This is a genomic window from Tolypothrix sp. PCC 7601, from assembly GCF_025677855.1.
Classification (GTDB): Bacteria; Cyanobacteriota; Cyanobacteriia; order Cyanobacteriales; family Nostocaceae; genus Aulosira; species Aulosira diplosiphon.
The window spans coordinates 6343864-6574549 of record NZ_CP064879.1 but is presented as its reverse complement, the minus strand read 5'-3'; the positions used below and the strand labels follow the sequence as shown (position 1 = coordinate 6574549).

The window sequence follows — 230686 nt, the reverse complement described above, 5'->3', positions numbered from 1 at the left end:
AATGCTTGATGACCTCGATCAATACATAGTTAACATCACTTAAAATTATGTCAAAATATAATTTATTTGTCTGCAAATCCTGTCATCGTTCCTCCCAAGAACGACCAGAAAATCCCCCTTTTGATGGGGATATTTTACTTGAAAAATTAAATGATTTATGTAAAGAGAAATATTCACTAAATGAACTAGAGATTAAACCCGTTGAATGTTTGTGGGCTTGTAATCACGGCTGTGTTGTAGCTGCTTCTCACCCAGACAAACCCACCTATCTTTTTGTCAATTTGTCTCCAGAAGAAAGCGCCGCATCGTTACTAGAATTTATGCAATTGTATATCAAGAGTCGCAAAGGCAATATAGCTTGGAAACAATTACCTGAAGTGTTACAGTCTGCTATTTTCGCGCAAGTTCCGCCTGGAGAAAGGTAGCCAAACTATTTATCTTTAGCATTCTTATCTCTCGACTTAATGGTAAAATTATTGCAAATAATTATCATTAATGTGGGCAATTCCTGACAATGACGATTACTTTAAGTAGTCAAGACTACAATGAACTTTTAAAAGCAAGCAAGGAAAATAGTACTTCGTCCCCAGGTTTGGAAGCAGATGAATATCTCGATCAAATGCCCAAACAGCTTGGTAGAGGCTACTACCGCACAATTGAAGTATATCCTCTAACTTTGGTTATGTATTTTTGATCAAGAATATCATCAGGATATTGTACTAAAAACCCCCATTAACCATCATCCCTTGCAATTTCATGCGTTAGCTTTAGGGATGTATACAGATACTTATGGGCAGATGGGGAGAGAAAATAGAAATACCTTTATTTCTGGTGGTGGAATGCAGCAAAAAATTGATATTTGCTATCACCATTCCCAAAGAATTTTGGGTGTTGATATAGAAATGCCACCCCATTTATTAAAGACTTTTTTCCCTAAAAAAGACGGAGAAATGCTGCCACAATTTAAATTTTTGGCAAAAGAAAGCGATTGGCAAACACTACTTTACTCTCCAACTAATCCAGCTATTCAAAGTGTTGTGCTGCAAATTCTTCACTGTCCCTATCAAGGAATAACTAAGCGGATGTATTTACAGGGTAAAGTCATAGAATTAATGGCTTTGCAATTAGCTCCTTTTTTAGAAGATCATTCGGTAAAGCAATTACTACCACGATTAAAAAGGGAAACTGTTGGTAAAATTCATCATGCCAAAGAAATTTTACAAGCTCGGTTGGAGAATCCACCGTTACTATCAGAATTGGCTCAACAGGTAGGTGTGAGTGAAAGTACCCTGCAAAGAGGATTTCAGATACAGTTTGGTACAACGGTGTTTGGTTATTTGACAAATCAGCGTATGGAACAAGCGCATCAGCTATTACAGAATAGTGATTTTACAGTGGCGGAAGTGGCTAATATTGTCGGCTATTCTCATTTAGGACATTTTGCAGCAGCTTTTAAGCGTAAGTTTGGGATCACACCACGAGAATGTTGTTTAGGTAAAAAGCTGGTTTCGGGACTATAAGACTGTTTTGGGATAGACTCAACTAGTTCTACTCTTTTACACTCTGGTTGTTAGCAATTAAGAAATATACGCAATAAGCAAGATTATTCTTAGGTGTGTAGGGAGTAGCATGAAAAGTTGGCGTTTTGTTTCTAGCAGCAAGGGTTTGGCATTATCACTGAAAATTCATCTCTGGTTGGTACTGGGTATCATCTGTAGTGTATGCCAACCTGCACAGGTATTGGCATCAGAAAAACAGCAAAATACAGTTGATGTGAAAATCTTACTGGCTCAATCAACTGTAGTAATTACAGGAGTTAAGGCAAATCCCACAGATAAAGGTGTGGAGGTAATATTAGAAACAAACCAAGGGGAACAACTGCAAGTCACAAATCGCAGTGAAGGTAATAACCTGATTGCAGACATCCCTAATGCTCAGTTGCGTTTACCCAATGGAGATACTTTTACATTTCGTTCCGATCAACCAATTTCGGGAATTACGGAAATTACGGTGACGAATGTAGATGCAAATAATGTGCGTGTGACGATCGCAGGTGAGAAAGTTTTGCCTACAGTTGAGTTATTTGATGGGGATGAAGGCTTAATTTTTGCTGTAGCATCTACAACGACTGCGACACAGTCACCGCAACCAGTCACCCAAACACCACAAGAAGAACCAATTGAGTTAGTAGTTACAGGAGAACAAGACCAGTATTTCACACCGAATGCAACTACAGCCACACGCACAGATACACCGATTTTGAAAATTCCCCAATCAATTCAGGTGATACCTCGTCAAGTGTTAGAAGAACAGCAAGTAACCCGCTTGGAGGATGCTTTAAAAAATTCTAGTAGTGTTGTCTATAACGGTGCAGATACCTTTAGCGATTTAAACTATAGTATTCGCGGATTTGATCAAGCACCTGTATTACAAAATGGCTTTCGTCAGTATGACTTTGCGGAGATTCCCGAAGTTTCTAATATAGAACGCATTGAGGTGTTAAAAGGGCCAGCATCAATACTTTATGGTGAGATTCAACCAGGGGGTTTAACCCTCTTTTATCACTTTCGGGAGAAAATAATCTGGAATGCTTACAGCATAAGACTTTTACCAAAAAACCATGATTTTAGCCATTGTGTTAGAAAATAAACGCTCAATTGCCCGTTATATCTACAGTTCAAAATTTGGCTTTGATTTTTCTTTTCCCAGAGTGACAAAACAGGGTTAATTAATGTCGTCACGAAACAACCTTTATCTGAACCTTTTTATCAAACTGAACTACAATTTGGCTCTGATGGCTTAATTCGTCCACAAATAGATATTTCCGGCCCTTTAACAGATGATAAACGCCTACTATATCGGTTGAATGCTGTTTATTCTCGGCGCGATGGGTTTAGAGATTTTGATCAAGAGTTTAAGCAATTTTTTATTGCACCGGCTTTAAAATGGGAAATTAGCGATCGCACCAACTTGGCTTTTAATTTACAAGTCTCCAACCGCGAACAACCTTGGGATTCGGGTACAGTGGCTTTTGGGGATGGAGCGATCAATACTCCGCGCGATCGCATTTTCAATGAACCCGATGATTTTTTGCGGCGTGATTTCTTGAGTCTAAATTTATCTCTAGACCACAAATTCAGCGAGAATTGGTCAATTCGTAACGCTTTTCGTTTCACAGATTCTACAGTTTTCTCTGATAAACTCAGCGTATTTCTGGGATTTGATGAAACAACTGGCGAACTCCAGCGAATATTTGCTTTAGATGATTTCAATTCTCGTAATTACGCCTTACAAACCAATGTTGTTGGTAAATTTACCACTGGCGGACTCAAACACACTTTACTATTTGGTGCTGATTTGAGTCGCACTAATACCAGCCGCTTTGCTTTAGCTAACTTTACCTCATTCCCCATTAATGTTTTCAATCCCAGCTATGGCGTAAATCGACCAGAATTTGATACGCTGCTGTTTGACCGCAACTCGGAAATTGATCGCTTAGGAATTTATCTGCAAGATCAAATTGAAATCGCTGAACCATTAAATCTACTGTTGGGTTTGCGTTATGAGACAGTAGCACAAAGAAATCAGAATATACCTGCTTTATTTTACCCAGGTGGTGATACAACTCAAAATGATTCTGCCTGGACACCCAGAATCGGTTTTGTTTATCAACCAATTCCCAATGTTTCCCTTTACGGCAGCTATTCGCGATCATTTAACCCCAGTGTGGATGACATCGACGCAGATGGCAACCCCTTAGAACCTGAACGGGGAGAAGGATTTGAAGTAGGAATAAAAACAGAACTATTAGGCGGGAATTTGTTGGCGACATTAGCTTATTTCGACGTTACCAAGCAGAATGTCGCTACGGAAGATCCAAATTTTCCTGGTTTTGGTATTTCCATCGCCACCGGTGAACAGCGCAGCCAAGGTGTAGAATTCGACTTGACAGGCAAAATTTTACCCGGTTGGAATATTATTGCTTCCTATAGCTATACAGATGCAACGGTAACTCAAGATAATACTATTCCGGTGGGGAACCAATTGACAGGGATTCCCCAACACCAAGCGAGTTTATGGACAACCTACGAAATTCAAAGTGGCAATTTGCAAGGGTTGGGTGGGGGAATCGGGATTAACTATGTTGGCGAACGTCAGGGAGATTTGAATAACAGTTTTACCCTAGATAGCTATTTCCTCACGAATGCAGCATTATTTTACCGCCGAGATAATTGGAAGTTTGCTCTTAATTTCCGCAATCTATTTGATGTGGAATATACAAACAGTCGGGGGGGATTTGGTAGCCGCACAAATGCAGGTATCCCTGGAGAACCATTTACAGTTGTAGGTTCGATTTCGGTGAGTTTTTAAGATGAGGGTAATTGTGCGATTATTGTTGTTAAGTTGTTTGATGTTTGTCTCAGTTTTAGGTTGTCATCGCCAAGCGTCTGACATCTCATCTTCTCATTGCACATTCACAGGTGATTGTCAAACAGTGCGACATCTGGGAGGAGAAACGCAGATTTGTGGACAACCGCAACGGATTGTGGTTCTCAATTCCAAGATGTTAGATATTGTACTCTCATTGGGTGTGCAGCCGATTGGCTATGCGGAAATATTTAGCAATCGTCGTGGTGATTTTGATCAGCCTAGCCAGCAGATTCCCTATTTAGGCGATCGCATCACCCAGCCAATTGCTAATCTGGGAATGAGTAGCAATCCATCCCTAGAAACGATCATCAGACTCAAGCCAGATTTGATTTTGGGGGATATTCGGGGAAATCAACAACAATATAGTCAATTATCCCAAATTGCGCCCACACTGCTATTTGAATATGTTGGCAGGGATAAATGGCAAGATGCTCTACAGGCGATCGCTCAAGTATTAGGACGCACTCATCAAGCTAAAAAAATCATAGCAGCCCATCATCAGCAAATAGAAGCAACCCGTCAAGTATTAGCACCTGTTGTTAAAGCCTATCCAAAAGTTCTCATGGTGTCCTCAGAACAACTCAACGCCTCAATCAATCTGGTCACTTCTCTAGATTTTTGTGGTGCTTTATTAGAGGATATTGGATTTAAACTGGCTACTGTTTCCCAAAGTAAACCAACAAATATTACTCAACCAATTTCGGTAGAAATATTACCTCAACTTGATGCCGATTTAATCATTGTCCAAGGACATAACATAGTTGAGTTAAGCAAAATAGAAAATACAAATAGTTTTGCTAAAATTCAATTGCAATCTGTGCAAAAATCTTGGAATACCAACTCTCTCGCTCAGTCATTAACTGCAAGTATAAAAAACCGAGTCTACTTTATTCCTACTTATATTTGTCTAGGTTTACCTTCACCTAGTGGTACACAGATTACGCTTAAATCTTTACAAGAACAACTATTACCCTTGGCTAAAACAGGTAATCATAATTAACTGTTTATTGCTTTAAGCATGATCGCCCAACCCTGACAACCAAGCATCTAAATCAGCCATACTCGTAAAATCAAGCAAAGCCTCTCCCAAATTTTCCAACTGTTCCAAAGAAAGGGATTCAATTTCGACGAAGTCGTTCCCGTTTCCCGTAGGGGTTGCCGAAGGCTTTACGCTAACACGCTCATAGACACGTATGGTCATTGAGAATTGAGAACAAATCCTGTATACTTATTGCAATTCATTCTTATTTGTTAGGCAAAACATTAATCGGCTTTAGTTTTGCTGCATTCCTATGAAAAATCAAAGTTTGCAGATATTAGAATCTGATTGCTCAAATTTGTTAGTCACTGCTGAAGAAAGTACGAATTGCGATCGCAACCTAGATTTTTTAGAAGAAGTTATCAAATATCCCCCAGAATTAGGTCGGGGTTATATTCAAGAAGTTGAACTAAGTCGAGGATTTTCCCTGACAATTCGAGATTACCAAAATCACAACACCAATCTCACTGAAATTTCCCCAGCACACGAACATCCTTTACAGTTTTGTTTTAAACTTCAGGGTCAGACTATTAGTAACATTGAATATGCTTCATTAAAAACAGGCGAAACTGCTTTGTGCGGTTGTGGAATGTCTCCCAAGATGTCATATAGTTTCTCAGAAATAAATCAAGAAATTGATATCCACATCGAAGCGAAATTATTGACACAATTATTCGGGATTCAAGATGATGCAATTCCACCACAGTTAAAACACTTGTTTCGACAACCAGATGAAGAGTATTCTGTAAGTACGCGAGCAATTACCGCCCAAATGCAGGTTGCGTTGCAGCAAATTTGGCAATGTCCCTTTCAAGGTATGGTCAAACAGGTTTATTTGCAAGCAAAAGTTTTAGAATTAATGGCTTTGCGGTTACAACAGGATATGACGGGAGCAATTAATCCATGTCATAAGTATCAATCAAAACGAACAGTAATTGAGCAAATTTATCAAGCTAAAGAAATTTTAGAAAGTCGTGTAGAAAATCCACCTTCTTTAATTGAATTAGCAGAAAATGTTGGACTGAGTCTCTATCAATTAAAACAGGGTTTTCAGAAAGTATTTGGTCAAAGTGCTTTTCAATATTTACATCAATATCGGATGGAACAAGCGCGACTCTTGCTGTATGAGGGTAATATGCGTGTGGCAGATGTGGCAAATACTGTAGGCTATTCCCACTTAGGGCAATTTTCAGCAGCCTTTAAACGTAAGTTCGGTATTAGTCCCCGTGATTGTCTAAAGGGGAAAGTGTAATAAGATTTTTAGATAAACCTCCTTTTTGGGATAATTAGTCGTCATTTTTAGATAGACTCACACCCTGAGAAAATACTAAGCTCAGTACAGATCCTAGTTGACAGATTTTCTCTATAAATTGACCGTTGCTCACTCAAAGCAGAGGTCTCAAGGACAATAAAAGGTGTGGGAGTCATCAATGAAGCTGCAAAAATTACTACATATATTGTTTGTTTCTGGTTCGGTTTGGGTAGTAATGGTGAATAGTGCGATTCCTGCGGAACGCTTTGCGATCGCACAACCAGATTCGCAACAGCAACCCAAAAACATCGAGCGCAATACCAGCAATAATCTCAAAACCGGATATATCGCCTCTTCTTTAGCGCAAGCACCCACACCAGAAGTTATCGCCATTACAGGAGTAAAAGCCAATCCCACCGATAAAGGTGTGGAGGTAATTTTAGAGACAACCCAAGGGGAACAACTGCAAGTCACCAATCGCAGTACAGGTAATAACTTTATTACCGATATCACTGGCGGACAGTTGCGGCTACCTAACGGTGACGCTTTCACATTCCGTTCCGAAAAACCACTTGCGGGAATTACTGAGATAACAGTTACGAATATTGATGCTAATACTGTGCGGGTAACTGTAGTAGGTGAAAAAACTTTACCCACAGTGGAATTATTTGATGATAATGCAGGGTTAATTTTTGCCGTAGCATCTACAACAACAGCGACTCAACCACCACAAACGCCACCCGTTGAGGAACAACCAGAACAGCCAGCAGCACAGCAAGATGAGCCGATTGAGTTGGTGGTGACAGGAGAACAAGATGGATATCGTGTACCGAATACCTCAACTGGGACAAGAACCGATACACCTTTAAGAGATATTCCCCAATCAATTCAAGTAGTACCGCAACAGGTATTGCGCGACCAGCAAATAACTCGTTTAGATGATGCTTTGAGAAATATTCCTGGTGTGACTCAGGATTTTGGCCCTGGTCAGTCTATCTTTTACAGGATTCGGGGATTTGAAAACACAGGTAATAACTTCCTCAGAAATGGACTACCCGATCCCGGTGCTGGAGAATTAGTTGAACTTGCTAGTGTAGAACAAGTCGAAGTTCTCAAAGGGCCAGGATCAGTGCTATTTGGTTTAGGTAATCCTGGGGGAAGTATCAATTTAGTCACTAAGCGTCCCTTGAATGAACCTTTTTATGGTGTTGATGCAACTTTTGGTAGTGATAGCTACTACCGGGGTGCGATTGATTTATCTGGGCCATTGAATGACTCGAAAACAGTCTTGTATCGTCTGAATACAGCCTACAGAAACTCAGGTAGTTTTGTCGATTCCTATACAAGTGAAAACTTCAATATTTCACCCGTGATTAGTGTCGCAATTAGCAAAAATACTAACTTAACCATAGAAGGGGATTACATTAATGCAAAAGATTTTTTCCGATTACCTGGTGTACCAACAATAGGGACGATATTTCCTAACCCTAACGGCAAAATACCCCGTAATCGTAACTTGGCTGAACCTTCCGATATCATTGAACAGACAGTTACAAGAATAGGCTATCAACTAGAACACAAATTTAATGACAGTTGGTCATTACGCAATGCTTTTGTGTATAACTATCGTGATTATTACGATAGAATACACCTTCCCTCTGGCTTAGATGCAGATAATCGCACTCTAAATCGTTTTTACCGAGAATTTGACTTTGCAAGTACAGCTTATACTTTCACTACAAATACTGTTGGCAAGTTTTCTACTGGTGCAATTGAACATCAACTATTATTTGGAGTTGATGTGCATCGTTTTGAAAACAGAACACCAAAATTTAGAGGTGCAGCAGGTGCGCCAATTGATATTTTTAATCCTGTTTACGGTCAGCCACGCCCTCAGCTTGGGGATGAATTTAGCGATGCAACTACCACCAACTCATTAGGAATTTATTTACAAGATCAGATTGCTCTGACAAATAATTTAAAGGTGCTATTAGGTATACGGTTTGATACTTTTGATCAGAAGGCAGAAGATTTTACTTTTCAATTAGCAAGTAGTAAGTCAGATAGTGCATTTAGCCCTCGTTTGGGAATTGTCTATCAACCCATACCAGCGATTTCACTTTATGCTAGTTACGTTAGTTCATTTGCTCCCGCCAACGGATTAATTTCACCTGGTGATGCTTTGAGTAATTCCTTTGAACCGGAAAGAGGGAGACAGTATGAGGCTGGGGTAAAGGCAGATTTTAGCGATCGCCTTTCGGCAACATTAGCATTCTATGACCTAACTCGGAGTAATGTTTTAACAGCAGACCCCAATAATCCAGGTTTTCAAATCCAAACTGGTGAACAAAATAGCCAAGGTATGGAACTGAGTCTGACAGGGGAAATTTTGCCAGGATGGAATATTATTGCAGGCTATGCTTATACTGATGCACGGATTACTGAAGATAATACTTTTCAGCCAGGAAACCAATTGCCAAATACGCCATATCATTCTTTCAATTTATGGACAACCTATCAAATTCAACAAGGTAATTTACAAGGTTTAGGCTTTGGTTTAGGCTTGTTTTTTGTAGGCGATCGCGCTGGAGATTTAGCCAATACTTACGATGTTCCTAGCTATCTTCGCACTGATGCAGCAATTTACTATAACCGAGATAAATTTAGAGTTGCACTTAATTTTAAAAATCTATTTGACGTAGAATATTTTGAATATGCAGTGAATTCTACTCGCGTTAACTACGGGCAGCCTTTGACGATTCAAGGAACAGTTTCCTGGCAATTTTAATAATTAAATCAATCATGCGATATTTTTTGGGTTGGTTAATATTAGGCATCTTGGGATTTACTCTGCTTACAGCTTGCAATCATCATACATTTCAAAATATATCCTCTTTACCTAAACAACCAACAGCAGAATGTCGCATGGTTAAACATACAATGGGGGAAACTTGTGTACCTATTAACCCCCAGCGTGTGGTTACTTTATCTTTATCTACTTTAGGTAATACACTAGCACTTGGTGTTAAACCCATTGGTGCAACTAACGAAGTCCAGATAGACAACAACTCTTTGACATACCTTCAGAAAAAAACAGATGGAATAAAACTCCTGGGAATTTCTCGACCCAATTTAGAAGCAACATTATTACTCAAACCTGATGTAATTATTGGTTTGGATTGGTTCAAGCCAATTTATCCTTTATTATCCCAAATTGCTCCTACAGTGTTGGATAAAAGTGATTATGCAAACTGGCAAAAACATCTGAGTTTTGTCGCTGAAGTATTAGGCAAACAAAAAACTGAAAAAGCACTTTGGCAACACTATCATCAGCGCATGGAACAGCTACAACAAGCATTAGGAGATCGCTATCAAAACAAAAAAATATCTTTTATATATATCGGACGCAACCAAATAAACATTGATGCCAAAAACTCTTATGCTGGCTCAATTATTAGCGATGCTCATTTACAACGTCCAGCCTCACAAAATGTTGATGCTCCCTATGGAGCTTTCCCTATTTCCCTAGAGGAATTAAAAAAAGCAGATGGTGATATTTTATTCGTGACAACTTTTTCTAAAAGTGGCAATGAATTTTTGAAAAATAAACAACAAGAGCCACTTTGGAAAAATCTTAAAGCTGTGCGAGATAATCAGGTTTATTATGTTGATTTTATGTCATGGGCTGCATCAAATATGTTAGGAACTGATGCAGTTATTGATGACTTATTTAAATACCTAATTCACACACCTTAAATCAGGCTTAAACATACTTAGGACTTACGCAAAAGTCACGGAATTACCTCATTACGAGCGTAGGGACATAATCGCCTAAAATTATGGGATTGCTTTCTTACACTACGTTCCGGTCGCAATGACAAATTTTGCTTGCGTAAGCCCTAACACTATTGTATATATATTGACATAATTAATGATAAATTACGTTTTTGGGATAGAATTTTGCCGTTTTCGGCTAGAGTTCACATATCAAAAAATAGTACACTTGATATATTTTGATGAAACTGCAATGGCAATTGCTAACTAGAAAATATCAAGTCATAAATTTGACATCTGACAATGACAGCAACAGTTCTTCCCAGACTAAATAAACCCTCCCCACTCCAACGCTTACTTAACTATGGACAAAAATATCGCGGACAAATTTATCAAGCTTCTACCTATTCTGTAATTAATACTATTTTAGATATAGCACCACCTTGGTTAGTTGGGATTGCGGTAGATATATTAGTCCAACAACAAGATTCTGTGATCGCTAAATTTGGTATTAAAGAAGTCGTATGGCAATTTGCTCTACTTTCATTAATTACCATTATTATTTGGGTCTTTGAATCACTTTCTCAATATGCCTATGACAGACTTTGGCGTAATGTTGCTCAAAATATCCAGCATAATTTACGCTTAGATGCCTACAATCATTTACAACAATTAGAATCAGCTTATTTTGAAGACAGTAGTACAGGCGGTTTGATGTCGATTCTCAGCGATGATATCAACCAACTCGAAGACTTTTTAAATGGTGGAGCAAATGAAATTATTCAAGTAACAACTTCATTAATAATTTTAATTGCTGGTGCATTTTTCATTTTACCACTCAACATCACTTTGACAGCAATGTTACCTATGCCTTTTATTCTTTGGGGTTCATTTATCTATCAAAAACGTCTCGAACCTCGTTATGCTGATGTTAGAGAAAAAGTTGGTTTTCTCAACTCAAGGCTGGCTAATAATATTAGTGGAATTACCACAATTAAAAGTTTCACAGCAGAAAATTATGAAAATGCCAGACTAGCGGAAGAAAGTGAAGCCTATAGAAAAAGTAATACCAAAGCAATTAAACTTTCTGCGGCCTTTGTTCCCTTAATTAGAATGTTGGTTTTAGCTGGGTTTACTGCTTTATTATTCCTAGGAGGTATGGCTGCATATTCAGGAAAAATATCTATAGGTAATTATAGTGTTTTATTGGTTCTTGTACAAAGATTATTATGGCCATTAGTCTTTTTAGGAGAAACTTTTGATCACTATCAACGGGCGATGGCTTCTACTAGGCGCGTTATGGATTTATTAGATACTCCCATTGAAATTACTACGGGAGATTTGCCTTTAATTGTTGAAAATGTGCGGGGTGAAGTAGATTTTAAAAAAATTACTTTTGCTTATCGAAATAGAGATGCAATAATTAAGGATTTATCCTTACATATCCCTGCGGGAAAAACTATTGCTGTTGTTGGTTCTACAGGTTCAGGTAAAAGCACTTTAGTGAAATTATTATTGCGTTTTTATGATGTTTCGAGTGGTGCAATTACGATTGACGGCATTGATATTCAAAAGTTGAATTTATTCGATTTGCGTCGCAGCATTGGCTTAGTTAGTCAAGATGTGTTCTTATTTCATGGTACAGTGGCAGAAAATATTGCCTACGGTACGTTTGATGCAACAGAAGAAGCCATTATTCATGCGGCAAAAGTAGCTGAAGCTCAAGATTTTATTATACGGCTTCCCCAAGGTTATGAAACCATTGTTGGGGAACGAGGTCAAAAGTTATCAGGAGGACAACGCCAACGTATTGCTATAGCTAGAGCAGTTTTGAAAAATCCGCCAATTTTGATTTTAGATGAGGCAACATCTGCGGTAGATAATGAAACGGAAGCAGCAATTCAGCGTTCTTTAGAAAAGATTACAGTCAATCGGACAACGATCGCGATCGCGCACCGACTTTCGACAATTCGTCACAGTCATTGCATATATGTGATGGAGCATGGTCAAATTGTCGAGCAGGGTACACATAAAGAATTAATCGCCCTTGATGGAGTTTATGCGAGCCTGTGGCGTGTACAGTCTGGGATTTAGATGGTTTTGCATTTGCTGCTGCGGCTTTCGGTAAAGCAACCCTTATGAGTAATTCAGAACGAATCAACCATTAAGTAACATCTTCATAATCAGGTAAGATTGTCTCTATTTCACGTATTCTACGAATTACATAGCCGCTTATACCTACTAGCAACAAGCCTAGTGACGATATGACATACATGAGTGCCATACCTGCACCCTTTTCGGTGCCAAATATACTGCCAAACAAGGGTGCAAAACTACCTCCCGGCATCATCGCAGGCTCAAAAATTCGATCTGCAACTGTTCCTCCAGCTAAGTTAGCGATCGCGGAAGTGAGCAACAGTATCATTGATTGGGTAGCAAAAACACGTCCTTGCAATTGCGGTTGTACTTTAGCTAGCCAGATAGCATCAACGTAGCTACCAAGCAATGGATAATTAAAGGATGAGCATAACTGAGCCGGAATCCAAATTACAGGTGTACGACCTAAACCAAGTATAATTTTGCCTAATGCAGTGCCGATCATACCGAATAGTACGCCTTTAATTAGACTTTTGCTGCCACCCCAGATATTAATTAGCAAAACACCTAATACACCTCCAACTCCCACTGCGGCATATAAGCTACCTAAAATACTAGCGTCATTACCAGAGCGTTCTAGAATCATTGGTTTATAAACAGAATCACCAACATCGTAAATAAACCAAAATATTGCCGTCAATATTAGTAAAGTCAGCAAACTAGGATGCTTGATGATGTATTTAAAACCAAAACTCATATCCTCAATAATATGTGTAGACTTTTTTTGATTGAATTGTGCGATCGCAAGTTGGGGAATATGTACGCCTAAGACTGTAGCGATCGCAAATAAGAAAGATATGATATCAATGCTTAAAATCCCCACAAGTCCAATAATTTCATAAAGAACACCAGCTAAAGCCGGAGCAATTATGATTGCACCATTACTTGCCAAAAAACTTAAGCTACTAGCCCTGCTATATTGCTGTTTGGGTACTATTGTAGATATTGATGCTGAGTAGGCAAGTTCTTGAAATTGTTCAAAAGTGCGTTTCACAGCAAAAGTTATATACAAATGCCATAATTGCAGATGATCTGTTACATAAAGTAATAAAACAGTAATTGTCACTATACCGCCTACGGTATCCCCAACTATCATCAGCAACTTGCGATTGATTCTATCGACAAGTACACCAGCAATAGGGGTAATCAAAATTTGTGGTATTTGTGCAAAGACTTGAAATAAGGCTAATGCTGTTGCTTGATGTGTTAGTTCCCAAACCCATATAGCAAAAGCAAAGGCAGTCATACTACTGCCAATTAAAGAAACCATCTGACCAAGCCAGATGATAAGATAATTTTGCATAGCATTATAGCGATTTTATGTTGTCTGATAGACCAAGAGGCTAACTTTAAGAAGTAAAAAGTAAAAAGTAAAAAGTAAAAAGATAATCCTCATAAATAAAGCTTTGTAAGAGAGGGGATTTAATAAGGAAATATTATTTTATTCCATAAATGAATTTAGGGGCTTGTGACCATGATTATTTTTCTTTCTTTTACCTTTTCACTCCTGCGGAGTTCGCCAGTTGCTTGATGCCGGGGAACCCGTCCACCGGACTGGCTCACTTTTTACTTTTGCCTTGTTCGGTCAAGTCACTTCGCTCCAATTCAAAATTCAAAATAATTTTTATTATTCATTTTGAATGCGCGAATTTTGCATTTTGAATTCAAAAAATGTCAAAACGACAAAAGCTATTGATAGTCCTCATGTTCAACCCATATAATGATGTAGGATAAAGGCTATATATCGTAATTTACGCGATTTCATTCGAGATGCCTCTTTGTTAATCGAGAATTTAAAACTTGATAGAGAATGTGCCCACAACTGTAAATGGTGCGCCTGGAGAAAGTAAAAAGCCAGCCGAATCATAGTAACGAGTATCAAATAAGTTTTTGAAGTTGAGACCTATTTGATAATTGTCGCGCCGATAGAAAATAGCAGCATCAGTTCTCACAAAGGAAGGAATTGTAATCGAATTTGGTAAAGTCGCTTCGCGATCGCCCACAAAAAATAATCCTCCACCAAAACCTAAACCCTTCAAATTACCATTTTGAATTTGGTAGGTTGTCCACAAACTAGCACTATTCCTCGGCGCATTTACTAATCGGTCACCCACTGTTAAGCTATTATCCGCAGTTACATAAGCATCGTTATGAGAATAAGAAGCGATGACATTCCAACCAGGTAAAATCTCTCCAGCTATATCGATTTCAAAACCACGGCTTTTGACTTCTCCAGCTGCAATTGTAAAGTCTGGATTGTCCACGTCTGTTGTAGAGACATTATTCTTTGTAATCTCATAAGCTGCTAAGGTTGCTGTCAGCTTACCATTGAAAAACTCACCTTTCACTCCCACTTCGTATTGTGTAGCAGTTTCCGGTTCTAATGGTCGGCCACCAACAGCTATAGCAAATTCATTTGGTTTGAAAGCGCGGGTGTAACTAGCATAAAGAGAGAGATTTTCAGTAGGTTGATACACTAAGCCGATGCGTGGAGAAAATTTCTCATAATAACGCTCTGTAGTTTCAGTCTCTGCACCATTAATCAGATCGGGATTGAACTCATCTTTGAAATTAACAAAATCCAGTCTGCCACCAAGTAACATTTTGAAATTAGGTAGCAAGGCTATTTGGTCTTGGAAGTAAAGACCTACCCTATATGTATTAGTTCTATCTTGAAAGCCTTCGTCAAAAGTAGTAGGAATTGCCGCGCCATATACTGGATTTAAAATATCCAGTGATGGCACATCATTAGAGATTAAAAATGGATAGCCAAACTCACTTCTACCTAACTCAAAACCCAACAGCACTTCATGTCCAATTGAGCCGGTCTTAAATTTTCCGATTAAATCATTTTGCCAGGAATACTCTCTAGAGTAATCTCCTACTTTGTTATATCTCCTAGCAACAGTCCGACCATCTTCCGCAAAGGGATTTTCAAAATCAAGTGGCTGAAAGTTAGAACGCGATGTGTCAACTGTTTGTACAGAAACCGCAGTGCGAAATCGCCAATTTTCACTAAATCGATGATCTAAAGCCACATTTATGCGATTGGCAAACAGTTCATAATTATCAGTTGGTTCGCCAAAGTTAAAATTAATTGGTAAATCAAAGGATCTGGCGATCGGTGGTAAGCCTCTATCATAGGATTGGTTGAGATTAACATATTCATATTGCAAATCGAAAGTTGTGCGATCGCTTAATTTCACTCTTAAGCTGGGAGCAAAGGTATAAAGCTCTTTATCCGCAAAATCTCGGAAGCCACCAGAGTTTTCGTAAGCAGCCACAAAGCGATACAAAATATTTTTATCTGGGGTGAGTGGCCCAGAAATATCTATTTCTGGTCGATAGTAACTATAGCTACCCGCAGAAAATGTTGCTGAGTAATAAGGTTCTTCCAGTGGCTGTTTAGTAATGTAATTAACAATACCTCCAGGCTCTAGTTGTCCATATAGTACCGAAGCAGGGCCTTTGAGAACTTCTATCCTGTCTAAAGTGGCAGTATCAGTAAATCCTGTGAAATTATCTTGTCTAAAACCATTTCTCAGGTTGGCATTTGTATCAAATCCGCGAATGGTATAGGTATCAGTGCCAGCGTAATCTGTTTTGACTGTCACACCACTAACGTTACGCAAAACATCCGCAGCCCGTTGTACTTTTTGGTCTTCAATTACCTGTCGCGGAATTACCTGAATTGCTTGGGGAATCTCTATTAGAGGTGTATCTGTTTTAGTTGCAGTGCTGGCATCAGGGGCGTTATATCCTGAATCTTGTTCCCCTGTAACCACCAATTCAATGGGATCGTCACTTTGGGCTGTCGGTGCTTGGGGTTCGCTTGGGCTAGGAGGTTCTTGAGATGGTTGTTGTGTAACTGATGCTGTTGAGGCTATACCAAAAATCAAACCGCGATCGCTATCAAATAATTCCACTTTCGGAATCGTATCAACTCCTACTACCGCCACTCTGATAGTGTTGCTATCAACGTTAGTGACTGTCACTTCACTGACTCCCGCAATCGGTTTTTCTTGGCGAAATCTGTTGTCTGTAGAGAGGCGCAGTTGAGCTGCGGTAACATCAGCAATATATGTATTGCCTTCAGGTTTAGGCGCTACTTGCAATTTTTCCCCATCTGGCGTTGCCAAGATGATTTCTAAACCGTTATTGGTGGAATTGAGTTGAACTCCTGTGACTTCTGCCACAGTGGGAGATGCTGAGGGAGTGGGTGTTGGTTGCGGTGTTTGGGCAGTAGATGCAACTGGTGTGACAGCAAAAATCAAACCCTCGTCACCATCAAATAATTCTGCGTTAGGTAAACCAGCTGCACCGACTACCGTGACTCTCAATGTATTGCTATCAGCTTGAGTAACGCTAACAGAGACAATCCCTGGTGCAGGATTATTTTGAGTAAAGTTTCCACCTGTAGGTAGTGCTAGAACTGCATTAGGGATATCTGCTATAAAGCTATTACCTTGATTATTGCTAACTGGTTTGAGTGCTTCTATATTGGCACTTTCTAAAATTACTTCGATACCTTTATCTGTAGAAGTGACTTTAACGCCTGTAACTTTAGTAGCTAAATTATTGTTGTTTTGTACCAGTAGTTGAACGGCACTGTTAGATAGGTTTGCTGTCTGTGTTCCTGCATGAGCTGGTTGTACCAAGCTGCTAATTACCGCTAATGCTAATCCAACCGAATGTATCTCACTTATGAACCCAGACTTCATTATTGTTGCTCCTTGGACTGAACTTGTAATTAATAGCCTTTTAAGTAAATGCTCTAGTGGCATCTTGATACTCATTTTCACAGCCGATGCAAAACCTCGCGTCTCAAATCAAGGACGCGATATTTTTTCAATAAGATTTGGCGCTATATCTAAAATTACTAAAAACTACCTGCCAATAATTTGCATTTAGCTTCAGTACTATTAGGAGACATTATCATAAAGGTTCTGCGTGGGCAAGCATTTGTCAAAACTTCTGATTTGCGAAATTTTCCTAGTGAGTAGCGATCGCGCCTGAGTTCTCAGTTATTTAAGGCAATCACATCATCACCTGTAAGTCATGGTTGCTTAACGCACATGTAGTCATCTATCTTTAGACAGATGATTTTGAAAAATTAGCACTTAAATAAATACTGAGAAGAGTTATTAATTAATATCTGCTTGCTATCTTGTCCATGTTCCTTTATTCTGTTGAGAGTAGTTGCAAATAATTAGCAATAATGTTTTAATCACAAACAAGACTCTAAGCAGATAAGCTGCTTTTAAGTTGCACAATCCATCGTGAGGGCTGTTGACGGTCAACCGTTGACAGTTAACAGCCTTGATTAATATTTATGCAATTTAGACGCGCATTAGCTTAGTCAGTTCTTTACCGCCCTCATATTTGTGGAATAGGTCACTAGGGCTGGATATTACCGAATTATTGGTGCATCAAAGCTGTGAAAGTGTAATGACTCAATATGTCCAAGATTTAGAAGCAATGGTCTGTAATTTTTCTACGTTAGTAGAACTGCTGCGTTATCGGTCTGTTGAGCAAGCAGATACGACAGCATTTACCTTTTTGCACGATGGAGAAGCACAAGCAGTTAGTCTAACTTATCAACAGTTAGATTCTCATAGTCGAGCGATCGCATCTCAACTGCAAACCCTTGGTTTAAGTGGAGAGCGTGCTTTACTACTTTATCCACCAGGAATAGATTACTTACCAGCTTTCTTTGGATGTCTGTATGCTGGAGTAGTAGCAGTCCCAGCTTATCCGCCACGCAATCAGCGCAATACTCCCAGAATCTTGGCAATTATCAAAGATGCACAACCAGCAGTTATCCTGACAACAACAGCAATTCTGGCTCAGTTGCAGTCTTTGCTTGCTGATAAATTTGCTATAGATCATATTCACTGGCTGACTACCGACAATCTCACACCAGGGTTAGAAGCAACTTGGCAACAGCCGCCTATTAATATAGATACTCTGGCATTTTTACAATACACTTCTGGCTCTACTGGCATACCCAAAGGTGTGATGCTGACTCATGGGAACCTGCTACACAATGCAGAGGTGACACGCCAGTATATGGAACATACCTCTAGTAGTATGTTTGTGACTTGGCTGCCTGTCTACCATGATATGGGATTGATTGGCGGCGTACTGCAACCTCTATATGGTGGTTTTCCTTGTCTGATGATGCCATCAGCTGCTTTTCTCCAACGTCCTTATCGGTGGTTACAGGCCATTTCTCATTATCGAGGAACTACAAGCGGCGCACCTAATTTTGCTTACGAACTTTGTATTGAAAAAATTACCCCCGAACAACGCGCTACCCTAGATTTAAGCAGTTGGAATGTGGCTTTTAATGGTGCAGAACCCATTCGTCATGAGACTTTAGAAAGGTTCGCAGCCACTTTTGCTGAATGTGGGTTCCGTGCAGAAGCTTTTTATCCTTGTTATGGTATGGCAGAGGCCACTTTGATGGTATCTGGTAGCATCAAATCTGCGTTAGTAAATAGCCTATCTCTGCAAAGAAGCGCTTTAGAGCGCAATGAAATTGTTAATGCAATTGAAAACACAGGTAACTCAATTACATTAGTCAGTTGTGGTCGAGTTGTACCACAACAGGAAATTGTTATTGCTAACCCAGAAACCTTAACTCGTTGTAATGCTGATGAAGTCGGAGAAATTTGGGTATCTGGCCCTAGTGTTGGTTTTGGTTATTGGAAGCGTTTAGAAGAAACTGAGCAAACTTTCCACGCCTATTTGCAAGATACCAAAGAGGGGCCATTCTTGCGGACTGGAGACTTAGGTTTTCTGCACAATGGCGAAGTTTACATTACTGGACGAGCTAAAGATTTAATTATCATCAGAGGACGCAACCTTTACCCCCAAGATATAGAATTGACCGCAGAACGTAGTCATTCTTCATTGCGTCTGGGTAGTAATGCTGCTTTTGCAGTAGACATAGACAATGAAAAACTCCATCCACAAGGGGATGGAGTTTTTGGGCATGGGGAATCGGGCATGGGGCATGGGAAAGAACATACCAATGCCCAATGCCCAATGCCCCAAGCGGCGGGGCGGCTATCCCTCTCCACCCACGGATCGAAGTTTCCCGCCGCTTTCAATGAAGAACGCTTGGTATTAGTGCAAGAGTTGGAGTTTCGCGCCAAACCAAATCTAGAGGAAGTGACTACTGCGATTCGTCAGGCAGTAGCTCAAGAACATGAGGTACAAGTTTATGCAGTAGTTTTAATTAAAGGTGGTACTATTCCCAAAACCTCCAGTGGTAAAATTCAACGCCGCGCTTGTAAGGCAGAGTTTTTGGCTGATGGTTTGCAAGTAGTAAATCAGAGTATTCTTGATAGTGGGGAAGATTTAGAAACAATAAACTCGGCACAAGATCAGAGTTCTCTAACCTCATACTTGCAAAAATTGATTGGCAAAGCCTTAAAAATTCCAGTCCAAAAATTACCACCTCAACAACCTCTAACAAGTTTGGGAATTGATTCTTTGATAGCTTTTGATATCAAAAATCAAATTGAAGTAGATTTTGGGGTGAGTATATCTGTAAATGACCTTTTACAAGATGCTAGTATTGATTCCCTAATAGAACAAATTCTTGCCCAGGGGAAAGATAGCACTCTAAAACAACTAGAAATCCTGCCTATTTCCCATGAAGCGCAACTACCCTTGTGTTTGGCGCAAGAACGGTTGTGGTTTTTAGAGCAATTAGAACCAGGGAACCCATTTTACAATGTAGCGATCGCCATCCAACTCGATGGGACTCTTAACGTTGCAATCCTCCAGCAAAGTCTCAATGAAATTGTCCAGCGTCACGAAAGCTTACGCACCAGCTTTACATCTGTAGCGGGACAACCAGTGCAAATCATTCATCCTAGTTTGGAAGTGAAACTTGCGATCGCTGATTGTACTCACCTTGATGATGCCACATCTAGAGAACAGTTAATTTTAGAGTCAACTCAAAAACCCTTCGACCTATCCCAAACACCACTCCTACGCGCTCAACTGTTGTGTCTCACAGACAATCAACATTTGCTGGTGTTGACCATGCATCATATTATTTCTGATGGTTGGTCAGTTGGGGTTCTCATCCAAGAACTAGCAACAGTTTATCAAGCCTTAAAAGAAAGCAAACCTTCTCCCCTCCCTGAACTACCAATTCAATATGCTGATTTTGCTTACTGGCAAAAACAATGGCTGCAACAAGAGGTTTTAAAAACCCATCTTGATTATTGGAAGCAACAACTTAACAACACCACACCTTTATTACAACTACCCACAGATAGACCCCGGCCTTCTGTTCAAACCTTCAGAGGTAAAAAGCACAATCTGACATTACCTCAAAATCTGAGTGCAGCAGTGAAAGATTTGAGCCATAAAGAAGGTGTAACCGTCTTTATGATACTCCTAGCAACTTTCCAGACATTACTCTATTCTTTGTCCAATCAAGAAGACATCATTGTCGGTTCTCCTGTTGCTGGGCGTAACCATCCCAAAACACAAGGATTAATTGGCTTCTTTATCAATACTTTGGTACTGCGTACTAATCTGAGTGGTAATCCTACTTTTAGAGAGTTATTAGGGCGAGTCAAAAAAGTAGCTATAGAAGGCTATGCCCATCAAGACGTACCTTTTGAAAAGCTGGTAGAAGAGTTACAGCCAAAACGTCATCTCAGCTATAATCCTTTGTTCCAGGTAATGTTTATCTTCCAAAATGTAGCAATACCATCGATTGAAATTTCTGAATTAAACTGGCAACCTCAAGAGATAGATAGCGGTACATCAAAATTTGATTTAAAACTTAGCATTTGGGAAAGTACAGCCGGATTTCAAGGTTCATTTGAGTATCCAATAGACTTGTTTAATGCCGCGACAATCAACCGCATGGCTAATCATTTTGAACTATTGCTGCAAACTATAGTTAATCAGCCAGATATTGCATTGCAAGACTTAGCAGCTATTGTTACAGCATCAGATAAACAGCAAAAACTGCTAGAAGAAAAACAATTAGAAACTATCAGTCTGCAAAAACTGAAGTTAAGCAAACGAACTGCAATTAGCAAAGGATAAAAACTTTTTACAATTATGACTATCTCTAATGCTTCAAAACCTAGCCTGAAAAGTTTAGGTATTACCAAACGTCAAGCTGTCAAGGATTTAGTACAGATTACACCCTTGATAGATGAAAATTCTCTACCATTATTGATAAAAGCTACTGTTGCAGGAGTAGATTTAGTTGCTTGGGCTGCGAACAATCAAGAATTGATTAAAAAATATTTACTCAAGCATGGTGGTATTCTATTTCGCAACTTTCAAGTTAAAGAAGTAGCAGCGTTTGAGCAGTTTATTCAAGTAGTTGCTGGGGATTTACTAGAATACCGCGATCGCTCTTCACCTCGCAGTGCTATTCAAGGTAAAATCTACACATCTACAGACCATCCAGCTAACCAAAAAATTCTGCTGCACAGCGAAAACTCCTATGCTGCTAACTGGCCTTTAAAAATCTTCTTTTACTGTGTCACACCAGCACAACAGGGCGGAGAAACACCCATCGCTGATATTCGCAAAATCTATCAGAGAATTTCTCCCCAAGTTATCGAAAAGTTTGCTCAAAAACAAGTCATGTACGTCCGCAATTTTGGCGATGGTTTTGGCTTACCTTGGCAAACTGTTTTTCAAACCACCAATCCAGAAAAAGTAGAAGAATTTTGTCACCAAAATAGTATAAAATTTGCATGGAAAGGAGAGAATAAACTCAGAACTTACTCTCGTCGTCCGGCAATAACCAGACATCCAGTTACAGGAGAGACTGTTTGGTTTAATCATGCTTTATTTTTCCACATTTCTAGTTTAGAAATAAAAATCCGTGAGTCATTATTAGCAGAATTTAGCGAAGCAGACTTACCACACAATACTTATTACGGTGATGGCTCACCAATTGAGACAGAAATATTAGATGAAATTCGCAGTGCTTACCAACAAGAGACAGTAATATTTCCTTGGTTAACAGGAGATATTTTAATGTTAGATAATATGCTCACTGCCCACGGAAGACAACCTTTTTTAGGCAACAGAAAAGTAGTTGTAGGTATGGCATAACCATACAATAGTTAATTCGCTTTGCTCCAATTCAAAATTCAAAATTCAAAATTCGCGCATTAAAGACAGCCACCCACAAGGGGTGGGGCTTGAACCCAACAAGCATTTTTCTTTCCTTCTGCCTTCTGCCCTCTGCCCTCTGCCTTTCTTCGTCAAAATTAATTTAACTAGGAAAATATCAAAGGAAGCAATTCAGGAATAATTGATTATTTTTTTGTTTCTTGTTCTCAACTTATCTGGAAGTCCATTAACCATGTTTCAAGAAATTCAGGGTTTTCAACTTTCGCCACAACAAAAATATTTATGGCAATTGCAACAATCTGATAGTCGCTTATATCAGGTGAAAGCTGCTGTTTCGATTACCGGAAACCTGAATATTGAATTACTCAGAAAAGCTGTAGAGAAAGTTGTCAGCCGTCATGAAATTCTGCGTACCTGTTATAAGTTTCTGCCAGAAATGACAATTCCTGTACAAGTAATTACTGATTCTGGTGCTAATTGGCAGCAAAACTATGATTTAAGTAATTATACAAATGAGGAGCAAGCAGCAAAAATACAAGAGTTGTTTCAGCAATTTGGTCAACAAAATTTTAATCTAGAGACTGGAGAAGTTTTACATATATCTTTGGTAACTTTATCTGCTACTAAATATATTTTATTTATCAGGTTACCTGGATTATCTGCAGATAGAGAAACACTGAAAATTTTAGTCAGAGAAATCAGCGATACCTATGCTGATAAATATGATCATCATGCAGAAATCATGCAATATGCTGACTTAGCAATGTGGCAGAATGAATTATTATCAGCAGCAGATACAGAAGCAGGTAGAGAATATTGGACTCAGCAAGATTTTTCGGCTTTGCAAGCATTACAGTTACCTATAGAAAAAGAGAATGTTGCAGAATTAGTATTTCAGCCTCAAACACATAGTTTCACCCTAGATTCTCGTCTGGTATCTCAAATAGAAACACAGCATCAATCTTCAATAGCTAATTTCTTTTTAGCTTGTTGGAATATTTTACTGTGGCGTATCACAGGACAAGATAATCTGGTTTTGGGTATGTCTACAAATGGACGGAAATATCTAGAACTAGAATCGAGTCTAGGGTTATTATCTAAATATGTGCCTTTAAAGTGCGAATTAAGAGAAAATATAACTTTATCCTCTCTATTAAATCAGCTTAATCAAGCTGTTACTGAAAATTATAATTATCAAGAGTATTTCAGTCCCGATACATTAACAGAATTAGCTGCAAATAACCAGGTTATTTTCCCTGTTTCTTTTGATTATGATGAAATTATAGAAAAGCATAATTTTGACGATGTAGTATTTTCAATTTCACAAATAGATGTATGTATTGATACCTATAAACTTAAACTAGCTTGTATTCGTCGAGAAAATTTAATTGAGCTAGAATTTACATATAATAGTAATTATTTTTTAACAGCAGATATTCAACGTTTAGCAGAACAGTTAAAAACATTAATCGAGAATGCAATTTCTCACCCTGAAGCAGCTATAAGTCGATTACAGATATTAGGCAACAGCGAAATTAATCTACTGTCTGAGCTTAACAATACCAAACTAGCTTACCCTGTTGATCGCTGCATTCATCATTTATTTGAAGAGCAAGTAGCGAAAACTCCCGATCAAATTGCGATCGCCTTTGCTGAACAACAGCTAACATACAGAGAATTAAACAACCGTGCTAACCAAATTGCTCATCGTTTGCAACAATTGGGAGTGGGTGCAGAGGTATTAGTCGGGTTGTGCGTCGAACGTTCCCTAGATTTTGTCCTTGGGATTCTTGGTATTCTCAAGGCTGGTGGTGCTTACGTACCATTAGACCCCACATATCCCCAAGAACGCTTGGCGTATATGTTGCAGAACTCGCAACCAAAGGTATTGTTGACAAAAGAGTTTTTAATTAAAGACTTACCAAACCATTCAGCCCAAGTAGTTTGTCTAGATAAAGATAGCGATTTAATTACCCAACAACCAATAGAAAATTTACATCAAACAGCTGTTGCGGCTAACTTAGCTTATGTAATTTACACCTCTGGCTCAACAGGAACACCCAAAGGAGTCAGAGTTACCCATGCTAATTTGTGCCACTATGTGCAAGCAATGCAAACAGCATTGGGTATCGTAGCAGCAGATAAATATTTACATACAGCATCCATTGCGTTCTCATCCTCTGTTAGACAGTTGATGGTTCCTCTAACTAAAGGTGCAACTATAGTAATTGCAACTTCCGAACAGCGAAAAGACCCCTTGACACTGTTTGCAGAAATTAAACAACAACAGGTGACAGTAATTGATATCGTTCCTTCTTACTGGCGAAACTGCAATCATTTACTGAGTAGTTTAAAACCAGAAGTAAGAACAAATCTTTTAGATAATAAATTACGCTTAATTGTCTCTGCCAGCGAACCTCTACTATCAGATATTTGCACACAATGGCGGTTTGGCTTGCAGCACAATGCAAGTCTGATCAATATGTTTGGTCAGACAGAGACTTGTGGTATTGTGGCAGTTAATCCGATCGCTCACAATGACCAAATAAAAATTGTCCCTCTCGGTCGTCCCATTGCCAACACCCAAATCTATATTTTGGATAAATATCTGCAACCTGTCCCAATGGGAGTGGCTGGAGAATTATATATTGGTGGCTTAGGTATTGGTCAAGGTTATCTCCATCGTCCAGACTTGACAGCAGAAAGATTTATCCCTAACCCCTTTAGTGAAGAAGGAGGAACGCGGCTTTACAAAACCGGGGACTTAGGACGTTATTTACCAGATGGTAAAGTTGAGTTTATCGGCCGTAGCGATTACCAAGTCAAAATTCGCGGTTTCCGTATTGAACTAGCAGAAATTGAAGCCGTGCTTTGTCAACATCCATCTGTGCGGGAAGCTGTAGTAGTAGCGAGGGAAGACTCCAGAGAGAAAAAATTAGTCGCTTATCTAGTATCTAACGAGCAGAGCCTTCAGGATGGCAACTTCAGTAACTGTCGCAGTTTCTTACAAGAGAGATTGCCTGATTATATGATGCCTGCTAACTTTGTGATGTTAGAGAAGCTACCACTAACACCCAACGGTAAAATCAACCGTCAAGCATTACCTGCACCAGAACAGCTAAGACTGCAAACGCACTCACAGAAAGCCCCTCGTACTCCTATAGAAGAGGTGATAGCAGGAATTTGGGCGCAAATTCTGAATGTGGGACAAGTCAATATTGATGACAACTTCTTTGAATTAGGTGGACACTCGCTGTTAGCCACGCAAATTGTCTCCCAATTGCGAGAGGCTTTTTCAGTAGATTTACCCCTGCGGAGTTTGTTTGAATATCCAACAGTCGCTGCACTAGCAGAATCTATAGAAATAGCCCTGAAAACTGGAGAAAAACTGCAACTACCACCTATTGAAAAAGCCCCACGAGATGGTGTATTACCGCTTTCTTTTGCCCAAACAAGATTATGGTTTCTAGAACAATTAGAACCAGGTAACAGCACTTATAATCTTTGTCGTACCTTAAAACTGCAAGGTGCGCTGAATGTCACAGCCCTAGAGGAAAGTCTTAACGAAATTATCCGTCGCCATGAAATTCTGCGAACCACTTTTACCAGTGTAGATGGGCAAGCAGTTCAGGTGATTAATGCGGATTTAAGTTTAAAAATACAAATATTAAATCTCCAAAATTTATCTCCACAGGCGCAGGAATTAGAAGTTCAACGGCTAGTTAAACAAGCAGCACAACAAAGCTTTGATTTGAGTACACCGCCACTGTTTAAAACCTTGCTTTTGCAATTGGCTGCACAAGAGTATCTGTTGATATTTACAATTCATCATATTATTGCCGATGGCTGGTCAGCAGGTGTAATTATCAGCGAACTCGCAGCACTTTACGAGTCATTTTGTACGGGTAAATCTTCACCTCTTGGCGAATTGTCTATCCAGTATGGAGATTTTGCTGTTTGGCAACACCAATGGTTGCAAGGCGAAATTTTTCAGCAACAGATGGACTATTGGAAACAACAATTGAGCGGTACTTTACCAGTATTAGAACTACCAACAGATAGACCAAGGTCTGCTATACAAACCTTTGCTGGTAAAAAGCAATTTTTTACTATTCCTCATCACTTAACCTCAGCCCTAAAAACTTTAAGTCAGCAGGAAGGAGTCACACTATTTATGACTCTGCTGGCTGCATTTCAGACATTGCTTTATCGTTACACGGGACAGGAAGATATTCTCATCGGTTCACCAATTGCCAACCGTAACCGTGCTGAGATAGAAGAGCTAATTGGCTTTTTTGTCAATACTATTGTGTTACGTACTAACTTGTTAGGTAAACTCAGTTTTCGGGAGTTGCTCAAACAAGTTAGAGAAGTTACTTTAGGTGCTTACGCTCATCAAGATTTGCCCTTTGAGCAGTTAGTAGAAGAATTGCAGCCAGAGCGCAATTTGAGCCATACACCACTGTTTCAGGTAATGTTTGCCCTGCAAAATGCCCCAATGGGAAAACTAAAGCTGCCAGATTTAAATATTCAAATAGACGAAGTAGATATAGAAAGATCCCAATTTGATTTAACTCTGTTCCTCACAGAAACTAATCAAGGTTTAACGGGGGCGTTTGAATATAACAGCGACTTATTTGACGCTGACACCATCATCAGAATGCAGGGACATTTTCAAACATTATTACAGGGGGTTGTAGCCAATCCTGAGCAGTATTTATCAAACTTACCAATCTTAACCGAGCCAGAACTACACCATTTATTAATAGAGCAAAATCACACCCAGACTAATTATCCATCTGTCTGTATTCATCAGCTATTTGAAGCCCAAGTTGAGAAAACACCTGATGCTGTTGCTGTGGTATTTGAAAATCAGCAATTAACTTATCGGGAACTAAATCAGCGAGCTAATCAACTAGCCCATTATTTGCAAAAACTGGGAGTAGAACCAGAAGTATTAGTGGGAATTTGTGTAGAACGTTCCTTAGAAATGATTGTAGGGCTGTTAGGTATTCTCAAAGCTGGCGGTGCTTACGTTCCGCTAGATCCAGCCTATCCTCAAAAGCGGTTAGGTTATATGTTGGCAAATTCCCAACTATCAGTTTTACTCACTCAAAAGCTGTTACTTGAAAATTTACCTCCCCATCATGCTCAAGTAGTTTGTTTAGATGTTGATCTGGAGAGAATTTCACAACAAAATACTAGTAATCTAACTCACAAAATCGCTCCGGAAAACTTAGCTTATGTAATTTACACTTCCGGTTCAACTGGTAAACCCAAAGGTGTACAAATTTCTCATAGTGCTGTTGTCAACTTCTTAATGGCAATGCGCCAAACACCAGAAATCACTCAACAAGATATATTACTCTCAGTCACCACATTATCTTTTGATATTGCTGCTTTAGAAATATATCTGCCCTTAATTGTAGGCGCGCAATTAGTTCTTGTTAGTCGTGAAGAAACCTCTGATGGGATTCAATTAGCAAAGCGGTTAACTTCTAGCGGTGCTACAGTCATGCAAGCTACTCCAGCAACTTGGCGGATGTTAATGGCTGCTGGTTGGAGTGGTAATCAACAATTGAAAATTCTGTGTGGTGGTGAAGCCCTTGATGCTACCCTCGCGCAACAATTACAACAACGGGGTAAAGAATTATGGAACTTATATGGCCCTACAGAAACTACTATTTGGTCAGCAGTATATCAAGTAGAAAATACCATCGCTGTGGGTCATCCTATCGCTAACACTCAATTTTATATCCTGGACGCATACAATCAACCAGTACCTATTGGTGTGGCGGGTGAGTTACATATTGGTGGTGCTGGTTTAGCCCGTGGTTATTTACATCAGCCAGAACTGACAGCGCAAAAATTTATATCTAATCCTTTCAATCCTGATTCTGCTTCTCGGTTATATAAAACTGGGGACTTGGTGCGCTATCGAAGCGATCGCACAATTGAATTTTTGGGGAGAATTGACAATCAAGTTAAATTGCGTGGCTTCCGGATTGAATTAGGGGAAATTGAATCACTTTTAAATCAACACCCATTTGTGCAAGCCAGTGTGGTGATAGTTCGAGAAGATGAACCAGGCGATAAAAGCTTGGTTGCTTATGTAGTTCTCAAACCAGAACAGACATTGACTCTTGCTAATCTTCGCGGCTTCTTAGCAGAAAAAGTACCTAATTATATGCTTCCTTCTGCTTTTGTAACTTTGGAGAAGTTGCCCCTCACACCTAATGGAAAAATAGACCGTCGGGCTTTACCTGCACCTGATACAACCAGAAATCTAGCAAGAATTTTTCTAGCACCACGTAATTTTATTGAGGAAGTTATTGCAGAAACTTGGCAGCAAGTTCTTGGTATTAAACAAGTAAGTATTAATGATAATTTCTTTGAATTAGGTGGACATTCGTTATTAGCAACTCAAGTAATTTCTCGCTTACGCAAGATTTTGGCAATAGATTTGTCGCTACGTTATTTATTTGCCTCCCCAACAATAGCTGAACTAGCCAAAACTATCCAACAAACAATAAAAGCCCAACTCGGATTGAATATTCCTCCTATCCAACCTGTATGTCGAAATACTAATTTACCACTATCATTTGCTCAAGCAAGACTATGGTTGCAAGAACAACTTTATCCGGGCAGTTTTACATACAATATATCAGCAGGTGTGCGCCTGACAGGATTTTTGAATGTAGCTGCATTAGCAAAAAGCTTAAATGAAATCGTGCGTCGTCATGAAGTATTGCGTAGTTATGTTTCTTTAGTAAATGAGCAAGCATTGCAAGCGATCGCACCGAATTTTAATGTAAACTTGCCCATCATAGACTTGTCTGATTTACCAACAGTAGAACTTTCTACTGAAGTGCAAAGATTGGCTATTGAAGAATCACAACGCACCTTTGACTTAACTCAAGCACCATTACTGCGATGTACTCTGCTGCACTTAAACGAGAATGAATATATTGCATTGTTGACAATTCATCATATTGTCTCTGATGGTTGGTCAATGGGTGTGTTAATTCAAGAGTTAACAACCCTCTATACAGCTTTTTGTACAGGAAAGACATCTCCACTACCAGAATTACCCATCCAGTATGCAGACTTTGCTGTGTGGCAACGTCAATGGTTGCAGGGAGAGGTATTACAAACCCAACTCGACTTTTGGCAGCAGGAATTAAATAATTTACCTATTTTAGAATTACCTACGGACTTTCCCAGTCCTCCGCAGCGAACTTTCCGAGGCGCAAAACAAACTCTGATATTACCTAAGAGTTTATCAAAAGGTCTGAAACAACTGAGTACCAATGCTGGGGTAACGTTGTTTATGACTTTGTTAACTGGGTTCCAAACTCTACTGCATTACTACACAAATCAGGATGATATTGTGGTGGGTACTGATGTTGCTAACCGCAATCAAGCAGAAACGGAAGCATTAATTGGATTTTTTGTCAATCAATTAGTGCTACGTACTGATATGACAGGAAATCCCAGTGTTCGGGAGTTGTTAGAGAGAGTACGCGATCGCACTTTATCAGCCTACACACACCAAGATTTACCCTTCGACAAATTAGTAGAAGTCCTCAACCCAGAACGCGATTTCAGCCGTTCACCTTTATTTCAGGTGAAATGTATTCTCCAAAATGCACCCATGCCACCCCTAGAATTACCAGGGTTAACACTCAGTGTATTAGATATTGATAAAAAAGTTGCAGAGTTTGACTTACTTTTAATTCTGACAGATACCGAGCAAGGAATAATTGCCGAGTTGAAATATAGTACAGATTTATTCAAGGCTGCGACTGTATCCCAAATGTTGCAAAATTTGGCAATAATTTTGAGTCAGATGGTGTCACAACCTGATATCAAACTGGATGAATTAAAAGTAATTCTTGTGGAAGCAGATCAGCAACAGCGTCTTTTACAGGAACAAGAATATCAAAAGAATCTGCAACAGAATTTAATAAGCATTAAACGTAGGTCTAAGTAAGCACAAAAATCACAATGTCTTGGTAGAAAAACAAATAGGAGATATTTAACAATGACTACCAAAAATCGCTATGCAGAATATGATAAATTAGCTTCTATATATGACGAACAAGGTACAGAACGGCATGATATTGTAGTAGGGCAATTAGAAAAATTAGTCTTGCAATATCTCCCCAAAGAAGCACATATTTTAGATGTTTGTTGTGGTACAGGACAAATAGCCCAAAGACTGCTACAAAAAGGCTATCGAGTCACAGGTATTGATGGCTCTGAAGAAATGCTGCACTATGCCAGAAAAAATGCGCCTAATGCAGAATTCATCCTAGAAGATGCCAGATATTTTCAATTTTTACCTACTTTTGGTGCAGTCATTTCTACAGATGTTGGTCTTAATCTAATAACTACCATTGAAGAATTACAAAGTGTTTTTCAAAATGTGTATCAGGCATTGCTAAAAAATGGTATATTCGTATTTGATTTGTATGTAGAAGAACTGTGTATAGAAGATTGGCAGACTTCTAAAAATCGAGGGGAAGCTAAAGATAACCATGCCTGGATTAGTCAGTTTGACTACAATACAGAGACAAAAATAGGTTGCGATCGCACTACAAGATTTGAATTAATCGATGGTCAATGGCAACGCTTCAACATGACTTTTAAATGGAAGCTTTATTCTGTAACAGATATTAAGTCGGCTTTAGATCAGGCAGGTTTTACAGATATTGTTTTCTCCGATATTAAAAATGATTTTGGCGTAGAATCATCAGGTCATGTTGGCTGTTTTATTGCTCGTAAAGTTTGAATATTATGGAAGAATTACAGAAAAATCAGGCTAATCAATTAGCTCTCAAAAATCTAGTATTTAAGCGAAAATCGCTCAAAATATCTGCAAAAGATTTAATTGCAACAGAATATTTAGAACCTGAAAAAAACTTTCCTTTGGTGATCAAATCTTCTGTAAGACAGGTAGATTTAGCAGCCTGGGCATCTAGTAATAGAGATTTTATAGACACAGAATTGTTGAAACATGGAGCTATTCTTTTCCGAGGTTTCAACATAGATAATGTAGAAAGATTCGAGCAGGTAATCAAAGCAATTTGCTTAGAAGCTTTGGAATATCGCTATCGAGCCTCACCCCGTACTCAAGTGAGCGATAGAATTTATACTTCAACCGATTACCCTGCCGATCAGAGTATCTTTCCTCATAATGAACATGCTTATTCTCCTACCTTTCCTTTGAAGATATTCTTCTTTTGTCTAACACCAGCACAGCAGGGAGGAGAAACACCAATTGGTAGTTGTCGTGAGATTTTTGAACGCATAGATCCCAAAATCCGAGAACGTTTCATCGAAAAAAAAGTCATGTATATGCGGAATTTTGGTGATGGTTTTGGCTTACCTTGGCAAACTGTATTTCAGACAACTGAAAAAGCCAAAGTAGAAGCATATTGTCGCATTCATGATATAAAAGTTGAATGGAAAGAAGGCGAGCGCTTAAGAACATATCAAGTAGGCCCGGCTGTTGTTAAACATCCTCGCACAGGTGAACTTGTCTGGTTCAATCATGCAACTTTTTTTCACGTTTCTACATTAGAAAAAAATACCCGCGAAGCATTATTAGCAGGTTTCAAAGAATCAGACTTACCAACGAACACCTATTACGGTGATGGTTCTCCAATTGAGCCTTCAGTGTTAGAAACTCTGCGCGAAGTTTATCAGCAAGCAATGGTAACATTCCCTTGGCAAAAAGGGGACATTTTAATGCTAGACAATATGTTAGCAGTGCATGGACGCAACCCATTTGTCGCGCCACGTCAAGTTTTAGTCGGGATGGCAGAACCGCAAAATATTAAAGAACTTTAGATTGTAAAATTGGAATATCCGAATATGGCTACAGAAATAATTGAGGGTTTTCAACTTTCACCTCAACAAGAGCATTTATGGTTATTACAGCAAGTAAATCAAAATTCAGCTTATTTTGTTAAGTGTTCTGTTCTCATAGAGGGAAACATCGAGTCAACTAAATTAGTTGCAGCTTTACAAAATATTGTGCATCGTCATGAAATTTTTCGGACTACATTTAAATATGTACCGGGAATGATGATTCCAGTTCAAGTAATTGCTAATGCCAATGTCAGATTAAATCAGCAGTATAATCTAGACAGTTATACTTCTAAGAAACAAGAAGCGAAAATTGCTGAAATTTTTCAGGAATTTCATCAGCAAAACTGCGATTTTGACACAGACTCACCTTTAAGTGTATCCTTAGCGACTTTATCACCGTCAAAACATATATTATTTATTGGTTTACCTGCTCTTTATGCAGATACAAAAACTCTCATAAATATAGTGTATGAACTCAGCCTTTCATACACAAATAGCGAACAATTATCAGCAGAACCACTACAATATGCAGATTTCTCCGAATGGCAGAATGAATTACTGCAATCAGAAGCAGCTGAAATTGGCAGAGAATATTGGCGCAAGCAGGATTTGTCCCATCTTTTTAATTTAGAATTGCCTTTTGAACAGAATATTACTGAATTAACAGAATTTAAACCAGAGTTTTTCAGGTTAAAAATTAATCCTAGTTTAAAAGATCAAATTGCTGCGATCGCACAAAAATACAATACTTCTATTTCTGGATTTTTATTAACTTGTTGGTCAGTTTTACTTTGGCGATTGACTCAACAACAAAATCTGTTAATTGGTAAAACATTTGATGGCAGAAAATTTGCTGAACTAGAAGCAGCGATGGGGTTATTTGCCAAATGCTTACCACTTACTTGTCATTTACAAGAACAATCCAAATTTCCAGAAATATTACAACAAATCAGCGAAACGGAAGATGAGCTTTATAAATGGCAGGAGGGTTTTTCTTGGCAACTGATGACATCAAATGTTAATTATTACCCTGTATGTTTCGATTTTGTAGAAAATGCTCTGAAACATACTAATAATCATATATCTTGGACAATTCAAAATCATTATGCTTGTATAGAGCGATTTAAAATAAAGCTCTCTTGTGTGCATAGTTATGATGCATTATTTACAGAGTTTCATTATGATTCCCAGTGTTTTACTGCACAAGATATACAGCGTTCATCAGAACAATTTTACACCTTGTTAGAAAGCGTAGTAAAAAATCCTGAAGCTGTAATTAGTGAGTTAGAAATTTTAAGCGATCGCGCCAAACACCAACTAATAGTAGAATTTAACCAAACTCAAGCTGATTACCCCAAAAATAAATGTATTCACCAGTTAATTGAACAGCAAGCACAGCAGAAACCTAATAATATTGCTGTAGAGTTCAAAAACCAACAATTAACCTATAGTCAACTCAATAGCCGTGCTAATCAATTAGCACATTACCTACAACAAATTGGCGTAAAACCAGGAACTTTAGTAGGAATATGTGTTGAGCGCAGCCTTGATATGATTGTTGGTATTCTTGGTATACTCAAAGCTGGCGGTGCTTATGTACCTTTAGATCCAACTTACCCTCAAGAAAGATTAGCTTGGATTTTAGAAAATTCCCAAACACCCGTTTTATTAACTCAGCAATTATTACTTGAAAACTTACCAACACATCAAGCACAAGTTATCTGTTTAGATAGTGATTGGGAAATCATTACCAGCCAAAATCAAGAAAATCTCACACTGCAAATTACACCTCATCACTTAGCTTACATTATTTATACTTCTGGCTCTACAGGCAAACCAAAAGGCGTACAAATTACCCATCAAAATCTCGTTCATTCAACAACTGCTCGGATTAATTATTATCAAAAACCTGTCAGCCGCTTTTTATTACTTTCATCCTTTGCTTTTGATAGTTCAGTTGCAGGTATCTTTTGGACGCTTTGCTGTGGAGGAACTTTAGTCTTACCTCAAGAAGGTTTACAGCTAGAAATACCTAAGTTAGTTAAATTAATTTGCGAACATCAGATTTCCCATCTTTTAAGTCTTCCTTCTCTCTATGCTCTGATTTTGCGGCAAGCCATACAAGAACAATTAGCTTCCCTACAGGCTATTATTGTGGCTGGTGAAGTATGCCCAAGTGAGTTAGTAAAACTACATCACAAATATCTTCCTCAAGCGTCTTTATATAACGAATACGGCCCAACAGAAGCAACTGTATGGAGCAGTGTTTATCTTTGTCAGCCTCAAGAATTAACAAAAATTCCCATCGGAAGACCTATTACCAATACTCAAATTTATATTTTAAATTCACAGCTTCATCCTGTTCCTATTGGCGTTGCTGGTGAAATTTATATAGGTGGTGACGGTATCGCCTTGGGTTATCTTAATCAGCCAGAACTAACCGCACAGAAATTTATCACTAACCCATTTAGTCACCAACCAACAGCACGCCTATATAAAACCGGAGATTTAGCTCAATACCGTGCAGATGGCAATATAGAATTTCTGGGAAGAATTGACCAACAAGTAAAAATTCGTGGCTATCGTATTGAACTAGGAGAGATTGAAGCCGCTTTAAAACAACATCCTCAAGTGCAAGAAGTTGTAGTTGTGGCCACAGAAGAAAATCCCCGCCTCATTGCCTATATAGTTAGTCATCAACAACCATCTCCCTCTAATAGTGAATTCCGCAGCTTTTTGCTGAAAAAGCTACCGGAATATATGCTACCTTCCACTTTTTTGATGTTGAAATCTTTGCCTGTATTACCTAATGGTAAAGTGGACTATAAAGCACTACCTAAACAGGTACAAATTCAACTTGAAGAAACATTTGTAGCTCCTCAGACTGAACTAGAGCAAATGATTAGCAATATCTGGCAAGAAGTGTTGCAAGTTGAAAAAGTAGGTATCAATCATAATTTTTTCGACCTCGGCGGTCATTCATTATTAATGGTACAGATTCATACAAAACTGCGTGCAACTTTAAACAGAGATATATCAATGGTTGAATTGTTTGAATGTCCCACAGTCAGCACCTTGGCAAAATATTTAAGCCAGCAACCACAAGAACAGCTTGCATTTGAACCAGACTCCGACTCAGTTGCAGCCCGCCGACAATCGAACCAGCAACAAAGACAACTCAGACAAAACCATCGAGCAACAATGCAATAGCAGCGCACTGAATATGAATAACTCCGATACATTTAATTACCTCGATGAAATAGCCATTATTGGTATGTCAGGTTGTTTCCCTGGAGCCAAAAATATTGATGAATTTTGGCAAAATTTGCGAGATGGTGTAGAGTCAATTTCTTTTTTTACTGAAGAAGAATTAGTATCTTCAGGAGTAGATATCAAGGAGTTGAATCAGCCCAATTATGTCAAAGCCAAAGCAATAATAGAAGATGTAGATTTATTTGACGCTGCATTTTTTGAATTTTCTCCAAAAGAAGCCGAAATCACAGATCCGCAACACCGCCTATTCCTTGAACAGGCTTGGACTGCTCTAGAAAATGCTGGCTACGACTCCAAAACCTACCCAGGACAAATTGGAGTTTATGCAGGTGTGGGAATGGACACTTACTTTTTGTTTAATCTATATCCCAACCGCCAATTACTAGAGGAATCAGTAGGTAAATTTCGCACTTTAATTGGTAATCGAGGAGACTTTTTACCGACCCTTGTCTCTTACAAATTAAACTTGAAAGGGCCCAGCGTTAACGTGCAAACTGCCTGTTCTACTTCATTAGTAGCAGTTCATTTTGCCTGTCAAAGCTTACTCAACGGCGAAAGCGATATTGCTCTGGCTGGTGGCGTGTTGATCAATATGCCACACAAAGCTGGTTATCTTTATCAGGAAGGGAGCATTCTTTCCCCCGACGGACATTGCCGTGCTTTTGATGCCAAAGCCCAAGGAACTCTTACTGGCAATGGTGTAGGCGTTGTAGTATTAAAACTATTAAAAAATGCGATCGCAGATGGCGATTATATCCATGCTGTGATTAAAAGTTCAGCTATTAATAATGATGGTTCTTTCAAAGTTGGTTACACTGCACCAAGTGTAGATGGACAAGCAAAAGTTATTGCTGAAGCTCTTTCCATCTCTGGAATTAACCCTGAAACTATCAGTTATATAGAAACTCATGGCACAGGCACAAACCTTGGCGACCCGATTGAAATTGCTGCATTAACCAAATGTTTCCGTGCTAGCACTCAAAAAAAGAATTTCTGCGCCATTGGTTCAGTCAAAACAAATATTGGACACTTAGATGCAGCAGCTGGTATTGCTGGTTTAATCAAAACTGTTTTGGCACTCAAGCACAAACAAATACCACCCAGCTTGCATTTTGAACAACCCAATCCTCAAATTGATTTTGCCAACAGTCCCTTCTATGTGAATGCTCAATTATCTGATTGGAAAACAAATAGCATTCCCCGACGCGCTGGGGTGAGTTCTTTTGGTATTGGGGGAACAAATGCCCATGTGATTTTGGAAGAAGCACCATTACAAGTCAAAAGTTGCAGAGACGCGATTAATCGCGTCTGTACAAAAGTCAAAAGTGAATATTTACTATTGTGCTTATCAGCCAAAACTGCTACAGCCTTGGAAACTGCCATAACTAATTTAGCTAAATATTTTCAGCAAAATCCAGATTTAAATTTGGCTGATGTTGCTTATACATTAAGTGTAGGTCGTCGTGCATTTGCATATCGCCGATTTATAGTTGCAAAAAATATTGAAGATGCAATCCAAGATTTAATAATTAAAGAACCACAAGATTTTACCCACTGCCAAGAATTAGATAATAACTCTGTAGTTTTTATGTTTCCTGGTCAAGGTTCCCAGTATGTAAACATGGGAAGGGAACTCTATAAAACAGAGCAAATTTTTCAAGAACAAATTGATTATTGTGCCGAGTTTCTTAAACCTCATTTAGGTCTAGATTTGCGGACATTACTATATCCGCAAGACGAATATCAAGAAGTAGCAACACAGCAATTACAACAAACTTCTATTACTCAACCAGCGTTATTTGTTGTTGAGTACGCCTTAGCTAAATTGTGGATGGACTGGGGAGTGCGTCCTTCAGCAATGATTGGTCACAGCATTGGGGAATATGTAGCGGCTTGTATTGCTGGTGTGTTCTCTTTAGAAGATGCCTTAATACTGGTTGCTACCAGAGGGCGGTTGATGCAACAACTACCAGGCGGTGCTATGCTTGCAGTGCCACTATCAGAACTAGAACTTAAGCCTCTATTAGCTGAAAATCTCTGTCTAGCTGCTACAAATAGTCCAACTAACTGTGTAGTTTCTGGTACGTTCAAGGCAATTAATAATTTACAAAATAGATTGACTGAGGAAGGCGTAGAGTATCGTCTTTTACATACTTCCCATGCTTTTCATTCCCAGATGATGGACTCAATTTTAGAGCCATTCCAAGAACAAATTAGCAAAGTTAACCTGAATTCTCCAAAAATTCCCATAATATCTAACCTCACTGGCACTTGGATAACTCCAACCGAAGCCACAGATCCAAATTACTGGGTAAGACATTTAAGAGAAACAGTACGCTTTAGTGAAGGAATTTCGGTATTGTTGCAACAGCCAAATCAAATATTATTAGAAGTCGGCCCAGGACGGACATTAAGTAGTTTTGCCAGACAGCATTCAAATCAAATTACTCAACAAATTATTATTTCTTCTTTACGTCATCCTAAAATTCAATCGTCAGATGTATCTTTTTTACTTGATGCATTAGGTCAACTTTGGCTAGCTGGTGTATCAGTGAAGTGGTCAAAGTTTTATGCTCATAAAAAACATCATCGTATCCCCTTACCAAGCTATCCTTTTGAGCGACAAAAATATTGGATTGAAGCTACTAGTAAATCAGTTAATAAAAATCATCTTCAGGAAACGGAAAATTCAACAAAACCAGAGTTTAAAAATACAAATATTCCCGAAATACAATTAACAGACACCCCAGAATATTTTGACAATTACTTGGCAGAAATAATAGCTCAACAAATGGAAATAATGTCTCAACAGTTAGAATTATTGCAATCAATCAAAGAATAATCTTCCTAAGCTAAACCAATTATTTAATACTTTCTTTTATCTCTGTGTTCTCTGCGCCTCTGCGGTTCGTTAAAAAATATCCAATAAAATATTATGCCTAATCAAAAAGTTAACCCCTCATTAGATAATTCGCAAATTGATATAGTCTTGTTAAAAATCAAAGAAATTTTAAGCACAATCTTTGGGGTTAAATCTGCTCAAATTGATATTCATACTAATCTTTTAGAACTTGGCTTTGAATCTCTCGTTTTAATTCAATTTAGTCGTTCTCTGCAAGAGAAATTGGGTGTAAAAATTCCTTTTCGCCAATTGCTAGAAGAGTTTCCCACACTTCATGACTTAGCTGTACATATATCTCAACAATTACCGTCTTCTTTTTACCAAGAAACAATAACGAAAATCCCACAGCAAGCCGCTAGGGAAAATTTAGATCTACCCTTGCTAAAGGTTAGTAAAAGCTTGACTAATGAATTAAATAATAATAGTAGAAATCATGCGATCGCGCAACTCATATCAGAGCAGTTAAAGCTAATGACTAAACAATTAGACTTGCTGCGTCACAACCATTCATCAAAGAAAAATTCACCTTTGCATCAAGTTTCTACGCAGATTCCTCAACCTCAAGCATCAGTTACTTCCCAACAGCCAGAAAAAGCAGAAACAACAACTTTAAACCCCCGTCAACAGCAACATCTAGATGCTTTAATCACAAGATTTGTCCAACGCACTCCAGAGTCAAAACGCCTCACACAAACTGCTCGTCCTTTCTTAGCAAATCCCAGAACAATTACAGGTTTTCGTCTTTCTCTCAAAGAAATGCTGTATCCAATTCATGCTCAACGTGGTGCTGGGGCGAGAATTTGGGATGTAGATGGTAATGAATACATCGATATGTCAATGGGCTTTGGCTCGCTTTTATTTGGTCATTCTCCTACATTTGTTATAGAGGCGATTCAAAAACATATTCAGCAAGGAATTCAAAATGGCCCGCAATCACATCTGACAAGTGAAGCTGCTAAGTTATTTTGTGAACTAACTAATCAAGAACGAGTCACTTTTTGTAACTCAGGTACAGATGCAGTTATGGGAGCTATACGTATAGCTAGGGCTACCACAGGACGCTCTAAAATTGCTGTATTTAACGGCTCTTATCACGGTACATTAGACGAAGTTTTAGTTGCTGGAGTCCCAACTGAAAACGGCACACTAAGTTCCCTACCAGCTGCACCAGGAATTCCCCAACACTTCATCGAAAACGTTATCGTACTCAACTACGGAAATCCCGAATCTTTTGATATCCTTAAAGCCCATTCCCATGAATTAGCAGCCGTTTTAGTTGAACCAATACAAAGCCGTCGGCCAGATTTTCAACCCAAAGAGTTTGTAAAAGAACTCAGACAACTAACCAAAAAGACAGGAATCGTCTTAATTTTTGATGAAGTAATTACAGGCTTTCGGATGCATCCCGGCGGTATTCAAGCAATGTGGAATATTCAAGCAGATATTACCACCTACGGTAAAGCACTTGGCTCTGGTTTACCAATTGGGGTAATAGCGGGTAAAGCTGCTTTTATGGATGCACTGGACGGCGGTTTTTGGAGTTACGGAGATGCTTCTTCTCCTCAAAGAGAAACTACTATATTTGCCGGGACTTTCTTCAAAAATCCTTTGGTTATGTCTGTTGCTTGGGCTGTACTTAACCATATCAAAAATAGTGGCGCAGAACTGCAAGAACAATTAGCAATAAAAACAGCAAATATAGCCCAAAATCTCAATAATTACTTTCAGCAAAAACAGTTACCAATTAAAGTTGTTCATTTTGGCTCACTCTTCCGTTTTGTTTACCCGCCCAATTTAGTTTGGATGAATTTATTATTTTATCATCTGATAGAAAAGGGAATTTATATATGGGAAGGACGGACTTTTTATCTATCTACTGCTCACACTGATGAAGATATTGAAATTTTAATTAAAGCTATCAAAGAAAGTATATCAGAATTGCAAGCTGGTGATTTTTTACCATCAGACACGCCTGTAATTAATCATCAAGGTGATACATTAGCGAATAATCAGGAAATAGTTACTCTTCCTCTAACAGATGTGCAGAAAGAACTTTGGTTTATGGCACAAATCGGAAATAATGCTTCCCGTGCTTATAACCAATCAATGAGTATTCATCTGCGTGGGTCATTTAAAATAGAAGCAGTCTCTAAAGCAGTCCAAACAATTATTAATCGTCACGAAGCCCTACGAACTACTTTTAGTTCAGAAGGAGATGATCAACTAATTCATCCCAACTTGAAAATAGATATTCCTTACATAGATTTTTCGCTATTAGATGGACAACATCGTTTAGCACAGTTAAGAGAATTTTTAGACCAAGAAGCTCAAGAAATTTTTAATCTGGAAAAAGGGCCTTTACTCCGGTTTCATATCATCAAGTTAGAGCCACAACATCACCTTTTAGTTCTCACTATTCATCACATTGTTGCTGATGGTTGGTCGATGACAATTTTACTACGGGAGTTAGCTGCAATTTATGCAGCTGAGTCTCAAGGTATCACTTGTCAACTTCCCCAAGCAATGCAATATAGAGAGTATGTTAAGTGGCAAAAACTCCAGCAAACAACTTCAGAAATGGCAAAAGCTGAGGCTTATTGGCTAAAGCAATTTTCTGGTTCAGTTCCAGTGTTAGATTTACCAACTGACAAGATTCGACCAGCTGTAAATATGCATAATGGGGCGATAGAAAATCTGGTAATTAATAGTTCTTTATATTATCAACTTAAAAGCCTTAGTGATGAGTGTAAGTGTACTTTGTTTACGACACTCTTGGCTGCATACATGGTCTTATTACAGCGACTAAGTAATCAGAATGATATCGTTGTGGGTATTGCTTCGGCAGGGCAATCATTGGTTAATCATAATTGTCTGGTTGGTCATTGCGTAAATTTATTACCAATACGCAGTCACCTGACTGAGCCACCAGTATTCACAGAATATCTAAGTTATATCAAAGGGCAGTTATTAGATGCTTACGATCATCAAATTTATCCTTTTATCAAGTTAGTTAAAAATTTAAATTTGGTACGAGATCAAAGCCGAAATCCTCTATTTACAGTCGGGTTGAATTTAGATCAAGCACAATTTGATTTAGATTCATTAGATGTTGAAATTGAAGTAGCAAAAAACTCTAATACTACTGCCAAATTTGATATTGATTTGAATATTATTCAGACTGATAGTGAGTTGTTGCTGGAACTAGAATATAATACTGACTTATTTGATACCCAAACAATTCAGCGTTGGGGCAATCATTACATCACTTTGTTAGAAAGTATAATTGCTAACCCTAAACAACGTCTTTCAGAATTGCTATTGCTAACCAACATTGAAAGACAACAGTTACTAATAGAATGGAATAATACCCAAGCTGATTATCGTCTAGGGCAATGTATTCATCAGTTATTTGAAGCACAGGTAGAGAAAACACCTGATGCTGTCGCAGTGGTATTTGAAGAAGAATGTTTAACCTATCAAGAACTTAATCAACGAGCTAACCAATTAGCACGTTACTTACAAAAGCTAGGTGTAGGGACAGAGGTATTGGTAGGAATTTGTGTAGAGCGTTCTTTAGAAATGATTGTGGGGATTTTAGGCATTCTGAAAGCGGGCGCTGCTTATGTGTCACTCGATCCAACATATCCCCAGGAACGTCTGGCTTTTATGTTGAAAGATGCTAATTTATCTTTATTATTAACTCAAGAAAAATTGCAACAATGGTTGCCTGAAAATCAGCATCAAACTATTTATTTAGATACTGATTGGCAGTTAATCAATCAAGAAAAACCTGATAATTTGCAGATAAAAGTTACAACTACAAATTTGGCTTATGTGATTTATACGTCAGGTTCCACAGGTAAACCCAAGGGAGTGATGGTGCAACATCATTCTTTAGTAAATTATACAGAAACGGCAATTGTGAAATATGCGCTGGAGGCAAGTGACAGCATTCTACAATTTTCCTCTATCTGCTTTGATGTCGCAGCAGAAGAAATATTTACTAGCTTGATAGTTGGTGCTAGATTAGTGTTGCGTAACGATGTAATGTTGAGTTCAATAACAGCGTTTTTAGAGAAGTGTCATCAGCTAAAAATAACTGTCTTAGCTTTACCTACTGCCTTTTGGCATCAAATCACCGCCGAATTTGCTGAGAATTTATCGTTACCTGAATCACTGCGTTTAGTAATTATTGGTGGAGAAAAAGCATCTTCACAGCGATTGGCAACTTGGCTACAATGTGTAAGTGAAAAAGTACAATTAATTAATTCTTACGGCCCTACAGAAGCAACAATTGGGACAACTATTAGCAATCTATCAAATTTATCAGAATTCAATGTTTTGAGAGAAGTGCCAATTGGTAAATCAATAGATAATGTACAAGTTTATATATTAGATTCTTATTTCCAACCTACTCCTATTGGTGTACCTGGGGAACTATACATAGGTGGTATGGGTATAGCGAGGGGATATCTCAACCAACCTCAATTAACAGCAGAAAAATTTATTCCTAATCCTTTCAGTAAGGAACTAGGAACACTTCTTTATAAAACAGGTGACTTAGCTTGTTATTTACCTAATGGCGAAATTGAAATTTTAGGACGGGTTGACGAGCAAGTAAAAATTCGCGGTTTTAGGATTGAATTAGGCGAAATTGCAGCCCAATTAAATCAACATCCTGATGTTCTAGAAGCAGTAGTGAAAGTGTGGGAGGAAGATGGTGATAAACGTTTAGTAGGATATGTCAGTTCACAATCAAAGCCACAAATCACAGGTACTCAACTGCGAAGCTTTTTGAAGGAACAACTGCCAGAATATATGATACCTTCTGCTTTTGTAATTTTAGAAGCTTTACCAATCACGCCCAATGGCAAAATAGATAGGCTAGCATTACCTGCACCAGAAAAAATTCGCCCAGAATTAGCAGCTAATTACGTATTACCGCAAACTGAAGTAGAACAAACTATTGCTAATATTTGGCAAAAATTTTTAAATATTGAAAATATAGGCATTCACGATAACTTTTTTGAAATTGGCGGTCATTCATTGTTAATAGTTAAAGTGCATAGTGAATTGCAGAAAATCTTTAAAACTGATTTGGCAATGCTTGATTTATTTAGATATCCAACTATTAGTTCTTTAGCAGAGTTATTGAGTCAATTCAAAAATCAAGTTCTAACTATGCAAAAGATAGATAATCAGTCAGAAAAAGTTACAAGTGCTAAAGAGCAACAAAAAAAACGTTTACAAAAAATGAAATCAGCTAGAAATATTTAAAAACCAGAGCTAATCATCAACAAGATGCACTGGCTACAAAGAGAAAATTTAACCACAGAGGCACAGAGTTCACAGAGGAATTAGAGAAAATGGACGATTCATCAGCATTTAATCAAAATGGTTCAGAAATAGCAATTATTGGTTTATCAGGATGTTTTCCTGGTGCGAAAAATATTGAAGAATTCTGGCAGAATTTACAAGCGGGTAGAGAAACAATTACTTTTTTTACAGATAAAGAACTGATAGATTCAGGGATAGATCCAGTTTTTGTGGATAATCCTAAATATGTGAAAGCTAGAGGTGTATTAGCAGACGCAGAATTTTTTGATGCCTCCTTTTTTGGGTTCACTCCTAGAGAAGCAGAAATTACCGATCCGCAACATCGACTGTTTTTAGAATCTGCTTGGTCAGCTTTAGAAAATTCTGGCTACAATCCAGAAAGTTATGCTGGTACGATTGGCGTTTATGCTGGTAGCGGTTTGAGTGGCTATCTATTTAATGTTTATACTAATGAAAATATTCGTAATTCTGTTGACTTTCATCAAATAACAATTGGTGGAGATAAGGATTATTTAAGCACTCGTGTTTCTTACAAATTCAATTTACAAGGGCCAAGTTATACTGTTCAAACTGCCTGTTCTACTTCATTAGTTGCAGTTCATTTAGGATGTCAAAGTCTCCTAAATGGAGAATGTGATATGGCTTTAGCTGGTGGTGTTTCTATTAGTGCATTACGCAAACATGGCTATTTTTATAAAGAAGGGGGCATAGGTTCCCCTGATGGACATTGCCGCGCCTTTGATGCCAAAGCACAAGGAACAGTTGGCGGTGAAGGTGTGGGCGTTGTGGTGTTGAAGAGATTAGAAGATGCGATCGCAGATCGAGATACTATCTATGCAGTAATTAAAGGTTCTGCTATCAATAACGATGGCTCACAAAAAGTCAGCTACACAGCACCTAGTATCGATACTCAAGCCAAAGTCATTAGAACGGCTCAAGCTGTTGCTGAAGTTGCACCCGAAACTATCACCTATATTGAAGCCCACGGTACGGGTACATCTTTAGGAGATCCGATTGAAATTGCGGCTTTAACTGAAGCTTTTCGCGCCAATACCGACAAAACAGGCTTTTGTGCCATAGGTTCTTTAAAAACCAACACCGGTCATTTGGATGCTGCGGCTGGGATAGCTGGTTTAATTAAAACTGTTTTAGCTCTCAAGCATCAAAAAATCCCGGCTAGTTTACACTTTGAACAACCTAATCCCCAAATTGATTTTGTCAATAGTCCTTTTTACGTCAATACTCAACTAACTGATTGGCAAACTAACGGTATTCCCCGACGTGCGGGGGTGAGTTCTTTTGGTATTGGGGGGACAAATGCTCATGTGATTTTGGAAGAAGCACCATTACAATTCAAAAGTTGCAGAGACGCGATTAATCGCGTCTGTACAAAAGTCAAAAGTGAATATTTACTATTGTGTATATCTGCTAAAACTGCTACAGCTTTAGAAACTGCGACGCAAAATTTAGTTAGTTATCTTCAGCAAAATCAAGATTTAAATTTGGCTGATGTTGCTTATACTTTGGCGGTAGGTCGTAAAGCGTTGGAACATCGCCGGATTTTGGTTTGTCAAAATCTGGAAAATGCTATTACAACCCTAACATCTCTAGATAATCCAGAAGTTTTTACCCATTATCAAAAACCCTGTCATCGTCCAGTGGTGTTTATGTTTCCGGGACAGGGTTCTCAGTATGTGAACATGGGGCGAGAACTGTATGAAACTGAACCATACTTTAAAGAACAAATTGACTATTGTGCGGAACTTCTCAAACCACATCTAGGTTTTGATTTGCGCGATGTCATCTATCCCAATGCAACGCAGACTCAAGAACTAACACAAACTGCTATCACCCAGCCTGCTTTATTTGTGATTGAGTATGCTTTAGCGAAATTATGGATGAACTGGGGTGTACGTCCTGAAGCGATGATTGGTCATAGCATCGGGGAATATGTAGCAGCAACTTTGGCAGGGGTTTTTAGTTTAGAAGATGCTTTAAAATTAGTTGCTCATCGCGGACGTTTGATGCAACAACTACCCGATGGTGCGATGCTCTCGGTGCAAATGGGAGAGTCAGAAATTCAACCTTTTTTAGGTGTAGAATTGGCTCTGGCTGCTAGTAATGCCCCATCGACTTGTGTAGTTTCAGGTTCGGTGAGTGCGATCGCAAAATTAGAACAGCAGTTACAACAGCAAGGGATAAATTGTCGCAAATTGCATACATCTGGTGCTTTTCATTCGCCCATGATGGATGCGATGATTGAGCCATTTACCAAGTTGTTACAACAAATCAGCCTCCATCCTCCGCAAATTCCCTTCATTTCCAACCTTAGCGGTACATGGATAAGGAAAGAAGCCGCTACAGATCCCGATTATTGGGCAAAACATCTGCGCCAAACTGTACGCTTTAGTGATGGAATTACTCAGTTACAACAGCAACCAGAACGCATCTTTTTAGAGGTGGGGCCAGGAAAAACTTTAAGTACCTTTGTCAAGCATCAAAAACCAGAGGTAGTCACACTCACTTCACTCCGTCATCCCCAAGAACAAAAATCAGATGTAGCATTTATATTTAATACTTTGGGTCGTTTGTGGTTGCAAGGAATAAAAATTGATTGGTCGAGTTTTTATAGCCATGAAAAACTTTACCATATTCCTTTACCTACCTATCCTTTTGAGCGTCAGCGTTATTGGGTAGAACCGCAGCAACAGAAGATTAAAACACAATTAGAAAAACAATTTGCATCAATAACAACCGAGCAGAAACTGAGGAAAGAAAATACTGTTTTATCAGGTAAAAAGCCTAACATTGCTGACTGGTTTTATCTTCCTACTTGGAAACGAGCTTCGTTACCCCAGCAATTACCAAATCAAATCAAAACAACTCAGCCCAAATGCTACTTAGTGTTTATAGATGAGTGCGGTTTGGGTGAAAAAATAGTGACGCGATTGAGATTAGAGGGTGGAGAGGTAATTACCGTCAAAGTAGCAAATGAATACAGTTGTCAGAGCGATCGCTCATATACAATTAACCCAGAACAACCACAAGATTATAAGTTTCTGTGCCAAGAACTGCGTAATTTAGGTAAAACTCCCAGCCACATTATTCATTTATGGAGTGTCACACCAGATAATCTAGAGGAATTAACACCACAACAGTATGAATCCTTGGGCTTTTATAGCTTAGTGTTTCTTGCTCAAGCGATCGCAAAGTTTTATCAAAAAGATAACTTACACATTCAAGTTATTTCCAACCATCTACAAATGGTTACAGGTTCCGAACAACTGTGTCCAGAAAAAGCATTGATAATGGGGCCTTGTAAAGTAATTCCGCAAGAGTATGTCAACCTTACTTGTAACAGCATTGATCTAGTTCTTCCCACCACAGATAGTTGGCAAGAACAGCAACTAATCAACCAATTACTCACAGAAATTTCTCTGCAAACACCTGAACAAGTGATTGCTTATCGAGGAAATCATCGTTGGGTGCAGGATTTTGAAGCTATCAAATTAGACACCTCAATTCAGGGAAATCAGCGTTTAAGGCAAAACGGAGTTTATTTAATTACTGGCGGTTTAGGTGGTGTTGGACTAGTTTTAGCCGAATATCTAGCAAAAACTGTACAAGCTAAATTAATTTTAGTCGGGCGATCGCCTTTTCCTCAACCAAATGAATGGACAGAATGGCTATCAATTCATGATGCACAAAATATAGTTAGCCAAAAAATCCGAAAATTGCAAAATCTACAAGCTTTTGGCGCAGAGATAATGGTAATTAGTGCCGACGTTGCTAATTATGAGCAAATGTCAGCCGTGGTTAAAAAATTAAATTTGCAATTTGGTCAAATTAACGGAGTAATTCATGCAGCTGCAGTTTTCGGCGGGGGTATGATTCAACTTAAAACTAAAAAAATTGCAGATGAAGCTTTAGCGCCAAAAGTTCAAGGAACAAGAGTACTAAATGAAATTTTCCAAAATACTAGGCTTGATTTCTTTGTACTTTGTTCTTCGCTTTCTGCTTTTGTAGGTACATCAGGATTGGTTGACTATATTGCCGAAAATTCTTTTTTAGATGCCTTCGCTCACTATCATGCTGCACAACATAGTAATTTCATTACATCTATTAACTGGGATAGATGGAACAGCTTAGGAATGGCTGTTGCAGTTGCAGAAAGGCACAAAAATATCACCAAAGGAGAATTAACAGCAGGAATGACTGCCGAAGAAGGTATTGAGGCATTTAATAAAATTTTAGCTCATAGTAATTTGCCTCAAATTATTGTTTCCACACAAAATTTATACAGCCAGCTTCAGCCTCATCAATCTAATAAATCCCTAGAAGAACAATTAGCCCAACTCAACGAAGCTAGAGCAATTCATCCCCGTCCCAACTTAGATAATGCTTATGTTCCCCCAAGCAACGAACTGGAAATTACCCTAGCTGATATTTGGCAAAAACTTCTGGGCATTGATAGTGTGGGTATTCATGATAATTTCTTTGAATTAGGAGGAGATTCTTTATTTGCTACTCAGCTTGTTTCTCAGTTGTGCAAAACTTTCCAAGTGGAACTTTCTTATAAGGGCTTTTTTAATTTCCCGACTGTAGTTGAATTAGCTAAAACTATTGCCAAAAATTTAGCTGAAAAAGCAGAAGTACAAGATCTGACAAAAGCTTTATCAGAAATCGAGCAGCTTTCGGAAGAAGAAGTCCAGACAATTATTGCTGTACAAAATTCAGTCTTTAATTGAAATAGACAACATTTTGTAAATATTTGAGGTGAGTTTATGCTCATTATATATGGTATCAATGGGAAGAAATACTTATTATTATTGTTACTGTGTCAGCTAGGATTCTTATTTTTTGGAATGCTCTCTATCTTTGTATATGTAATCAAAATAGATGGAATTTTGGATATTCCATCTTCTATGATTTCTCTTTTATTGTGTGTTTTATATGCAATATCAGCTTTATGGATAGGATTATTCTGGGATTCTTTTTCAAAGTTGATGTTTAGCGTTTATGCCACAAAAAAAGTAATTTTCCAACAACGGTTTATTATACCAATTTTGCTCTTATGCTTACTGGCAGCCTATACAACTCATGCGATACTATTAACTAAGCAATTCAGCAATCTTTTAATAGTTAGCCTTTCTCCTTTATTCTTGGCTAGTATACTAGCAATACTTGCAACACTTGTTATTATTGGAATAGTAATAAAAGAGATAATAAACGATAAAAAAATATACATTCAAAGCCAACATAAACTCACAGAACTTAGGAAAAAATTTGGTTCAGAACCCATTAGAAGAATAGAAACTTCTATTAATCTTGCTTATAACAAAGCTTTTGCCAATCCACTTCCACCCTCACAAGGCTTCACAGTGATAGGTATCACTTCTAAACCGTGGTATGAAATAAGCGATTTACCGAAAGTGAAACTGCTAGAAGATAAGTATGAAATAATTCACCAAGAAGCTCTTCAAGCTAGGGAAAGTAATACTCTATTAAAACCATATTACTATCCAGGTGTTAATATGGGCGGATGGGATTCTATCTACTTAGTTAGAGGAGGTAAGAAGGTAGAGGAAAGTATCTTATATTTTCCAAAGACACTAGAAATATTAGAGCTAATTTCAAATCACACAAGGCTTGAAACCGCAGAACTATTAGTTCTTAAACCTGGGGAAATTGTTAAACCTCATCGCGATCCAGCAAGTTCCTTTATAATTTGTCAACTCGGTATTTCCATTCCTGAAAATTGTGGTATTAGCGTGGGTGGAGAGTCGCGTACTTGGAAAGAAGGGAAGTGTTTATTCTTTGATCCATCCTATGAGCATACAGTGTGGAACTATAGCGATAAACCTAGAGTAGTTCTGCTTGTAGTATTTTACAAGCCCGATCTAACAAATATCGAAATAGATTTCATACATATGCTTGATAGTGGTGACTGGTCTCAAGAGCCAGGGTAAGCTCATCATTACACGAGCTTCACAGTAAATATTTTGAAATATTAGTAATTATACGCTAAGGTTTCAAAATTAAACTTAAGCAATCGTAGTAAAATAACATCTTTATACTGCGATTTTTTAATTCCGGTGCTTGATTTATAGCTCATTATTATAGCTTGCACAAATGACTGATATTGCCAAGCGTATCGCCGCTCTTTCTCCAGAAAAACGTAAGCTTCTGTTGCAAAAACTGAGTAATAAAAAAGAAGATGTTTTTTCAAACACGCAAATAAAATCTCAAAATCGAGAGTCTAATAATTTCCCCCTTTCTTTTTCACAACAGAGGTTATGGTTTCTCGACCGATTGGAACCTGGGAACCCAGCATTTAACATCTGTCAGTTTATGCGTTTGTCAGGTAAGCTAAATGTACCAGCACTGGAACAAAGTTTTCAAGAAATTGTCAAGCGTCACGAAGCTTTACGCACTACATTTACCCTAATTGATGGAGAACCGCTTCAGGTAATTTCCCCTGCTGCTGTATTTAAGTTACACCTAGTAAATTTACAAGCATTCCCTCTAGACACAAGAGAAGCCGAAGTTCTATCTTTAGCTAATCAAGAAACTCAAAAATCATTCGATTTAACTAAAGATTGCTTACTGCGAGTTACTTTATTACAACTGAGCGAAATAGAGCATATTTTATTGTTATCAATACACCATATTGCTGCTGATGCTTGGTCGATAGGTGTATTAATTAATGAAATTACAACTCTTTATGAAAACTTGGCTCGCGGTTATGCTGCACAACTTCCTGAACTACCAATTCAGTATGCAGACTTTGCAGTTTGGCAGCGCAAATCGTTGCAGGGAGAAAAATTAGAAACTCTGCTGAGTTATTGGCAGCAAAAATTAAGTGGTCAACTCCCTGTAGTTGAATTACCTACAGATATGCCAAGACCAAAATTACAAACTTTTAACGGTGCTAGGCAATGTCTTGTTTTATCTAAAACTTTCTCAGAACAATTGAAAGCTTTGTATCAACGAGAAGGTATTACTTTATTCATGATTCTGCTCGCAGGATTTAAAACACTACTTTATTGGTACACAGGACAAGAAGACATAGTTATAGGTACTGATATTGCTAACCGTAACCAACCGGAAATCAGAGGATTAATTGGTTTTTTCGTTAACCAACTTGTTTTACGGACTAACTTGTCAGGAAACCCCTCGTTTCGGGAGTTACTTGAACGAGTCCGTGAGGTAACTTTAGATGCTTATACTCATCAAGATTTGCCCTTTGACAAACTTGTAGATGTGCTAAATCCATTACGGCATATGGCTCGTTCACCTTTATTTCAGATAAAGTTAATTTTAGAAAATACTCAAATTCCCTCTTTACAGCTTTCAAATCTGACTCTCAAACCTTTAGAGTTGGAAAAAAAGACAACTCAACTTGATTTACTTTGGGAGATCAGAGAAACAGAACAAGGAATAGTTGCTGTATTGGAGTACAACACAGATTTATTCTATGCAACTACCATAGCTCGAATGCTCAAACATTTTGAAACACTTTTAAACCAAATTGTAGCCAAACCAACAGCTAAATTAACAGAATTAATTGAATTACTAACAGCAGCAGATAAGCAAGAAGAATCTTGGAAAAGTAAAAATACCAAAGCCGAATATCAACGGAAATTAAAAACCATTAAACGCCAAGTTGTCAACACTGCTAATGAAATGGAAGATGAAAGATGAAAAAATTAGGTAAATCTATCAAAGCCCAAGCAGTAAATGTACTAGAAAATCAATTAATAGAAATAGATGATTTCATCAAGAGTCAGACATTACCTATTGTCATCAAACCGCTTGTAAATGATATTGACCTGGCAGATTGGGCTGAAGGTAATCGAGATTCTATAGAAGCCAACCTATTACAAAATGGTGCTATATTATTTAGAGGCTTCAATATTACTACAGCATCAGAATTTGAGCGTTTTGGTTTAGCAATTTGCTCAGAACTTTTTAATGAAAATGGCGAACATCCCCGTAATAATGTGAGTGGGAATGTTTATACTCCAGTTTTTTACCCTGGCGATCGCAAGTTATTATGGCATAACGAAAATTCCTTTAATCATCGCTGGCCGATGAAAATTATGTTTGGTTGTCGTCAACCAGCACAGCAGGGAGGGGAAACGCCAATTGTTGATAGTCGCCAAGTTTTTCAGCGCATCAACCCTAAAATTAGGGACAATTTTATTGAAAAACAAGTAATGTATGTCCGTAATTATGGTAGTGGTTTAGGGCTAAACTGGGAAACAGTTTTTCAAACTACAAATCGCGAAGAAGTTGCAGCTATTTGTCAACGCAACTTTGTCAATTTTGAATGGAAGCCAGACGGAACTTTAAGAACTCTCTCGGTGCGTCCAGCAGTAGCTAAACATCCCCAAACTGGCGAAATTACCTGGTTTAATCAAGCTCAACATTGGCATCCGGCTTGCTTAGATGCTCAAACAAGAGAGTCGTTTATCTCATCATTTGCACAAGCAGATTTGCCAAGAAATTGCTATTACGGTGATGGTACTCCTATAGAAGATTCAATAATGGCAGAAATTTGTGAAGTATACCAAGAATTAGAAGTAACCTTTCCCTGGAAACAAGGAGATGTATTACTACTAGATAACTTATTAACTGCTCATGCCCGTAATCCCTTTATTGGAGAAAGAAAGTTATTAGTAGCTATGGGCGACATGACAAGCTTTGCAGATATTAATAATTAAAGGTAGTAAATAAAAATGCCGCAACAAATCCAGGGATTTCACCTTTCTCCTCAACAGAAACGTCTGTGGTTATTACAACAAAATAGCTCGGTTTACTTGACTAACTGTGCTATTCTCATCGAAGGCAGCTTACAAGTTAATATTTTAAAAGCGGCTTTACAAAAAGTTATTGATAGGAATGAAATACTGCGTACTAGTTTCCATAAAACAAAAGGTATAAAAATTCCTATTCAAGTTGTAGAGAATAATGTTGCTTTATCTTGGCATGAAAGCACTTTTTTAGCAGCAAATATTGAGAATATTTTGCAAGAAAACAACCAGCAAGATATTGATTGGCAAAAAAGCTCTTTATTACATACAACATTGCTCAAGCTGTCACCGGAAAAGCATATATTACTAGTAAATTTACCTGCAATGTGCGCTGACACAGCATCATTAAATAATTTATTAGCTGAAATTAGCTGTTGCTATAGTGCTAGTTTACTCGGTGATGAGTTGGCTGATGAACAGTTGCAATATGCTGATATTTCTGCATGGCAAAATGAACTACTTGCAGCAGAGGAGACAATTACCAGCAGAAAATATTGGCAACAACTAGATATTTCTCAGCTTGAGAATTTTAAATTATCTTTTGAACAGCAGTTTTCTCAATCGCCAGAATTTCAACCTCAGTTTGTGAAGCTGTCAATTCCCAGTGAGTTCAGCAATAAAATAGAAAATATTGTTAAAAAATATCAATGTTCAACAAGTGTATTCTTTCTAGCTTGTTGGTTAATTTTACTCTGGAGACTTACCGACGAATCAAAGCCAATCATTGGTTTAGGTTGCGATGGTCATAATTATGAAGAACTAAAAGCAGCAATAGGTTTATTAGCCAAATATTTACCTTTGACCTGTGAATTAACAGAAAAATCTCGCTTCAGCGATATCTTAAATAAACTTAGTGCTTCTACAACTGAATTAACAGAATGGCAAGAGAGTTTTGCTTGGGAACAAATTGCCGAAACCAACCAAGATAATACAGAACAGCCATTTTTACCATTCTGTTTTGACTTTGAAGAAGCTGCAAATCAATATGATACTGCTGGCATATTATTTAGTATTTATCAAAAATCTGCTTGTATTGACCGATTTAAAATTAAATTAGCTTGCACGCGCACTCACAATCAAACAGTTAACGCAGAATTCCACTATGATGCTAATCTGTTTTCCCCAGCAGATATTCAACGTTTAGCTAGTCAATGGCAAACATTGTTAATCAGTGCCGTTGAAAACCCCTCTGCAACCATCTCACAATTAAATATTCTCAGCAACACCGAACGCCAGCAAATTTTAATCGATTTCAACAACACCCAAACCACAGAATTACAATACGAGTGCATTCACCACTGGTTTGAACAACAGTGTAATTCCACACCAGACAATATTGCAATTGTATTTCAAGACCAGCAACTTACTTATCAAGAATTAAATACTCGCGCTAACCAATTGGCTCATTACCTGCAAAAATTAGGTGTAGGGCCAGATGTATTAGTGGGAATTTGTGTAGAGCGTTCCTTATGGATGGTTATCGGCTTATTAGCTATCCTCAAAGCTGGTGCAGCTTACGTACCTTTAGACCCGGCTTATCCGGTAGAACGTCAAACTTATATCATTGCTGATACCAATACACCTTTAGTCTTGACGCAGCAACATCTAGCGGCTAGTTTACCAGATATTCAACTTCTTTATATTGATACTGAGTGGTCAGCGATCGCTCTAGAAAAAACACAAAATCTCGTCACTCAGACAACTTCTCAAAACCTAGCCTATGTTATCTATACATCCGGCTCAACTGGTAAACCCAAAGGAACATTAATTACTCATCAAGGACTAGTTAATTACCTGAGTTGGTGTACCCAAGCCTACAATGTTGAGCAAGGAACAGGTACATTAGTTCACTCTCCTTTGGGGTTTGACTTGACAGTTACCAGTCTGTTTTCACCGTTACTCGTAGGTCGTCAAGTAGAACTTGTACCAGAAAACCAAGGAATTGACGCACTCTCTACAACTTTACGCCGCAGTCATAACTTAAGTCTAGTCAAAATTACACCTGCACATTTAGATTTACTCAAAGGACAACTATCACCTGAAGAAGTAGCCGGACGTACACAAGCTTTTATTATCGGTGGCGAAAACTTGTTAGCTGAAAAGTTAACATTTTGGCAAGATTTTGCCCCCGACACAATGCTAATTAATGAATATGGCCCAACAGAAACCGTAGTCGGTTGTTGTGTTTATCAAGTACCAAATAATCAGCGTGATTCTGGGTCAATTCCTATCGGTAAACCCATCGCTAACACCCAACTTTATGTATTAGATAAATACTGGCAACCAGTACCTATTGGTGTAGTTGGTGAACTGTATATAGCTGGTTTAGGACTTGCTCGCGGCTACTTGAATCGACCGGAATTAACTGCACAAAAGTTTATCCCCAACCCCTTCAGCAACAAAGCAGGAGAACGCCTTTATAGAACAGGTGACTTGGCTCGTTACCGTTCAGATGGAACTTTGGAGTTTCTTGGACGTATCGATAATCAAGTTAAAATTCGCGGTTTTCGGATTGAATTAGGAGAAATAGAAGCAGTATTAGAGCAACATCCAGAAGTTAAGGAAATTGTAGTTATTGCCCGCGAGGATGCGGAGCGAGAAAAGCGTTTAGTTGCTTATGTTGTAGTTAATCAAAAACCAGGCATTTCTATTAGTGAACTACGCAGTTATTTATTAGAAAAATTGCCTGAGTATATGATACCTGCGGCTTTTATCAAGTTAGATGCTTTGCCACTAACACCCAACGGCAAAGTAGACTATCGAGCTTTACCCGAACAAGCACAACTTGATTTAGAAGAAACCTATGTGGCTCCTCAATCTGAGCTTGAGCAAATTATTACAAATATATGGCAAGAATTATTGCATATAGAAAAAGTCGGAATTCATCACAATTTCTTTGATATCGGCGGTCACTCATTACTAATGGTTCAGGTTCATAGTAAACTCCAAAAAGCCTTAAACAGAGATATATCAATGCTTGATATGTTTCAGTATCCAACTATTAGTAAATTTGCTAAATATTTAAATCAGGAACAAGAAAAAAAACCTGATTTACCTAACTATGAACTGAGTGAAAACCAGCGAGAATCCAGAAAACAACGTAGGCAACTTAGACAAGAACATCGAGCAACAAGTAAGTAGGAGGAGTAAGCTAATGAATAACTCAAATACATCTGATTGTCTCGATGAAATAGCGATTATTGGTATGGCTGGTTGTTTTCCTGGTGCTAAAAATATTGATGAATTTTGGCAAAATCTACGAGACGGTGTAGAGTCAATTTCTTTTTTTACTGAAGACGAGTTGCTCAATTCAGGGGTAGAACCTGCTTTGTTAAATCAACCTAATTATGTAAAAGCCGGAGCTATATTAGATGATATAGAATTATTCGATGCGTCATTTTTTAACTTTAATCCTAGAGAAGCAGAAATTACCGATCCACAACACCGTTTCTTGCTTGAGTGTGCCTGGAATGCTTTAGAAAATGCTGGTTACGACAGTGAAACCTATTTAGGTCGGATTGGTATTTTTGCTGGCGCAAGCATGAGCAGTTACTTTTTGGCAAATCTGTATTCAAATCGCCAGCTGATAGAATCCGTAGGTGGTAAGCAAATTGCGATCGCCAATAGTCAAGATTTTTTACCTACCCTAATTTCTTATAAATTAAACTTGCAGGGGCCGAGTGTAAATGTCCAAACCTCCTGCTCTACTTCATTAGTTGCGGTTCATCTCGCCAGCCAAAGCTTACTCAACGGCGAAAGTGATATAGCTTTGGCTGGTGGGGTTTCCATTGGAGTACCGCATAAAACTGGCTATCCTTATCAACAAGGGAGTATTTTGTCTCCTGATGGACATTGCCGTGCTTTTGATGCCAAAGCACAAGGAACAGTTAGCGGTAACGGTGTAGGTATGATAGTTTTAAAGCGGTTAGAAGATGCGATCGCAGATCGAGATACCATTCACGCTGTCATCAAAGCCTCCGCTATCAATAATGATGGTTCTGCAAAAGTTGGCTACACTGCTCCCAGTATCGAGGGTCAAGCCAAAGTCATAGCCGAAGCACTAGCTGTCGCCAGAATCTCCCCAGAGAAGATTAGCTATATAGAAGCTCATGGTACAGGAACAGTTTTAGGAGATCCAATTGAAATTGCTGCACTCACACAAGCTTTCCGCGCCAAAACTGACAAAAAAGGTTATTGTGCCGTTGGCTCAGTGAAAACTAATATTGGACATCTAGATACTGCTGCTGGTGTTACAGGTTTAATCAAAACTGTTTTAGCCCTGAAACATCAACAAATACCCCCGACTCTGCATTACCAACAACCTAATCCCAAAATTGACTTTGCTAACAGCCCCTTCTACGTCAATCACCAGCTGTCACAATGGAATTCTGATGCTAATCCTCGCTATGCAGGAGTCAGTTCCTTTGGTATTGGTGGTACTAATGCCCATGTAATTTTAGAAGAAGCCCCAGTTATTGAACAGGAGAACAAGGGGAAGCAGGGGAGAGGGTATCAGTTATTGGTACTCTCTGCTAAAACAGCATCAGCACTAGAGACTGCTACTACAAATTTAGTTAAACATCTCCAGCAGCACCCCAACCTTAATTTAGCTGATGTTGCTTATACCCTAAGTGTAGGTCGTCGAGCGTTTGAACATCGTCTTGTCGTAGTTTGCCAAAACCTTGACGATGCAGTGCAAGTTTTAGAAGCAAAAGATCCGCAACGAGTTTTCAGCCACCACAGCGAACTGTCTACACAACAAGTTGCATTTATGTTTCCCGGACAAGGTACTCAGTATGTAAACATGGCTAAAGAATTGTACCAAACTGAGCCAATCTTCCGAGAACAAGTAGACTACTGCTGTGAATTACTCAAACCTCTTTTAGAAATAGATTTACGTAGCGTTATCTACCCGCAACCAGAACAGCAAGAAACAGCTGCTTTGCAGTTACAGCAAACTTATATCACTCAGCCAGCGTTATTTGTCATTGAGTATGCTTTAGCTCAGTTATGGATGTCTTGGGGTATAAACCCAAGCGCCATGATTGGTCATAGCATTGGCGAGTATGTAGCTGCAACTGTGGCTGGTGTATTCTCCTTAGAAGACGCACTCCTGTTAGTAGCTACTCGCGGCAAATTGATCCAGCAACTGCCATCAGGGACAATGTTAGCTGTACCAATGTCAGCACAAAAAATTCAACCCCTGCTAAACAAACAACTTTCTCTAGCTGCAATCAACAGTCCAAATTTGTGCGTAGTTTCGGGAACCGAAGCAGCAGTTGCGGAATTACAAAATCAATTATCTCAACAAAGTGTTGATTGTCGCCGTCTGCATACTTCTCATGCTTTTCATTCCCAGATGATGGACTCAATTCTAGAGCCATTTCAGGAGTTACTCTGCAAAATTCAACTAAATTCTGCCAAAATTCCTTTTATTTCTAACGTCACAGGTACTTGGATAACCACAGCACAAGCAACAGATGGGAAATATTGGGTAAAACATCTCCGTCAAACAGTGCATTTTAGTGAAGGAATTGCTAAATTACTGCAAAAGCCAGAGCAAATTCTCTTAGAAGTAGGCCCAGGACGCACATTAACTACCTTAGTTAACAAGCAGAAGGTAGCAGAACAGATAGTGCTTTCTTCACTGAGACATCCACAGAACCAGCAATCAGATATTGTATTCTTGCTCAATACACTCTCGCAACTCTGGTTGCAAGGAATCCAAATAGATTGGACACAATTTTATGACCATGAACAACTTTATCGTATTCCCTTACCTACATATCCATTTGAAAAGAAAAGATATTGGATTGAACCATTAGTTAATAGTGAAGTTAATTCATCACCCGAAGCAGAAATTATAGTGCCACAACCAACATTTATAAATAATACTTTGTCAATCCTCAAAGAAATTTTTAGTAATTCTCTTGGCATCAAATCATCCGAAATTAATATTCATACCCCTTTTCTAGAAATGGGTATAGACTCTCTATTATTACTGCAAATTAACCGCGCCATTCAAGAACAGTTGGGTGTGCAAATTCCTTTTCATATATTTCTGGAAGATTCACTAACAATTGATTCTCTAGCAGCTTATATCACTAAAGAAAAACCTCAAGAGCCAATACCCACCGTTACACCATTATCAATTCAAAATCAGTTTACACCAGCACTTGATCGCCAAGAAGAACAACCACAAAATAGTAATGTTGAGCAGATTCTTTTACAACATCTTCAGGTAATGTCTAAATTGGTAGACTTATTGCCTCAGAAAGATTTACTTACTCAAAATTTGTCTTCTACTGTTCTTAGAAGTCAACAAGCTGCTCAAATTTCAACCCAACAAAATTCCAATCTCACATCTAACTCAACTAAATTAGAGCCTGATAACCAGCATAAAAATCATGAAAAACTCCACCCAAAAGGGGGTGGAGTTTTTGGGCATTGGGAATTGGGCATGGGGCATGGGAAAGAACATACCAATGCCCTATGCCCTATGCCCCAAGAGGCGGGGCAGCTATCCCTCTCCACCCACAAGGGGATGGAGTTTCCCGCCGCTTTCAATAAATTAACTCCCATATCAGCAACTCAAAAAGAGTCAGTAGCGTTATTGACTCCCCATCAACAGAAACATTTAGATAGTTTAATTACACTTTTTGTGAGCAAAACTCAAGCATCAAAACGGCTTTCTCAAGATTACCGTTCCTATCATGCTAATAGCAGAGCAGTTACAGGGTTCTTTCCTGATATTAAAGAGATGATCTATCCTATTCACGGACAACGTGGAGAAGGAGCCAGAATTTGGGATGTTGATGGTAACGAATACGTAGATATCTCTATGGGATTTGGTACGCTTTTATTTGGTCATTCACCATCTTTTGTGATTGAAGCACTACAGCAACAAATTCAACATGGCATATTACATGGCCCACAATCGCGTTTAGCTGGTGAAGTAGCAAAATTAATCTGTGAACTAACAGGTGCAGAACGAGCAGCTTTATGTAACACTGGCTCAGAAGCCGTCATGGGAGCAATACGCCTAGCACGCACTGCTACAGGACGCTCTAAGATAGCTTTATTTGCTGGTTCTTATCATGGCAACTTGGACGAGGTTTTAATCAAAGGAGTCATGACTGCTGATGGAAACTTATCTTCTGTACCAAAAAATTTAGGAATTCCTCAGTATATGGCTGAAAATGCCATCATTCTTAATTATGGCACTCCTGAATCATTAGATATTATCCAAGCTCATGCCCACGAGTTAGCAGCCATTCTCGTTGAACCAATACAAAGCAGTCGCCCAGATTTGCAACCTCAAGAGTTTTTATCTCAGTTAAGACAACTTACCCAAGAGACAGGAATTGTCTTAATCTTTGATGAAGTAATTACCGGCTTTCGGATGCATCCAGGTGGTATTCAGGGGTTGTGGGGTATTCAAGCAGATATCACTACCTACGGTAAAGCGGTTGCAGCTGGTATCCCCATTGGGGTAATAGCTGGCAAAGCTGCTTTCATGGATGCATTAGACGGTGGTATGTGGAACTATGGTGATGAGTCTTATCCTCAAGGAAAAACCACCTTTTTTGCAGGCACTTTTTTTAAACATCCTCTGGCAATGGCGGCTGCTTGGGCGGCATTAAATCACATTAAAACTTATGGGTCTAAACTGCAAGCAGAACTAACTGAAAAAACAGCAAAATTAGCCAAAACACTGAATAACTTCTTTGAAGAACAACAAATACCAATCCGAGTTGTTCATTTTGGTTCGCTTTTCCGTTTTACTTTCCAAAATAATTCTGTACTAGGTAATTTATTCTATTACTATTTACTAGAAAAAGGAGTTTACGTTTGGGAAGGACGTACTCTTTATTTATCGACAGCACATACTGAAGCCGATATAGAATATATCATCCAGGCTGTGAAAGAAAGTGTAGTAGAAATGCAAGCAGGTGAGTTTCTACCACCAACGCCTATTGCCAATTTTTCGCCAATTAATTGTAGTCAAAAAGAACTAGAAGCACCCCTGGTCACCATTCAGCCACATGGCTCTAAAAAACCTTTATTTTTTATTCATCCTATCGGAGGCAATGTTTTTTGCTATAAAGAATTAGCACGTTGCTTAGATTCCGAGCAACCTTTTTATGGACTGCAAGCACCGAGTCTGTTTGGAGAATGTGAACCATATACTCGTATTGAAGATATGGCTGCTCACTATATTGCAGCAATGCAAACTGTACAGCCACAAGGCCCCTATTATTTAGGCGGGTGGTCACTGGGAAGCTTTGTAGCTTTTGAAATGGCTCAACAACTGCAACAGCAAGGTCAACAGGTTCCTGTACTCATCTTATTAGATAATGTTGCACCCAATTCTCACAAGCAACCTATAAATACTCAACAAAATGATGAGTCGCGAATTTTAGCGAGTTTTGCCTACGATATTGCCAGTTCGTCAGACAAAACTATCTCGGTATCCTATGAATATTTTCAACAAATGCAGTATGAAAAGCAATTAAATTATGTTTTTGAGCAGTTGCAAATTGCTAACTTAATCCCAGCTAATTTTAGCTTTGATAACTTTTGCTTGTTTCTCAAGGTTTATCAAAGTCACCTCCAAGCAAGTTGGAATTATGTAGCACAGGTATATCCAAATCAAATGATTCTCTTGCGTGCTAGCGATAGCAATGAAGGTTTTGATTATTCTCACGATCCTAGCTGGGGCTGGAGTAAATTATCTTCTAAACCAGTGGAAATCTATACAGTTCCGGGTACTCATTACACAATGCTTGCGAAACCTCATGTACAGGTCTTAGCAGAGCATTTGAATACATATTTAAATCAGATAGAGCATGGACTAATTGTTAAGTAACACAACCATAACTTAAGCTACCAAAAATTCAGCTTTGATAAATCCGATAAAATCTAATATGCAACAACTTGAAATTCCCAATAATCCGATTTCAGAAACAACAGATAATGATGTACAAATCGAGTTCAATGCTCTACAACAGCAGCATTTAGAGACATTAATTACTCGTTATACAGAACGAACCAAAACATCAAAACAACTAGCGCAGAAATATCGTCCTGTTTTTGCAAATAACAGGGGTGCTGTGGGGTTCAATTTACTTTTTAAAGAAATGTTTTATCCCATTCTCACCGAACGCTCTCTAGGCTCTAGAATGTGGGATGTTGATGGTAATGAATATATAGACCTCACTGGTGGATATGGAATACATTTATGTGGTTACAATCCACCATTTATCAAAAAAGCTATTTTTGAGCAACTTGAATATGGCATACAAACTGGCCCACAAGCAGCACTAGCTGGCGAAGTTGCTGAGTTAATCTCTGAACTGACGGGGATGGAACGAGTAGCTTTTTGTAGTGTCGGTACAGAAGCCATGATGCTCGCACTACGCATAGCACGAGCCGCGACAAATCGTCATAAGATTGCCCTATTTTCTGGTTCTTATCATGGTATTTTTGATGGAACTTTAGTTAAAGCAGAGACGACAGATGGTAATCCAAAAGGAATTCCAGAGTATCCGGGAGTAACACCAAATGTTGCTGAAGATGTTTTGGTTCTAGAGTACGGAAGTCCTCAAGCTTTAGAGATAATTAAAACCTACAAGCAAGAATTAGCTGCTGTTCTTGTGGAACCTGTGCAGCAACATCAGCTTGGTTTTCAACCCAAAGCATTTATTCTACAACTGCGCCAATTAACTAAAGCATTAGAAATACCGTTAATCTTTGATGAAATGAATACTGGCTTTAGAATTCATCCAGGTGGCGCGCAAGCATGGTTTGGAGTTGAAGCCGACATCGCAACATACGGAAAAATAGTTGGTGGTGGTATGCCTTTAGCAGCTGTAGCTGGTAAAGCTGTTTATATGGATAGAATTGATGGCGGTATGTGGAATTACGGCGATATGTCTGCTCCTGATGTTCCCGTTACCTGGTCAGGAACTAGCTACTGTAGGCATTCTCTCTCTTTAGCTGCGGCGCGTGCTTTGTTACAGCATTTAAAAACGGAAGGAGTAAGTCTACAAGAACAGTTAAATCAACTTACATCACAATTTGTAGAGAGATTTAATGCTTACTTTGAAGTTGAAAAACTACCCATTTATCTATCAAATTTTGGCTCGTTTTTCAATGCTAATGTATCTGAAACTTCTGAGATAGCAACAGAACCTACATTTTTAATAGGTCTGAGGCTTATATTTAATCATATGATTGTTCGAGGTGTTCTGATGCCAAAAGGCGATGGTTTTTTGTCTGAAGCCCATACAGAGCAAGATATTGATTTGATTGTTCAATCTGTTCAAGATAGTGTTAAAGAACTAAAAGAAGGTGGGTTTCTACTTAGTTAGTTAGTTATCGATTTATCAAGCAAAGTTTAAATGTTTGTAGAGGTTTGTCAACTATCTTGATTAATAGATAGAGTACAAGTATCAACATATCCAAACAACAGAATCATTAGCTTGAATAGATAAAATTTTACTAAAATTATAGGCTAGGAAATCAAATGAACCAAACAACTTCAGAAGATACAACCATTTATAAAGTTGTAGTTAACCATGAGGAACAATATTCTATTTGGCCTGCTGACCGGGAAAATGCTCTTGGGTGGAAAGATGCAGGGAAAAGTGGGCTGAAATCAGAATGTTTGGAATACATTAAGGAAGTTTGGACTGATATGCGACCCCTAAGCTTAAGAAAGAAAATGGAGGAAACATCTAGCAAAAATTCAGTATAAATTAATTCTCGATTGCTATTTGTAGAGAGATTTTATTTCTCTACAATTATTTTATTTTAGAAAATAAAGAATTAAAATTTTCATTAATACCTACATATTAAATAGGAATCCGCTTTGATTCCTGAAATTATTTGCGTAGGGAGAGAAGAGGGAACAGGGAACGGGGAACAGGGAAGAAGAAATAAAAGTGTACTTAGGTTTTTTCAAAAATCAAATATGAGTCCTAAATATCAACTCTTGGGTAATTTGCCCTAAATCAAATCCTTGAGGTGATGTGCGGCTATTTTGCTTTTCTTGATATTAATATGTTTCAAGTAGATATTTCGTTAAATCATCCAGAATAGCATTAGCTGAGAGGACACTGCCAAGTATCCAGGAACCAGAATCAACAGTGTAAACTTTCTTATTTCTAACTACATTCAGTGTTTGCCACAAAGGAGTCTCTTGATATTTTTTAAATAGTTCTGTTGCGCCTGGATCTACTGCTACAAATAAAACATCTGCATCAAGTAAATCTATACGTTCTAAGCTCAATATTATCAAAATATCTTCAGGTGTTTTAATCAACTGACTTTGTTTAACTGGCATTGAAATTCCGGCTGCTTTCACAATACTGCCAGGAAATGAAAATTGGGAATGAAACTCAGGAAGTTGCTCACCACCATGAAACCTGCTAACAGAAACTTTTAATGTGTCAAGTTTATTTCCTAACTCTGCTCTAATAATTTTAAGTCGCTGTTCGTATTGGGTGATTAATTCTTCAGCTTTTCCACTGTTATTAGTAAAAGAACCTATTTGTCGTAAATGCATTTGCCAATTTGTATAAGAATAGTTGGCTTTAACTGTAGGTGCTATTTGTGAAAATATTTTATAATTTCCTGAATCTATTCCATACACACCAACAATTAAATCCGGCTTTAATTGCAAGATTTTCTCTAGATTAATCTGTGGTTCTTTTCCTATATAATTTACCCCTATAAGCTTGTTTTTAAGCAGATTCGCTTTGCTGCCAGCAAAAGCAGGATGTGGTATTCCTATTGGCTTTAAGTCTAATGCAACTAAAGCTTCTAATGCTATTTGATCTACAGCAATAATACGTCGCGGTTTTAGGGGAACACAAGTTTCTCCTAATTCATGCTGAATTAATCGGCATTCTGAAGTTGGCGATATTTTATTTGATAAGTTTGGGTTTGAATAGTGATAACAAGCAGTAACTAGCAAAAAAGTTAGTACAAGTAATAAACTACGAAATTTATGTAATTTCACGATTTTCTCTAATTGTTATAATTTTCAAGTTTTGGCAACTTTAACTCACTAAAAAATCCAATCAGCTTGCTCATTAGCTAAAATATTCTCAAACTTTCCTTGTGCTACAATCCTACCTGCTTTCATCATAATAATTTGGTCAGCACGGCGTAAAACATAACGGCGATGAGACACTACAAGACAGGTTGGTGTCCAATTTTGTTTTTCACTATTATTATTAAATATCCGCGACCATAAAGCTAGTTCTGTCTCTATATCTAAAGCACTAGAAAGGTCATCAAAAACCAGCAATTCTGGTTGACGCACAAACATACGCGCGGCGGCTAAACGTTGCAATTGTCCACCAGACAATCTCACTCCTTTTGCTCCTACTAAAGTTTCCATTTTGTGATTCATGGTGGCTAAATCTTGTTCAAATACTGACATTTTTAGGGCTTTTTCAATTTCAGAATCATCTTTTTCTAAGCCAAGTAAAATATTTTCTCTGAGTGTATAACTAAACAATTGGGGAATTTGAGGAGTATAAGCACTACGAGGTGGGACAAAGAAATTAGCAGGGTCTTCTACTAGCAACCCATTCCAATAAATAGCCCCCGCTTGCTTGGGTAATAGTCCTAATAAAGTTCGTATTAGTGTTGTTTTACCAGAACCGATACGACCAGTAATTACGGTCAAACTACCACGTTGTAGCTGAAAACTGATGTCTGTGATTCCTTGGTTAGTACCGGGATAGTGGTAAGTAAGGTTAGAAATAGTTAATAATTGTAAGCGATCGCTCTCTTGTCTGTGTGGTTGTTCTAAAGGTGGAAGTTTTGGTTTGCGATCGCCTACGGTGGGCGGAACGCCATCGCCTATACTTGGGCGTAGCCCATCGCGCAGGTTATTGAGATAAAGTGGATTTTTGGCTACTAAGGTGTCTGCTGTCGCACCAGAAAGCAACGTTGTCATCCGTTCAAAGGAGACTTCGGTTTGCTTGTACAATGCGATGAATCGCCCTAAAGAGTTGAAAAAGCCAGTCACAAAGGCCAGATTATAAATAAATAGAGCAAAATCACCTACAGTCAAGTTGCTAGTTTTGCTCTGAATTAATACAGCAGCTAGCAGCAAAATTAAACCCGTTCCTAGGTTTACCATGTTTTGAAATACAGAATCTAACATGGCATTTAATAAACTATCTCTCACCATTACTTGGCGGCGTTGATCATTGAGAGTGCGAAAATGATCCAGCACATCTTGTTCTGCACCAGCTACTTTAATTGCTTGCACTGAACTAAAGATTTCGCCTAAAATTCCTGTTACTTTCTCTGTTGCTTGGCGGCTAGCCTTGCGGTATCTTTTAATGTAAGTTTCTGCTTTTTGAATAATGGCGATCGCACCAAGCAAAGGCAGAAACACACACAAGGTCATTTGGACATTAACGCTTAATAAAATTCCTAGACAAAGAATAGCAAATATTCCTTCTCCCAGCAGTTCTGAAACCCATGCTACATTGTCTTCTATTTGTTGAGCATCATCCCGAAAATAACTAATAATTTCCCCTTGAGATACAGCTTTTTCTGCCTCGCTGTTAACAATCACAGGTTGAGCAGTAGGATTATTTAATAAACGTTCTAATAGATTGCGTCGTAGCAACGAACTCATGGTAAAACGGTGCTGGGTTTTGGTTAAGCGCCCAGCAAATATTGTCCCAATATGCCCTAAATGTAGAGTTACCAACAACACAATCCATGCTACAGGTGTTAACCCAAATTGTGCTTTATTTGTGAGGCTATTAAAGAATTCTCGGATAATTAATCCAGGGATTGCAGGCAAGCCCATAATTAAAATCCAGAAGCAAGTATCGATTGTGTATAGTTTTGGTTGATAGCAAATTAAGTTCCATAATAATTTCCACCCTTGGGCTTTTTTAGTCGCGGATAACATAATATTTAGTCATTACAAGAAGAGTGTGAGGCAATACTGCTCGGTTAAGGATTTTCAACTCGGAATTTGGTTTGGGGAAAAGGTGAAAGGGTAAGGGTTAAAGGTTTTTTCTTGCCCCTTTTACCCTTCTCCTTTTCCCCTTAACCGACAAGTATTGGAGTGTGAGGTTAATTAGTGTCACCAAAATTAAACTAATAAATCTGTCAAACCAGTCTTGAGTAATTGAGCAAAGCGGGAATGGGAATTTTGCATTAATTCGTCTCGCAATCCATATTCGCTGACCCGACCTTTATCTAAAATGAGGATTTGATTTGCTCTTTGTACGGTTGCTAATCGGTGCGCGATAATGATGCCTGTACGTCCAATTAATAGCCGATCTATAGCTTTTTCAATCAGTTTTTCTGTGATGGGATCGAGGCGTGAGGATGCTTCATCTAAGATGACAAGACCAGGGTCTTTCAGAAAAACCCGGGCAAATGCTAATAATTGCGCTTGTCCTGCTGATAAGCCGCTACTATCAGGCCCCAATTCAGTGTCTAAGTCTTTGGGTAATGAATGTAGCCATGCAGATAATCCCAACATCTCTAAGGTTTCATAGATGCGCTCGTCGCTAATATTTTGGTTAAAGAAGGTGAGATTGTTGCGAACTGTGGTTTGGAATAATTGCACATTCTGAGTTACTAGTCCGACGTGCTGGGGTAAGTCTGTTAAAGGAGTCTGGTTGATAGGCACATTTCCCAAGCTAATTATTCCTGATTGTGCGTCATATAACCTGAGTAATAGGCGCGCTAGTGTGGTTTTACCGCTACCTGTACGTCCTAATAGCCCCAACACATGGCCGGGTGGTAAATGAAAAGATATATCTTGCAGGATTAATTCTGGTTTTGTATTTGGCTTTGTGATGCGTAGCCTCGTAGAGGCTTGTCCTTTGACATCGCTATAGCTGAATGAGACATTGGCAAATGTCACAGAAAGTGCGCCATGAGATAGTTTCTGTTCACCTCCAACACTCAGTGGCGATCGCACTTGAAATAAGTCTTGAATACGATAGATACTAGCTTCCGCTTGTTGCAAATCTTCTAACTGAGTGCGGATTTGCTCAATTGGTTCGCTTAAAAGTGTAGTGTAATAGAAAAATATGTATGCAGTGCCGATGGAAATTGCTTTTTGATTCCAAAGGTAGAGAGCTACAGCTAAAGCAATCACATTACCTAGAGTAAAGATACCGTTAGTTGTCGTCCAGAGGATTGTATCTGCAAAGCGGGCTTTGTGATAGGTTGGTAGCCAGCGTTGCAGAATCTGATAGAAGCGGTGCATCACATAACTTTTTGCACCGTTTGCTCTGATGTCTTCAATACCAGTTAATTGCTCACCTAAAAACCCAAAAAACTCTGCGTTGACTTGGCGATAGCTTCCCCAATAGGGAACGGCGATGGAACGCAGACTAATTAGAGTAGATAATGCTGTAATGGCGAACAATGAAATAGCCATCCCAGCTCGCCAATCTTCGGCGAACATCACCACAATTACACCCAAAATCAGTAGCAAACTACCTAAGATGTAAACGCTAAATTTCGAGAAAAACTTAGAAAGATTTTGAATATCTCCGTCTACTCGTTCTACTAATTCACCAGGTGTAGTCATCTTGTGAAAAGATAAATCGAGTTTCAGACAATGCTCCACTAAATCGGCACGTAAGGCATTAGTGGCTGTCCAAGCAACGTTTTCGCCGTAGTATGTAGCGGCAATTGACATTAATTGCGTTAATATAGCTACGCCAATAAACAGAAATGCGGCTAAGAATAATTTCTGCACTGAACCGCCTGCTACAGCTGTATCAATGAAATTACGTAGAATTTGCGGGTTGAGCAACTGCAAGCCAATACTAGCTAATAGCGCGATCGCAAACTTGACAACGCGCCCCTTTTGAGGCTTGAGATAGTCTATTAATAAATCCCCAAACTGTTTTAGACCAATTTTCATAACGTCGCCAAATATCAGCCAGAAATGTTCTGGATGTTGTATTCCAATCAGAACTAATTGAGAAAAATATGCAAAAACAGTATACTATATAAATGCTTAGGGACATCCAAATAAAAAAATATCCCAGTATGTATTGTGGGGTGGACATCTTGTCCGCCCAGTTTATGTGGCGGGCATCTTGCCTGCCACACAAGATGGAATAATTTATTTCTTGGAAATCCCTTAACAACCTAGGAAGAATTCTTTTCTACTAATTTAGTGCTAATTAATTTCAATAAAATTAGGATTTGCTGACTTTAGAGACCTCCACAAAAAGAAATGCCCAATTGTCATTGCGAATGTAGCGTTCGCGTAGCGTCCCGTTCGCGTAGCGTCTCCGTCAGGAGAAGGGAAGCGAAATGAAGCAACCGCAAAATATTGGGATTGCTTCACTACACTCCGTTTCGCTCGCAATGACAGCTTTTGGATCAATCATTCTGTGGAGTTCTCTTAGCAGTACAAAAAGGCAAACTAGCAAAAATTCATCGTTCCAAATCCGAGTGACTGACTATTGTTAATTTTTTGTGGTGTGTAGGTCATATGGTGAGCAATCAGACTCATAACAAGTGCCGTTTCTGTTCAGAGATTTCCCAAGCTAATGGTGAAGACCCTATTGGTTCTGCGAATGCAGTGGCACAATATTTAATTATTGAAACTCAACAACCTTGGCCAGATCTGATGTGGATTGAAGCTGAACCTATGCCGCCAGGGGTTGTGGAAGCATTGAATTTTTTGAACTATGTTACCGAACCGGAGAATATTCGGCCGTTGGCGATCGCGCCTGATCGAGAATACTCTATACCTGGTTATAAGCATGTATTCCACTACCGCCAACCAGCCGGGTTATTTGCTGAGTATGAGAAACAAGCATTTCTCGTACCGGATGCTGAAATTGGTGCTTTAGCGCTAGCTTTAATCAAAGAACCAGAAAAGCTCGGAGATTTTGAACAATATCGGCAAGATAGTAATCATATTAGAGAATTACTTGTTTGCATCCACGGCAACGTTGATGTTGCTTGTAGCAGATTTGGTTATCCTCTTTACAAAAAATTGCGTTCTGAGTATGGTGCTTTACCTCATAGCAACTTGCGTGTTTGGCGAAGCAGCCATTTTGGTGGTCATCAATTTGCACCAACCCTAGTTGATTTACCTCAAGGACGCTACTACGGTCGTTTACAGCCAGAAATTTTAGATTTATTAGTATGGAATCATGGTTCCGTCCAAGAACTTTATCCTTACTATCGTGGATGGGGTGGTTTACCCTATTTCGCGCAAATTGTCGAAAGAGAAATATGGATGCAAGTAGGTTGGAATTGGCTAGGATATCAAAAATCAGGTCAAATCCTTGCTGAAGATCAAATTAATGAAGAATGGGCAGATGTTCGGATTGATTTCACCACACCAAATGGAAGTATTGGTGCTTATCAAGCCAAAGTAGAGGTTAGTGGTTATGTAATGACTGCTTTTGACTCCGGAGAAAATCAACCATTGGAAGAAATTAAGCAATATCGTGTTAGCCATCTAGTGGAATTAGAGTTTGAATCTGTATCAGATTTTTCGTGAAGTTATTTTTACTTTATGTGAAACTCTCGTCTTAGGTGGTGATGAGTTCCACAATATCTGCGTCACCTGTTAGGGGTGCAAAGTCCCGATATGCTGTTAATGCATCTTGTTTGACTTGTTCGGGAACGATGGGGAATGTGGTGAGGATATATGCAAATTCTGCTTCGGTTAAACCGTAGAGGTGAGCTATGATTCCGTCGAGTTCTGCGCGGAGTTTGGCTCTTTCGCTTTCGTCGGTGACGACCTTGGTGTGGGAACCGAGTCCAACTTCTTGTGCTAGTTCGTCAAATTCTGGGGTGGTGCAAATGAGTTTGGCAGCACGTTGTACAATGTCGGCAAAAGTGCGATCGCTTTTTGTTAGACGTGGGACTGGTAACTGGTAAACATAGAACATATTGCAATGTGCTGTTACTTTCTGGCGAATCACAAAATCGCAAGCAAAGCTATTCAAAACCGCACAAGCAAATAATAATTCCTTCTGATTAGTCAACGGTTGCGATAAAACTAGGGTATTCCCAGCAAAGACTTTGGGTGGAATAATACCAGCAATCATTGTGCGAATATCTGTATTTCTTGCTACATCTCTAAAGCCAAGACGATAATTTTGATAATCTAAGTTTTGACCTTCATCTTTCCTATTCCTTCCTAATGCAGCTTGTCTTCCTTCCTGTTCATCTACCCAATATCTCGGTTCAGCAAATTGATGGGTAAATTGATGAATCATCTTACCTTCATAAAGTGGTAATCTTCCCTTTCCTGGTTGCTGTTTAAATAAATAACTATCATTTGTCATATCAAATTCACGAGTCAATCGTAAATTCCACTTATGATCTATCTTTTCACCTAGCAAGGGAAACTTCAGCATTTTCTCAGCAATACGAACATCGACCTCGTTTTTAAATTCCATTACCGAAAGAGAATCAGGTGATAGTTTCCGCACCATATCAATGGTAATTGGTAAACTCTCATCACTAGGAAACCTTTGAAGTTCTTGCACATCATGACGCATAAAAGCAGATGGAAATTCTGTTGTTTTTCCACCCTTCACAAATGTAAGTACAACAAATTTAAAACGACTATCAACTTCTTCAAAAATTGTTTTACGATTTTCAAAGCAGAATAAACCTGTAATATTTGTTTGATTAAACAACATTTCTCGTAGTTGTTTAGCACCTAAGTCAGTATAAATACCACTAGGAATTACAATTCCACACTCACCATTTGGACGCAAAAGGTTAAAGCACTGTTCGAGAAATAATTTGTAGAGATTAATATCCGTCCCTGCTTTCTTTCCATTCACAACCGAAATCTGATTTTTGTACTGTTCAGATGAACGAAAATAAGCACTTACATGAGGATATTGACTTTGATATTCTAACCAAGCTGCTGCAACTTCAGGATTTTCTAAAAGTCTTTTCTGTTCTTTTTCAAAAACCTTAATATCCATCTTATTCTTCGTCACTAATTCATTATGCTGTGCAAAGAATTCTTTCGCCTGGGGCTTAAAAATTTCCCAAGGTGGATTAGTAATAATCGCGTCAAAACCACCCCTTCCTAAAACCTTATCAAAATGATAACCCCAGTGAAAAGGCTTCAACGCAGCAATATCATCAACATTTAAAACCCGCTTTTTTGGTTTACCAGTTAACTGAACTTCCTCATATTTAATACCTAAACGCGTGCTAAATTCATCCAAAAGCAAAACATTTAATTTTTCTTGTGACTTATTATTGATATTATCAATAGATGCCCGCAGCAATAAAAGTCTTTTATCTTGATGCGTCCCATCATCCAAACCAGCAACTTTCTCCTTTCCAGGGATAAAAGCATGTTTTTTATACAATTCAATTGACTTATTCTTCTCTTCTAAAATTGACTGATATGTATAATAAGAACTAGATTGAAATAAACTTAATTGCAAATCGGGATTTTCTTGTTTATATCCCCGTGCTTTTGCTTTCGCTGTTAGTTGAACCTTATCAAATACAGTTGCATCAACTTTCATCAATCCAATCAGCGAATTACCCGCCATAATATTAAAATCAATATTAGGCAATGGTTCTAATTGATTCACATCATGAGCAGAAGACACCAAAGCTAAAAATAAGCGTAGTTTAGCAATTTCTGTGGCTTCCTCCATGATGTCAACACCATAGAGATTATCAGTAACAATCCGTTTTTTTAAATAGTAAGATATAGATTGATGTTTATCTCGAATATCTTGAATTTGTTGCTTTAAATTTGCATCTCCTATAACATCAATCATCCCAATTACTGCACCGTAAACTAGGATGAGTGTTTTCATCGCCGCCACAAGAAATGCACCAGAACCGCAAGCAGGGTCAAGAATTGATAATTTTGGCAGAATATCATTAATTAATAAACGACAGATATTTGCATCTAGTTTAAATATCAGTTCGTTATAATCTTCAAAAGGTCTATATTTGTCGGATAAAGAATCATTAACGCGGTCTAAAATTAGTTTATGAATCGTTCTATCACAAAGATATTCGGTTATTTGTGGACGAGTATAATAAGCACCAAACGCTTTTTGGTTAATATATTTTTCAAAAATATACCCCAAAACATCGGGCGATATTTCATCATCTTTCCCTTCTGGCGTATCGTCTAAATTCCAAGAATACTTAGCAAATAACTCTAAAACTTTTTCAAATGCTATATCAGGAATTGAAATATTATTTTCTTGTTCAATGCGATGTTGAAGGAATAATCCACCATTGAGATATTTAATTACCCCTACCAACTTTTCTACTGATGGGTCACGGTCTTCTTCTGGTGTAGCAAAACTGTCAAAAAATAATACTTTTAGAAAACTACTATAAAAAAGATTCTCACCTTTATCTTTACTTTGATTGAGTCGATTTTGTAAATAATTTAAATCTCCATTATCCAGAAAACTCTTACGCTGGAGAAAATAAACAAACATCATCCGATTGAGAATCACCGATGCATACCAACGTTTATCAGCCTCGTTGTCGATTCCTTTTATATGCTGTAAAAACTGCTTATGTTCTTCTTGAAATTCTTTATAAAATTTCTTCGTTACAGGTTCTACATCAAACGCATCTTGAAGACGACGTGCAATTTCTACAACCGAAAGATTATCATCTTCGAGTTCGGTAATATCAATAACTAAAGAACCAAGCTTACTTAAAAATAAATCTCCCGGTTGACCCTTGACATACAAAGGCTCACGAATATAACTTTTATTTTCTTCTCGCTTCACCCAATACCAAAGACTTCGAGTACGCTGACCATCAATAAATATCAACAGATTTTCAGCGATTAAATTAGTAACTTCTTTGTGAATTGCAGCCCGAATTTTTGCATCAGGAATATTACCCTCTGCGGCTGTAACTTCAAAAATAGCCACACCAGAACTCTCAGCAATTCGCTGGTATTGGTAAGTTTTTTCTTCAATTTCCAAGGTTACAGCTTTTTTCTGCGAAGAATCTGACCAACCCAATTGTTGAATAAACAAATCCTGAAATTGAAAATTATGTAATAATTCGCGTGTTTGTTGAAAATTCAGTGTCATGATATACTACCCTGGCAGATAAAAATAGAATTTTGTATAGTAAAAAACGAGCATAAAAAATATGCCCATAGAGCAAAGTCTTGGAGAGGCGGCCCTTAATAAGGATTTATTTATAAAAACGGAATAATACTGGTACTTTGATAACCTTTTACGCTACAAAAAGGCTCAGTTTTTATACTGTCAAATCGCCAGTTTTTCTATGAGCATATACCGCAATTAGTAGTATATTTGCGGTTAAAATTTAGCCGTATAAAAATAATTTTTTGATTAAATCGCAGCCTATAAGCCCAATAAAAGCTTAAAGACTTGTCTAGTAAGGCTTTAGAGAACTATAGATAATTACTTAGAAAAAGCTAAAGATAGTGTCAGTAACACTGAAATAAACAATAAAATTAATGTACGCTTATGCGTATTTATTTAGGGTTTGCTCAGGAATGCGATCGCAAGATACAGCATATTTCAGGTAATTGAGTTGGCAGTACCAATGCCCCTACAATCAACGATTATCTGTACCTCATAAACTTGCAATTTGTTGTAATTATTTTGCAAGTATTTATCAAGCTACTGCACAATTTTTTAACTAAAGCTCAAACAGCCAAAGATATCCTCTACAGATAATTGCCAATTTCCTAATATACTGAGGACAGGTAAAATATCTTTTCCTTGTTTTATTTCTGGTAATTGATTGGGCTGAAAAACCATTATTGATTCATCATCAGAGTCAAGAAACCAACCTAGCTTTGCACCATTTTGGATAGAAAATGTGATTTTACGGATAACCCGGTTAGCAGATTGTTCTGGAGAAATAATTTCAATAATCCAATCTGGAGGAATTTCAAATTTGTTGGTAATTCTGCCATTTTGACGTAAAGGAATACGTGACCACTCAAAAACAGCAACATCTGGGACTAACGACATCCCCCCAAATGTACAGCGTAACTCTGGAAATGCGTAAGCTAACTTTTGTGGTTTGCCAATCTCATTAATACTAGTCACCAAAAAGCTTTGTAAGGTACTGTGTTCTCCCTGGGGCATGGGTTTTTGGTAGATTTGACTATCAATATATTGGCTAGCAGGTTGAGTTTCTGGTAATTTCAAAAAATCTTCTAGGGAAAAATTTGAGGATAAATGAGGTGATAATGTCATAATTAATTACTCAATCCCTATAATTATTGTATAATAATTTGCTAACCTTCAAACAATCCTAAAGAACAAATGATTTGAGGTTCCCGTTTTTCAATTTCTTCGCTGACAATACACAAGCGATCATCCATCCGTAAAGCAACTACTAACTCTGCTAATTGCTGACTACTAATACCGCTTTTTAATTGCCGATTTAAAGTATCAATCGCCGACTGTCTTAATGGGTAACGATAAATATCATCAATCGCTTTTAACAGTTCCTCAGTCACAAATAAAGTGCCTTTCATCTCCTGTGCATAACGTTTCAATCGTTCGTAGCTACGAAATCTCGCACCCGATGGCCTACCTAATTGACCACCCATATTTTTTTCTTCCTCAGCCAGCAATTGAGCGCCTTTTTTAACTAAGTCATGATGCTGTTTTTCTTTAGCTATTGCTGGTGTAGCTTCATCACAAGCTGCCATTTTTAACACAGCTAGTTGCGATTGGGTAACACTATCACCATTGCGATCGACGTAAATTAAAGCATCATTCCCCTCAGTGGTTTTCATATACATTAATACCCCTTCCGGTTGCACTGGTTGAGGTGTATGTTCACGAGTAGAATAAACCACATTTGGCATTTCTTCGATAGTTTTTTTCAGCCCTGGATTATCATCTGTTGCTTTTTTCCAAATTTGAAATGCTTCTGATGTTAAATCGACTTCTGTATCTTCATCTCCATCTAAAATACCCGATTTTTCATTATATAAATCCAAAATTACTTGTGCATCATCATCCTCAAAAAATGCCTCATCAGTTCCCACAACTTCGGCATTTTCTTGTAATCTTTGCTTGAGTCTTCCCCGCAAATTAATAATCCGTTCTACACCTTCAGCAGGAAGAAAAGAATAACAAAGAATTTTGTCAGCATTTTGTCCAATCCGATCAACTCTTCCAGCCCTTTGAATTAATCGAATAATTGCCCAAGGTAAATCCCAATTGACGATAATTGCACAATCTTGTAAATTATGACCTTCACTTAAAATATCCGTGGCGATTAATATACGTAATTCATCTGTTGAAGATACCTTATCTCGCTGATTATTACTCACAGGGCTAAATCTTCCCGTCAGTTCCGTAGGATATTGCGTTAGCGTAGCGGTTCCGTAGGAACCTCGCCCCGTTACTCCTGCTACTTTAGTAATCTTTTTTGCCTGTAAGTTATCTGTGATGTAGCGTACCGAATCTGCAAATTGTGTGAAAATTAATACCTTTTCGCCAGGGTGAGTTGTTGTTAACAGATTGATTAAAGCTATCAATTTTTCATCTGTTTGAGCATTCCATTTACCAATATTTTGCAATATATTAATTAGTGCTTTTGCATCTGCCAATAAATCTTTTTTTAGCTTTTTAATATCAAATAATGACGAACGCAACCACTTAAATCGACGTTGATATCGGGTAGTATATTCCTGATAGATTGACTCTGCTTGTTGTCTAAAAAATTTTTCTGTTGAACCCATCCCTGCTGAGGAGAAGATAATTTCTTCTCCGGCTTGTTCTCCCTTCTCTGCTGGCGGAGAATCGGGTGAGGAGGTGAGGTCATCTTCTTCTATTTCTACATCAAATAAACTTGCTGTAATTGAATCAGCATCCTCATCATTATTCCTCGTATCTAATAATTCTGCATCTTGAGTACCAATAGGGATATCAAGCGCGTTTTCTAAAGCATATAAATAAATAAAATTCCGTAAAATGTGACGTTCAATTGATTGAATAAAAGCAGAACCACTACTTTCTAAGCGTTTAAATAAATTAGTGCGGGAAAAACCCATCAACCTCCGTCCCCCACGAAATAAGCCACTAATTTGGCGCTGTTCTGCATCTGTGGGTGGTTGTTTAGGTTTTGCAACTACATAATTACCCAATCCATAACGGGGTAAATTTAATTGATTAATTACTTCAACTACTGCTTCTGAATAAAGACTAGAATAAGAGTCATTAGCAGTATTTAAAGTAAATTTAAGAGTGCGCGGTAAACGGTCGGGAAAATAAGAACGTCTACCATCGGAAAACTCTAAATATTTACGTATTACTTTTTGTTTATTTTGACTAAGGGAAAAAGAATTGGCATCTGATTTGGCATAATTATCTTTAATAAACGAACGAGTCCGCCGCACCATATAGCGTTTCATCAATTCTCGCCAATCGTCGGGATGTTCGCTTTTTTCAAAAGCAGCAAGAGACTTAACAGAACATTGATGCTTTCTAATAAATTGCAATTCTCCTAAGGAACCGCCACCCAATTCATTGATTAAAGCTTCCGGTCTAAAACCCAAATCCTGGTCTTCAGGGACAAATAATCTTAATTGAGCAGAAAGGTCAAGATAAGTTTTATTATATGGTGTTGCCGAAAGCAAAATACATTTGCTTTCATTAGCTGCAATATATTCGGCGATCGCCCGATATCTTTTACCTTCGCGATTGCGTAAATTATGACTTTCATCTATTAATACAACCCGATAGCGACGCAATTCTGGTAATGAATTTTGGACTTTACTAATGGGCATAACTTTAGCATAAAGTCGATAATCATCGACATACTCCTGCCACATCGAAGTTAAGTTTTTTGGACAGATAATTAAAGTTTCCCAAAAACAATCTTCTTGTAATATTTTCGCTAAAGCAGTTCCAACTAATGTTTTACCAAGCCCCACCACATCACCAACAATTACCCCACCACGGCGAGTTACATGACGCGCTGCTAGCTGTACGGCGGCTTTTTGGAAATCGAACAAATTATTAAATTCACGGGGAATTCGGAATTCAGAAATTCCGGCGATCGCTTCATGAGATAAATGATAAGCAATCTTCAAGTAAATATGATAAGGGGGAATTAATTCTTCTCTTGCCCAACTATTATCAATTATTTCCGCAAGCTCTTTAGAAATATCGATACAACCGTAATCTTGCCAACGGTCTTCAAACCACTTTTGCAGTTTATTCGTTGCATCATGGTCTAAAATATCAACATTTAATTCCCCTTGTTTTCTCAACCCTGCCAAAGTCAAATTACTACTACCTAAAAACCCAACTATCGGACTATTGGGGTCATGGCGATGAACGAGGTATAACTTAGCGTGGAGGGGATGGGCTAAAAATAATTTAATAACTAATTTCTTAGTTTTCAACTGACGACTTAAGCGACGTAACCCCACTTCATGATCATCTGTTGGCGCACCTATGGTAAGCTGTTGGCGAAACTCTGCCGCTATCTTTTTTTTGAGACGAATAATAGTATTATTATCGAGCCTACCTTCCCCAGTACCCAATGTAAATGCAGTATGCACTTCATCACTGGGTAAACCTTGCATCCCCACTAACAACCGACAACAAGAAGTTTCTCCCCCCACATACTGTTCAATTAAATCATCAAGCTTGCGCCAGCCTCTAAGGTTAAAATAACCCACGCAAAAATCAGCCCGATAAGATACTTTGAGGGTATCGCGCAAAATCGGTAGCAGTTGTAAGTCAATGTTGTCAAAGATGCGTGGCATGATTTCATACTCTATAGAAAATTTTCGGGAGGTTAATGGTAGCGTTCTATGAGTATAAGAGCTTGGAATTATTTCTACCAGATGAGTAAATAGCCCACAATCATGCATTGGCTCAACTGCTTATACTGCCTGTATTTTCATCTAATATTTAAAGGCAATATATAGAATTTGCACAGGGCGATGAATGCAGAGAGTTGGGATTTCGCCGGGAGTGCGATCGCACTGATAACTAATGCTTACACTGGTTACAGCAGCTACAGTCAGGAAGATATTGAAAGCTAAAAGACTAAGCAGCAAGCCAACACTCTCAACTATTGGTGTATTTCAGCAGTTATTCCCACTCCCAATACCAAGCAGTCTGTAGTAATTACGCTTGTTTGGGAAGCTGTATCAGCAATTTTTTGCTAAGATGCGCTCGCCTCTTAAGGCAAAGATAATAATTTTTGCGATCGCTGTTTTTGCCCTGCTTGGTAATCTTGATAAACAATGCCTTGATCAACATTGATGGCAGTTGCATAATTCTGAGACCATGTATTGAGATTGAATTTCTGCCATTTTTGTAATTTTTACAAGCAGCAGAGGAAATCTGCGATATATGAAGAGGGATCAGAAGACAGTCCCAATGAAACAAGTTTCACCACCAAGGATGAAAGTCTCAATGAGATTTTTACTCAGCACTCAGCACTCAGCACTCAGCACTCAGCACTTTCAAGTCAGAGGGAAGGTGGAATTATCATTACCAATTATCAATTACCCATGCCTATTACTCTAATAAATCTGGTTCTTCGCGGACAATTCTGTCATAAAGTGGTTGGAAACTAAACCAGCCACCTGCATGAGTTCCAACTTGGCTATGGGTTAAAGTAGCAATTTCATGGTCAATAGAAATTGGTTGACCTGCTGCTTCAGCTAAAAGTTGTGCTTGAGCCGAGCGCTCAAATGTGATATACCACCAAGCTGCTTCATCTACTGTTCTTCCTACTGTCAAAAAGCCGTGATTGCGAAGAATGACAGCTTTTTTCTCTCCTAATGCTTCGGCAATTCTTTTACCTTCTGAAGTATCAAGAACTACACCTTTATAATCATCAAAAATTGTGTGGTCTTGATAAAAAGCACAAGCATCTTGAGTTAAGGGGTCAAGGAGGCGACCTAAACTTGACCAAGATTTCCCATATAGAGAATGGGCGTGTGCGGCTGCAATCACATCAGGTCTTGCTTCATGTACTTGAGAATGAATAGCAAAGGCGGCGCGATTCACAGCCGCATCGCCTTTAACTACTTCGCCTTCTCTATCAACCAAAATTAAGTCAGAAACGCGGATATGACCGAAGTATGTTCCTAGAGGATTTACCCAAAAATGGTCAGTAAATTCTGGGTCACGGGCGGTAATATGGCCTGCGATTCCTTCACTAAAACCAAAACGACCAAATAGGCGAAATGCGGCCGCTAGGCGTTGCTTGCGGTAAAGGCGTTCATCTTCAACTTTTGCAAAAACTGGTGGTTGGGGTCTATCAAATCTCGGCATAGTCTTCGGGTTGTTCTTTATGAATTTTCTTTATAAGGTGCATTGGAATATCCAGAGCGAAAAGACTTAACGCTTTCTGCTTCTGGGTGATAGTGATGTCGCAAAATGTTACCAGTATCATTTCCCATCACATGAATGGAGATAGAGGGGGTAAATACTGTTGTCGCTTTGACTGAATGAATATCTCCATCGGGCGGTAACAGACGGTAAATATCACCAGGTTTTACTTTAAAAGTACCGAGGTTTTGTAACTGCGCTCGTCCTTCAACATCACCGTTATCTAAGCGACGGTAAACAGTCTCTTCTTGTCTGCCTTTATACAAACCCACCAATCCCCAGGATAAATGATCGTGAACAGGTGTAATAGAATTGGGTGGAATCACCAAACTAAAAATAGTCAGCGAACGATCCTGAGAACGATATAGTAACCATTGTCCAATTCCACCGCCTAAACCACTATGGTGATTTGGTTGGGCGAATTGTTCTGGTAACCAATCTTGTTTTTTTAAGATTTTTGCAAAATGGGGTTCTAGGGTATTGAGAGTTTCTTGGCGATCGCCTGCTGTGTGTGAGACAATTTCTTTTGCGATCGCCACAAACTCACGTAAGTCAGAACTATCAATAAACCATTCGTCTGTTGCTAAGGATTCGAGAATAGTTGTATGAGTCATAAAATTCCAGATTTGTAATTTAACTTTTGGGATTCAGACTTACGCATTTTTGTCATTTGTCATTAGGCATTTGTCATTTGCTCCCTCATCTCCCTCATCTCCCTCATCTTCCTCATCTTCCTTCCCTTCCTTACCTCGTCGCCGTAGTTCCCAAAGGACATACTGAAGTGGCAATATCTACTCGTTTAGGCAGAATTTTTTGCTCTAGTAACCAATCAGCTGTTTTCTGAAGCTTGGCGACATCATCAGCATCAGGAAAAACGTAAGACTCAGGGCCACGATTCTTAGTAGCTTGCTTGGCTACAGCTTCTGAAACTTTCAGTTCCTTCACCATAAAATCTGCGGCTGCGTCGGTATTCTGATTCAGCCATTCACCATCTTGGCTTAAAGCTGTCAGTGCAGATTTAATTGCTACAGGATTATCCTTCGCCGCATCACCGCGCACAACCATAATGCCGTAGGTTGGTGCGGGATGTGTAGTCGTGATTCGTCGCGCTTTATGTTCTAATTCAGCAATGGAAATATAAGGTTCCCAAACTGCCCAACCATCAACCGAACCTTGGTATAGCGCTGGTGCAGCATCATTTGGCGATAGATAAACTCGCTGGACTTTATCTTTGGGGATATTTTCTTTTTCTAAGACTTTTAATAACAGGTATTCACCTGCACCCCCCTGATTAACCGCTACTTTTTTACCAATTAAATCAGCAGGTTTACGGATAGCAGAATCGCCCCGCACTAAGATAGCACTACCTAAAGAATCAGCTTTAGGACGCTGTACAGAACCAATACATAGCGGTTGTCCAGAAGCAATCCCAGAGATAGTAGGAATATCACCGCAACCACCAATGTCTGCACGATTACCATTAAGGGCTGCTAACAGCGTAGCACATCGGTCAAAAGGGCCAGTCCATTCAACTTTAATATTTTGCGTTGTTAACTGCTTTTCTAAATCGCCACGCTGACGGGAAATGGGAATAATCCCGCCTTTTTGGTATCCCAAGCGAACTACATTATTTTTTGCGGAATTTTGATTGTTACTCACTACTTGTGAGGCAGAATTGGAGTTAGCTGGGGGATTTACAGCCGTTTTTTGACTGCAACCAGTAACCATCAAACTCAGATATGCAACAGCAAGTAAAAAACTACGGGTAGAATACGCTTGTTTATAGCGAAAGTTATGCTCTTGTAAATAATTCACCACAATTTATTCCTTCATCTCAATTGTTGAGAGTTGAAGCAGCAGCCGTATTTGTTTAATTTGAGAGGCGAAGCCATTAATCTACGTAAAATCGATATATATATCGTAGATTAAAATTAAGCATACCATCTTTTTGCTTGACTATATAAGCTCAAGCCGAGATTTTTTTGATTTACGGTATTGCTATAAGCTGCTTCTATTAACCCTTTATCAACTTCGAGAATACTAGTTTCCGCAATCCGTCCAAAGAAGGGAATCGCTGCAAGAGTCAAAGGAACAAGGGCGGCGGTACTACCGATAGAAGTGCCAACAATTAATCGCGTTAAAGGCGTAAGAACTACAAGTAAAATAATAAATGGAAAAGAACGCCCAGTATTAACTATTGCACTTAATATTTTGTTGAGCTTAGGAGCATAGAGAACATTACCGGGGCTAGTCATTACTAACAATAAACCCACAGGTAAACCCAAAAGTATCGCCACAATAGCGGAGACTCCCACCATGTAAAAAGTCTCCTGACTTGCAAGCAATAAACTGTTAATTAATTCCCATCCTTGCATTAATGCACCTCAACAGCATATTCTGAATTATGTAAGTATTCCAAAGCTTGCTTTACCTTAATTCCTGCAAGTTCAACTTGAAACTGACCGACACGGCGATCGCCTACAGTTTCCACGCTACCATTGAGGATATTCACATCAACATCAAAGCGACGCGCCAAGGTAGTAAATATAGAATTTCTCGCACTTTCATCAGCAAATGCGACTGTTGCTAAAACTGTTCCAGGACGAGGTATATAGTTATGAGAACGGGGGAAAAACTCTCTAGCTAATAAAGAATCTGGTTGCGCTGCTAAATCAGTGACACTACCTTGTTCTACAACCTTACCAGCATGGAGGATCGCCACACTATCGCAGATTTGTTTAACTACACCCATTTCATGGGTAATCAGCAAAATTGTCAATCCCATGCGTTTATTCAAATCACGCAATAGTTCTAAAATTGAGCGTGTAGTTTGGGGATCGAGGGCTGATGTTGCTTCATCAGAAAGTAATACTTTCGGTTCCCCCGCTAAAGCACGCGCAATTCCCACCCGTTGCTTTTGTCCCCCAGAAAGTTGTGCAGGGTAAGCATTAGCTTTACCTTCCAAACCCACTAACGAAAGTAATTCTTCAACTTTAGCTTTGCGTCGTAATTTGCTATAACCAATCACCTCCAAAGGGAAAGCGATATTTTCAGCCACAGTTCTACAACTGAGTAAATTAAAATGTTGAAAAATCATTCCTATACGCTGGCGTGCTTGACGCAAAGCCGTACCGCTAAGAGATGTGATTTCTTGTCCGTTAACTCTTACATAACCAGATGTAGGTTTTTCTAATTGATTAACGCAGCGAATTAATGTACTTTTACCTGCGCCACTTTGACCTAATACCCCGAAGATTTCACCTGCTTTAACATGCAGATTTACACCATCCAAAGCTACTATTTTATGTTCGCCTTGGTGGTAGATTTTGCGAATATCAATAAACTCTATCATTTACAAACTTCTCCATAGATATAAGTTAAATTGTTCTACTCTTTGCGCCTCAGCGTCTCTGCGTGATACGAACCACGAAGGCGCGAAGGGCACAAAGAGAAGAGAGTTTTTAAGGAATAGGAAGTACAGCCCCTTGATATTTATCTCTAATAAATTGCTTTACTTTGTCATCGCGTAGCAATTTATGGAGTTTTTGAATTCTCGGATCGTTTTCTTTTCCTGCTAATGTCGTTACAGTCACCGCATAAAGTGGATTTTGTGCTGATTCTATTGCTAAAGCATCTTTATCTGTTTTCATTCCAGATTGCACAACCCAATTACCTGTAATTCCCGCTAAATCTACATCAGGAAGAGTGGGAATTGCTTGCGCCCCAGGTATTTCTTTGATTTGCAAATTTTTCGGATTTTCAATAATATCTTTAGGGCTAGCAGGTTGGGTGTTTGCTTTGAGTTTAATTAGCTTTGCTTCTTCTAATACTTTTAAAGCGCGATGAGCGTTACTAACATCATCAGGAATTGTCACTAAAGCTTTATTAGGAACCTCCGCCAAAGATTTATGTTTGGTTGAAAATATTCCTACAGGATTTAAATGAATTTGAGGAGTAAAAGCATACATTTTGAGATTTTTGCGCTTGTCATAATCTTCCATATAGGGAATATGTTGGAAGTAATTGGCATCAATCTGCCCATCTTTTAATGCAGTATTATTTTGCACAGGGTCATTAAAAGTGACAATTTCAATATCTAACCCTGCTTCTGGTGCGAGATTTTTTTTCACAAATTCTAAAATCTCTCCAGCAGGAACAGGTGAAACTCCGACTTTGATTTTTTCTTTGACTCCTGTTGCAACAGTATTTGCAGCCGTTGTTGCAGTAGGATTACTTGCTGTGGTTGTTGTACCGTTATTTTGAGGTGAACTACAACTAGTTACCGTAGCCAGAAAAGATGCAGTTGCAATAACAAAAAATCGACGTTTAATATTCATGCGATCGCCTTTTTAAAATCTTGACAAAATCTCACTTTCATGGATAAATTAATCCCAGCACAAATGACAAATGAAAAACTCACCATTTCTGCTCGGGAACCCAGTTATAATTTTTGTCCTTGACATCTATCTTTTTCGGAATAATCTTTAGCTCATAGAAGGTATCTGCCATGCGCTGTAACCCTGAAAGCACTTCATCGGTTACAGGTAAGACACTGCGATCGCCTCCTCTCTTTTCCACTATTTCCATTGTTGGCTCATCAATTTTGTAGACTTTTGAAAGCAATTTGGCAGAATCTTTGTAATTATTTTTTGACCAAGAACCTGCTTTTTCTAATTCTTGTAAAATTATCTTGACAATATCAGGATGGTCGCGGACAAAATCGGGAGCCGCATAATAGAATGAAGGGCTTTCTAAGGCAGCTTTATCACCAAATACTGCAGAATTATCTGCTAACAAACGAGTACGCAGCTTTTGTTCGGCTTGTGCTGTGTAAGGGTCCCAAATCAACCAAGCATCGATATCACCACGCTCAAATGCTGGTAAGGCTTCTGCTGGAGTTAAATACAAAGGTTGGATATCAGTAAATTTTAATCCTACCTTTTCTAAGGCACGAACTATAATATAGTGCTGTCCTGAGCCTTTAGCAAAAGCAACTTTTTTACCTTTCAAATCCGACAGAGTTTTAATAGGTGAATCTTCTTTCACCAAAATAGCTGAACCTCTGGTACTACCAATTCCAGCAGCTACTCTCACAAATTGTTTATCGCTAGCTTGTGCAAATACACTTCCTGTACCGCCACCACCACCAAACACAATACTACCAACACCCATTCCTTCTAAAAGTGGCGCAGTAGAAGAAAATTCGCTCCATGTCACAGAGATACCTTGAGGTTGTAAGCGCTTTTCTAAACTTCCTTGTGCTTTTAGTATATTTAAAAGTGCCATCCCTTTTTGATGACCCATTTTTAGTACTGTTAACTGGCTTTTTTGTGGTTCTTGTTTGGCAGCATTGGCAGAATCTGTAGATTTATTTGGGCTACAAGATGCGAGAGTTAGACTTAATCCCAACCCAATAATAAATAACAGCATAAAATTATTTATTTTTGGTTTATATATTCTGCATAAGATTCTCTGGTTAATCCAAGGTAAGAGTTTATTTGTGAGATTACTGAACATAGTTACTACTGAGCCTGATATTTTTTTGAAAAATATTATTAGTTAAAGATTGAATATTAAATACAATATTTATAGAATGTATTTTTAGCTGAGGACAATTTCAGACGGTGCGTTGCGCTACGCGACAACACACCCTACAAAATGTATTGTTTTTCTTAATTACAGCTTTTGAGAAATCCCCCTGAAATTAGGGGGAACAACAAAGAGAACACGTTTTGAAACAGTACGCGTCACTCGCTCACACTCACAAGCTGAGGAAGTTCGGAAATAGGAATATCCAGAAAGTAAGACAATACTTCCCGTCGCCAAGCGTCATAAATTACTCCGATTCCTGCAATTTCTGCACCAGTCGCATCGTGGACAATCTGCCAATTCTTTTGCAAATAAGGATTACGTCGCCGTTGTCCTTCTTCATCTAGTTCTAATAACTGGGCGGCTATTTCTGTTTTCTCTGTTGGTGAGGCTTTATCATATTTACTTTGCCACCAAGCTAAAACCCCAAATCGGTGAACAGCTTCATCAGGTAAAATTGTCTGACTAGCAAATTTAGAAGTTACTGGATCAACAATTTTTGTGGTACGACTGTTTAAAATTAACTGGGCGACTATATGCAGTTCATAATGTAATTCAAAGGCTATAAAACCCAACCAATTACGAATTGGTAAATCTCCCATGAATTCCCAGTGATTTTGTACTTCTTTTACAATCTTTTCTGTAGGGTCTTGTTTAGATAATTCCCAAACTCGCTGACGAGTAAATTGGGCGTGTGCGCCATCATCCCCAATTTGACGACTTAAAAATAGTTGCAAGTCAGGGTCAGGGATTTGGTCAATAATCTTGCTACAAACTTGAACAATATATAAATCGTGGGCTGCGCCACCTATGCGGAAGCGATAGAATTTCTCAAACTCTTCTGCTGTGGTTAGTTGTCGCGGTTCTTGAACGCGAGTGGTGGGAAAATTTGGGGCGTGTTTGGCAATGATTTTATCGATGGTTTCAATTTCAAACTCGGTTGTCCAAGCTGGGCGAGTTAAAGTTGCGCTCATAAAGCCTTCCTTGATTATTGCAGATTAAGCCACCAGTTCTCGCGATCGCACTCGTGGCATTACTTCTTCAGCAAAACGTTTCATTTCTGGAGGAAAAGGTTGGAATTGCAGCATGAAAGTATCTACACCAACTTCCACAAAGTCTGTAATTCTCGCGGCTACGGTGTCATAACTACCAACTAACCCTGCAGCAGTCCCGCCATTACTTCCCACCCCTGGATATTTCGCCATATTCTTGAACATGACTACATCTGGTTCCACGCCTTTCATCAGTTCCGTTCTGTCGTCTTGTTGGGCGAGTTCTCGCAGGTATTCATATTCGGCTTGGGCTTCTGCATCAGTAGGCCGTGCAATGACAAAAGCTGACATGGCAAACCGCAGAGGATGAGGTTTTTTCCGTTCCCGCTTCCTCACATCAGCAATAGTTTCCCTGATGACATCTAAAGGACGACCATTAAGAAAGAATACATCTGCTGTTTCCATTGCGAGATTCTTCGCCGCATCCGATTCTCCTCCTAAATATACAAGCGGATATGGTTGGGCGATAGGACGAGGACGCAAGCATAAATCGCTAATTTGAAAATATTCGCTGTGATAATTAACTTTTTCCCCACTCCACAAAGCTTTTACCACTTCCATCCACTGCTGAGAGTAGCGATAGCGTTCATCATGGGGTAGGAAAGGTATGCCGGATTTTTGCAATTCCGGCATAAACCAGGCGCTGATTAAATTAATTGCAAACCTACCGCCACTAATGGCATCAATATTTAGTGCCATTTTTGCCAAAACTACCGGATGAAATAGCAAAGGTTTAATGGCGGCGATAATTTCTATAGATTTAGTGGCTTCTGCTAGGGCGGCTGCGGTTGTCCAAGTCTCCAGCTGGTCTAATTCTTGATTTCTCGGATTGATAATGTGTTCGGCGATGAGAGTGGTGGTAAACCCATAGGTTTCTGCTAGTTGGATGAGTTGCTTGGCTCTGTTGTAGCTAGCATCACGGGGTTCATACGGATGGTTCATCGCGCCACAATTGCCGTAAACGGGAATCCAAATCCCGTATCGTGGCTGAGGCATATTTCTACACCCTTTTATACTAGAGGCTAATTCTGCTGAAATTCAGGCGGGACAGGAATTTGAACGTTTGATTTGATTAATTTTAATAAACTCCGGTTTTTTGACCAATTTACCGTAGTATTGGTATATAATAATTTCACAAATAGCTGACAAAAGCAATGGGTGAAGTAAAGAAAATTTGTAATTGTCAGTATGTGGGAGGTGGGGAATGGGGAATGGGGAATGGGGAATGGGTAATGGGGAATGGGGAATGGGTAAATAATCTATGGCTTTTGACTCTTGAGCAAAAATCCTTGCCTTTTGTTGTTCAATATGTGAAACTTTCTTTAATAAAATACTTAAAATCTACCAAGTTACTGTATTTTAATTGCATTGCGTAAATTTGCATAAAATCTCATGGCAAAAATGCCAAAGATTAATGTTTCTTAGCTAAGGATGGTAGGTCAAAAGCTTATTTTTATAACTCAGGGTGAAAATGCCGATTGTGATTGCTTGAGACTGCGTAGTTTATATAGTTATCTCTATTCAGAGATATATCAGAGAGAGCAAAAAACGCAATATTGATGGCTAACAAGTAAAGGTTTCGAGAGAGCAGTAAGCAAAATTTCTACATTTATATTCACAGACAATCACTCATAAATTAGGAGGTTTTATCGCATGGCATTGGAAACACGCGGAATGCACTTGAGCTTGAAGGAACTAAGCAAGTCTTTTGGGACAAAAACAGTTCTACAAAATATCGATTTAGAAATTAAGCCAGGCGAATTTGTGGCTATTGTGGGTCGTAGTGGATGCGGTAAAAGTACAATGCTGCGGCTAATTGCCGGCTTAGATGCACCAAGTGCAGGTGGTGTGTTTTTAAATGATCAACAATCTCACCAGCAGATTAATCCCACCATCCGTATGATGTTTCAAGATCCGCGACTTTTGCCTTGGCAACGAGTCATAGCAAATGTGGAACTAGGCTTACTAGGTTCTAACTCTAAAGCTTATGTGAGGCAGACAGCTTTACAAGTGCTGCGGGCGGTGGGATTAGAAGACCGCGCTCATGAGTGGCCATCTGTCCTTTCTGGTGGACAGCGCCAAAGGGTGGCATTAGCGAGAGCCTTAACTAGCAAACCTTCGCTATTGCTATTAGATGAGCCTCTAGGGGCGTTGGATGCCCTAACTCGCATTGAAATGCAACAATTATTAGAGAATTTATGGCAGGAGCAGCAATTTACCTCCCTGTTAATTACTCATGATGTGGAAGAAGCTGTAGTTTTAGCAGACAGAGTAGTTTTGATTGAAGATGGTCAAATTGGTCTGGATATCAAGATTGATTTTCCACGTCCCCGCTCTCGGGGTGATGCAGAGTTTGCCAAGACAGTTGAGAAGATTTTACAACGGGTAATGACTAGACAAGAAAGCGATCGCGCGTCTGATTATGCCCTTGATTCAGAAGCAGCTTAGAACAATTCGTAATTCGTAATTCGTAATTGAGAGGGGCAATGGTACAACTATTAGCTAAAGAAGAATCTCAAGATTGGATTTCCATAGCATCTTCTGTAGCTGCGGAACTGACAGCTACCGCAGTGGAAAGAGACCAAAAAGCCGGACTTCCAGATATAGAAATTCAATTGCTGCGGGAAAGTGGCTTATTACCTTTGGTAGTACCCAAAGAATATGGCGGTACTGGTGCAACTTGGGCAGAAGCTTTTAAAGTGATTCAACAACTCTCAACAGCAGATGGTTCTATTGGACAGTTGTATGGCAATCACCTGAATTTGACTACTTTAGCTCATGTTTCTGGTACAGTAGAGCAAAAATCAAGATATTACCGCGAAACAGCGGAAAAAAATCTCTTTTGGGCCAATGCCATTAATACACGCGATACTAGGCTAAAAATTACTCCTGAAGGCGAAAATTTTCGGGTTGATGGAGTAAAAAGCTTTGGTACAGGTGTGGCAATTGCAGATTTGCGGGTCTTCTCTGCTCTCCAAGATGGTGTAGAAGTGCCCTGGTTGTTTGTCATTCCTAAAGACAGACCAGGAGTAGTTTCTAACCAAGATTGGGATAACATCGGACAACGTCGCACAGATAGCGACACATTCACCTTTCATGATGTATTGGTAAAAAAAGATGAAATCCTGGGATATCCTCATCCTACTGATAGTGCTTTTGGTACATTTTTGGGAATCATCGCTCAATTAACCAAAACCTACATATATTTAGGGATTGCTGAAGGCGCATTAGCTGCGGCTAAAGAATACACCAAAACTCAAACTAGAGCTTGGATTACCTCTGGAGTAGACAGTGCCAGCAAAGACCCGTATATTTTGCGGCATTATGGCGAATTTTGGGCAGAACTGCAAGCCGCCATTGCTTTGAGCGATCGCACCGCCACCCAAGTGCAACAAGCTTGGGATCAAGGATCTGATTTGACTTTTGAAGAAAGAGGAGAAATTGCAATTGCTGTTTTCTCCGCCAAAGCCTTGGTTACCCGTGTGGGATTAAATATTACCAACGGCATCTTTGAAGTCACTGGAACCAGATCCACAGCTACTAAATACGGCTTTGACCGCTACTGGCGTGACCTGCGTACCTTTACCCTCCACGATCCAGTAGATTACAAACTCAATCACATTGGTAATTGGTTACTCAATCAAGAGTTACCAATTATTACTCAATATTCTTGATAGGCTATGGAGCATTGAGTAGTTGTTATTTCTTCCCTACTTCCTTTGCTCCCCAATCCCCAAAAGTTCTTTGGCTCCAAGATAGTTGCCAATGGGGATCGTTAATTAATTGTGCGATCGGGCGTTGCATATTTGCGGGATGAATTCAGACTTCGGGAAAAAGCTAAAAGTCGATTCTTTGCGCCTTTGCGCCTTTGCGTGAGACAAAAATCATCCCATCAATCAGCAACGCCTGCGATCGCCCTAGCAATCACCTGTATCATCAACAAAACTCAAATATCTACTTCAAAATAGCGTAACGCACCATTTTCCAGGCTGTTCCCTGGGTCGATGAAAAATTTCACGACTCATTTAGGCTCGCTATAGGTATTTGAATGATAAACTCAGTTCCTTTTCCTAGAGAGGAATTGCATTCCAGTAACCCAGCGTGTTTATCTACTACAATTTGTCGAGCGATCGCCAATCCTAATCCTGTGCCTTTACCTACAGCTTTCGTAGTAAATAAATGCTCGAATATCTGCTGTTTTACTTCTGGACTCATCCCCAGAGCATTATCAGCAATAGAAATCTTTACATGCTTCTCTTGTAATGAAGTTTTAATGGTAATTTGGTTGGGATTTGCTTGAATTTCTGCCAAACTCCGCCCATTGTTTGCTTCTTCTAAAGCATCAATGGCATTTGCTAAAATATTCATAAATACCTGATTTAATTGTCCAGGGAAACATTCAACCTGTGGTAAATTACCATAATCGGTAACCACCTCAATAGCTGGACGTTGTTCGTTAGGTTTGAGACGATGTTTCAGAATTAAAATGGTGCTATCGATACCTTCATGGATATTAAAAGGTACTTTGTAATCTTTATCTGCTCGTGAAAAAGTGCGAAGACTGGTACTAATATTTTTCAGGCGATCGCACGCCATGACCATTGCATCCATCATCTTCGGTAAGTCTTCTTGGATGTAATCTAGGTCAATTTCTGTGGCGTGGTCAATAATTTCTTCAGTTGGATGAGGTAGAGTTTGCTGATATAAGTTCAGATGTTCGCTAAGATCAGCAATTGTGGGTTTAGCTTGTTTAAGACTGGCAGAAATAAAACCGAGAGGATTGTTCATTTCATGGGCTACACCTGCTACTAAATTTCCCAAAGCTGACATTTTTTCACTTTGGACAATTTGTAATTGAACTTGTTGTAAATCTTCTAGTGCTTGTTGGACTTTTTGATAAAGTCGAGCATTTTCTAAAGAGATGGCTGCTTGGGAGGAAAGTAGATTAATTACTTGCAAGCGTTCTTGAGTAAATACTCCGCTTGTGAGTGGATTTTCTAGATAGAGAATACCCACTAAATTTCCTTGGTTAATAATTGGTGTGCATAATACACTTTTTGGTTGATGCGTGAGTATATATTCGCTAATTAGCCCAGCAATCTCTATTTGACAATTATCTATAACAATAGGTAATTGGGTATTTTTGACATAATTGATAATTTTTATAGGTACATCTTCACAGATATCTAGTAATTGTAATTCAAGGATTGTTTGGATTTCACTTTGAGAATTAATAGAAGTGATTGCTCGGATTTTCCAAGTATCTTCTTGGGGAAGAATTAAGACAGATTTTGTTGCGCCCGAGTTTTCTAAGATAATTTTTGTGAGACTAGTAAGGAGTTCATCTAATTCGATACTACTAGAAATAGTTTGAGCCGCTTTTAGTACGCTGGTAAAATCTAGAATTTCAGAAATATTGCTGCTACTAGCCGTGGAACTATGAGCAGATGAAGATGTTTTACGAAAGACAATGGTGGAAATTGTTTCCCAGGGATTAGGGTTAATTCGTCTTTGTTGCAGTATGGGTTTTAGTAGCTGGGGATAGCGTGTTTCTAGGTCATCGGTTTTGGCTAAACTACCCCAACGGCTATAACAATAATAGGCTTGTTGCATATATCCTGCGGCAACAGTTTCTTTTCCCCAGTCAAGGTAGAATTTAGCCGCTAGTTCGTTGGCTAAGGCTTCTTCTTGAGTGAAGCCGTTGCTGTTGGCAAGAGAAATAGCGCGATCATAATAATCTCCAGCTTCATATTTGCTTTCTAAAACTCGATATTTTTCTGCATTGACTAGGTTGAATTTATGTAAATAATTCATCGGGGCGTGACTAGCCCAAACTTCCATTTTTTCCTGATTAGTTTGAACTTTTTCTAGAATTGCTGGTTGCTCAGAAAGTGGAACTCTAGAATACAAAGCTAATCTTACTAAAGAATCATAAAAATAAAATAGAGGCACAACAACCAGTCCAGTAACTCCTCCTAGAGATTGTTCTGCCATTTCCGCATTATTTAAGGCTTTTTCATAGTCATTGAATAAATAATTAATGAATAGTTTATTGACAAACAGGTGATTAATTGTATATAAATCATTAGCTTTTTGATGAATATTCAGCATAGTTTCTTCATCATAAGCCTTACCCACTAACTTATCTAAATGTTCGGATTTTCCCTGGAGGTTTAAAACAGTTTGGTAATAAATTGAACTCCAATAAAAAGCAACTTGTTGCTTGATTTTCTGCAAAGAATCAACATAAACGCTAAAATCTTTTTCCAGATTTTCTAGTTCCTTACCTAACCAAAAAGAATGAACTGGATAAATATAAGCACAATAACCAGCATATTCAAGGTCGCCTGTTTCTAGCCCTGTAGAATAACCTTCGAGCGCAGGTGATAATGTGTCCTTAATATGCTGTTGCCAATGGGCTATGTGAGCATTAACAACGGTCAATATCTTTGCTTTTAGTTCTGAGGAATTAAATTTGGATAATATGCCCAAAGCTAATTTCCCAAATTCACAGCCAGCATTAATATCACTAAAGGCTCCACAAAGCAGCAATCCATACAAACTATAACCATAGGCAGAAACGGGAGTATTACCGTATTTAATCGATAACTGCACCATTGCAAAAGTAATTAAGGGAACCATCACCGGATCGCTTTGAAAAGCCGCAGGTAGGACTCGCATTAAAATTTTCATCGCTGCGATGTTTTCTGGTTTTGTCATTATCGGTAAATGAACTAATTCTGCGATGGATTTACCTTGTAAATTGTCAATAACTTGCTGTAAACCTTGTTGAATATCTAAGGGTGTTGGTTGTTCAGGAAATTGAATCCCTAATTGTTGTAAAATTGAACGGGCAATTTGGATTCCTTCTATTTGTTTGCTTTGCATAATGCAAGCAGTAATCTGAATTTCGTAGATAAAAACCTGATCTAGTAATGTTTTGGCATTTCGCAGAATAATTTCTGTTAGCTGTTGCATCTGCTCAAAATTACCACTTAAATAAGCAGCTTCAGCAACTAATGTATGTAATTCTAATGTTAGTTGATATTGCTTTTCCCAGCTATCTTCGCAGAGTAATTCTAACCCAATTAGCGAATATTCCACAGCCGCAGTATAAGCAGTTGCCGCTTTGGCTTTTGTGCCAGCAATGAGATTTAATTGCGCTAATTGATTTCGTTCTTGGATATCGTCAATTAATATCCTACCAATATTTAATTGATTGACAATATCAAAAATCTGTTCTGCTTGTTTGGCTGGGGGAATGCTTTGTAAAAGCGTAGGTGTAGCCTGCAGTAGACATCGCCCAATTTGTAAATGAGTCTTTTGTCTGTCTGCTTCCTGAATCAGAGAATAAGCTGCTTGCTGAATACGGTCATGTAAAAATTTATATTTAAATATGTAGCGATCGCTAATTTTTAGTTGAGTTTTTTCTTCAGCATCTTGATAAAACTTATAAACCGCACTTTGGGGCAAAATAAAATCTGACTGCAAAGCTTTCCACAAAGACGCAGCAGTTTCTACTGCCGATAATTGGCAAACAATTGACAATGTTTTTAAATCAAAAGAGTTGCCAATACAAGCAGCATATTTTAATACTTGCTGTGTCGATTCTGGTAGTTTTCGTAATTGAAATACCATAAACTCAACAACATCGGAGGTGAGGGTTTGCTGATTTATTTGAGAGATATCACATTCCCAGCATCCTTCTCTCCAATTAAAATCAATTAATCCATCTTCATGTAATGACTTAAGAAACTGTGTAGCAAAAAAAGGATTACCTTGTGTTTTGCGATAAATTAACTGTGAAAGTGGAACTGCCAAATCTTCTGTACACTTTAATGTCTCAACTACAAGTTGATTTAATGTCGAGCGGCTCAGAGGTTGGAGGGTGAGTGTATTCACTATCGCCCCCGCGTTGTTAATGCCATTTAAGGTTATGATTAACGGATGAGCGTTCGATACCTCATTATCTCTATATGCACCAATTAAGAGTAAATATCCTTGATTTGTTTCTGCTATTAATAATTGAATTAACTTCAAGGAAGCAAAATCAGCCCATTGTAAATCATCCAAAAATATTACTAAAGGATGTTCTTTACTTGTAAATAGTTGTAAAAACTTCTGGAATAATAAATTAAATCTATTTTGAGCCGCAGTACCGGATAATTCTGTTGCAGGTGGTTGTTGACCAATAATTCTTTCTAATTCAGGAATGACATCAATAATCACCTGTCCATCGTTGCCTAATGCCTGAATAATTTTACTTTTCCATTGTTGGATTTGAGCATCACTTTCAGCGAGTAATTGCCCCATCAAATCCCGAAATGCTTGGACAAATGCTGAAAAAGGAATATTTCGATTAAATTGATCAAATTTGCCTTTAATAAAATATCCCCGTTGTTTAACAATGGGTTTATGAACTTCGTTAACTACGACAGTTTTACCAATACCAGAAAACCCAGCAACTAACATGAGTTCGCTGTCACCCTCAGAAACTCTGGCAAATGCTGCTAATAGCTGCTCAACTTCCTTTTCTCTACCATATAATTTTTCCGGGATGAGAAAGCGATCGCAAATATCCCGCTTACCAATTTCAAAATCATGAATCTCCCCGGTTTCTGTGATTTGTTCTAAACATTTTTCTAAATCATGCTTTAATCCTAAGGCACTCTGATAGCGGTCTTCCGCATTTTTCGCCATCAGTTTCATCACAATATCTGACAGTACTGGCGGAATCTCTTCCCTGTTCCCTAATACCGCAGGCATTTTAGCAATGTGACTATGTACCAACTCCATCAGATCTGCTGATTGAAATGGTAATTGACCCGTTAATAATTCGTAAAAAGTTACACCTAAAGAATAAAAATCAGTGCGATAATCAATCACCCGATTCATTCTCCCCGTTTGTTCGGGTGATAGATAGAATATTGTTCCTTCCAAAACTTGAGGATTTTTTAGGGATTCGGTTTCTCTAGGTAGTAAGGAAGCAATACTAAAATCTATTAATTTAACTTGTTTTGTTTCGGGATTAATTAAAATATTGGCGGGTTTAATATCTTTATGAATAATTTTATGATGATAGAGAAAATCTAAGGTATCGCACAGAGAGATAGCAATTGGTAAAAATTCCTGTAGAGGCGTTATCTGTAAAGTCTGATGGCTGAAATAATCCTTAAGGGAAATTCCCCCAAAGTCCTCCATCACCAATATATAAGAATTTTGGTAAGTTTCTAAGCTATAGGTTTGGATGATTCCTCGGAAGTCAAGATTTTTGGCAATAGTATATTGATTACGAAATTGTACCAGCTCGCTAAAGCTAGGATAAGAATTTTTCAGCAGTTTGATGACTACTCTTAAGGAATCTTGTTCTCGGATGGCTCGATATACCAAAGTCTTTGAACCATCATAAATGATTTCTTTGACTTGATATCCGGGAATAATAACTTGAGTGCTAACCATACTCATTGTATATTTGCGAGTTTCGCATTTAGTATTCCCAAATATGCAACAGTATTTAGCATTGCTGTAAAAACATTGACATCTATCATTTAGATGGGCAATTCCAGGTAACACAATTGGTAATGACTTACGTAGGGTAGCAAAATTAAATGAAAAAAAACAAATCTCAGAGATTGATGAGTTTTCCGGGTATGACAACCTTAATAGCAGTGATTGCTACTGTACTAGTACTACTAGGGGGGACATTTGAATTTGCTTTTGCGTCACAACCTAATGCTCAATTAGATATTGAAAAATTGACGGTTTGCTACGCTTTGGGAACAGATGCAATTGGGAGAGGAGATCTCCAAGGAGGAAAGAATATTTATCCGGACTGCTTTACACCGAATGCAACGATTACAGCAGTTTTCCCTGATGGAACCACCCAGACATATATCGGCACCAATGCTTGGGCGGATTTTGTTTATGCTGTATTCCAAGGGAATGGCTATGTAGCTACCCAGCATTTGATAGGTACAATCAACATTAACGTTAATGGTAATAATGCAACGATGACTTCCTATCTCCATGCGACTCACAAACGTTCTGATACAAGCATTGATGTTGCTAATGGTACTTATGAAGATGAAGTTATCCAACAAAATGGGCGTTGGAAAATTCGCCGTCGCACACTGAAACTCATCACTTTCTTAAACCTTTCTTCTCCTCCTAGTTCTCAGCGTTTAATGATGCCTTCAAACTAGGTTAATTTTTAGGTAACTCCAAAACATAAATTATTCCGCTTAAAGTCGTTGACTGTGGAATGTCAGCAATAACAATGGAAGATTTTTTGAATTGAAAGTACCTGATTGTCGTCATGGTAATAGTGATTGTAAATCATTTACTTATTGCCATTACTGACGAAGCGATTTGAGTTTGGGGAAAAGGAGAAAGGGTAAAGGTTAAAGGTTTTTTCTTCCCCTTTTACCCTTCCCCTTTTACCCTTCCCCTTTTACCCTTAACCGACAAGTATCAAGAATACCTTTAATCACAGCAGAAACGGTTTAGTCTGGTACAAAAATGATGGCGTAGCAATTTTTTATTGATATCAGCTTGCTTCTCTTCAAATACTATGAAATGCTTCACTAGTTCTAAACAGCGCCGCTTGTCAAAAATTCCTTGAATTACTATCTCTAGTTCAGTTTCTCCTGTGGCGGAGAAATCTTCACCATCAATACTGTGCCAAGGTAAAAACTCTTGCCAATCAGAGGTTACAGTTCCTACTCGTGCTTGACTTCCACAAGCAATAACTACAAATGCATTGTAGGTAAACAGTGTTGGTATCTGTTGTTTGTAAACTTGCAACCGTTGATAAGCTTGCTTGAGGCTAGTTTTTTGATTGTTGGGGTCAGTCCAGACAATTACTGCTAAAGGTATTCCATTAATAAAGACCACCACATCTAAATTGTGAGTATAATTGCCCTCAACAATCGTACATGGATGTATGACTAACCAATCGTTATTATGCAGATTTAATGGATCGAGCAGCCAGAGTTGATCGTTTACTATTTGCCCATCTTTGGGGTAACTAATTTCAATACCATCTGTTAAGAGTTTATGGTAGCGACGGTTATTTTCAACTAATAGACAATTATTTTTGGCAGTTAACTGAGAAATGGTATCTGCGATCGCAGACAATGGTATTGTCGGGTTAATTCTCTGCAAAGCCTTCAACAGGCGATCGCGCAAAATTACTTCACTATTACTATAACGTTGTGCTGGATGTCTAACACAATCAATGTCTGACTGCAAAAGCACTGTGTAGCCAATTACCTCGAACCAAGTTAAACAATGCTGCTGTAGGGTATACCAACCCAAAGAATTGCGAACTGGAAAGGTGAATAGTCGCGCTGCAATGGTTGGTGCGAGATGCAAGCGCTGACGCAACTTTCTGTCCTGGCTGCTGGCTTTGAGTGTTACTATTCTTGGCTGTGCTGGATTCATCAGCAGAGAAGCAGTGATTTTGTAATGAATACAAATGCTAGGTATTAGCCCTCAAGGAGCATATACTGGTTACCTAGTAATTATCAAAGCTGAAATCGATTATTTAAATTGTATCGGTTGTGCCAGTTTTACCAGTTAAGTTGGTAAAAATCTTCATAACTACTATTTCTGCAAGTTTTCGCATTGAAAATTAACTAACGCAAGTAAAATTGCAAGATGTATGCTATGCTTTACATATAGGGAATCAAGAACGTAAATCACCAAAGATGGATTCTAGAAGAGGCACTGGAATCTCCATGCTTGTTATGTGATGAGACGACATTTTGTGAGTTAACCAATCGTTTGATGAACTGATGGTCATGTTCCGCAACATTCTGGAGGATTGCGGAAACAATGGATCTGTAGCAGACTCGGAGTTATGGGGATACCTCCATCTGCTTGCAGTTCATCAATCGACTTGGAATCACAGCATTCTATAGAAAGGGATACCGCTATCGAGTCAGTCAAAAGATGGAAAGACGCGATTAATTGTGTCTATACTTAGTAGTCTTGCAAACTAGCAAACAGATGAAGAGTTTTGTAATTGTCACCCTCGGACTTCCGTGAGATTTACTTAAAGGGTGGCGAAATTTTGTCATAGTTAAAATTAGCGATCGCTATCTCTAAAAGTGACCATATTTTTTGTAAATGACTGAGTTAAAGTCAGCAATAAAATATGGTAATTGCTCTATTTGTAGTATTTACTGCGAAATCTCCCAATAATTTCTCTTCTACTCCCTGGCTGTTATAGGACTTGGGAGACATTCTTTTCAGCTAACAAAACTACTCTATTGCTGGCGTAATCACTAATTAATTTCTCAACACTTACTGAATGATTGTGAGGTAACAATTTATGGGCATAGCTATGGAATTAAGTAATTTGGTTCTTTTTGATGACAATGATCGCCTATCAGTCACATTGTACGCCTCTCATAGCTTAAAAGGCGCTCTTTCGGAAGTTGCACAAGCTTTTACTAGGAAATATAAGATACCTATAAAACTTGAATTTGACAATTCTGATTCGCTGCGAGAACGGATTTTTAAAAGCGAAAAAGCAGATATCTTTGCTGCTGCGGATCTGAAAAATCCTCATGCACTGATGCAAGTTAGTAAAGGTAGTCCTGTAGTCAATTTCGTCAGCAATAGAATATGCGCCATAGTTAAACCTGGCCTCAAGGTAACACCAGATAATTTATTAGACTTAATGTTAGCTTCCGATATTCGCGTAGGCATAGTAACACTTAATTCCGAACTGTCTAGCGATTACATACAACAAGTGTTCCAAAAAGCCGAGAAATTAAAATCAGGGAGTTGGGAAAAGTTAAATAAAAAAGTTCTAGATTTACGAGGCGGTTATAACTCTTTTGTTGTTCCTTATGGTCTGAATAAGTTGGCTTACTGCATCCTAGAAACACAACAAGTAGATATGCTTTTAACCTATCGCACAGACGCTCGATTAGCAAGTTTAGCAGCGCCAAGTTTACAAATATTAGAATTACCAGAAAATTTAGCTGTCAAAGCCAATTATGGCATGACCTTGATTAACAACTCTCGTAGTTCTGTAGTCATGCTGGCTATGTATATCCTTTCACCCTTGGGACAAGAAATCTTAGCCAAATATCATTTTGACACTCCCTTATTGTAGGAAAATTGATTGAGCGCAATCAAAATTTTACCCCTTCTTCCCGGAAAACATAGTGCATCACTTGTTTAAGAAGAGGGGTATTGGTAATGGAAAATTAACTAAAACATATAAGACTTATGCAACGCCGATAATGTCATTGCGACCGAAACAAAGTGTAGGGAAGCAATCGCAATGTCATGATAAATTACTTTGCTGTCGCTCGTAATAACGGAATTACGTTATTTTTGCATAAGTTCTGAAATATTTATTTTTTCTATTTAAATCTCGCAAAACCCTTATAGGGCAAGCATTTGTCAGTCCTGATTATATTAGGTAATTACAGATTAGCCAACTAATCTAGATGATGGCTAGCGGATTTTATTCCTATATATACTGGCAAAAATAAAATATTATCTATCTTACTATATAGCCTATTTACCGATTTATAGGGAAGATAAATCAAATATTTATGACTGTTTTGAACAGCCATAAATAATGTTAATATAAAATTAATATTTATAGTTATAAGCGCAATATTGACCCACAAAAAATATACAGAACTGTCTATATAAAAGGCTAGAATTTAGTACCAATAGCCGATTTATTTTTTTAAAGTTTTGTTGTGTAAATCACTGTTTAATATTTGAAAATTTTATTATTATTAAAACAGATAGAAACAAGAAGGAAATTGCTTCTCAGAGAAAAGAAACAAAAGCACTTTCTTCTTGTATAGATATTGCGTCAGGAGCAATTAGATATGCCATTGAAACTATTGAAATGCGACGAAACAATTCCCGAACGGGAAAAGCACGTTTATATCAAAGAAAAAGGCGAAGACACCACCCAATTCTTACCACTATCAAACATTGAAACCATCCCCGGCTCACTTTCAGAAAGAGGCTGTAGCTATTGCGGCGCGAAACTCGTAATTGGTGGTGTACTCAAAGACACCATCCAAATGATTCACGGCCCCATCGGCTGCGCCTACGACACCTGGCACACCAAACGCTATCCTAGCGACAACGGACACTTCCAACTCAAATATGTCTGGTCATCAGACATGAAAGAGTCTCACATCGTATTTGGTGGGGAAAAGCAACTCAAAAAGTCTATCCTGGAAGCCTTTGCTGAATTCCCCGACATCAAACGGATGATAGTCTACACCACCTGCGCCACCGCATTAATTGGTGATGACATCCGCGCTGTGGTCAAAAGTGCCCAACAAGAACTAGGTGATGTAGACATATTCTGTGTAGAATGTCCCGGATTTGCTGGTGTGAGCCAATCCAAAGGACACCACGTCTTAAACATCGCCTGGATTAACGAGAAAGTTGGTACATTTGAACCAGAAATTACCTCACCCTACACCATCAACGTCATCGGCGACTACAACATCCAAGGTGACACCTTTGTACTCGAAAGGTACATGGAAAAAATGGGCGTACAAATCATCGCCCACTTTACAGGGAACGGTACTTACGACGCGCTCAGAGGAATGCACAGAGCGCAACTTAATGTTACCAACTGTGCCCGGAGTGCCGGTTATATCGCCAACGAACTCAAGAAAAGATACGGCATCCCCCGGATGGACGTAGACACTTGGGGCTTTGACTATTGCCAAGAAGCATTGCGGAAAATCGGTGCTTTCTTTGGTATTGAAGACAGAGCCGAAGCTGTGATTGCTGAAGAAGTCGCTAAATACCAAGACAGGATGAATTGGTATAAAGAAAGACTCAAAGGTAAAAAAGTCTGTATTTGGACAGGTGGCCCCAGATTGTGGCACTGGACAAAAGCATTGGAAGATGACTTAGGAATGCAAGTAGTATCCATGTCTTCCAAGTTTGGACACCAAGAAGACTTTGAGAAAGTCATTGCCAGAGGTCAAGAAGGCACAATCTATATTGATGATGGTAATGAACTAGAATTCTTTGAAGTTCTCGAGATGATTCGTCCTGATGTAGTGTTGACTGGGCCCCGTGTCGGTGCGTTAGTCAAGAAATTGCACCTACCATACATCAACGGTCATGGATATCACAATGGGCCATACATGGGATTTGAAGGTGCAGTGAATATGGCACGTGATTTGTACAATGCCATTTACTCTCCTTTGATGAATTTGGCTGGTATCGATATCCGCGATGATGAAGCCAAGAAAGATAATAGCGAGGCCCTGAAACAGCAATCTGAAGAAGTCACAGCATACATCCAACAACGGACTGAAGAAATCACAACTTTCATTCAAGAGCGTTGTTTATGGCAGTTCCACTCTCGTTCTTGGGACAGAGAAGAGAACATCAATGGTGTGATTAATAAAGCGATCGCCATTGCTTCAGGAGAAAAGCTAGTTAATGAAACCCTGCCTGAAAAGCTTCATTACGCAGATGCCAAAATCCTTGTACTTGACCTGAAAAAGAAATTCTCATGGTTCGAGAACAGCGATAAGGCACACATCAAAGCAGTACTGGAGCTAGTTAAACAAAAGCTGATCGGTATCGTGATCACTGGTTCTCGGAATGGTGAATTGCACCATTCTCTCTACTAAAGAAAATGGGTGTTACTGAATCCGGGTATGAATTCAACTCACGCTCCAGGCACACAAAAATAGAGAGTAAGAGTTTGCCAGAGTTAATTATTAACTTTCATACTTGAATTCAGTAATCTGAAAAATTGCTAGTTCTCTTCAATCTTCTAGCAATTTATCTGATTCCCCAGTGTTCTTGAACTTATACCATTACTTACAAAGAACTCAGAACTAAAAGCCGCAGAATTTAGGCGAAATTCAATTCTGGAGGGCAATACAAGTTCTAATACCAATTCACAAAAATTCTGAACCAGATCCAAATTGAGAACCTATTGATAAATCAGTAGTTCTTAATTTTGAATTTTGAATTTTGAATTTTGAATTTTGAATTGGTATGAGTTCTCTTTCCAAAAACTTTAGACTATTTAGGAGACAATTCGGATGACTTTAGCTGTCAGCAAAAAAGAACGTTCTGGGGTAATCAATCCTATCTTTACCTGTCAACCTGCGGGTGCTGAATATGCAACTATCGGTGTTAAAGATTGTATTCCTTTGGTGCATGGTGGACAAGGTTGCAGTATGTTTGTCCGCCTGATTTTTGCTCAACACTTGAAAGAAAACTTTGACATTGCATCTTCTTCACTCCATGAAGCAAGTGCTGTGTTTGGTGGTATGCCACGGATCGAAGAAGGTGTGAAAACCATAGTAGCACGCTATCCTGACGTGCGCTTGATTCCCATCATCACTACTTGTTCTACTGAAACCATTGGTGATGACGTAGAAGGAACAATCAACAAGGTCAACAAATTCTTAAAGAAAGAGTATCCCAATCGGGAAGTTAAATTGATTCCTGTGCATACTCCTAGCTACCGGGGTAGTCAGGTAACTGGTTATGATGCTGGGGTACAGTCTTTGGTGACTAACTTAGCCAAGAAAGGCGAACCCAATGGTAAGTTAAACATCATTACTGGTTGGGTTAACCCTGGTGATGTAACTGAAGTTAAGCACATCTTAGCTGAAATGGGTGTAGAAGGTAACATCCTATTGGATACCGAAACCTTCAACGCTCCCACCATGCCAGATATGAAAAGCTTTACCTTTGGTAATACCACCATTGAAGATATTGCTGGTTCTGCCAATGCAGTCGGTACCATTGCTTTATGCAAATATGAAGGTGGTAACGCAGCTGAATTCTTGCAAAGAGAGTATGGTGTTCCCGCAATTGTCGGCCCTACACCAATTGGCATCAAAAATACTGACGCTTGGTTGCGAAATATCAAACAACTGACTGGTAAAGCTATCCCAGAATCCTTGGTAGTAGAAAGAGGTAAAGCTATTGACGCTTTAGCTGACTTAGCTCACATGTACTTTGCTAACAAGCGTGTAGCTATTTACGGCGACCCCGATTTAGTCATTGGCTTGGCAGAATTCTGTCAGGAAGTAGAATTAGAGCCAGTATTGCTGTTGTTGGGTGATGATAACCAAGCACCTTCCAAAGACCCCAGATTAGCTGAATTGGACAAAAAAGCTAACCACGCTGAATATGACATTGAAGTCATCTGGAATGCAGATTTGTGGGAACTAGAAAGCCGCGTTAAGGAAAGAGGCGACATCGACTTGATTTTAGGTCATTCCAAAGGTCGGTATATTGCGATTGATAACCAAATCCCAATGGTACGTGTAGGTTTCCCCACTTTTGACCGTGCAGGTATGTGGAAACACCCTGTAATTGGTTATCGTGGTGCGGAATTTTTGGGAGATGCGATCGCTAACGCCTTGTTTGCAGATATGGAATACAAGCACGATCGCGAATGGATCTTAAACGTTTGGTAAAAGCCTGAATATCACACTGTAAGATCCCCGACTTCTTCAAGAAGTCGGGGATCTGATGACCTAGAGATGGAGAACTGTTATGCCAACAAACATGGATGCTAACGTTGTATTTTACGGACATTTAAGCGAACTGTATCAGCTAGCGAAAGAAGGTAAAATTCAAACCACCTTACAAGGTAGTCACACTCGCCCCTGCAAATTCTGGACTGCAACCAAGATTTTAAGTGGGATTAAAGATGCGATCGTGATTTCTCACGGGCCGAGTGGTTGTGCTTATGGGGTGAAACGAGCATATAAGCTAACAAATAGCCGTAATAGTGGTTCCCCTTATGAAGCCGTTGTCACTACTAACATGAGTGAGAAAGCGGTGATTTTTGGGGGAGAAAAAGAACTACGCGGTGCAATTCGCGAAGTAGACCAAAAATACCACCCAGATGCGATCGTTGTCGCCACTAGTTGCGCGTCGGGGATTATTGGCGATTGCGTTGATGATGTGGTGAATAAAGCCCGCAGCGAAATCGACGCAGAAATCATGACGATACATTGCGAAGGCTTTGCTGGAGAGTATCGCAGTGGCTTTGATATCGTCTTTCGGCAAATTGTAGACTTTATGGAACCGCCGACACCAGAACGTCAAGCACAATTAGCCGATTCTGTCAATATTGTTGGTGCCAAGATGGGGCCAGAAAGGACAGAAGTAGAAGGTGATGTTAAGGAACTGAAACGCCTGATTAAAGGAATGGGGGCTAGGGTTCACAGTGTAATTGCAGGTGACTGTACATTAGATGAACTCAAACAAGCACCGAGTGCAGCAGTTAACTGTACTTTATGTTTGGATCTGGGCTATACCATTGGTAGAGCCATGTACGATAAATTCGGTACTCCCTTAAATTCTACGATTCTTCCCTATGGTATTAGTGCTACAGAAAAATGGTTGCAAGGCGCGGCAAAATATTTAGGAATGGAAGCGCAAGCAGCTGCTTTGATGGAACGGGAATATGCAGCCATTAAGACCGAATTTGAGGAAGCAAAGCAATATATCGAAGGTAAGTTAGCCATCATCGAAGGACATGACGCTATTAAGTGCTTGTCTATTGCTCATATGTTAGAGCGCGATTTTGGGATGCGTGCGGTGATTTATAACTTCCATCCTTGGAGTACAGAAGCGCGGGAAACCAGCGTCGATTACCTATTAGAAACGGGATTAGACCCAGAAATTTTGATTACCAAAGGAACTTTAGCTTTTGGTAAGTATGAGTCGATGAAACAAACAGAAGATGAATTACTAGAATTCATTGGGGGACTGGATGCTGATTCCGTAGTTTATTTTGGTTCTTCTTTGAGTTTCCCCCATATTCCCGTTGTCGATTTAAACGCCATCTTAAATCGTCCTCGATTTGGTTATCGCGGAGCCTTAAGGGTAGCTAAGTGTATTAAAACTGCACTCCAATATGGCTTTAGACCTCGTAGTTCCTTAACCAAGCAAATGGTATTCCCGAAAAATTCAGGTTTAGCATCTGCTCAATCATTGACAGGAAAATTAGCCCAAGACTTACCTGACTGTACTGTATATGGAGGGAAGAAGCGGGGCAAATGTTTTAACGAGTAAGCTATTCTGCTTTTAAGTTGCACAATCCATCGTGAGGATTGTTGACTGTTGACTGTTGACTGTTAACAGCCCTTATTAGTAGTTATGCAATTTAGACACGTATTAGCTTAATAACTTAGCTGATTGTACCGTATATGCAAACAAGAGAACAGGAAAATGCTGTCAGGAATAAAAAGCGAAAACTCTCAGGTACTCAATGTCATATCCTCCCACAAAGAACAACTAACATTTGACAATTGCGATCACAGTAAAGATCCTATCGTTGGTTGTGCTTTGGAAGGCATCGCTAATATGGTAGCTGGTATTAAAGATGTCAGTATTGTAATTCATTCTCCCCAAGGTTGCGCCTCTACTGTAGCGGCTGGCTATGATAACCATGAGGTGGATTTTACTAAGCGTAAAGTAGGTTGTAGTCGTCTTTTTGAGTCAGATATCGTCATGGGAGCATCTGAAAAACTCAAAAATTTGATTAAGGAAGCAGATCAATCTTTTAAAGCGAAAGTGATGTTTGTCGTTGGTACTTGTGCGGCAGATATTATTGGTGAAGATATTCAGGGATTATGTCATAGCCTTCAGCCACAGATTAACGCTAAACTCGTTCCTTTGCTGGCTGGTGGGTTTCGCGGTAATGCTTATGATGGCTTAGAAATGGGTTTAGAGGCGTTACTACCTTTCATCCACAAAAGACAGAAGCGGCGAGGCGGGAGAAAACCCAGAATTGTCAATATTATTGCACCCCAGGCAAATCTTAATCCTACTTGGTGGGCTGATTTGCAATGGATTAAAGAGACATTAAAAGCTTTAAGAATTAGAGTCCAGACAGTAATTTCTCACGGTACATCCTTTGAAGAATTAGAACAAGCTGGTAACGCAACTGCTAATATTCTTCTCAGTCATGATGTCGGGTATAAGTTTGCGCGGAAAATGCAAGAATCCCATAATATCCCCTTAATTTTGGAGGATATTCCTTTACCGATAGGTGTGAAAAATACTACGCGGTGGTTGCAAGCATTAGCAGCACATTTCAAGATAGACGAGAAAAGAGTAGAACCACTAATTAAAGAAGGTGAAAATAGAGTAGTAGAAACTCTTCGCAAGCGAGCCTTGATGATTATTCCTCGATATCGTAACTGTAGAATTGCGGTATCTGCTGATGGAACTCTGGGTATTGGGTTAGTAAGAATGCTCTTTGAAGAGTTAGAAATGATTCCAGAAGTTTTGTTGTTCCGTTCAGCAATGCGTGAATCTCGTGCAATTTTGGAGCGAGAACTTAAAAGTATGGGTATTTCGCCTCGTGTAGCATTTGCAGCAGATGGTTATCAAATTAAGCAAGCCTTAACAGAGATTGATACTGATGCTGTGCTTGGTTCGGCTTGGGAGAAATACATGGCGGAGGAATTGGGAATTAAAATTGCATTTGATGTCTTTAGCCCAACTAACAGAGAGACTTATCTTGATAAGCCATATTTTGGCTATGAAGGTATGATTAATATGATGGAGGTAATTGCTAACGATTGGGAAAGGGCTTTTCGTTCCAAACATATTCATTGGAGTTAGAATTTGGCGATCGCTCTCCTCATTCCCGAAGAGCGATCGCTTTTTGAGTGAAACAATATGAAGACTTACTTCTTAACCATAAAACTTGCTATACACTAAAGTTATAGTAAGTTAATAAATATTATAGTTATGAAGTATCCATTTCTGGGAATGAATCCCTATTTAGAAAATCCTGATTTATGGTCAGAGGTACATCATAGATTAATTACAGCGATCGCTATTGCGATATCTCCTCCTTTACGTCCTAAATATCGAGTAGCAATTGAAAAACGTACCTATAGGATGAATACTGAAGATGCAATCTTAATCGGTATTCCTGACTTAGCTATTTTATCAGCAAAACAACAAGAACAAAAATCAAATATCAAATATTAGTCAAACAGCAATAGCAACTTTACCTGCGGAAACAGAAAATAAATCTATTACTGTAACATTACCATTACCTTTAGAAATTAAAGAAGGTTATTTAGAAATTAGAGAAGTTTCTACTGGTCAAGTAGTAACAGTAATTGAAGTAATTTCTCCTACAAATAAACTTACAAAGGCAGGTAGAAAGTCATATTTAGAAAAAAGAGAAAAAATCTTCCAAAGTGATACTAATTTATTAGAGATTGATTTAATTATAAATGGCGATAAAATGCCAACTCTCACAAATATTCCTGACACAGATTATCATATTTTAGTTGTCAGGTCTCATCAATTACCATCGGCTCAATTATTTGCTTTTACTGTGAGAGAAGCTATCCCTAATGTTACTATTCCTTTAGAGCAACAAGAACAGGAAATAAAATTAGATTTACAGAAATTATTATTAGAAATATATGAACAAGCCGGATTTGATTTGACTTTAGATTATAATCAACCTCCTGTACCGGATTTATTGGTAAAAGATAGAGAATGGATGGATATATTATTGAAAGAACAAGGATTAAGAGAGTAAATATTCATTCAATATGAGTCATGAATAAGAAAAATAGCGATGCCTGCGGTATTTGCTAGCCTACGCTCTTTGGGAATGAGGAGAGCGATCGCTTTACCAGTCGAGATGCAAGCTGATTGGGTATTGATTGATGAACTGAAACCTTAATATTTTCAATTGGATTTAGGACTAAGATAAATAAGAGCGATCGCTCTTGCAATATTCCTCATGTCATATATCTATTGGAATAGGTGGCTAGGCGGAATCTGCTGAATTGGAATTAATCGGTTGCTCGCAGATTGTAGTAACAAAACTCCAAAAAGTCTTGCCACAACTATAAATGAACTGCGATCGCGCACAGGTATTGTATCTGTGGGATTTAAACGCTCAATTACCACACACTCTTTTTCTAGGGGAACTGTCCACCAAATAACTTCAGTAAATCGCAAACTTTTTTCCAACAGAAAGCGCGCTTTTATTACATAATATCAACGCAGAAACCTTGTTTTTGCGTTTTTATGCATCAGCCCCGATCTAATGATTTACAACGAGTTGTGATTTTTGAGCTAAAAGCGGGAACTATGTATATGGTAACGGTTTTTTTGTAAAGCAGTAGTTGTTATAGGCTCCTACCAGCGTGTCTAGCCTTAAATATTGCAATAGAGATTAATTTTATCCGCGTTTATCTGCGTTTAATTTTTTCTAATCTAACGCACTATTTTAGTCTATAAACGCTACTACACATATAGATAATCCTAGTTTCTGGGAACTATATAAGCGTAGAACAAATTACTTACTTTCAAAGGGCGTTGAATTTTACAACCAAAAATTTACTGCTCTTGCTGATTATTTTTTACACCACTATTTCATCGTTAATACTTTTATGTCTATATTATCGAACTCAGAAGTAACTACTGTAAAACAACTGCTCGCTAATTTTCCTCATTTCAGAGTTTTACAAGATCAAGATTTTGATTGTCTCAACTCGGTAGTACAGCAGAAAACCTATCCATCAGGAACAGTTTTAATTGAGGAAGGTAAACCTACAACATCTATCTATGTATGCTTAAGTGGGAATTTAGCGATGGTACAGTCTCAACAAGATGGCAGTAAGCAGCAGCTAACAACATTCTCAAATGGGGAGCTAGTTGGTGAAACTTCGTTTCTGGACAATCAAGTAGCAGCAACAACCATTATTGTTACCGAACCTTCAGAATTGTTGGTATTTCCAAAACAGAAACTAATAGATTGCATCGAGTTATCTGCTGATTTTGCTGCTCGTTTTTATCATCTCCTAGCAATCAACTTATCTGACCGACTACGTAAATTAACTAAGTTGATGGCAACCCAGAACATTAAAGAAGGAGAACCACTGCGAAAAGTACTAATAGTATTTGCAACTCTTAATGACAGTGATATTGCTTGGATGGTAGCTAATGGGGTAGCAACAAAGGCAGGGTTAGGAAGCGCTTTAATTCAACAAGAACAAACAGTACCAGCAGTTTACTTGCTATTAGAGGGGATGTTGGGTATTTACGTCAACATCAACAACAACGGTGCAGTGCAGGAGAAAGAAGTTGCCAAGCGCGTTAAGGGTGACATCTTAGGTGAAATGTCATTTGTCGATGGAGGTGTAGCTTCTGCTAGTGTCAAGACATTGGAAAATGCTTGGGTGTTAGCACTGCCACAAACTACTCTTGCCGCCAAGTTTCACGAAGATAGGGGATTTGCAGGTCGTTTTTATCGCTCACTCGTTCTTATTTTATCCAATCGTTGCTTAGATTTACTTTTGCGTGCAGGCATTACCAATACCCACTCCGAACGCATGGAGTTGTTGTCAGAAGATATTGAAGTAGAGGACGAACTCGATTTTGATGTTTTGGAAGGAACTGCAATTGCTGGCAAGCGTTTTGACTGGATGATTCAACAACTCCGTCGATAAAAGCAGCTTTGGGAGTAAGGGAGACGAGGTGAAAAAGGTGACAAGAACCAATACCCTATTCTTTACCAAAAAATTGGGTCTAAAGCCCCGTGCTTCTAGCACGGCTTTTCTTCAACTTCCGGATCATCTCTCTAAGTACGTCATTTTGAGTGCGATCTGTTTCTTCGCAGTATTTCAAAAGCGTTTCATACTCTTCATTAGAGCATCGAACTGTTAATTTCTTCATGCCGTCATATTGCCGTCGTTTTATGGTATAATACTAGCATGAAAACACTGAAGTTTAAATTGTACGAACACAAAAGGAATAGACACCTCAAGCGCACAATCAACGCTGCTGGAGTGATTTATAACCATTGCATTGCTCTACATAAAAGGTATTACCGGATGTTTGGCAAGCATTTAAACTGTGCAAAACTTCAGGCTCATATCGCCAAATTAAGAAAGCGTAATTCTTTTTGGCAATCAGTAGGTTCTCAAGCAGCACAAGATATTTGTCAACGCATTGAGAAAGCTTACCAATTGTTTTTCAAACACAATAACAAAGGAGTAAGACCACCAGGATTTAAGAAGGTCAAGAAATACAAATCGTTCACCCTTAAGCAGGCAGGTTATAAGTTTTTGGGTGGAAATAGGGTAAAAATTGGTAGTCGAGTTTACCAGTTTTGGAAGTCCAGAGAAATTGAGGGAACAGTCAAAACCCTAACTATTAAACGCACCCCGTTAGGTGAGTTATTTATGGTTTTGGTTGTTGATGAGGGTAGCTCAGAAGTTGAAGTTAAGACGGGTAAAATCGCTGGCTTTGATTTTGGGTTAAAGACATTCCTCACTTGCTCAGACGGCACTAAAATTGAATCGCCCCAATTTTTCAAGCAATCCCTAAGCGCCATTAAAAAAGCAAGTTCGCGGCATTCCAAAAAGCTAAAAGGCTCATCTAACAGAGAACGAGCCAGAAAGAATTTAGTACGCAAGCATGAAGATATTTCCAACCGTCGGCGTGATTGGTTCTGGAAATTAGCTCATGAGCTAACAGATAGGTTCGATATTCTCTGTTTTGAGACTTTAAATCTCAAAGGAATGCAACGTCTTTGGGGCAGGCAAATATCAGACTTAGCGTTTGGTGAGTTTCTGCAAATCCTAGAATGGGTTGCCAAGAAGAAGAATAAACTGGTTGTCTTTATCGACCAGTGGTATCCAAGTAGCAAGACATGCTCTAATTGTAAACATATTCTAGAAAGTCTTGATTTGTCAGTTAGAGAGTGGCGTTGTCCTTCCTGTCAGTCAGTTAATGGAAGAGACGAAAACGCTAGTCGCAATATTTGTGCAGTCGGGGCATCGACTGTTGGCTTAGGTGATGTCAGACTGGCTACGCCAGCAATCGCTGTCTGAAGCTAGAATCCCCATGCCTTCAGGCTGGGGAGTATGTCAATCTCATTTCTTTATTTCCTATCTCCTATTTCCTATCGCCAGTTAATATATGGTTTTCAATCGAGATAAAAATAAAGAAGGCGTTTTCCGGCAAGCATCTCTAGAACGTCTATCTTCGCCGGAACGACTAGACCAGTTAATGCAGGTCATTAATCCAAAAGATTGGCTGGTACTAACAGTTTTTAGTGGTTTAACATTTATTGGTTTAATTTGGAGTATTTTTGGTCGCATTCCCATCAACGTTGAAGGTAAGGGAATATTAATTCAACCCCGGCAAATTGTCGATTTTCAATCGAATATTACTGGGCAATTAAAATCTTTACAAGCCAAGCATGGGCAATGTGTGAAGAAAGATGAAGTTTTAGCAACGATAGATCCAGCCGAATTAAGACAGCAGCTACAACTAGCAAAAGGAAAATTAGAGCAATTGCAAACACAAGCGACTGAGGCATTATTAGTGACCTCGCAGCGAATGCAATTGGAAAAAAATGCAATTGTGGCTTCGCGTGCGACTCTTGAAAAACGCTTGCAAGATGCTCGGATGTTAACTCCAGTACTCAAGGCAAAAGGCTTAGATGCAATTAAAGAGCAGCAAGTCAACCTTCAGGAACGCTTAAAGGATACTCAAACTCTCACGCCCATACTTAAAGATAAAGAATTAACAGCCCTTGGGCAACAGCGAATTAGCATTCAGCAACGTTTAAAGGATGCTCAAGCTCTAGTTCCCATCCTCGAAAAAAAACTTCAGAAGCGCCGCGAACTAGCAGCAGCTGGTGCCATAGCCACAGAAACAATTTTACAAGTAGAACAAGAGTACAGGCAGGGGCTTCAATCGGTGGATCAATTGCAAGCTGAGTTAAAACAACTTGATGTTACTGAAACTCAAACTCAGCAAAGCTACTTACAGAATTTGAGGTCAATAGGCGAAATTCAAGTACAGATGCAACAATTGGTTTTGGAGAGTAGTAAAACAGAACGTGAATATTTAGATAATCTTCGCTCTATTAGTGATATTCAAGCTCAAATACAAGAGTTAGAAACCAAAGAAAAACGTTTAGTCCAAGAAAATCTAGAAAGCAACAATCAGCGCAATAAAGAAATTCAAGAGGTAAGTCGAGAAATAGCTAGACTTGATCAGCAGTTCAAACAAAATAGTCAGATTTTAAGTACTCAAGATGGATGTATTTTGGAATTAACCGCAACTGTTGGACAAGTAGTTCAACCTGGTACTCGTTTGGGAACAATGAGGATGGGAGGAGTTAATGATTCCTCTAGTACTGTTGCTTTTTTTCCTATCAAAGACGGCAAACAAATCCGCGTAGGAATGCTAATTTCAATTACTCCTGATACTGTAAAAAGAGAGCGATTTGGAGGCATTGTTGGCAAAATTACTGATGTTTCTGCGCTTCCCATCACTAAAGAAGGTGCTGTTTCCATAATTGGTAATCAGGAAGTTGTTGCTTCTTTAATTGGTCAGAATGGAGCAGCAATTCAAGTTAATGCTGGACTAATTAATGATACTAGCACCTTTAGTGGTTATAAATGGTCATCTTCCAAGGGGCCTGATTCTAAAATTACTCCTGGTACTACAACTTCAGTTCGCGTCACTATTGAAGAAAGGGCACCGATTACTTTTATTTTACCAATACTTCAAGAGTTAGTAGGTATCAAGTAATCAAAAATGAAAATTCACAATTTGTAATTCCTAACTCCTAACTCGTAACATCCTATAGAAAATGCAGTTACTTGAAAAAGCGATTAAAAAGTTAGATCTGAATAAATCTAGTTCTCCACCAACCAAAGTTAGCAATATTCGTGTGAAAACACCCACACTGTTGCAAATGGAAACTGTGGAATGCGGTGCCGCAGCTTTGGGAATTATACTTAGCTATTACCATCGAATTGTTCCTTTACCCGAGCTGCGAACAGCTTGCGGTGTTTCCCGTGATGGTTCCAAATCTTCAAATATTCTCAAAGCTGCGCGCAATTATGGGATGCAGGCGAAAGGGTTTAAAAAGGAACTTGCCCAACTCAAAGAGATTAAGCCACCGTTCATTGTATTTTGGAACTTTAACCACTTTCTTGTTGTTGAAGGCTTTTTAGGCGATCGCGTTTACTTGAATGACCCAGCAACAGGCCCACGCAGCGTTACACTTCAAGAGTTTAATGAAGCTTATACTGGTGTTGTCCTGATTATGGAGCCAGGAGCAGAGTTTAAAAAAGGTGGACGCAAACCAAGTATAATTAGAGCTTTAATTACTCGTTTGCGAAGTTCTTATAAAGAACTTCTATTTTGTATTATTGCTGGTTTTCTACTCGTAATTCCCCAATTAGCATCAGCTGCTCTTTACCAAATATTTGTCAATGATATATTAATACAAAATCGGACAGACTGGTTAAAGCCCGTATTATTCAGTATAGGAATTGTAGTTCTGTTGCAAACGATTTTAACTTTATTGCAATTAACAAAGTTAAGGTATTTACAACTAAAGCTATCTATTGGTATGACAGGTCAATTTTTATGGCACATTCTTCGTCTACCTGTTAGTTTTTACGCTCAACGCTATGCTGGAGAAATTAGTAACCGTATTGGTTTAAACAACAAAGTTGCAAATTTACTTTCGGGTCAATTAGCACGAACCGCTATTGATACTGTAATGGTCATTTTTTATGGTGGAGTAATGCTGGCTTATGATTGGGTACTGACATTAATTTGCATTGCTGGAATAGCAATTAATATTATAGTATTACAATGGATAGCCAGAATGCGCGTTGATACTAATATGCGTATGAATCAAGATTTTGGCAAAATTGCAGGGGTAGAAATTAGCGGCTTACAAAGTATTGAAAACATTAAATCTGCTGCTCTGGAATCTGATTTTTTTAGTCGTTGGGCAGGGTATTATGCTAAAGCCACCAATGCTCAACAGGAATTAAGCCAAACCGACCAACTTTTAGGTCTTATACCTACTTTACTATCTTCCATTTCCATGATGCTGATATTGGTTGTCGGTGGTCTTCGTGTTATTGATGGACATTTGAATATTGGTATGTTGGTTGCTTTTCAAACTTTGATGGGTAAATTTCAATCTCCAGTTAAGACTTTAGTCGCTTTGGGTAGTAAAATTCAGGAGCTAGAAGGAGACCTTAAGCGTTTGGATGATGTGTTAGCTAACCCTATCAACCCAGCATTAAAGGCGCTAACAGAAACTGATAACTTGCCACATGAATATGCGGTGCCTCGTAATCCTGAAAGTGGTACCTATCGCTTACAAGGATATGTAGAATTACGTAATATTAGCTTTGGTTACAGTCGCGTCGAAGAACCTTTGATTCAAAACTTTAGTTGCACGCTCAAACCAGGACAGCGAGTTGCATTCATTGGTGGTAGTGGTTCGGGTAAGTCTACTTTATCTAAACTTGTAACAGGACTTTACGAACCTTGGGAAGGAGAAATCCTTTTTGATGGTACGAGTAGACAAAATATTCCTCGTCCAGTCTTAACTAATTCCCTAGCGATGGTAGAGCAGGAAATATTTTTGTTTGGCGGTACAGTACGGGATAATTTAACTCTGTGGGATGAAACTATTACCAATACTCAGTTAATCAAAGCTTGCCAAGATGCAGCAATTTTAGATGTGGTGATGGCAATACCTGGGGGACTTGATGGCAAGTTGCTCGAAGGTGCAGCCAATTTAAGCGGTGGACAACGCCAAAGGTTGGAAATTGCCCGCTCTTTAGTTAATGACCCAGCAATTTTGGTAATGGATGAGGCAACCAGCGCGCTGGATACACAAACAGAGAAAACTATTGACCGAAATATCAGGCGCAGAGGTTGCACTTGCATTATTGTAGCCCACCGTTTGAGTACAATTCGCGATTGTGATGAGATTATTGTTGTGGAACGGGGGAAGGTAGTACAACGGGGTACCCATAACGAAATGAAGGATGTACCAGGAGCATATGCTCAATTAATCCAAGCTGGCTAAATAATTTTATACAACTACACAACTAGCTTGAAAATAAATGTTTAATAGCTATCAAAATACATACATTCACCTTCCATTTTCATCCATTCTAGTGGAAGTCAATATGATGGCGACTTAATAGCAATGAGAGAAGTAAATAATATGAATAAAGTGTATTTGGCACAAATTGAACCTACAACAAAATGCAATTTTAAATGCGGTTTTTGTTGCGGAAGGTATATGGATCAATCAAATCTATCACTTGAAAATTTTGCCAAATTTCTAGAAATGTTTCCTGAGATTCAACATCTTGAGCTTCAAGGTGAAGGTGAGCCTTTGATGAATACTGAGTTTTTTGATATGGTTGAACTGGCAAACTCTCAAGGTATTCACATTTCGTTAATAACGAATGGTAGTTTTTTTTCACACTCTAATATCCAACGCATTCTAGATGCAGGTATTCGCTCGATTCGTGTATCTCTCGAAACTACGATACCAGAAAAGTTTCAAAAAATTCGCTCCGGTTCTATCGCTGTCATAGAAGCTGGTATTTCTCGTCTATTATCTGAACGTTCGCGGTTAGGTTTAGATAAACCAAGTGTAGGGTTTGCATTAACGGTACTTGCATCAACCTTAGATGATATGCCTAGTGTTTTCGATATGTACTCCCGTCTAGGTATGGACGGTGGTATTGCGATTCAATTACTTAACCGAATGCCCCATTATGCAAATATATATGATGGAATGGAGGCAGAATATCTTGATAATAGCCACAAAGAAAAATATCAAAGCTATATGGTGAGTGATATTGCACAAAATATTTGGCACCAAAAATCACTTCATCATCATTTCTATGACGAATTGTTTAGACCTAGACCAATCGATATTGAAAAAGGAAAACTTACATCATGTCCCTGGCTTGAGCAAGGAATCAATATGGATCGTCATGGACGAATTACACCTTGCTGTACAATCAAAGCCGAAAGTTGGGCTTTTGGTACTATTGAAAACTTACATCGAGAAGAAATACTTCAGCTAAGAGCCGATTTAGCAACTGAATTAGCAAATGGTAAAATACCTACACCTTGTCAGGGTTGTGGAATAGCAAAACAAGTTGTCTCAATTTGAAATGAAATTAGAATCAAATCGACTAACCTAACACCTGATGATCACGAGACATCGTTCGGTGCGCGCAGTTGTTCCAACTAATTTTCAGCCTTTATTGGAATGCCGAAGGTATGGTTATCGCGGTGACTAATACCCAAAATAGAGACATCGTATAAAACCTTAATCATGAGTTATGAGCCACCAGTATTCATTTTTTATTTCATTGGAGATTTGCTGATAGCTAGAGCCTGGAGAAGTCAAGTTGGCAACGTTATCAACTCTCAATGATTTATGAATAAAGTTCCAATTATTGCTTAAGTTTATCGATAAGACAAATTAATATTATGGTAGCCATGATTCTATAACCTGACAAGCAGTTACTAAACCTTTATCTTCCCTAATTTTGGCACCTATTACCTGAGTATTTTGCTTGACTTCATCGTTTAGTACTTTTGTTTCGAGAACCCTAGCTAAACCATCGGGGGTTAATTTGTGTGGATGCATTGCTGTGCCAACTTTTAAAGACAGAACTCGCTTGGCATTAAAAAATTGGTCGTTGCCTAGGGGTTCTACAAGCATGGGACAATCATTTCGTAATGCCCTGGCTATTGTACCTACACCACCATGATGTATGAAAGCAGCTGCATGAGAAAGTAGCCAATCTTGCGGCATAAATTCAGTAAACATCACAGATTCGCGATTTATATCATTAGGCAATAGGGTTTCATTAAAATTAGCCCAACCTCGTTGAACTACAATTCTTCGCCCCAATATTGCAGCAGCATGAACATGAACTTCTAAGACGGATTTTGGATTAGTTACGGGAATACTGCTAAAAGATAAGACTAAAGGTTTTGGTGATGTTTCCACAAACTCTTGTAACTGCTCGTCAGGTTGCCAGTTCTGCCAATCTGGATTTTCATAAAACCAAAAGCCAGTTTGTTTATAGTGGGAATTTTCCAGAGTCGGTTGAGAAAAATGAGAACTAGAGCCTAATATTGCATGTTCTGTTTTATGATACTCGAGCCAGTTGATTTCCTCTACTTCTAACTTGGTAAAAACTTCTTTTAAAATTGGCAAAAATAATGATACAACTTCTGACCTATTACTAATGTTGTGGTGTCCTATTTCTGAACATTGAAAAGCTGGTGTAACTGAAGCTGCAACCCAAGGAGTTCCTATTTTTTTCTCAATCATAGCTCCCAATAGTTGCCGTTGTAATCCACAAATTAATAAATCGGCATCTTTACAGGCTGCTAATAAGGCTTGAAAAACGACAGGAATTTCGTGTTGTAGGTAATCAACCATTTTATCGTATCTTTCTTGACCCGATGTTGAAGGTGGCTGCCATCCATCCCAATCTGCCGCATCTTTTCGTGCTTCCTCTTCTACTAAGTCTTTACCACAACAGATTGCTTCTAACCCTGCTTTGGTTATATGAGACCTCATAGATTCCCTAAACGCCATGCGAACTTTATGTCCCCTAGCTTGTAAAGCTTCTCCTAGAGCTATATAAGGTAAATGGTCGCCATCTGTTCCTGTACTAGAAATAACAATTGTCGCCATATTTTTCTAAAGTAACTACATCCAAGATGCGATTAAATTACAAGCTGTTTCCAAACCTTTTTCTTCGCCGACTTTGGCACCAAGAGCTTGAGTATTTTCCTTAACTTCATCGGTTAGCACTTTTTTTTCTAACACTTGGGCTAGGTTATCGGGAGTTATTTTGTATGGGCACATGGCTGTACCAACTTTTAATGCCATAACACGCTTGGCATTGAAAAATTGGTCATTACCGTAGGGTTCTACGACCATAGGGCAATTATTCCGTAATGCTCTGGCAATTGTGCCTATACCTCCATGATGAATAATTGCAGCTGCGCGCGAAAACAGCCAATCTTGGGGTATAAAGTCAACAAACATTACTAATTCGCGATCGCAGTCTTCCGGTAATAAGGTTTCATTAAAATTAGCCCACCCCCGGTGAATTAAAATTCTCCGTCCTAACTTGGCAGCAGCTCGTACATGAACTTCTAATACAGCTCGAGCATCTTTGAGTGGTAAACTACTAAAAGATAAAACTAATGGTTTAGATGATTGCTCTACAAATTGTCGCAACTGATCATCAGGTTGCCAATCTTTCCATGTAGGGTCTTCATAAAACCAAAAGCCCGTTTGCTGGTAGTAAGAATTTTCAGAATTGAGTTGAGAAAAATGAGGACTAGAACCTAAGATGGCATGTCCTGTTCTAGTATGCTCCAGCCAGTCCATCTCTAGCACCCCTAAATCCTTATAAATCTCCTCTAAGGTCGCTGTACAGAAGCGCATAATTTGCATTTTATTACCTAACTGATTACCAGAATCTGCACACTGGTCAGCTGGTGCAACAGAGGTAGCAACCCAAGGAATCCCTAATTTATGCTGAATCATCGTCCCGAACACTTGACGTTGTAACCCACAGATTAAGAGGTCGGCACCAGCACAAGCTGCTAGTAATTGTTCAAAAACAAGAGGAATATCATATTTAAAGAACTTTTGCATTTGCTCAACTCTTTCGGCAAAAGATTTAGAATGAGGGTGCCATTCATCCCAATCTTCTGCTCCCTTTTGCGCCTCTTTTTCTCCCATAGATATGCCACAAGAGACTGCTTCTAATCCTGATTGCAGCACATAATTATGCATAGAATCATTCATAGCCATGCGGACTTTATGCCCTCTTGCTTGTAACGATTCCCCCAGTGCAATATAGGGTAAATGGTCGCCCAAAGTCCCCGAGCTATGAATAACAATTGTTGCCATTTAATATAATAATATCTACTACTAGAATTAATCAGGACTTACGCAAAAATAACGTAACTCCGTCATGACGAGCGATAGCGTTGCGTAGCAAAGAGAGGTAATCTTCCCTAACACTAGGATTGCTTCCCTACATTTCGTTTCGGTCGCAATGACATTATCGGCGTTGTGTAAGTCCTATTAATCAATAATCTGGTTTTGTATAAAAATGATTGCTGATAATAGAATATATGCTACATGTAGAGACCCAATTTAATCGAGTCTCTACAGGGTTTTAAGCATTATACATGTAATTTATGCAGCTAAAATTTGCTGTAATTTCCAATCAAGGTTTGAAGGAAATTTTGAAAGGTTTAGCAGAACGAGCAATGAGTGTAATTGTGAAATAACTTTCTAAGGGAATTGCAAAGACATGTTCATAGGTTTATTGTTGAATTTTTCATTACTTAAAGAAGTACCTTTGGCACCGTCAAAACTTGTGAACATATTGTCATTTTGTTTTAATATATTTGATTGGGATTGGTCTAGAAGCAGACTATCACCAGATGCTTCTAGGGTACCACCTGCTTGTGCGTCTAATTCCTCTTCAGATAGTTCACCATCTTCCAAATATTCTGCTGAATTAATTTTGTTTTCAGACATAATTACCTCTATTTTTTATGTTGAGTTTTATGGTAAGCTGTTCCAGATTTAACTTGCATATATTGGGCGGGCAAGATGCCCAACACCACTTGCTACAACGAGGAGGCAGCCGCGTGGGCGGGTTTCCCGACTTGAGCGGACTGCCGTGGGAACCCCTTCGGGTGAATCCTTCGGATACGCTACGCGAGCGGCAGTCCACTCGGCGGCATAGCCGCACGTGTGGCTGCACTCACCGCGCAACACAGTGGCTCCCCCACAAGAAATATATAATTTCAGATTATGCAAACTAGATTTGGTTTAGCTTAACAATCATAATCAAAGCTGCTTAGAGCTAATAGCAGTGTATATACTGCTTTTTCTATTTATTTAGGATTTACAAAATTTTCAAAATTAGTGCCATTGCATCTGACTTTTCATAGGCTTCAAGACTTCTCCCCCGACCCCTCTCTTTTACAAAGTTTCCATATTTAAACCATCTGTCGTGACATTAATTCGATAAATATTCCCTTTTGTGCCATTAATTCCTCAAAATTTCCTACCTGCATTACTTGTCCTGCGGCAATTACATAAATTCGGTCGGCATTGCGAATTGTACTCAAACGGTGAGCAATAACGATTCGCGTTACATTCAACTGTTCTAAACTTTCACTGACGATCGCTTGGGTATTATTATCTAAAGCACTTGTAGCTTCATCAAATATTAAAATTTTTGGTTTTAGTACCAAAGAACGAGCAATTAATAAACGCTGACGCTGTCCACCAGATAGGTTTGTTCCACCTTCGGAAATTACTGTGTGCATCCCCATTGGCATTTGTTGGATATCAGGAGCAAAACCAGCCATTTTCGCCGCTTCCCAGACTTCATCCATTGTCACTAACGCCCCACTAGAGATATTTTCAAAGATGGAAGCGCTGCTGATCCGACCATTTTGCAAAACTACACCTAACTGTCGCCGTACCGCAGCGACATCTAATCCAGACAAATCTTGACCATCGTAGTAAATTGTTCCTTCTTCTGGCTCTTCAAAACCCAGTAATAAGCGCACAGTGGTTGATTTGCCACTACCACTAGGGCCGACGACAGCTATAAATTCTCCTGGTTTAGCTTCTATAGTTACTTTATCAAGGGTTAACGGCCCATCTGCTCGGTAGCGAAAGCTCACCCGGTCTAATTTCACCCCACCACTCAAACGACCTGGGTCGGTTTTACTATCATCAACTTCGGGAGGTGCTTCTAAAATCGGTTTTGCACGTTCCCACAATACAGAAACTTCCGAAACCTGAATAATTGAGTTACTGAAACTGGTTGCACCACCAACAAACGTAGCAAAGGCAGCATTGAAAGCCAGGAAATTCCCCGTGGTAAATGCTACGGCACCACCTTGTGCCGTAGATTGAGTAATTAAGGAGATAGTTACAAAATAAATCACAATTGAACTCATACCAGGCAGAATGCTATTAAAAAAAGTAATGGCATTTTCAATTGCTTCTGTACTGAGCATTAATTGCAGTTCTTGGCTAAACTTTTTAGACCAGTAGGCAAATGCCCTTTCTTCGGCACCTGATACATACAGCTTAGAAACACCGCCAATTAGCTGCACTGTCAGCCCAAATATTTCACCCTGTATTTCTTGCATCGGCACCATTTTTTGCCGTGACAAAACACCAGCAATATTAGTGACAATTATATTCACTACGGCAACAATGACTGCTATTAATGTTAACTGCGGACTGTAGCTAAACAACAGCCCCAAATTGAGGACAGAAAAGAACGCATTAAAGATTGTGCCTAGCACAGCACCACTGAGGATTTGGTTAATACGGGTAATAGAAGAGACTCTCGATTGCAAGTCTCCTATGGAATATTGGCGAAAGAAAGACACTTGCAACTTGAGTAAGCGATCCCACACAGCCGTTTGGGTTTCTATGTTAGCAAAGGTTCCTAACCTGGATGTGGCGATGGATTGTATAAGTTCAAATCCTATGCTTCCAAGTGCCACAGCCATTAAACCCAACGCAATTTGAAAAATCAAACCGCGATTGGCATCAGGGATAGCGTGATCAATTAAGATACCTGTAGCTTGGGGAACAAGCATTTCTAATAATGCTGTTACTACACCCATGACCACCAAGGTAATGATGTCCCGAGTTCTGCCCCTTGTAGCAAATTTAACGATATCCAGTGCTTTCAAAGCCTTTTCGGGAAAGGGACGATAAAACATGAAAGCTACTGGTGAGATGAGTTGAGCTGTTTGTGCATTCAGAGGCAGTCGTCGTCGTGCTTCTGGATCAAAAATTTCATAGCCATTGCTTCCTACCGGCAGCAATGCGATTGGGTTCTCTGTTTCTGCTGTATAGGCTAACAAGGGACCGCAGTCAAACTTCCACCACATCCCGCTTAAAATTACCCGGCGAGTGCGAATGCGAGAAGCGCGCGCTATGGCTTCTAAAGGGTCTTTCACCCGGTTGAGGTCTTCGGAACTGGCAGGAGGACGAATGTCAATCCCTAAAGCTCTACCTACAGACCCAGCAGCAACTAACAAATTTGTTCCTTCTTGTAAAAATTCTGCCGCTTGCGGACGAAAAATAGCCGTCAAATAACCAATGGAGCGATCGCTAGCTTGTTGGTTAAGTTTGAGACGATGGTGAAATTGGACTTCTCGTGCTTCTTCCTCTTGTTGGTGGAGTTGATGCAAACAAACTAAAAATTCGGCTTGGAATTGCTGCAACTGCTCCAATAATATTGCTGGTGTCTTAATTTCAGTACTATCAATACTCGAAAAAGCGATGTTAGTATTGTGAAACAAAGCTATGCAGCGCTCAGTCCACTGTTCCACTAATTCTGAAATCTCTGTTAATGTTTGCTTTGAAACAGAATCATCTTGATAGATAATCTGTTGTAAATCTACCTCGAGCAGTTGAGTTTCTTCATAAGCAACAGCTATCAGCTCGTAGGATTGCCCTTCTACGGTCGGAGAAATACCAAACAGAACTGAACCAGGTTCAACATCAAATAAGTAACGTCTTCCTCCCTGAGAAACACCATTTAAAGTCGCAACGGCAAACACAGCAACTGTACCGGATTTGACCAACCAAACAGCGTTGTAGGATAACACTAAGGGGTTATTTCCTTGCAGAGTATGTTTAGATGACGTAATATCAGGGTCTAGTAGGTTACTCATTTATTAGTATTTATACTTAAAAGATTTGGAATATTTTTTATTTGCAAGTGCCTATATAATGTTGCTTTTCCCAAAAAATTGACTCAACTAACGAAAACGCTGAAAAAATTTGTATTACTTTTCAGTCAAAGCCCATACACCATTCCAATTTTCAGGGACTCTGCGTTGTAATAAAATTTCAATCCGTTCCAGGTATAATTTCGCTGTTTTATCTGTGGGATTTACAGAAAGCATTTTTTCAAAGCTTTCCCGTGCGGTCGTAAAGTCGGCACATTTATAATATTGCAATGCTGCTTCAAAATCAGGTTGGGTTTTAATTTTGAGTTGGCGAACTTCTTCAACTTCGGCATCCAGGACTTCGTAGACTGCGATCGCTTCGGTTCTTCCTTTGACAATAACTCTATCTAAAAACCGAATTTGATATTTATTGGCAGTGCTCATATTTTGTAAGGCTTGTTCTGATATTAGCAGCGATACACCATAAAATTTTGTCAGTCCTTCTAGGCGTGCGGTCAAGTTAACGTTATCGGAAAAAGCATCTCCCTGCATTCGACTTTCTTCACCCACCATGCCTAACATCATGTGTCCAACGTGAATACCAATGCCAACTTCTAATGGTAAGTAACCTGTTTTTGCCCTTTGCTTATTGTATTCTTGAACTTGGTTTTGTTTTGCCACTCCAGCAGCGATCGCATCATCTGCACCTTCGGGAAATACTGCCATCATCCCGTCGCCTAAAAATTTGACAATGATACCGTAGTTGCTGCGAATTTCGGGGCTAACACGCTTGAGGTAGGCATTGACAAAGTTAAAGTTATCTTGAGGTGTCATGTTTTCGGAGATGGTAGTAAATGAGCGAATATCGCTAAACATTACTGCCATAACTTTACTTACATGGTCGCCTAAATTTACATCAGTAATCGCGTCTTTACGTAGAAACCGTAGGTATTCATGAGGTACAAATCGCCCGTAAGCTTTTAATAGCGACTCTAGCTGAGTATTGGCGGTTATTAATTCTTTTTCCCGTACTTTAACAGTTTTTACCATGTTGGTAAAAACCCGTGCGAGTTTTCCTAGTTCATCGCTGCGTTTAGCAACTTCATCTAAAGCATCTGGTTCAAAAGCATCGCGTTCCACATCCGAAGCAGCAGCAGTAACCCTATTCACTTCTTCAATATATGCAGCTTGACGCAGAATTTCCGCTTTGAATAAAGCTTCTGCTTCTTGTCGTTTGAGAAAATTAATATAAGCTGTGGAGTGATAGCGAATTCGGGCGATTAACTCCATTTTATCGGGGAGTTTTACCAAATAATCATTTGCCCCTAGTGAGAATGCTTTGGCTTTGATAACTGGTTCTTCTTTACTCGATAGAACAATTAAGGGAATGTGGCAAGTAGGAGAATCTTTGGAACGGAGATACTGGACTAACAGTAATCCATCCATTTGTGGCATGACAAGGTCTTGTAAAATGATGGTTGGTTTACATTCATTAGCTACCTTTAAAGCAAGGGTTGGGTCGTGACAATAGTTAAATACTATGTCTTTTTCGGGAGCTAACATTCGAGAGATGGCTTCGCCAATTATCGATTGGTCGTCAACTAGTAAAACGCTTATTTGTTCTTCGGTTGTGGGAGACATAGGGTTTGGGTTTGTAGATTTTGGTGGTGGCTAATTATACAGACAGGGTCTTAGACTATAGACACTTTGTCAATAAAGTTGGAAGTCAAGATATGGCAAAGTTTTGCACCACTGCAAACCAAATTGTGTCAGCCGCAAAATTATACTTTATACTCAGTATTCCCACTCGATTGATCAAAATCGCTAATGGGGCGGAAACAAGTTGAGTCTTAGGGAGTTTATGAATCGTGATGCAATACAGTTCAGATAATGATTGATTTGTCAGTTGTGGAAACAGCTAGCTCAATTGGGGGAGAATCCCCCAAACCCCCGATTGGGTGAAGTTTGTGGGGAAGGTTTCCTTCCACAAAACTTCGGACGGTTGCGTCCCCCAAACCCCCTCCAAAATTATTGTTTTGTTGTCAATTTATTTTTTAACTGAACTCTACTAGATCAGAAATTTAGCAGCAATATCATCTGGTGATAATACCTCAACAGCTGCATTTAACTCCACAGCAGCCTTGGGCATTCCATACACTACGCAACTGGCTTTATCTTGAGCAATTGTATGCCAACCTTGAAGTCGTAAAGCATTTAATCCTTCAGCACCATCTCGTCCCATACCTGTAAGCACAATACCTATTCCTTTGCGCTTCCAATTCTGAGCGAGACTTTTGAAAAATACATCAACCGATGGACGGTAAGGATAGTCAACAGGTTCTTTGGTGTAACCAAGGGTTAAATCTGGCTTTAAATACAAATGGTCATTGCTACCAGCAACTAATACAGTTCCTACTTCCAGACGATTTCCTGCAACTGCTAATCGCACTGGTAATTTAGATTGTTGATTCAACCATTCGACAAATCCTCTGGAAAACTGAGCATCAACGTGCTGGATAATTGCGATCGCGCTGTTAAAATTCGCAGGTAATTTCGATAAAATATCCGCTAATGCTTTCGGCCCCCCAGTTGATGAACCAATCGCGACTAAAGGCGCTGTCAATCTAGAATTATTTTGTTGTTGCTGCGAAGCTAAAGAAGAAATTTTGGCAGTAGTTGCTGACTTTTTCAGCAGTTTACCAATCCTGGCTATTTTAGTCAGTAGCTTACTAACATCGCTACTGTCAGCTGGTGTATCCACTACATCCACAGCACCGTAACCCATCGCTTCGTAGACTTTAGTGATGTTTTTTTCGGTACTAGCTGTGACCACAAAAATCGCGCAGGGACAATCCAGCATAATTCGCCGAGTTGCCTCTACCCCATCCATCACGGGCATCAACAAATCCATTAAAATCAAATCGGGTGTGTCTTGGGTACATTTAGCAACTGCTTCTTTTCCATCATGGGCAACCCAAGCTACTTGATATTCGGGAACAGTCTGCAATACCCGTCTTAGTGCTGTGACAGCAATTGTCAAGTCGTTAACAATGGCAATTCTCATAAATTAGCGACCAACTAAATCGACTACAGCATTAACTAAGGTATCATCATGAAAACTACTTTTTGTCAAGTAGTAATCAGCACCAGCTTCCATTCCCTGAATCCGGTCTTCGGTGCGATCGCGGTAGGACATAATAATCACTGGAAGCGAGTGTAAGCGTGAGTGGTTCTTAATTTGCCGCACTAGTTCAATCCCATTCATCCGTGGCATATCGATATCACTAATCACCAAATCGTAGTGGTTAGTTCGTACAGCATTCCATCCTTCCATCCCATCCACAGCGATATCCACCTGATAGCCGCGATTTTCCAACAATTTACGCTCCATTTCCCTGACGGTAATCGAGTCATCCACAACGAGAACTTTCTTCGGCTGATCTAATAAAATGGTTGTTGTTTCCATCCCCAGCTTGTTGAGTTGTCCGGCATTGAGAATTGCATCCATTGTTCGCACCATATCTGTGACATCGACAACTAAAACAGGTGAGCCATCACTGAGTAAAGACGTAGCGCTAATGTCGCGGACTTTACCCAAGCGAGCATCGAGGGGTCTAACAACTAAATCCCGTTCTCCCAGAAACTGATCTACCACTAACCCGTAGGCATTAGACTGGTCGCTAATTACGACTACCGAAATATCTCGAGATTTAGCAGGAAATTCTGGTAATTCCAACACTTGATATGCTGCGATTAAGCCAATATTTTGTTGATTCATGGTAAAATATTGGCGATTTTCCACCTCATAAATTGAGGCTGGCTCGACTATAACAATTTGCTCAATCCGGGCTAAGGGAATAGCGTAGGGTCTTCCAGAAATTTCGACTAATAATGTTCGCACAACCGAAAGCGTTAGCGGTAATTGAAAGTGAAAACTCGTACCCTTACCTACTTGGGAAACAGCTCGTACTGTACCTCCTACCTCCTGTGCCATACTTTTGGCAATATCTAGTCCCACACCTCGTCCAGAAATTTCTGTCACCTGTTTAGCGGTGGAAAATCCTGGTAAAAATAGAAACTCCATTAGTTCCGCATCTGTAAATTGAGCCGCCATTTCTGATGTTGCTAGGTTTTTATTAATTACCTTCTGTCGCAACTGTTCTAAGTTAATGCCTTTGCCATCGTCAGTAATGGTAATCACCAGCATTCCTCCCCGATGAAATGCTTCTAAGCGGATTGTGCCTTCAGGGGGTTTACCTTTTTCAATGCGTTCGGAGGGCATTTCGATACCGTGGTCGGTGGCATTTCGTAATATATGCGTTAATGGAGCTTCCAACTTCTTGAGGATATCCCGGTCTACCGAAGTTGCTTTCCCAACAATATCTAACTTAACTTGCTTACCTAACTTCCGTGCCAAATCCCGAATCATCCGAGGAAAACTTTGGATACCATCGGCAAATGGACGCATATTGGAGGTGATTACTTCTCGGTAGAGACGATCAGATAAATTAGCTGTACGTTGAGCATAAAGCTCTAGTTCATTTAAGCGATCGCTCAATAAATCGAGACATTGCTGTTCTTTGATTCTTGCTTCCTGCAAGTGCTGTTTGACTGATTGCTGCTGATTGCTTCGATCGAGAGCATCTTCTAATTGTTCTAGTGTCCTCGACAAATCAAGCAAGTTCCATTTTAGCGACATCATCGAGTCTGCGTGAGGTTGTAACCAGTTAGCTTCGATTAATGATTCCCCAGCTAAACCCATAATCCGGTTCAAATTCTCCGCATTCACTCGTACTACTCGGTCTTGTGTAGGTGCTGGTTCGGTTGCAGATTGCGAAGATACAGGCTTTGATTCGCTTTCTTCCCCGGATGCTGTTAGAGGAACTGGAGCATTAGGTTTTTCCGGTTCCACTGGTTCAATGGGTTGAGGAATTGATTTTGCTGGGATTACTTGAGGATTCAAAATACCTGTGACTGCTGATTGTACCTCTGCAAATATGGCTTGATTTTCTCCTAACCAGTTAGGTAATTCAGTATTATCTATACTGCTAATACCTTGCAATAAATCTACCCCTTGAAGGAGTATGTCAACCTGTGCCGATAACAGCGTAATTGTTTTATTTTGTGCCGCCACAAAGCAATCTTCCATCACATGAGCCAAACCCACGACAGCATCAAGGGCAACAATTCGGGCAGAACCTTTAATTGAATGTGCTGCACGCATCAAACTTTCTAGAACCTGTGCCGATTGTGGGTTGCCCTCCAATGCTAGTAAACAGTCATTCATGATACCAACCTGTGTTTCCACTTCCAAGCGAAACAAATCCACCATTGAACTGTCAGCAGTCAGTGCGATCGCTTTTGGTGGGTTGGGAGTGTCAGTAAAAACGGTAGTTACATTTGTGTTATCCCAAGGATTAAGTGGGGAAGTAATTTGGGATGAATGCAGAGATGATTCCCGGATTTTTTCTGTTATATCTGCGTTGCTGTTTTTTTCAAGATTTAAAGAGGAGTCATTTTGAGATGGGGAAACAGTTACTATTTCTTGTTTATTGGGAGAAGATTGATTGATAATTTCAGATTTTAAAATAATAGAAATAGTTTTTTGGGTTGTTGTGAGTTCCCAAGCATGTTCTGACATCCAATGCTCAAAATCAGAGGCAGCTGTTTTGCCTATACTTAAAAGTAAATGGCTACCATGAAGTAAAACATCTATTTGTTCTTCACCCAATATTACATTTTTGTTTTGTGCCGCAATAAAACACTCCTTCATAATTTGTGCTAAATTAGCAGCCACTTCCCGATCTACTAATCTTGCACTTCCCCAGATTGAGTGTACAGCCTGGGTTGCTCGTTCCAAGTCAGTCATCGAAGAGGGTTGAGTTTTCAGTGTAGCTAGAGATTCTTTGAGGATGTCTACCTGAGTTTCTATCTCGCGACGAAATAAATCTAGTAAGTTGTAATCATTCATATACTAAGGATGGATAAAAATTAGATTTATAAAATGGCTATTAGTAAGGATGCGTTACGCTAACGCATCCTACTTGAAAAATCAAATATGAATCCTATAAGACTCATATTTGATTTTTGAAAAAAACTAAGTACACTTTTATTTCTTCTTCCCTGTTAAGAGTTCCCTGTTAAGAGTTCCCTCCCTTCGCAAATAATTTCTCCGAATCAAAGCGGATTCCTATATACATAATTAATTGCCTAATTCACTACAAAATTTTGTGATTAAGCGTGTAAAACAATAATTCTGAGTCGAGATAATTAACTTTCTCATCTTGCCAATTAATAATCCCCTGAGTATAGGCTTGATCCGCTTTGGCAATTACAACGGGTGCATCTTTTAACTCATTCAGGTGAAAGCGTTGAATCCCATAAACCTCATCAACTAAGAATACCCATTTTTGGTCTTGCTGTCCTGCTACTATCATTCGTTGTGAGCTTGTTAATTGAGGATTTACAGAATCAACCTCAATGGGTTTTAAACTCAACAGGTGACTCAGAGATGCACAAAGCAAGGTTTCTCCCCGAATATTCACAAGTCCCAGAAATAAGTTATTACTACGGTGGGGTACAGGTTGAATGACACAAGGATGGGTGACTTCCTGCAAAATATTGGCACTTAAAGCTAATCGCTCATTTCCGAGACGAAAAATCATCACGGAAATAGCTTTTGCTGTACGGATGATGGCTTCATGGCTTCGGATTTCTTCATCAACGGGTGCTTCTGCGAGGACATTAATCCACTCGGAAACATAATTAAGTGGTGGTTCCCGTTCCAGCAAACTATCCCCAACCGTGGCAAATACGGGACATTCATGACAATGAATCACCGATTTTAACTCACCGCAAGTGCGATCGCCCATTACCCCAATCTTATTCCAACAATCATTTAATGTTGAATTTTCGGAAATAGATTGTTCTATCAGCATCGTCATTCCCTCCATTAATTTTGAGAAGAGATAGAATTGCGTAACCCTCTAGCAGCATCATCCAATTGCTCTAAAGCATTATTTGTCTCCCGTAAAGCATCTACTGTTTGTGCGGATGCTTCGCTTAATTGCTCCATTGCCAAGCTAATTTGCTGCGCTCCTTCGGATTGTTCCTCCATACTTTGACTAACTTGCTCAAATTGAGGAGGCAAACTTTGAACTTTGCTAATTACTTCCTCAACCTGGAAACTAATTTTGCTCACCCTATCTACGCTATCGCTTACCGATTTGTTGAATTTATCCATTTCCATCACACCCACTGTCACCGCAGATTGCATATCTTTGACAATTTGCTCAATTTCTAAGGTAGCAACAGCAGTTTGATTGGCAAGTCGGCGAATTTCTCTTGCTACAACCGCAAAACCTGCACCATACTCTCCGGCTTTTTCGGCTTCGATGGCGGCATTTAGGGATAGAATGCTGGTTTGGTCGGCAACTTTGGTAATTGTCACCACAACATTATTGATGTTACCAGCTTTGTTATTCATCACTCCCAACTTAGAGGAGATAGAATTAGTTGCCTCCGTCAGTTGCCGCATCACAGTTTCCATGTTGGCAAGTTCGTCTTTGCTATGACTTGCAGACATCGCGGTTGCTTGAGTCATTTCCGCTACCTGCTCCATCGTCCTCACTAGTTGTCTGGAATTGGCGGCAATTTCAGTTGCGGTTGCACTAACTTCATTCGTAGAAGCAACCTGCTCGGCAACTGTCGCTTCCAATTCCTTACCCGATGCCGCAATTTGGGTTGCAGAGGTGGTGATTTGCACCACAGACTTTTGAATGCGTCGAACCAAAGCCTTACTAAGAAACCGTCCCAGAATAATTGCGATCGCAGGCCCCAAAAACATCGCTACAATCGTCCAGAATTTTGACTGGTTAGCGTCTTGTTCTGATTCTTTCTGTGCTATTGTAGCCGTACTTTCGTTAACTTTTAATGTATCTAAAATTGAAGTAGTTGCAGCTTCAAAATTGATGCGATTTGTTTTCGTGCGATCGCGTAATTGATTCAATGCATCAACTGCTTTTTTCACTGTTGCCATTTCTGGTGAAGTTTCTTTTTTCTGACTCAGTAACTCCGCTTCTTTAGCATATGGGTTGAAAATTCCTAAACTCTCGAATTGCTGGTTGAGCTTCAGAAATTCTTCGTGGTCATTTTTCCATTTATTCCAGTTGTCTTGAAGTTTTTTATAAGCTCTATCTTCCTCCGCAGTTCTGGGAGTTGATTCATATTGCTTGAATCCGTTATCAATTTGTCCCCAAGCATTCTTAATCCGAGTTAGTTCGGCTTGTCGTTCTTGTGGTGTCAATCCGACAACTAATAAAGCCCGTTCTGAGGATTCTATTTGAGTTTGTCCTTCGTTAACCTTCCATAATCCCAGTAGGCTTGGTAAACTGTTGTTACTTAATGTATCAATGTGACTACTCAAACGAAATGTTCCACCAAAACCAACAAGTGCAACGAAAAACACTAATGCCCCCATTAACATGAAAGCTGACATAATTCGACCTTGTAAGGATGGGTCTTTAAATACGCTATTTACCATAATTATTTTCCTTGGTTTTTAGATAATTAAAATAGAATTTATCAAGTTAGTTTTAACTTTTGAATTCGCTGCTGAATAATTGATGCACCAACTAAATCGCCACGATGTTCTTTCAAAAGTGCAAGATGCATTAGTGTTTCATAATCATTGGGATTTAAGTACAGAGCTTTGCGAAAACATTCTTCAGCCTCCACATAATTTGCTTTTGTTTGGTAGAGTGTACCTAGTAAAGTATATGCTTTAGCATTTGTTGAATCCTGCTTTAAATGCTCTTTACAATGATTAATAGCTGATTCTATATATCCAGCATCAGCTAATTTTTGAGCCTGTTCGAGATTTATATTAGAGTTGATTGTTCCAGCCATTATGGGTATTTTTGATAAAGGTTTATTTATTGGTTTGTAGATATTTTTAGTTGATGTTTGAGACTCATTTCTTAAATTCGTTGATATTGAAGTTTTCACCGATGATGGTTGAGCTTCTTTGACTTTTTGGTAAACAAAAGTAGAAGGCTGACGAATTGATGTAAACAAATTACTAGGGGTCTTTCCAGTTTCAGCAGATCCGACAAAAAGTAATCCATCTGGTGGCAACAACTGGTGCAATATTTTAAATATTTGGGTACAAGCAGATGGTTCCAAATAAATTAATAAATTCCGACAAAAAATTAAATCATATTTACTTTTGATATGAGGAAAGTTTAAAATATTACCCTGTCGAAAATTGACACTAACTCGCACAGCAGGAGAAACTTCATATCCCTCAGCTATTTGCTGAAAATAGCGATTCCTGTCAACAAAATCCTCACCCCGAAACGAGTTTTTACCATAGATACCCCGCTTCGCTTTGGTAATTACTTGTTGACTAATATCAATAGCATCAATATGAAATCGAGAAGTAGTTAATCCTGCTTCCATCAATGCGATCGCAATTGAGTAAGGTTCCTCTCCTGTGGAACAGGGTACGCTCAATACGCGCAACATAGCACTACTAGGTTTGACTAACCACTCAGTCCGAACATAATTTATGAGAAAATCAAAAGGTTTGCGATCGCGGAAAAAATAGGTTTCAGGTACAACTATTTGTTCAACCAATTCGGCCAACTCTTCTGAGGAAGTTTGTAAAAGCTGGAAATAGGCTTTCAAATCAGCTAAATTGGCTGCACAACGACGATTTTCTACAACTTTGGCAATTTTAGTTGAGCCAATAATCTTAAAATCTACACCAATTTTTTGGCTTAATAGCGTTTCAATGGCTTTGAGGGACATTTACTATATTTCCTTTAATTGCCAATAAGTCTATTTCTATAAAATTATTAAATAAAAGTTCTAAATCGATATTTTGAATCATCCCTTTTTCATCCATAATCATATCTCCTAAATAACGAGCATCATTTGTCTTGATTCCAGATTTTAAAAAGTCATTGGCTGATTTATTGACTGTTTTAATCACTTTTTCTGCCATCAAACCCATATATTGCAATGTGTTATCTCCGCCAGAATAACTCACAATCATGACACGGGTACTTAGATTTGCTTGGCTGGGTTTATCTCGAATTAAATGGCAAAGGTCAATTACAGGAACAATTACACCGCGATAATTAAAGACACCAGCAACATAACTTGGTACGTGGTGAACCTCTCGATAGGAAACTCTGGGAATTACCTCAATAACACGAGAACTTTCAATTGCATATAAATTATTTCCAATATGGAAAAGAAGCATTAACATAAGGATAAAAAATATATTAAGTAGCTAGGCGTAATTAAATATAACTGGTAAGGGCTGTCATTATTCATTGGTAAGGGGTTCAAGGCAATTTACCTCCGACTTACTTATCTTTTATCTTGAATTTTTATTTGTTCTAAATCCTCAAATTTAAAAAACCTGATTAACTCTTCCAAAGAAGTATCTTCATCTACGGGAGTAGTTGTTTCAATTTCTTGAATTATTTCTGGGTTTAAATAGGAAAAAATCTCTTTGGTGAGAGTTGGAATTACTGCTTGGGGAAAGCTACTAATTTCTTGAGGATAGCGTTGTAAACGTGACTTAGCAAAATTTACTTGAAAGCGAGCGCGTTTGAGTAATCTTTGGCGGATATTTTCGGAAATTTCTGAGTTTTCTGTAGCAGAATTTTTATCTAATGTATGATTTAATTTATCTAAAATAATCGGAATAACATCGGGATTCTCTTCTAAAAAAATTAAAGTTCCTTCCCGATTATAAATATCAATACCATCGATTCCTAATGAGTTAATATCTACCAAAGCAATGATCCGAGTCACAAGTGATAAATCCTTGTTTTTGTCGTAAATGTCAGGTTGGTAAATACTGCGATCGCATGGGTCATAAACACAAACTGTAGCTTGGATAGTTTCTCGAATAATAGATATATCTGCATCTTGAAACAGCAGAGAATCATCAAAAGAATTCTTTTTTAGCTGCTGATTTAAGGCTTGAAGATAATTTGATAATTTTTCCCAAGTCAAATTTTCACTCTCCCCAGATGAGCGCTGTCTGGAAGTATGAGGTTGATGTTGAGGTATAAAAACCTGTACCATGTCGTGAGCTACAGCACAAAGCTCAAGTAACAAATGCATCCTTTCGAGATCATCAGCCTTTTGACCATCGGGTGTTTGCCAATAGGGAGCAACTACTCGAAAAATAGCCTTAGCTCGACGTAGCACATGACTTATATGCTCATGATTGTGATAGTAAAGTTGATTCTGGGTAATCTCACGATCGAACTCTTCAAGTACAAAGCTTTTTACCTGATCGACAACCTCAGCAAAACTCTGGGGAAACCAAACCTCATTTTCTACGTTTTCTCCTGTACTTTCAATATCTAGCTGTTTATGTCTACCCAATCTCCCCCTCCGTTCGCTTTCATGCACACTTCGTCAAATTAACATCACAAAACTAACATTTACGTATCAGTACTACTTCAGTAAATTTACTGCGAATAGGAAACTTATAAATGTTTGTCTGTTTGTTATTTATTCTCTGTGAGTCGAGTAAACTTTTTGGTAATAATCAAAATTGAATCTCAAAAAATTTCCCTCGCTCCTAATGCCTTCAGGCTAGCTTTTTGTGCCGAGGAACGCAAATCAGTTGAAAACCAAACAACGGAATTCACCTGATGAGTATGACTAGATAAGGGACTTCCAAGAAATAAATTATTCCATCTTGTGGGGCGGGCAAGATGCCCGCCACATAAACTGGGCGGACAAGATGTCCACCCCACAATAAATACTGGGATATTTTTTTATTTGGAAGTCCCTAAGTCTCAGTTCTGATAACAGCGTAAGCGTTGCAGTAATTGTTCGCGTTCTGGTGATGGTGTGACATTCTCAGCAATGGCGATCGCAGTTTTATTGTCTCCTGTACGCACTAGATTTAAAGCAATCCGCCCCCAAAAACGGGAACGTTCTGCAATCGGTGGCAAAGAAGACTCTGGCCCATTACGGAGGGTTTGTATGGAAATATTGAGGAGCGATCGCGCTTTTGTAAAATTACCTTGAGTCAGATTCAGTTCCACAACTCGTAAAGCAAAGTCCAACTTTTCGCTAGGATTTCTCCCAGCGTAACCAATGAAACGGGATGCTTCCTCTGGCTGACGATTGGCGATCGCTTGATTACCTGCTAAGGTAGCAAAATCTACTTGCTGAAGTAACTTTAATTTTTCTGCCAGTGTAAAATAAGCCGATCGCGTTGCGTCAAATTCTGCACTGATTGATAGCAATAATTGTGCTTGTTGTGGCAATGCTTTTTCTGTTTGTATCAGCGTGACAATTCGATTCAATAGCTTATCAGCTGGACGATTGGTGGAAATCAAAGCATTGGCGATCGCAGCATGAGTTGTGATAGCGGTAGGTAAAGCAGAAATGCTATTAGCTATTACTTGGCTACGAGTGAATAATTGATCGGCAACAGCAACATTACCACGGCGATGGAAAGCTTGAGCAAACCGCAGCAATCGCCGCACATCGGTTTTTTCCCCAGCAATTCTAGCTTCTGCATCCTGGGTTTGTCCGGCTTCAAGGGCGGCTATGGCAATATTATCCAGCCAGCGATCGCTTTCATCGAAATAGCCTGCATCTATCTGTACGATCATCGGACGTGGTACCATTTGCCGCGCAGTTGTAAACTGCTTATTGGCAATCAAATCTTTCAGGACAATTCCCAAGACATTCACCGCACGCAGTTCAGCAATCAAGGCTTTGAGTTCTGGCTGATAGCCGCGAGTTGTAGATAAATTTGCCATCTCGCCATACCATTCATTATCAAAGCGTCCACCAAACTGATCGGCTATTTTAGCGGCTTTAGCATCAGCAACTAAACGGGCGATCGCAGATTCGCGGATTTCTGGCTGGTTAAATTTGCGACTTTCTGCGGCGATTGTCAACCAACTTCTAGCCCGGAAAGAATTAGGGCGTTTCATTAGGGAAACAATTTGCTGCGATCGCCCTAAATCTCCACTGGGGGCATAGTGTAGCACCAAATTCATTAATTTAATTTCCCGTTGTTCCACATCTTTAATTGCTAGTGCTGCTTTGAGCAATGGATCTAGTAATTTCTTTGCTTTTACTGGGTCTCTAGCTTTAAAGTAGGTAGCAGCAATCTGAGTGACGGTAATATCAGGATCGTAATCTTGAGGAGAAAGTTGCTTTAGCACCTCTAAAGCTTTTGTGGGTTGGTTAATTTGGAGATATAAATTAACCAGTTTTGACAAATATTCACGTCTTGCATAGATATCTTTCAGATTTTTGATAGTTTGCTCAAATCCATAGTTGAGGGAAGATGCAGCTTCCGCCGGTTGGTCGAGAGCAATCCACCCTTCTGCAAGGCGAATGTGCGCCGCAACTAAATCTTTAGGAGTATTGCGAATTCCTGATACCGACTCAGACGCAAGCTGTAGCGTTTGTTTTCCTATGGTGAAGTGGCCAATTTTTCCATAGGCGATCGCAGATTCCGTCAAGATATGAGTTTTGCCTAAACTATACCCACTCGGTAAAGGTTTAGCTAAGACCACAATTTGATCGAGAATAGTAGCAAGTTTTGGATTATCCCTATCTGTCAGTGATTGTATTTGAGTAGTAATTGTCTTGATGGCAAAATCTAATGTCTGGATTGTAAAAGTTGTATCTCCTCGGCGTTGAGCGTTTTTTAGCTCTCTGGTAATTGCGGGGAGTCTATCAGTTAAAGACATTCCAGAAATTTCGCTCCAGCGTCGGGTACTTTCACCAGTTAGCTCTACACGGCAAGCTTTAGAAATTGTTATCCTAGCATCTGCCGCATAAATGGGAACAGAGTAAATTAGTTGAGAAGCAATAATCAAAGCAAGCGATAGCTTCGCTCGCCACAGGCATCGTGTTAGCATCATAAGCTGATTTTGTATATTCGTATTCAGTTAAATTCGGGCGGTTTTAATTACTAAAAGCCTTGTAGCTATATTGATTTATACTCAGCACTCAGCTATCTCTTGCGAAGAATCTTTCCACTGAGATTCACAGTGTAATTCAGTGATTTCTGAAAATTTGTCACCGTGACATTCCAACCGTCAAGGCGCTGCGTTGGTATGCAAGGTTCATTGGGTGCAGCCGTGGAACTGCGGAAACAATAGAATCTTGGTGCAACTTGGGAAATGCTAAGATTAGCAATGGGTTGTTTCAAGTCTGATTGGGCGGCGTTGAATACTGTGCGAGCGATCGCAGTTGGTAAGTCATCAGTACGGGTGGGAAGTCCGGCGATCGCTTCGGTGCGAAGATAAACTTTATAACTGCTAATCCGGTATATTTGCCGTGCTTGGGGCTTTCCCGCCACCGTTACCCGATAGCCCCGGATTGTTTGTTGAGCGCAGGATTCGGCTAAATTACCCAATCCTAAACAGCTATCAGTAAAGGTTTGAGGCTCGATTTTCGTAATCAGCACAACTGAGGGTAAGATTTGCAAGTGTTTGCTGGCAATACTCTTGATTTCATTACCCACCGGAATCGGTAAACCGCGTTCAATCACAGGATTATTACGTGCAATCAATTGTAAATCATCGGCTGTTTCACCTCGAAATACCCAACTTTGGCGTTGGTGGGGAATGGTAATTTTCCAGCCTCGGCGAAGAATGGGATCGCAAGCAGCAGGGGCAGAAATATTTTCACAACCGCTTGCCCAAGTTGTCTTTGCAGATGAAATATTAGTTAATGCGGGTTCTCCAGGATAGCCCCACTCTTTCGCCTGTTGAATCGCTGCTGTTATCATTGCCGTTGGTGGAACTTCTTGAGCAGGTTTTCCCAGAGAATGGATGTTTTGCCCGTTCCTTTGCATCAAGACTCTAAAGTTACCATTATCAGTGGTGAAATAAACCAAATTTTGACGTTGATCGGCGATCGCAATTTTCCAGTAAGGTACAGGATTGTACATCCAGGTATCGCCCTTAGCAATTCGAGCAACTTGAACGACTTTTGCAGTATTATCAACTTTCTCTTTGGCGATCGCATTTTGAAGCACTTGTTGAGCGATCGTCTTTGCTTGTGGTGTAGTCAAAATTTGCGGATTAGCAACGCTACATTGTAAAGTAACTAGCGAACTAGAAACCAGCAGACATCCGATAATAGTTGATTTTACTAAGAATTGGTGGGAAAAGTGTTGCAGCATAGAATATTGATTAAGAAATATCAGTAAATATTGCAGTCTCAACTTAGCTAATGAATACTCAGACTCAGAATTGAGTTACAGATTTGGAAACAAAATACATATTTCAGATGTAGGTTGGGTTGAGGAACGAAACCCAACACCCCAAAGCCTTGTATATGTTGGGTTTCACTGCGTTCTACCCAACCTACGCATCTGAATAAATATTTCAGTAGTTGCAGTCATATTTGTATGATGCTTGACGCTTGCTGTCATTGTCAGCCGGAGGAAATCTGGTTGTTTGAGGCGGTAAATTCCGGTTTTTTCCGGAAAAACCCCGCTAACTATTCTCCATCACTAAGTGATAACGGTTTGTTCTGGTTGTTTGGGTATTAGGGAGAATTATTGAGAAATCCTATGTTAGAAGATAAACATCGCTTTCTAATGTAGGGTTATGAGCTTAGACGCTGGATTTCAATGGAATGCTGCTCAACAACTCGTCGATGAGTTGATGGTACAGACTACGCAAAAGCATCTGAGTGATGTGGAAATCCAAGTTTTGCAGGGTGCATGGGAAGGTAAAACCTATGAAGCGATCGCGGCTGAGTCTTATCTTACCGTGAAGTATGTTAGTGAAGTCGGCGGGCGATTGTGGCAATTGCTTTCAGAAGCACTCCAAGAAGAGGTGAAAAAAACCAATTTTCGCCAAGCCCTTCAGCGACGATGGCAAACCCATCAGCCCCAATCTTACCAGGGAATTAAGCATCAACCATCTCAGTGGGAATTTTGCTGTGCAGAGATTGATAAACCAGGGGCATTACTTCGTATTAAAGCACCGATTCAGTTTGGTAAAACCACACTTATGGCGCAAGTTCTCAAGTATGCTCAAAAACAAGGGTATCGAGCGATCGCTATCAATTTGCGGGATGCGGTTGCTGATGATTTTGACAGTTTAGATAGTTTCTTACAGTGGTTTATTGCCAGTGTCACCTATGCGCTGAATTTAACAGTGGATATGGAAACTCATTGGCGAAAAAGTTTAGGCAATAGCAAAATCAAGTCTAGAACTTATTTACAAAAATATCTCTTAACTGATGATATCCCTTTAGTCATTGCCTTAGATGAAGTGGATCGTCTATTTGCTCATCAATTAATTGCTGGTGAATTTCTCGGAATGCTGAGAACTTGGCATGAAGATGCTAAAACCAAATTGCTTTGGACTCAGTTACGTTTGATAGTTCTACACACTGAAGTTTACACCCAAATTGACATTAACCAATCGCCATTTAACGCAGGTACAGAAATTCAGCTTACAGAACTAAATTCTACAGAAATCCTCACTTTACTAAATCAGTATCAATTGCACTGGAGTCAGCAAGAGATAAAAAAATTAACTGCAATTGTTGGCGGACATCCTTACCTTGTTACCTTGACTTTACAATTTCTGGCTCAAAACCCAACCTCCCTTGAGCAATTGCTCAATACCGCAGCAACTCCCAATAGTATCTACCGCAGCCATCTAGAAAGACAATGGCATAAGCTACAAACTCATTCTCATTTACTTGCACCATTAAAAGCGATCGCCTCAGCTGATGCTGCTATTTCCATTCAACCGCACTTCTATCTCGATGATGTAGTGAAACTCTATGACTTGGGATTAATCCAGCTACAGCAACACCAAGTATCTATACGCTACGAACTTTACCGTCAATATTTTCGTGAACGTTTGGGAATTCAAACATGAACAATTACAACCATTATCAAGTCGGTGGTAGTTTACGAGAAGGTACTGAAATTTACGTTCATCGTCAAGCCGATAGTGATTTATATACAGGACTAAAAGCGGGAATATTTTGCTATGTTCTCAACTCTAGACAGATGGGTAAATCAAGTTTACGAGTGCGTACCATGTCGCGCTTACAGTCAGAAGGATTTGTTTGTATTGCCTTTGAAATGCGTGAACTCTGCGTTTATCAAGTGAGTGCAGATGAATTTTATGGTGGATTTGTCAGCCATTTCGCTAGTGAACTCAACATTGAAATTGATTTAGAATCTTGGTGGTCTCAAAATGCTTTGCTACATCCATTTTTACGGCTGAGTAAATTTGTGGAAGAAGTTTTATTAGCAAACATATCTCAGCAAATTATCGTTTTTGTAGATGAAATTGACAGTATTCTCAATCTAGAATTTAAGGATGATTTTTTTGCTTTTGTAAGAGCCTGCTACAACAAACGCGCTGATAAACCCCAATTTCAGCGATTAACCTTTGCCCTATTTGGTGTGGCGACACCCACTGATTTAATCGCCGATAATAAATTTACACCACTAAATGTAGATAGTCGCGCCATCGAACTTACAGGTTTTCAATTGTCTGAAGCCAAACCCCTGGAACAAGGCTTAATTGAGGTGGCTGCAAATCCTACCAAGGTGATGGCAGAAATTTTAGCTTGGACTGGTGGACAACCATTTTTAACTCAATGGTTATGTCAACTAATTAATACATCAAATACTTTTATTGCATCGGGATGGGAAAATTCAGCAGTAGAAGCGATTGTGCGATCGCAAATGATCGAACATTGGTTAGCAAATGATCGACAGCAGCATTTTCAAACAATTCGCGATCGCATTCTCCACAATAAATCTTTGGCTTGTTGGTCATTAGGACTTTATCAGCAATTGCTCAATCAAGGGGAACTTTCGGCTGAAGATAGCTGGGAGTTGATGCAGTTGTGTCTTTCTGGTTTGGTTGTCAAACGTCAAGGCAAATTGAGTATCTATAACCGCATCTACGCCACCGTCTTTGATTATACCTGGACAGAACAAGCTTTGCGTGCTATCCGTCCCTATGGTGCAGAAATCGCCGCTTGGGAAATTTCTCAAGATGCTAAATATTTACTGCAAAATGAAGCATTACAGTGGGCGTTGGTTTGGGCAAAAGGATTGAGTTTGAGTCATAGTGATTATCAATTTTTGTCTGCTAGTCAAGCCCAAGAACTAGCGATCGCCCAATCCAAAACCCAAACAGCGATACAACAAGAAACTCAAGCAATTCAGCGATTAAAAACCGTACAACATCAAACCAAAAAACGATTGCGAATTGGGGCGATCGCGCTTTCTGCGGCTGTAATTAGCACCATCGGCACGTTTTTCTATTTCCAGCAATCAGAGCAGCAACTCAAAACTAATGCAGATATCTTAAATTTAGAACGAGAAGGAAGCCGAATTTTGCAAGTGCGTGCAGATGGGAACCAACTGAAGGATTTGCTAGGGGCGATGAAATCAGCGCAAAGACTCAAACAATTGACCAAACAGCATTCTTTTAAACATTTACCCACCCACACGCCTTTATTTGCCCTACAAACTGTTCTTGCCACGATTAATGAGCAGAATCGTTGGCATCTAGATAGTCCGGCGGTAGCGATCGCTTTTAGCCGTGATGGACAACAGTTAGCAACTGGAGGAGAAGACGGGGCGATAACTCTTTGGACAATACAGGGAAAGAAAATTCAGACAATCAAAACTCACAAAACTAAAACTCTCCAAGGCTTCCCGATTTCCATTACTTCTTTGAGTTTTAGTCCTGATGGTCAGTATATTTTATCTGCTGACTCCGACTATGAAATCCAGGTTTGGCATCTCAAAACAGGTACTCTTGTCAATAAGCTAAAACTCGATCATGAAAATCTTACCAATGTCCGGTTCACAAATGATAACAATATTGTAGTAGTCAACGCCTTTGGCAAAGTTGCAGTCTTGAATTTGCAATGGAAATTACTTTATACAAGGCAAATTGCTCCACCTCAACAGGGTATTAACCTTACCATTAGTTTAGAAGGCGATGCGATTGTGTTTATCAATGCCCAAGGAAAACCGGAAGTTAGAGACATTAAAACTGGTGCGTTAATCAAAACCTATCCTAACATCAACCATAATTTAGGCAATAACCTTTGGCACAATTTCCGCACCAAAGATGGCGCTTACATTTCCGCAAATCTCAACAGCCTCAAATTATGGCATCCAGACGGAACTTTACAAGCAGAAATCAAAACTCATCAACTGCTAGTTTCTGGTTTTAGTTCTAGCTTTGATGGTTCTGTCATCGCCACAAGTCATCCAGATGGGATGCTGAAACTCTGGAAAATCCATCCTCAAAAAATCTCGACTCCATTGACACCACAAATACAAACTCCCCGTGTGGTTGTGGGAAATCAGCAACGCATCAACCGCATACAACTACCGGGTGAGAAACTAAAAATTGCCGGGGCAAAATCTGATGCCCAAAATAGAATTATGGATGCGACTCTGAGTCCTGATGGACAGACAATTGCTGCCACAAAATTCAATGGAGAAATGACGTTATATAAGGCAGATGGCAGCGAAATCACAACAATACAAACTAATCTACCAGAAAGTATTATTAAATTTAGTCCCGATGGTTCGCGTTTAGTTTTGTTATCTATTCGTCAGCAAAAAATACAATTCAGGTTAGCGAATGGGGATCTAATTCAAGAAATGGATGCGGCTCATTATAAGCCAGGAATCGAATTTAGTTCTGATGGCAAAGAGTTGGCAATTTCTGGTAATCAACCCGATAAAATCCAACTTTGGAGTAGGGAAGGTAAATTTTTAAAGACTATCAAAGATGCCGATTCGCTCTACTTTAGCCCCAACAATCAAACCTATATAACAGTAACTTCTAGCAATAACCCCATACCCACCCTGCGCCTGTGGAGAAGAGACGGAAAACTGCTCAAAACCTTATCAGGACAACCCCATGAACTCACAGCAATGGGATTTTCCCCCAGTGGGCAATTTATGGTTGGCGATCGCTTTGGTAAACTAGTAATTTGGTCGGCTGAGGGTAATCTCATCCAAACCCTCAATCATGGCGCAGCGATTATTGATATCGCTCACCGTAACGACGGAAAGCAGTTGGCGACGGTGGGAATTGATCAAAATATCAAAGTTTGGCGTTCTGATGGTACGCTCATTCACACACTTGAAACTAATCAAATTGGTCGCTTTGAATTTAGCCCAAACGGGCAATTGTTGATTGCCAAGACTATCGATAGCACAATCCATATCTGGCAAGCCGACGGTACACCCATCACTCGCATCCCTATGGGTGGGGCATTTAATTCATTCCTCAATTTTACCCCAGATGGCAACCGTTTGATTTCTAGTAGTGGGTCAATGCTCTATTCTTGGAACTTGAATCTTGACGATCTCCTCACCCAAGGTTGCAATTGGCTGGGCGACTATTTCCAGAACCATCCCCAACAGTTGCTGCAACTCCCATCTTGTCGTAACCAATAGCTGAAAAGTACAGGCTTTCAAGCTATGCAAAATAGCAACCTTTATTTTTTCATAGGACTTACGCAAAAGTCACGTAATTACGTCATTACGAGCGCAGCGACGTAATCGCCTGAGATTCTGGGATTGCTTCCCTACACTTCGTTCCAGTCGCAATGACAAATTTTGCTTGCGTAAGTCCTGTTTCAGCATCTGTAATGGATCACCAAAAATTAAGGGTTGTAGCTTCTGAAATTGTTGAACTTTATTATTTTGAACTCTGTTATGGCCTAGGGCGCACTGTAGTAATTTGGATTTGACTGGTAATCCAGTCATCATAGAATTCTTCTTTCTCTGGTACGGCTCTCAAATCACGAGATTGGACGCGCTTCATTAAACGGTTTAAGGTTCCACGTCCTCGTCCTACTGCTCTTTCCGGGAAGAAAGGCAAATCTAGTTCATTTTGTCTGAGTAAGGTAGCATCAAACTCAGCAGTGCTAACAATCAGCTTGAGAATATCTTGGCTTTGAGTGATTCCCTGCTGCCAAAGTTTTTCTCGCACAGTAGGATAGATGTTTGCACCTCCTAATGCCCAAGCTTCTTCTCCTGGTTTGAGCCAAACACCTCCAGTTTCTAATAATTCTGGAATCACTGCATAGCTATCTGTTAAATCTAGGAGGGCACAAAACAGTTCTTGATTGCTAGTATTTTTGAGTTTGAGTTTAAAAGCGGGGCCTTTCCATCTACCATTTTGCAGTTGATAATGCAAGTTAATTTGAGGAGCTTTCAGTTCTTGCCCTTCTTGATAAATTACTATTTGCACTGCATCGGAGGGAATACTACTGGTAGCGGGGCTGGAGAGTTCAGCAATGTTTGTCCAACGGGTAATATGCTGTAATCGCTCAATTGCTTGCAAGGCATTTTTTTCTGTATAACCCTGAATTGGTGCAACCAATGGGCGATCGTCGGCTGGGCGAGTAATTGCATATTGTCCATTACGCGCCAGTAACTTAAATTCCGCCTCTTCCGGAGTTGCAACTTCCCTCAAATAGAGCCAGGGCTGGTTTCTGGTGCTAATTGTCAGTAAGGCGGTGCGGGCTAATTCTACTCCTGCTGGCTCACCAGTAATCACAACTCCTTTAGGTGGTAAAGGTAGACTAGCGATCGCAGCTTTAAAAGTCATCTCTGGTTCTAAAGCTGCAATACCGCTAATCTGCACTAGACTCAGATGTGGCATAACTGCGATCACTTTAGCTTCACCTATAGCTGCGGACAATTTCTCCATCTGTTCGGGGGAACTGTCAAAGGGGAATAATGCCAGTAAAGTTGTTTCATTCCCAGAGGGTTGGGGAATTCCATGAACCGTACCCCCATCAACTACCCACTGATACTCTTTGTGATAACTGACAGTTAGGTAGGGTTGATGTTGAGCGATCGCTCCTCCTAAAAAGGGTTGTTCTATATCATCTAATTCTGTGGCTTCTAATTGCGGAGATTGCGCTAAAACTTTACTCTGAACTAAAGCATGGGTACGTTTGAATAAATCTCTATAAGTTAAACTGCCATTGGCTTTTTTCAAAGTATCTACTAGGAAGTAAGAAAATGCTCCCCGGCGTTGCCCATTGATAGTATATTCTTTCGCTGTTTCGCGATCGCGACAAGCTGCTAGAAAAATATGTTTTGCTCGTGGTAAATTCCAACCTGTGGTTTTTTTTAGCAGACTGCGTTCAGTTAATAGTTGTTCAGCTTCTAAATGAGACACAATGTAGCTTTCTAATGGACGTTTTCTGCGATCAATAGGAGCTTTCCGCACTGCAGTATCTGCTTCAATATCACCACGCGTGCCCGAACTGGAGTGGCAGCAGTCCATAATAATCGTAATGTGAGGATTTTTCTGGGCAATCTCTGCAATCAGCTTTGCTATTTCCTTATCTGCCAAACCCCATCCCCCCGGACTCATACTGTCGTAACAAACCAGTGTTTCATTGAGTCTGTCTGGCTCTATAGTCCAATACTCTTGCGGGGCTTCTTCTTGAGAACCATGTCCTGCATAATAAAAAAACGCTACATCTTCGCTTTCCGCTTGACACAAATGTTGGCGAAAACCATTAATGATCGCCTCCCGAGTCGCATCTTTATTTAAAAGTGTACGTAAATGAAGCTGATATCCATCGCTATCTACCCGTCCTTCTAAATACTCTTTGATTGCAGTTACATCGTTTACACAACCCTGCAATGGAGAAACAGGACGTACATATTCATCAATTCCAACCAGCAAAGCATATAAATTACGCGTCATAGTCTTTTGTTGACGTTCTAGTTCAATTAGTTAAATTTGTCTAATTTCTGTTTTGATTTACTCTGCTCAAATCTGGCTAGCTCATAGTTAGCCCACACAAACTATGAGTAGTAGCTCCATACGTCTTAACTCGTATGCAACACAATTTATATAGCTACTATTTTCCTAGAGATGATGCTCGTACAAATTTACAGAACAGCATTTAAGAGTATATTAACAGCATTAGCAAATTTACGATAGTAATTTACTATAAGAAAATTTAATTTATATAATTGCTATTCCCGAGTTACTGCACATAGAATAATCGATTGTATTACACCAGCACTGCTTAAGGTTGCAATAGCAGTATTAGCAAATCAAAATCATAAGTAAAACTTTGCCTGTTCCCGTCAGTAATATATTTATGGGGGTGAAGTTGCAAGTATTTATATTCCCAAAGCTGGGAATTGATGCCATTGTTGGATATGAGATTATGGCGTAGTTGAGGGACAAAATTACTGCTATGACTAGCTATAAATCCCAAATTATTAATGATAATCATTATATAATTGGCATAAATTTTATTATTTGGCACGGCGATCATGAATGGCTAATGAGGCTAAAACCTTATTTAATCAAGGCTTTTGGACTGCGATCGCATCTGTAATTTTGAGTCAGTTCACATAATTTTGTAGAGTAACTCCCTCCTATACACAGAGATAGTTTGTCTTTTTTATGCATAGAATACAGCTACCATACTCTAGATATTGTACAGCAAATGACTTCAAATCATGCTTTTGTTACGCAACAACAAAAATATTTTTATCATATTAATCTTATTTTCTATGACTTATGGGTTTTTGTATGAGAATTTATATGAGATTAATATGAGATTACTCAGTAGGATAATTGTTAAAATCAAAAGTAAGTGCGAATTATTGATTTGAAAAATCATTCAAGACTTTTCTTAACAAGGCTTGAATAATTTACTAATTGAATATTTGGAGGATTTAGAAAATTAACATGACAATCAACTATCAAATTATAATTACGAATGATTTGAAGCTTTAATAGCTCAAGATACAATAATCCCCAAGCAGATGTTTTTCCCTTTTATGGGGTTAGAGCAATCGCTTAAGCTGTTCCACATTTAACTTGTATAGATTGGGCGGGCGTTGTACAAATACCTCGCGCCCTCATCCCCTAACCCCTTCTCCCCGAGGAGAAGGGGAACTAAATCTCTTGCACCCACAGGGAGAGGGGCTGGGGGTGAGGGCTAAACCTAGCAACCAAGAGGGTTTCACGTTAAGTTGACACCACTGGCAAGATGCCCAACGCCACTTGCTACAACGCGGGGAACCCGCGCAACACAGTGGCTCCCCCACAAGAAATATACAATTTCAGATTATGCAAACTAGATTTGGTTTCAATACTTGTCGGTTAAGGGCAAAAGGGGAAGGAGAAAAGGGGCAAGAAAAAACCTTTAACCCTTACCCTTTCACCTTTTCCCCAAACCCAATTCCGAGTTGAAAATCCTTAACCGAGCAGTATTGGATTTGGTTTAGCTTAAATGGAGGAGAAAATAGAGGTAAACATAATCTCTTTTTGTCTATGTATTCTTTAAAACTGAGTGGTGTGGCTTTGAAAAACTCCTTGGTAATGAATTGACGATCGCTTGCAGATATATTAAACCTAGTAGTCTGCCAACCCAAAAATGTTAGGTGGAGGTTGGGGAAAGGTTAAAGGGAAAAGGGTAAGGGACAAAAACCTTTCACCTTTCCCCTTTCCCCTTTACCCCGCCAAGGCAACTTGGCGTACTACTAGGTTAAATTCACCAAATTTAACAAATCGTGCCAATTAGCACCTAGCCATGCAGTAATTTTAGTGATATGGGGCTGAAGTCTTCCTATTGTAGATGCAAACCCTTCGGCTTTTTTGGCGTATTTCAAAGCTCGGTTTAATGCATCACCTACCTCATCTTTATCTGGCTGTGGCTTATTTAGCTCCTCTTGGGCATCTTCAAAGGCATTATCAATTTTACGACGGTCTGAGGTTTCTAATTTCGCTATAATCTCACGTAAGGCGTTGATTTCTGCCTCTATGTTGACAGTTGCAGGTGCGGGTAAACTGACTTGTTGAAAATTGATGTTTGCAGTGTTGCTATCTCCTGTTTGAATTGCGCTACCAGTGGCATTACCCCCAATCGAAATTGAAAGGTTTTGCCCGCCTTTGTTGTCATGATTCATACTATTAGAGTCATCAAATTTCGCTGGATTTGTTAGTTTTTCAATCTGATAACGCCGTCGCCGAATTTTTATTTCTGGGGTTGCGTATTCGGGAATTCCCTGCAAGTCAATGGAGGTACAACCCATTTGAAAACAATCTTCATAATTCATTCCAGCCCCGAAAGCAGTATAAAATCCGATGCTAAATTTAATTGCTGCTTGATCCCCAATCGCTTGATTCATCCCCACCACGCAATCAATATGTTGGTGAATTGCTGTGGCTTGTTCCTCGCTGTAGCAGGCGTTGAGTAACACACATTCAACTTTTTGCTGAAACAAATCAAATAGCTTTGCCAGGGCTTGAGTACTGACAAGTTGCGCGTTGCCAAAATTATCTTCCAAGGCTAATCCATCAGTACCAGAACCATGTCCGGAGAAGTGAACAATTGTTGGTTGATGGTGAGACAGGAAGCGGGTTAAATCATCTACTCTTACCGCAGATTCTGTGATGATTTGAAATTCGTCTCTGTGGGGAGATATGGCAAGTGTGTTTTTGATTTCCCGCACTTCTTCATCTAGGCGCAGATTTGCTGTGTTTTTAGGGTTAGCGGAGAGGATGAGGATTTTTTTCACGGTGTTATTTGATATGGTTTTTTAATATGTGCTCGAAATTTTAATACAGATTAAATATATATTTTCCGAAATTTTGTAAAATATACGTCTCAGTACACGGTATCTACAATCTTTCTGTGTATCAGTAAAAAAACAAGAAAATATACATTTATTACTTAAGCAAATTAATATTAGCTATTGCTTTGAGGTTATTACAGCCATTCTTTGGCACTAAAAAGAAACATGTATATTTAATTTTTGATTACTACTTAGATTCCATTTAATTTTGGAAAAAACTCAATGAGCGTGATTGCATTTACGAAACAATGGACATTATAGCCGATGAGCTTTTAGATACTTAATGGTAAAATTGTGTTTGTACTACACTCCTAAGCTTTTTCAACAAAAGTTTAATGTGTTTATGCGAAAGTTCTACTCTCCGTGAACAGTTCACAATTTGAATTAATCAGGGGTATTCAAAATGCTCAAGGTCAGCAATTTACCAATTTCGACTACTGAATCCGATATAGACGAACTTTTTTCGCACTATAGAATAATTAAAATACATCGTATAGATATCAAAAATGATGAGAGTATTGCCTATGTGGAGCTAGGTAATGATGAAGAGGAAAAAGATGCTATTGAAAAATTAAATAAAAGAAATTGGCGTGGTAAGGACATATATGTTGGTTCATTCAGAGGGGAACTAGTCGGCGTTGATCAGCCTGAAAACAAGTGAAAATATAGTTAATTTTTACATACATACATAGACAGGAGGAAATTGAGCATATGAATCAACTTACATCAACAATTAAAAAAATTCTATATATAGGAACGCGCTCCCCTGATATCAACATAGACGATGAGGTGAAGGCAATTCAATATATTATGGATGCAGAGAACAGTAAATTTTTTGTAGATAACCGAACTGTTGATTCCACTGGCGACGTTGATCGTGCAATTCAGCGTGCAGGAAATTCGGCTCAAATTATCCATATTTCTGGACACGGCACAGGAGGAGGCAAAATCAAGATTGTAGAAAAAGATCCAAAAATAGCTGAAGAATTAGAACCTCGAACTCTAGCAGAATATATCAAAAATGCTGGAGATGTGGACTGTGTAATTCTCAATTTTTGCTACTCAAAAGAAGCTGCCAATTTCATTGCTAAAAACGCTAAAAATGTTAAACGGGTGATTGGAATAAATGATGATATTGATAGTCCATCCGCAGTTGAATTTTCCACTGCCTTTTACCGAGAATTGTGTGACAAACCTCTCAATTCAAGCGTTGTAGATAAGGCATTTTTAGAGGGGCGGGCTGCTGCTTCCCAAATAAATAGAGATCATAAATACATTAGACTTCCTAAGGTCGTCTCGATATCTTGCTTGGGAGATGTAAATGGTTCCAGATTTTTGAATGGTAGAACAAGAGAGGGAACTGTTGCACTAGCGCCTAGTATAGAAGCGAGATTTTCTGGCACTAGATGGGAAATGGATGAGATTCCTTCTAATGGTGATAGTACTGTTGTAACATTGAAGTGTTTGGGAGATGTAGATGGTTATAGATTCTTGGATGGTAGAACAAGAGAGGGAACTGTTGCACTAGTAATGGATATCGAAGACTGGTTGACTGGCACTAAATGGCAAATACTTCCTTCTAATGGTGATAGTACTGTTGTAACATTGAAGTGTTTGGGAGATGTAGATGGTTATAGATTTTTAGATGGTAGAACAAGAGAGGGAACTGTTGGGCTAATGGAGAAAGCAGACGGGTTGAATGCTCAATGGCGAATTGATGATATTTGATTTGGACATTTTAAGCAACTTCTCAAGCAGTTCTGGGTACCACTGAACACCTGCGTTATCCCTTAATAATCTGACAACTTTGTCATCAATATCGCTCTAAAACTAAGTATAAAACCATGATAAAAGTTTATGGTTTTATACTTGATTTCTGGCAAAACCTCTCGTTGACAAATGGGTTGAAACCTTAAGTTGACAACAATAGTATCTTGCCGATTCCTTCTATTGTCGAGTAAATATTCTATCGCATAAGAATCAACTCTTGATTCAGTAATACTCTTATTTTTGTACATCAATTACATAATTTTTTTAAACTATTTGCTTGAGTCTTCAAATAATCTCTGACTTGGCTGCATCCTTTTTCCAGCAACCCCTTCAAACTAATATCTGATACATCCCATAGTAAAACAAGTTTATCTGCACCAGCAGATGCCAACCATTTGCTATCGCTACTAAAACTCACAGTATGCACCGAACCTGTATGTCCACTCAGAGTTGTAATTAATGTTCCATCTTGTTGCCAAAGATTGATCTTCCCATCGCTACTAGCGGAGGCGATTATTTTTCCATTGGGGCTAAAGCTGGCATCAAGTACCGAACCTGTATGTCCACTCAGAGTTGTAATTAATGTTCCATCCCGTTGCCAAAGCTTTATTGTCTTGTCACCAGCAGTGATGATGGTTTGTCCCTCGGAACTGAAACCAACAGACTGAATTTGACTTGTATGTGCTTTCTCCCATTTTTTAAGTACTTTACCCTCATAACTCCACAATTTTATAGTCTTGTCATCACCGACGGTGGCAATTGTACGTTTGTCAGAACTGAAAGCCACACTCAAGACTCTAGCACTGCTGTTGTCTAAAGTTATAGGTTCTCTACCATCTAAACTCCAAAGCTTCGCGGTTCCATCAGCACTGGCAGAGGCAATTGTATGTCCGTCAGGACTGAAGCTAACGGACATAACCCTATTTTTATGCTCTCCCAGTGTTCTCAGAGCTTGTCCGTCTGCACTCCAAAGCCTTATTGTGCGGTCATCGCCACTAACAATAGTTTTTCCATCTGGACTAAAACTAACAGCATTGACTTTACCTTTATGCTCTGTCAGGGTAGAGAGTAACTTACCATCTCGACTCCAGATTCTTATGGTTCCATCAGAACTTGCACTTGCAATTCGTTTATCATCCCGACTGAACTTTGCGCCAAGCACATTGTCCTGATGTCCAGCCAAAACAGTAAGCCCACTTCGATTTACCTGCCAAAACTTCGTAATATTATCGTTACCGGCAGTTGCAAGCATATTTCCATCTGCTGGACTAAAAGCTATACTGGGAATTGCTCCTTCATGACCTACCCAAGTATCCAGTAATCTGCCATCTCGCGCCCAGAGTCTTATGCTTCCATCCTTACTACCAGAAGCAATTATTTGTGCATCTTTACTGACACTAACGCTCCATACCTCACTCTGTAGCTTTTCAGGAGGTTTAAAAGTCGTTAAAAGCTCACCCTCTTGATTCCAAAGCTTGACTGTTCCATCTAAACTACCAGTGGCAAAAAAGCTACCGTCAGGGCTGAAATCTGCACTCACAACATCGTTAGAATATTTGTTGAGAGTTTTTAGTAGCTTCTTGCCATCTTGGCTCCATAGCTTTACTGTTTTGTCATCACTGACTGTGATCATGCGATCGCCTTTAGGACTAAAACTCACTTGCCTTACCAAGCCCTTATGTTCCTTAAGAGTAGAGAGCAACTGACCGTCCAACCGCCACAGTTTTACGGTTCCATCCTTACCGCCAGTAGCTATCGTCTTTCCATCCCGGCTAAAACTTACGCTCATAACCCGATTCTGGTGAGCTTGAAAAAATCGTATAGAATTACCGTTGTTGTCCCAAAGCCTGACTGTTCCATCCCGACTGCCAGAAGCTATCGTTTTTCTATCAGGACTAAAACGGACACTCATGACCTGTTGTGTATGTCCTTCCAAAGTTTTGAATAGGCTTCCATCCCGTCGCCACAGTTTTACGGTGTTATCATAGCTGGCTGTAGCAAGCAATTTACCATCTGGGCTAAAGCTAACACTCTGAACAAAGTTTGTATGCCCTTGCAAGCGGTTTTGCTCTCTCACCCAGTTCACAGACTGCGCTAAATTTGTCAGAACATCAGCCTGGACTTGTTGGTCGGTGATGCCTCCAGGCAATTGTTGTAAATGCTTCCCTGCTTTTAATACATCAATCAGCGCATCAAAAGAATTTCGATTCGCCGTGAAATTAGCTTTTGAAGATTGGTTCAAAGCCTGAATTTGCCCGATTTCTGCTTGTCTCCATTGATATCCAGCAAAAATAGCAAATCCAGCAAAGAATACTGATGTAATTGAAGTTACTACGATCTGACGCTTTCTAGCTTCTTCCTCTTGTTTTTGTTCCCTATCCCTCAATGCTACACTGGCTTGAATAAACTCTTGCTCGCCTGCGCTAATATCCTCTCGCCGTTGTTTTAGCTTTTCTTCCCCCTCTAGCAACGCTGCACCCCGCAACAATGCCCCTTCATCCCGTTGCGTCTGTTCCCATTGATACATTGCGGAGCGCAAACGGTCTTGCCAAGCCCGGAAGCTGCGGTCTGCATTCATCCATTGCCGAAGTTCACCCCAATTACGGATTAACGCTTCATGGACAACTTCTACTGTCTCTTGGTTAGCAGAATTTTGACTGGTAACTACTAATCGATTATCCGCCAACTGTTTCACCAATCCCCAACTGGCTTCACCCAATTCAGCTTTCGTCGCTAGTCGCCGCGTATCCTCCGTTCCTTCACCCGGACGCACCAACTGGATAAAAATTCGCCGCACCTGTTCTTTTTGAGTGGCGCTCAAATTACCATAATTCTCATCTGCATGACGAGCCAAGGCACCTTTTACCTCACCAATTTCCTCATAAGCTGTATGAGTTAACTGTTTACCCGTTCGCCGCTTCCACAACTCTGTTAATGCAAACTCCAAAAGAGGTAAATTCCCTGGGTTATCTTCCACATCATCCAAAATGCGTTCCACCAGTCCATCTTGAAATGTCACACCCAAATTAGAAGCAGGTTTTTCAATCACCTGTGAAAGTTCCTCACGATTCATCGGCCCCAGCTTGATGTCAGCATTTTGCAACACATCTGCAAGTGGACGATAGGAAAGGAGATTCCCTAAGAAATCCGCCCGCATGGTTCCAACCAGCACAGTATTATTGTCAGGGTCAGATTGAAAGCAAGTTAATAAGGTATCTAGAAAACTATGGCGAATTTTCTGATCTGCACACAAAGTATAAAGTTCTTCAAATTGGTCGGCAATTAACAACACCCGATGATTGGGATAATTCCGTTTAATTTTGGAGAAAACATCTTGCAGAGGAACAGAACCATTGGCAAAGTATTCAGCTAACCGACGAGCTTGAAACATTTGCTCAGTAGCATTTTGATTAGGCTCGTACAGGGGAACCAGTGACTCAGCCAGAGCTTGGAATGGTTCTGAACCAGGACGGAAGTGAGTAAACTTCCAATAACCTTGTTTTTGTAACTTCGGCACTAATCCCGCCAACACCACCGAAGATTTTCCACTTCCCGATGCACCCAACACGGGTATAAACTTCCGGCGTTGAGTCGCCGCAAATAGTTCTTCTACAAATACCTCACGTCCAAAGAAAAACTCCGCATCATCGGGGCCAAAGTGAAACAAACCGCGATAAGGACAGGGAAGACTTTCGTCAGGAGCATCCGTAGAATTAACAGGTAATACTGTTGTATTTTCACGGTAATAGTAATTGGTGATAGTGATAGTAGCAGTATTGCGATCGCCCGTAATAATAGCACTGCTGAGGGCACTCCCTCCCACACTGGCGCTGCGGTCTTCTTCTGTCATGCTCCCTCACTTATCAATTCTGTATGGCTTGTAATGATTTCATCCGTCACGCTTTGACACAGATGTTGGCGACAACCATTAACAACCGCCTGCTGAGTAGCATCTTGATTTAAAAGTGTATGTAAATGGAGCTGATATCCATCAGTATCTACCTGTCCTTCTAAATACTCTGTGATTGCAGTTACATCGTTTACACAACTCTGCAATGGAGAAACAGGACGTACATATTCATCAATTCCAACCAACAAAGTATATAAATTACGCGTCATAGTCTTTTCTTGACGTTCTAGTTCAATTAGTCAAATTTCTCTAATTTCTGTTTTGATTTACTCTACTCAAATCTGGCTAGCTCATATTTAGCCAACACAAAATATGAGTAGTAGCTCCATAGGTTTTAACTCGTATGCAACACAAATTTATATAGCTACTATTTTCCAGATGATACTCGTACAAATTTATAGAACAGCATTTAAAAGTATATTAGCAGCATTAGCAAATTTACGATAGTCATTTACTATAAAAAAATTTAATTTAAATAATTGCTATTTCAGAGTTACTACACCTAAAAGAATCGAGCTGATTACACCAGCACTGCTGAAAACTGCAATAGCAGTAGCAGCAGACCAAAATTATAAGGAAAACTTTGCCTGTTCCCCGTTGGTAATGTATTTATGGGGGTGAAGTTGCAAGTATTTATATTCAAAAATCTGGCAATTGATGCCGTTGCTGGGGCTGAGGTTCTGGCGTAGTTGAGGAACAAAATTACTGATATGACTGGCTACAAATTCAAAATTATCAATGATAATCATTATATAATTGGCACAAATTTTATTAGTTGGCATGGCGATAATGAATGGCAAATGAGGCTAAAACCTTATTTTATCTGGGCTTTTTGGCGGCGATCGCATCTTTTGACTGGGGTTATTCATATAATTTTAAAGACTAATCACATACTCTCAACGGAGAGAGTTTGTCTTTTTTATTTATGTAACAAAGCCCCCCTAGTCTGGATATTGCACAGTAGATTGCTTGAATTCAGGCTTTTATTACGCAACGACAAAAATATTTTTCTCATATTATCTTAATTTTCTCACTTATTTGCTTTTGTATGAGTATTTGCATGAGATTGTTATGAGATTATTCAGCAAGAAAATTGCTAAATTTAAAAGTAAGCTCAAATTCTTTATCTGAAAAATCGTTCAAGACTTTTCTTAACAAGGCTTGAAGAATTTACTAATTGAAGATTGCTTATGGTTTGTGCATTGGGTACTGCTTATACCGCAGGAAATCCACTCGAAGCACTATGAACCACTATATTGATGACGAGCAACCGCAAACACAAAAGCTTACCGTTGCCGCATCTGCAAGTAGTGAGTAGACAACGAAGCAAGTGACGCTCAAAATTACCAAATAATCAAATCTATATTGTGAGGTTAACCATGAATCTACAAGGTTTTGTTGGGGCAAACGAAAAGTACAGTGTTGAGGCGATCGCTCAAGACAGTATGCTAGCTTATGAAATTCGGGAGATACTCATTGAAATTGGTTATCTACAACCTCCATCTGGTGAAGCATCCTTATCAGAAAAAGGTTTTGATGATGCTACCATTGCTGCCTTGTTGAGATTTCAAGCTGAATACTTGCCGGAAACTAGTACAGAACGGCTGTATGGCTTCTTGAGTGCGGAAACTGCATCCAGCCTTCTAAATGCCAAGCCCCATGCTAGAGCAGCAGTTCAACTCAAGAGTTCCAAGAGTAATGGCAAATCCCAAACTGGCGATATGGCTAGTCGGATTTACAACTACATGGTGAAAAAGGGCTACACCGTATTCACAGAAAGACAGGAATACAACATCATCTATATAGAAGGAATGAATGTAGATCTGACACTCAACGACGATCGCCCAAATTATTTCAACGATCTGCGCTTGGTGCTAGAAATTCAAGAAAGCAAGCCTGCGATCGTAGAGCTATGGGAGGGAACAACTGAACCAGGAGCAAGGTACACTAATACCCCTCTAAATCGTAACGGCGCTGCCAGGATTAAGTTTGGACAGTATCGAGCTTGGCAGGTAGGAACGCACCAAGCAGGCAAGCCAACGGCACATGAGGCATTAGTGCAAACAGGCGGTGAGGTGAGCGTTCATAGAGACTTTGATAAAAACTTCCTGCGTACAAATGACAAAATTGATACTGGTTTTTTCGGCATCAACCAACATTGGGGATTTGACTTTCCCCAAAACGATATCAAGACAGCTAGTGCTGGTTGCCTAGTGGGGCGCACGACAGCAGGACACAGACAATTTATGGAATTGGTGAAGCAAGATAAGCGCTATCGATCAGATAAAAATTATGTATTCTATGCAACTGTAATTGCAGGTGATGACCTGATGAAGCTGGAAAATGATGTCACTGTAAGTTAAAAAATTCTCGTCACAGCTGAAGGTAAGCTGATACGCACATAAATCAAATATTCTGGCGTTAGGACTGTCAAGGGTCAAGAGTCCAAAGTCCAAGCTAGCCTTTGACTCTGGACTCTGGACTTTTGACAACCTGAGTGCGAAATATACAATTTAAATGCGTAACAGCTTAATCAAATCAACGCAGATATGGAGCGATCGCTCCATATCACCAGTGATGGTTGTCTATTTGAAATAGCAGGCGATCGCATCTCGTTGCAGTTCTCTTCAAGCTACGCGATCGCCAGTCGCCTACAGAGGAGCCACTGCGTTGGGCGGGTTTCCCAACTTGAAGCAAGTGGCGTTGGAAATCCTCCTGCAGCGCTGATCTCACCGCACGTGACTGGCTCCCCTAGACAGCCTAAACGAAAAAAATGTGTTAAGTGCTAAAAATTAGGGGTAGAAATCACCGATTTAATAGTGCGATCGCAGTGAAATAGCTGCTGGTATTGAGAATCTAGCTGTATAACTGAGAATTAAAGCCCGATCTAACAATATCGCATGAGCCCCAATAATTTTGTGAACTAATTAAATTTGTGAACCACTCAAATAAGGGATAAGGGCTATTCTCAATGAATCTTTTAGCTCTTGAGCAACTATGGGCAAAGACTTCCGGTAGCCCCCAAATTTGCATTGCTGTACTCGACGGACTGATTGATTTAAAACATCCCTGTTTCCTGGGTGCAGACTTGACTGTGCTACCGACGCTGGTTAGTGGGGAGGCGAATCCTGACGGTGAGATGTCTCTGCATGGCACTCATGTCGCCAGCATCATCTTTGGTCAGTTGGGTAGTCCTGTTAGGGGAATTGCCCCTCAATGCAAAGGCTTGATTGTTCCAGTGTTTGCAGATGAAGGACGGCAGTTGTCTCAACTCGATTTAGCCCGTGCGATCGAGCAAGCTGTCAACGCTGGAGCGCATATCATCAACATTAGCGGTGGACAACTCACCGATGAAGGCGAAGCGGAAGGGTGGTTACAACGCTCTGTTCAGCTTTGCCAGGAAAAGAATGTGCTGATTGTGGCAGCAGCAGGCAATGATGGCTGTGCTTGTTTACACGTTCCAGCAGCCCTGCCTGCGGTGTTAGCGGTTGGAGCAATGGATGACCAGGGTAAGCCCATTAACTTCAGTAATTGGGGCGAGAGTTACCAGAATCAAGGCATCCTGGCACCGGGTGAAAACATCTTGGGGGCAAAGCCAGGAGGTGGGACAACTCGGTTGAGTGGTACAAGTTTTGCCACACCAATCACCACGGGAGTGGCAGCACTGTTATTAAGTTTACAAATTCAGCGCGGTGAAACCCCCAATCCGCAAAAAGTTAGGGACGCAATCTTAAAGAGTGCTTTACCCTGTACACCTGCTGATACAACAGACGCAAGTCGTTGTTTAGTTGGCAAGCTGAATATCCCTGGTTCACTTAATTATCTTTTTGGAGGAACTGTGTCAGACCCTATAGAAGCCGTTGCTCCCTCTGGTTGCGGCTGTACTGGAATCAAACTCACTGAGGTGGAAGCATCCGATTTATCTCCTGTTAATGGATTAACTGCAAATTCAATCGCTGCCTCAATTCCCCAATCTATAACCCCATCAATATCTCCTATGACCTCATCTGTATCGAACTTTGTCACCGCTAGCCAAGCTCCCAGCGAACTGGCTGACAGTCAATTTGTATATGCTTTAGGAACCCTTGGCTATGACTTTGGGTCGGAAGCAAGGCGAGATTCTTTTAAACAATTGATGCCTGCCAATAGTATTGGTGATATTGCCGTGCCAGCGAACCCTTATGATTCACGGCAAATGGTGGATTACTTAGCAGCAAGTCCTTCAGAATCCAGGTCGCTAATTTGGACATTGAACATTGAATTAACCCCAATTTATGCGATCGAACCCCAAGGAGCATTTGCGCGAGACACCTACGCAGTTTTGCAAGAGCTATTAGCTGGGCAAATTCAAGCCGAAACCAGCGAGGAATTTGTAGAGCGGGTGAGTATCCCTGGCGTTTTGACCGGAAAAACTGTGAAGCTATTTTCCGGGCAAATTGTGCCGTTGATTGCACCCCAGAACCCACGGGGGATGTATGGATGGAAGATTAATACTTTAGTATCTGCTGCCATAGAAACGGTGCAAACCACCGTGGGAGATGCCCAAGAAGAGTCAATTCGGCGCACGTTGAGCAATTTCCTTAACCGGATTTACTACGACTTACGGAATCTTGGTACCACCTCTCAAGATCGGGCACTCAACTTGTGACTGTAACCATAAGTTTGCCGGAGCGGCAGGTTTATGGTTTCAAACCCCGGAGCAGGTAAGGATGGAAAATTAGTTCTCATTTATGGGTGGCAGGAAATCAGAGGGCGTATTGGCAGCCAAATCATCGACATCATCAAACCACATACACTGCCAGACAAGCTTGTTGCTTTGATGAGAGTGCATAGGAGTAATCAAAAGCTGTCGCCAAAAATCAACGCTGTGAGTTTGTTCATTGGCTAGTTGGTTGAGTTTCTGGCTACCTAACCACAGATGACAGATTGAGCAATACCCTGGACGAGAATACCTGGATAATGGTGGAAATTTTTCGTGACAGTGAGGGCATTCCTCAATCAAGGGCTGATGGTCATGCTCAGGGCATTCCTCAATTGTGTTAACTAACCATAACAGTGGATTGTAGATGACTCGATTGTTGACAAACCAGTGGTCATAACATACGGGACACCAAGCTTGATGCAAACGCAAAATGCTAAACTCGAAAAAAATGCTGGCCCATTTTAATGGCCATAAACAAGATAAATCTTGACGCCAGGTCAATTCTTTTAGAGCTTGAATTAGAGTGGTAGCAATGTCAATTCTTTTTTCGTTGGTAGAGGTGAAAAAATCTTGATCTCTAAATAAATGATTAATGATGTTTATAGAACTAACACTGCTTCTTTTATGCCTCATCAATGGAATAACTTTTGATAAAACTAGTTCTCCGGTAGTTATCGTGTGACAGTCGGCAAGGCGAGCAATATATCCACTCAAGCTTTCGACATAGAGCGTACCGACACCGATTGGTTCGAGTGGGAATAATTGAGAGCGTTCTGGAATTGTTGGTTTTTCTAGAGCCCAAAACTCATCTTCGGTATAATAATTAACTGACATCAAGATTAATTCCTACGGTATCTCTTTTAGCCTGACGTTTTCCCACACGACCTTTCGCTTGAGATGGTTGCTTCACATCTTCATTGGTCAAACTAAGTGCTACGGGAGCAACATCGTTGCGCCATCGCTTCTCTCCAGCTTGTGCTTCCTGTTCTATTTGCTGCCGCCGTGCTTTTGAGTATTCATTTTGTTGAATATACTTTATGTTGAGGGTTGTTGCATTCTCTGCCAAAGCATTTCGTAAAGCTTTTGTTAACCAAGTTTTAAGAAGACCAACACTACCAGATGAATAATCCAACAGATATTCATATTGTTCTACCAAGCAGGGCTCTTCAAGCAAAGGTAAATGCGCCTGAAATGTTCTGATAATCCGCATAAACTCAGCTATATCTTCTTTGTTATCTGTTGAGTAACGAGGTAAATGTATATCATCGCTGCGTCGGCTAACTTGACCACTGAGGTGACAACAGTTAAGTAAATCATAAGTACCAAATAAAATATGTACAACACCAGTGATGTTGGCAAGAGATTTTATCCAATTCATCTGATGTAACATTTGCTTTCCCCCAGCAACCATCAGCAAATGTTGGGCTTCGTCTATCATCAATGCTGTTAATTTATGGTGCCGCATAGATTTTTCTAAAGCACGACGCACCGTATCGGAACTTTTAGAAGCAAAGTATGTAGTAGAAAGAAACCCTGAATAATTTTGATAATTTAATGAACTATTTGTAGCAATTGAATCAAAAGAAATTTTTTCTAAACATTCTAAAACGCGGAGGTAGTAATCTTTATAATTAAATTTTCCTCCTTCATTAGCAATTGCCTCAATACCTGCAACTGGAATTTGATAAATATGATTTTTCATAGATGCTAATGCACCTTCCATCAACAGTTTTTCAGCCCTTAGTCGTAAAGTGGTCTTACCTACTCCTGCTGGGCCAACAACAAAGAAAACACAAATATCTGTTGGTTGTTGAAGGTTGAGCAATAAAGTCTCTAAAGCTTGTTTTAATCGTAAGTGTCCAATTGTAATTCCTTGAAAATAGTTCAACCGTTCGGTTAATGATTGTTTCAGGAGTTCTTGTGGAAATGGACGGTTATGTTTTACTGCCATAACTCCTCTTGAGAGTAAGCTTGAATTTTTCCTAATTCTATTGCTGAAGTATTTAATTGATGTGTTTGTGATACTTCTTCTGTACTAATAGCTTCATCACTATCAACTGGACACTGAGTAAGAGTAGAGGATGTTTGTTTCCTACCATTTTTATATATTAAGTCTCGCAAATCAGTTGCAGCTAAATCATGAAGTCTTTGTGTCTGTAAAACTTCTTGAGCTTCTGCTGATTCTAAATACTGTGCAAGTTCTTTAGCTCTAATTGCTATTTTTTGATTATACTGATTTTTTTGCTGTCGTAATTCAATACTTATCAGTCGAATTTCTTTTTCAGAATGACCTTGTAAGGATGAATAATATTCAGATATACAGCGTACCCAATTACCTTTGACATACGCATAAGCAGTTCCTACATCAAATGGATCATATCTAACTTGTACTTGAGTACTTTCAACTTCAGGGTTAAGAAATGAATCATCAATTGACCAATAATAGATATAATTAATTTTTATCCCGAGTCTTGGTATTACTTTTGCACTTCCCTTTGCAGTTGAGGGCAAAGTAAAAATTTTAAAGTTTTCATCATCTAAAATTTTTTGTCCATAGCGCATCCCACTCTGATTCACACCTTTTGTAAATGCAGCATTGGGAGACATTCCCAGTGCCGGATGCTCTCTACTGTCATAAATTACATAAGCATATTTACAAAAATATTCATATAATTCTGGCAATGTCCAGACAGCTTGTACTTTTGGGTTATTTGTTTTATTTACCAAGCGTACTTGTTTAGTAATTTGAGTATTGCCTTTAAGGTTGTAAAAAAATTCTGTGTTACTTGTGCCGAAAAATCTTTCAATGAGTGAACCAAATCTAGGACTAGCAGATGGTCTTTGTTTTTTTGTGCAACTAAAGGCAGCTAGAAGTGTTTCAAAGTAAATACTGCCAAACTCTACACCATTATCCATTACTAATGTTTCTGGAAAGCGGCCAAATCTCTGCACACAAATTCGCAATACCATCATGCAGGAACGATACGATGGCGGGTCAAATGTTAAATAGATTGCGAAAATACGACGTGAGAAAGCATCAATGAGAATAGTTGCCCAAGGTCGGCCTAAAGGGCGCCCAGTGCGCGAACAAACTAACTCGATATCTAATTCTGTATGATCAATGTGGCAGATTTCAAATGGCCGACTCCCGTGAATAGGGGTGGAGAGCGTTAATTCGTGATAAAAAGGACTCTTTTGGTAAGCGGCTCTTGACCCTTGCCTATGGCGAGTTTGTCCTACTTTCTCTCGTTGATTAATGCGTTTACAGAAAGTGATCCGGCTAGGGCAAGGGTCTGTTTTTCCAGCTTTTTCCCATTCTCTAACCAGAATACCGTAAGTTGCTAGTTTTCCTCGCTGTTTGAGGTTCTCATAGTGCTGTTCAATAATTTGGTCAATAAACTCCCAAGTATCGGGTGAAAAGCGATCTACCCTGTTCCCTTTCTTGCCACGATTGGGTAGTAAGCCAATATAGCCCCAGCCATAATTATTCAGAGCCTGATGATATTTGGATTTCCAGCTACGAACTGTCCGCTCAGGTACAGAACTATTAATTGGCGGACTGCCATGTAAATATGGTTCAATAACTTTATAGCGGTAATTAGCTACTGCTAAATCCTCAGAACTAGCGCATTTGATCTGTTCCCAAATGTCTGTTGTTTTTGCAGATAATGGTTGAATATGAATGATTTCTTTTTGTGCAATTAGTGCATCAAAGTTTGCATGAGTTAACCCAATCAGTTCATTTTCGCTTTGAAGCGCAATCTTTGTGTCTCCGATTTGAATTACACACCAACTTTTACCATCCCAAACCAGCGTTGAACCAATTGCCACATCAATTCGTTGTCCACTGGCGATACGAGCAGAAGTCTTTTGAGCAATGATTAGATCATAAGTTGATGCCATTTCTTGGCTACTGAAAAGATGAACTTTTTCTGGCTCATTCAAAGCTACTGCTTTCAGGTCTACATATATTTGCTTTGTTCCAATCAAGGCATAGATATCATCTGCCCAATCGGTATTTGTTGATTCTAGTAGTTCTTTGAGGGTTACTCCAGGATTGGCATTAATACACTCAACAACTGTTTTTCTTACCTCTTTTTTTAACTGTATTTTCTTGGTTGAAATAACCTTGAAGAAACTGATAGTTCTGGTAAGCAATCCAGTTGATTTCAAGATCTGTACGTAAATAATAGTACAGTCCCATTGCTTGAACTTTCATTTCTGCTGGTGGCGCGTGCCAACGACCTTCTTCGCTTTGCTGATAGCGTGTAGGTTGTTTTCTGGCTAGTATTTTGAGCCGCTCACTAGCTTTCCATTCTTCAAATCCCGCACTATTACGCCTCATTACCCAAAAATCCGGAGTATGAGATGTCACCACACAACGTCCGCTCAGGGAATGAAAAGATAAACTTAGACGAATTGGCTGGTCATAGTACTCTAATACATCTTCATCATTTTCGTACTCTACGATCGTCAGCAGTTCTACTTTATGAGATTCAAACTGAATCGTTTTCCCCATTTTGCGACTTGGATAACTGCCGCAAACATTTTTCGCTCCGCCACCTACCTTCCTCACAGGTTCTGAATTCCGGATTTTTTGCACTAGCTCTTTTGTCGTCTCTGGTAAACAAAGGCGGCGACACCAGTCTTCAAACTCTCGGTCGCTGAGCATAGGAAATACCGTAACTTTCGGCAGGTTTATGCTTGATTTTTATACTTTCGGCAAGCTTATCATTTCAAAACTCAACTTTTTCTATTTGGCTACTAAACGTAATAATCTACTTTTGGGCTATGTCTGCGGCAAGGTTATGGTTTCAAAAACGGCAAACTTTTGCTTACAGTGACACAACTTTGCGGCAACGAATGCGTTTCAGGCGGCTTCCACCTTTGCCGAAGCGGTAGCAACAGGGATGGAACTCGACAGCATTGATATCGAGAAAAGCCCCTTCTGTCGCTTGGATAGCGATTGTTGGGATGTAAAACTGAAGTTCTTTGACCCAGAAAACAGCCGTCGTGCCAAAAAGATATTCCGCTTCACCATTGACGTGAGCGACCTGATTCCAGTGACGCTAGGTGACGTGAGAACTTGGTCTTCGGCGCATTAAATTGAAGTACTGAGCATACAGTCTTCTTTCATACACACGAAGTGGTCAGACCCACCGACTGAGCAACGGCTCGATAACGGGACACTCACAAACACTTAAATTGGAGAAACCCTCTCATGGATAAGCACAACTTAATGCCCCAAGCGGCACAACCCGTCAACAGGATCACTACTGGGAAATTGCCTGCTGAGTTGGCTGAATTGTCGGAAGAAGTTCTGCAACTGCATGGCGACGACAGCGCATCAGTACTAGCATCTAAAGTAGAAGTGTGTGCATGTGGTGATTGTGTACCGCCATGCATGGCGGGTGACTGTTTCGGCTGTACGCGAACCTGTATCAGATAACGGAGACGATGCAGGATAGGTTCCCACTCCATTCGGTTCTCAGATCTCTCTCAAAGTTCTCTTTCCGTCCGTCCTGGAGCCTGACTTGCTCGGATGAATTGATCCGCGCTCGCCCTCACCTGGGGTTTTCCCTTACCTGGCACCTGTTGGGTTGAGGAAGATGATTGATTAGGGAAGTTGCGTTCACGCTTTACCTACCGTAGGTAATCGCCCTCCTAGATATACAAGTGCAATTTTTACACAAAAGAAGCGGTCAGACCCACCGACTGAGCCACGGCTCGACAACGGGACACTAACAAACAACAAAAATGGAGAAAAACTCTCATGGATAAGCAAAACTTAATGCCTCAAGCAGCACAACCCGTCAACCGCATTACTACTGGGCAATTGCCTGCACAGTTGGCTGAGTTGTCGGAAGAAACTCTGAAACTGCATGGCGACAATAGCGCATCAGTACTAGCGTCTAGCAAGGAATGGAACTGTTGGATTTTCTGTTCTTATGAGGGAGACGACGCAGAATAGGTTCTCGCTAATTTCTCTCAAAGTTCCCTTTCCGTCCTTCCAGGAACCTGGTTTGCTCGGATGAATTTATCCGCGATCGCCCTCACCTGGTACCTGTCGGGTTGAGGGAAAGATGAGGGATTAGGGGAAGCAGGAGAGGTGGTTACGAGGGGAGGTTTTACCCTTCTCTTGCCCCCTTTGATATCTAAACCAGCTAGAAGTTTATTTCCCCAATTAGACTTTCTAGCTGGCTTACCTACACAACGTTTTGGATCATCAAAAGGAACCAAACTATGAAACTTCCTAAACAATCTCTTCCCGTCAAACGTCCCGATTTAATTCAGCCCCACGAGACTGTTAGTGTGGTTCACGGCAGCGTCGAAGATTTGGTTAATATTCGGATTAAATTACTGCATGGTGCAAACTATAACGACCCTGCAGGGTTTCAATACCGCAGCTATAACCAACTCAAAACCTCCGGTGGCTGTGGTTGCTGTCACCCCATCGCTGGGGCGTTTCTGTAATTCCATTGACCATAAACAAACTCAATCGAAACTGTTGCAACTATGTCTAAGTCATCCGAAAAAGAACAGAGCATACACCTTGAGAGTCGCCTGAAGGTGCTGGTTTTCGATGCCAATTCTCAGGGAATTGCTGTAGGTAGCGGAGCATTGCGACCACAAGGACGGTTCACCATCGAAGCTTGGGTGTGTCCTGCGACGGATGTGGGAAAACAGGTGATTTTTGCTGATGGAGAGACGCGGTTTTACCTAGAAGCTGGCGAATTGAAGTTTCAGCCTATCCTAGCCGCAGAGGCTATTTCCTCAGTTGCTGCGGGTTTGGTGGCTGGTAATTGGTATCATCTTGCAGTGGCACGGGGGGGAAGTCGTCCCGGCGATACGAAGCTCTACATTAACAGCGTAGAAAACGACAATAAAACGGCAATTTCTCCAGTTGTGTCATTTGGCAATACCTATTTAGGAGGATATCCAGAGGTGCCAGACTCCGGCTTTCATGGCAAATTCCTGGAAGTGCGGGTATGGCGATTCGCGCGATCGCAAGCCGAAATTCAGGCAAATATGACCTACTTCCTCACTGGGCGGGAACTGGGGTTAGTGCGCTGCTGGACATTAACTGAAGGGTTTGGCACCGCGATCGGCGATAAAACGACCAATCGGGCAATGGGAACTGTTCTGGGCAATGCTGCTTGGGAAGAGTCCGAGATTCCCATCAAAGTCAATCTCAATGCTCAGGAACGGTTAACGAGATCAACCGGATTAGAAGATTACGCCTACTGGTATAAGGAAATAGCAAAACAACAAACAATACAGGCAGATGTCCCGTTTCGGCGGGGGCGAATTTGGGCATAGCGATCGCATTGCTCGTTAAAGCTTCTTTATTTTAGATGTCCAACCTTACTTTATAAAGTGTCATGAAAATTCCCCAGATTAAACCCCACTTCCGCGTGGAGATTGTTGAACCCAAAAATGTCTATTTACTCAGCGAATCTGCCACTTACGCGCTGACAGGTAGCCTTTATTGCCAAATTCTTCCCCTTCTGGATGGGCAACACACCAGAGCAGAAATAATTCAAAAACTCGATGGGCAAGTTCCTCCTGAACACTTTGATTATGTCCTCGATCGCCTGGATGAAAAAGGCTATTTGACCGATGCTGCTCACAGCCTAACTCGTGAAGCGGCAGCATTTTGGAGTCTGTTGAATGTTGATCCGCAACTCGTAAGCGATCGCTTACCCCAAACAAAAGTCTTTGTCTCAACTATTGGTGCAGTAGACGGGCAAAATTTGATTGCAGCGTTGCAAGCAGTAGGAATTCCCGTAGAGCCAGGACAGCCAGAGGAGTCAACATCGGGGGTTCATTCCCTGTGGGTAGTTCTCACTGATGACTATCTTCAGCCAGAACTGAGCCGGATCAATAAAATGGCATTACAAACTCAGCAACCTTGGCTACTCATTAAACCAAACTGCGGGATACCGTGGTTCGGTTCTATTTTTACTCCCAAAGAAACAGGTTGCTGGGAATGTTTGGCTCATCGGTTACAGGGTAATCGAGAGGTGGAAGCTTCGATTTTACAACAACAAGGGAAGACGGGAAATGCATGTTTACCGACTGCTGTAGCTGGGTTGCCTTCGACGGAGCAAACTGCGATCGCACTTACAACTACCGAAGTTGCTAAATGGTTGGTGCAGCAGCTTGTCCCAGAGGCGAAAATTCAGACTCTAGCTGGGAAAATCATCACTTTCGATCAAACGAATTTTACCCTGAAAACCCATTCCCTAACTCAGCGCCCCCAATGTCCTGCTTGTGGTAATCCCGATTTAGTTAGTCAACAAGTCAAAGGTGCGATCGCGCTCACCAGTCGCAAAAAGCTGTTTACTCAGGATGGCGGACATCGCGCTTTTACACCAGATCAAATCTTAAAACGTTACGAACATCTAATTAGCCCGATTACTGGAGTTGTCAGTAGCTTAACGCGAGCTTCCGATCCAGAAAACCCCTTTGTCCATACTTACAGCGCGGTTCATGCTTTTGGTTCCGCTTCTAGTTTGGGTCAATTGCGGAAATCCCTTGGTCATAAAAGTGGTGGTAAAGGTAAAACCGATCGCCAATCTCAAGCCAGTGGATTTTGTGAGGCGGTTGAACGCTATTCTGGTATTTACCAGGGTGACGAACCGCGAATCAAGTCTAAGTTAGCAGATTTGGACGGTGCCATTCATCCAGCACAGTGTTTGCTGTTTAGCGAAACTCAGTATCAAAATCGGCAGGAATTGAATCAAAATGCGATCGTCGATCACGATTGGATTCCCCAACCCTTTGGTGAAACCCAAATAATTGACTGGACACCTGTTTGGTCAATGACCGAGCAAACCCACAAATATCTCCCCACTGCCTTCTGTTATTACAATTACGAGCTGCCTAAAGAAAATCGCTTCTGTTTTGCCGATTCCAATGGTAATGCGGCTGGTGGAACCTTGGAGGATGCGATTTTACAAGGATTTTTGGAACTTGTAGAGCGCGATAGTGTGGCAATTTGGTGGTACAACCGTCTACAGCGTCCTAGTGTAGATTTAGCCAGTTTCAACGAACCTTATTTACTGGATTTGCAAGCCTGGTATGCCACTCAGCAGCGAGAATTGTGGGTTTTAGATTTAACTACAGATTTGAATATTCCCGCATTTGCTGCCGTTTCTCGTTATATCGGTGGAGAACAGGAATACATCATTGCGGGTTATGGCGCACATTTCGATGCCAAAATTGCCATCTTACGAGCAGTGACGGAGGTGAATCAAATGGGGGGTCACCTACCAGAGAAGTATCCCCCAACCAATGCAGACTCGGCATTGAATTACTGGTTTACTCACGCATCCATCACCAACCAACCCTATTTAGCACCTTCTCAAGCTCCTGCCAAACAAGCCGCTGATTATACCCAACAGTGGAGCGACGATATCCATCAAGATGTCTTGAACTGTGTGGAGATTGTGAGCAAAGTAGGGCTGGAAATGCTGGTACTTAACCAGACTCGTCCCGATATTGGCTTACCTGTGGTTAAGGTTGTTGTACCAGGTTTACGTCACTTTTGGTCACGTTTTGGGGCTGGAAGGTTGTATGATGTGCCTGTAAAACTCGGTTGGCTATCGGCTCCCTTGGCTGAAGAGCAGATGAATCCTATGCCAATGGTGTTTTAGTATGTCCGATACCTTTACCCTCTCCTTCCGTCCCGAAATTGTCTTGATTAATGAAAGCGATCGCTTGATCCTGGAATTCGCTCCTCACAGCCTCACTCTCGATCGTCCCCAACCAGGATTGCGATCAGCATTGGAACACCTAAAGCATTCTGCCCTAACCGCAGCCCAGCTAACTGCTTTGGTTGTAGAAGCTGATGGTGTGGAAGCCGGTTTAAACTTTGAAGCTGAGTTACAAAAGCTGATTAACCTGGGCTGGATTTGTCATTCTGTTTTACCGTTAGCGATCGCCGTTGCGATCGCTACTGATTATCAATTGGTTTCTTCTGTTTTTGATAGTGAACAGCCTTTGAATCTATCTCGCTTTGCCTTTTTACGTCAAGAAAATCAACAATTCGTTTTAGAATCTCCCTTATCTAAAGCCAAAATTATTCTCCTAGATTGGCGTGCTGCTGCTGTAATTGGGAAACTGGCTCAGTCTGATTCGTCATTCACTTTAGAAAATTTAGCAGAGTCGCTAATTGATGTAGAAATAGTGCGATCGCTGATTCAATTGCTGATTGCGACTCAGATGATTTCCCTAGAACCTGAAAGTGAAGCGTTAGCCGAATGGCAATTTCACAATCTTCTGTTTCATCGGCAAACCCGTTCACAGCGATTAGACGATGTGCAAAAATCAAAAATACTGAGCTTCGAGGATAGCGAGCGATCGCATTTTGTCAAGTCTCCCATGAGCGATGGGGCGATTTTCTTAGAGAAACCTCACCTAGAAACCTTAGCCAAAACAGATATTTCCCTCACCCAAGCGATCGAATCCAGACAATCGATTCGTGAGTACGATAATCAACCTATCACCCTTAACCAGTTGGGAGAGTTTCTCTATCGGTGTGCCAGGGTGAAAGGAGTTTACACCCATGAGGAGGATATGATGAACATTGGAGAATTTACAAAACGTCCTTACCCTGCTGGTGGTGCTTTATACGAGTTGGAAATTTATCCTGTGATTAATCGCTGTCAGGGATTGGATTCAGGATTGTATCACTACCAGCCGTTGTCTCATGCCTTGTATGCAATCGCAGATGGAAATTCAGAAATTGAAGGGTTAGTTTTCGATGCTTGGAAATCAACGGGACACCAAGATGTTCCCCAAGTGCTTCTGATTGTGACAGCTCGATTTGGGCGGTTATTCTGGAAGTACTATGGCATCGGTTATGGGTTGATTTTGAAACATATTGGTGTTTTGTTTCAGACATTTTACTTAGTTGCGACTGCCATGCAATTAGCTCCCAGCGCCATCGGTGGAGGGAATTCCGAATTGTTCGGCAAAATCGCCAATCTCAACGAATACGAAGAGTCTTCCGTTGGAGAGTTTATTCTCGGTTCACTGAAGCGGTGAATGACAATCTTTTTTAAGGAATATCTATGCCTGAACTCAATACCATTCCCGGTTTTGCTGCCCTGCAAGCTCTGACTCGTGGTGATTCTCGGATTAAAATTGCTGTTTTAGATGGACTAGCCGATCTAGATCGTGCTTGCTTTCGGGGTGCAAACTTGAGCAAAGCCAAAGCTTTTTGGCAAACAGATTTAGAGCCAATCGAGCCTATATATATTCAAAGGGAACTTCTAATTAGGAAGTTGGGAGACAAAAAAAAGGCTTTGAAGAAAGCATTGAAGCAGATCGAGAAGCGGGATACGGATACAGCTTTATTGTTACCTGTTGCTCAAGTAATGCCGTCGCGATCACACCTTCCTATTACTACTATCTTCAATGCTGTATTAGAAAACACAGAAGCCCTATTGCTAGAACAATATCACCAGTTAAAAGACTCGAAGCTACAGCAAACAACACACAAACCAGGAATACCCGCAGATATTGACTATAAAGCAGAAATTAAAGCTTTAGAGATAGAGATCGAGGCACTGGAAGACTCAATTCCTGAACCTGTGCGCGATCGCCTCAATGGTATCTTTCATGCAACAGGCATCTTTAGTACAATGTTTGGGCAACCCGGTTCCCCAGTTGAAGGAGTCGCTCCTTACTGCACAGCTATTAACATTCCCTTATTTGAAACCCCAACGAGCGATGAGGCACTCTCACCGTTGAACTTAGCTCGTGCCTTTAATCTGGCATTGGAACTGGGGGTAAATATCATCCATTGTGCTGCCTGTCATCCCACTCAAACTGGGTTTGCCCATGAAATGATTCAAAAAGCTGTCAAACAATGTCAAGACAATAATATTCTAATCGTAGCTCCATCAGGCAACAATAAGGGCGAATGGTTTTGCGCTCCGGCGATTTTACCAAATGTCCTGGCAGTGGGTATGATGAAAGACGATGGGCAACCCGCTAACTACAGTAATTGGGGTGGACAGTATCAGGAACAGGGCATTCTCGCACCGGGTGAAAACATAGTAGCAGCACAACCCGGCACCGATGAACCAGCACTTCAACAAGGAACAAGTTTAGCTGCCCCCTTAATAACTGGTATTTCTGCATTACTAATGAGTCTGCAACTACAACGAGGCGAAAAACCCAATGCTGAAGCAGTCCGTACTGCTTTGCTTAATAGTGCCATTAAGTGCGACCCTAACGAAATTGCAGAACCGGAACGCTGTTTAGTAGGCAAATTAAATATTCCCGGAGCCTATCAATTACTAACTGGGCAGCTTTTACCCAACATTCAAGCAAGTGCAGTTGCCCTTCCACAAGTTATTTTACCAGCCATTCCAGATAGTTCCAAATCTGCGGTAATAAATGCCTCCCAACCGCTCAATGAGATTTACAGTTCTACCTCTACTCAATTCGTCACCGCCTCAGCCACAATTGCAGACATTGCCCCTTCTACCGTCACCCCCAGCGCCGTCTCCAGAAAAGTCTACGCCCTTGGCAGCCTTGGCTACGATTTTGGCAGTGAAGCCCGCCGCGACACCTTCAAGCAACAGATGTCTGCGGTCAGTATTGATGGCGTTTTAATTCCCGCCAATCCCTACGATGCCCGCCAGATGGTTAATCATCTAGAGTTGAATCCCTCTGAAGGCAAATCCCTCATCTGGACGCTGAATCAGGAACTTACCCCAATTTACGCCCTAGAACCCCAAAAAGCTTTTGCCAGCGAGATATATAACGTATTTCAGATGCTTTTGGCTGGACAAATTCAGCCCGAAGAGAGCGATGATTACATTGAACGCGTTAGCATTCCCGGCAATTTGACAGATCGCACCGTTGAACTTTTTTCCGGACAGGTTGTTCCTGTCCTGGCACTACCCAATATTAGAGGGATCTACGGTTGGCAAGTAAATGCCCTTGTGGAAGCAGCCATTAACACCGTTACTACTGGAGCCAGCCAACCTGACAACGTGAGAATGCGACGTTCTCTCAAGAGTTTCCTGCATCGCATCTACTATGACCTCCGCAACTTAGGACACCTTGATCGCGATCGCGCCCTCAATTTTGCGGCTACAAACGCCTTCCAAGCTGCCTCCACCTTTGCTGAAGCCATTAATAGCGGTATGGAACTAGACAGCATTGAGATTGAAAAAAGCCCCTTTTGTCGCCTTAACAGTAATTGTTGGGATGTGATGCTGAAGTTTTTCGACTCAGAAAATAGCCGTCGCGCCAAAAAGGTATATCGATTCACAATTGACGTTGCCAATCTTATGCCAGTGACTTTGGGTGCAGTGCGATCGTGGTCAGTGCCACGTTAGCTCAAAAAAATATTAAACACAATACCTTAGCCAAAATAAGAGGATGAGGAGAGAGGGCCGATGTAGTAGAGTTATTATCTCTCACAACGACAACTCAAAAACCACAATCAGCCCATGCTCGATATCTTATGACTGCGGAGAGTGCCTGTTACCGCAGATAAACGCTAAAACCATGCGGCAATTTAACCAGATAATTCATATAATCGCTAACATTGGAGAAATTTATCGTCGGCAAGAAAAAATAGATGCGTAACAAGAGATAATCATCAAGAAGCGATCGCTACTAAATTTTAATGAAATATTTTACTTGTTTACTATTGGGATTTTAATAAAAGTTTAATTGATATTTTAACCTTGAATAATCGATAGATTTATAACCAATTATTAAAACTTCTAACTTTTTAATTGAGTTCATTAAAATCGACGGGAAACGTCATCCCTTTGTGGGTGGAGGAGGTTTTTCTCCATACTCCATGCCCGTTCGGCTGACGCTCACGGCAGAAGCCTTGTGGGTGCAGTTTTTCGTTTAACTAGAACATTAGCTTGGCTTCATTTTTTGCACAAGATATAAATCTCATATAAAATCTCATATAAATTCTTTGCACTATATGTGAACAAATAATAGACAATTTAAATACGAGTAGAGGTTTATTGAGAAGCAGAAAATAGTATAGATTTATATAAATACTATTAAAAATTCAAATGATGCATTTATCTGGAAAGTTAGAACATGAACTTGTAGATTAGCGCATTCTGGCAAATCTCAAATTTAATCAAACGAGTCAGTCGCTTCTATGAATCTCGATTCTCTCCTTGAATTTATTAACAGCAAACTGGTTGAAAGCCAAAATCGCCCGCTCAATACCACTGAAGTAATGGTTCTGCAGGGTATATGGCAGTATCAAACCTATAACCAAATTGCCCAAAAACAGGGTTATAGCCCTGGCTACTTCACCAATGTTGTGGCTCCAGAATTATGGCAACGCCTTTCTGGGGTGATTGGCAGGCGCGTGACTAAAAAAAACTGTCGAGCATTGCTAGAGTCTTATGCTGTAAAAAGCACATCACAAACAAACGTCTTTTCCCCTACCGATCCCCAAGACATATCGCCCAGCTATCCCAGTGGTTCAGTACCTCTCAACTCGCCTTTTTACATTCAGCACTCCACCATTGAGGCTCAAGCCTATGCAGAAATTACAAAACCAGGAGCCTTGGTGCGGATTAAAGCTCCCAGAGAAAGGGGTAAAACTTCACTGCTGCTGAGGATGCTTGACTATGCCAACTCACAAGGCTACCGCACAGTGAGCTTAAATCTAGAGCAAATTGATTACACAATTTTGAGCGATCTCAATCGATTTTTACGCTGGTTATGTGCTAATGTTTCTCATCAGTTGCAATTACAGCCTCGACTCAACGATTATTGGGATGATGATATCGGCAGCAAAGTTAGCTGTACCCTCTACTTTCGCAATTATTTACTGGAGCAACTTAACTCTCCTGTGGTTTTAGCATTGGATGAAGTGAACAAAATTTTTGAGCATCCACAGGTAGCGAAAGATTTTTTCCCTATGTTGCGTTCGTGGTACGAAGAAGCCAAAAGGATACCGTCGTGGCAAAAGCTACGCCTAATTGTGGTGCATTCAACGGAAGTCTATGTTCCTCTGCAACTGAACCAGTCTCCTTTCAATGTAGGGCTACCAATTCAGTTAAGCAAATTCAGTTTAGAGCAGGTGCAGCAGTTAGCTCAACGCTATGGACTTGATGGGAATGTAGAAGAAGCGCACCAGCTCATGGCTTTAATAGGAGGACATCCAGCACTCGTACATCTAGCACTTTATCACCTGAGCCGTGAAGATGTAAGTATGGCGCAACTGCTGCAATTTGCACCTACATCTACGGGAATTTACTCCCATCACTTACAGCGCCATTGGTCAGTTTTGGAACAACAGCCAGAATTAGCAGCAGCGCTTTATACTGTTATGGATGCTGCAGAAGCCGTACAAATAGAACCAACTCTAGGTTATAAATTATCTAGTATGGGGCTAATTGAGTTATGTGGTAACAAAGCAACACTCAGTTGCCAGCTATATCAGCAGTATTTTGAAAATCAACTATCAAATTGCAGACGTGCTGAGAAGATATCTACAATGCTGCGCTAGAACCAAAGCTGCGAAGATATTTGAGGGCTTTGGTAGCAAGTGCGATCGCTCTTAAAAGTAAAATTTAATATTTTGAGTGAGGAAGAATATTTAATATAGGCGATCGCACTTAACTAATAGCGAAATCCTCTATAGTTAGATCATAACCACTGTATTCATCTAAAAAGCGGAGAATAGAAATGTTAAATTCATCGTGGCATGATGGATTTTTGAGTAGCAGGTTTGCCATTCCATAGGGGCCGCGCAAGTGTGCAGCTGCGAGAATACCAGAAAGAGTAATAGTAATTGTTTTTGACTCCCCTCCATAATCAAAAGTCTTTTCCTGACCGAGGTAGCTTTCAAGCGATTTTCCTTGTTTTTTCAGTGTCTTGTCAATCAGTTTCCAGTTGAGAGTAAAAGCTTCACGAATGGCGATTTCTTGAACCTCTGGGGATTGCAGAAATTTCTCTTTACTATCAATATCATGCTTTCCCATCCACTTATCTTGCCAGTAATTCTTGTCAGATCCATGCCCATAATAAATATTGGTTTTGTAGTATCCCAACTCAATTAATATAGGTTCGCCAAACTGATACTTACCGATGAAACCCAATATATTTTCAACCTGATATTGCTTGGGGTCTCCGATTGGTAGAGCTGATTGAAATGCTCCCAGAACTTCTAGCATCTCTAAAAAATTGCCTTTGCTTTGATGATTTCTCAAGAGTTCGGGGGAGATTTTTGGACTTTCCTGCAAAAGTTTATCTTTTTCGGTAAATTGGTTACTATCTTGATTCATAATCGCATTTTTAATATTTACAATCTCATCTAAAATACTTCTTGCTTTTATCCTAAATAATGATATTTACACATAAGTAGATGATAGTTTGTACTACTATAACTACTATTCTAGCTATTGTTTTATAGAAATCTCATACAAATTCTCATCTAAATCTTCAGTAGGGTGCATTATAAAAACACATCCTACAATTTTTCATATCTTGAATAAGGCGTAGGTTGGGTTGAGGGACGAAACCCAACATTTTCGGTGCTTTGTTAGGTTTCACTTCGTACCCTACGGGAAGCAAGCTACAACCCAACCTACATTTATCCTTAACTAAATCTTCAGTAGGATACGTTTTTATAATGCATCCTACAATTTTTCATATCTTGAATAGGATGGCTCTAGCAAATCTCATTAAATATCTTGAGAAGATATGAGATTTATATGAGTTTTATGTGTTAACACGTGCTGAAATTAATTTTAAAATTTAGATATCTGCCAAAATGCTTTGCTAAGGAATTTTGGCGGAATAGCATAACTTAGCTCCTATTTTGCCTCGAATGTCAAGTATTGTTCTAATTGCTCGTTGAGAGGCAATCAAAGTTGATAATTTTTCCATATTCAAGGATAAATATATGGTTCAGGCATCTCCCAAAGTCCCGCAATCGATTATGGATGCGAATCGGTATGAACTCCCCGATCAGACAATGCAGATTGCTGAAGGAAAACTACCTAAAGATCTACAGGGTCATGTTTTTCTGGTTGCACCAGTCGGCACAGTCAAGTCAAAAGGTCTTCCCTACAACGACGGAAATACTTTTTTGAATGGCGACGGTATGATTTATCGATTTGACTTCAATCAACCTCGTGAGGTGAGATGGAAGCAACGGCTCGCTAAAACACCAGACTATAAAGTTGACGAGAAAACTCAACACATACCCTTATTACGATTCCGCAACCACGGATTGATCAGATTTTCTTGGTTACTTGGTTCGCGCAATGAGTTAAATACAGGCTTCTTGCCAATGAAATTTCCTGGGGAATCCCACGAGCGTTTGCTAGTTACTTATGACGCAGGTCGTCCCTACGAAGTTGATACACAAACTCTGGAGTTAGTAACTCCAATTGGGAAACTAAATGAATGGGAAGGAGCAATTGACTTTCCTGATTATCCCTTTAAGCCAATTTTAAGCACTGCCCATCCTGTGTTTGATACCTACAAACACGAGATGTTTACAGTCAATTACGCCAGAACCCTAAGTCAATATTTAAACGATATTATTCGTAAGTTAAATGCAGAAAAAGCAAAACAACAAGAGCAAGAAAAACATCAACGGCTATCAGTAATTTGTGAATTACTGGAGCAAGTATTAAATGGCAAGTTCTGGAATAATGATTTTGTCTATCTGATGCGTTGGGATGGTACAGGTGAATTGAAAAAATGGCAGCTGATTCACCCCAATGGTTCGCCAGTCACAATTAGGCAGAGTATGCATCAGATTGGGTTAACTGAAGATTATATCGTGCTGATGGATACAGCCTTTACGACTGGAATTGAGCAAATTTTGACTAATATTCCAGATATTCCCCTAATAGACGAAAGAAAATTACTCCGGATTGAGCCGTCACCGGACTCCACCATATATATTATTCGCCGCGACGATTTGCAAGAGGGCAAAGAAAAGGTTGTGGCACAAAAGATAGTGATCCCGCTCGAAGCATCTCACTTTTTGCTGGACTATGAAAATCCTGGTAACAAAATTACACTTCATGCTGCCCATATCTGCGCTTGGGATGTTGCTGAATGGTTGCGTAAAAACGATCGCTCTCCTTATGATACATCTCAACCTGTTTCGCCTCGTTTGAGTGGCACCCAACAGAGTCCGATGGATATCAGCCGTATGGGACGTTATGTCATAGATGTTAATAACTTGAAAGTTGAAGAAAACAAAGTCAATCCCGATCATGTTATTAGCGATCGCGATTGTACTTGGGGAACGGGTTTATTCACTTATCTTGATAGACTACCATCGTCAGGTATGACTCCCAAAAAACTAGATAATATTTACTGGGTGTCTTTTGGACTTTGGGAAGAACTGACAACTGAATCTATGCGCGAGCAATATGAGGACTATCCTTATAGAGAAGTGCCTCTGGATGAAGTGCTGCAACTTGCTAAAGAAGGCAAACCTTCCTGTTTATTCCGATTAAACACTGCATCAAATGAATCAATGCGGATAGAGGATTCCTACAAATTTCCTCCAGGTCATATAGCACTTTCGCCCCAGTTTATTCCTCGCACTGTCGGTGAAGAAAGTTCAACTAACGGTTATATCATGTGTACCGTTTTTACTCCAGATCGCGATGAAATTTGGATTTTTGATGCTGAAAAACTTAATGACAAACAACCCTTATGTAAGCTGTATCATCCTAAACTCAACTTTGGGCTATCATTGCACACAACATGGTTGCAGAATCTCGGCCCTGCACAGGATAAGTATAGGGTTTCGGTCGAGGAAGATTATCCACGCTCGATATTAAAAGAGTTGCTGAAATTTGTGGATAGCTTATCCTCTCTTGACGACGCTCCTGTACCAAGGGGTGGTCAAGATCTCAAGACAGAGCTTAAGCAGGAAATTCAAAATCTATTTGAGTAAGTAAGTCAGTGTAAACAAATCAAATTATGTTACGAAACGTAAATTGGCTTGAAATCCTTACCAATGACAAAGGACAAAGGACAAAGGACAAATGACAGCCCTGACTAGTTATCTTTAAAGGCACCGCCCTACTTAATAGATTGATCAATAGTTTGAGAATACAGTAGGATGCGTTGATAACGCATCCTATTGCTGCTGAGGAAAGTTATTATGTTCGTGCTACCAGGATACGACGTAAGAGAAACTATTTACGAAAAATTAAAAACAACTATTTATCGAGGCATAGACGAGCGATCGCAACAGCCAGTCCTAATTAAAATTATTAAAACAGAATACCCTAACATTGAAGAAATTACTGGTTGGAAACAAGAGTATAAAATTACTCATAATTTAAATTGCCCAGGAGTTTTGAAAGCTGATAAACTAGAAAAATACCAAAATAACTTAGCACTGATTTTAGAAGATATTGGCGGTCAACTTCTATCTCAGTTACTCACAACCAATCAACTGTCGCTGACTGAGTTTCTTACGATTGCAATTTCTCTGGCTCAAACCTTAGTTAAACTGCATAGCTGTGCCATTATTCATAAAGATATAAAGCCTGATAATATTATTATCAATTTGGAAACAAATCAGATAAAGCTTACTGGTTTTAATAGTGCTATTAACTTACCAAAAGAGCAACAAATAGTTAATAGCCCTAACTTAATAGAAGACACACTAACTTATATTTCACCGGAACAAACCGGGAGAATGAATCGTTCCCTTGACTACCGTACTGACTTTTACAGTTTAGGCATTACCTTTTATGAAATGCTGACTGGAGTTGTGCCTTTTCCTAGCTCTGATCCAATGGAGTTGGTTTATTGCCATATAGCAAAGCAACCAGTACCACCTTCAGAAATCAGAAAAATTCCCGCAGCAGTTTCACAGATTGTAATGAAACTTTTAGCTAAAAATGCTGACGACAGATACCAAAATGCTGCGGGACTAAAGTTTGATTTAGAAAACTGCCTACTTCAATTCCAAACGACAGGAAAAATTGAAACCTTTCCACTCGGGAGACGCGATCGCGGTAGTCAACTTTTCATCCCACAACAACTTTACGGACGCGAACAAGAAGTACAGCTGCTCTTAGATACTTTTGCCAGAGTTGCTCTGGGTGCAACTGAGATTGTAATGGTTTCTGGTTACTCAGGCATTGGCAAAACTTCCATTGTCAATGAGGTGAATAAACCGATTGTAGAAGCAAGGGGGTATTTTATTGCTGGTAAATTTGACCAGTTTAAGCGCAATATTCCGTATGACGCTTTAATTCAGGCTTTTCGCGAATTAATTCGTCAGGTGCTAACAGAAAGCGAAGCACAAATTGCTGCTTGGAAACAGCAGCTTTTAGATGCTTTAGCGTCCAACGGACAGATTATTATTGATGTGATTCCAGAAGTAGAAATCATTATCGGAAAGCAACCAGAGGTAGCACAACTGGGGTTAACTGAGTCGCAAAATAGGTTTAATCGAGTATTTCAGCAGTTTATTAATGCCTTCTGCAAAGCAGAACATCCCCTTGTAATTTTTCTTGATGATTTACAGTGGGCAGATGCAGCATCTCTAAAATTAATTCAACTGTTGACTGTTGATGATAACAGTCAATATTTGTTTGTGATTGGAGCATATCGAGATAATGAGGTGGATATGACTCACCCACTAGTTCAGACAATCGAAAAAATTAGGACAGATGGGACTGCGATCGCTAACCTAACTATTGCACCTTTATCTGATATCCATGTAACTCAATTAATCGAAGATACCTTGGGGGAAAATGTCCAAACGCAGCAGGTGCAGCAGTTATCAGAGTTAGTTTTTAATAAAACCCAAGGCAATCCCTTTTTTATCACCCAGTTTATCCAAACATTATATAAAGAAAAATTACTAATTTATCGAGTAGATTGTGATTCATGGTATTGGGACATAGAGCAAATCCAAGCTATTGGTATCCTTGATTGCAATATTGTTGAACTGATCGCTAGAAATATTCGCCAACTACCATCAGAAACTCAGAAAGTTTTAACAATTGCGGCTTGCATTGGCAACTATTTTAATTTAAAAGTCCTGGCAATTGTCACGGAAGAATCGGAATTATCTACAGCTAGAAAACTTTGGCCAGCTCTGCAAGCAGGTTTAATTTTACCTCAATCCAATACATATAAAATTCCTCTGGCTTTCTCTGAGGTAGAAGCAATAGAATTGCCATTACATGATGTGCGAGTTGACTACAAGTTTTTGCATGACCGAGTGCAACAAGCTGCTTATTCTCTGATTCTCGCAGGCGAAAACCAAGCAACTCATTATCAAATTGGTAAATTATTACTAAATAATATGTCTTGCCAAGAGCAAAATGATAATATATTTGCTCTTGTCAATCAGTTAAATTTTGGTGTCGAGCTACTCACTAATCAAGGGCAAAAAGATGAATTAGCTAACTTAAATTTTATTGCTGGACGAAAAGCGAAGGCAGCTATAGCATACGAAGCCGCGGTTAATTACTTAAACATAGGTTTAAATCTTTTAGGAACAGATAGCTGGGAATATCAATATAATTTAACTTATAACCTCTATTTAGAAACCTCAGAAGCGCAATATCTTAACTCTAATTTAGAACAGGCGACAGGATTATGTAATATTGCCTTTCAACATATCAAAACAGTAATAGAGAAAGTCAAAATATACAAAATTAAAATTAAGCTGGCGCTGGCTCAAAATCAGATTGAACTAGCAATAGAGATAGGCTTGCAAGTTCTGGAAATGCTGGGAGTAGCTTTAGTGCGATCGCTACCACAAGAACTAGATATTGAGGAGATAGCTCAATTATCAAACATGACCGCTCCCGATCAGCTGGCAGCGATGGAAATTTTAATGCTCATACACGCACCCGCTTGTTTTGGAGAAAGCGGATTAGCGCTACCTATCATATATACAATGGTCGAACTATCCAGGCAATATGGAAATTCGCCGCCATCCATTTATGCCTATGTTGTTTATGGCAATATCAGGATTTGGCTAGTCCCAAATATAGATTTTGCGTATCAACTCGGTCAATTATCTCAGCTATTATTAGAGCAGTTGAATGCTAGAGAGTTTCAAGCTAAATCATTACTACCAATTTCTATTAATATTACTCATTGGAAGCAGCATACCAAAGAAACGATAGAACCGTTGCTGCGGTCAATTCAAGATGCGTTAGAAGTTGGCGATATAGAATTTGCTTGCCATGCTGCTCATTTTTACTGCGGTCATTTATTCTTCAACGGCAATAACTTAGAATACGTGCAAGATAAGCAGAAACAATATATTAAGTTTATCGAAAAATTTAGGCAAGAACATCAGCTTTACTTGACAAGAATTGATGGGCAGTTAGTAGATAATTTAAGAGAGTGTTCCCCAGATAAATTAGTTTTAACTGGTGAGTATCTGAACGAGGAAGAAACAATAGCATATTTGCAACAACATAATAACTTAATCTCTTTGTTCAGCATCTACTTTGCTAAATGTATGGTTTGTTATTTATTTAAAAATTATGAAAAATCTCTAGAATCGGCCCAAATAGGAGCCAGATACTCTGGATATGTTCAAAGTGAAATTATTTTTGTACAACATAATTTTTACTATTCTCTGGCACTGTTAGCTCACCATTTTCCTACAGGGGTACAGGTAGATTTAGGTAGCAAGAACGAGCAACACCAGTACTTAAGCCAAGTCTTAGAAAATCAAGAAAAAATGCAATATTGGGCGCAACATTGCCCCATGAATTATCAGCACAAGTACGAGTTGGTGGAGGCAGAAAAAGCCCGTGTCTTGGGGCAAATTCTGGTAGCGATGGAGTATTACGATCGCGCCATTCAAGGAGCTAGACAACAAGGCTATATTCAAGAAGAAGCCTTGGCTTACGAATTAGCAGCAGAATTCTATTTGTCTTTAGGCAGAAAAGAGATTGCTCAAAGCTACATGGCGAAAGCTCACTATTGCTATATGCGTTGGGGAGCAACTGCCAAGGTAAGAGATTTAGAGTCAAGATATCCACAATTCGTTTTGCAGACATTTGCGTCAGAAACGAGCAATACTGGCGCTTTAGACTTGGCAACTACAATCAAAGCTTCACAAACACTGGCTAGTGAAATTGTTACCGACAAACTCCTCAATAAGCTCATGAAAATTGTGATGGAGAATGCTGGTGCTCAAGCCAGTTGTTTGATGTTAGAAAGAAATGGTCAACTGGTAGTAGAAGCCAGGGGATATATAGATAAAGATGAATTTATTGTCTGTCGCTTGTCGCCAGTAAATATTGGTGATTGTCTCCCCTTATCTCTAATTAATTATGTCAAAAGAACAAAAGAATATGTAGTTTTAAATGATGCCACCCATGAAGGGAGGTTTATTAACGATCCTTATATTACAAGACATCAACCCAAATCTATATTGTGCATCCCGATTATCCATCAAGGTCAGCTAATCGGTCTGCTGTATTTGAAAAATAATCTCACTACCAATGCTTTTACCTCCGAACGATTAGAAGTATTAAAAATACTCTCCTCTCAAGCAGCAATCTCGCTGAAAAACGCGCAACTTTATGCAGAAATGACTGCTTTAAATCTTAACTTAAAGCAAGAAATTGACAAACGCCAACAGGCAGAAGAGGCATTGCGTGAAAGTGAAAGAAGACTAGCTCAATTTTTGGAAGCTGTCCCTGTGGGTATATTCGTTGTTGATGCTGATGGCAAACCCTACTATGCCAATCAAACCGCACAACAGATACTTGGCAAAGGTATCCTCATCGAAGCTACAACTGCTGAATTAAATGAGATATATCAAGTCTACGTCAGCGGGACTGAGCAGTTATATCCTACAGAACAGCAACCTGTTTTCCGAGCATTGAGTGGCGATTGTATCACCATCGATAATATGGAGATTCACCAAACAGATAAAATTGTCCCTCTAGAGGTATCTGCTACCCCAATTTTTGATGAAAAAAGTCAAATTGTCTATGCCATAGCTGCCTTTACCGACATCAGCCAACGCAAACGAGCGGAAGCGGAGCGGATTCAGTTTACTCAAGAGCTTGCTATCAAGAATGTTGCCTTGGAACAGGCGACAAAAGCATTAGCCGAGTCCAACTCTTCTTTAGAACAAAAAGTTGATGAGCGCACTCAAGAACTGTTACAAACACTAGAAATTCTCAAAGCTACCCAAGCCAAACTTGTATTTGAAAACGCTCTTTTGCAAAGTGCCGCACAATCCTCAAACTACGATTATCAAGTTGGGGGTAGTTTGCCGATGGATGCTCTGACTTATGTAGTGCGTTCTGCCGATCGCCAGCTCTACAAGGCATTGAAACGCGGAGAGTTTTGTTATATTCTTAATGCACGGCAGATGGGCAAATCAAGCTTGATGGTACGCATGATGCACCATTTTCAGCAAGAGGGGTTTCGCTGTGCAGCGATTGATATGACTCGCCTTGGTAGTGAAAATATCACTCCTAATCAATGGTACAAGGGATTAGCGGTGGAGTTATGGCAGAGTTTTGAACTACAAGGATTGGTGAATCTCAAAGCTTGGTGGAATGAGCAAAAAGATTTATCGCCTATTCAGTGCTTGAGTCAGTTTATAGAAAATATCTTGCTAGAGCAAGTTGAAAGTGAAAAGATTTTTATATTTGTAGATGAAATTGATAGCATCTTGGGTTTAAATTTCCCCGTTAATGACTTTTTTGCACTGATCCGCTTCTGCTACAATCAGCGCAGTATTAATCCCAAGTATCGGCGTTTAACCTTTGCTTTATTTGGGGTAGCTACACCTTCAGATTTAATTAGTGACTACAAGAGAACGCCTTTTAACATTGGTCAAGCAATTCAATTAGAGGGATTTAAAGAACATGAAGCTCAACCTTTACTGCAAGGATTGATAGAAAAAGTTAGTAATCCTCAAGTAGTGCTGAAAGAAATATTAGCTTGGACAAATGGTCAGCCTTTTCTCACGCAAAAGCTTTGTCGCCTCATTCGTAATTCTTCGTTTTCCATTCCTACAAAAGGTGAAGCCGAATGGATTGAGAATTTGGTACAAACTCAATTAATAGAAAATTGGGAATCCCAGGACGAGCCAGAGCATTTAAGAACGATTCGCGATCGCATTCTCAACAGCGAACTACAACCCGCTCGGTTGTTAGAGATTTACAGACAAATTTTGCAACAAGCAGAAATTCCTGCCGTTGATACTCCGCAAGCAAGGGAGTTGCTCTTGTCAGGGCTGGTGGTGAAACAACAAGGTGCTCTCAAAGTCCATAATAGAATTTATCAATTGATTTTTGATCACAGTTGGATGGAGCAGCACATTCCTCTGTGAAGTTAAACATCACCCCGCCCCGGTAGCTCCGACAGCACAAAAGTGTTGCGAGACATTACCAAAGCGGTAGAGGGGAAGGTGTTTCTGAGCAGGGGGAGCATTGAGCACGCAAATATGCAACGCCTATTTTGATGTGCCCAGATCATCACACATATTGCGATCGCTCTTTTCTACCTGTTGGTTATAGTGCAGATAATCTCTAACCGAATTGCAAGCTGTGGCTATCAAATCATCTAGAAGCGCATCCATATCTAAATCATTGATATCCCACAAAATTACGTTATTGTCAGCGCTACCAGAAGCCAGGGTGTAGCCATCGGGGCTAAAAGCCATACTTTTTATCCCAGCCTCATGTCCTATCAGAGTTCGTTTAAGATTACCCTGAAAATCCCAGAGTGTAATTGTCTGATCTGCGCTCACAAAGGCAATAATTTTACTATTTGGACTCAGAACTATTTTTGCTAACTGATTCTCATTTCCTTTGAAGGTATGCAGTTGCTTTCCCTTTAAATCCCATAAAATTATTGCCCCATCTGCACCCATAGAAACCAGATTTTGGCTATCGTGGCTAAAAACTATATCTTTAATTTCTGCTTGATGTCCTTTGAAGGTAGCTAGTTCTTTACCCTGCAAATTCCACAGTTTGATGGTCTTGTCTTTACTGCCAGAAACCAGCATTTTACCATTAGGACTCAAGACTATAGTGGTGATTTCTGCTTGATGTCCTTTGAAGGTAGCTAGTTCCTTACCCTGCAAATTCCACAGTTTGATGGTCTTGTCTTTACTACCAGAAACCAGCATTTTATTATTCTTGATGAAGAATATAGTTGTAATTTCTGCTGGATGTCTTTTAAAAATAGATAGTTCGTTACTTTTTAAATCCCAAAGTTTAATGGTATTGTCTTCACTCACAGCAGCTAGATTTTTCCCATCATAGCTGAATACTATATCTATAATTTCTGCCTCACTGTTTTTGAGTGTAGCCAGTTCCTTACCTTTTAAGTTCCAAAGTTTAATCGTATTGTCTTCCCCTGCTGATGCTAGAGTTTTACCATCGGGGCTAAACTTAACTGCATAGACAGTATCCCGATGTCCTTGGAGAAGATGCTTACCTTTTAAATTCCAAAGTTTAATAGTATTGTCTTCACTTGCTGATGCTAGAGTTTTACCATCGCTGCTAAAAGCAACACTAGTAACAGCAGCCTGATGTCCTCTCAAAGTTTGCAATTTCTTACCATTTAAATCCCAAATGATGATATTACGATCTAGACTTGCAGAAGCTATATTGTCACTATCGGGACTGAAAGCAACACTGGTAATACCCGCCTCATGTCCTTGAAATTTATGCAGTTGATTGCCCTTTAAATCCCAGAGAATAATAGTTTTATCGTCACTACCAGAAGCCAATTGTTTACTGTCGGGGCTAAAGGCGATGCTGGTAATAGCAGCCTCATGTCCTTTGAATGTTTGCAGTTGCTTACCGTTTAAACTCCATAACATGATACTCTTGTCAACACTTGCAGATGCTAAAGTTTGACAATCTGGACTAAAAGCTAAACTAGTAACTGCATATTTATGCCCTCTCAATATTTGCGGTTGCTTCTGTCCTAAATCCCAAATATGCGGCTTATTCTCCCTTAAATCCCAAAGTTGAATGAGATTGTCTTTAGTTGCAGCCGCGAGGAATTGACAGTTAGTTGTTTGTGGAAGATTATGGGGAGAAAAAACTACACTGGTAAATCCTGCTTGTGCTCCGGGGATAGTTACGTTGGATGGGGAATTAGCTGTTAAATCCCAAAGTTTGACAGTATTATCTTCACTAGCAGAGGCAATGGTATTACCATCAGCGCTAAAAGCTACACTGGTGACAGCATACTTATGTTCGTTAAAAGTTCGGAGTAATTTGCCTCCTAAATCCCAAAGTTTGACAGTGTTATCTTTACTAGCAGAGGCAATGTTTTTACCGTCAGGGCTAAAGGCTAGGCTGGTAACTCCAGCTTGATGTCCTGTCCAGGTTTGTAGGATTCTGCCCCCTAAATTCCAGAGAATAATATTATTATCTTTACTAGCAGAAACGAGGATATTACCGTCAGGACTAAAGGCTAGGCTGGTGATATCACCCTCATGTCCTTTAAAAGTTTGCAGTTGATTGCCATTTAAATCCCAAAGGATGACGGTATTATCTTCACTACCTGTAGCGATAGTTTGACCATCGGCACTAAAAGCGAGAGTTGTAATTCCTGACTTATGCTTAAAGAGTGGTTTTGGCTGTTGATTCGGGTTGATATTTCTAATTGTAAAAATATTATCTTGAATCTGCGACTCTTGAGTAGTCAATTGATTAGCAACTAAGGTTTTTGCCAGTTCTTTGTCCTGTAAATCCCAAAGCTTGATAGTGTTATCTTTTGTCACCATAGCAATAGTTTTGCCATCGGGACTGAATACTAAACTAGTTTCTTTGGGGTTATCTGCCAAGGAGGTTTTTGCCAGTTCCTTACCCTGTAAATCCCAAATTTTGACGGTGTTATTCTTTGTCGCTGTGGTAATAGTCTTACCATCGGCACTAAAGACTAAACTTGTAATTGCATTATCCTCTTTAAGGAAGCTTGTTGGTAGTTCATAGCCCTGTAAATGCCAGAGAATGACGCTACGATCTAAACTTGCTGTAGCAAGAGTATTACCATCGGGACTGAACTCTAAACTTGTAACGGCGGTATCATGTTTGAGCAGAGTTCCTAACTGATGATTGGCTTGTAAATCCCAAAGTTGGACGGTTTTGTTGTGAATAACTGTGGCTAGAGTTTGGCTATCAGGACTGAAGGCTACCTGAGTCACCCCTACATAATATTTGAGCCGAGATTTTGTTAATTCTTGACCTTGCAAATCCCAAAGTTTGAGAGTTTTATCTTTACTAACTGTGGCAATCATTTTACCATTAGGGCTAAAGACCACTGTTGTAGGCGTAGAACTATGTCCAGTTAAGTAATTGCGTGCTTTTACTCCATCTATAGCTCGCTGTAACACTGCGATTACCTGAGCCTGAGAATTAATTTGGTCTTGATTTTTAATAATTAAGCTGCTAATGTTTGACCAAATTTTGGTGTCTTGGATAATTTTTGCAGATTTAATGACATTGGTGAGGGCTTCTAAATCTTTAGCAGATTTAGACAATGACAAGGAACTTTGACGCAGAGAATCGGATTTACTTAATTCAGCTTCATAGCCTTTCTTCACAGCTATTATTCCTAAACTAGTAGTCAACAAGATCACAACTGCTCCGGTGAAGATTGTCCATTTAATTTGAATTTCGCGACGATGACGGGCTGCTTGTTCTTGCTGTTGGCGATCGCGCAATACTATGCAACTTTGGACATAAGTAGCTTCTAAAACGTTTAAAAAATTGGATTTAAGTAATTCCTGGGCGTTTTTTAAGCGTTCCCCGCGATGCACTAAATAACTTTCTTCTTTTTGATTGTTTTCCCATTCCAAAGCTTCTTGACGAATCTTTTCTCGCAGTAGCAGTAGAGAACGGTTTTCATCTAACCAATTTAGCAACCTCGGCCAGTAACGAATTAAGGCTTCATGGGCAACTTCTACCTCTTCTCGTTGTGTAGCTGAGTCTAAACTAGTAACTACGAGACGAGCGCCTTCACCTGCTAGCTTCTTAATGAGCTGTTGAATCAGTACCTCATCGTTCACAGAAGGAATTAATTCTTCTAACCAAACTCGGCGGCGGGTATCGCGGCGTTTCTCTCCGGTTGGGGCTGAATCATCTAAGCGAGTTAAGCGAATAAAGATATTCTTAATTTGTTCTTTTTGTGGTGGTTCACATTGATCGTAAACAGCATCAGCAGTTTGAGCGATCGCCATTTTTACACCACCAATGGCTTCATACTCCATTGTTCTTAACCATCTGCCATGTCGCCGTTTCCACAACTCTAGCAGTGCATGTTGCAATAATGGCATTGCGCCTGGTTCACCTTGCACGTCATCCAAAATCTGATTACTCAAGTCAGCTTCAAAGCGTAACCCCACTTGAGACGCTTGCATTTCCATCGCCTTCCGCAGTTCAGAGGTATCCATTGGGCCGATCAATTCCTGGCGCGATTGCATTAACTGCTTGAGTTGGGGATAGGACGCACATTCACCCCAAAAGTCTGCCCGCATGGTAATTACAACTTTTTGCTGCTGGATAATAAACAGCAATTTGTCAATAAATTCCTGTCGGCGCTGATTGTCAGTACAGAGGGTGAACAGTTCTTCAAATTGGTCGATCACTAAAATTACAGCTTGATTTTGTACCTCCAAGAAACTGGCTTGCATTTGCTCAATGGGATTACTGTTGGGTGTCATATATGCCATTTGCAAATCCGGCTGTTTTTCTTTCAGTACAGGAATTAGCCCTGCTAGTATCAAGGATGATTTACCGCTACCAGAAGCCCCAAACACAGCTAAAAAATTCTCTTTTTCTAGCTTTTGTTGTAGTTGTGTAACTAATTTTTCTCTACCAAAGAAAAATTTTTGATTTTCAACGCGGAAGGGATATAAGCCCAAAAAAGGACAACGAGCATCGTAAATTGGTGGTTCTTGACCCAAGGCGACAGCATTAAAACTGATGTCAAGCACAGCAACAGAGAGATTGTTTACATATTCTAGAGCCTGTTCTCGCTCTTGTCGGGCTTCTTTGCTCAAAGCTGCTAAATCTATATTCAGCAGATTTGTCAACTTTTCAACTCGGACTTCTAGCTTTGGTAGCAGTATAGGCGATCGCTCTTGAAACAATACTTGCAACTGCTCTAAACCATATTTAATTTCGCTGTTGGTTAATTTGCGGTCAAGTTGGTCGTTAAATAAAGGTCGCCCACCCAAGCGGCTAAACAGAGCGGGTACAGTAATATCTTGCCGCTCGGCTAAAGATGCTGCTGCTTCTTGCAGCGCTAAATCTACTTCCCCGGATTTACCCAACTGCTCGTAAAATTTTGCCCCCAATGCCAAAGCTGTTTTGACAGTGACTTTTTCCGTCATCGCAATCACCGCCGGCATTCCCAAATCCCGGACTAATCTTTGCCCTAAACCCCCCAATGCCGCTTCTGCTTCTGGACTAGCACTTTCGCAAGTCGAAAGAAAGCTAAAATGTGGTAGTCCTTTAGTTGCGGAGAGCGATCGCAATCTCTCAATTAAGCGTGTTCCTGTGACTGGGTCTACTTTATTCTCCGCTGTTGCCCAGTAAAGAACTGTTTCGCCGCTATCTTGAATCACGCGACTATGACTAACAAAATGCAGCATAGTATACTGCTTTGTTCTATCACTTAAGTGTTTACACAACTCATCAATAGTCGGTTTGCCAATTGCCCCATCGACTGTAGCTAAGACATCACATGGTATTTTCCCCAATGCTTGCCGCACACCTGAGACTGCAGCTTCCACATCAAATGAGTCTAATTTATACCGTTCTATTTCCTGTGGACTAGCTACTAATATTAAGGCGCGTAAATCTCTCCTGCCAATGGGGGGAAATCGACGGTCTGTAATCGCCGGGATATAAAGTGAATATGGTGTGCGCTGTTCTAAGCTTAATAAATGCCATCCATCATCGATGTTGGCGCAGAGTCTTTCCCAACGCAGAGTTCGGATTTCTTTATCTTCAGCTTCAATAAATAACAATACCCTAACTGTTGCGTCTGAGTCCCGCAAAGCGCTGACAAAAGCGTCTCTGATTTCTTCTTTAAATATTGCTTTCCCGAGAAATGTACCGTAGTCTTTAGGCTGTCCTAATAAACTCGTTAACTGCTGAAAATCAGTAGATGTTAGTTCGAGAATTCCTTCCGAACGCGATGAGAGCAGTTCTCCAGGGCGACTATGTTCTACGACAATCGGCCAGTGGTTTGCTGATTTGCGCTGGATGTTAATCTCGAATGTGTTCATGGCTGGGAATGTAGACTGTGTGTGGTTACGGGCGAACTGCAAAGATTAATTTTTGCCGATACCATCGCACAGATGCTGATCATCCTCTTTTACATCCGCGCCATTTTTGAGATAATTTTGTACCCAATCACAAGCACTAACCATCACATCATTTTCGGCTAACTGATTTAAATTCCATAAAATAACTCTACTGTCTTTACTAGCGGTAGCTAAAGTTTTACCATCGGGACTGAAAGCAAGGCTCAAGACCAAATTTCTATGCCCAGAAAGAGTATGTAGTTTGTTCCCCTTTAAGTCCCAGATTACTGTTGTCTCCAAACTAGCAGTAGCAATGGTTTGACCATCACGACTGAAAGCGATGCTATTAACCGTATTTTCATGCATCAGGGGCTTTTGCTTTTCTGTTCCGTTTAGATTCCAGAGTTTTACGATTTTTCCACTAGCAGTAGCAATGGTTTGACCATCAGGACTGAAAATGATGTTATTAACTGTATCTTCATGTTCAAGAGTGGTCTGCTTGTCTTTTCCATCTGGATTCCAGAGTTTTACGATTTTTCCACTAGCAGTAGCAATGGTTTGACCATCAGGACTGAAAGCGATGTTATTAACCGTATCTTTATGTTCAAGGGGGGTCTTTTTGTCTGTTCCATCTGGATTCCAGAGTGTGACAATTTTTCCACTAGCAGTAGCAATAGTCTTACCATCAGGACTGAAGGCGATACTATTAACCGTATCTTTTTGGTCCTGGAAGGTCTGTTTATCTTTTCCGTCTAGATCCCAGAGTTTTATGGTATTGTCTAAACTTGCAGAAGCGATGGTTTGACCATCAGGACTAAAAACGACGCTATTGACTGCTTCATTATGTCCAGAGAGTGTATTTAGTTCTTTTGTGCTTACATTCCAGAGTTTTACGGTTTTGTCCCAACTAGCAGTAGCAATGGTTTGACCATTGGGACTAAAAACGACGCTACTAACTGCATTTTTATGTCCAGAGAGTGTATGTAGTTCTTTTGTGTCTACATTCCAGAGTTTTACTGTATAGTCGGCACTAGCACTAGCAATAGTTTTACCATCAGGACTAAAGGCAACGCTATAGACTGGATTTTCATGTCCAGAGAGGGTAAGTAGTTCTTCTCCCTCTAAATTCCAAAGTTTTACTGTTTTGTCGGCACTAGCAGTAGCAATAGTTTTACTATCAGGGCTGAAAGCAACACTATTGACAAGCTCTTCATGCCCACGGAGAATTATAGGTTCTTGTTTTTCTAACTCTTCTAATTCTTCTAAATTCCAAAGTTTTACCGTATTGTCTGTGCTAGTAGTAGCAAGGATATGACTATTGTTGCTAAAAGTGACATCCTTGACTGAATCTTCATCCTCAGGAGGGGAATATAGTTTTTGTTCTTTGACATTCCACAGTTTTACCTGATTATGTTCATTATCTTCAATCAGAAGAGCAAGGATTTTTCCGTCAGGGCTGAAGGTGATTTTATTGACCGAATTTTCAATCTCAGGAAGGGAATATAGTTTTTGTTCTTTGACATTCCACAGTTGTACCTTCTTGTCTTCACCAATGACAGCAATTGTTTCATTATCAGGACTAAAGGCAACACTATTGACCGAATTTGCAATCTCAGGAGGGGAATATAGTTTTTGTTCTTTGACATTCCACAGTTGTACCTTCTTGTCTTCACTAATAACAGCAATCGTTTTATTATCAGGACTAAAGGCAACATTATTGATCGAATTTGCAATCTCAGGAGGGGAATATAGTTTTTGTTCTTTGACATTCCACAGTTTTACTTTATCATCTGCGCTAGTACTAGCAATGATTTGACTATCGTGACTGAAGATGACACTATATACAGATTCTTGATGCTCTAGAGTACCCAGCTCTTTTCCCTGTAAATCCCAGAGTTTTACGGTTTTGTCATTACTAGCAGTAGCAATAGTTTTACCATCAGGACTAAAGGCAACATAATTAACTAAATCTTGATGACTTGTCAACCGATTGTATTCCCTAATTCCATAAACAGCTGTTTGCAATGCTTGCATCCCATTAGGCTCGCTTGAGTTTTGTTGTCTGAGGATTTTTGCAACCTTAATCCCTTCTATCAGTGCATCCAACTCTTGATGGGAATCAAACAGTGCTAAAGAATGTTGACTCATGGACTCAACTTTAGCTTTTACAGCTTCTCCCTTTTGATAAAAAGCCCAAAGCCCCAAACTAGCACTAACAATCACAGCAACAACTGCGCCACCAGCTACTCCCCAAGCTGTCCTAATTTCTCGACGGCGATGCGCTTCTTTTTCTTGTTCTTGACGCAGGCGCAATTGAATACAAGCATTTACATAGTCAGCCTCAACTTGATTGAGAAATCCAGCTTGCTTGGCTAACACCTGTGCATCATCTAATCTGCCACCACGATGCACTAAATAATTATCATCTTTTTCCTGCTTTTCCCAATCCAAAGCCCCCTGACGAATCGTTTCTCTTAGCTGCAAATTCGTCCTGTTTTCATCTAACCAATTTAACAACCTCGGCCAGTAGCGAATTAAGGCTTCATGGGCTACTTCTACTTCTTCTCGCTTTGTCGAGCCGTCTACGCTGGTAACTACCAATCTAGCGCCTTCTCCGGCTAAACGATTGACTAACTCCTTAATCATTGCAACTGTACCACCCGCAGGTACTAATTCATCTAACCAAACTCGTCGGCGAGTATCTCTGCGTTTCTCTCCCTGGAGGGCGCTGTCATCTAAGCGAGTTAAACGAATGAAAATATTTTTAACTTGCGCTTGTTCTGGCGGTGATAAGGTATTGTAAACATCATCAGCAGTCTGAGCGATCGCCATTTTTACACCACCAATAGCTTCATACTCAAAAGCTTGCAACCATCTACCATGTCGCCGCTTCCACAATTCCAGCAGCGCATGTTGTAATAATGGCATTGCCCCTGGTTCGTCTTTGACTTCATCCAAAATTGTGTTACTTAATCCGGCTTCAAAGCGTAAACCCACTTTGGCGGCTTGCATTTCCATCGCTTTTCGCAACTCAGCATTGTCCATTGGCCCAATTAACTTTTGTCGCGCTTCCATCAATTCTTTTAATTCGCGGTAAGGAGCGCATTCACCCCAAAAGTCTGCCCGCATGGTAATCACAACTTTCTGTTGCTGGGTTAAGTTTAAAACTTGCTCAATAAAAGCTAGACGTTCATTTTCATCAGCACAAAGAGTAAATACTTCCTCAAACTGGTCAATTACTAAAATAGGCGTTTTTTTGATAGTTGCTGCGACATTCCGCTCTCTGGTTAAAGGTAAATAACTACCTGCTGAGTTAGTGACGAGTTCTGGCTTTATTGCCCATTCGCTATCAACAATGGAATGTAATTCTTTTTCTACCCCAGCAAGAGTAGCTTGCAGTTGTGCGATCGGGTTATTATTTGGTGTCATATATGACACTACTAAATTCGGTTCTTTCTCCTGTAGCGCCGGAATCAGCCCAGCTAACACTACTGATGATTTCCCACTCCCAGAAGCACCTAACACCGCTAAGAAGTTATGCTCTCTCAGCTTTTCTTGCAATTGAGCAATTAATTTTTCTCGTCCAAAGAAAAATTCGCGGTTGGACTCGCGGAAAGGATACAAACCCAAAAAGGGACAACGAGCATCATAAGCAGGTGGTTCTTGTCCTAAAGCTAGGGCGTTAAAACTGAGGTCTACTATTTCCTCACAGAGAGTATTTATCTCTGCTAATGCTAGCTCTCGTTCGTAACGGGCTTGTTTGCTTAAGGCTGTAATCTCTGTCCCTAAACAGCTGTATAGTTTCTGGGCTTGCTCTGAAAATCTTTGGCGGAGTGCAGGGGCGCGTTCTGATAATAACTTCTCAAATTGCTCCAAACCATACTGAATTTCGGCGTTAGTGAGTTCTCTATCAAGTTGGTCGTTAAATAAAGGTCGCCCACCCAAGCGGCTAAACAGAGCCGGGACAGTAATATCTTGCCGCTCGGCTAAAGATGCTGCCGCTTCTTGCAGTGCTAAATCTACTTCCCCGGATTTACCCAACTGCTCATAAAATTTCGCCCCTAATGCCAAAGCAGTTTTGACAGTGACTTTCTCCGTCATCGCAATCACCGCCGGCATTCCCAAATCCCGGACTAATCTTTGCCCTAAACCCCCCAATGCCGCTTCTGCTTCTGAGCTAGCACTTTCGCAAGTCGAAAGAAAGGTAAAATGTGGTAGCCCTTTACTGGCTGAGAGCGATCGCAATCTCTCAATTAAGCGCGTTCCTGTGACTGGGTCTACTTTATTCTCCGCTGTTGCCCAGTAGAGAACTGTTTCGCCGCTATCTTGAATCACGCGACTATGACTGACAAAATGCAGCATAGTATACTGCTTTGTTCTATCACTTAAGTGTTTACACAACTCATCAATAGTTGGTTTGCCAATTGCCCCATCGACCGTAGCTAAGATATCACATGGTATTTTCCCCAATGCTTGCCGCACACCTGAGACTGCAGCTTCCACATCAAATGAGTCTAATTTATACCGTTCTATTTCCTGTGGACTAGCTACTAGTATTAAGGCGCGTAAATCTCTCCTGCCAATGGGGGGAAATCGACGGTCTGTAATCGCCGGGATATAAAGTGAATATGGTGTGCGCTGTTCTAAGCTTAATAAATGCCATCCATCATCGATGTTGGCGCAGAGTCTTTCCCAACGTAGGGTTCGGATTTCTTTATCTTCAGCTTCAATAAATAACAATACCCTGACTGTTGCGTCTGAGTCCCGCAAAGCGCTGACAAAAGCGTCTCTGATTTCTTCTTTAAATATTGCTTTCCCGAGAAATGTACCGTAGTCTTTGGGCTGTCCTAATAAGCTGGTGAGTTTTTCTAAGTCTGCTGATGTGAGTTCGAGAATTCCTTCCGAACGCGATGAGAGCAGTTCCCCAGGGCGACTATGTTCTACAACAATCGGCCAGTGGTTTGCTGATTTGCGCTGGATGTTAATCTCGAATGTGTTCATAGTTTTTTAGCTAATAAAGACCTATATAAGATGAGCTATATGCATATACAGCAGATTGTATGTAAGGGCACAGTGCATTGGTGTCAACTTAACGTGAAACCCGCTTTGTAGCAAGGTTTTTACCCTCACCCCCAACCCCTCTCCCGGCGGGAGAGGGGAGCAAGAGATTTAATTCCCCTTCTCCCCCAGGAGAAGGGGTTAGGGGATGAGGGCGAAAGTTTTTGTGCCACGCCCGCCCTATAGGTTATTTCAGCTTTTTCAAAGCCTCTAATAAACTCATTACTCCAGAAATCGCTGCCTCCAGCTTTTCTGTGCGAGTTGCAGAAGCTTGATCGACATTTTGAATAAACTGTTCTAGAGCTTGATTTAAATCTGTCTGTGCCTTTTTAATTGCTGATGTATCACCAGTGCCATCAGAGGTATTTGGTGCAGCAATTGCAGCAGGTAATTTTATTGACTCTATAGTTTGTCGCTCGGAAGCATTTTGGCGATCGCTCACCACCAAACGCACTGCAGGATCGCCGACAATAGCATAACTGCGAGCATCGTTGTTTGCTGTCCACATTCCCGCCAAGCTGACTGGATTGGCTGTCGCGCCAAATTTGATTTCTTCAAGTTCAGTACTCAAATCAGAAGACAGCTCGGCATAGCGTTCATTGAAATACTCAACCGCAGACCCTACAGGATGACCCTCTAACAGCCTCTTTAAAGTACTTTCAAATACTGCTAACTGCTTACCTGTTTTCTCCCAAACAAACGAACAACCCCAAGCTCTTTCCACATGACCAATTACAGCTAAAGCACCGCCGTTGGGATGGCTAAGTAAACGTCGGGGTAAGGGTGCAATAAATGCATGGGGCGCAATAGTGGCTCTTTCATTGGAGCCTTTTTGATGGGCAAACTCATCTAGTTTGGGCGTACCCGCACCGTAACAAGCAAAGTGAAACGCAATTAAGCCTAACAACCGCGCATCAGCGCCAACATCATCTGCTGAAAAGTAAAAGTCTTCTGGTATTGGCTTACCACGCCATTGTATAGGGCCTGGCCAGTCTTGGCACAGTAGGGCACCTTGATGGCGTAATTGTCGTTCATCCCCATTGGGAAAGCCCATACCATGACTACCAGTGAATAACAATGCAGGTGTATCTTCACCGCCTAAGAGTTTCTTAAGTCTGGCTTTGGTGGCTTCTTGTGCCAGGATAGTTTCGACTTTCCAATCTTTTTGCTCTCCTCCCATCCATTCAGCAAGAGGTTGAATTAAGTTCTTCGCACTTAATTGTGTAGCTGCATCACCGCTAGTTTGTACCCCAAAAAAGCTAGCCCGCCGAGGAAGTGAAAACCCTGGACTTTCAGCCTGTACAACGCTCCGAGCATATTGGGCATACTCTTCGGGGGTATCGAAGTAAATCCGACCGACTGCATACTGCACATCAAGTTGGTACTGAAAGCGATAGGGAATTGTTTCAGGATCGCCAACAATCAGCAGATAATAAGGCATTTTTTCTGGATCTGCTGGGCCTGGCCCAACTCCATGACGCGCCAAAAATGCGTTCTTTGACTCACCAGGACGATAACCTCTAGGGCCAGTATATTCCTGATAATAATGGTCGTAATTTTTGGTTGCTTGTCTTTGGCGATGCTCTAGCAGTTCCTTGAGCGCTTCTTTAATGGCGGGATCAGCATTATAGGCAAAAATAACTCCCCAACCTGTTTCAGCGAGATTTTTCGGATCTACTCCTTCTATCGGGGCAAAGTCTGGTTCTAGACCTTTGACATGCAGATCCTTTTTCTTGAGTTCACTAACTTCTATCGGGTCGAAGTTTTCGCCTTGAGCAAGTCTCGCAACTTGTTCCGGCGTTAAAGGAGGTAACAAATATTCCCCGGAAGCGCCATCAATGCCATTGAAATATAGTTCTTCTGTAAGCTGTTCTACACTCATGCTCTTTGTCTCCTGATGTTTGTGCCAGATATGTGTTGTATTGAGAGGGCAGTGTTTACCCTACTGTGATTGAGAATGGTGATCAGAACTCGTAACTGCTAATTAACCAGAGCAGCAGACCAAACAGCATGAGCTACAGCCGGATTATCAATCGCGTTGTGTGCGCCGACAAAAGGATCGGGATTGGGAACAGTAATATAATTACTGCTTTCTAAGTTGTAAATTTTACCTGGTTTAAAATCATAGGATTGGTTGGGGTTGAGCATATCGATATCCGTAATATCCAAATCTTCCCCTTGAATTCCATAGAAACCTATGCCACCCACACCAGGATAGTTTGGTTTGGAAACATCAAAATTGATATCTTGGCCGATTCCTAATCCCATTGTTCCGGCTACAGGATAAGCTACCCTGACGGCATTATCATAGCGAGATTGGGTTGTGATAATCGGCCCAGATACTTTGCGATCGCTAATGATGGGGTGAAAATAACCAGCAAGATTGTTTCTGTAGGGAACCTTGGCTGTGTAAGACCAAAGCGATACAGCTCCCTGAATTAAGGCTAGAGAATTAACTGGGCGCACAAGTCTATTATGATCTTTTGTACCTGCAACTGTTGCCGATACAAAAATAGTCCCAAAGCTATGGCCCATGAGGTGGAATCGGACGCGATCGTCTGCGACTTGTTGCAGTTTGGTCAATAAGTTAAAGCCACTAGTTTGACCGATTTTACGCGCCAGGTCTTTCATTTTCCAGAAAGATAACAATCTGGGTACATTCAAAAACTTATCCCAAGCTGATGCTATAGAATCGCCTATTCCAAAGCTGACTTCTTCGGTATTTTCTTCTAAGCTGGCTTGATATACAGTTTCAGGGTCAAAATTTAAGGGTTCGGTGTTATTCCATTCGGAAGTATCTTCACTTTGATTGCATGAGGATGCTTCTTGAATCAATACCTGATAAGCTGCGGCAACTTCTGGTGGTAAACTTTCTGGTGGCGTGTCATATTCAATAGCCGCACTAAAAATTGTTCTGAGTGCTTCTCTACTAGCTTCTGTGTCTGAAACTTGACGAGCATAATCCTCTATCAAATCATTTAGTTGAGAGTCTGCTGTGTCAAAAGAGGGAAGTTGACCGTTTAAGTTTTCATCTCCCCAAGGCTTACTTGGCCAATGCAACCCAATAAGTAATGGACTAAACCCAGGTTGTAGCTGTTGCATTTTTTGAATGTCAGCTTGGTTATCTGCCATAGCTGCAATCCAGCGTTGGTATTGGTCTTTAGCCGCTGGAATGTCACCTTGCCATCCATGACTCATGAAAAAAACATCTGTAATTGGCTGGCTAGATAAAACATCCAAGATTTGTTGACTAATTAATTTGCCATTTTCTGGGCGTTCGTTGCCTTTCTCATCAAAAGAAATTAGATAGTACTCTAAAGAAGTACCACGTACTTTTTCAAGTGGCATAGGTTAGTCCTTATACATAAAATCTTAGTATTAAACCATACTTTACTTATGGGGATAATACAAGCTTTGTTGACTACGGAAGGATAAAAAAATATACAAAATTTTGTATATTTTGTATAAAAACATACAAAAGAAGAGCCATTAATAAGAATATATGAATTGCCAAAATAGCTGTAAATCGCAATAATCTTGGCTTGTTGACAATTAAATAAAGAGAAATATTTGGCTAATTGCCAGAAAAATCAACTATAAATTCAGATTCACCTCTCTTAAGACAAAAAATATTTTGTCAATACTTATTAATACATACTGACTGCAATTTTTTTTAATGATTAATTATTTTTATAAGATTGTATGTACGCAATGTTATTGTTAAGACATCATTAAATAACCTAGGCAAATATCTGTGTTGAGTATATAAAAGTACAGGCAATGCATTTTCATCTGACAAGGTTAAACAACAATTGCATCCTCTAAGTAAGCAGGCATCATTAAATATAAGTCTTCATCAAGTAGCTTAATTCCGGCAGAGTGGAGAAACAACAAAGCAATTGTAAAAGCTAGAATTGCTATTCTTCTGCTATCGTGCTACGCGAACGAGTTCTCTCAAGTAAGAAGTAGGTTATACCAATTCAAAATTCAAAATTAAGAAAGCCAGATTTCTCAAAGGTTTGAGAGTTTATATCTGTTGCTAAATTTTGGAGAATTGGTATTACTCTTTACAAGACTCTACGCCCAGTGTCTGCTTGAGAAAAAATTATATGCTGGGAAAACAGCATATTATATTTATCCCTGCATACTTAGTCTTCATTAATTACTTATATCCTTGTCAAAATTAATTCCGCTCAACGCTAAACTATCCATCATTATTGATAGCTAAAGAGGAAAAGTATGCTGAATCAAAAAGATTTGCTTTTATTTTTGTACAAGCTTGTAGATCGTTATATATTTACTCAAGGTGATAGGTATGAATACAACTACAACTATCTAAATCCTTTGGCGATGACAGATGTGCCGCAAATGCCATTAATCAATTTGCCTCGCTTACCAAAAGATGAAATTCCCAGCCGCGAGTGGCTACTTTTAGTATTAAAGGCAATGAGTGTTTATAATATTAATAATACTGCTAAAGCTAGTAGCGGCACTGTCTCTTTTAGTACAGATGATGTAGACAGCGATAGCGTTTTTTTAAGCGATAAACTTAATTCTTTAGAAACAATTGAGCAGCAGATAAACGAAGTCAAGACTACAGAAGATGTCAATGATATTGCTTTTCAGCTAGTATCAACTCTCAAAGAAGTTAACGAGCATCTTTCAATTAATGAACAACTTGATGAGTATCGCAATCATCAAGATGCTAACCCAACAGATAGTAATACTCAATTTTCATTTGAAGAAGAGTTCCAAAAAATTGATGTTCAGATTGCTGAACAACTAGAAGAAAATCCAGATAATATTTCATTCGATTTAGATTCTAGCGAACAAATTGCGATCGCTAATCTAAAAAATATCATCAGATATAACGCTCAGTTATTAGAACTTGCTGATATACAGGCTACTGAGAATGCTGAAGATGGCACAAATGTTAACTTTGGTTCTGTGGGAGATAATTATTCTCATACCCTCGAGGATTACGATAACCTATTTCGACTGATAACCAAACCAGAGATTGCTGCAAAATTTCAACAGGATATAGTTTTTGCCTATATGCAGGTGGCTGGGCCAAATCCAGTCATGCTCAAGCAAATCAAAACAGCAGATCCACGTTTACCAATCACTGGCGAACAATACCAACAAATTACCTCTAAAATTATTGGCAAAGCTGATTCTCTAGATATAGCGCTGCAAGAAGGTCGAATTTACTTAGCAGACTATTCTCTATTAGAGGGTATGGTAAATGGGAATTACCCCAGAGACCAAAAATATATTTATGCACCCTTAGGATTATTTGCAGTTCCACCAGTTGGTAGTTCCTCTCGCTCTTTAATACCAGTTGCAATTAAGATTCAACAGGCTCTATTTACACCGCTACATACAGGAACCTGGATGAGTGCTAAGAGCATTTTACAAATGGCAGATAGCAACTACCATGAGGTTTATAGCCACTTAGGTCAAACTCACTTATTTATTGAGCCTTTTGTAGTTGCAACTAATCATTTGTCTAAGGATCATAATCTCAGAAAACTGTTGAAACCGCATCTAGAAGGTACTGTATTAATCAATTATGGCGCTCATCAATCTTTAGTAGCACCAAAGGGTTCTGTAGATAAGTTATTAGCTAGTAATATTAACTCTGACCACGAGCTAGCTGTCAAAGGAGCACAGAGTTGCCTATTTAACTTTAATGAAGTTGCATTTCCTAAGACTCTAGAACGTCGAGGTGTTAACGATCCTAATCAACTACCTGTTTATCCTTACAGAGATGATGGAATGTTGATTTGGAATGCTATCCATGATTGGGTGAAGGGTTATTTAAGCTCTTACTACAGTACAGATGCTTCCGTGCAGAACGATCAAGATTTACAGAAATGGGCTTCGCAATTGGTTTCTCCAACAGGAGGCCGCTTGAAGAATTTTGGTGAGGATGCTCAAGGTAGAATTAAGACGCTCAATTATTTAATTGAGGCTGTTTCAACCGTTATTTTCACTGCCAGCGCTCAACATGCTGCTGTTAACTTTGCCCAACGTGGTTTGATGCTATATCCGCCAGCATTTCCTTTAGCACGTTATATCCCCGCACCAACAGATCCCAATCAGCAAGAAAATTTTATAGATGGTTTACCACCACTAGATAGAGCTACAGACCAGATTAATTTACTATATTTACTTGGCTCTATTTACTATACGAAGTTGGGCGATTACACTAACTCTGATTTTCACTCTTCGCCACGAGTACAAGATGCTTTGAAAAATTTCCAGAAGGAACTTAAAACTATTGAGGAGCAAATTCGGCAACGTAATCAAAGTAGCGAAAGATTATTAGCTTATGAGTATTTGCTACCTTCCAAGATTCCTCAAAGTATCAATATCTAAAAAGAGAATTTGATACTCTCTATGCGTAGAATGCGAGGGGAGTATCAAAACTCATACCAAATCATACCATTTTGGATTTTGGATTTTGGATTGAGAATTAGTCTCTGTGTAAGAGTTCTATCCATCCATCTGTCGCATTCTTTTTTCAAATTGGTATCAAAATATGATTTGGTACGAAAGAACTAATGTTCTCAATAAAAAACTCCACCCAAAAGGGGATGGAGTTTTTGGGCATGGGGAATAGGGCATTGGGCATAGCAAAGAGTTACCAATGCCCCTTGTCGGCAGGCGGCTATCCCTCTCTACCCACAAGGGGATGGAGTTTCCCGCCCAATACTTGTCGGTTAAGGGCAAAAGGCGAAGGGGAAAAGGGACAATAAAAAACCTTTAACCCTTACCCTTTCACCTTTTCCCCAAACCAAATTAAGAGTTGACAATCCTTAACCGAGCAGTATTGGTTTCCCGCCGACTTCTGATGAAGAGTGCTGAATTTAAAAGACTGCTCACAAGGGGGAGCCACTGCGGTGGACGGGTTCAGAGGTAACGGATTATCAAGTAGGGATACGGGTTCTGCAAAGCACTACAGCAAACCCGCAGGGTATTTTGAATTTTAAATTCCTCAGAGGGGTTGACATTGTGGACTAGTACATTTAACCTAGTAGTTAATTAACTGCGCGGTTAAATACATCCAATTTCAATGTCCACTGATCAATTGAGCGTCACCTTTGCCGCCCTTGCCGATCCGACTCGGCGAGCAATCCTGGCTCATCTTGCTTTGGGCGAAGCATCGGTAACAGAGCTAGCCCAACCCTTTGAGATGAGCCTACCTGCCATTTCTAAACATCTCAAAGTGCTGGAGCGTGCGGGATTAATCGCACGGGGTCGAGAGGCTCAGTGGCGACCCTGTCGATTAGAAGCACAAGCGCTCAAGGATGCAGCAGATTGGATTGAGCAATATCGCCAATTCTGGGAACAGAATTTGGATCGTCTAGACGAGTATTTACAACAATTGCAAGCCGAGGATAATAAACGCGATCGCGAATCATAAACTGCGTTCCCTTCTTCAGGAGAAACAAGATGTTGAAACAAAATGACTCCACATCCACTCAGTCTGAACGCGAGATTATCATTACCCGTATCTTCAATGCACCGCGAGAACTTGTATTTCAAGCATGGACAGACCAGCACATTTAATAATCGCACTGCTTCCCCAAAGAGAAACTCATCCAAAGTTAAACCCCCAGGAGTGACGACCCACAACACAGGCAATTCCGGCACTTTATCCGGGAAAGTACCATAACCATCTGTTAAATAAATACACACGCTTTGAGTTTGCCCATCCCAACTGTCTGTAACTTTCTCAAAAAACGGGACAAATGATGTACCTCCCCCACCTTGGGGTTTTGGTAAAGTCAGATTGAGATTGAGTTCGTAGGGGCCATAGGCTTCAGCATCAACGTAATAAAGCTGACATTTTAAATGAGGATAAGCACTTAAAATTCCCTGGACTTCACCTAAAAACATTGACAATTGCTCATGGTCAATTGAGCCACTAGTATCAACAGCTACATATACTTCCACATTTTCTGCTTGCAGAGTTTCCAGATACAGTTTTCGCCCAATAAAGCGACGGTCGAAGCCGGCAAAGTCTGTAGGTGTCTGCACTAGATAACGCCACAGGTAACTACGCCAATCAATTTGCGCGGTGCTTAATGCTCCTAATTCCCGTTCTATGCCGGCTGGTAGTAAACCTTGATTCGTGGTGCGGGCGACGATCGCAGCTTGTTGCAAAGCATTATGCCAGTGGGTTGCCAACACTGCATTTTTTGCGACTGAGAGACTATCGCTGTTACTAGCAGGTACTATCTTTGCATCTGCTTTTCCAGGGTTGGAGAGGCCGTGATTTTGGCTAACATTGTTTGTCTCATCTGGAGTTGTCGCCGATGAGGCATCACTAGGGGCTTCATTGAGTAAATCAGGGTACAGTAATTTTACGGTTTTGTGAGTATCTTTTAATAGCAATTCATAAATTTCTTCGACACTCAAATGCTCTAGTTTAGGTACTCGCAATCCCCCCGGAGGCAATTCAAATACACCCTGTTGGCTAATAATGCCGTTGACTACTATATCTGCGGCAATATTCCACAGTTCAGCTTCCCGCACACCCCGACGGGTTACATGAAGCAGGGCGGCGTGTAACACTTCATGTAGTAGCAGTCCGTCTTGTTGTGGAGTGGGTAAAGCCAGCAGATACTCTGGATTAAAAAATATATCTTTACCGTCAGTAGCAGCAGTTGGTATTTGCACTGATGGAACGAAGCGGGCAAACAAGGCTAGGGTGGCAAAAAATGGCGACTTCATCCGCAAACGCAGCACCGCAGCACTGATAATTCGGGAGCTATTTTGATTATTCATCGGTTATGTCTGGTCACAAACCCACTAATTGCTGAAAATCTTGGAGAAATTGCTGTAATTTGGCATCTTTCTGGACTAATTGAGCTAGGGTACCCAGATTTCCCTTACTCCGCATGACTCGAAATAAATCTACAGCAAACAATTGCACCCATTCGGCAGTAGCAACTTGACTGAGCCACAGAAAAGCGTTGTAAGCTTGGTTTGCGTCAGCCGCACGTACTGTTAAACCGATAGCTGTGGCATATTTAGTACTTGGTTCTTGTGGCCAGGTAATGCGATCGCCTTGACCTGCTAAAATCAACTTCAGATTCGGCAGAGTCTTGTAAAGGTCGGTAAAAGCTTGAAACTCACTTGCAGTAGCCACTCCCACTGCTGGTGTAATATCTAATTCTGCTTGGTGTAGCGCACTTGCCATTTCCCAAGAACGAGGCGAAGGCCAAGCAGGTTGCTGCGGATCGATTTTGTGCAACAATGTGGGGCGAAAGGAAATAAAGGCGATAATTTGCTCGTGTATGCCTTTTTCTAAGGCATAGGCTTTAAAGCTATCAAAATCAGCTTGCACTTCCAAATGTAAAAACCTATTTGCTAAAGGTGCAGGCATATCAAACACAGCTGCGCGGTCTTCTTTACGATTGCCAGCAGCCCAAACAAACCAATCGGATGGCAAAACATAAGAACCGACTTTTCTATCTAAAATCAACTGTTGAGCCACTCCTTGCATTGCTGGCGGTGCCATATTGAGTTCATCGAGAAATAAAATACCTTGACCGCCACGAGGGAGAAATTCTGGCGGATACCATTTAGATATCCCATCTTCGGCAACGGGTAAACCACGCAAATCAGTTGGTGCAAGTTGGCTGAGGCGTACATCTGTAAACTCAATCTCAAACTCTTGAGCTATCTGCTTGACGATGCTCGACTTTCCAATACCAGCCGCCCCCCAAATCATCGTACTAATTTGCAAGTTTTTACTGATTAGATTATTCAAATATGCTTTTAACAGAGCAGGAGTCATGGATTTTTGATTAATACTGATGTTTGTTTCTCAGTATTCCCATCCTTCTCATAAGTATTTCTTTTTTTGAATATATTCCTGATTCATGTTTATTGTACTTAGTTGAAACTCTCCGCCCTATAAGTGCGGACTACACCAATTCTTTTTCTAAACACAGATATCCCCGATGCGCTGGAGTTAGGGTTAGACAACTTTGAAATTGGCTTGAATCACAATATCATTGAAATCGCGATCGCCACCACCTGCTAAGTCTTCAACACCCCAAGTATTATTGCCGAGTGAGAGGAAATGATCTGTATGGTCAGAATTTGCCCCAATAAAGCTAAAATAGACAGAAACATCGCCTTTCAGCCCAGCATCAACTGTACCATTAGCAATTAGATATGGTGCATAGAATTTCCCACCTGCAAAGGTACTACCAGTTAATACCCCTTGGTCATTCATAGTCATACCATGCTGTTGACTGTTGCGGATTGCAGCTTGTGCGTAACCTGCTTCACCAACACGAATTAATTTACCAGTGAGGGAGTCAACCACTGAACCTTGAATGTCTTCAATTTGATAGAAACCGAAAACATTATCATAAGCCGCTTCACTTTTCACAATTGGGAAGGAAACTTGAACTTGTAACCCAGCTAAATCTGTAAGGTCAATTAGTTCCTCTGTTCCTTGGGTTTGTAACTTCGCGCCTAAAGGAATCTCTTCATTGGTAATTTCTAACTTCACGACTAAATCAGGGTCAATATCTCCTAATTGATCCTCAAAGCTCAAACTAAATTGATTGTTATCCAGAGACGCAACCGTCATGGCTTGGGTAGAACTGGTACCAAAAGGAGAACCAAGAAAGACACGATTCAGCAGATTGCTATTACCAAGAACTGCATCTAAGCTGGTATTTTGGAAAAACAGCAATCCCAAGTTTTCACGACTAGCTCTTTGAATAATTTTTGTCGGATTAGAAATAAAGTCATCAGGGAGTACCGAGAACAGCACCTGAGAACGTTTGAGTACAGCATTAAGGTAGCCATCTTGTCCAGGTTTGAAGCCATCAACTTCCCCTTGGGCGTTATCATAAGCAACCAACGCAATTTGGTGAATGTTTTGGCTATTGAGGTGCTTACTGCTCAGACTAAACTTGAGATTAATTGTGTCAGTATCGCCTTCTAATTGGAATACCTTGGTGTCAGTATTCAAGGTAATATGGGGCTGTTGTGGCTCGATACCGCCAAAAGGTGCTGCATACTGTAAGCCAGAACTGGTATAAAGTTCATTCAGTCCGCGTGGTAACAGATTTGTATCAAAATTACGGGCGTATACTTCACCTGCATTACCTACCGCCTTAATTACCTGAACTGCAAAATCATTGGCGAGTCCCAGCTTTGCACCAAGATTACCTTTAATTCCTAAGAATGCCAGAATTTCCGGCGTAAAATCATTATTGGGGTCAGCGTCGGTATTACGAGCAATCAAGTCATCAATATTAGTGGAACTAATGCCGTATTCTTCAGCTTGCACCAAAGTATACATTGTCCACCGAACTACATCAGCCCAATCCGATTGGTTTTCATCAATGATTAAAGCTAAAGGTTCTTTAGAAAAAGTATCCTGGAGAATTTGGTGTTCTTGTGGCTGAGATAAAGTGGGAATTTTGCCTGCTAAGAGTGTAACGTCATTAAAGACGGCTTCGACCTCACCGCGATCGTAAGCGGCGTACATATCAGCAGAATTATCGAAAGTGACAAGGGTAGGACTGGCGCTAAATTTTACCAATGCATCTTGCAAATTGCTCAATGCAGTTGTACCTGACATCCCACTGAGTAAACCAATTTTACGACCATTGAGAGTCGGGATGGAACTAATACCGCTATTTTTGCGGGTGAGAATACCTTGTCCGGTATAGAGATAAATCGGACTGTAATCAATTCCGTAACTCGCGTCACGCACCAAGTTCTCTGTATAAGCCGCAGCAGAAGCATCTACTACACCATTAGCTGTATTACCAAAGCCATCGGCAAAAGCTTGTTGTACAAATTTTACTTGATTGGGATTGCCAAATACGGCTGCGGCTAATGCTCTACCTAAATCTGCATCAAAGCCTTTGATTGTGCCATCTTCCTGCTTTACCGTAAAACCAGGGAAATTAAAGGGTTCAGGTAAGCCAAAATTCAGCACACCTCTTTGTTTGATTTCGTCTAAGACGTTACGTTTGTCATTGTCAATCAGATTCAGTTCTTTAGGTGTACCTGAGAAAGGCGGTGTATACATTAAACCGCCATCAGTCCATAGAAGATTGCGATCGCGCTCTAAATTCGGAAAATGACGCTGATAAATTTCGCCGTAGTTACCAACCTGCTTAATCACTTGGACGATGAAATCATCGCGCAAACCTAAAGCAGCCCCCAATTTTTCTTGCAAGCCTAAGAAACGGCGAATAGCAGGGTCAGAATCATTATTGGGGTTATCATCTTTATTTACTGCCAGAATTTGGTCAATATTTTGGGAAGTAATGCCAAATTCTTCAGCTTGAATTGTGGCGTAAGTTACCCAGCGTACCACATCAGCCCAAGCAGATTCATTTTCTGGCAGTACTAAGGCGATGGGTTCTTTAGAAAATTCGCCATCAAGAAGCTTGTGTTTTTGTGGATCTGGGAAGTTACGTAAGTAATTATCAACTAAAGCTGTATCAATAGACAGAGCAGGAATTTCGCCTTTTTCATAAGCCGCAAACATCTGCGCTCCATTGTCAAACCAGCGCGGTGTAAAGTTAATACCTAAAGGTTGCAGTATATTTACTAAATTAGCGTAGGCTGTACTGCCGCTAACAACACCAATTGTTGCACCTTTGAGATCTTCAATCTTCTGAATCTTGCCGTCAGTGGGGACTAAAATACCTTGGTGATCGTAAAGATACACTGGGCCAAAATCCACATTTAAACCACCATCTCGGACAAGATTCTCAGTCACTCGCCTAACGCTGAGGTCAAGGTTTTTATTAGCAACTTGAGTAAAACCATCGCTAGAGGTGGTGTTAACGATTTCAACTTGGTTTTTGTTACCAAATAAAGCAGCTGCTAAAGCACCAACAAATTCTAAATCAAAGCTGAGAATCGAGTTTTGGCTGGATGAAGCAACTTTGAGATAACCTCTTTGTAAAATTGCTTCTAAGAGGTTAGCCGCAGTTCCTTGGCTGCTCTGAACTAGATCATTCAATACTGCGGGAGCATTAAAGCTATACAGGTTTTCCTGTATCAGTTTATTTTCAGTAGATGGAATCGGGGTGGGTTGGTCAACAAGTTCTAGAATTTGGTCAAGGTGAGAAAAGTAGGCGTAGGTTTTGCCTTGATTTTGGATCAGTGCGAGATTTTTTCCTTGGAAGTCTAAGACACCATTAATAAAGCGGAAACCACTGAGGTCACTGATACCAAAACCGGAAGCCGAAATCTGGATTTTGTCTCCTTGTTCGGGATCGAAATCGAGAATTGTGTCAAAGCCGTCATTGGGAGAGTTGAAGAAGAAGACATCTGCACCAGTACCGCCATTGAGGATGTCATCTCCCGTACCACCGACGATGATATCATTACTGCTACCAGCAACTATCCAGTCGTTATCTTCGTTACCGTAAATGGTGTCTTGACCGTCGCCACCTTCTAGCTGATCGTTACCTTGATTACCTTCTAAATAGTCATTGCCTAAACCAGCTAAGATTATATCGCTACCGACACCACCTAAAAGGCGATCGCTTCCTTCACCACCTTCTAATCTATCGCTACCTGCACCGCCTTCTAAGGAGTCGTCACCAAAGTTACCTTCGAGTTGGTCGTTACCATCTCCGCCGATCAGGGTATCATTACTGCTACCACCGAGTAAGAAGTCATTGCCTTCTTTACCATCAAGATAATCGTTACCTTCTTTACCTTCGAGTTGATCGTTACCAACACCACCAGTGAGGGTATTAGCCAACAAATTACCCTTAAGAACTACTCCTTTTGTAGCTGAATCTGCGGTTGTTTGGTCATCATCTTGAATATCTATCAAGGCGACTTTAGCATTTGGCGCGATCGCATAACCTTCACCCACAGTTTTCAAGTTCAAGGCGATACTTTCTAAGTTTTCTGCCAAGTTATCATTAAGAACTTGAACCTCAATTACCGCAGTAGTTTCACCAGGAGCAATATTGATTTCCCCTGTAGTTGCGCTGACAATTTGATAATCTTCCCCTAAAGTAGCTGTACCGGAGAAGTCATAGAGAATCTTTAAACCTTGGTTTGGTGCTTCTTGGGTTAAATCTATGCGGAATTGTACCTTAGTCGCATCAGCCTCAGAAACCCTTGCTGGCGATACACTTACAGAAGCATAACGATTACCAAAGCTATTACCGTTAGCATCAACTAAATAATAGTTTTGATCAAAAGTCGCGGCGATCGCACCTATAAGTTGCTCTGTAGTCAGTTCCCCCCCAGCCATCTGCTGTACTAAGAAAGGAATATGTTCTTCGGTAACTCGTTTGAGAGAGGCTAGTACTGGTAAGGCTTCCGATACAGCTTTTGATGCACCCACTTTCGCCACTTTCTCTAAATACTCATTACCTGCGGCTGCGGCTAAAGCTAAAGCACTTACTTGTTCAGCCGATGCAGTTAATTGATTGCGCTCAAGTACTGAGTTAAAGAAGGATTTGAGAATCTCTGTATTCGTCAAATCCAGGTGAGAATAAATGCTATTTTGCAGATATACAGCTAGGGCATTAATGGCTTCTAGTAAATTATTAGGATTAACTACACCTGTAGCAGCTTGTTGCAAACCATCTAAGAAAGCACGGGTTTGATTGAGCAGAGATTGTACTTGAATATGTGACAAATAGACATCTAAGCCAATTTCTTGCTTTTCTCCCACAGCTTTGAGGGGGTCGAAACTTTCGAGATTTGATGCCAAATCTAAGCCCAATTGCTGTTTAATGATGCCATCGGCTGCGTCTCGGCTCAAGCCTGATTGTACTAGTCTTGCTTCTAAGCTAGTTAACGGTGTCACAATCGCCGAACCTGGTAAGGCAATTAAAGCACCAGAAGACAAACCACTAGAAGTATCAAAGCCGCCTAATCCTACTAATTGCGCCTCATCAACCCCAATTTCACCATCACCATTAGTATCGACTTCTTGGGGAATATCCAGGTTAAATTGACCGTATTCATCGGAAATTGTCTTAACTTCCCCTACATCCCACTGATTATTAAAGTTGGTATCTAAAAAGATTGTGGCACCAGCAATATAACTTTGGGAAAGTGCGCCACTGAAGGTAAAGCCATCAGCACTCAGGGTGAATTTAGCTAAGTTAAAGCGGGCAAATTCTTCTTTCCATACAGTTCCGACAAAAAGTACTTTAATTTCTGCTTCTAAGAAAGCATCAATACTACCATTGAGATCAAACAATTCCCAAGGCTTGCTAATACGAGAAATAATCTCGGAACCGCGCACTTTTCCATCGCTAGTTCCTGTATTTTCCCCAATATCTACGACATCAATACCAAGATAACCTTGAACACCACCCCGCACTGTCGCATCAGCCACGCCAACATCTAAGCCTAAACCAGCAGTAATTGTGGCATTTAAAGACAATTCATCAACATCTTTACCGTTTGCATCCCAATCTTTGAGATAAAAACCGTCAAAGATTTTGTAAATACTGCTGAACTCAAAATCATCATCCTTCCAATCATTAACTCCGGCGGTATCGAAACCTACAACCAAGTTAGTTTTCGCGGAGAAACTTCCACCAAGTTCACCTTTAACTGGCCCCCAAATCGGGAAACTCTTGGAAATGCCAAAGTTAAATTCCAAGTCAGGAATATCATAAATCACCAAGTCGGTGGTTTTTCCTAACAGCAAGTCAATGGCTTTGAGGGGATTGGTAAGAATGGGGAATTGTAAGCCTTCAATATTTTTCAGCTTACTTAAGAAGCTACCTGTGGAACTACCACTAGTTTTATTGGTGGCACTAGTGAGGGGATCGGCTGCTGTTTTGGTAGTTTGTAAACCACCTGTATTACTAGAACTGGTATCAATTTTATTTGCTGCTTGGGTAGTATCTTTGCTAGCTGCTTTCAAATCATTGAGGGCAAAACTACCTAAATCAATAACAATTGGCTGATTGGCAGGAATTTTGCTCAGTTCAGTAATTAAATCGACAATATCACCGACAGCTTTAATAAACCGCTCGGATTTTTCTAATTTTGCCCGATCTTCAGGAGGCGCTAACCGTTTAGCAACTTCAAAAACTGTGACTGTACCATCGTGATTGGCATCAAATAAATCACCTAAACCGAGTTGAGTAAATAACTTGGTATCAGCATTCAGGAGTTTAATAACTGGTTTAATTGGCTCAATAATATTATTAACTTCTTTGATGACTGGCCCCATTAAATTACTAATGAATGAGCCTAAATCAATTGCTACATTATTGAGTTTTATATTTGTCCCATTTTTGTTGGCTTGTTGAACATTGCCGTAATTGAAAATCGGGAAATTGGCAGTAACATCAAAACTAAAGGAGGGAAAAACCGGACTACCATTAATGCTGGTTTTAGCTTTTAAACCGAGATTAGCTTCGCCTTTGAGTTGATAATCAATGAAGTTATAAAAGTCCTGCTGATTAGTTTTCGCTGTCTTAAAGACATTAATTAAATCCAAAGCACTCAGGCGACCACCATCATCAATTCCTTTGGATGTCCATTTATTACCGTCGTAGTTTAAGCCAATATTTAATCCGGCAACTGTTCCCGATAAGTCAATAATTTTATTAGCAGAATTAGCAGCTTTGGTAACTGTAATTTGGGGATTATCTATTTTAATTTCTGGGATGTATTTGGTAATTACATCAGGTAAACCGAGACTATCCAAAGATACGAAAGACTTCAAATCAATGCCTTGGGGTGCAGAAAATTGCACTTTATCGTTACTAACAAAGAAATCGACTGTTGGTAACTTACTGCTTAAGCTGGTAGGAATTCCTAAGGAAGTTGCTAAAGTAGCTAAATTCACCCCAGAAGCGGAAAACTGATAATTAGTACTTCCCGAATTAAAGTTAGTTAACAGTAAATTCGGATTAGTCAGGGTGAGATTTGGCGGTGCAGTGAAAATGCTATTAATTCCGGGGATAGCATTAATAACTTGACTGAGGTTAATTTGGTTAGAAGAGAATTGGAATTGATTGTTACTCAACCCCACATTCACATTACCAAAAGCATTAAGTAAATCTTTAACTGGCGTAGCTACACTACTAGGAACTAATGCCGAACCTTGGGAAATTAGCCAATCTGCTAATTGTTTGGTAGGTAATTGATCGGCTTTAAAGCTAAAGTTAGCATCTCGCCAACTGGTAGCACCAAGGGGTTTAGTTAGGGTGAGGCTAGGATTAGTAATTGGTAAATCGAGAGTTTTAACATTGAGCGCATCTAAGCCAGGAATTTTCTCTAAAACATCGCTCAAATCTAGGATACCTTCATAGGTAATCTGAATCTGACTATCACCTATTTGCAAATCTACTCTTCTAGCTAAATCCAGCAAATCCTCAACTACGTTTAGTACTTCACCAGGTAAAACGGCTTTCGCTTGTTTGGTTAACCAATCTACTAATTCCTGTTTTGGCAAATGATCCGCAGTTAAGGAATAGTTGGCATTAGAAGCACCTTTATCTAGGTTAGAAATGCTGAGAACAGGATTGGTAATTGGTAAAGTTAAGCCAATAGTTTGTAATTCTGATAAGCCAGGAATCTGCTTAATCACACTAGCTAAATCCAGCGTTCCTGGGTAACTAATTTGTAGCTGGTTATTTTTGAAGAGAACCTCAAAATCGGCGGCGGTGGAAATTAGGGAACTAATAACATTTTTAACTGATGACGGTAGCGCACTCGCTGCTTGATCGATTAACCATTTCTTCAAGCCATCTTTATTGAGTTTTTCTGCACTAAAGTTAAAATCTGTGCTGGTAATGTTATTTGTAGTTACTCGCGTCAGAGTTAAAGTTGGTTTAGTAACAGTAAGGGCGTTATTTGGCGGTAGGGGAACATTACTAATTCCAGGAATATTTTTAATTAGCCCAACGACATCAACAGTACCGTCATAAAGGACTTGGATTTGTTTATCTGTCAGGAGAATATTAACATCCTGTGCTAACCCCTTAAGTCCATTGAGAATATCCTTAGCTTCTGCTGGTAAAGCATTACCAGCTTTGGTGATTAACCAATTTTGTAAATCAGCAATTGGTAGTTTTTCGGCACTAAAGCTAAAGTCTGCATCCTTACCTGGGTTGGTAATCGTAATACTGGGATTTTTAACATTTAAAGTTAAACCAGTAAAGTCAAAATCCTTGATACCAGGAATTTCTTTGAGGATATTTACTAGATTGAGATCGCCTTGATAATTTACTTGGAATTGACTATCACCAAAGCGAATATCTAATTGTTCGCCTACCGCCGCTAAAGCGTTGAAAATTCCTTGTAATTCTGTAGGAATTAAAGATTTAGCTTGTTCTTTTAGCCAGCTAATTAACTCCTGTTTTGGTAAATGTTGAGCAGCAAAACTATAACTTGCACTCTTACCAGGATTAGTAATAGTTAAACTGGGGTTGAGAACAGGTAATTTCAGGTTATTGAGGGGTAATTCATTTAATCCGGGAATTTCTTTGAGGAGGGTAGCTAAATCAACCGAACCTTCATAAGCAATTTCTAGCTGATTATTGCCTACTTCTAAATTAATACCTTCAGAAATATTCATCAAAGTATTGAATACCTTGACTAAATCTGCGGGTAGTAATTCTGTGGCTTTTTCTTTTGCCCACTGTACCAGTTCTTCTTTAGGTAAGCGATCGCTCTTGAGTAAATACTGGGCTGTGGCTGTTCCAGGATTGAGAATGGTGATACTAGGATTAGTCACAGGGAGGTTTAACCCAGATAAAGCACCAATATCTTTCACCCCAGGGATTAAGCCGATAACTTGGGAAAGATCCAAATTGCCATTATAAGCAAGTTGCATTTGTCCCTTACCCAAAACTAAATCAATATTGGTTCCCAGCGCCAGTAATTGATTGAGAACTGATTTCACCGCGTCGGGTAAGCTATTGGTAGCTGTGGTTTTTAGCCAATTTAGGAGATCCTTGGTAGGTAGGCGATCGCTATTGAAGATATAATCTGCGTTGGCTTTACCTGGATTAATTAAGGTAAAACTGGGATTGGTAACATTCAGTTTTAATCCTTGCAGAGGTAGATCCTTAACACCAGGGATAACTCCCGCTAGTTCTAGTAAATCAACATCACCACGATAGTTGAGTTGCAGTTGATTTTGAGCAATATTGATATCTAAATTAGTAGAAAGTTTGCTCAGTACAGTTTGCACTTCACTGGGTAACTTAGAACTGAGCCAATTTATTAACTGTTGTTTCGGTAATTTTTCGGCATCAATGCTGTAGCTAGCATTTGCGCCAGGATTGAGAATGGTAAGCTTGGGATTGAGTACAGGTAGACTTAGCCCAGTGGTAAGTAAATCCTTCACACCAGGAATCAACGCCAGGAGTTTAACTAAATCAATGTTACCGTTATAACCGATTTCAATCTGACTATTACCGAGAACCACATCCAGGTTTTGCGCTTCAGATGCGATCGCCTGTAATACCGATTTCACCTCAGCCGGTAACTGTTGCACTAACCAATCGAGTAACTGTTGTTTTGGCAGTTGTTCAGCACTAAAGTTATAGCTAGCATTCTTACCTGGGTTGAGAATCTCAATCTTGGGATTCAGCACAGGTAAAGATAAATTATTCAGGGGTAACTCATTTAACCCAGGAATTTCTTTAATAATTGTCGCTAAATCTAAGCTACCCTGATAACTCAGCGCTAGTTGATTACTCCCAATGGTTGCATCCATGCGTTGCGCTACATTGAGCAGAGATTTCACCATCCCTGCAACTTCTGTAGGTAACAGCGCCATGACTTCTTTACTCAGCCATTGAGTTAACTCTTCTTTGGGTAAACTTTCCGCCGTCAGGCTATAGTTGCGATCGCTTCCGGTTTTGTTAATTGTAAAGCTGGGATTGAGAACAGGTAAGCTTAAATTTTTGGGGGTAACAGAGTCTAAACCCGGAATAATATCTAAAGCTTTGACTAAATCAACTGAACCTAAATAGGTAATTTGGGTTTGGTTATCACCGAGAACTAAATCAATGTTGGTTAAGTTGTTTAATAATCCGGTGAGGAAATTTTGCACACTCGGATCGTTAACTAGAGTTTTAACTTGATCTACCAACCAAGTTTTAATTTGATCTACAGGGAGGCGATCTAAATTAAAGCTAAAACTCGGTGCAAGATTGGGATTAGTAATTGTAATACTGGGATTAGTTAGGGTGAGGTTTAATCCCTTGAGTGGTAACAGGAAATCACCGAGTTGACTGGTAATTCCATCGATGATGGTTTTCAGGTTGAGATCGCCTAAGTAGCCAATTTGAATTTGATTATTCCCAAATTGTAAATCAATATTCTCAACCACACTCAGCAGTTGCTTGACAAACGACTGCACATCAGCCGGGAGTAGCTTGGTGACTGTGTTTGTTAACCATGTAACTAGTTCTTTTTTCGGTAGGCGATCGCTCTTAAAGGCGTAACTGAGATCCTGTGTACCTAAGTTGCTTAAAATCAACTGGGGATTGCTAAGTGGTAAAGCCAATCCATCCAAAGATAAATCTTTAATTCCCGGTATGACTTTGGCAATTTTGGCAATATCTAAATTACCTTGATAAGCCAGTTTTAATTGCTTGTCGCTAAATAAAACATCTACCTGTTGAGCAACATCAGAAACCGTATTCAAAATAGATTTAGCTTCTGTGGGTAACTGTTGAACTAGCCAATTAACTAATTCTTGTTTGGGTAACTGTTCAACCGCAAAACTATAGTCAATATCCTGACTATTGGGATTAATAATTGTCAGTCGTGGATTAGTAACAGGTAACTTCAGGGTATTCAGAGGTAAATCTTTTAGCCCCGGAACTTGTTGTAAAATACTGCTAAGGTCTAATTTACCTAAATAACTGATTTGAATCTGGTTATTACCCAGTTGTAAATCAACATTTTCTGTTAAATTTAGTAACCCATTCAGAACATTACGTACTTCTTCTGGTAATAAAGCTGCTGCTTTTCCTTTCACCCAATTGATTAATTCTTGTTTGGGTAAGCGTTCTACACTAAAGGCATAATCAACATTATTTGTACCGAGATTTAATAAAGTTAAACTCGGATTTGTCACAGGTAAATTTAACCCTGTTAACGGTAAATCTCGCACCCCAGGAATCGCCGAGATTAACTTATCTAATTGCAAATCCCCTTTGTAGGTAATTTGCATTTGCTTGCTACCCAATACCAAATCTACTCGCTCAAAGTTTTCAATAAATAGCTGATTCAGGAGGTTTTGAGCAGCTTCAGGTAATACAGATTTGGCTTGATTAGTTAACCAATTCAGAATTGGACGTTTTGGTAGACTATCAACTGCAAAAGCATAATCTGGGTTAGTTCCTGTAGGATTGGTAATTGTGAGGCGAGGATTAGTAACAGGTAAGGTTAAACCATTTAAAGGTAATTCTTTTACCCCAGGAATCAAAGCTGCTAATTTTGCCAAATCAAGATTACCTTGATAAGCAACTTCGATTTGATTGTTTCCTAGCACCAAATCAATATTGTTAGTGAGTGCTAGGAGTTGATTTAAAACATCTTGTACGCCTTGGGGTAATAAAGATTTACCTTGAGCAGCTAACCAGTTAACTAATTGTGCTTTCGGGAGTTTTTCGGCAACAAAAGCATAATCTGCATTAACGCTACCAGGATTAGTAATTGTAATTTTGGGATTGGTAACAGGTAAATTCAACCCAGTTAAAGGTAAATCTTTAATCCCCGGAATTACACCTATAAACTGTGTCAGGTTGAGATTACCTTGGTAAGCAATTTGGATTTGTTCTTTACCCAATACCAAATCAACATTATTAGTTAACGCCAAGAGTTTATTGACAACATCCTGTACACCTTGGGGTAGTAATGTTTTGGCTTGATTACCTAACCAATTAACTAACTGTGCCTTGGGTAAACTAGCAGCCGACAAAGCATAATTAGCACTAGCATTACCTGGATTAGTAATGGTAATTGTGGGATTGGTAACAGGTAAAGTTAAGCCAGTTAAAGGTAAATCCTTAATCCCCGGAATTTTATCTTTGATTTGGGCAAGATCCAGATTACCCAAGTAAGTAATTTGCAGTTGATCTCTGCCTAATACCAAATCAACATTATTAGTTAATGCTAGTAATGAATTGAGGACATCTTGTACACCCTGCGGTATTACTGTTTTAGCTTGATTACTTAACCAATTAACTAACTGTGCCTTTGGTAAACTAGCTGCACTAAATGTATAGTCAGCATTTTCTAATCCCGGATTATTAATTGTGAGTTTTGCACCTGTAACAGGCAGAGTTAAGCCATTGAGGGGGATATTCTTAACTCCCGGAATCACAGTAGCTAACTTCGCAAAATCAATCGATCCGGGATAGGTAAATTGCAGTTGTTTATCGTTAAAGGCAATATTTACCCCAGTGGTTTCGGCTAACAGAATTTGCAATAAAACTTTGACTTCTGGGGAAGCATTTGTTAAGGCTGTCAGCACTTCTTGAGGAATACCCGCCGTTGCTGTGGCTGGGTTTTTTAACCATGTCGCTAGGGTTGATGCTGAGACATTAGAAAAAGAAGAGGTAAAAGACGCTGCTTGGGGAATAGTTTGCAGATTGCGGTTATATTCTACCGTCTTTGTATCTACTGTTTGCGCTAAAACGGGATTAGCTACAGGAATTTCTGCAATTTCTTGACTAGGATTAGTTTTACTTACCGGAGTAGGTAAATTTGGCGTGGTAGCAGCTGGTGATTTCGGCGCTAATTTTTCCGTAGGTGCAGGTGGAAGCTGTGGCGGTGTGGGAATAACTAAAGTATCGGCGGGGGTACTGTCTACCTTGGTAGCGGTGACATCAATTGTGGTGATTGGTTGTGGTGTGACAAGTTTTTTCTTGCTAGCATCTGGATCTTTAAAGCTAATATCCGCAGAAATTTCTAATTTAGTTGGATTAGTAGGATCATTAGCAAAATCAACTTGCAGAAAGCCTAAATTACCTACACCTTTAAAATCTTTGCTCAAATTCAGGCTGACATCAGCATGAAACTTAGTTTTGTCTGGATTGATATAGAAACCAAGGAGTTTATTTAAGCCAAATCCAACAGATAAATCATACTTGAAATTACCCGTTAAATTACCTTGAGTTTCAAAGCCAATCCCTAAAGCCGGAACACCTAAATCTGAGGAAAGATTGAGATTAAAAAGTTTGTAGTTTTTCTGAGCATTAAACTCAAAGTAAACATCGGTATCTGTCATTGTGGTTTTGACATCTACCCCAGAAATTCCTAACTGAGTTAAAGCATCTTCTATTAGCTTATCTAGCGATTTTGTTGTCAGTTGATTGGGATCGGTTTGGCTGACACCTTGACTGACAATTCTGCCTAAATCTTGCAGTAAAGTTGGAGAACGTCCTTTGAGTGAACCAATAATTGGTAGTTCTAAGTTATCAATTGTACCTTGAAGTGTACCAAATCCAGCTTCAATCCCTTTGATGGTTTCAACTTTATCCAGAACCCGATCAACTATATAAACTGTTTGGGGTACAACAGCCAGATTGTCATAGTTAATATCCTTGCTACTCAGTTTATAGTCAATGACAGCGATATTTGTTTCTAAATCTGGTTCCAGGATTCCATCATCTATACCTTGAACAGTAATGGTTTTTAATTGATACCATTCCTCTGGTTTAAAGGTAACTTGCAGCGTATCAACTAACTTACCATCTTTGTCAATAAAGCCTAGTTGTTTCTTATCTTCACCAGCAGCATTTTTCTTGGTGGTGTTAGTTTTTAAAGTCAGGGTGACATCAGATGAAGGTTCACTGAGTAGAGAGATTTCAAACTGAGATGTGCGAATTGTATCGCCATTATTGGTTTTGAATGAATCATCTTCAATGGCAATAGTCCGATTTCCACCTTGAACAATCCGCACCCCAGGAACATCGTTATCAATAATATTCAGGCTGGCGGTTGTTGAACTAGTATCTCCTAATTTATAGCCGCCACCAGAGAGTAATGTTACCGTGACTGTTTCGGAAGGAATCCTGGCTGCATTTCCGGCTTTAATTTGACTAGCGACAGTATCATTAACGGTTAGTTCTAATGTTCCCGTGTAATTAATGACGTTACTGTTTACAGGAGAATCTATTTTGCTAACATTCCAAGTAGCACCATTTTGTAAGCTGGCATTAATACCATTACCAGTCAAATCGTTAATTATGCCACTGGTTTTATTTGTGGCATTAGCATTAGCAGTATTAGCACTATAATTAATTTTTAAACCGTCTTCTTTCCCAGAGAGAAAACGGTTCATATTTGCCTGAATTTCTTCAGTACTGCGGGCTGTATCCCATACTCTGACTTCAGCAATATTACCGTCAAGATAATTAGCCGAGCCATTTGAAGCAATAAAGTTATTGCTACGGGTAATATTCTTAGCAATATTTTGATTACTTGCCTGTTTAATTAACTCACCGTTAATGTAAAGAGACACATTACCATTACCGTCATTAACTGCTGCGACATGAACCCATTCATTAGTCGGTAAAGGATTGTTAGCACTCGCTATCGAAGATGTGCCATTAATAGTTTCTAGAGACAGTATTCCATTGAAAGCATACAGGCTTATTCTGTCATCATTCTGACCGTTAGCTAACTTAACAATAGTTTCTGCTTGCGACTGATGCTGATCAACTTTGATCCAAGCTTCAATTGTAAAATCGCCACCAATTGTTGTACTTCCTAAAGTAGCGTAATCATTAGTACCATCAAAGCTAAAGGAACCTTGGGCTAATTGATTCAGAGTAACATCCTGAGTCAGGTTTCCGGTTAAGTTATTACCAAAATCAACAATACTACCTGTTGGTAAATCGACATCAACTGTAGGCAGAAGTTTAAATTCTGCTAATTGAACTGTATTTGCACCGTTGGTTTTAACGATTTCTAGGCGATAGTATTGATAAGGGGTAGTGTTCTTGAAATCAAAGGTTTTAGTTTCAAAGCGATTGGCAAAAGTAATCCCTGAACGTTCATCTAGTTGGGTAAATGACTTACCATCATTAGAACCCCAAATACGCCAATTCTGTGGATCTCGGCTCGGAGAATCATTAGCAGAAGTGATGGCATAACTTTTAATAACAGCCGTATTTTCTAATTTATATTGCAGCCAGTTATCAATAACATTTGGGATATCTGACTGCATATCAGTGCGCCATTTAGTATTGATGTTACCATCAGCGGCTTTTTCTTTTTCTTCTCCTGTGAGAGAAGTAGTATTGTCAACGTTAATTTCCTTGACTTTCAAGGAAGGTTGTATGGCATTGCCCAGAACATCTAAACGTAAAGTTGTTTTACCATCACTGCTAGATACGGTAGAAACATTATTAATTGTGAAACTTACATCTTCGATTTTCTTATCATCAATGGGAACAATCGGAATAAGAATTTGATTACCAAAAACCCGAACTTTACCTATATTACCATCTGTCCCAATTGATTGATAATCTGAGTCTTTTATCGCTGTACCACCGCTAATTTTGTAGTTGATTTCCAGCCCTGTATTATCAACAGGAAGGGCATAAACAGGCGCGTCAAAGTTCCCTACTTGCCAAACTGCACCATTTTTGAGAGTGCCATCAATACCGTTATTTGTATAGTCGGTTAAGGTTTCGGGATTGAGGTTAGTGGGATTGGCATCATTAATGCTGTAGTAAGTTTTTAAACCGTTTTCTGCACCTGTGAGAAAACGATTCATATTTTGCCGAATTTGGTCGCTACTACGGGCTGTATCCCAAACTCTTACTTCGGTGATATTGCCATCAAAATATTCATTACTCCAGTTACTTTTACCAATAAAGTTACTGTTACGGGCAATATTATTGACGATGGTTTGACCACTGGCTTGTGTAGCTAACTCACCATTAAGGTAAATAGCAGCATTACCTTTACCATCATTAACTGCGGCGACATGAATCCATTGATTAATAGCTAATACTTGATCTGTCGTGATAGTTGTCTGGTTACCACTACCGTTGCGAGTGTTTAACTGTAGTTTACCTGTATTATCAAACTTGAAAAGGATATTATCTTTATCTTGACCATTTCCTAAGTCAAGAATGGTGGCATAATCTTGATATTTATCAATCTTAATCCAGGCTTCAAGGGTAAAGTCGCCACCAATTTTGGGATCGCCCAGAGTAACATAGTCATCAACTCCATCCAAGACTAAAGTCCCTTGTTCGCCAAGATTGCGATCTAATTGAACAACAAAATATCCTGGTGTAGAGTAGATTTCGGCGGCGGATCTACCAGCACTGATGCTAGCTGTGGGAAGATCGTTATCTTGAATGAGGACAGTTACAGGTTTGAGGTTCGCACCAATATTGTTATAGAGTGGATCTTCGCCACTAACCTCAAAGGCGATCGCACTTCTTTGTAAATACTCTACCTTGTTGTCATCAACGGCAGCAATTTGCAGGGTTTGGGCTTTATCCCAGTTTTGCGCGTTAAAAGTAATGGTGATGGTATCGCCGGGTTTTTTACCAACAAAGTAAAATTCATCATCCTGGGGTGTCAGTGTGACAACAACTTTACCTGTGGGTTGGCTAGCAAGTTTAATACTAAAGGCATCCTGAGTTCCTTCAGTAGTAATTGGTAAAGGAGTAATGACAAATCCCGCTTTGTCATTATCATCCAGATTGGTAACAACTAAATCGTTAGTAGGCGAAGAAACGAAGATATCACTAAATTTGTTGCTATCACCTGCAACCAGGTTTTCGGCTACCGAACCAAAGACAACATAGCTACCATCCCCACTAATCGCCGGATTATAACTGTTATCAGTCCCTTGGGCGTTATTATTCGCAACATTGAGGCGTTCGATTTGCTTGGTAGTGCGATCGTAACGGAAAATATCTTTTTTACCGTTAGTGTCATCTGCTACTAGGTTACTAGCTTCCGACTCAAAGACGACATAGCGTCCATCGCCACTAATAGTAGGATCTAAACTATCGCCGTTACCTTGAGTACCATCGCTACTAACACTGATGCGTTGAGTTTGTTTAGTAGTGCGATCATAAATAAAGATATCTTTTTTGCCGTTGGTGTCACCGCTTACCAGGTTACTAGCATCGGATTCAAAAACAATATAGCGCCCATCAGCACTGACTGAAGCGATCGCACTATTGCCATTTGCTTGTGTACCATCGCTAGCAACACTAATGCGCTGTATACCTTCTCCGGCGGTAATTACAGATTCTGTGACAGTTGTGGCAGTGTTAGCATTGAGTTTAAATTCCGCTAATTGAACCGCACCACCGCTTTTAGGATCGATTCCATGATTAGACAGAATATTGAGGCGATAGTAACTATATTGTTTGGCGTTATTTAATTGGAAAGTCTTGGTTTCCAAACGAGTACTAAAGTTAATCCCTGTTTGTTCATCAATTTTTTCAAAGGTGATACCATCATTGGAGCCGAGTAATTGCCAATCTTTGGGATCTCGTTCTGAAAAATCATTAGCAGAGGTAATCGAGTAGCTGTTGACTACAACGTTACTGACTGGATATGCATACTGAATCCAACCAGAGGAACCAAAAATTAACCATTTAGTATTTGTGTCGTTATCAAATGCTTTGTCTTTTTCTTCACCAGTAGGAGAATTGGTAATAGAAACGGAAATAGTCCCGCCAGTGGTGTTAATGGGGTTAGTAACAACTTTGCTAACAATGGTGCGAGTGGTAGTGCGATCGTAAATGAAGATATCTTTTTTGCCGTTATTATCACCTGCTACCAAGTTATCAGCATCAGATTCAAAGATAATATAGCGTCCATCAGCAGTAATTACAGGATTATCGCTATTACCAGTTGCTTGTTGATTACTATTGCTGAGGTTTATCCGTTGGGTTTGATTGGTAGTGCGATCGCGAATGAAAATATCTCGCTGACTATTCGTATCATCCGATACTAAGTTGCTGCCATCGGATTCAAAGACAACATAGCGTCCATCAGCATTGATTGCAGGGTTAAAACTATGATCGTTTGCTTGTGTACCATTATTGTTGAGGTTCAGCCGTTGAGTTGCTTGAGTAGTGCGATCGTAGATAAATATATCTGTCTTGCTATTAGTATCACCGGACACTAGATTGCTAGCCAATGATGTAAAAACTACGTAGCGTCCATCAGCACTAATCGCAGGCTGAAAACTCTGATTATTCCCTTGAATACCATCACTACTGACGCTAATGCGTTCAGTTTCCTTGGTATTGCGATCGTAGATGAAAACGTCTGAGTTAGAGTTACTATCATTTTCTACTAAGTTGTTGGCAAAGGATGAGAAAATCACATAACGTCCATCAGCGCTAATAGTAGGAGAATCAAATAGGCTACTAGCAGAATTTGCTTGTGTACCATCTGCGGCAATACTTACCCGATCAACTAATCTATCGCTGATGCTAAAACCTAGTTGATAGTCGGCGGTGTCATTGTAGTTGGGGTCAAGACTTTGAACTTGATGTCCTATTGTATAAGCAATTGCCCCATCTTGAACGCGATCGTCTTGGGGAATAATGGAAAAAGATTGAGGTTGATTCCAGTTGTCTGGGGTGAAGATTAAATCAACAACTTGATTAGCAGTTGTATCTCCAGTTTTCTGGAGTAATCCTTCCCTGACATTTTGACTAAAGATACTGACTTTAACTTGATCTGTCGGCTTACTAGTCAGTTCAAGGCTGAAATTAACAGGAATATTACTATTTTCTTGTGTTTGGTATTTCAGACTTTGGACAGGTTGTCCTTGGGCATTTTTTAGTAGTAATCCGGCTTTATCGTTATCTTGAATTGTCAGAGTTTGACGGTGATTTTCTGGTTGATTAGTATTAACACGATAACTAGTATCTTCTGCTAGTTTTAGGTTAATAATTTCATTACCTTCTAGAATTTGATCGTCAATTGCTTGAACTGTAATTTCACCTATGGTTTCTCCTTCAGGAATGACAATAGCTTGGTATTGTTTCTGATATTGCAGCGTACCATCAGCCTTACCAATAACTGTATCTAAGTCATTATCTTGGTCTAAATCTATAAATAAAGGCGCACTATTGCCCCCCATATTCCAGGTATTAGTTGGAGTATTATTATCGAGGGTAAACTGAGGGTTTTTGGCTGTACCAATGTTGCGATAAAAGGAAACTTTACCATCTTTACCACCAACAAATAAATCTAAATCGCCATCGCCATCAAAATCTACCAAATTCGGTTTACTATCATCACCAACATCAATACCCTTAAAGGGATTATTTGCATCTGCTTGGGGAGTTAAGATTGGCTGTATGCTTGTACCAGTATTTTTTGTCCCAGTATTTAGATAATACTTAATTGTGCCATCGCCGGCACCGATAATTGCATCTAAATCACCATCTCGATCAATATCTGCGAAAGTAGGCGCACTGTTGGTGATTGTTGGTTGTCCAATTATTTCTAGCTTTTGCAGTGGTGCAAATTTAATTCCTTTACTATCACTGATATTTTCAGAATAAGAGAGATTCCCTGTGGAACTACCAATAACTAGATCTAAATCTCCATCTTGATCGATATCGGCAAAGGTTGGTGTACTATTACCATCAACCTTAATAGCTGTGAAGGGATTACTACTACCTGTTTCTGCACTAAAGAAGGGAGTCGCTGTAGTACCAATGTTGCGATAAAACTGGACGACACCATTACCGTTACCAACTACTAAATCTAAATCTCCATCTTTATCGAGATCTGCAAAATTAGGATTACTGAACTTACCAACATTAATTCCATTAAAAGGATTTTTTGCTTCAGTTTGTGTTTGGAAGTAGTTGGTATTAAAAGTGAAATCTTGTTTCCAAGTAGCACTACTACCATCAAAGGAAAAGAATACTGGTAACCCTCCTTTGGGTGCAGGCCGATCTAAAATTACTTTGACTGTGTTAAATGCGCTGCTATTTTCCGCAAAGGTAGTATTAGTTCCCTGGATTGTTACCAGAGGTAGAGATGGATTAGGACGTTCGAGAGTGACAAGTTTATCAATACTATTGTTGATATCTTGATTCGTAACAGTAATAGGAATACCTAACCCATTGTAATTAGAGTCATTACTGCTACTTTTTGCTTGAATATCGTAAGTAATATCACCATCAATAACATTATCAGCTTTACCCGTAACTGTCACTAATTGATATTGATCCCAGTTATCAGGAGTAAAGGTAATTATAGAGATACTGAGGCTACTTTCTTTGATATTTAATCCAGTGAAATCTACCGTAACGCTACTACTTGGTTTGGTTTTTAGCCGAATAGCAAATGTTTCACTTTCGCCACTTTCTTTAGTTTGCAATGGACGGAAACTAGAAGCAATTATCGCTTTAGGTTTACCCTGTGCATCTAAATTTGTATCATCAAAGCTGACATTAGCTAATTTAAACCCAACAATATTACTATCAATTAAAGCGATGGTTTTACTGTTAGCATTTGCATCAACAGTGTAGCTGTTTCCAGAATTCAAGGTAATGGTAATTTCTTCGGACAATTCCTTGATATCGTCAGCAATAGGGACAACAGGTAAAGCAACAGAAATTTCACCCTTGGGAATTGTGACAGAATAAGTATTGTTAGCACCTGTTGGAAATTTACTGGAGTAATCAATATCCTGAGTTGCTGTACCACCAATGCTATAGCTAACTGTTAAATCTTGATCAACTACATGGTCTAGTTGAACAACAAATTGAGCCACTTCTAAACTATTTTCTTGAATGCGTGGGTCTTTGTTGTTTAAGGTAGGATCACCTACAGCAAAAATACTAACTTTGGGTGTACCTAAATTTTGTGCTGCTACACCTTCTTTTACTATTGTTTGTAAAGGAGGTGTAATTGTAACAGGAAGACTAAGATTGAGGTTCTGATAGTTAGCATCACTACTAGTAAGTTGAGCTTGTAAATTAAAATCAGCAGTGACTCCTTCAATATTTATAGTTTGTAATTTATCCCAATTAGTCGCATTAAAAGTGACACTATTACCAGGTTTTAACGCCACACCAATGGGAGTTACATCTACAGCTAGTTTATACTTACCGCTACTATATTTTGTACCAGATGCACCGTAATACTCACTATAAACAACTTGAATATAGTATGTATCAGCTTTGCTGACAGTATATTCTAGTAAGGAATCCCAATCATCTCCAGAGGTATCATCATTTTTAGCAACTATTTCACCCAGAGAGTTTAAGAGATTTATTTGAGAATCTAGTGTTGATAAATTGGGTTTTCTTGCATCAGTATCAATTTTAAGTTTATCGCCTGGTTTAAGGTCAATCTTAAAAGTATCAATGTCTTTGTTACTACTGATTGCACCCTCAAATCTGAAAGAACTGGTGGTAATCGCAATAGCATTAACGAGTTGGTTGTTGTTATCTGTTCCTTCGGTTTTTGTAGTTGTACCTGTAGGTAAGGAAGCAGATGTTGTTGGTGCAGGGGGATTAAATTTAACAATAACATCATTCAAAGGTTGGCTACCTAATTTGAGTTTCAAGGTAGCTTTACCATCTGTGACTGCTAAGGGATTTTTATCGCTAACTAACTGACCAGTTTGGTCGAGAATTAATACTTGTGGTGAATACAGTCCGCTATCTTCGATTTTTAAGGTAGTGTTAATAGAATCGACAATCGCACCATTTTGTTTGAGGAAGTAATTGGAGATTGTCTTATTACCTGTCGTATCTAAATCAAAGTGATAGGGTTGAATCTTAATATCTAAGTTTTCAATATTTTCTTTAATTGCATCTGGTAACCCCATAAAATAGATGCGGATTTTGGAAGCATCTACAACACTGTTACCAGCAATCTTTAAGTCTTCACTGTTAGGGACAATAATCCCTTTTGTTTGGGTACTGGGATCGAAAGAAACTCTACGATATTGAGAACTGAGATAATCTACCCCTTCAATAACGGTATTACCAGCTGTGATGGTATATTTCACCCACAACCCCAAGGAAGAGAGAACAGGTTTATCCGCTTTTAATTCAATATAACCAATTGTTCCTGAATCTTCACCATTAGGTAAGAATGTATCGTATTCTTTGGCATTTTTAAAAGTGACAAACTCTAGGGTTGGTTCATTGTCATCAATATTGATGGTGTCAGATTTATTACTGCTATCAACTTCATAGTAGCGTTTGTTACTACCAGAAGTTTGTTGAACCAATTCAACTTTTACAGATTCAGTATTTTCAGCTACTTCGTCATTAATCGGTTCAACGCCGATAATAATTGCTTTATCACCAAGTCCTGTGTTAGCGGTAACTGTAAATTGATCGGCTGCTATATATTCTTTCTTACTACCGTCTTTGTAGCGCCAGTAGAGAAGATAGTCAGCACCTTTAGCTGTGTCGATAAATTCACCGCGAATAACTTGATTACCTGTAGTTTTTAGGTATTTGTCAGAGTCAGATGCATCTTTTTTAGTGACAGCATCAACCTTTAGTTTTAAGGCGAAGTCTTCTGTTCTTTGGCGGTCAAAAGTTAGCTCGAATTCGGCATTATCTCCGATATTTTCTGAGCCATCTTTAATTTTAGTAATCCCTATTTTTGGTTCATCATCAATCAGATTAAAAGTGATTGAACTGTTAGATGAATCAACTGTATAACCTTGGTTAGGGGTACTATCTAAAGAGACTGTAAAGTTTTCATCTCCTTCTCGAATGTCATCATCATTAATCGTGATAGTAACCGGAATAGGATTGTTTTTTCCCCCTTGTCCTGTGCGAATATCTATATTTGTGAAGAAATAGTCTTGTTTTTCTCCATAACTTGCAGAGCCTCCAAGATTAAACTTAACTGTAAACGGTTGAGAAGCAGGGCGATCTAAAATTAGGTTAAATTGAGCATTTTGGATATTTTCTGAGCCAAAGCTATCTTTGATTTTTTCAATGCTAATTACAGGTTCATTATCCTTGATAGTTACGGTAGCAGAACTGGTGTTAATTGAATAAGCATTAGAAGGATCGGGTAATAAGGTGACTCTTACTTTCTCTCCAGACTCTCCAGTGAGTAAGTCATCCTTAATAGGGATATTTATCGTTGCACTATTCCCAGATAATTTGACGTATTTGGCTACATACTGAGGTTGAGGAATATTATCAATATCATTGCTATTTGCTCCAGAGATAGGTTCAACCTTGTAAAAAACTTTTACCTCTCCTGAAACATCACGATTAGATCTAATAGTAAATCTTGCAGTTTCGCCTTCTGTTACTTCTGATGTAGAAGTTGTAATAGAAACTTGATATTTGGTGGATGGAATCTCATTAGGAAGAATAAAATTTGCAGCGGGAATAACTTGCTTAGAAATAGATGGACTAGACCATTTCAGAATCGCTCGCCAACCACCTGTATTATTCTGAAAATTCATCTGAAAGGGATACCATTGTCCTCCAGTTAAAGAGATATTACCTGTGTATTCACCAGTACCATTATTCCATTTATCAATAATTCTTGTATTATTTACCCATAGACGTACACCGTCATCAATGTCCGCGTAGAAAGTGTAATTTCCACTATCAGGTGCATAAACATAACCCGTCCAAATTATCCCTTTATCGTCATTTCCATTTACAAAATCAAAATTCTCATCGTTTTGTGCATAATTAATATTATCAATGTCATAACGCGTACCTCTACTGTCAAAAAGACCAGGGTCTTTATCTAGGTCTTTATCGTTAAAATATTCTGCTTTCAAATATAATAAATCGGTATAACCCTGCTTTGCCTCCTCAGTAACCGCTAAACTCGATTCAATACTTCCTGTTTGAACTTCTAAATTCCAATCTCCCCCTAAATTTGCATTTCCGGTAATATCTGTAGAACCTGCAATATCAGCCCCGGTAATTTCGCTTAATTGCTGAAGAAACTCCTCGCCTATTCCTGAAGCTACATCACAACCAAACAGCAAAATATCAGCATTTTCTGTCAAAGAATTGCGCCACTGTTCTAGTAAGTGACGGTATTGAGTGATGGTTTCTGTATTTAGGAGAGTGGAACCTAGCTGAACTTGTCCCTCACTTCCATGAGAGATAATTTGGACACTAGCGATATTACTTCGCTGGGCTAAAACATTACTAATTTGCTCTACCCCATCCTGGTTAGCATCGAGGAGAATAACTTCAGTTCCCGTTTGGGTATTAGCAATAAGAGATTGGTAATTCTCGACATTGCGATCGACAAACAGAAGGGTATTGATGGAATTAGAACTAGTCATATTAGAAATGCGCTTTGCAGAAAAGATTAGAGTTCTGGAAATTTCAAATGACATATACAGGTAGGACACAGAACACAAAAATGCTACCCCTCTACCTCTGTACATCACTCGTTGCCAACTTAGATAGTTCGCTTCTCAGGAGTTTTTGCTTTGACGATTGATAGATTTTTCAATTTCCTAAATAATGGGATGACTGCACCTTAATTAGCACGAATTATCAATGGTTTTAACCATCAACTCATCCCTGATTTATAGAACGCCAATTCTTGATAATCTCACCCAAAACATAATTTTTAGTCAATAAATTTTACTCATCAGCCATCGTTGGATTGGTTTGACAGAGATAACTTTGCTGCATTAGATTTTGTTTCGCCTTGCGAAACACAACATGGAGCTTGGTGTCGAGCTTTACTCCGTTTAACCCAACCCAAAATCTTTTTGCATCATTTTAATCG

At 39.7% G+C, this 230686-nt stretch carries 110 protein-coding genes and 6 pseudogenes (1 of these 116 cut by a window edge); 63 read left to right on the top strand and 53 right to left on the bottom strand.

Features of this window, described 5'->3' with window-relative positions; all coding sequences use genetic code 11:
- From HG267_RS26495 to HG267_RS26465, 7 genes and pseudogenes are all read left to right on the top strand, one after another.
- On the top strand, positions 1–43 hold the 3' end of the coding sequence (locus tag HG267_RS26495) for an iron-siderophore ABC transporter substrate-binding protein (protein ID WP_045872225.1). It extends 935 nt beyond the left edge of the window; the window shows 43 of its 978 coding nt (coding positions 936–978); its start codon lies beyond the left edge, outside the window; its stop codon occupies positions 41–43.
- A 4-nt stretch (positions 44–47) separates the two neighbouring features.
- Positions 48–425 carry a DUF1636 family protein gene (locus HG267_RS26490; RefSeq protein WP_045872224.1) on the top strand — a complete coding sequence of 126 codons (378 nt, stop codon included), beginning with the start codon at positions 48–50 and terminating at the stop codon, positions 423–425.
- A gap of 89 nt (positions 426–514) precedes the next feature.
- Entirely contained in the window at positions 515–694 is a 180-nt protein-coding gene (locus tag HG267_RS26485; RefSeq protein ID WP_228045228.1) for a hypothetical protein, read from the top strand.
- A 79-nt stretch (positions 695–773) separates the two neighbouring features.
- Positions 774–1520: a helix-turn-helix transcriptional regulator gene (locus HG267_RS26480; protein WP_228045227.1), complete on the top strand. Its 747-nt coding sequence runs from the start codon at positions 774–776 to the stop codon at positions 1518–1520.
- 109 nt (positions 1521–1629) lie between these two features.
- Positions 1630–2550 (top strand): annotated as a pseudogene (locus HG267_RS26475) (TonB-dependent receptor plug domain-containing protein); the annotation flags it as partial.
- A gap of 171 nt (positions 2551–2721) precedes the next feature.
- A pseudogene (locus HG267_RS26470) lies at positions 2722–4371 on the top strand (TonB-dependent siderophore receptor); the annotation flags it as partial.
- Position 4372: 1 nt separating this feature from the next.
- On the top strand, positions 4373–5431 hold the full coding sequence (locus HG267_RS26465; RefSeq protein WP_045872223.1) for an ABC transporter substrate-binding protein: 1059 nt from the start codon (positions 4373–4375) through the stop codon (positions 5429–5431).
- A 12-nt stretch (positions 5432–5443) separates the two neighbouring features.
- Here HG267_RS26465 and HG267_RS26460 read toward each other — a convergent pair.
- Positions 5444–5554, bottom strand: a pseudogene (locus tag HG267_RS26460) (DUF4351 domain-containing protein); the annotation flags it as partial.
- A 169-nt stretch (positions 5555–5723) separates the two neighbouring features.
- On the opposite strand from HG267_RS26460, the gene HG267_RS26455 reads away from it, so the two are divergent.
- From HG267_RS26455 to HG267_RS26440, 4 genes are all read left to right on the top strand, one after another.
- Positions 5724–6722, top strand: coding sequence for a helix-turn-helix domain-containing protein (locus HG267_RS26455; RefSeq protein WP_045872221.1), 999 nt, complete (start codon positions 5724–5726; stop codon positions 6720–6722).
- A gap of 178 nt (positions 6723–6900) precedes the next feature.
- Entirely contained in the window at positions 6901–9510 is a 2610-nt protein-coding gene (locus HG267_RS26450) for a TonB-dependent receptor (protein ID WP_045872220.1), read from the top strand.
- Between the two features lie 137 nt (positions 9511–9647).
- On the top strand, positions 9648–10478 hold the full coding sequence (locus HG267_RS26445) for an iron-siderophore ABC transporter substrate-binding protein (protein ID WP_263419978.1): 831 nt from the start codon (positions 9648–9650) through the stop codon (positions 10476–10478).
- Positions 10479–10799: 321 nt separating this feature from the next.
- A complete protein-coding gene (locus tag HG267_RS26440) occupies positions 10800–12590 on the top strand; it encodes an ABC transporter ATP-binding protein (RefSeq protein ID WP_045872219.1) in 1791 nt (596 codons plus the stop codon).
- Positions 12591–12660: 70 nt separating this feature from the next.
- On the opposite strand, the gene HG267_RS26435 is transcribed toward HG267_RS26440, so the two are convergent.
- Together HG267_RS26435 and HG267_RS26430 are read right to left on the bottom strand one after the other, a co-directional pair.
- Positions 12661–13956: an MFS transporter gene (locus HG267_RS26435; RefSeq protein ID WP_045872218.1), complete on the bottom strand. Its 1296-nt coding sequence runs from the start codon at positions 13954–13956 to the stop codon at positions 12661–12663.
- 490 nt (positions 13957–14446) lie between these two features.
- Positions 14447–17374: a TonB-dependent siderophore receptor gene (locus HG267_RS26430; protein WP_052335298.1), complete on the bottom strand. Its 2928-nt coding sequence runs from the start codon at positions 17372–17374 to the stop codon at positions 14447–14449.
- Positions 17375–18101: 727 nt separating this feature from the next.
- Here HG267_RS26430 and HG267_RS41995 point away from each other — a divergent pair.
- The 16 genes from HG267_RS41995 (at position 18102) to HG267_RS26345 (ending at position 63747) form a co-directional block, all read left to right on the top strand.
- On the top strand, positions 18102–21734 hold the full coding sequence (locus HG267_RS41995; protein WP_045872216.1) for a condensation domain-containing protein: 3633 nt from the start codon (positions 18102–18104) through the stop codon (positions 21732–21734).
- A 15-nt stretch (positions 21735–21749) separates the two neighbouring features.
- Positions 21750–22763 (top strand): TauD/TfdA family dioxygenase, encoded by a 1014-nt coding sequence (locus tag HG267_RS26415; RefSeq protein ID WP_045872215.1) that lies wholly within the window; start codon positions 21750–21752, stop codon positions 22761–22763.
- 253 nt (positions 22764–23016) lie between these two features.
- The gene (locus HG267_RS26410) at positions 23017–30777 is read left to right on the top strand and encodes a non-ribosomal peptide synthetase (protein ID WP_045872214.1); all 7761 of its coding nucleotides are present in this window, start codon (positions 23017–23019) and stop codon (positions 30775–30777) included.
- A gap of 51 nt (positions 30778–30828) precedes the next feature.
- Positions 30829–31578 (top strand): class I SAM-dependent DNA methyltransferase, encoded by a 750-nt coding sequence (locus tag HG267_RS26405; protein WP_045872213.1) that lies wholly within the window; start codon positions 30829–30831, stop codon positions 31576–31578.
- Positions 31579–31583: 5 nt separating this feature from the next.
- A complete protein-coding gene (locus tag HG267_RS26400) occupies positions 31584–32639 on the top strand; it encodes a TauD/TfdA family dioxygenase (protein WP_045872212.1) in 1056 nt (351 codons plus the stop codon).
- A 24-nt stretch (positions 32640–32663) separates the two neighbouring features.
- Entirely contained in the window at positions 32664–35870 is a 3207-nt protein-coding gene (locus HG267_RS26395) for a non-ribosomal peptide synthetase (RefSeq protein WP_045872211.1), read from the top strand.
- Between the two features lie 13 nt (positions 35871–35883).
- Positions 35884–38775, top strand: a complete 2892-nt coding sequence (locus tag HG267_RS26390; protein WP_045872210.1) for a type I polyketide synthase — start codon at positions 35884–35886, stop codon at positions 38773–38775.
- Between the two features lie 93 nt (positions 38776–38868).
- Entirely contained in the window at positions 38869–44112 is a 5244-nt protein-coding gene (locus HG267_RS26385; protein WP_045872209.1) for a non-ribosomal peptide synthetase, read from the top strand.
- A gap of 89 nt (positions 44113–44201) precedes the next feature.
- A complete protein-coding gene (locus tag HG267_RS26380; RefSeq protein ID WP_045872208.1) occupies positions 44202–48920 on the top strand; it encodes a type I polyketide synthase in 4719 nt (1572 codons plus the stop codon).
- 36 nt (positions 48921–48956) lie between these two features.
- Positions 48957–50141, top strand: a complete 1185-nt coding sequence (locus HG267_RS26375) for an aspartyl/asparaginyl beta-hydroxylase domain-containing protein (protein WP_052335297.1) — start codon at positions 48957–48959, stop codon at positions 50139–50141.
- A 163-nt stretch (positions 50142–50304) separates the two neighbouring features.
- Positions 50305–51876: a condensation domain-containing protein gene (locus HG267_RS26370; protein ID WP_045872207.1), complete on the top strand. Its 1572-nt coding sequence runs from the start codon at positions 50305–50307 to the stop codon at positions 51874–51876.
- A complete protein-coding gene (locus HG267_RS26365) occupies positions 51873–52898 on the top strand; it encodes a TauD/TfdA family dioxygenase (RefSeq protein WP_045872206.1) in 1026 nt (341 codons plus the stop codon). The genes HG267_RS26370 and HG267_RS26365 overlap by 4 nt, the downstream gene beginning before the upstream one ends.
- A 15-nt stretch (positions 52899–52913) precedes the next feature.
- The gene (locus HG267_RS26360) at positions 52914–56129 is read left to right on the top strand and encodes a non-ribosomal peptide synthetase (RefSeq protein ID WP_045872205.1); all 3216 of its coding nucleotides are present in this window, start codon (positions 52914–52916) and stop codon (positions 56127–56129) included.
- A gap of 13 nt (positions 56130–56142) precedes the next feature.
- Positions 56143–61857, top strand: a complete 5715-nt coding sequence (locus HG267_RS26355) for a type I polyketide synthase (protein ID WP_052335296.1) — start codon at positions 56143–56145, stop codon at positions 61855–61857.
- Positions 61858–61915: 58 nt separating this feature from the next.
- Positions 61916–63361 (top strand): aspartate aminotransferase family protein, encoded by a 1446-nt coding sequence (locus HG267_RS26350; RefSeq protein ID WP_081584083.1) that lies wholly within the window; start codon positions 61916–61918, stop codon positions 63359–63361.
- 155 nt (positions 63362–63516) lie between these two features.
- Complete coding sequence (locus tag HG267_RS26345; RefSeq protein WP_045872204.1) at positions 63517–63747, top strand: MbtH family protein; 231 nt, start codon at positions 63517–63519, stop codon at positions 63745–63747.
- A gap of 300 nt (positions 63748–64047) precedes the next feature.
- On the opposite strand, the gene HG267_RS26340 is transcribed toward HG267_RS26345, so the two are convergent.
- From HG267_RS26340 to HG267_RS26330, 3 genes are all read right to left on the bottom strand, one after another.
- Positions 64048–65013, bottom strand: a complete 966-nt coding sequence (locus tag HG267_RS26340; protein WP_045872203.1) for an iron-siderophore ABC transporter substrate-binding protein — start codon at positions 65011–65013, stop codon at positions 64048–64050.
- 48 nt (positions 65014–65061) lie between these two features.
- Positions 65062–66936 carry an ATP-binding cassette domain-containing protein gene (locus HG267_RS26335; protein WP_045872202.1) on the bottom strand — a complete coding sequence of 625 codons (1875 nt, stop codon included), beginning with the start codon at positions 66934–66936 and terminating at the stop codon, positions 65062–65064.
- 186 nt (positions 66937–67122) lie between these two features.
- On the bottom strand, positions 67123–68919 hold the full coding sequence (locus HG267_RS26330) for an ABC transporter ATP-binding protein (protein ID WP_045872201.1): 1797 nt from the start codon (positions 68917–68919) through the stop codon (positions 67123–67125).
- 579 nt (positions 68920–69498) lie between these two features.
- On the opposite strand from HG267_RS26330, the gene HG267_RS26325 reads away from it, so the two are divergent.
- Positions 69499–70521, top strand: coding sequence for a sucrase ferredoxin (locus tag HG267_RS26325; protein WP_045872200.1), 1023 nt, complete (start codon positions 69499–69501; stop codon positions 70519–70521).
- A 31-nt stretch (positions 70522–70552) separates the two neighbouring features.
- Here HG267_RS26325 and HG267_RS26320 read toward each other — a convergent pair whose 3' ends face one another.
- The 12 genes from HG267_RS26320 to HG267_RS26265 all read right to left on the bottom strand — a co-directional run bounded on the left by HG267_RS26320 (position 70553) and on the right by HG267_RS26265 (position 87981).
- Positions 70553–74080 (bottom strand): Eco57I restriction-modification methylase domain-containing protein, encoded by a 3528-nt coding sequence (locus HG267_RS26320; protein ID WP_045872199.1) that lies wholly within the window; start codon positions 74078–74080, stop codon positions 70553–70555.
- 576 nt (positions 74081–74656) lie between these two features.
- Entirely contained in the window at positions 74657–75226 is a 570-nt protein-coding gene (locus HG267_RS26315; protein ID WP_045872198.1) for a Uma2 family endonuclease, read from the bottom strand.
- A 41-nt stretch (positions 75227–75267) separates the two neighbouring features.
- Positions 75268–78762 carry a helicase-related protein gene (locus tag HG267_RS26310; RefSeq protein ID WP_045872197.1) on the bottom strand — a complete coding sequence of 1165 codons (3495 nt, stop codon included), beginning with the start codon at positions 78760–78762 and terminating at the stop codon, positions 75268–75270.
- Between the two features lie 763 nt (positions 78763–79525).
- Positions 79526–80287 carry a class II aldolase/adducin family protein gene (locus HG267_RS26305; RefSeq protein ID WP_045872196.1) on the bottom strand — a complete coding sequence of 254 codons (762 nt, stop codon included), beginning with the start codon at positions 80285–80287 and terminating at the stop codon, positions 79526–79528.
- A gap of 17 nt (positions 80288–80304) precedes the next feature.
- The gene (locus tag HG267_RS26300; RefSeq protein ID WP_045872195.1) at positions 80305–80958 is read right to left on the bottom strand and encodes a hypothetical protein; all 654 of its coding nucleotides are present in this window, start codon (positions 80956–80958) and stop codon (positions 80305–80307) included.
- Positions 80959–81088: 130 nt separating this feature from the next.
- Positions 81089–82162, bottom strand: coding sequence for an aliphatic sulfonate ABC transporter substrate-binding protein (locus tag HG267_RS26295; protein ID WP_235623090.1), 1074 nt, complete (start codon positions 82160–82162; stop codon positions 81089–81091).
- Positions 82163–82275: 113 nt separating this feature from the next.
- Positions 82276–82719 carry a hypothetical protein gene (locus tag HG267_RS26290; protein WP_228045226.1) on the bottom strand — a complete coding sequence of 148 codons (444 nt, stop codon included), beginning with the start codon at positions 82717–82719 and terminating at the stop codon, positions 82276–82278.
- Positions 82719–83696, bottom strand: a complete 978-nt coding sequence (locus tag HG267_RS26285; protein WP_045872194.1) for a methionine ABC transporter ATP-binding protein — start codon at positions 83694–83696, stop codon at positions 82719–82721. The genes HG267_RS26290 and HG267_RS26285 overlap by 1 nt, the downstream gene beginning before the upstream one ends.
- A 109-nt stretch (positions 83697–83805) precedes the next feature.
- The gene (locus HG267_RS26280; RefSeq protein ID WP_045872193.1) at positions 83806–84681 is read right to left on the bottom strand and encodes a MetQ/NlpA family ABC transporter substrate-binding protein; all 876 of its coding nucleotides are present in this window, start codon (positions 84679–84681) and stop codon (positions 83806–83808) included.
- A 79-nt stretch (positions 84682–84760) separates the two neighbouring features.
- Entirely contained in the window at positions 84761–85774 is a 1014-nt protein-coding gene (locus HG267_RS26275) for an aliphatic sulfonate ABC transporter substrate-binding protein (protein ID WP_045872192.1), read from the bottom strand.
- Between the two features lie 317 nt (positions 85775–86091).
- Entirely contained in the window at positions 86092–86907 is an 816-nt protein-coding gene (locus HG267_RS26270; RefSeq protein ID WP_045872191.1) for a hypothetical protein, read from the bottom strand.
- A 24-nt stretch (positions 86908–86931) separates the two neighbouring features.
- Positions 86932–87981 carry an LLM class flavin-dependent oxidoreductase gene (locus HG267_RS26265; protein ID WP_045872190.1) on the bottom strand — a complete coding sequence of 350 codons (1050 nt, stop codon included), beginning with the start codon at positions 87979–87981 and terminating at the stop codon, positions 86932–86934.
- 657 nt (positions 87982–88638) lie between these two features.
- Here HG267_RS26265 and HG267_RS26260 point away from each other — a divergent pair.
- On the top strand, positions 88639–89433 hold the full coding sequence (locus HG267_RS26260; protein WP_096621839.1) for an ATP-binding cassette domain-containing protein: 795 nt from the start codon (positions 88639–88641) through the stop codon (positions 89431–89433).
- A 38-nt stretch (positions 89434–89471) separates the two neighbouring features.
- A complete protein-coding gene (locus HG267_RS26255) occupies positions 89472–90659 on the top strand; it encodes an acyl-CoA dehydrogenase family protein (protein WP_045872188.1) in 1188 nt (395 codons plus the stop codon).
- A gap of 340 nt (positions 90660–90999) precedes the next feature.
- Here the strand turns inward: HG267_RS26255 and HG267_RS26250 are convergent, their stop codons facing one another.
- Entirely contained in the window at positions 91000–96444 is a 5445-nt protein-coding gene (locus HG267_RS26250; RefSeq protein ID WP_045872422.1) for an ATP-binding sensor histidine kinase, read from the bottom strand.
- 149 nt (positions 96445–96593) lie between these two features.
- Between HG267_RS26250 and HG267_RS26245 the strand changes: the two genes are divergently transcribed.
- A complete protein-coding gene (locus HG267_RS26245) occupies positions 96594–97187 on the top strand; it encodes a nuclear transport factor 2 family protein (protein WP_045872187.1) in 594 nt (197 codons plus the stop codon).
- 280 nt (positions 97188–97467) lie between these two features.
- Here HG267_RS26245 and HG267_RS26240 read toward each other — a convergent pair whose 3' ends face one another.
- Positions 97468–98427, bottom strand: a complete 960-nt coding sequence (locus HG267_RS26240; protein WP_052335295.1) for a type I restriction endonuclease — start codon at positions 98425–98427, stop codon at positions 97468–97470.
- Between the two features lie 892 nt (positions 98428–99319).
- On the opposite strand from HG267_RS26240, the gene HG267_RS26235 reads away from it, so the two are divergent.
- The 7 genes from HG267_RS26235 to HG267_RS26205 all read left to right on the top strand — a co-directional run bounded on the left by HG267_RS26235 (position 99320) and on the right by HG267_RS26205 (position 108550).
- On the top strand, positions 99320–100111 hold the full coding sequence (locus tag HG267_RS26235; protein ID WP_045872186.1) for a substrate-binding domain-containing protein: 792 nt from the start codon (positions 99320–99322) through the stop codon (positions 100109–100111).
- A gap of 736 nt (positions 100112–100847) precedes the next feature.
- The gene (gene vnfD, locus HG267_RS26230; RefSeq protein ID WP_096621842.1) at positions 100848–102632 is read left to right on the top strand and encodes a nitrogenase vanadium-iron protein, alpha chain; all 1785 of its coding nucleotides are present in this window, start codon (positions 100848–100850) and stop codon (positions 102630–102632) included.
- A gap of 420 nt (positions 102633–103052) precedes the next feature.
- Positions 103053–104444, top strand: coding sequence for a V-containing nitrogenase subunit beta (gene vnfK / locus HG267_RS26225; protein ID WP_045872184.1), 1392 nt, complete (start codon positions 103053–103055; stop codon positions 104442–104444).
- Between the two features lie 79 nt (positions 104445–104523).
- Positions 104524–106053 carry a nitrogenase component 1 gene (locus tag HG267_RS26220; RefSeq protein ID WP_045872183.1) on the top strand — a complete coding sequence of 510 codons (1530 nt, stop codon included), beginning with the start codon at positions 104524–104526 and terminating at the stop codon, positions 106051–106053.
- A gap of 156 nt (positions 106054–106209) precedes the next feature.
- The gene (locus HG267_RS26215; protein WP_045872182.1) at positions 106210–107610 is read left to right on the top strand and encodes a nitrogenase component 1; all 1401 of its coding nucleotides are present in this window, start codon (positions 106210–106212) and stop codon (positions 107608–107610) included.
- A gap of 129 nt (positions 107611–107739) precedes the next feature.
- The gene (locus HG267_RS26210; RefSeq protein WP_081584082.1) at positions 107740–107985 is read left to right on the top strand and encodes a DUF4058 family protein; all 246 of its coding nucleotides are present in this window, start codon (positions 107740–107742) and stop codon (positions 107983–107985) included.
- Entirely contained in the window at positions 107972–108550 is a 579-nt protein-coding gene (locus HG267_RS26205) for a DUF4058 family protein (RefSeq protein WP_081584081.1), read from the top strand. The genes HG267_RS26210 and HG267_RS26205 overlap by 14 nt, the downstream gene beginning before the upstream one ends.
- A gap of 218 nt (positions 108551–108768) precedes the next feature.
- Here the strand turns inward: HG267_RS26205 and HG267_RS26200 are convergent, their stop codons facing one another.
- Entirely contained in the window at positions 108769–108978 is a 210-nt protein-coding gene (locus HG267_RS26200; RefSeq protein ID WP_045872181.1) for a hypothetical protein, read from the bottom strand.
- A gap of 434 nt (positions 108979–109412) precedes the next feature.
- Here HG267_RS26200 and HG267_RS26195 point away from each other — a divergent pair, with 434 nt between their 5' ends.
- Complete coding sequence (locus HG267_RS26195) at positions 109413–110471, top strand: cyclic nucleotide-binding domain-containing protein (protein ID WP_045872180.1); 1059 nt, start codon at positions 109413–109415, stop codon at positions 110469–110471.
- 79 nt (positions 110472–110550) lie between these two features.
- Here HG267_RS26195 and HG267_RS26190 read toward each other — a convergent pair whose 3' ends face one another.
- On the bottom strand, positions 110551–110697 hold the full coding sequence (locus tag HG267_RS26190) for a ribbon-helix-helix protein, CopG family (RefSeq protein WP_045868487.1): 147 nt from the start codon (positions 110695–110697) through the stop codon (positions 110551–110553).
- A 38-nt stretch (positions 110698–110735) separates the two neighbouring features.
- Between HG267_RS26190 and HG267_RS26185 the strand changes: the two genes are divergently transcribed.
- The 4 genes from HG267_RS26185 (at position 110736) to HG267_RS26170 (ending at position 116992) form a co-directional block, all read left to right on the top strand.
- Positions 110736–111857, top strand: coding sequence for an RNA-guided endonuclease InsQ/TnpB family protein (locus tag HG267_RS26185; protein WP_045867859.1), 1122 nt, complete (start codon positions 110736–110738; stop codon positions 111855–111857).
- 88 nt (positions 111858–111945) lie between these two features.
- A complete protein-coding gene (locus HG267_RS26180) occupies positions 111946–113571 on the top strand; it encodes an NHLP bacteriocin system secretion protein (protein WP_045872179.1) in 1626 nt (541 codons plus the stop codon).
- A 61-nt stretch (positions 113572–113632) separates the two neighbouring features.
- Entirely contained in the window at positions 113633–115885 is a 2253-nt protein-coding gene (locus HG267_RS26175; RefSeq protein WP_045872178.1) for an NHLP family bacteriocin export ABC transporter peptidase/permease/ATPase subunit, read from the top strand.
- A 123-nt stretch (positions 115886–116008) separates the two neighbouring features.
- The gene (locus tag HG267_RS26170) at positions 116009–116992 is read left to right on the top strand and encodes a radical SAM protein (protein ID WP_081584080.1); all 984 of its coding nucleotides are present in this window, start codon (positions 116009–116011) and stop codon (positions 116990–116992) included.
- A gap of 321 nt (positions 116993–117313) precedes the next feature.
- Here the strand turns inward: HG267_RS26170 and HG267_RS26165 are convergent, their stop codons facing one another.
- From HG267_RS26165 to HG267_RS26100, 14 genes are all read right to left on the bottom strand, one after another.
- Positions 117314–118537 (bottom strand): glycosyltransferase, encoded by a 1224-nt coding sequence (locus tag HG267_RS26165; RefSeq protein WP_045872176.1) that lies wholly within the window; start codon positions 118535–118537, stop codon positions 117314–117316.
- 15 nt (positions 118538–118552) lie between these two features.
- Complete coding sequence (locus HG267_RS26160; protein ID WP_045872175.1) at positions 118553–119770, bottom strand: glycosyltransferase; 1218 nt, start codon at positions 119768–119770, stop codon at positions 118553–118555.
- A 390-nt stretch (positions 119771–120160) separates the two neighbouring features.
- Positions 120161–120409 (bottom strand): hypothetical protein, encoded by a 249-nt coding sequence (locus HG267_RS26155; RefSeq protein ID WP_045872174.1) that lies wholly within the window; start codon positions 120407–120409, stop codon positions 120161–120163.
- Positions 120410–120876: 467 nt separating this feature from the next.
- Positions 120877–123591, bottom strand: coding sequence for an NHLP bacteriocin export ABC transporter permease/ATPase subunit (locus tag HG267_RS26150; protein ID WP_045872173.1), 2715 nt, complete (start codon positions 123589–123591; stop codon positions 120877–120879).
- Between the two features lie 114 nt (positions 123592–123705).
- A complete protein-coding gene (locus tag HG267_RS26145; RefSeq protein ID WP_045872172.1) occupies positions 123706–125229 on the bottom strand; it encodes a response regulator in 1524 nt (507 codons plus the stop codon).
- Positions 125230–125656: 427 nt separating this feature from the next.
- A complete protein-coding gene (locus HG267_RS26140; RefSeq protein ID WP_045872170.1) occupies positions 125657–126652 on the bottom strand; it encodes a chemotaxis response regulator protein-glutamate methylesterase in 996 nt (331 codons plus the stop codon).
- Between the two features lie 3 nt (positions 126653–126655).
- Entirely contained in the window at positions 126656–129559 is a 2904-nt protein-coding gene (locus HG267_RS26135; protein WP_045872169.1) for a hybrid sensor histidine kinase/response regulator, read from the bottom strand.
- A gap of 247 nt (positions 129560–129806) precedes the next feature.
- Positions 129807–130526: a chemotaxis protein CheW gene (locus HG267_RS26130; RefSeq protein WP_228045133.1), complete on the bottom strand. Its 720-nt coding sequence runs from the start codon at positions 130524–130526 to the stop codon at positions 129807–129809.
- Between the two features lie 14 nt (positions 130527–130540).
- On the bottom strand, positions 130541–132130 hold the full coding sequence (locus HG267_RS26125) for a methyl-accepting chemotaxis protein (RefSeq protein WP_052335294.1): 1590 nt from the start codon (positions 132128–132130) through the stop codon (positions 130541–130543).
- Positions 132131–132171: 41 nt separating this feature from the next.
- On the bottom strand, positions 132172–133398 hold the full coding sequence (locus tag HG267_RS26120; protein ID WP_045872166.1) for a CheR family methyltransferase: 1227 nt from the start codon (positions 133396–133398) through the stop codon (positions 132172–132174).
- Positions 133379–133861 (bottom strand): chemotaxis protein CheW, encoded by a 483-nt coding sequence (locus HG267_RS26115; RefSeq protein WP_045872165.1) that lies wholly within the window; start codon positions 133859–133861, stop codon positions 133379–133381. Before HG267_RS26115 ends, HG267_RS26120 begins: the two co-directional genes overlap by 20 nt.
- A gap of 104 nt (positions 133862–133965) precedes the next feature.
- Positions 133966–134997 carry a hypothetical protein gene (locus tag HG267_RS26110; protein ID WP_228045138.1) on the bottom strand — a complete coding sequence of 344 codons (1032 nt, stop codon included), beginning with the start codon at positions 134995–134997 and terminating at the stop codon, positions 133966–133968.
- A 419-nt stretch (positions 134998–135416) separates the two neighbouring features.
- Positions 135417–137513 (bottom strand): tetratricopeptide repeat protein, encoded by a 2097-nt coding sequence (locus HG267_RS26105; RefSeq protein ID WP_045872164.1) that lies wholly within the window; start codon positions 137511–137513, stop codon positions 135417–135419.
- A 92-nt stretch (positions 137514–137605) separates the two neighbouring features.
- The gene (locus HG267_RS26100) at positions 137606–138781 is read right to left on the bottom strand and encodes a hypothetical protein (RefSeq protein ID WP_045872163.1); all 1176 of its coding nucleotides are present in this window, start codon (positions 138779–138781) and stop codon (positions 137606–137608) included.
- 430 nt (positions 138782–139211) lie between these two features.
- Between HG267_RS26100 and HG267_RS26095 the strand changes: the two genes are divergently transcribed.
- Positions 139212–140501 (top strand): AAA-like domain-containing protein, encoded by a 1290-nt coding sequence (locus HG267_RS26095; protein ID WP_045872162.1) that lies wholly within the window; start codon positions 139212–139214, stop codon positions 140499–140501.
- Positions 140498–144073, top strand: coding sequence for an AAA-like domain-containing protein (locus HG267_RS26090; protein ID WP_045872161.1), 3576 nt, complete (start codon positions 140498–140500; stop codon positions 144071–144073). Before HG267_RS26095 ends, HG267_RS26090 begins: the two co-directional genes overlap by 4 nt.
- A gap of 259 nt (positions 144074–144332) precedes the next feature.
- Here HG267_RS26090 and HG267_RS26085 read toward each other — a convergent pair whose 3' ends face one another.
- Positions 144333–146348, bottom strand: a complete 2016-nt coding sequence (locus tag HG267_RS26085) for a caspase domain-containing protein (protein ID WP_052335293.1) — start codon at positions 146346–146348, stop codon at positions 144333–144335.
- Positions 146349–146850: 502 nt separating this feature from the next.
- On the opposite strand from HG267_RS26085, the gene HG267_RS26080 reads away from it, so the two are divergent.
- The gene (locus tag HG267_RS26080; protein ID WP_155539433.1) at positions 146851–146994 is read left to right on the top strand and encodes a hypothetical protein; all 144 of its coding nucleotides are present in this window, start codon (positions 146851–146853) and stop codon (positions 146992–146994) included.
- Between the two features lie 1153 nt (positions 146995–148147).
- Here the strand turns inward: HG267_RS26080 and HG267_RS26075 are convergent.
- Positions 148148–149185 carry a CHAT domain-containing protein gene (locus HG267_RS26075; protein WP_045872160.1) on the bottom strand — a complete coding sequence of 346 codons (1038 nt, stop codon included), beginning with the start codon at positions 149183–149185 and terminating at the stop codon, positions 148148–148150.
- A gap of 460 nt (positions 149186–149645) precedes the next feature.
- Here HG267_RS26075 and HG267_RS26070 point away from each other — a divergent pair, with 460 nt between their 5' ends.
- Together HG267_RS26070 and HG267_RS26065 are read left to right on the top strand one after the other, a co-directional pair.
- Positions 149646–149903 carry an RNA recognition motif domain-containing protein gene (locus HG267_RS26070; RefSeq protein ID WP_045872159.1) on the top strand — a complete coding sequence of 86 codons (258 nt, stop codon included), beginning with the start codon at positions 149646–149648 and terminating at the stop codon, positions 149901–149903.
- A gap of 50 nt (positions 149904–149953) precedes the next feature.
- Positions 149954–150970, top strand: a complete 1017-nt coding sequence (locus HG267_RS26065; RefSeq protein WP_045872158.1) for a hypothetical protein — start codon at positions 149954–149956, stop codon at positions 150968–150970.
- Between the two features lie 289 nt (positions 150971–151259).
- On the opposite strand, the gene HG267_RS26060 is transcribed toward HG267_RS26065, so the two are convergent.
- A complete protein-coding gene (locus HG267_RS26060) occupies positions 151260–154862 on the bottom strand; it encodes a WD40 repeat domain-containing protein (protein WP_045872156.1) in 3603 nt (1200 codons plus the stop codon).
- A complete protein-coding gene (locus HG267_RS26055) occupies positions 154859–155131 on the bottom strand; it encodes a hypothetical protein (protein WP_045872155.1) in 273 nt (90 codons plus the stop codon). Before HG267_RS26055 ends, HG267_RS26060 begins: the two co-directional genes overlap by 4 nt.
- Before the next feature lie 1170 nt (positions 155132–156301).
- Here HG267_RS26055 and HG267_RS26050 point away from each other — a divergent pair.
- Complete coding sequence (locus tag HG267_RS26050) at positions 156302–157285, top strand: hypothetical protein (protein WP_045872153.1); 984 nt, start codon at positions 156302–156304, stop codon at positions 157283–157285.
- Between the two features lie 205 nt (positions 157286–157490).
- Here the strand turns inward: HG267_RS26050 and HG267_RS26045 are convergent, their stop codons facing one another.
- Complete coding sequence (locus HG267_RS26045; RefSeq protein WP_155539431.1) at positions 157491–157655, bottom strand: hypothetical protein; 165 nt, start codon at positions 157653–157655, stop codon at positions 157491–157493.
- 238 nt (positions 157656–157893) lie between these two features.
- Between HG267_RS26045 and HG267_RS26040 the strand changes: the two genes are divergently transcribed.
- Positions 157894–159570: a PatA/PatG family cyanobactin maturation protease gene (locus HG267_RS26040; RefSeq protein WP_235623089.1), complete on the top strand. Its 1677-nt coding sequence runs from the start codon at positions 157894–157896 to the stop codon at positions 159568–159570.
- 69 nt (positions 159571–159639) lie between these two features.
- On the opposite strand, the gene HG267_RS26035 is transcribed toward HG267_RS26040, so the two are convergent.
- Genes HG267_RS26035 through HG267_RS26020 form a run of 4 tightly spaced genes read right to left on the bottom strand, consistent with a single transcriptional unit; the run spans position 159640 to position 164296 of the window.
- Positions 159640–160458, bottom strand: a complete 819-nt coding sequence (locus HG267_RS26035) for a TniQ family protein (RefSeq protein WP_052335223.1) — start codon at positions 160456–160458, stop codon at positions 159640–159642.
- Positions 160448–161575: an AAA family ATPase gene (locus HG267_RS26030; protein ID WP_045871116.1), complete on the bottom strand. Its 1128-nt coding sequence runs from the start codon at positions 161573–161575 to the stop codon at positions 160448–160450. Before HG267_RS26030 ends, HG267_RS26035 begins: the two co-directional genes overlap by 11 nt.
- Positions 161566–163782 carry a Mu transposase C-terminal domain-containing protein gene (locus tag HG267_RS26025; RefSeq protein ID WP_263419977.1) on the bottom strand — a complete coding sequence of 739 codons (2217 nt, stop codon included), beginning with the start codon at positions 163780–163782 and terminating at the stop codon, positions 161566–161568. Before HG267_RS26025 ends, HG267_RS26030 begins: the two co-directional genes overlap by 10 nt.
- On the bottom strand, positions 163697–164296 hold the full coding sequence (locus HG267_RS26020) for a Tn7 transposase TnsA N-terminal domain-containing protein (RefSeq protein WP_263419976.1): 600 nt from the start codon (positions 164294–164296) through the stop codon (positions 163697–163699). The genes HG267_RS26025 and HG267_RS26020 overlap by 86 nt, the downstream gene beginning before the upstream one ends.
- Positions 164297–164471: 175 nt before the next feature.
- Here HG267_RS26020 and HG267_RS26015 point away from each other — a divergent pair.
- From HG267_RS26015 to HG267_RS25975, 9 genes and pseudogenes are all read left to right on the top strand, one after another.
- Positions 164472–164729: pseudogene (locus HG267_RS26015) on the top strand (peptidase S8); the annotation flags it as partial.
- Positions 164730–164845: 116 nt separating this feature from the next.
- Positions 164846–164956 (top strand): annotated as a pseudogene (locus HG267_RS41990) (DUF5837 family cyanobactin class RiPP); the annotation flags it as partial.
- 441 nt (positions 164957–165397) lie between these two features.
- Positions 165398–165595, top strand: a complete 198-nt coding sequence (locus HG267_RS26005) for a DUF5837 family cyanobactin class RiPP (RefSeq protein ID WP_045874915.1) — start codon at positions 165398–165400, stop codon at positions 165593–165595.
- Positions 165596–165867: 272 nt separating this feature from the next.
- Positions 165868–166098, top strand: coding sequence for a cyanobactin biosynthesis system PatB/AcyB/McaB family protein (locus HG267_RS26000; protein WP_045874917.1), 231 nt, complete (start codon positions 165868–165870; stop codon positions 166096–166098).
- A gap of 42 nt (positions 166099–166140) precedes the next feature.
- Complete coding sequence (locus tag HG267_RS25995) at positions 166141–166944, top strand: LamG-like jellyroll fold domain-containing protein (protein ID WP_045874918.1); 804 nt, start codon at positions 166141–166143, stop codon at positions 166942–166944.
- Positions 166945–167006: 62 nt separating this feature from the next.
- Positions 167007–169283 carry a TOMM precursor leader peptide-binding protein gene (locus HG267_RS25990; RefSeq protein WP_045874919.1) on the top strand — a complete coding sequence of 759 codons (2277 nt, stop codon included), beginning with the start codon at positions 167007–167009 and terminating at the stop codon, positions 169281–169283.
- Position 169284: 1 nt separating this feature from the next.
- Complete coding sequence (locus HG267_RS25985; RefSeq protein ID WP_045874920.1) at positions 169285–170676, top strand: SagB family peptide dehydrogenase; 1392 nt, start codon at positions 169285–169287, stop codon at positions 170674–170676.
- Positions 170677–170702: 26 nt separating this feature from the next.
- Entirely contained in the window at positions 170703–172985 is a 2283-nt protein-coding gene (locus HG267_RS25980; protein ID WP_045874921.1) for a S8 family peptidase, read from the top strand.
- Between the two features lie 794 nt (positions 172986–173779).
- Positions 173780–175144 carry an AAA-like domain-containing protein gene (locus tag HG267_RS25975; protein ID WP_045874922.1) on the top strand — a complete coding sequence of 455 codons (1365 nt, stop codon included), beginning with the start codon at positions 173780–173782 and terminating at the stop codon, positions 175142–175144.
- A 109-nt stretch (positions 175145–175253) separates the two neighbouring features.
- Here the strand turns inward: HG267_RS25975 and HG267_RS25970 are convergent, their stop codons facing one another.
- Positions 175254–175922, bottom strand: coding sequence for a hypothetical protein (locus HG267_RS25970; RefSeq protein ID WP_045874923.1), 669 nt, complete (start codon positions 175920–175922; stop codon positions 175254–175256).
- Positions 175923–176542: 620 nt separating this feature from the next.
- Between HG267_RS25970 and HG267_RS25965 the strand changes: the two genes are divergently transcribed.
- Positions 176543–178564 (top strand): carotenoid oxygenase family protein, encoded by a 2022-nt coding sequence (locus HG267_RS25965; protein ID WP_045874924.1) that lies wholly within the window; start codon positions 176543–176545, stop codon positions 178562–178564.
- A 210-nt stretch (positions 178565–178774) separates the two neighbouring features.
- Positions 178775–184957: an AAA family ATPase gene (locus HG267_RS25960; protein WP_045874925.1), complete on the top strand. Its 6183-nt coding sequence runs from the start codon at positions 178775–178777 to the stop codon at positions 184955–184957.
- Between the two features lie 123 nt (positions 184958–185080).
- Here HG267_RS25960 and HG267_RS25955 read toward each other — a convergent pair whose 3' ends face one another.
- The 4 genes from HG267_RS25955 to HG267_RS25940 all read right to left on the bottom strand — a co-directional run bounded on the left by HG267_RS25955 (position 185081) and on the right by HG267_RS25940 (position 199306).
- Positions 185081–190882 (bottom strand): eIF2A-related protein, encoded by a 5802-nt coding sequence (locus HG267_RS25955; RefSeq protein WP_045874926.1) that lies wholly within the window; start codon positions 190880–190882, stop codon positions 185081–185083.
- A gap of 45 nt (positions 190883–190927) precedes the next feature.
- Positions 190928–195901 (bottom strand): eIF2A-related protein, encoded by a 4974-nt coding sequence (locus HG267_RS25950; protein ID WP_045874927.1) that lies wholly within the window; start codon positions 195899–195901, stop codon positions 190928–190930.
- A 244-nt stretch (positions 195902–196145) separates the two neighbouring features.
- Complete coding sequence (locus tag HG267_RS25945; RefSeq protein WP_045870555.1) at positions 196146–197840, bottom strand: hypothetical protein; 1695 nt, start codon at positions 197838–197840, stop codon at positions 196146–196148.
- Positions 197841–197938: 98 nt separating this feature from the next.
- Positions 197939–199306 (bottom strand): hypothetical protein, encoded by a 1368-nt coding sequence (locus tag HG267_RS25940; protein WP_045870554.1) that lies wholly within the window; start codon positions 199304–199306, stop codon positions 197939–197941.
- Between the two features lie 891 nt (positions 199307–200197).
- On the opposite strand from HG267_RS25940, the gene HG267_RS25935 reads away from it, so the two are divergent.
- Positions 200198–202339: a lipoxygenase family protein gene (locus HG267_RS25935; RefSeq protein WP_052335198.1), complete on the top strand. Its 2142-nt coding sequence runs from the start codon at positions 200198–200200 to the stop codon at positions 202337–202339.
- Between the two features lie 697 nt (positions 202340–203036).
- Positions 203037–203216: pseudogene (locus tag HG267_RS25930) on the top strand (ArsR/SmtB family transcription factor); the annotation flags it as partial.
- A gap of 14 nt (positions 203217–203230) precedes the next feature.
- Here the strand turns inward: HG267_RS25930 and HG267_RS25925 are convergent.
- The 3 genes from HG267_RS25925 to HG267_RS25915 form a co-directional block, all read right to left on the bottom strand.
- Positions 203231–204754 (bottom strand): DUF2201 family putative metallopeptidase, encoded by a 1524-nt coding sequence (locus HG267_RS25925; protein ID WP_063749814.1) that lies wholly within the window; start codon positions 204752–204754, stop codon positions 203231–203233.
- 13 nt (positions 204755–204767) lie between these two features.
- Entirely contained in the window at positions 204768–205769 is a 1002-nt protein-coding gene (locus HG267_RS25920) for an AAA family ATPase (RefSeq protein WP_045868620.1), read from the bottom strand.
- A 183-nt stretch (positions 205770–205952) separates the two neighbouring features.
- Positions 205953–230231 (bottom strand): DUF4347 domain-containing protein, encoded by a 24279-nt coding sequence (locus HG267_RS25915; RefSeq protein WP_045868619.1) that lies wholly within the window; start codon positions 230229–230231, stop codon positions 205953–205955.
- Positions 230232–230686: the final 455 nt, after the last annotated feature.

What these genes read in the sequence shown, in the direction of transcription:
- HG267_RS26490 (WP_045872224.1), top strand. Translation starts at nt 48, where the DNA reads ATGTCAAAATATAATTTATTTGTCTGCAAATCCTGTCATCGTTCCTCC.
- HG267_RS26480 (WP_228045227.1), top strand. Translation starts at nt 774, where the DNA reads ATGTATACAGATACTTATGGGCAGATGGGGAGAGAAAATAGAAATACC.
- HG267_RS26280 (WP_045872193.1), bottom strand. Translation starts at nt 84,681, where the DNA reads ATGAATATTAAACGTCGATTTTTTGTTATTGCAACTGCATCTTTTCTG.
- HG267_RS26100 (WP_045872163.1), bottom strand. Translation starts at nt 138,781, where the DNA reads ATGCTGCAACACTTTTCCCACCAATTCTTAGTAAAATCAACTATTATC.
- HG267_RS26145 (WP_045872172.1), bottom strand. Translation starts at nt 125,229, where the DNA reads ATGTCTCCCACAACCGAAGAACAAATAAGCGTTTTACTAGTTGACGAC.
- HG267_RS26270 (WP_045872191.1), bottom strand. Translation starts at nt 86,907, where the DNA reads ATGAGCGCAACTTTAACTCGCCCAGCTTGGACAACCGAGTTTGAAATT.
- HG267_RS25965 (WP_045874924.1), top strand. Translation starts at nt 176,543, where the DNA reads ATGGTTCAGGCATCTCCCAAAGTCCCGCAATCGATTATGGATGCGAAT.
- HG267_RS26240 (WP_052335295.1), bottom strand. Translation starts at nt 98,427, where the DNA reads ATGAATCCAGCACAGCCAAGAATAGTAACACTCAAAGCCAGCAGCCAG.
- HG267_RS26080 (WP_155539433.1), top strand. Translation starts at nt 146,851, where the DNA reads ATGACTAGCTATAAATCCCAAATTATTAATGATAATCATTATATAATT.
- HG267_RS25950 (WP_045874927.1), bottom strand. Translation starts at nt 195,901, where the DNA reads ATGAACACATTCGAGATTAACATCCAGCGCAAATCAGCAAACCACTGG.
- HG267_RS26370 (WP_045872207.1), top strand. Translation starts at nt 50,305, where the DNA reads ATGACTGATATTGCCAAGCGTATCGCCGCTCTTTCTCCAGAAAAACGT.
- HG267_RS26160 (WP_045872175.1), bottom strand. Translation starts at nt 119,770, where the DNA reads ATGGCAACAATTGTTATTCATAGCTCGGGGACTTTGGGCGACCATTTA.
- HG267_RS26190 (WP_045868487.1), bottom strand. Translation starts at nt 110,697, where the DNA reads ATGAAGAAATTAACAGTTCGATGCTCTAATGAAGAGTATGAAACGCTT.
- HG267_RS25970 (WP_045874923.1), bottom strand. Translation starts at nt 175,922, where the DNA reads ATGAATCAAGATAGTAACCAATTTACCGAAAAAGATAAACTTTTGCAG.
- HG267_RS26150 (WP_045872173.1), bottom strand. Translation starts at nt 123,591, where the DNA reads ATGAGTAACCTACTAGACCCTGATATTACGTCATCTAAACATACTCTG.
- HG267_RS26455 (WP_045872221.1), top strand. Translation starts at nt 5,724, where the DNA reads ATGAAAAATCAAAGTTTGCAGATATTAGAATCTGATTGCTCAAATTTG.
- HG267_RS26375 (WP_052335297.1), top strand. Translation starts at nt 48,957, where the DNA reads ATGCTCATTATATATGGTATCAATGGGAAGAAATACTTATTATTATTG.
- HG267_RS26430 (WP_052335298.1), bottom strand. Translation starts at nt 17,374, where the DNA reads ATGAAGTCTGGGTTCATAAGTGAGATACATTCGGTTGGATTAGCATTA.
- HG267_RS26020 (WP_263419976.1), bottom strand. Translation starts at nt 164,296, where the DNA reads ATGCTCAGCGACCGAGAGTTTGAAGACTGGTGTCGCCGCCTTTGTTTA.
- HG267_RS26330 (WP_045872201.1), bottom strand. Translation starts at nt 68,919, where the DNA reads ATGAAAATTGGTCTAAAACAGTTTGGGGATTTATTAATAGACTATCTC.
- HG267_RS25975 (WP_045874922.1), top strand. Translation starts at nt 173,780, where the DNA reads ATGAATCTCGATTCTCTCCTTGAATTTATTAACAGCAAACTGGTTGAA.
- HG267_RS26445 (WP_263419978.1), top strand. Translation starts at nt 9,648, where the DNA reads ATGGTTAAACATACAATGGGGGAAACTTGTGTACCTATTAACCCCCAG.
- HG267_RS26060 (WP_045872156.1), bottom strand. Translation starts at nt 154,862, where the DNA reads ATGACAGAAGAAGACCGCAGCGCCAGTGTGGGAGGGAGTGCCCTCAGC.
- HG267_RS26405 (WP_045872213.1), top strand. Translation starts at nt 30,829, where the DNA reads ATGACTACCAAAAATCGCTATGCAGAATATGATAAATTAGCTTCTATA.
- HG267_RS26115 (WP_045872165.1), bottom strand. Translation starts at nt 133,861, where the DNA reads ATGTTAATGCTTCTTTTCCATATTGGAAATAATTTATATGCAATTGAA.
- HG267_RS26365 (WP_045872206.1), top strand. Translation starts at nt 51,873, where the DNA reads ATGAAAAAATTAGGTAAATCTATCAAAGCCCAAGCAGTAAATGTACTA.
- HG267_RS26260 (WP_096621839.1), top strand. Translation starts at nt 88,639, where the DNA reads ATGGCATTGGAAACACGCGGAATGCACTTGAGCTTGAAGGAACTAAGC.
- HG267_RS26215 (WP_045872182.1), top strand. Translation starts at nt 106,210, where the DNA reads ATGCTGTCAGGAATAAAAAGCGAAAACTCTCAGGTACTCAATGTCATA.
- HG267_RS25980 (WP_045874921.1), top strand. Translation starts at nt 170,703, where the DNA reads ATGCCTGAACTCAATACCATTCCCGGTTTTGCTGCCCTGCAAGCTCTG.
- HG267_RS26380 (WP_045872208.1), top strand. Translation starts at nt 44,202, where the DNA reads ATGGACGATTCATCAGCATTTAATCAAAATGGTTCAGAAATAGCAATT.
- HG267_RS25990 (WP_045874919.1), top strand. Translation starts at nt 167,007, where the DNA reads ATGAAAATTCCCCAGATTAAACCCCACTTCCGCGTGGAGATTGTTGAA.
- HG267_RS26095 (WP_045872162.1), top strand. Translation starts at nt 139,212, where the DNA reads ATGAGCTTAGACGCTGGATTTCAATGGAATGCTGCTCAACAACTCGTC.
- HG267_RS26030 (WP_045871116.1), bottom strand. Translation starts at nt 161,575, where the DNA reads ATGGCAGTAAAACATAACCGTCCATTTCCACAAGAACTCCTGAAACAA.
- HG267_RS25935 (WP_052335198.1), top strand. Translation starts at nt 200,198, where the DNA reads ATGCTGAATCAAAAAGATTTGCTTTTATTTTTGTACAAGCTTGTAGAT.
- HG267_RS26440 (WP_045872219.1), top strand. Translation starts at nt 10,800, where the DNA reads ATGACAGCAACAGTTCTTCCCAGACTAAATAAACCCTCCCCACTCCAA.
- HG267_RS26385 (WP_045872209.1), top strand. Translation starts at nt 38,869, where the DNA reads ATGCCTAATCAAAAAGTTAACCCCTCATTAGATAATTCGCAAATTGAT.
- HG267_RS26355 (WP_052335296.1), top strand. Translation starts at nt 56,143, where the DNA reads ATGAATAACTCAAATACATCTGATTGTCTCGATGAAATAGCGATTATT.
- vnfD (WP_096621842.1), top strand. Translation starts at nt 100,848, where the DNA reads ATGCCATTGAAACTATTGAAATGCGACGAAACAATTCCCGAACGGGAA.
- HG267_RS26245 (WP_045872187.1), top strand. Translation starts at nt 96,594, where the DNA reads ATGAAAAAAAACAAATCTCAGAGATTGATGAGTTTTCCGGGTATGACA.
- HG267_RS25920 (WP_045868620.1), bottom strand. Translation starts at nt 205,769, where the DNA reads ATGACTCCTGCTCTGTTAAAAGCATATTTGAATAATCTAATCAGTAAA.
- HG267_RS26300 (WP_045872195.1), bottom strand. Translation starts at nt 80,958, where the DNA reads ATGACTCATACAACTATTCTCGAATCCTTAGCAACAGACGAATGGTTT.
- HG267_RS26040 (WP_235623089.1), top strand. Translation starts at nt 157,894, where the DNA reads ATGAATCTTTTAGCTCTTGAGCAACTATGGGCAAAGACTTCCGGTAGC.
- HG267_RS26170 (WP_081584080.1), top strand. Translation starts at nt 116,009, where the DNA reads ATGAGAGAAGTAAATAATATGAATAAAGTGTATTTGGCACAAATTGAA.
- HG267_RS26035 (WP_052335223.1), bottom strand. Translation starts at nt 160,458, where the DNA reads ATGTCAGTTAATTATTATACCGAAGATGAGTTTTGGGCTCTAGAAAAA.
- HG267_RS26290 (WP_228045226.1), bottom strand. Translation starts at nt 82,719, where the DNA reads ATGCAAGGATGGGAATTAATTAACAGTTTATTGCTTGCAAGTCAGGAG.
- HG267_RS25940 (WP_045870554.1), bottom strand. Translation starts at nt 199,306, where the DNA reads ATGCCACTTGAAAAAGTACGTGGTACTTCTTTAGAGTACTATCTAATT.
- HG267_RS26185 (WP_045867859.1), top strand. Translation starts at nt 110,736, where the DNA reads ATGAAAACACTGAAGTTTAAATTGTACGAACACAAAAGGAATAGACAC.
- HG267_RS26055 (WP_045872155.1), bottom strand. Translation starts at nt 155,131, where the DNA reads ATGACGCGTAATTTATATACTTTGTTGGTTGGAATTGATGAATATGTA.
- HG267_RS26415 (WP_045872215.1), top strand. Translation starts at nt 21,750, where the DNA reads ATGACTATCTCTAATGCTTCAAAACCTAGCCTGAAAAGTTTAGGTATT.
- HG267_RS26465 (WP_045872223.1), top strand. Translation starts at nt 4,373, where the DNA reads ATGAGGGTAATTGTGCGATTATTGTTGTTAAGTTGTTTGATGTTTGTC.
- HG267_RS26315 (WP_045872198.1), bottom strand. Translation starts at nt 75,226, where the DNA reads ATGACATTATCACCTCATTTATCCTCAAATTTTTCCCTAGAAGATTTT.
- HG267_RS25915 (WP_045868619.1), bottom strand. Translation starts at nt 230,231, where the DNA reads ATGACTAGTTCTAATTCCATCAATACCCTTCTGTTTGTCGATCGCAAT.
- HG267_RS26235 (WP_045872186.1), top strand. Translation starts at nt 99,320, where the DNA reads ATGGGCATAGCTATGGAATTAAGTAATTTGGTTCTTTTTGATGACAAT.
- HG267_RS26195 (WP_045872180.1), top strand. Translation starts at nt 109,413, where the DNA reads ATGTCTATATTATCGAACTCAGAAGTAACTACTGTAAAACAACTGCTC.
- HG267_RS26310 (WP_045872197.1), bottom strand. Translation starts at nt 78,762, where the DNA reads ATGCCACGCATCTTTGACAACATTGACTTACAACTGCTACCGATTTTG.
- HG267_RS26065 (WP_045872158.1), top strand. Translation starts at nt 149,954, where the DNA reads ATGAATCAACTTACATCAACAATTAAAAAAATTCTATATATAGGAACG.
- HG267_RS25955 (WP_045874926.1), bottom strand. Translation starts at nt 190,882, where the DNA reads ATGAACACATTCGAGATTAACATCCAGCGCAAATCAGCAAACCACTGG.
- HG267_RS26155 (WP_045872174.1), bottom strand. Translation starts at nt 120,409, where the DNA reads ATGTCTGAAAACAAAATTAATTCAGCAGAATATTTGGAAGATGGTGAA.
- HG267_RS26165 (WP_045872176.1), bottom strand. Translation starts at nt 118,537, where the DNA reads ATGGCGACAATTGTTATTTCTAGTACAGGAACAGATGGCGACCATTTA.
- HG267_RS26360 (WP_045872205.1), top strand. Translation starts at nt 52,914, where the DNA reads ATGCCGCAACAAATCCAGGGATTTCACCTTTCTCCTCAACAGAAACGT.
- HG267_RS26335 (WP_045872202.1), bottom strand. Translation starts at nt 66,936, where the DNA reads ATGTTATCCGCGACTAAAAAAGCCCAAGGGTGGAAATTATTATGGAAC.
- HG267_RS26285 (WP_045872194.1), bottom strand. Translation starts at nt 83,696, where the DNA reads ATGATAGAGTTTATTGATATTCGCAAAATCTACCACCAAGGCGAACAT.
- HG267_RS26275 (WP_045872192.1), bottom strand. Translation starts at nt 85,774, where the DNA reads ATGCTGTTATTTATTATTGGGTTGGGATTAAGTCTAACTCTCGCATCT.
- HG267_RS26140 (WP_045872170.1), bottom strand. Translation starts at nt 126,652, where the DNA reads ATGAGAATTGCCATTGTTAACGACTTGACAATTGCTGTCACAGCACTA.
- vnfK (WP_045872184.1), top strand. Translation starts at nt 103,053, where the DNA reads ATGACTTTAGCTGTCAGCAAAAAAGAACGTTCTGGGGTAATCAATCCT.
- HG267_RS26485 (WP_228045228.1), top strand. Translation starts at nt 515, where the DNA reads ATGACGATTACTTTAAGTAGTCAAGACTACAATGAACTTTTAAAAGCA.
- HG267_RS25985 (WP_045874920.1), top strand. Translation starts at nt 169,285, where the DNA reads ATGTCCGATACCTTTACCCTCTCCTTCCGTCCCGAAATTGTCTTGATT.
- HG267_RS26210 (WP_081584082.1), top strand. Translation starts at nt 107,740, where the DNA reads ATGAAGTATCCATTTCTGGGAATGAATCCCTATTTAGAAAATCCTGAT.
- HG267_RS26255 (WP_045872188.1), top strand. Translation starts at nt 89,472, where the DNA reads ATGGTACAACTATTAGCTAAAGAAGAATCTCAAGATTGGATTTCCATA.
- HG267_RS26410 (WP_045872214.1), top strand. Translation starts at nt 23,017, where the DNA reads ATGTTTCAAGAAATTCAGGGTTTTCAACTTTCGCCACAACAAAAATAT.
- HG267_RS26250 (WP_045872422.1), bottom strand. Translation starts at nt 96,444, where the DNA reads ATGGTTAGCACTCAAGTTATTATTCCCGGATATCAAGTCAAAGAAATC.
- HG267_RS25995 (WP_045874918.1), top strand. Translation starts at nt 166,141, where the DNA reads ATGTCTAAGTCATCCGAAAAAGAACAGAGCATACACCTTGAGAGTCGC.
- HG267_RS26105 (WP_045872164.1), bottom strand. Translation starts at nt 137,513, where the DNA reads ATGATGCTAACACGATGCCTGTGGCGAGCGAAGCTATCGCTTGCTTTG.
- HG267_RS25945 (WP_045870555.1), bottom strand. Translation starts at nt 197,840, where the DNA reads ATGAGTGTAGAACAGCTTACAGAAGAACTATATTTCAATGGCATTGAT.
- HG267_RS26000 (WP_045874917.1), top strand. Translation starts at nt 165,868, where the DNA reads ATGAAACTTCCTAAACAATCTCTTCCCGTCAAACGTCCCGATTTAATT.
- HG267_RS26135 (WP_045872169.1), bottom strand. Translation starts at nt 129,559, where the DNA reads ATGAATGATTACAACTTACTAGATTTATTTCGTCGCGAGATAGAAACT.
- HG267_RS26305 (WP_045872196.1), bottom strand. Translation starts at nt 80,287, where the DNA reads ATGCCGAGATTTGATAGACCCCAACCACCAGTTTTTGCAAAAGTTGAA.
- HG267_RS26400 (WP_045872212.1), top strand. Translation starts at nt 31,584, where the DNA reads ATGGAAGAATTACAGAAAAATCAGGCTAATCAATTAGCTCTCAAAAAT.
- HG267_RS26180 (WP_045872179.1), top strand. Translation starts at nt 111,946, where the DNA reads ATGGTTTTCAATCGAGATAAAAATAAAGAAGGCGTTTTCCGGCAAGCA.
- HG267_RS26120 (WP_045872166.1), bottom strand. Translation starts at nt 133,398, where the DNA reads ATGTCCCTCAAAGCCATTGAAACGCTATTAAGCCAAAAAATTGGTGTA.
- HG267_RS26125 (WP_052335294.1), bottom strand. Translation starts at nt 132,130, where the DNA reads ATGGTAAATAGCGTATTTAAAGACCCATCCTTACAAGGTCGAATTATG.
- HG267_RS26265 (WP_045872190.1), bottom strand. Translation starts at nt 87,981, where the DNA reads ATGCCTCAGCCACGATACGGGATTTGGATTCCCGTTTACGGCAATTGT.
- HG267_RS26350 (WP_081584083.1), top strand. Translation starts at nt 61,916, where the DNA reads ATGCAACAACTTGAAATTCCCAATAATCCGATTTCAGAAACAACAGAT.
- HG267_RS26395 (WP_045872211.1), top strand. Translation starts at nt 32,664, where the DNA reads ATGGCTACAGAAATAATTGAGGGTTTTCAACTTTCACCTCAACAAGAG.
- HG267_RS26320 (WP_045872199.1), bottom strand. Translation starts at nt 74,080, where the DNA reads ATGACACTGAATTTTCAACAAACACGCGAATTATTACATAATTTTCAA.
- HG267_RS26070 (WP_045872159.1), top strand. Translation starts at nt 149,646, where the DNA reads ATGCTCAAGGTCAGCAATTTACCAATTTCGACTACTGAATCCGATATA.
- HG267_RS26325 (WP_045872200.1), top strand. Translation starts at nt 69,499, where the DNA reads ATGGTGAGCAATCAGACTCATAACAAGTGCCGTTTCTGTTCAGAGATT.
- HG267_RS26435 (WP_045872218.1), bottom strand. Translation starts at nt 13,956, where the DNA reads ATGCAAAATTATCTTATCATCTGGCTTGGTCAGATGGTTTCTTTAATT.
- HG267_RS26390 (WP_045872210.1), top strand. Translation starts at nt 35,884, where the DNA reads ATGAATAACTCCGATACATTTAATTACCTCGATGAAATAGCCATTATT.
- HG267_RS26050 (WP_045872153.1), top strand. Translation starts at nt 156,302, where the DNA reads ATGAATCTACAAGGTTTTGTTGGGGCAAACGAAAAGTACAGTGTTGAG.
- HG267_RS26345 (WP_045872204.1), top strand. Translation starts at nt 63,517, where the DNA reads ATGAACCAAACAACTTCAGAAGATACAACCATTTATAAAGTTGTAGTT.
- HG267_RS25925 (WP_063749814.1), bottom strand. Translation starts at nt 204,754, where the DNA reads ATGAATAATCAAAATAGCTCCCGAATTATCAGTGCTGCGGTGCTGCGT.
- HG267_RS26090 (WP_045872161.1), top strand. Translation starts at nt 140,498, where the DNA reads ATGAACAATTACAACCATTATCAAGTCGGTGGTAGTTTACGAGAAGGT.
- HG267_RS26085 (WP_052335293.1), bottom strand. Translation starts at nt 146,348, where the DNA reads ATGACGCGTAATTTATATGCTTTGCTGGTTGGAATTGATGAATATGTA.
- HG267_RS41995 (WP_045872216.1), top strand. Translation starts at nt 18,102, where the DNA reads ATGACTCAATATGTCCAAGATTTAGAAGCAATGGTCTGTAATTTTTCT.
- HG267_RS25960 (WP_045874925.1), top strand. Translation starts at nt 178,775, where the DNA reads ATGTTCGTGCTACCAGGATACGACGTAAGAGAAACTATTTACGAAAAA.
- HG267_RS26130 (WP_228045133.1), bottom strand. Translation starts at nt 130,526, where the DNA reads ATGCTGATAGAACAATCTATTTCCGAAAATTCAACATTAAATGATTGT.
- HG267_RS26175 (WP_045872178.1), top strand. Translation starts at nt 113,633, where the DNA reads ATGCAGTTACTTGAAAAAGCGATTAAAAAGTTAGATCTGAATAAATCT.
- HG267_RS26005 (WP_045874915.1), top strand. Translation starts at nt 165,398, where the DNA reads ATGGATAAGCAAAACTTAATGCCTCAAGCAGCACAACCCGTCAACCGC.
- HG267_RS26450 (WP_045872220.1), top strand. Translation starts at nt 6,901, where the DNA reads ATGAAGCTGCAAAAATTACTACATATATTGTTTGTTTCTGGTTCGGTT.
- HG267_RS26220 (WP_045872183.1), top strand. Translation starts at nt 104,524, where the DNA reads ATGCCAACAAACATGGATGCTAACGTTGTATTTTACGGACATTTAAGC.